Origin of the sequence: Serratia sp. BNK-23 (assembly GCF_047456145.1) — a bacterium.
In the GTDB taxonomy this organism is placed as follows: Bacteria; Pseudomonadota; Gammaproteobacteria; order Enterobacterales; family Enterobacteriaceae; genus Serratia; species Serratia nematodiphila.
On sequence record NZ_CP179900.1, the window covers coordinates 4314150 to 4541771 of the forward strand.

Annotated in this window: 217 protein-coding genes, 6 tRNA genes, 1 pseudogene and 1 CRISPR repeat array (2 of these 225 running past the window's edge); of the genes and pseudogenes, 93 read left to right on the forward strand and 131 right to left on the reverse strand. The window is 59.7% G+C overall.

Annotated elements, in window-relative coordinates:
* Together radA and serB are read right to left on the reverse strand one after the other, a co-directional pair.
* Window positions 1–194, reverse strand: the 5' portion of a protein-coding gene (gene radA, locus ACMGF9_RS20505) for a DNA repair protein RadA (protein WP_015376595.1). It extends 1192 nt beyond the left edge of the window; only the first 194 of its 1386 coding nucleotides appear in the window; it begins with the start codon at window positions 192–194; the stop codon falls past the left edge of the window.
* A gap of 19 nt (window positions 195–213) precedes the next feature.
* A complete protein-coding gene (serB, locus tag ACMGF9_RS20510; protein WP_004933052.1) occupies window positions 214–1191 on the reverse strand; it encodes a phosphoserine phosphatase in 978 nt (325 codons plus the stop codon).
* Window positions 1192–1301: 110 nt separating this feature from the next.
* Here serB and ACMGF9_RS20515 point away from each other — a divergent pair, with 110 nt between their 5' ends.
* A complete protein-coding gene (locus tag ACMGF9_RS20515; protein ID WP_004933054.1) occupies window positions 1302–1985 on the forward strand; it encodes a YtjB family periplasmic protein in 684 nt (227 codons plus the stop codon).
* 169 nt (window positions 1986–2154) lie between these two features.
* On the opposite strand, the gene deoD is transcribed toward ACMGF9_RS20515, so the two are convergent.
* The 15 genes from deoD to ACMGF9_RS20590 all read right to left on the reverse strand — a co-directional run bounded on the left by deoD (window position 2155) and on the right by ACMGF9_RS20590 (window position 16183).
* Window positions 2155–2886, reverse strand: coding sequence for a purine-nucleoside phosphorylase (gene deoD, locus ACMGF9_RS20520; protein WP_004933059.1), 732 nt, complete (start codon window positions 2884–2886; stop codon window positions 2155–2157).
* Window positions 2887–2982: 96 nt separating this feature from the next.
* Window positions 2983–4206: a phosphopentomutase gene (gene deoB, locus ACMGF9_RS20525; protein WP_015376593.1), complete on the reverse strand. Its 1224-nt coding sequence runs from the start codon at window positions 4204–4206 to the stop codon at window positions 2983–2985.
* 70 nt (window positions 4207–4276) lie between these two features.
* Window positions 4277–5599: a thymidine phosphorylase gene (gene deoA, locus ACMGF9_RS20530; RefSeq protein ID WP_004933068.1), complete on the reverse strand. Its 1323-nt coding sequence runs from the start codon at window positions 5597–5599 to the stop codon at window positions 4277–4279.
* 66 nt (window positions 5600–5665) lie between these two features.
* A complete protein-coding gene (gene deoC / locus ACMGF9_RS20535; protein WP_021505383.1) occupies window positions 5666–6445 on the reverse strand; it encodes a deoxyribose-phosphate aldolase in 780 nt (259 codons plus the stop codon).
* Between the two features lie 370 nt (window positions 6446–6815).
* Window positions 6816–8093 carry a NupC/NupG family nucleoside CNT transporter gene (locus tag ACMGF9_RS20540; protein WP_414160388.1) on the reverse strand — a complete coding sequence of 426 codons (1278 nt, stop codon included), beginning with the start codon at window positions 8091–8093 and terminating at the stop codon, window positions 6816–6818.
* Between the two features lie 183 nt (window positions 8094–8276).
* Window positions 8277–9059 carry a TatD family hydrolase gene (locus ACMGF9_RS20545; protein ID WP_414160389.1) on the reverse strand — a complete coding sequence of 261 codons (783 nt, stop codon included), beginning with the start codon at window positions 9057–9059 and terminating at the stop codon, window positions 8277–8279.
* On the reverse strand, window positions 9056–10174 hold the full coding sequence (locus ACMGF9_RS20550; RefSeq protein ID WP_031300414.1) for a patatin family protein: 1119 nt from the start codon (window positions 10172–10174) through the stop codon (window positions 9056–9058). Before ACMGF9_RS20550 ends, ACMGF9_RS20545 begins: the two co-directional genes overlap by 4 nt.
* Window positions 10175–10184: 10 nt before the next feature.
* Window positions 10185–10370 (reverse strand): CsbD family protein, encoded by a 186-nt coding sequence (locus ACMGF9_RS20555; RefSeq protein ID WP_004933086.1) that lies wholly within the window; start codon window positions 10368–10370, stop codon window positions 10185–10187.
* Window positions 10371–10438: 68 nt separating this feature from the next.
* Window positions 10439–10600 (reverse strand): DUF1328 domain-containing protein, encoded by a 162-nt coding sequence (locus ACMGF9_RS20560; protein WP_004933089.1) that lies wholly within the window; start codon window positions 10598–10600, stop codon window positions 10439–10441.
* A gap of 161 nt (window positions 10601–10761) precedes the next feature.
* A complete protein-coding gene (gene osmY / locus ACMGF9_RS20565) occupies window positions 10762–11376 on the reverse strand; it encodes a molecular chaperone OsmY (protein WP_004933091.1) in 615 nt (204 codons plus the stop codon).
* Window positions 11377–11891: 515 nt separating this feature from the next.
* Entirely contained in the window at window positions 11892–13481 is a 1590-nt protein-coding gene (prfC, locus tag ACMGF9_RS20570; RefSeq protein WP_004933094.1) for a peptide chain release factor 3, read from the reverse strand.
* A gap of 146 nt (window positions 13482–13627) precedes the next feature.
* A complete protein-coding gene (locus ACMGF9_RS20575) occupies window positions 13628–14893 on the reverse strand; it encodes a type II toxin-antitoxin system HipA family toxin (RefSeq protein WP_075684815.1) in 1266 nt (421 codons plus the stop codon).
* A gap of 3 nt (window positions 14894–14896) precedes the next feature.
* Window positions 14897–15202 carry a helix-turn-helix domain-containing protein gene (locus ACMGF9_RS20580; RefSeq protein WP_019454983.1) on the reverse strand — a complete coding sequence of 102 codons (306 nt, stop codon included), beginning with the start codon at window positions 15200–15202 and terminating at the stop codon, window positions 14897–14899.
* A gap of 155 nt (window positions 15203–15357) precedes the next feature.
* A complete protein-coding gene (rimI, locus tag ACMGF9_RS20585) occupies window positions 15358–15801 on the reverse strand; it encodes a ribosomal protein S18-alanine N-acetyltransferase (RefSeq protein WP_004933100.1) in 444 nt (147 codons plus the stop codon).
* The gene (locus tag ACMGF9_RS20590) at window positions 15746–16183 is read right to left on the reverse strand and encodes a DNA polymerase III subunit psi (protein WP_021505387.1); all 438 of its coding nucleotides are present in this window, start codon (window positions 16181–16183) and stop codon (window positions 15746–15748) included. The genes rimI and ACMGF9_RS20590 overlap by 56 nt, the downstream gene beginning before the upstream one ends.
* A gap of 146 nt (window positions 16184–16329) precedes the next feature.
* On the opposite strand from ACMGF9_RS20590, the gene rsmC reads away from it, so the two are divergent.
* On the forward strand, window positions 16330–17370 hold the full coding sequence (gene rsmC / locus ACMGF9_RS20595) for a 16S rRNA (guanine(1207)-N(2))-methyltransferase RsmC (RefSeq protein WP_049187941.1): 1041 nt from the start codon (window positions 16330–16332) through the stop codon (window positions 17368–17370).
* A 51-nt stretch (window positions 17371–17421) separates the two neighbouring features.
* On the opposite strand, the gene ACMGF9_RS20600 is transcribed toward rsmC, so the two are convergent.
* Window positions 17422–18414 carry an aldo/keto reductase gene (locus ACMGF9_RS20600; RefSeq protein WP_021505389.1) on the reverse strand — a complete coding sequence of 331 codons (993 nt, stop codon included), beginning with the start codon at window positions 18412–18414 and terminating at the stop codon, window positions 17422–17424.
* A 118-nt stretch (window positions 18415–18532) separates the two neighbouring features.
* On the opposite strand from ACMGF9_RS20600, the gene ACMGF9_RS20605 reads away from it, so the two are divergent.
* From ACMGF9_RS20605 to ACMGF9_RS20620, 4 genes are all read left to right on the forward strand, one after another.
* Entirely contained in the window at window positions 18533–19477 is a 945-nt protein-coding gene (locus ACMGF9_RS20605) for a LysR family transcriptional regulator (protein ID WP_118892461.1), read from the forward strand.
* A gap of 72 nt (window positions 19478–19549) precedes the next feature.
* Window positions 19550–19636, forward strand: a tRNA-Leu gene (locus tag ACMGF9_RS20610).
* Between the two features lie 36 nt (window positions 19637–19672).
* A tRNA-Leu gene (locus ACMGF9_RS20615) sits at window positions 19673–19759 on the forward strand.
* A gap of 42 nt (window positions 19760–19801) precedes the next feature.
* A tRNA-Leu gene (locus ACMGF9_RS20620) sits at window positions 19802–19888 on the forward strand.
* A gap of 89 nt (window positions 19889–19977) precedes the next feature.
* Here the strand turns inward: ACMGF9_RS20620 and ACMGF9_RS20625 are convergent.
* Window positions 19978–20262 carry a DUF1435 domain-containing protein gene (locus tag ACMGF9_RS20625; RefSeq protein ID WP_004933115.1) on the reverse strand — a complete coding sequence of 95 codons (285 nt, stop codon included), beginning with the start codon at window positions 20260–20262 and terminating at the stop codon, window positions 19978–19980.
* Window positions 20263–20521: 259 nt separating this feature from the next.
* Here ACMGF9_RS20625 and ACMGF9_RS20630 point away from each other — a divergent pair, with 259 nt between their 5' ends.
* Window positions 20522–21601 (forward strand): GGDEF domain-containing protein, encoded by a 1080-nt coding sequence (locus ACMGF9_RS20630; protein WP_015376552.1) that lies wholly within the window; start codon window positions 20522–20524, stop codon window positions 21599–21601.
* A gap of 37 nt (window positions 21602–21638) precedes the next feature.
* On the opposite strand, the gene ACMGF9_RS20635 is transcribed toward ACMGF9_RS20630, so the two are convergent.
* Complete coding sequence (locus ACMGF9_RS20635) at window positions 21639–22235, reverse strand: TetR/AcrR family transcriptional regulator (RefSeq protein ID WP_261438449.1); 597 nt, start codon at window positions 22233–22235, stop codon at window positions 21639–21641.
* A 137-nt stretch (window positions 22236–22372) separates the two neighbouring features.
* Between ACMGF9_RS20635 and ACMGF9_RS20640 the strand changes: the two genes are divergently transcribed.
* Window positions 22373–23569, forward strand: coding sequence for an MFS transporter (locus ACMGF9_RS20640; protein WP_261438448.1), 1197 nt, complete (start codon window positions 22373–22375; stop codon window positions 23567–23569).
* A 10-nt stretch (window positions 23570–23579) separates the two neighbouring features.
* Here the strand turns inward: ACMGF9_RS20640 and ACMGF9_RS20645 are convergent, their stop codons facing one another.
* A complete protein-coding gene (locus tag ACMGF9_RS20645; RefSeq protein ID WP_075684792.1) occupies window positions 23580–24491 on the reverse strand; it encodes a LysR family transcriptional regulator in 912 nt (303 codons plus the stop codon).
* Between the two features lie 108 nt (window positions 24492–24599).
* Between ACMGF9_RS20645 and ACMGF9_RS20650 the strand changes: the two genes are divergently transcribed.
* A complete protein-coding gene (locus ACMGF9_RS20650; protein WP_015376548.1) occupies window positions 24600–25802 on the forward strand; it encodes an MFS transporter in 1203 nt (400 codons plus the stop codon).
* Window position 25803: 1 nt separating this feature from the next.
* On the opposite strand, the gene fucP is transcribed toward ACMGF9_RS20650, so the two are convergent.
* The 7 genes from fucP to ACMGF9_RS20685 are packed head-to-tail and all read right to left on the reverse strand — an operon-like array spanning window position 25804 to window position 31965.
* Entirely contained in the window at window positions 25804–27033 is a 1230-nt protein-coding gene (gene fucP, locus ACMGF9_RS20655; RefSeq protein WP_160125726.1) for an L-fucose:H+ symporter permease, read from the reverse strand.
* Window positions 27034–27073: 40 nt separating this feature from the next.
* Window positions 27074–27433, reverse strand: a complete 360-nt coding sequence (locus tag ACMGF9_RS20660; RefSeq protein ID WP_414160390.1) for an L-rhamnose mutarotase — start codon at window positions 27431–27433, stop codon at window positions 27074–27076.
* The gene (locus ACMGF9_RS20665) at window positions 27430–28206 is read right to left on the reverse strand and encodes an SDR family oxidoreductase (protein WP_015376546.1); all 777 of its coding nucleotides are present in this window, start codon (window positions 28204–28206) and stop codon (window positions 27430–27432) included. Before ACMGF9_RS20665 ends, ACMGF9_RS20660 begins: the two co-directional genes overlap by 4 nt.
* Window positions 28184–29047 (reverse strand): amidohydrolase family protein, encoded by an 864-nt coding sequence (locus ACMGF9_RS20670; protein WP_021505395.1) that lies wholly within the window; start codon window positions 29045–29047, stop codon window positions 28184–28186. Before ACMGF9_RS20670 ends, ACMGF9_RS20665 begins: the two co-directional genes overlap by 23 nt.
* 14 nt (window positions 29048–29061) lie before the next feature.
* Window positions 29062–30339 (reverse strand): L-fuconate dehydratase, encoded by a 1278-nt coding sequence (locus ACMGF9_RS20675; protein ID WP_414160391.1) that lies wholly within the window; start codon window positions 30337–30339, stop codon window positions 29062–29064.
* 14 nt (window positions 30340–30353) lie between these two features.
* On the reverse strand, window positions 30354–31199 hold the full coding sequence (locus tag ACMGF9_RS20680) for a fumarylacetoacetate hydrolase family protein (RefSeq protein ID WP_044029744.1): 846 nt from the start codon (window positions 31197–31199) through the stop codon (window positions 30354–30356).
* Window positions 31200–31224: 25 nt separating this feature from the next.
* Entirely contained in the window at window positions 31225–31965 is a 741-nt protein-coding gene (locus ACMGF9_RS20685) for an SDR family oxidoreductase (RefSeq protein ID WP_004933147.1), read from the reverse strand.
* A 235-nt stretch (window positions 31966–32200) separates the two neighbouring features.
* On the opposite strand from ACMGF9_RS20685, the gene ACMGF9_RS20690 reads away from it, so the two are divergent.
* Both ACMGF9_RS20690 and ampH read left to right on the forward strand, forming a co-directional pair.
* Window positions 32201–32959, forward strand: coding sequence for a FadR/GntR family transcriptional regulator (locus ACMGF9_RS20690; protein ID WP_004933150.1), 759 nt, complete (start codon window positions 32201–32203; stop codon window positions 32957–32959).
* Window positions 32960–33085: 126 nt separating this feature from the next.
* A complete protein-coding gene (gene ampH, locus ACMGF9_RS20695) occupies window positions 33086–34228 on the forward strand; it encodes a D-alanyl-D-alanine-carboxypeptidase/endopeptidase AmpH (RefSeq protein WP_015376541.1) in 1143 nt (380 codons plus the stop codon).
* A 33-nt stretch (window positions 34229–34261) separates the two neighbouring features.
* Here the strand turns inward: ampH and hpaC are convergent, their stop codons facing one another.
* From hpaC to ACMGF9_RS20750, 11 genes are all read right to left on the reverse strand, one after another.
* Window positions 34262–34777, reverse strand: coding sequence for a 4-hydroxyphenylacetate 3-monooxygenase, reductase component (hpaC, locus tag ACMGF9_RS20700; RefSeq protein WP_004933156.1), 516 nt, complete (start codon window positions 34775–34777; stop codon window positions 34262–34264).
* Window positions 34778–34793: 16 nt separating this feature from the next.
* Window positions 34794–36356 (reverse strand): 4-hydroxyphenylacetate 3-monooxygenase, oxygenase component, encoded by a 1563-nt coding sequence (gene hpaB, locus ACMGF9_RS20705; protein ID WP_004933158.1) that lies wholly within the window; start codon window positions 36354–36356, stop codon window positions 34794–34796.
* Window positions 36357–36534: 178 nt separating this feature from the next.
* Window positions 36535–37431, reverse strand: coding sequence for a 4-hydroxyphenylacetate catabolism regulatory protein HpaA (gene hpaA / locus ACMGF9_RS20710; protein WP_004933161.1), 897 nt, complete (start codon window positions 37429–37431; stop codon window positions 36535–36537).
* Between the two features lie 34 nt (window positions 37432–37465).
* Entirely contained in the window at window positions 37466–38836 is a 1371-nt protein-coding gene (gene hpaX, locus ACMGF9_RS20715) for a 4-hydroxyphenylacetate permease (RefSeq protein ID WP_088381222.1), read from the reverse strand.
* A 3-nt stretch (window positions 38837–38839) separates the two neighbouring features.
* Window positions 38840–39634: a 4-hydroxy-2-oxoheptanedioate aldolase gene (gene hpaI, locus ACMGF9_RS20720; protein ID WP_015376539.1), complete on the reverse strand. Its 795-nt coding sequence runs from the start codon at window positions 39632–39634 to the stop codon at window positions 38840–38842.
* 76 nt (window positions 39635–39710) lie between these two features.
* Window positions 39711–40514 (reverse strand): 2-oxo-hept-4-ene-1,7-dioate hydratase, encoded by an 804-nt coding sequence (gene hpaH, locus ACMGF9_RS20725; RefSeq protein ID WP_015376538.1) that lies wholly within the window; start codon window positions 40512–40514, stop codon window positions 39711–39713.
* A gap of 14 nt (window positions 40515–40528) precedes the next feature.
* Complete coding sequence (locus ACMGF9_RS20730; protein ID WP_004933172.1) at window positions 40529–40915, reverse strand: 5-carboxymethyl-2-hydroxymuconate Delta-isomerase; 387 nt, start codon at window positions 40913–40915, stop codon at window positions 40529–40531.
* Window positions 40916–40924: 9 nt separating this feature from the next.
* Window positions 40925–41782 carry a 3,4-dihydroxyphenylacetate 2,3-dioxygenase gene (gene hpaD / locus ACMGF9_RS20735; protein WP_015376537.1) on the reverse strand — a complete coding sequence of 286 codons (858 nt, stop codon included), beginning with the start codon at window positions 41780–41782 and terminating at the stop codon, window positions 40925–40927.
* A 50-nt stretch (window positions 41783–41832) separates the two neighbouring features.
* Window positions 41833–43287: a 5-carboxymethyl-2-hydroxymuconate semialdehyde dehydrogenase gene (gene hpaE / locus ACMGF9_RS20740; protein ID WP_015376536.1), complete on the reverse strand. Its 1455-nt coding sequence runs from the start codon at window positions 43285–43287 to the stop codon at window positions 41833–41835.
* Window positions 43284–44048, reverse strand: a complete 765-nt coding sequence (locus ACMGF9_RS20745; protein ID WP_004933177.1) for a fumarylacetoacetate hydrolase family protein — start codon at window positions 44046–44048, stop codon at window positions 43284–43286. The genes hpaE and ACMGF9_RS20745 overlap by 4 nt, the downstream gene beginning before the upstream one ends.
* Window positions 44045–44677 carry a fumarylacetoacetate hydrolase family protein gene (locus ACMGF9_RS20750; protein ID WP_015376535.1) on the reverse strand — a complete coding sequence of 211 codons (633 nt, stop codon included), beginning with the start codon at window positions 44675–44677 and terminating at the stop codon, window positions 44045–44047. The genes ACMGF9_RS20745 and ACMGF9_RS20750 overlap by 4 nt, the downstream gene beginning before the upstream one ends.
* Window positions 44678–45003: 326 nt before the next feature.
* On the opposite strand from ACMGF9_RS20750, the gene hpaR reads away from it, so the two are divergent.
* Window positions 45004–45456 (forward strand): homoprotocatechuate degradation operon regulator HpaR, encoded by a 453-nt coding sequence (gene hpaR, locus ACMGF9_RS20755; RefSeq protein WP_015376534.1) that lies wholly within the window; start codon window positions 45004–45006, stop codon window positions 45454–45456.
* Window positions 45457–45582: 126 nt separating this feature from the next.
* On the opposite strand, the gene ACMGF9_RS20760 is transcribed toward hpaR, so the two are convergent.
* From ACMGF9_RS20760 to ACMGF9_RS20780, 5 genes are all read right to left on the reverse strand, one after another.
* Complete coding sequence (locus ACMGF9_RS20760) at window positions 45583–46146, reverse strand: LuxR C-terminal-related transcriptional regulator (protein ID WP_015376533.1); 564 nt, start codon at window positions 46144–46146, stop codon at window positions 45583–45585.
* Window positions 46147–46160: 14 nt separating this feature from the next.
* On the reverse strand, window positions 46161–47324 hold the full coding sequence (locus ACMGF9_RS20765; RefSeq protein WP_015376532.1) for a CfaE/CblD family pilus tip adhesin: 1164 nt from the start codon (window positions 47322–47324) through the stop codon (window positions 46161–46163).
* Window positions 47308–50046 (reverse strand): TcfC E-set like domain-containing protein, encoded by a 2739-nt coding sequence (locus ACMGF9_RS20770; RefSeq protein WP_118892464.1) that lies wholly within the window; start codon window positions 50044–50046, stop codon window positions 47308–47310. The genes ACMGF9_RS20765 and ACMGF9_RS20770 overlap by 17 nt, the downstream gene beginning before the upstream one ends.
* Window positions 50047–50126: 80 nt before the next feature.
* Window positions 50127–50633, reverse strand: a complete 507-nt coding sequence (locus ACMGF9_RS20775; RefSeq protein ID WP_015376530.1) for a CS1 type fimbrial major subunit — start codon at window positions 50631–50633, stop codon at window positions 50127–50129.
* Between the two features lie 76 nt (window positions 50634–50709).
* Complete coding sequence (locus tag ACMGF9_RS20780; protein WP_226883040.1) at window positions 50710–51453, reverse strand: fimbrial protein; 744 nt, start codon at window positions 51451–51453, stop codon at window positions 50710–50712.
* 321 nt (window positions 51454–51774) lie between these two features.
* Here ACMGF9_RS20780 and ACMGF9_RS20785 point away from each other — a divergent pair, with 321 nt between their 5' ends.
* Entirely contained in the window at window positions 51775–52545 is a 771-nt protein-coding gene (locus ACMGF9_RS20785) for a winged helix-turn-helix domain-containing protein (RefSeq protein WP_015376528.1), read from the forward strand.
* Between the two features lie 89 nt (window positions 52546–52634).
* Window positions 52635–53018: a hypothetical protein gene (locus ACMGF9_RS20790; protein WP_226883039.1), complete on the forward strand. Its 384-nt coding sequence runs from the start codon at window positions 52635–52637 to the stop codon at window positions 53016–53018.
* Window positions 53019–53206: 188 nt separating this feature from the next.
* On the opposite strand, the gene ACMGF9_RS20795 is transcribed toward ACMGF9_RS20790, so the two are convergent.
* From ACMGF9_RS20795 to ACMGF9_RS20825, 7 genes are all read right to left on the reverse strand, one after another.
* Window positions 53207–53995 (reverse strand): SDR family oxidoreductase, encoded by a 789-nt coding sequence (locus tag ACMGF9_RS20795; RefSeq protein WP_118892465.1) that lies wholly within the window; start codon window positions 53993–53995, stop codon window positions 53207–53209.
* Window positions 53996–53999: 4 nt separating this feature from the next.
* On the reverse strand, window positions 54000–54797 hold the full coding sequence (locus tag ACMGF9_RS20800) for a molybdenum cofactor biosynthesis F family protein (protein ID WP_164095930.1): 798 nt from the start codon (window positions 54795–54797) through the stop codon (window positions 54000–54002).
* 11 nt (window positions 54798–54808) lie between these two features.
* Entirely contained in the window at window positions 54809–55591 is a 783-nt protein-coding gene (locus tag ACMGF9_RS20805) for an SDR family NAD(P)-dependent oxidoreductase (RefSeq protein ID WP_031300425.1), read from the reverse strand.
* Entirely contained in the window at window positions 55584–56174 is a 591-nt protein-coding gene (locus ACMGF9_RS20810; protein ID WP_044029752.1) for a DUF3156 family protein, read from the reverse strand. Before ACMGF9_RS20810 ends, ACMGF9_RS20805 begins: the two co-directional genes overlap by 8 nt.
* Window positions 56149–57642, reverse strand: coding sequence for an APC family permease (locus tag ACMGF9_RS20815; RefSeq protein WP_015376523.1), 1494 nt, complete (start codon window positions 57640–57642; stop codon window positions 56149–56151). The genes ACMGF9_RS20810 and ACMGF9_RS20815 overlap by 26 nt, the downstream gene beginning before the upstream one ends.
* A 129-nt stretch (window positions 57643–57771) precedes the next feature.
* Window positions 57772–58956, reverse strand: coding sequence for an anaerobic sulfatase maturase (locus tag ACMGF9_RS20820; RefSeq protein ID WP_088381219.1), 1185 nt, complete (start codon window positions 58954–58956; stop codon window positions 57772–57774).
* A complete protein-coding gene (locus tag ACMGF9_RS20825) occupies window positions 58953–60665 on the reverse strand; it encodes an arylsulfatase (protein ID WP_118892468.1) in 1713 nt (570 codons plus the stop codon). The genes ACMGF9_RS20820 and ACMGF9_RS20825 overlap by 4 nt, the downstream gene beginning before the upstream one ends.
* Window positions 60666–61148: 483 nt before the next feature.
* Between ACMGF9_RS20825 and ACMGF9_RS20830 the strand changes: the two genes are divergently transcribed.
* The 4 genes from ACMGF9_RS20830 (at window position 61149) to ACMGF9_RS20845 (ending at window position 65133) form a co-directional block, all read left to right on the forward strand.
* Window positions 61149–61796, forward strand: coding sequence for a helix-turn-helix transcriptional regulator (locus ACMGF9_RS20830; RefSeq protein ID WP_049239751.1), 648 nt, complete (start codon window positions 61149–61151; stop codon window positions 61794–61796).
* Between the two features lie 139 nt (window positions 61797–61935).
* Window positions 61936–63123: an MFS transporter gene (locus tag ACMGF9_RS20835; RefSeq protein WP_015376520.1), complete on the forward strand. Its 1188-nt coding sequence runs from the start codon at window positions 61936–61938 to the stop codon at window positions 63121–63123.
* Complete coding sequence (locus tag ACMGF9_RS20840; RefSeq protein WP_088381217.1) at window positions 63120–64232, forward strand: class II histone deacetylase; 1113 nt, start codon at window positions 63120–63122, stop codon at window positions 64230–64232. The genes ACMGF9_RS20835 and ACMGF9_RS20840 overlap by 4 nt, the downstream gene beginning before the upstream one ends.
* Window positions 64233–64326: 94 nt before the next feature.
* Complete coding sequence (locus ACMGF9_RS20845) at window positions 64327–65133, forward strand: alpha/beta hydrolase (RefSeq protein ID WP_033631711.1); 807 nt, start codon at window positions 64327–64329, stop codon at window positions 65131–65133.
* Between the two features lie 46 nt (window positions 65134–65179).
* Here the strand turns inward: ACMGF9_RS20845 and ACMGF9_RS20850 are convergent, their stop codons facing one another.
* The 3 genes from ACMGF9_RS20850 to ACMGF9_RS20860 form a co-directional block, all read right to left on the reverse strand.
* Entirely contained in the window at window positions 65180–65545 is a 366-nt protein-coding gene (locus ACMGF9_RS20850) for a cupin domain-containing protein (protein WP_015376517.1), read from the reverse strand.
* A gap of 18 nt (window positions 65546–65563) precedes the next feature.
* Window positions 65564–66865 carry an NAD(P)/FAD-dependent oxidoreductase gene (locus ACMGF9_RS20855; RefSeq protein ID WP_015376516.1) on the reverse strand — a complete coding sequence of 434 codons (1302 nt, stop codon included), beginning with the start codon at window positions 66863–66865 and terminating at the stop codon, window positions 65564–65566.
* A 101-nt stretch (window positions 66866–66966) separates the two neighbouring features.
* Window positions 66967–67725 (reverse strand): helix-turn-helix transcriptional regulator, encoded by a 759-nt coding sequence (locus tag ACMGF9_RS20860; RefSeq protein WP_015376515.1) that lies wholly within the window; start codon window positions 67723–67725, stop codon window positions 66967–66969.
* 229 nt (window positions 67726–67954) lie between these two features.
* Between ACMGF9_RS20860 and ACMGF9_RS20865 the strand changes: the two genes are divergently transcribed.
* Window positions 67955–69082, forward strand: a complete 1128-nt coding sequence (locus tag ACMGF9_RS20865) for an iron-containing alcohol dehydrogenase (protein WP_021505269.1) — start codon at window positions 67955–67957, stop codon at window positions 69080–69082.
* 134 nt (window positions 69083–69216) lie between these two features.
* Here ACMGF9_RS20865 and ACMGF9_RS20870 read toward each other — a convergent pair whose 3' ends face one another.
* Window positions 69217–70146 carry a LysR family transcriptional regulator gene (locus ACMGF9_RS20870; protein WP_021505270.1) on the reverse strand — a complete coding sequence of 310 codons (930 nt, stop codon included), beginning with the start codon at window positions 70144–70146 and terminating at the stop codon, window positions 69217–69219.
* Window positions 70147–70281: 135 nt separating this feature from the next.
* Between ACMGF9_RS20870 and ACMGF9_RS20875 the strand changes: the two genes are divergently transcribed.
* The 4 genes from ACMGF9_RS20875 to ACMGF9_RS20890 all read left to right on the forward strand — a co-directional run bounded on the left by ACMGF9_RS20875 (window position 70282) and on the right by ACMGF9_RS20890 (window position 75755).
* The gene (locus tag ACMGF9_RS20875; protein WP_099981764.1) at window positions 70282–71622 is read left to right on the forward strand and encodes an aspartate aminotransferase family protein; all 1341 of its coding nucleotides are present in this window, start codon (window positions 70282–70284) and stop codon (window positions 71620–71622) included.
* 10 nt (window positions 71623–71632) lie between these two features.
* Window positions 71633–73141, forward strand: a complete 1509-nt coding sequence (locus ACMGF9_RS20880) for a CoA-acylating methylmalonate-semialdehyde dehydrogenase (RefSeq protein ID WP_099981763.1) — start codon at window positions 71633–71635, stop codon at window positions 73139–73141.
* Window positions 73142–73266: 125 nt separating this feature from the next.
* Window positions 73267–74643, forward strand: a complete 1377-nt coding sequence (locus tag ACMGF9_RS20885) for an APC family permease (RefSeq protein ID WP_015376511.1) — start codon at window positions 73267–73269, stop codon at window positions 74641–74643.
* Window positions 74644–74645: 2 nt separating this feature from the next.
* Window positions 74646–75755 carry a P1 family peptidase gene (locus tag ACMGF9_RS20890; RefSeq protein WP_118892471.1) on the forward strand — a complete coding sequence of 370 codons (1110 nt, stop codon included), beginning with the start codon at window positions 74646–74648 and terminating at the stop codon, window positions 75753–75755.
* A 36-nt stretch (window positions 75756–75791) separates the two neighbouring features.
* On the opposite strand, the gene ACMGF9_RS20895 is transcribed toward ACMGF9_RS20890, so the two are convergent.
* The 5 genes from ACMGF9_RS20895 to ACMGF9_RS20915 are packed head-to-tail and all read right to left on the reverse strand — an operon-like array spanning window position 75792 to window position 81176.
* Window positions 75792–77042 (reverse strand): phospholipase D-like domain-containing protein, encoded by a 1251-nt coding sequence (locus tag ACMGF9_RS20895; RefSeq protein WP_261438441.1) that lies wholly within the window; start codon window positions 77040–77042, stop codon window positions 75792–75794.
* Window positions 77035–77685: a MotA/TolQ/ExbB proton channel family protein gene (locus ACMGF9_RS20900; RefSeq protein WP_016929215.1), complete on the reverse strand. Its 651-nt coding sequence runs from the start codon at window positions 77683–77685 to the stop codon at window positions 77035–77037. Before ACMGF9_RS20900 ends, ACMGF9_RS20895 begins: the two co-directional genes overlap by 8 nt.
* Window positions 77686–77731: 46 nt before the next feature.
* Entirely contained in the window at window positions 77732–79975 is a 2244-nt protein-coding gene (locus ACMGF9_RS20905) for a TonB-dependent receptor family protein (protein ID WP_118892473.1), read from the reverse strand.
* 39 nt (window positions 79976–80014) lie between these two features.
* Window positions 80015–80767, reverse strand: a complete 753-nt coding sequence (locus ACMGF9_RS20910; protein ID WP_047569479.1) for an energy transducer TonB — start codon at window positions 80765–80767, stop codon at window positions 80015–80017.
* Between the two features lies 1 nt (window position 80768).
* Window positions 80769–81176 carry an ExbD/TolR family protein gene (locus ACMGF9_RS20915; protein ID WP_021504179.1) on the reverse strand — a complete coding sequence of 136 codons (408 nt, stop codon included), beginning with the start codon at window positions 81174–81176 and terminating at the stop codon, window positions 80769–80771.
* Window positions 81177–81668: 492 nt separating this feature from the next.
* On the opposite strand from ACMGF9_RS20915, the gene ACMGF9_RS20920 reads away from it, so the two are divergent.
* Window positions 81669–81971 carry a hypothetical protein gene (locus tag ACMGF9_RS20920; RefSeq protein ID WP_004933246.1) on the forward strand — a complete coding sequence of 101 codons (303 nt, stop codon included), beginning with the start codon at window positions 81669–81671 and terminating at the stop codon, window positions 81969–81971.
* A gap of 33 nt (window positions 81972–82004) precedes the next feature.
* Here the strand turns inward: ACMGF9_RS20920 and idi are convergent, their stop codons facing one another.
* The 4 genes from idi to ACMGF9_RS20940 are packed head-to-tail and all read right to left on the reverse strand — an operon-like array spanning window position 82005 to window position 84913.
* Window positions 82005–82604 carry an isopentenyl-diphosphate Delta-isomerase gene (gene idi, locus ACMGF9_RS20925; RefSeq protein WP_414160392.1) on the reverse strand — a complete coding sequence of 200 codons (600 nt, stop codon included), beginning with the start codon at window positions 82602–82604 and terminating at the stop codon, window positions 82005–82007.
* A gap of 42 nt (window positions 82605–82646) precedes the next feature.
* The gene (locus ACMGF9_RS20930; RefSeq protein WP_075685827.1) at window positions 82647–82874 is read right to left on the reverse strand and encodes a non-oxidative hydroxyarylic acid decarboxylases subunit D; all 228 of its coding nucleotides are present in this window, start codon (window positions 82872–82874) and stop codon (window positions 82647–82649) included.
* A 9-nt stretch (window positions 82875–82883) separates the two neighbouring features.
* Window positions 82884–84311, reverse strand: a complete 1428-nt coding sequence (locus ACMGF9_RS20935; protein ID WP_261438440.1) for a non-oxidative hydroxyarylic acid decarboxylases subunit C — start codon at window positions 84309–84311, stop codon at window positions 82884–82886.
* A 2-nt stretch (window positions 84312–84313) separates the two neighbouring features.
* Window positions 84314–84913 carry a non-oxidative hydroxyarylic acid decarboxylases subunit B gene (locus ACMGF9_RS20940; protein ID WP_004933254.1) on the reverse strand — a complete coding sequence of 200 codons (600 nt, stop codon included), beginning with the start codon at window positions 84911–84913 and terminating at the stop codon, window positions 84314–84316.
* A gap of 181 nt (window positions 84914–85094) precedes the next feature.
* On the opposite strand from ACMGF9_RS20940, the gene ACMGF9_RS20945 reads away from it, so the two are divergent.
* Window positions 85095–85511, forward strand: a complete 417-nt coding sequence (locus tag ACMGF9_RS20945; protein ID WP_004933256.1) for a MarR family winged helix-turn-helix transcriptional regulator — start codon at window positions 85095–85097, stop codon at window positions 85509–85511.
* A 91-nt stretch (window positions 85512–85602) separates the two neighbouring features.
* On the opposite strand, the pseudogene ACMGF9_RS20950 reads toward ACMGF9_RS20945, so the two are convergent.
* The 3 genes and pseudogenes from ACMGF9_RS20950 to ACMGF9_RS20960 all read right to left on the reverse strand — a co-directional run.
* Window positions 85603–86520 (reverse strand): annotated as a pseudogene (locus tag ACMGF9_RS20950) (L,D-transpeptidase family protein); the annotation flags it as partial.
* A gap of 233 nt (window positions 86521–86753) precedes the next feature.
* On the reverse strand, window positions 86754–87629 hold the full coding sequence (locus tag ACMGF9_RS20955; RefSeq protein ID WP_033631697.1) for a helix-turn-helix domain-containing protein: 876 nt from the start codon (window positions 87627–87629) through the stop codon (window positions 86754–86756).
* Between the two features lie 10 nt (window positions 87630–87639).
* Window positions 87640–88017 carry a hypothetical protein gene (locus ACMGF9_RS20960; RefSeq protein WP_414160393.1) on the reverse strand — a complete coding sequence of 126 codons (378 nt, stop codon included), beginning with the start codon at window positions 88015–88017 and terminating at the stop codon, window positions 87640–87642.
* Between the two features lie 121 nt (window positions 88018–88138).
* Here ACMGF9_RS20960 and ACMGF9_RS20965 point away from each other — a divergent pair, with 121 nt between their 5' ends.
* Complete coding sequence (locus ACMGF9_RS20965; protein WP_021504183.1) at window positions 88139–88960, forward strand: AraC family transcriptional regulator; 822 nt, start codon at window positions 88139–88141, stop codon at window positions 88958–88960.
* Between the two features lie 38 nt (window positions 88961–88998).
* On the opposite strand, the gene ACMGF9_RS20970 is transcribed toward ACMGF9_RS20965, so the two are convergent.
* The 7 genes from ACMGF9_RS20970 to ACMGF9_RS21000 all read right to left on the reverse strand — a co-directional run bounded on the left by ACMGF9_RS20970 (window position 88999) and on the right by ACMGF9_RS21000 (window position 96229).
* A complete protein-coding gene (locus ACMGF9_RS20970) occupies window positions 88999–90135 on the reverse strand; it encodes a porin (protein ID WP_004933268.1) in 1137 nt (378 codons plus the stop codon).
* A gap of 369 nt (window positions 90136–90504) precedes the next feature.
* Window positions 90505–91275, reverse strand: coding sequence for a 3-hydroxybutyrate dehydrogenase (locus ACMGF9_RS20975; protein WP_261438439.1), 771 nt, complete (start codon window positions 91273–91275; stop codon window positions 90505–90507).
* Between the two features lie 12 nt (window positions 91276–91287).
* Window positions 91288–92682, reverse strand: a complete 1395-nt coding sequence (locus ACMGF9_RS20980) for a GntP family permease (RefSeq protein WP_197716273.1) — start codon at window positions 92680–92682, stop codon at window positions 91288–91290.
* 42 nt (window positions 92683–92724) lie between these two features.
* Entirely contained in the window at window positions 92725–93648 is a 924-nt protein-coding gene (locus ACMGF9_RS20985) for a 3-hydroxyacyl-CoA dehydrogenase family protein (protein WP_172575127.1), read from the reverse strand.
* An 18-nt stretch (window positions 93649–93666) separates the two neighbouring features.
* Complete coding sequence (locus ACMGF9_RS20990; RefSeq protein ID WP_172575126.1) at window positions 93667–94851, reverse strand: acetyl-CoA C-acetyltransferase; 1185 nt, start codon at window positions 94849–94851, stop codon at window positions 93667–93669.
* 14 nt (window positions 94852–94865) lie between these two features.
* Window positions 94866–95519, reverse strand: coding sequence for a CoA transferase subunit B (locus ACMGF9_RS20995; RefSeq protein ID WP_015376496.1), 654 nt, complete (start codon window positions 95517–95519; stop codon window positions 94866–94868).
* Between the two features lie 11 nt (window positions 95520–95530).
* Window positions 95531–96229 carry a CoA transferase subunit A gene (locus ACMGF9_RS21000; RefSeq protein WP_004933280.1) on the reverse strand — a complete coding sequence of 233 codons (699 nt, stop codon included), beginning with the start codon at window positions 96227–96229 and terminating at the stop codon, window positions 95531–95533.
* 168 nt (window positions 96230–96397) lie between these two features.
* Here ACMGF9_RS21000 and ACMGF9_RS21005 point away from each other — a divergent pair, with 168 nt between their 5' ends.
* The 5 genes from ACMGF9_RS21005 (at window position 96398) to ACMGF9_RS21025 (ending at window position 99628) form a co-directional block, all read left to right on the forward strand.
* The gene (locus tag ACMGF9_RS21005; RefSeq protein ID WP_015376495.1) at window positions 96398–97297 is read left to right on the forward strand and encodes a LysR family transcriptional regulator; all 900 of its coding nucleotides are present in this window, start codon (window positions 96398–96400) and stop codon (window positions 97295–97297) included.
* Between the two features lie 108 nt (window positions 97298–97405).
* Window positions 97406–98410, forward strand: coding sequence for a hypothetical protein (locus ACMGF9_RS21010; protein ID WP_015376494.1), 1005 nt, complete (start codon window positions 97406–97408; stop codon window positions 98408–98410).
* Complete coding sequence (locus ACMGF9_RS21015) at window positions 98410–98799, forward strand: hypothetical protein (protein WP_021504189.1); 390 nt, start codon at window positions 98410–98412, stop codon at window positions 98797–98799. Before ACMGF9_RS21010 ends, ACMGF9_RS21015 begins: the two co-directional genes overlap by 1 nt.
* A 27-nt stretch (window positions 98800–98826) precedes the next feature.
* Window positions 98827–99219 carry a hypothetical protein gene (locus tag ACMGF9_RS21020; protein WP_414160395.1) on the forward strand — a complete coding sequence of 131 codons (393 nt, stop codon included), beginning with the start codon at window positions 98827–98829 and terminating at the stop codon, window positions 99217–99219.
* A 13-nt stretch (window positions 99220–99232) separates the two neighbouring features.
* A complete protein-coding gene (locus ACMGF9_RS21025; RefSeq protein ID WP_414160396.1) occupies window positions 99233–99628 on the forward strand; it encodes a hypothetical protein in 396 nt (131 codons plus the stop codon).
* Here the strand turns inward: ACMGF9_RS21025 and ACMGF9_RS21030 are convergent.
* A complete protein-coding gene (locus ACMGF9_RS21030; RefSeq protein ID WP_414160397.1) occupies window positions 99619–99936 on the reverse strand; it encodes a hypothetical protein in 318 nt (105 codons plus the stop codon). The genes ACMGF9_RS21025 and ACMGF9_RS21030 overlap by 10 nt on opposite strands.
* Before the next feature lie 235 nt (window positions 99937–100171).
* Between ACMGF9_RS21030 and ACMGF9_RS21035 the strand changes: the two genes are divergently transcribed.
* From ACMGF9_RS21035 to ACMGF9_RS21045, 3 genes are read left to right on the forward strand one after another with little or no spacing between them, the layout of a single operon-like run.
* Complete coding sequence (locus tag ACMGF9_RS21035) at window positions 100172–101542, forward strand: glutamine synthetase family protein (RefSeq protein WP_414160398.1); 1371 nt, start codon at window positions 100172–100174, stop codon at window positions 101540–101542.
* Window positions 101543–101574: 32 nt separating this feature from the next.
* Window positions 101575–101985, forward strand: coding sequence for a GNAT family N-acetyltransferase (locus ACMGF9_RS21040; protein ID WP_049239727.1), 411 nt, complete (start codon window positions 101575–101577; stop codon window positions 101983–101985).
* A 13-nt stretch (window positions 101986–101998) separates the two neighbouring features.
* Window positions 101999–102688, forward strand: coding sequence for a trehalose-6-phosphate synthase (locus tag ACMGF9_RS21045; protein WP_016929237.1), 690 nt, complete (start codon window positions 101999–102001; stop codon window positions 102686–102688).
* A gap of 2 nt (window positions 102689–102690) precedes the next feature.
* Here the strand turns inward: ACMGF9_RS21045 and sfnG are convergent, their stop codons facing one another.
* Window positions 102691–103785, reverse strand: coding sequence for a dimethylsulfone monooxygenase SfnG (gene sfnG / locus ACMGF9_RS21050; protein ID WP_004933309.1), 1095 nt, complete (start codon window positions 103783–103785; stop codon window positions 102691–102693).
* 436 nt (window positions 103786–104221) lie between these two features.
* On the opposite strand from sfnG, the gene ACMGF9_RS21055 reads away from it, so the two are divergent.
* The 3 genes from ACMGF9_RS21055 (at window position 104222) to yjiA (ending at window position 107795) form a co-directional block, all read left to right on the forward strand.
* Window positions 104222–106402 carry a carbon starvation CstA family protein gene (locus ACMGF9_RS21055; RefSeq protein ID WP_033648584.1) on the forward strand — a complete coding sequence of 727 codons (2181 nt, stop codon included), beginning with the start codon at window positions 104222–104224 and terminating at the stop codon, window positions 106400–106402.
* Between the two features lie 214 nt (window positions 106403–106616).
* Entirely contained in the window at window positions 106617–106820 is a 204-nt protein-coding gene (locus tag ACMGF9_RS21060; protein WP_004953088.1) for a YbdD/YjiX family protein, read from the forward strand.
* A gap of 21 nt (window positions 106821–106841) precedes the next feature.
* Window positions 106842–107795, forward strand: a complete 954-nt coding sequence (gene yjiA, locus ACMGF9_RS21065; protein WP_414160399.1) for a GTPase — start codon at window positions 106842–106844, stop codon at window positions 107793–107795.
* 95 nt (window positions 107796–107890) lie between these two features.
* Here yjiA and ACMGF9_RS21070 read toward each other — a convergent pair whose 3' ends face one another.
* The 6 genes from ACMGF9_RS21070 to ACMGF9_RS21095 all read right to left on the reverse strand — a co-directional run bounded on the left by ACMGF9_RS21070 (window position 107891) and on the right by ACMGF9_RS21095 (window position 115203).
* Window positions 107891–109288, reverse strand: a complete 1398-nt coding sequence (locus ACMGF9_RS21070; RefSeq protein WP_015376485.1) for a lipopolysaccharide biosynthesis protein — start codon at window positions 109286–109288, stop codon at window positions 107891–107893.
* Window positions 109285–110415, reverse strand: a complete 1131-nt coding sequence (rffA, locus tag ACMGF9_RS21075; protein ID WP_015376484.1) for a dTDP-4-amino-4,6-dideoxygalactose transaminase — start codon at window positions 110413–110415, stop codon at window positions 109285–109287. Before rffA ends, ACMGF9_RS21070 begins: the two co-directional genes overlap by 4 nt.
* 54 nt (window positions 110416–110469) lie before the next feature.
* Window positions 110470–111519, reverse strand: a complete 1050-nt coding sequence (locus tag ACMGF9_RS21080) for a TDP-N-acetylfucosamine:lipid II N-acetylfucosaminyltransferase (protein WP_118892482.1) — start codon at window positions 111517–111519, stop codon at window positions 110470–110472.
* Between the two features lie 70 nt (window positions 111520–111589).
* Entirely contained in the window at window positions 111590–112459 is an 870-nt protein-coding gene (rfbA, locus tag ACMGF9_RS21085; protein WP_015376482.1) for a glucose-1-phosphate thymidylyltransferase RfbA, read from the reverse strand.
* Between the two features lie 20 nt (window positions 112460–112479).
* Window positions 112480–113544 carry a dTDP-glucose 4,6-dehydratase gene (gene rffG, locus ACMGF9_RS21090; protein WP_015376481.1) on the reverse strand — a complete coding sequence of 355 codons (1065 nt, stop codon included), beginning with the start codon at window positions 113542–113544 and terminating at the stop codon, window positions 112480–112482.
* 639 nt (window positions 113545–114183) lie between these two features.
* Window positions 114184–115203 (reverse strand): LacI family DNA-binding transcriptional regulator, encoded by a 1020-nt coding sequence (locus ACMGF9_RS21095; protein ID WP_139319784.1) that lies wholly within the window; start codon window positions 115201–115203, stop codon window positions 114184–114186.
* Window positions 115204–115487: 284 nt separating this feature from the next.
* Between ACMGF9_RS21095 and ascF the strand changes: the two genes are divergently transcribed.
* Complete coding sequence (gene ascF, locus ACMGF9_RS21100) at window positions 115488–116930, forward strand: PTS cellobiose/arbutin/salicin transporter subunit IIBC (protein ID WP_075686278.1); 1443 nt, start codon at window positions 115488–115490, stop codon at window positions 116928–116930.
* 16 nt (window positions 116931–116946) lie between these two features.
* Entirely contained in the window at window positions 116947–118377 is a 1431-nt protein-coding gene (locus tag ACMGF9_RS21105) for a 6-phospho-beta-glucosidase (protein WP_414160400.1), read from the forward strand.
* Between the two features lie 16 nt (window positions 118378–118393).
* Here ACMGF9_RS21105 and ACMGF9_RS21110 read toward each other — a convergent pair whose 3' ends face one another.
* Both ACMGF9_RS21110 and ACMGF9_RS21115 read right to left on the reverse strand, forming a co-directional pair.
* Window positions 118394–118813 carry a putative T6SS immunity periplasmic lipoprotein gene (locus ACMGF9_RS21110; protein WP_414160401.1) on the reverse strand — a complete coding sequence of 140 codons (420 nt, stop codon included), beginning with the start codon at window positions 118811–118813 and terminating at the stop codon, window positions 118394–118396.
* 2 nt (window positions 118814–118815) lie between these two features.
* Window positions 118816–119373, reverse strand: a complete 558-nt coding sequence (locus tag ACMGF9_RS21115; protein ID WP_004933327.1) for a hypothetical protein — start codon at window positions 119371–119373, stop codon at window positions 118816–118818.
* 414 nt (window positions 119374–119787) lie between these two features.
* On the opposite strand from ACMGF9_RS21115, the gene ACMGF9_RS21120 reads away from it, so the two are divergent.
* The 9 genes from ACMGF9_RS21120 to ACMGF9_RS21160 all read left to right on the forward strand — a co-directional run bounded on the left by ACMGF9_RS21120 (window position 119788) and on the right by ACMGF9_RS21160 (window position 131423).
* Complete coding sequence (locus ACMGF9_RS21120) at window positions 119788–120030, forward strand: ash family protein (protein ID WP_071591436.1); 243 nt, start codon at window positions 119788–119790, stop codon at window positions 120028–120030.
* Entirely contained in the window at window positions 119925–120233 is a 309-nt protein-coding gene (locus tag ACMGF9_RS21125; protein ID WP_004933328.1) for a hypothetical protein, read from the forward strand. The genes ACMGF9_RS21120 and ACMGF9_RS21125 overlap by 106 nt, the downstream gene beginning before the upstream one ends.
* Window positions 120234–120456: 223 nt before the next feature.
* Window positions 120457–121581, forward strand: a complete 1125-nt coding sequence (locus ACMGF9_RS21130; protein WP_414160402.1) for an HNH endonuclease — start codon at window positions 120457–120459, stop codon at window positions 121579–121581.
* Between the two features lie 91 nt (window positions 121582–121672).
* Window positions 121673–122590 (forward strand): restriction endonuclease, encoded by a 918-nt coding sequence (locus ACMGF9_RS21135; RefSeq protein WP_118892490.1) that lies wholly within the window; start codon window positions 121673–121675, stop codon window positions 122588–122590.
* Window positions 122591–122773: 183 nt separating this feature from the next.
* The gene (locus ACMGF9_RS21140) at window positions 122774–124483 is read left to right on the forward strand and encodes a type I restriction-modification system subunit M (protein WP_118892491.1); all 1710 of its coding nucleotides are present in this window, start codon (window positions 122774–122776) and stop codon (window positions 124481–124483) included.
* Complete coding sequence (locus ACMGF9_RS21145; RefSeq protein ID WP_118892492.1) at window positions 124473–125834, forward strand: restriction endonuclease subunit S; 1362 nt, start codon at window positions 124473–124475, stop codon at window positions 125832–125834. Before ACMGF9_RS21140 ends, ACMGF9_RS21145 begins: the two co-directional genes overlap by 11 nt.
* Window positions 125827–127002: a DUF4268 domain-containing protein gene (locus ACMGF9_RS21150; RefSeq protein ID WP_089187553.1), complete on the forward strand. Its 1176-nt coding sequence runs from the start codon at window positions 125827–125829 to the stop codon at window positions 127000–127002. The genes ACMGF9_RS21145 and ACMGF9_RS21150 overlap by 8 nt, the downstream gene beginning before the upstream one ends.
* Window positions 127002–130136, forward strand: a complete 3135-nt coding sequence (locus ACMGF9_RS21155; protein WP_351005932.1) for a type I restriction endonuclease subunit R — start codon at window positions 127002–127004, stop codon at window positions 130134–130136. Before ACMGF9_RS21150 ends, ACMGF9_RS21155 begins: the two co-directional genes overlap by 1 nt.
* A gap of 66 nt (window positions 130137–130202) precedes the next feature.
* Complete coding sequence (locus ACMGF9_RS21160; protein WP_118892494.1) at window positions 130203–131423, forward strand: DUF3644 domain-containing protein; 1221 nt, start codon at window positions 130203–130205, stop codon at window positions 131421–131423.
* 203 nt (window positions 131424–131626) lie between these two features.
* Here ACMGF9_RS21160 and ACMGF9_RS21165 read toward each other — a convergent pair whose 3' ends face one another.
* The 7 genes from ACMGF9_RS21165 to lptF form a co-directional block, all read right to left on the reverse strand.
* Complete coding sequence (locus ACMGF9_RS21165) at window positions 131627–132004, reverse strand: putative T6SS immunity periplasmic lipoprotein (RefSeq protein WP_118892495.1); 378 nt, start codon at window positions 132002–132004, stop codon at window positions 131627–131629.
* A gap of 95 nt (window positions 132005–132099) precedes the next feature.
* The gene (locus tag ACMGF9_RS21170; RefSeq protein WP_103085886.1) at window positions 132100–132480 is read right to left on the reverse strand and encodes a putative T6SS immunity periplasmic lipoprotein; all 381 of its coding nucleotides are present in this window, start codon (window positions 132478–132480) and stop codon (window positions 132100–132102) included.
* A complete protein-coding gene (locus tag ACMGF9_RS21175; protein WP_118892496.1) occupies window positions 132477–133001 on the reverse strand; it encodes a type IV secretion protein Rhs in 525 nt (174 codons plus the stop codon). Before ACMGF9_RS21175 ends, ACMGF9_RS21170 begins: the two co-directional genes overlap by 4 nt.
* A 214-nt stretch (window positions 133002–133215) precedes the next feature.
* Window positions 133216–133300: transfer RNA gene (locus ACMGF9_RS21180), tRNA-Leu, on the reverse strand.
* Between the two features lie 1071 nt (window positions 133301–134371).
* Window positions 134372–135088: an autoinducer binding domain-containing protein gene (locus ACMGF9_RS21185; RefSeq protein WP_021504209.1), complete on the reverse strand. Its 717-nt coding sequence runs from the start codon at window positions 135086–135088 to the stop codon at window positions 134372–134374.
* Between the two features lie 136 nt (window positions 135089–135224).
* Window positions 135225–136295 (reverse strand): LPS export ABC transporter permease LptG, encoded by a 1071-nt coding sequence (lptG, locus tag ACMGF9_RS21190; RefSeq protein WP_016929273.1) that lies wholly within the window; start codon window positions 136293–136295, stop codon window positions 135225–135227.
* Entirely contained in the window at window positions 136295–137389 is a 1095-nt protein-coding gene (lptF, locus tag ACMGF9_RS21195; protein WP_044029829.1) for an LPS export ABC transporter permease LptF, read from the reverse strand. The genes lptG and lptF overlap by 1 nt, the downstream gene beginning before the upstream one ends.
* A gap of 282 nt (window positions 137390–137671) precedes the next feature.
* Between lptF and pepA the strand changes: the two genes are divergently transcribed.
* The 5 genes from pepA to ACMGF9_RS21220 all read left to right on the forward strand — a co-directional run bounded on the left by pepA (window position 137672) and on the right by ACMGF9_RS21220 (window position 145291).
* On the forward strand, window positions 137672–139183 hold the full coding sequence (pepA, locus tag ACMGF9_RS21200; protein ID WP_004933352.1) for a leucyl aminopeptidase: 1512 nt from the start codon (window positions 137672–137674) through the stop codon (window positions 139181–139183).
* Window positions 139184–139414: 231 nt separating this feature from the next.
* Complete coding sequence (locus tag ACMGF9_RS21205) at window positions 139415–139864, forward strand: DNA polymerase III subunit chi (protein ID WP_025305119.1); 450 nt, start codon at window positions 139415–139417, stop codon at window positions 139862–139864.
* Between the two features lie 12 nt (window positions 139865–139876).
* Window positions 139877–142753: a valine--tRNA ligase gene (locus tag ACMGF9_RS21210; RefSeq protein WP_154870185.1), complete on the forward strand. Its 2877-nt coding sequence runs from the start codon at window positions 139877–139879 to the stop codon at window positions 142751–142753.
* 199 nt (window positions 142754–142952) lie between these two features.
* Window positions 142953–143456, forward strand: coding sequence for a GNAT family N-acetyltransferase (locus ACMGF9_RS21215; protein ID WP_015376461.1), 504 nt, complete (start codon window positions 142953–142955; stop codon window positions 143454–143456).
* A gap of 227 nt (window positions 143457–143683) precedes the next feature.
* Window positions 143684–145291 carry a GMC family oxidoreductase gene (locus ACMGF9_RS21220; protein ID WP_021504213.1) on the forward strand — a complete coding sequence of 536 codons (1608 nt, stop codon included), beginning with the start codon at window positions 143684–143686 and terminating at the stop codon, window positions 145289–145291.
* Window positions 145292–145306: 15 nt separating this feature from the next.
* Here the strand turns inward: ACMGF9_RS21220 and miaE are convergent, their stop codons facing one another.
* Window positions 145307–146071: a tRNA isopentenyl-2-thiomethyl-A-37 hydroxylase MiaE gene (gene miaE / locus ACMGF9_RS21225; RefSeq protein WP_015376459.1), complete on the reverse strand. Its 765-nt coding sequence runs from the start codon at window positions 146069–146071 to the stop codon at window positions 145307–145309.
* A 54-nt stretch (window positions 146072–146125) separates the two neighbouring features.
* The gene (gene rraB, locus ACMGF9_RS21230; protein ID WP_004933365.1) at window positions 146126–146551 is read right to left on the reverse strand and encodes a ribonuclease E inhibitor RraB; all 426 of its coding nucleotides are present in this window, start codon (window positions 146549–146551) and stop codon (window positions 146126–146128) included.
* A gap of 162 nt (window positions 146552–146713) precedes the next feature.
* Here rraB and argF point away from each other — a divergent pair, with 162 nt between their 5' ends.
* The 9 genes from argF (at window position 146714) to ACMGF9_RS21275 (ending at window position 155906) form a co-directional block, all read left to right on the forward strand.
* Window positions 146714–147733: an ornithine carbamoyltransferase gene (gene argF, locus ACMGF9_RS21235; RefSeq protein ID WP_015376458.1), complete on the forward strand. Its 1020-nt coding sequence runs from the start codon at window positions 146714–146716 to the stop codon at window positions 147731–147733.
* A gap of 196 nt (window positions 147734–147929) precedes the next feature.
* Entirely contained in the window at window positions 147930–149498 is a 1569-nt protein-coding gene (locus ACMGF9_RS21240) for an ABC transporter substrate-binding protein (RefSeq protein ID WP_015376457.1), read from the forward strand.
* Between the two features lie 298 nt (window positions 149499–149796).
* Window positions 149797–150732 (forward strand): aspartate carbamoyltransferase, encoded by a 936-nt coding sequence (gene pyrB, locus ACMGF9_RS21245; protein ID WP_019453297.1) that lies wholly within the window; start codon window positions 149797–149799, stop codon window positions 150730–150732.
* A 12-nt stretch (window positions 150733–150744) separates the two neighbouring features.
* Window positions 150745–151209, forward strand: coding sequence for an aspartate carbamoyltransferase regulatory subunit (gene pyrI, locus ACMGF9_RS21250; RefSeq protein ID WP_004933377.1), 465 nt, complete (start codon window positions 150745–150747; stop codon window positions 151207–151209).
* A gap of 98 nt (window positions 151210–151307) precedes the next feature.
* Window positions 151308–151694 (forward strand): 2-iminobutanoate/2-iminopropanoate deaminase, encoded by a 387-nt coding sequence (gene ridA, locus ACMGF9_RS21255; RefSeq protein ID WP_015376455.1) that lies wholly within the window; start codon window positions 151308–151310, stop codon window positions 151692–151694.
* Between the two features lie 260 nt (window positions 151695–151954).
* Window positions 151955–153391, forward strand: a complete 1437-nt coding sequence (locus ACMGF9_RS21260) for a circularly permuted type 2 ATP-grasp protein (RefSeq protein ID WP_015376454.1) — start codon at window positions 151955–151957, stop codon at window positions 153389–153391.
* Window positions 153385–154311, forward strand: coding sequence for an alpha-E domain-containing protein (locus ACMGF9_RS21265; RefSeq protein WP_004933382.1), 927 nt, complete (start codon window positions 153385–153387; stop codon window positions 154309–154311). Before ACMGF9_RS21260 ends, ACMGF9_RS21265 begins: the two co-directional genes overlap by 7 nt.
* Entirely contained in the window at window positions 154308–155102 is a 795-nt protein-coding gene (locus ACMGF9_RS21270; RefSeq protein ID WP_004933384.1) for a transglutaminase family protein, read from the forward strand. The genes ACMGF9_RS21265 and ACMGF9_RS21270 overlap by 4 nt, the downstream gene beginning before the upstream one ends.
* Before the next feature lie 75 nt (window positions 155103–155177).
* Window positions 155178–155906 (forward strand): proteasome-type protease, encoded by a 729-nt coding sequence (locus ACMGF9_RS21275; RefSeq protein WP_076740857.1) that lies wholly within the window; start codon window positions 155178–155180, stop codon window positions 155904–155906.
* Between the two features lie 29 nt (window positions 155907–155935).
* On the opposite strand, the gene ACMGF9_RS21280 is transcribed toward ACMGF9_RS21275, so the two are convergent.
* Both ACMGF9_RS21280 and mgtA read right to left on the reverse strand, forming a co-directional pair.
* On the reverse strand, window positions 155936–158326 hold the full coding sequence (locus tag ACMGF9_RS21280; RefSeq protein WP_414160403.1) for a beta-N-acetylhexosaminidase: 2391 nt from the start codon (window positions 158324–158326) through the stop codon (window positions 155936–155938).
* A 143-nt stretch (window positions 158327–158469) separates the two neighbouring features.
* Entirely contained in the window at window positions 158470–161178 is a 2709-nt protein-coding gene (mgtA, locus tag ACMGF9_RS21285) for a magnesium-translocating P-type ATPase (protein WP_076740855.1), read from the reverse strand.
* A 424-nt stretch (window positions 161179–161602) separates the two neighbouring features.
* On the opposite strand from mgtA, the gene treR reads away from it, so the two are divergent.
* The 3 genes from treR to treC all read left to right on the forward strand — a co-directional run bounded on the left by treR (window position 161603) and on the right by treC (window position 165835).
* Entirely contained in the window at window positions 161603–162550 is a 948-nt protein-coding gene (gene treR, locus ACMGF9_RS21290) for a trehalose operon repressor TreR (RefSeq protein ID WP_015376450.1), read from the forward strand.
* A gap of 137 nt (window positions 162551–162687) precedes the next feature.
* Window positions 162688–164103, forward strand: coding sequence for a PTS trehalose transporter subunit IIBC (treB, locus tag ACMGF9_RS21295; RefSeq protein WP_021504219.1), 1416 nt, complete (start codon window positions 162688–162690; stop codon window positions 164101–164103).
* Window positions 164104–164170: 67 nt separating this feature from the next.
* Window positions 164171–165835, forward strand: a complete 1665-nt coding sequence (gene treC / locus ACMGF9_RS21300) for an alpha,alpha-phosphotrehalase (protein ID WP_414160404.1) — start codon at window positions 164171–164173, stop codon at window positions 165833–165835.
* A gap of 28 nt (window positions 165836–165863) precedes the next feature.
* Here treC and ACMGF9_RS21305 read toward each other — a convergent pair whose 3' ends face one another.
* Window positions 165864–166388: an NAD(P)H-dependent oxidoreductase gene (locus tag ACMGF9_RS21305; RefSeq protein WP_076740853.1), complete on the reverse strand. Its 525-nt coding sequence runs from the start codon at window positions 166386–166388 to the stop codon at window positions 165864–165866.
* A 105-nt stretch (window positions 166389–166493) separates the two neighbouring features.
* Between ACMGF9_RS21305 and ACMGF9_RS21310 the strand changes: the two genes are divergently transcribed.
* From ACMGF9_RS21310 to nrdG, 3 genes are all read left to right on the forward strand, one after another.
* Entirely contained in the window at window positions 166494–167408 is a 915-nt protein-coding gene (locus ACMGF9_RS21310) for a LysR family transcriptional regulator (protein WP_414160406.1), read from the forward strand.
* 244 nt (window positions 167409–167652) lie between these two features.
* Entirely contained in the window at window positions 167653–169791 is a 2139-nt protein-coding gene (nrdD, locus tag ACMGF9_RS21315) for an anaerobic ribonucleoside-triphosphate reductase (protein WP_102985537.1), read from the forward strand.
* Between the two features lie 168 nt (window positions 169792–169959).
* On the forward strand, window positions 169960–170424 hold the full coding sequence (gene nrdG / locus ACMGF9_RS21320) for an anaerobic ribonucleoside-triphosphate reductase-activating protein (RefSeq protein WP_166444774.1): 465 nt from the start codon (window positions 169960–169962) through the stop codon (window positions 170422–170424).
* Between the two features lie 115 nt (window positions 170425–170539).
* On the opposite strand, the gene ACMGF9_RS21325 is transcribed toward nrdG, so the two are convergent.
* On the reverse strand, window positions 170540–171760 hold the full coding sequence (locus ACMGF9_RS21325) for an HNH endonuclease signature motif containing protein (protein ID WP_243750846.1): 1221 nt from the start codon (window positions 171758–171760) through the stop codon (window positions 170540–170542).
* 833 nt (window positions 171761–172593) lie between these two features.
* On the opposite strand from ACMGF9_RS21325, the gene ACMGF9_RS21330 reads away from it, so the two are divergent.
* Window positions 172594–173364: a DUF3800 domain-containing protein gene (locus tag ACMGF9_RS21330; protein ID WP_166444773.1), complete on the forward strand. Its 771-nt coding sequence runs from the start codon at window positions 172594–172596 to the stop codon at window positions 173362–173364.
* 174 nt (window positions 173365–173538) lie between these two features.
* On the opposite strand, the gene ACMGF9_RS21335 is transcribed toward ACMGF9_RS21330, so the two are convergent.
* A complete protein-coding gene (locus tag ACMGF9_RS21335; protein ID WP_414160407.1) occupies window positions 173539–173727 on the reverse strand; it encodes a hypothetical protein in 189 nt (62 codons plus the stop codon).
* 41 nt (window positions 173728–173768) lie between these two features.
* Window positions 173769–174824, reverse strand: coding sequence for a permease (locus tag ACMGF9_RS21340; protein WP_414160408.1), 1056 nt, complete (start codon window positions 174822–174824; stop codon window positions 173769–173771).
* Window positions 174825–175051: 227 nt separating this feature from the next.
* Between ACMGF9_RS21340 and phnF the strand changes: the two genes are divergently transcribed.
* Genes phnF through phnP form a run of 11 tightly spaced genes read left to right on the forward strand, consistent with a single transcriptional unit; the run spans window position 175052 to window position 183355 of the window.
* On the forward strand, window positions 175052–175780 hold the full coding sequence (gene phnF / locus ACMGF9_RS21345) for a phosphonate metabolism transcriptional regulator PhnF (protein ID WP_015376439.1): 729 nt from the start codon (window positions 175052–175054) through the stop codon (window positions 175778–175780).
* Window positions 175781–176224, forward strand: coding sequence for a phosphonate C-P lyase system protein PhnG (phnG, locus tag ACMGF9_RS21350; RefSeq protein ID WP_016929298.1), 444 nt, complete (start codon window positions 175781–175783; stop codon window positions 176222–176224).
* Window positions 176225–176227: 3 nt separating this feature from the next.
* The gene (phnH, locus tag ACMGF9_RS21355) at window positions 176228–176809 is read left to right on the forward strand and encodes a phosphonate C-P lyase system protein PhnH (protein WP_031299805.1); all 582 of its coding nucleotides are present in this window, start codon (window positions 176228–176230) and stop codon (window positions 176807–176809) included.
* Window positions 176809–177894, forward strand: a complete 1086-nt coding sequence (locus ACMGF9_RS21360) for a carbon-phosphorus lyase complex subunit PhnI (protein WP_021504231.1) — start codon at window positions 176809–176811, stop codon at window positions 177892–177894. The genes phnH and ACMGF9_RS21360 overlap by 1 nt, the downstream gene beginning before the upstream one ends.
* A complete protein-coding gene (locus tag ACMGF9_RS21365; protein WP_004933420.1) occupies window positions 177887–178747 on the forward strand; it encodes an alpha-D-ribose 1-methylphosphonate 5-phosphate C-P-lyase PhnJ in 861 nt (286 codons plus the stop codon). The genes ACMGF9_RS21360 and ACMGF9_RS21365 overlap by 8 nt, the downstream gene beginning before the upstream one ends.
* Entirely contained in the window at window positions 178747–179535 is a 789-nt protein-coding gene (gene phnK / locus ACMGF9_RS21370) for a phosphonate C-P lyase system protein PhnK (protein WP_380692405.1), read from the forward strand. Before ACMGF9_RS21365 ends, phnK begins: the two co-directional genes overlap by 1 nt.
* 16 nt (window positions 179536–179551) lie before the next feature.
* Window positions 179552–180256: a phosphonate C-P lyase system protein PhnL gene (gene phnL / locus ACMGF9_RS21375; RefSeq protein WP_019453319.1), complete on the forward strand. Its 705-nt coding sequence runs from the start codon at window positions 179552–179554 to the stop codon at window positions 180254–180256.
* Window positions 180256–181392, forward strand: a complete 1137-nt coding sequence (phnM, locus tag ACMGF9_RS21380) for an alpha-D-ribose 1-methylphosphonate 5-triphosphate diphosphatase (protein ID WP_015376433.1) — start codon at window positions 180256–180258, stop codon at window positions 181390–181392. Before phnL ends, phnM begins: the two co-directional genes overlap by 1 nt.
* A complete protein-coding gene (phnN, locus tag ACMGF9_RS21385) occupies window positions 181392–181961 on the forward strand; it encodes a ribose 1,5-bisphosphokinase (RefSeq protein WP_021504235.1) in 570 nt (189 codons plus the stop codon). Before phnM ends, phnN begins: the two co-directional genes overlap by 1 nt.
* On the forward strand, window positions 181958–182560 hold the full coding sequence (locus ACMGF9_RS21390) for a DapH/DapD/GlmU-related protein (protein ID WP_015376431.1): 603 nt from the start codon (window positions 181958–181960) through the stop codon (window positions 182558–182560). Before phnN ends, ACMGF9_RS21390 begins: the two co-directional genes overlap by 4 nt.
* 12 nt (window positions 182561–182572) lie before the next feature.
* Complete coding sequence (gene phnP / locus ACMGF9_RS21395) at window positions 182573–183355, forward strand: phosphonate metabolism protein PhnP (RefSeq protein WP_015376430.1); 783 nt, start codon at window positions 182573–182575, stop codon at window positions 183353–183355.
* On the opposite strand, the gene ACMGF9_RS21400 is transcribed toward phnP, so the two are convergent.
* Both ACMGF9_RS21400 and ACMGF9_RS21405 read right to left on the reverse strand, forming a co-directional pair.
* Window positions 183312–183944 (reverse strand): NAD(P)H-binding protein, encoded by a 633-nt coding sequence (locus ACMGF9_RS21400; protein ID WP_015376429.1) that lies wholly within the window; start codon window positions 183942–183944, stop codon window positions 183312–183314. The two genes, phnP and ACMGF9_RS21400, sit on opposite strands and share 44 nt — an antisense overlap.
* Before the next feature lie 30 nt (window positions 183945–183974).
* The gene (locus ACMGF9_RS21405; protein ID WP_015376428.1) at window positions 183975–184415 is read right to left on the reverse strand and encodes a YhbP family protein; all 441 of its coding nucleotides are present in this window, start codon (window positions 184413–184415) and stop codon (window positions 183975–183977) included.
* Window positions 184416–184848: 433 nt separating this feature from the next.
* On the opposite strand from ACMGF9_RS21405, the gene speFL reads away from it, so the two are divergent.
* From speFL to ACMGF9_RS21430, 5 genes are all read left to right on the forward strand, one after another.
* Window positions 184849–184953, forward strand: coding sequence for a leader peptide SpeFL (gene speFL, locus ACMGF9_RS21410; RefSeq protein WP_004933443.1), 105 nt, complete (start codon window positions 184849–184851; stop codon window positions 184951–184953).
* A gap of 273 nt (window positions 184954–185226) precedes the next feature.
* Window positions 185227–187389: an ornithine decarboxylase SpeF gene (gene speF, locus ACMGF9_RS21415; protein ID WP_118892515.1), complete on the forward strand. Its 2163-nt coding sequence runs from the start codon at window positions 185227–185229 to the stop codon at window positions 187387–187389.
* 62 nt (window positions 187390–187451) lie between these two features.
* Entirely contained in the window at window positions 187452–188768 is a 1317-nt protein-coding gene (potE, locus tag ACMGF9_RS21420; protein WP_015376426.1) for a putrescine-ornithine antiporter, read from the forward strand.
* Window positions 188769–189270: 502 nt separating this feature from the next.
* Window positions 189271–189789, forward strand: coding sequence for a nuclear transport factor 2 family protein (locus ACMGF9_RS21425; RefSeq protein ID WP_004933453.1), 519 nt, complete (start codon window positions 189271–189273; stop codon window positions 189787–189789).
* 136 nt (window positions 189790–189925) lie between these two features.
* Window positions 189926–190210: a GIY-YIG nuclease family protein gene (locus ACMGF9_RS21430; RefSeq protein WP_414160625.1), complete on the forward strand. Its 285-nt coding sequence runs from the start codon at window positions 189926–189928 to the stop codon at window positions 190208–190210.
* A gap of 60 nt (window positions 190211–190270) precedes the next feature.
* Window positions 190271–191459: a CRISPR direct-repeat array (repeat unit 29 nt; unit sequence CGGTTTATCCCCGCTGGCGCGGGGAACAC).
* A 170-nt stretch (window positions 191460–191629) separates the two neighbouring features.
* Here ACMGF9_RS21430 and ACMGF9_RS21435 read toward each other — a convergent pair.
* Together ACMGF9_RS21435 and ubiT are read right to left on the reverse strand one after the other, a co-directional pair.
* Window positions 191630–192133: a GNAT family N-acetyltransferase gene (locus tag ACMGF9_RS21435; protein WP_048321240.1), complete on the reverse strand. Its 504-nt coding sequence runs from the start codon at window positions 192131–192133 to the stop codon at window positions 191630–191632.
* Window positions 192127–192648 (reverse strand): ubiquinone anaerobic biosynthesis accessory factor UbiT, encoded by a 522-nt coding sequence (gene ubiT, locus ACMGF9_RS21440; RefSeq protein WP_049187007.1) that lies wholly within the window; start codon window positions 192646–192648, stop codon window positions 192127–192129. The genes ACMGF9_RS21435 and ubiT overlap by 7 nt, the downstream gene beginning before the upstream one ends.
* Window positions 192649–192906: 258 nt before the next feature.
* Here ubiT and ubiU point away from each other — a divergent pair, with 258 nt between their 5' ends.
* Entirely contained in the window at window positions 192907–193902 is a 996-nt protein-coding gene (gene ubiU / locus ACMGF9_RS21445) for a ubiquinone anaerobic biosynthesis protein UbiU (protein ID WP_118892517.1), read from the forward strand.
* 11 nt (window positions 193903–193913) lie between these two features.
* Window positions 193914–194792: a U32 family peptidase gene (locus ACMGF9_RS21450; RefSeq protein WP_118892518.1), complete on the forward strand. Its 879-nt coding sequence runs from the start codon at window positions 193914–193916 to the stop codon at window positions 194790–194792.
* Window positions 194793–195099: 307 nt separating this feature from the next.
* On the opposite strand, the gene ACMGF9_RS21455 is transcribed toward ACMGF9_RS21450, so the two are convergent.
* The 4 genes from ACMGF9_RS21455 to ACMGF9_RS21470 all read right to left on the reverse strand — a co-directional run bounded on the left by ACMGF9_RS21455 (window position 195100) and on the right by ACMGF9_RS21470 (window position 198872).
* Complete coding sequence (locus ACMGF9_RS21455) at window positions 195100–195519, reverse strand: hypothetical protein (protein ID WP_126180964.1); 420 nt, start codon at window positions 195517–195519, stop codon at window positions 195100–195102.
* Between the two features lie 109 nt (window positions 195520–195628).
* Window positions 195629–196768, reverse strand: a complete 1140-nt coding sequence (locus ACMGF9_RS21460; protein ID WP_099982336.1) for an ABC transporter permease — start codon at window positions 196766–196768, stop codon at window positions 195629–195631.
* Complete coding sequence (locus ACMGF9_RS21465; RefSeq protein WP_015376418.1) at window positions 196765–197919, reverse strand: ABC transporter permease; 1155 nt, start codon at window positions 197917–197919, stop codon at window positions 196765–196767. Before ACMGF9_RS21465 ends, ACMGF9_RS21460 begins: the two co-directional genes overlap by 4 nt.
* Complete coding sequence (locus ACMGF9_RS21470; RefSeq protein ID WP_004933479.1) at window positions 197901–198872, reverse strand: HlyD family secretion protein; 972 nt, start codon at window positions 198870–198872, stop codon at window positions 197901–197903. Before ACMGF9_RS21470 ends, ACMGF9_RS21465 begins: the two co-directional genes overlap by 19 nt.
* 231 nt (window positions 198873–199103) lie before the next feature.
* Here ACMGF9_RS21470 and ACMGF9_RS21475 point away from each other — a divergent pair, with 231 nt between their 5' ends.
* The gene (locus tag ACMGF9_RS21475) at window positions 199104–200117 is read left to right on the forward strand and encodes a luciferase-like monooxygenase (protein WP_015376417.1); all 1014 of its coding nucleotides are present in this window, start codon (window positions 199104–199106) and stop codon (window positions 200115–200117) included.
* 37 nt (window positions 200118–200154) lie between these two features.
* On the opposite strand, the gene yedF is transcribed toward ACMGF9_RS21475, so the two are convergent.
* The 19 genes from yedF to rlmE form a co-directional block, all read right to left on the reverse strand.
* Complete coding sequence (gene yedF / locus ACMGF9_RS21480; protein ID WP_004933486.1) at window positions 200155–200394, reverse strand: sulfurtransferase-like selenium metabolism protein YedF; 240 nt, start codon at window positions 200392–200394, stop codon at window positions 200155–200157.
* A complete protein-coding gene (gene yedE / locus ACMGF9_RS21485) occupies window positions 200391–201605 on the reverse strand; it encodes a selenium metabolism membrane protein YedE/FdhT (protein ID WP_004933488.1) in 1215 nt (404 codons plus the stop codon). Before yedE ends, yedF begins: the two co-directional genes overlap by 4 nt.
* Before the next feature lie 146 nt (window positions 201606–201751).
* Window positions 201752–203674, reverse strand: coding sequence for a DEAD/DEAH family ATP-dependent RNA helicase (locus ACMGF9_RS21490; RefSeq protein WP_004933492.1), 1923 nt, complete (start codon window positions 203672–203674; stop codon window positions 201752–201754).
* Window positions 203664–203744: a protein YrbN gene (gene yrbN / locus ACMGF9_RS21495; protein WP_099032700.1), complete on the reverse strand. Its 81-nt coding sequence runs from the start codon at window positions 203742–203744 to the stop codon at window positions 203664–203666. The genes ACMGF9_RS21490 and yrbN overlap by 11 nt, the downstream gene beginning before the upstream one ends.
* Window positions 203745–203860: 116 nt before the next feature.
* The gene (gene nlpI, locus ACMGF9_RS21500) at window positions 203861–204745 is read right to left on the reverse strand and encodes a lipoprotein NlpI (RefSeq protein ID WP_004933495.1); all 885 of its coding nucleotides are present in this window, start codon (window positions 204743–204745) and stop codon (window positions 203861–203863) included.
* Between the two features lie 128 nt (window positions 204746–204873).
* Window positions 204874–206991 (reverse strand): polyribonucleotide nucleotidyltransferase, encoded by a 2118-nt coding sequence (pnp, locus tag ACMGF9_RS21505; protein ID WP_004933498.1) that lies wholly within the window; start codon window positions 206989–206991, stop codon window positions 204874–204876.
* A 256-nt stretch (window positions 206992–207247) separates the two neighbouring features.
* The gene (rpsO, locus tag ACMGF9_RS21510) at window positions 207248–207517 is read right to left on the reverse strand and encodes a 30S ribosomal protein S15 (RefSeq protein WP_004933502.1); all 270 of its coding nucleotides are present in this window, start codon (window positions 207515–207517) and stop codon (window positions 207248–207250) included.
* Between the two features lie 124 nt (window positions 207518–207641).
* A complete protein-coding gene (gene truB / locus ACMGF9_RS21515) occupies window positions 207642–208586 on the reverse strand; it encodes a tRNA pseudouridine(55) synthase TruB (RefSeq protein ID WP_015376415.1) in 945 nt (314 codons plus the stop codon).
* Window positions 208586–208996 (reverse strand): 30S ribosome-binding factor RbfA, encoded by a 411-nt coding sequence (gene rbfA, locus ACMGF9_RS21520; RefSeq protein ID WP_004933508.1) that lies wholly within the window; start codon window positions 208994–208996, stop codon window positions 208586–208588. Before rbfA ends, truB begins: the two co-directional genes overlap by 1 nt.
* Before the next feature lie 70 nt (window positions 208997–209066).
* Window positions 209067–211754: a translation initiation factor IF-2 gene (gene infB / locus ACMGF9_RS21525; protein WP_004933511.1), complete on the reverse strand. Its 2688-nt coding sequence runs from the start codon at window positions 211752–211754 to the stop codon at window positions 209067–209069.
* Between the two features lie 23 nt (window positions 211755–211777).
* Window positions 211778–213286 (reverse strand): transcription termination factor NusA, encoded by a 1509-nt coding sequence (gene nusA, locus ACMGF9_RS21530; protein WP_004933514.1) that lies wholly within the window; start codon window positions 213284–213286, stop codon window positions 211778–211780.
* 21 nt (window positions 213287–213307) lie between these two features.
* Window positions 213308–213760, reverse strand: a complete 453-nt coding sequence (gene rimP, locus ACMGF9_RS21535) for a ribosome maturation factor RimP (protein WP_028127574.1) — start codon at window positions 213758–213760, stop codon at window positions 213308–213310.
* A 217-nt stretch (window positions 213761–213977) separates the two neighbouring features.
* Window positions 213978–214054, reverse strand: a tRNA-Met gene (locus tag ACMGF9_RS21540).
* Between the two features lie 60 nt (window positions 214055–214114).
* Window positions 214115–214201: transfer RNA gene (locus ACMGF9_RS21545), tRNA-Leu, on the reverse strand.
* 69 nt (window positions 214202–214270) lie between these two features.
* On the reverse strand, window positions 214271–214606 hold the full coding sequence (gene secG, locus ACMGF9_RS21550) for a preprotein translocase subunit SecG (protein ID WP_004933519.1): 336 nt from the start codon (window positions 214604–214606) through the stop codon (window positions 214271–214273).
* Window positions 214607–214826: 220 nt separating this feature from the next.
* Window positions 214827–216164, reverse strand: a complete 1338-nt coding sequence (gene glmM / locus ACMGF9_RS21555) for a phosphoglucosamine mutase (RefSeq protein WP_118892519.1) — start codon at window positions 216162–216164, stop codon at window positions 214827–214829.
* Window positions 216165–216168: 4 nt separating this feature from the next.
* Window positions 216169–217005, reverse strand: a complete 837-nt coding sequence (gene folP, locus ACMGF9_RS21560; RefSeq protein WP_414160413.1) for a dihydropteroate synthase — start codon at window positions 217003–217005, stop codon at window positions 216169–216171.
* Window positions 217006–217097: 92 nt separating this feature from the next.
* Window positions 217098–219029 (reverse strand): ATP-dependent zinc metalloprotease FtsH, encoded by a 1932-nt coding sequence (gene ftsH / locus ACMGF9_RS21565; protein WP_004933529.1) that lies wholly within the window; start codon window positions 219027–219029, stop codon window positions 217098–217100.
* Window positions 219030–219085: 56 nt separating this feature from the next.
* Entirely contained in the window at window positions 219086–219715 is a 630-nt protein-coding gene (rlmE, locus tag ACMGF9_RS21570) for a 23S rRNA (uridine(2552)-2'-O)-methyltransferase RlmE (protein WP_004933533.1), read from the reverse strand.
* Between the two features lie 143 nt (window positions 219716–219858).
* Here rlmE and yhbY point away from each other — a divergent pair, with 143 nt between their 5' ends.
* Complete coding sequence (yhbY, locus tag ACMGF9_RS21575) at window positions 219859–220152, forward strand: ribosome assembly RNA-binding protein YhbY (RefSeq protein WP_004933536.1); 294 nt, start codon at window positions 219859–219861, stop codon at window positions 220150–220152.
* A gap of 112 nt (window positions 220153–220264) precedes the next feature.
* Here the strand turns inward: yhbY and greA are convergent, their stop codons facing one another.
* Complete coding sequence (gene greA, locus ACMGF9_RS21580) at window positions 220265–220741, reverse strand: transcription elongation factor GreA (RefSeq protein WP_004933539.1); 477 nt, start codon at window positions 220739–220741, stop codon at window positions 220265–220267.
* Window positions 220742–220997: 256 nt separating this feature from the next.
* Between greA and dacB the strand changes: the two genes are divergently transcribed.
* The 3 genes from dacB to pmrB are packed head-to-tail and all read left to right on the forward strand — an operon-like array spanning window position 220998 to window position 224160.
* On the forward strand, window positions 220998–222431 hold the full coding sequence (gene dacB / locus ACMGF9_RS21585; RefSeq protein WP_015376410.1) for a serine-type D-Ala-D-Ala carboxypeptidase: 1434 nt from the start codon (window positions 220998–221000) through the stop codon (window positions 222429–222431).
* 8 nt (window positions 222432–222439) lie between these two features.
* Window positions 222440–223102: a two-component system response regulator PmrA gene (gene pmrA / locus ACMGF9_RS21590; RefSeq protein ID WP_004933545.1), complete on the forward strand. Its 663-nt coding sequence runs from the start codon at window positions 222440–222442 to the stop codon at window positions 223100–223102.
* Window positions 223099–224160: a two-component system sensor histidine kinase PmrB gene (gene pmrB / locus ACMGF9_RS21595; protein WP_118892521.1), complete on the forward strand. Its 1062-nt coding sequence runs from the start codon at window positions 223099–223101 to the stop codon at window positions 224158–224160. The genes pmrA and pmrB overlap by 4 nt, the downstream gene beginning before the upstream one ends.
* Window positions 224161–224196: 36 nt before the next feature.
* Here pmrB and cgtA read toward each other — a convergent pair whose 3' ends face one another.
* From cgtA to rplU, 4 genes are all read right to left on the reverse strand, one after another.
* Entirely contained in the window at window positions 224197–225369 is a 1173-nt protein-coding gene (gene cgtA, locus ACMGF9_RS21600) for an Obg family GTPase CgtA (RefSeq protein WP_004933553.1), read from the reverse strand.
* Window positions 225370–225385: 16 nt separating this feature from the next.
* A complete protein-coding gene (locus tag ACMGF9_RS21605) occupies window positions 225386–226357 on the reverse strand; it encodes a DMT family transporter (RefSeq protein WP_016929330.1) in 972 nt (323 codons plus the stop codon).
* Window positions 226358–226462: 105 nt separating this feature from the next.
* Entirely contained in the window at window positions 226463–226720 is a 258-nt protein-coding gene (rpmA, locus tag ACMGF9_RS21610; protein ID WP_004933559.1) for a 50S ribosomal protein L27, read from the reverse strand.
* A 17-nt stretch (window positions 226721–226737) separates the two neighbouring features.
* A complete protein-coding gene (gene rplU, locus ACMGF9_RS21615) occupies window positions 226738–227049 on the reverse strand; it encodes a 50S ribosomal protein L21 (RefSeq protein ID WP_004933561.1) in 312 nt (103 codons plus the stop codon).
* A 270-nt stretch (window positions 227050–227319) separates the two neighbouring features.
* Here rplU and ispB point away from each other — a divergent pair, with 270 nt between their 5' ends.
* Window positions 227320–227622 carry the start of an octaprenyl diphosphate synthase gene (gene ispB, locus ACMGF9_RS21620; RefSeq protein ID WP_016929331.1) on the forward strand. 669 nt of this gene lie beyond the right edge of the window, so the window shows 303 of its 972 coding nt (coding positions 1–303); it begins with the start codon at window positions 227320–227322; its stop codon lies beyond the right edge, outside the window.

Consider the following 227622-nt stretch of genomic DNA (forward strand, 5'->3'; position numbering starts at 1 on the left):
TTCTGCACCTTGCTGACGCCGGCGTCGCCGGCATAGCCGCTGAGGCGATCGTTGCGCGCCGCTGCGGGCGACGCGGCCAAACGCACTTCCGTGATGGTGTTCCAGGCATGACAGGCGCTGCACTGCCCCTGCCAACGCGGATAGTCCGCCCCGCACTCATTGCACACAAATGCCCGTTTTGCCGCTTTTGCCACGTCTTACCTCAATCTTTCGTTATCGCACTTCGTGTTTCAGGCTGCCGGTGAGAATACACAGCACGCCCATCAGATCCGCATGCCGGATCGATACCTGCGCTTTTTCATACACTTTCGGCTTGGCGTGGTAGGCGATGCCCAGCCCCGCCGCCTGCATCATTTTCAAATCGTTGGCGCCGTCGCCGATGGCCACGGTTTGCGCCAGCGGGATCTCCAGCTTCTCCGCCAGCCGCAGCAGCGTGTCGGCTTTGAACTGCGCGTCCACCACCGGCCCCAGCACTTCGCCGGTCAGCTTGCCGTCGCGGATCTCCAGCTCATTGGCCGCCGCCGCCACCAGCCGCAGCCGGTTGCGCAGGTATTCGGCGTAGTAGGTGAAGCCGCCGGAGGCGATCGCCACATGCCAGCCCATCGCCTGCAGCTTGCCCACCAGGCTGGTCAGCCCCGGCATCAACGGCAGCTCGTCGCGCACCTGCTTGAGGATGTTGGCATCGGCCCCTTTCAGCGTGCCAACGCGCTGGCGCAGGCTGGCGGTAAAGTCCAGCTCGCCGCGCATCGCGCGTTCGGTGACTTCCGCCACCTGCTCGCCGACGCCCGCCAATTTGGCGATTTCGTCGATGCATTCGATCTCGATCGCCGTCGAATCCATGTCCATCACCAGCAGCCCCGGCGTGCGCAGGTGCGGGATCTTGCCGAGCGGCGCCACGTCCAGCCCGCTCTCCGCCGCCAACAGCTTGGCGCGCGGCGTCAAGGTGCCCGCCAGCCGCACCACCTGATAGTCGTCCACGCCCCAGGCGGTGACGATCACCATCGCCGCGCCCAGCTTGCGTTGGAATTGGGTAATGCGCGCCTTGTCCAGCTTCCTGCCGTATAACAGCCACCCGGTATTGCCCGCCCGGTAGTCCAGCGGCATCACTTCGTCGCCGCTGAGCGAAAGGGGAAGACCCGGCCATTGAGAGATCTCCGCCGGAAGATCGCAATAGGTCAGACTGTTTGACATCATTGACTCCTGAATGGACAAAAACGCTGCATGATAAAACGACGCATCAAGCTATCCTATCGCCAGCGGTTCTGGCAACATAAAGTGTCCCCGATGCCCAAGGAACCTGCATGGCTCGCGCTAAACTGAAATTTCGCCTGCACCGCACCGCTATTATCCTGATTTGCCTGGCTTTGCTGGTGCTGCTGATGCAGGGCGCCTCTTATTTTAGCCTGAGTCACCAAATGGCGCGATCCGAGCAGGTGGAAGAGCTGGCGCAGACGCTGACCAAACAGGTCGCCTACAGCCTGGCGCCGCTGCTGGACGACGACGGCAACAACCCGCGCATCGACGCCATCCTCAAGCAGCTCACCGATCACAGCCGCATTCTCGACGTCAGCGTGTATCAGTTGGACGGCACGCTGGTCTCCCACGCCGGGGAACAGATAAGTATACGCGATCGCCTGTCGCTCGACGGCAAACGCGCCGGCAGCTACTTCAACCACCAGTTGGTCGAATCCATTCAGGGCAAAGACGGCCCGATCGGCTTTATCCGCATCACCCTCGACACCCACGTGCTGGCGACCGAATCCAAACAGGTGGACAACACCACCAACCTGCTGCGCCTGATGATCCTGCTGGCGCTGGCGATCGGCATCATTCTGGCGCGCACCCTGCTGCAGCACCGCCGCAGCCGCTGGCAGCAGTCGCCCTACCTGTTGACCGCCAACACGCCACTGGAAGAAGGCAATACGGTGGAAGACGACGAAGAGGATGCGCCGGAGACAAAGCAGGAAGCGCCGAAGAAGGAGTAACTCAGGCCAGGCGTTGAATGCGTCCGTGCCGTTTTCTTGTCCTTTCGGTGAATAGATTGTCCGTAACAACGGGATCCACATCCAATTGAAAGGTAGAGCGTTAGCCAAAAACGGCCATGCGGAGTGAATAGATTGACGGGCGGGCGCCATGGCGACGCCCGCCGCGGTATTACGCTTTGTCGCCCAGCAGCACGGATTCCAGCGCGATAACGATCATTTCGTTAAAGGTGGTCTGGCGTTCCGCCGCCGTGGTCGCTTCGTGACGCAGGATGTGGTCGGACACGGTGCAGATGGTCAGCGCCTTGCAGCCGAACTCTTCGTACAGCTCCGCCGCCACGCCGTAGATGCCGGCCGCTTCCATTTCCACGCCCAGGATGCCGTACTTCTTCATCACCTGGAACATGTCCGGATCCGGGGTGTAGAACAGATCGGCGGAGAAGATGTTGCCCACGCGCGCCGGGATGCCCTGCGCCGCCGCCGCATCGACCGCGTTGCGCACCATGTCGAAGTCGGCGATCGCCGCGTAGTCGTTGTCCTTGAAGCGCAGACGGTTAACCTTGGAGTCGGTGCACGCGCCCATGCCGATCACCACGTCGCGCAGTTTGATATCGTCACGCACCGCGCCGCAGGAACCCACGCGAATGATCTTCTTCACGCCGAATTCGGCGATCAGCTCGCGCGCATAGATGGAGCAGGACGGGATGCCCATGCCGTGGCCCATTACGGAGATGCGGCGGCCTTTGTAGGTGCCGGTGAAGCCCAACATGCCGCGCACGTTGTTCACTTCCACCGCGCCTTCCAGGAAGGTTTCGGCGATGTATTTTGCGCGCAGCGGATCGCCCGGCATCAGTACTACGTCAGCGAAATCACCCATCTCAGCATTAATGTGCGGCGTAGCCATAATTCTCTTCCTTTAAATCGTATTAAATAGCGTTAAACGTATAAGCCGTGGTATGTCAGGCGGCGGCCAACTGCGCCACCGCCTTAAACTCACGAATTAAAACAGGGTTTTACCGTAATCCATCGGCGACAGGCCAAAATAATTGGCGACGGTCTGGCCGATGTCGGCGAAGGTCTCACGGTGGCCCAGCGAGCCCGGTTTCACTTTCGGGCCGTAGACCAGCACCGGGATGTGCTCACGGGTGTGGTCGGTGCCCGGCCAGGTCGGGTCGCAGCCGTGGTCGGCGGTGAAGATGATGATGTCTTCGTCTTTCACCAGCTTCAGCAGCTCCGGCAGGCGGCGGTCGAACAGCTCCAGCGCGGCGGCGTAGCCCGCCACGTCGCGGCGGTGGCCGTAAGAGGAGTCGAAGTCCACGAAGTTGGTGAACACGATGGTGTTGTCGCCGGCCTTTTCCATTTCAATCAGGGTCGCGTCGAACAGCGCGTCGATGCCGGTCGCTTTCACCTTCTTGGTGATGCCGACGTTGGCATAGATGTCGGCGATTTTACCGATCGACACCACTTCACCGCCCTTCTCGTCCACCAGCTTTTTCAGCACGGTCGGCGCCGGCGGCTCTACCGCCAGATCGTGGCGGTTGCCGGTGCGCTGGAAGTGGCCCGGCTTGTCGCCGACGAACGGACGCGCGATCACGCGGCCGATGTTGTAACCGCCTTCGGTTAGCTCTTCACGCGCGATTTCGCACAGCTCGTACAGGCGATCCAGGCCGAAGGTTTCTTCATGGCAGGCGATCTGGAACACCGAGTCGGCGGAGGTGTAGAAAATCGGCTTGCCGGTTTTCATGTGCTCTTCACCCAGCTGATCGAGGATCACGGTGCCGGATGAGTGACAGTTGCCCAGGTAGCCCGGCAGGTTGGCGCGCTCCACCAGCTTATCCAGCAGCGCCTGCGGGAAGCTGTTGTGCTCGTCCTTGAAATAGCCCCAGTCGAACAGTACCGGCACGCCGGCGATTTCCCAGTGGCCCGACGGCGTGTCTTTACCGGAAGAGAGCTCGCTGGCGTATGCGTAAGCGCCGATGATGTCGGCATTGCGATCCAGCCCCTGCGGGAAGTTGCCGGTGGACTCTTCCGCCGCTTTGCCGAGCCCCAGGCGGCTCAGGTTAGGCAGCGTCAGCGGACCCTGGCGGCCCACGTTGGCTTCACCGCGCGCGCAAACCTCGGCGATGTGGCCCAGAGTGTCGGAACCCCGGTCGCCAAAACGATCGGCGTCTTCGCTGGCGCCGATGCCGAAGGAGTCCAATACCATAATAAATGTGCGTTTCATCTGTGCTCTCCTGCGTGTTCTCACGCTTTGGACGGCCGCGAAAAAGCCGCGGCCGTTCCTGATTCTTGGGTTATTCCGTGACGCGCTTATACACTACCGGCGTCGCTTCCGGCGCCTTGTCACTCAGCGTCATTGCGCTACGCACCGCATCGGCCGCCTGCTGCCAGCTCTCTTCATCGTTGGCGTGGATCATCGCCAGCGGCTGCTGGGCATCCACCTTATCACCCAGGCGCGCCACCTCGGTCAGACCGACGCTGTAATCGATGGCGTCGCTCGCCCGGCGGCGGCCGCCGCCCAGCGAAACCACCGCCATGCCCAGCGCGCGGGTATCCATGGCGCTGATGATGCCCGGATTTTCAGCATACACCGGCTTGCTCAGCGTTGCCGCCGGCAGATAGCTATCATAACGTTCGACGAAGTCTATCGGCCCTTGCTGCGCCGCCACCATGCGGCCAAACACTTCCGCCGCCTTGCCGTTGTCCAGCACCGCCTGCAGTTTGGCACGCGCATCGGCCTCGTCATTCGCCAGGCCGCCGGACAGCAGCATCTCCACGCACAGCGCCAGCGTCACTTCCAGCAGGCGCGGGTTGCGGTATTCACCGGTCAGGAAACGCACCGCTTCGCGCACTTCCACCGCATTGCCGGCGCTGGAGGCCAGCACCTGGTTCATGTCGGTCAGCAGCGCGGTGGTCTTGCAGCCCGCGCCGTTGGCCACGCCGACGATCGCCTGCGCCAAATCTTGCGACAGGGCATAGGTCGGCATAAAGGCGCCGGAACCGACCTTCACGTCCATCACCAGCGCATCCAGCCCTTCCGCCAGTTTCTTGGCCAGAATGGAGGCAGTGATCAGCGGGATAGAATCCACGGTGGCGGTGATGTCGCGGGTGGCGTAAAAACGTTTGTCCGCCGGCGCCAGCGAGCTGGTCTGGCCGATGATCGCCACGCCGACGTCCTGAATGATTTTACGGAAGGCGTTATCGTCCGGGAAAATATTGAAGCCCGGAATGGCTTCCAGTTTGTCCAGCGTGCCGCCGGTATGACCCAGGCCGCGGCCGGAGATCATCGGCACATAGCCGCCGCAGGCCGCCACCATCGGGCCGAGCATCAGCGAGGTCACGTCGCCCACGCCGCCGGTCGAATGCTTGTCGACGATCGGGCCGTTCAGCGCCAAACTCTTCCAGTCCAGCACGGTGCCGGAATCGCGCATCGCCATGGTGAGCGCCACGCGCTCCGGCATGCTCATGTCATGGAAATAAATGGTCATCGCCAGCGCGGCGATCTGCCCTTCCGACACCACATTGTCGCGAATACCGTTGATGAAAAAGCGGATTTCCGCTTCGCTTAACGGCTGGCCGTCGCGTTTCTTACGAATAATTTCTTGAGCCAGGAACAAGGCATCCCCCTGTGTCGCTGAGAGTCGGTGCAGACGGGCGCGCCTGGCGCCCGCCAACGAAATCGATCAGTAGCCGCCGCCGGCGGTCTGGGTCTGGTGGCCCAGCGTGGTCAGCAAGCTGGCCAGCAGGCTGGAAGCGCCAAAGCGGAAATGCCGCGCATCGGCCCACCCCTCGCCCAGAATACGATCGGCAAGTTGCAGATAATGCAGCGCATCTTCCGCGGTGCGCACGCCGCCGGCCGGCTTGAAGCCCACCGTCTTCGCCACGCCCAGATCGCGGATCACCGACATCATCAGCTCGGCGCTCTCCAGGGTGGCGTTGACCGGCACCTTGCCGGTGGAGGTCTTGATAAAGTCAGCCCCGGCCTTGATGGCGATCTCGGACGCCTTGCGGATCAAATCGGCCTGTTTCAGCTCACCGGTTTCGATGATCACTTTCAGCAGCACGTTAGCCGCCTGGCAAGCCTGCTTGCACTGTTTCACCAGCTCGAAGCCGACCTGTTCGTTGCCGGCGATCAGCGCACGGTATGGAAACACCACGTCCACTTCATCCGCGCCATAGGCGATCGCCGCGCGGGTTTCCGCCAGCGCGATGTCGATATCGTCATTGCCATGCGGAAAGTTGGTCACGGTGGCGATGCGGATGTCCGGTGTGCCTTGCTCGCGCAGCGCCTTACGCGCCACCGGGATAAAACGCGGGTAAATGCAGATGGCCGCCGTGTGGCCGGCCGGGCTGTTGGCCTGACGACAGAGCGCGATCACTTTCTCGTCGGTGTCATCATCATTCAGCGTGGTTAAATCCATCAAGTTCAGCGCACGTTGCGCTGCTGCGGTTAATTCGGTCATAAAACTCTCCAACTGAGTACCTGGGTGTTGGCGAGCGGACTTGGTTCCATGAAGATAGCGCTGGGGAACGGCGTTCCCGCGGCGGCAACTGAGATCCTTCTCACCGCACATGGCCACCCGCCTTGCGGCCGGCCAGTAATAGCTATTTGAACACGAATGCCGGAGGCGATTCGCGTTCATCGTCACACTATATGAAATAGCACTGTAACAGACCGGAATTATATGTGAAGAACATCACAAAATAACGCGATATCGTTCACAAATTCGCTAAAGAAGCGGCTGAAGATCGCGGATGCGGCAAGCACCCGCGTTGCTTAGAGTATAGGCGGAGTCCCGCGATCGGTCGCGCCGTCGCGGGCTCCGTGATGGCTTACAGCGCCAGGAAGAAGCCGGCGATGGTGGCACTCATCAGGTTGGACAGCGTGCCCGCCGCCACGGCCTTCAGACCGAAGCGCGCGATGTCGTGGCGACGGTTGGGCGCCATGCTGCCCAGACCACCCAGCAAGATCGCCACCGAGGAGAGGTTGGCGAAGCCGCACAGCGCAAAGGAGATGATCGCCTTGGTGTGCGTCGTCAGCACCTGCAGGCCTTCCGCCGCCACTACGTCATCCGGGCGCAGATAGGCGCCGAAGTTCATGTAGGCGACGAATTCGTTGACGATGATCTTCTGGCCGATGAACGAACCGGCGGTCATCGCCTCGCTCCACGGCACGCCGATCAGGAAAGCGATCGGCGAGAACACCCAGCCGAGGATCAGTTCAAGCGACAGCTGGGGATAATCGAACCAGCCGCCGATACCGCCGAGAATACCGTTAAGCAAGGCGATCAGCGCGATAAACGCCAGCAGCATCGCACCGACGTTCAGCGCCAGCTGCATGCCGGAAGCCGCGCCGGAAGCCGCCGCGTCGATCACGTTGGCCGGACGATCCTCTTCGGCGATCAGCTTCATCGCATCGTCTTTATCGTGGGTCTGCTCGGTTTCCGGCACCATCAGCTTGGCGAACAGCAGCCCGCCCGGCGCGGCCATGAAGGACGCGGCTATCAGATATTCCAGCGGCACGCCCATCTGCGCGTACCCCGCCAACACCGAACCGGCTACCGAGGCCAGGCCGCCGCACATCACGGCGAACAGTTCTGACTGGCTCATGGTGGCGATATAGGGGCGTACCACCAGCGGCGCTTCGGTCTGGCCGACGAAAATGTTGGCGGTCGCCGACAGCGATTCGGTGCGCGAGGTGCCCAGCAACTTGTGCAGGCCGCCGCCCAACACGCGGATCACCAACTGCATGATGCCGAGGTAGTACAGCACCGCAATCAGCGAGGAGAAGAACACGATCACCGGCAGGACGCGCAGCGCGAATACGAAGCCGCCGCCGCCGAACACCTCGAACATCTTGTCGGACACCAGCCCGCCGAAGATGAACGAAATGCCCTGATTGCCGTAGGCGATAACGTTTGCCACGCCGTTAGACATACTGCCGAGGATGCTGCGGCCCAGCGGCACGTACAGCACCAGCGCGCCGATGCCGACCTGAATGATGAACGCCCACACCACGGTGCGCAATTTGATGGCCCGACGGTTGCTGGAGAGCAGCACCGCAATGGCGATCAGCACCGCCATACCGACCAGACTCATGATGAGTTGCATGCAAAGTTTCCCTGTTGCAAAAAATAAAATACATCCCTGCTCATGAAGAGAGGTCTGCTATTGGAGAGTTTCGGGGGGATTATACTGAGCGAGGTCACCCTCGCACCGATTTATGTCACAAATGTATACAACGAGACGCAAATGAAAATCTTATAACGTGACGCAAGTCACGTTATAAGCTCGTCAATCCAGCATGGCAAACAGTGACTGGGTATTGCGTTGCAGATGGGCGGCGATCTCGTCGGCCGGTTCCGGCCGCAGCTCGCACAGCGTGTGAAACACCTCGGCGGCACGCTCGGGGCGATTCGGCTGCCCCTGATAGCCGGCCAGCGGCATGTCCGGCGCATCCGTCTCCAGCAGCAGCGCTTCAAGCGGCAGCTGCGCCATCACGCCGCGCGTTTTCTGCGCCCGCTCATAGGTGATGGTGCCGCCCACGCCGATGTAATAGCCGAGGCGGATAAACGCCTGCGCCTGCGACAGGCTGCCGGCGAAGCCGTGCACCACGCCGCGACGCGGCAGCTGCATGCGCCGCAGCGCCGCGGCCAGCTGATCGTGGGTACGCCGCGAGTGCAGGATCACCGGCAGGTCATGCTGTTTCGCCAGCCTCAGTTGGGCCAGCAGCACGCTTTGCTGGCGCTCGAACTGCGGGTTGTCCATATACAGATCGAGCCCGATCTCCCCCACCGCCACCAGCTTGCGCGGCCGTTCGGCCAACAGCGCCGCCAGCTGTTCCAGCTGCGGCTCATGATGCTGCGCGATATACAGCGGGTGCAGCCCCAGCGCGGCGAACAGCGGCGCGTGATCCTGCGCCAGCCGCAGCACCCGCGCGAAGCGATCGGCGGTGACCGTCGGGACGATGATGCGCTGCACGCCGGCGCTTGCCGCCCGCGTCAGGCTCTCGGCCTCATGTCCGGTAAAGGGCGGGAAATCGAAATGGCAGTGGGTGTCGGTAAAGGCGTAGCTCACAGCGCGCCCCCTTCACCCGGCGGCAGATCGCCCGGCAGGATGATTTTCGGCGCCGCCACCGCAGCCTCCGGCTGCGCCGTGAGATCGGGCGACATGGCGATGTCGGTCACGATCGGCGAAGGCATTCTGACGTTCTCCGGCTGGATCAGGCGGCGCGACAACGATTTTTGCACCTTGATACCGTCCGGTTCCTGCTGCGCCATCCACTGGCCGACGGTGGCCAGGAAGTAGCGGCCGCAGCGGCGCCCCAGGTGATAATCCTGATTGAGCGCCCCCAGTCGGCTGCCCAGCGCATTGCTGGCCAGCGGCTTAGGCGGGAAGATCTCGAAGATGCGCAGCTTGCCCGGCGGTTTCTCAATAAAGCGCTGGATGCGGTGATAGCTTTGCTCATGATGCTGCAGGATGCGCACCATCTGCTGCAGGCTGCTGTCGCTCAGCCAGTGCTCCATGCGCTTCATCCACTGTGGGGTGTAGTACATTTGCGAAGGCACGGTGCGGATCACCACGATGGTGTCGGCGCCGCGGCGGTAGGCCTCTTCCACTGGGATCGCATCGCTGATGCCGCCGTCCTGATAGCTGACGCCGTCCAACTCCACGCCCTGACGGTAAAAGCCGGGAATGGCGCTGGACGCCTTGATGGCCGGCAGCCAGCGTTCGCGCTGCGCCGGCAGATAGGCCGGTTCGAAATCGTCGCTGCGGCAGGCGCACAGCAGGAATTCGCGCCCGTCGATAAAATGCTGTTCCGCCACGTCCATCGCCAGCGGCATCTGCGCCGCCGCCGTATCAACCAGCCAATCGAGATCGATCAGATGCCCGCCGCGCACGAAACGCAGCGGATTGAAGAACTGGGCCGAGGTGGTGTAACGGGTGATCACCCGGCGCGCGTAGCCCATCTGCCCACAGATGTAGGCAGACAGATTCTGAGCGCCGGCCGATGTGCCGATCAGCAGATCGAAAGGGTTAAAGCCCGCGCGCTGGAACTCGTCCAGCACGCCGGCGGTGAAAATGCCGCGCTGGCCGCCGCCTTCGCAGACCAACGCCATTTTTCCTGGTCGAAAAGGTTTAGACGCCAGCGGTTCTATATTGCCGAGCGTGATGGGTATTCTGTATCCCAACTTGGCATCCTCAGTGAGACGTTTTCTCCGAGGATACCGCGTCTCGCTCTCTTCCGTAATCCTCTTGCAGCACGCCGACGAGGAAATCATTGCTGCCGGCCAACCAGGCACCATCGCTGCCGGACCATTCGGCCCACGCCTGCCATACCTGACCTTTCAGCTGTTTCCAGCGCCCGACGATGATGTCGCTGTTCATGGCCGGCCCTCCCCGAGGTGAGAAAAGGAATTAAGCTTTGTTACAGTTTGCAGGAAAATGCCGGCCGGCTAAGGGCGCCGACGGCCGGTGAACAGGCTGACCAGGAACAGGATGATGCCGACAACGAACACGACTTTGGCGGCCCAGGCGGCGGTGCCCGCCAGCGAACCGAACCCCAGTGCCGCAGCGATAAGCGCGATGACTAAAAAGATAATGCCCCAACGAAACATAAGCTTCTCCTTACCATTGTGAAAAAATTCGCTGCCGTCTACCGCCCCGACAACGGGACATCGACGGCAAATCAGTTTCTTTTTTTGGTGGTACACGTCGGGCCGCCTTCACGGCCCGACAGATGCGGCTTGTGGTTACTTGTTACGGGCGCCTGGCGGGATTACGGCTTGACCACCAGGTCGTTTTTCACGCTTTTCACGCCGTCGATAGCCTTGGCGATGCTTTCGGCACGCTCAGACTGCGCCTGCGTTTTCACCTCACCGGAAAGCTGCACCACGCCATCGGTGGTTTCCACTTTCACATTGCGCGACGGCACGATGTCATCGGCCAGCAGCTTGGCTTTCAGCTCGCTGGTGGTGGCGGTGTCGCCGGCATACGATTTGATCGACTGGTTGGCTTCATCTTTCACGTGCAGCTTGTCGCTGACGGTTTTGACGCCTTCCACCTTACCGGCAACCGCAACCGCATGCTCCGCCTGCGCCTGGCTGCCGACAAACCCGCTCAGGATCACGGTGCCTTTTTCGGTTTTCACCGAAATGTCAGTGCTTTTGATGGTTTTATCGTCCACCAACGCACTTTTAACTTTAGCCGTTATCGCGCTGTCATCCATGTAACCGTCAACTTTTTTCATGGAGCTATCGATTTTGGCACCGGCACTGTCCGCGGCGTTAGACGCCTTGTTGAGCAGACTGTCTTCGGCCAGCGCAGTGCCGCTCACCAAAGCAGAACCCAAAACAACAGCCATCAGCGAGTGTGCAAATTTGGTCTTTTTCATCGATCTCTTCCTTTTGTTGGGGGCCCCAGCGCCAGAGCGCCGGAACCCTTCAGCCGCCTTCACGCGGCCTCTCGGTAAATACTTCATCATCGCTATACGATTAAGCGTTCACGACAGGAATATTGCAACCGCCGTGCCAACTCCATAAACACCTTAAAAATCAAACAAAAAAAGCATTGAGTCGGATTTTTAATCAAAAAACTGTCGCCTATTGACGACAGACTAAGTGACACGAAACGGTAAAACAGTCATCTCATTGATATTTAAGGAAACAGACTGTCTCCTATCGGCAACACATCAGAATAACTCACCAAACAATCAGCGTATTACAGTGATTTACTCTCAAGCAATGTGCGGACATCTCGTTAAAGATAGACCATGCGGCGGAAAACGCAGGCCTAACGAACGCTGCCTGGCGATATCGGTTTGCGGCATAAAAGGTGAGGAAGTTTTATTAATTAGCGGAGTGAGGATGAGGGAGGTTGGCAGGGCGCACCGGGCGCCCTGCCGATTGATCAGTGTTCGCGGGTTTTGCGGAAGGTCACGTCAGGATAGCGTTCCTGCGTCAGGTTGAGGTTCACCATGGTCGGCGCGATGTAGGACAGGTTGTCCCCACCGTCCAGCGCCAGGTTGATCTCGTTCTTGCGCTTGAACTCTTCGAACTTCTTCACGTCGTCGCACTCGACCCAGCGCGCGGTCGACACGTTGACCGACTCATACAGCGCTTCCACGTTGTACTCGCTCTTCAAGCGCGCCACCACCACGTCGAACTGCAGCACGCCGACCGCGCCGACGATCAGATCGTTGTTGGCGATCGGGCGGAACACCTGCACCGCGCCCTCTTCGGACAGCTGCACCAGCCCCTTCAGCAGCTGTTTCTGCTTCAGCGGATCGCGCAGGCGAATGCGACGGAACAGTTCCGGCGCGAAGTTCGGGATGCCGGTGAACTTCATGTCTTCACCCTGGGTGAAGGTATCGCCGATCTGGATGGTGCCATGGTTGTGCAGACCGATGATGTCGCCCGGGTAGGCTTCTTCCACGTGCGAACGGTCGCCGGCCATAAAGGTCAGCGCATCGGAGATCACCACGTCTTTGCCGGTGCGCACCTGGCGCAGCTTCATGCCCTTCTCATAACGGCCGGACACCACACGCATAAAGGCCACGCGGTCGCGGTGCTTCGGATCCATGTTGGCCTGGATCTTGAACACGAAGCCGGTGAATTTCTCTTCCGCCGCCGTCACTTCGCGGGTGTCGGTTTTGCGCGGCATCGGCGCCGGCGCCCAGGCCACCAGGCCGTCCAGCATATGATCCACGCCGAAGTTGCCGAGTGCGGTACCGAAGAACACCGGCGTCAGCTCGCCGCTCAGGAAAGCTTCCTGATCGAACTCGTGAGAAGCGCCCTGCACCAGCTCCAGCTCATCGCGCAGCTGCGCCGCCAGATCTTCGCCCACCGCCGCATCCAGCTCTGGGTTGTTCAGGCCCTTGACGATGCGCACTTCCTGAATGGTGTGGCCTTTACCGGTCTGGTACAGGTAGGTTTCATCCTTGTACAGGTGGTAAACGCCCTTGAACAGCTTGCCGCAGCCGATCGGCCAGGTGATGGGCGAGCAGGCGATCTTCAGTTCGCGCTCAACTTCATCCATCACTTCCATCGGATCGCGGATGTCGCGGTCCAGCTTGTTCATGAAGGTCAGGATCGGCGTGTCGCGCAGGCGGGTGACTTCCATCAGCTTGCGGGTGCGATCCTCTACGCCCTTGGCGGCGTCGATCACCATCAGACAGCAGTCGACCGCGGTCAGGGTGCGATACGTATCTTCGGAGAAGTCTTCGTGCCCCGGGGTATCCAGCAGGTTGACCAGGCTGTCACGGTACGGGAACTGCATCACCGAGGTGGTGATCGAGATCCCGCGCTGCTTTTCCATTTCCATCCAGTCGGATTTGGCGTGCTGGCTGGAGCCGCGGCCTTTTACCGTACCGGCGGTCTGGATCGCCTGTCCGAACAGCAGCACTTTTTCGGTAATGGTGGTTTTACCGGCATCGGGGTGCGAGATGATGGCGAAAGTTCTTCTTTTGGAGACTTCGCGGGCAAATTCACTAGGAGACATGGTTTTCAGGTTCTACGGTTAGTCCGCCCTGCGACATCATCAGAACGCGCCGATCGCGGCGCCGGGCAAAGCGGTGAATAAAAGATAACAGCCGGGCATTTTCGCCGATTTGCCAACCGGTGACAATCAATGGATCCGATTTCCCGCTAACACAGGCGGAAATCGGGGGACAAGGCGGCCCAATGCCGACGCAATACCGATTTGTGATCGTCCGCCATCGGCAGGTCCGCCAACAATGCCGGCCACAAAGCTCGCGCCTTGTCGATGGCATCCAAGAGATGCACCCGTATTGCGGGCCAGGGAATATCGACTCGATCGGACCAGCGCTCGAAGGTTCGCATTGAGATCCTATCCCAGCGTTTTTCCTTCGCCATATTGAGCGCAACCTCAGACTCACCAGGGATATAAGCCAATGTAGTGACGATGTCATAAGCGGGAGCAAGCCGCACATCGGCCTGGTTTGGATAGATCATGGACCAATTTTTTACGTGAGCATCGCCATTGGCGAGCAGAATATTCGCCAACAGACGGCGCGCCATTTGCTGCGTATCCGCTAAAGATTCACTGCCAAACTCATAGAGATAAGCCGCTATCTGATCGTAATTTTTGCCGCGGTATTTGTCGTGTGGATAGATCTCGAATATCTGGGCAAAATCTTCTGTATGCACTCGCCCACTTTCACTGCGGTCAAAACGACGAATGGCATACGCATAGGGTTCATCCGCCAAGCGAATATCAGGCAAGTGTTCAAGCCGTGTCAGCTCAACCAGCTCAATATCAGGAATATCCACGCCGATGGCTTGCGCCAAACGCATTGCCGTATATTCATTTTCAGGGAGATGACGATGAACGGTTGAAGGCGTTTTAATGATCCAGCTATCAGCGCCCACCTGAGAAGAAATGTTGAAGCGGCCCTCTTTGCGCACAGAGGAAAATTTCATTTGTACCCCTGCCAGAGAAAATTTCTGCGCCGCCACTCCAACATCAATTTGCACGGCTTCCAGCTCTCCGCGCGACGTTAACGCCCAAGCGGGGATATCACTGGCGGCCAGCGGCCGTGCTTCAAGCGCTCCCGGCAAGTTTTCCCCGGCCCAGGCAAGTAAAGGAAACTCCTCATTCACATGGGTTTTCAACGACTGGGCCAACCAACTGCGCAGTGCGCCTTCGGGCAATAAATTGGATAAGACGGGCGGAAGGCGCTGCGATGACTGTAAAACTTGCTCAAGATACCCTGCGTGCGCCTTCTGCCTTAGCGTAAACAGGGGACGAACAGGCTCCGGCAAAGCGAGGTAGTGCGGATCAAACGTCAGGATGTTTCTGCCGCCGCTGTAGTGCGCCAGCACGCCCACCCGCAGCCCATGCAATATCAAGGCTAACGCCTGCACCGATTCAACCTGTCGCCGCCCTTTCATTCGCTAGTCCTCGAGATCTTTCAGTTTTTCTTCGAAATTCTGTAAGTTACTCACTTCTGGTGCATGACTCACTGTCTGTTGCAGCAAGCACTCCACATCACGGACAGACCTTTTCGGCACGATAACATATTCCAAATCCATCGCCGCCAATATCCGTAGCAGCGTGCTCATCCGCATATCGCTGCCCGATTCAACACGCTGATATTGCTGTTGAGTCATGCCAATCTTCATCAAAAAGTCTTTTTGGCTCCAGCCCAACTCAATGCGCTTTTCTTTCAGCAACGCTGATATTTCTGATAATTTTCTCATCCCCACCTCCAAACAACGCATTGATTGTTTCCTCAACAATAAACAACAAATTAGTTGTCGTCACAGCGAAAAACAACTTGTTTGATGTAAATTAATCAGGAAACAACTTTTCAGTTGTTAAAGGGGAGGAAAACAATCAATAGGATGTTTTTAGATTACGCCAGCGGCAGCGCCATCACGATCGCGTCTTCGCGGCCGTGGGCGCTCGGGTAATAATTGCGGCGCACGGTGACTTCGTTGAAACCGAGATCTTCATACAGCGCGATCGCCGCCTGGTTGGAGGCGCGCACCTCCAGCCACAGCGTGACCACGCCGCGGCTCTCCAGCTGTTCGATCAACGCGTTGAGCAACAGGCGGCCAAAACCCCGGCGCTGGTGCTGCGGATGAATGGCGATGTTGAACAGCGTGGCTTCGTCCAGCACGATTTGCGTGATGGCGAATCCCGCCATCTCCCCGTCGGCGCTCAGCTTCAGGTTAAGGTAGCGATCGCCCTGATTGCTGGCGAAGGTGGTTTCCGTCCAGGGAAAGGCGTGGCTGGCTTGCTCAATGGTGAAGGCTGTGGCCAGGTCGGCCGCCGTCAGGGTAGAAATCGTGTTCATGATGACAAATCTGCTGCCAGAGGGCGCGTTTGGCCCCCGCGTCTTGGGAAAGCTCGGCCAGCGCCGGGCTGTGTAGCTGCGCGCCGGCGACCGCGAGCGGTTCCGTCACGCCCAGCCGCCAACTGTTGCATGTGGTCTCTTCAGGCAGCATCGCCGCCTGTTCCGGCGTCAGGCTGTAGGTTTGCGCCGGCGTCAGCCCCAGGCTGCGCAGCACGTCGCAAAACAGCGGATCGTCGGGTGCGGGCAGCGTCTGCGCGACCACCAGCAGGCGCGCCTCGGGCGGCAGACTGACCGCCACTTCGCCCTGCAACACGCCCGGGCGGCGCAATGTCCACTGCGTAATACCCAGTTGTTGTAACAGCCAGTCGCGTTTTGATGCCATGCCGATTCCTACCCGTTGTGGTGCGCCATGCCTGCCATGCGCCGCGCTATGCTAACAAACCCGCGCAGCCCGCGCCAACAAACCCGTCGAACATATCGCCACAAAGCTCTATAATCCCCGGTCTCATTTCCAGGAGCCAATATCTGATGTCTGCATTAACCCCCGCCAGTGAAGTCATACTGCGCCACAGTGATGAATTTATCGAACGCCGCGTGCTGTTTGCCGGCGACCTGCAGGACAGCCTGCCGGCCCAATTCGAGGCCGCGGACGTGCGCGTCCACACTCAGCAATACCATCACTGGCAGTTACTGAACCGGACGATGGGCGATAACGTGCAGTTCGGTTTGACCGTCGATCCCGCTTTCGTCGCCGACTGCGACACGCTGGTTTACTACTGGCCGAAGAGCAAGCAGGAAGCGCAATTCCAGCTGTGCAACCTGCTGGCGCTGCTGCCGGTGGGCGCGGACGTGTTCGTGGTCGGTGAAAACCGCAGCGGCGTGCGCAGCGCCGAGCCAACGCTGGAAGGCCACGTTGCGCTGGTGAAAATCGACAGCGCGCGCCGCTGCGGCCTGTATCACGGCCGCCTGGACGCGCAGACCGAGTTCGACCTGAACGAGTGGTGGGACAGCTATCAGCTGCACGATCTGGAAGTGAAAACGCTGCCGGGCGTGTTCAGCCGCGACGGTCTGGACGTCGGCAGCTCGCTGCTGCTGTCGACGCTGGAAAAACACATGAAAGGCAAGGTGCTGGACATCGGCTGCGGCGCCGGCGTGATGGCCTCGGTGATGGCCAAGCTGTCGCCGAAGGTGAAACTGACCCTCAGCGACGTCAATGCCGCCGCGGTGGAATCCAGCCGCGCGACGCTGGCCGCCAACGGCATCGAAGGGGAAGTGATCGTCAGCAACGTTTACTCCGACATCACCGGCCGTTTCGACATGATCATCTCCAACCCGCCGTTCCACGACGGGCTGCAGACCAGCCTGACCGCCGCCGAAACGCTGATCCGCGGCGCGGTGAAGCACTTGCCGATCGGCGGCCAACTGCGCATTGTCGCCAACGCCTTCCTGCCCTACCCGGACATTCTGGACGCCACCTTCGGCAGCCACGAAGTGCTGGCGCAGAACGGCCGCTTCAAGGTGTACCAGGCGACCGTCGGCCGTCCGCCGCGCGCGCCGAAGAAGAAATAATTCGCCGTTGGCGGAAAACGACAGAGCGCGGCCTGCAGGCCGCGCTTTTTTTTAACCGTTGATGTAGGTCATCGACTCCGCGCCGTAGCGATCGCCGGCCGCCGCGCTCAGCGGAAACACCGCTTCTATCGCCGCCAGTTCAGCCGCGCTCAGCGCGATCTCCGCCGCAGCGACGTTCTCTTCCAGATAGCGACGGCGTTTGGTGCCGGGGATCGGCACAATGTGTTCGCCCTGCGCCAATACCCAGGCCAGCGCCAACTGAGAAGGCTTGACGCCCTTCTGCGCCGCCAGCTCGCTCACCTTCTCCACCAGCGCCAGGTTGCGGGCGAAGTTTTCCCCCTGGAAGCGCGGGTTACTGCGGCGGAAATCGTCCTCGGCCAGATCCTCCGGCCGCCGGATAGCGCCGGTGAGGAAACCGCGCCCTAACGGGCTGTAGGGCACAAAGCCGATGCCCAGGCGCTCGCAGGCCGCCAGCACGCCCTGCTCGGCGTCGCGCGTCCACAGCGAATACTCGGTCTGCAGCGCGGTGATCGGATGTACCTTGTGCGCCCGCTCCAGCGTGGCGACCGACGCCTCGCTCAGGCCGATGTGACGGATCTTGCCTTCGCGGATCAGATCCGCCATCGTGCCGACGACGTCTTCGATCGGCACTTGCGGATCGACCCGGTGCTGATAATAGAGATCGATCTCCTCCACGCCCAAGCGCCGCAGACTCCCCTCGACGGAGCGCCGGATATACTCGGGCCGGCTGCTGACGCCGCGCGCCGAAGGATCCGCCGGATCGCGCAGGATGCCGAACTTGGTGGCCAGGAACACCTGTTGCCGCTTGCCCCTGATCGCCTCCCCCACCAGCTCTTCGTTGGTGTGCGGCCCGTACATGTCGGCGGTGTCGAGCAGCGTGACGCCCAACTCCAGCGCCCGGTGCAGCGTGGCGATGGCCTCCTGCCGATCGGCGCCGGTGGAATAGAAGTCGCTCATGCCCATGCACCCCAGCCCCAGGGCGGAGACGACGGGACCGTTGGAACCGAGTTTACGTTGTTGCATTGTGCTGCCCTCATGCGGTGAATGGATAACGCAGCAAAGTCTGGTTGTTTACGCGACAAAGATAAATAATGCAGATTGCACATCACTGTTCAAAAATCACCAACAATCCGGAGTGGACATGGATCAGGTTCAAGCCATGCGCATTTTTACCCGCATCGTCGAACTGGGTAGCTTCAGCCGGGCGGCCGAACGCCTGCAGCTGCCGCGCGCCACGGTCAGCAACGCGCTGAAACGGCTGGAACAGCGGCTGGGCGTGCGCCTGCTGATCCGCACCACCCGCCAGGTGCAGGTGACCAGCGAAGGCAGTCTCTACTATCAACGCTGCGTACAGTTGCTGGGGGCGCTGGAGGAGGCGGACACGCTGTTCAGCCAGCATAAGCTGCAGCCGTCCGGCAAGGTGCGCATCGATATGCCCCATTCGCTGGCGCGCGAGGTGGTGATTCCGGCGCTGGACGACTTTTATCGGCGGTATCCCGACATCACGCTGGCGCTGGGCGCCAACGACACTCACGTCGATCTGTTGCGCGAAGGCGTGGACTGCGTGCTGCGCGCCTGGGAAACCGAAGACGACGGCCTGGCGGCGCGGCGCATCGCCCAGCTGCCGCAGGTCACCTGCGCCTCCCCCGCTTATCTGCAGGCCCACGGCACGCCGCTTGACATCGATAGCCTGGAGCCGCATCGCGCGGTGGGGTATTTTTCACTGGCCAGCAACCGCGATTACCCGCTGGAATTCTGCCGCGGCGGCAGGCTGGAACTGCGCGAACTGCCCGCCCGGCTCAGCGTCAGCGGCGCCGACGCCTACATCGCCGGCGCGCGCGCCGGCATGGGATTGATTCAGGCGGCGCGCTATTCGCTTGCCCCTTGGCTGGAACAGGGCGAACTGGTGGAAGTGCTGGCGGACACGCCGCCTCCGCCGATGCCGATTTACATCATGTATCCGCCCGGCCGTTTCCTGGCGCCGCGGGTCAGGGTGTTGATTGATTGGCTGATTTGGCTGTTTGACCAGCAGAAAAACGGTGATATGGCTGTTTTTCCAGCAAACGCCCGCAAAGCGGGGAAATAACTGTTGACGTGCCCGCCAAAATCTCTAGAATTCGCCTCCGTGGTAACGTTACTCCGGTAATGTTTCTGGTACGCGAAGGTGGCGGAATTGGTAGACGCGCTAGCTTCAGGTGTTAGTGTCCTTACGGACGTGAGGGTTCAAGTCCCTCTCTTCGCACCAAATAACCACATGATTTATATTGCACTCAGCATCGATGCGAAGGTGGCGGAATTGGTAGACGCGCTAGCTTCAGGTGTTAGTGTTCTTACGGACGTGAGGGTTCAAGTCCCTCTCTTCGCACCAAGCTGGCGACGTAATATAAATCAAAGCAACAACATCGACTGTGCGAAGGTGGCGGAATTGGTAGACGCGCTAGCTTCAGGTGTTAGTGTCCTTACGGACGTGAGGGTTCAAGTCCCTCTCTTCGCACCAATTGATGATCTCTCCAATAGTTCCTTCGAAAAAATCCCAACGCATTGATGATAAACACGCTTAAGCGTGGTTTTGCCGTTTCTGGCGTTTCACCCAAAGCTGAAGTTGAGGCTGACTGCCGCCAGGCCGCCCGCCAGCGCCATGCAGGAAGGCAACAGCAGATAGTGGCGCAGCCGGCTGTTGAACAGCATCACCAGCGTGGCCAACATCGCTATCACGATCAGGGTGCGCAACTGCAGCATATCCAGGTTGATCAAGGCCAGCAGCGGCATCAACGCACAAGGTAGCAAAACGCCCCAGGCGCTGGCCAGGCGATCCCCGAGGCACCAACTGACGCCCCACAGCCCGCACGCGGCAATCATGGCAGTGAGCATGACACCCCTCCTTAAGTGATAATGATAACCAATATCATATAACACTTTTTTGGCCGCTGCATCATTTTCACTGCGCTGACCAAACTCAGATGACACCAGCAGGAAAAAATGATAATTTGACATAAGAAAATTCCTAGTCCTGTTTGCATGATAATAATCACAATCCTCAACCATGCAATTCAAGTGGATATTCGCGCCAAAGGAATGCTTCTCAACCTTAATTATTCGACAGAACGACTTTGCAAAGAGTGACCTCCGTATGAACGCCCGTTCTTATCAGGAATTACTGAACAGCAAGCAGCGCCTGGCATTATTTCTTTTTTTGGTAATGAATGCCGCCTCTTCCGTATTTACATTATTGTTCCCTTTTAGGGATACGCCCGCATTTACCCTACCTTTATTATGTATACCGCTATTTTGTCTGGTAGCGGCGCTATTTTCCCTGCAAACGCCACGTAAATATTTGTGCAAACTCAACCTGTTCGCCAGCGTACTTGGCCTGCTCTGGGCCGCACATATTTACGTTAAAAGTCAATATTGCCTACCGAATAACCAAGATTTTTTATTAATTAGTTTGTTTAGCATCTTTTTTATCAGCGCTATTTCTCTGACGGATAACTTTACCGCCTTTTGTTTACACGCCGTACCTTCCGCAATGATGATCCTGGCTCTAGACGGCATGCATAATACCCTGCGGATATTATTCACCACGCTATTACCTATTATCGCTTTCTCCATTCATCACCTGATGTTGAAACGCAGTGAAATCTTTACCCACGCGCTGGTGGCCAACCTGTATAACGAGCGGGACAAATTCAATAATTTGAGCATGCTCGATCCCCTGACCGGCCTTTATAACCGACGTGGTCTGGAGAATAAGATCACTATGCTGCTGGAACCGCAAACCGGCCACCATTACGTGCTATTGCTGGATATCGACCACTTCAAGGTCTACAACGACAGCTACGGCCACGCCATGGGCGATCGGGCTTTGGTGCAGGTGGCGGTCGCCATCCGCGATGCGGTGCGTTCGCGCGATATCGTGGTGCGTTACGGCGGGGAAGAGTTTTTGGTGCTGCTGACCAACGTGCACGAAGGCTACGCGGCGCAGCTGGCCGAGCGGGTGCGCCAACGCGTGGCGGAACTGAACATCCCGCACGGCGCCAGCCCGCAGCACAGCGGCACGCTGACGCTTAGCGCCGGCATCTCCGCGCTGGAAAAACTGGACATCGAATCGGCGATAGGCGCAGCCGACGCCGCGCTCTATCTGGCGAAACACAGCGGCCGCAACAATATCCAGCTGGCGCAAAACGTCCAGCCCGTCGTCATTCACCCTTAAGCCGCCGCCGAAACGGCGCGGCGGCCGCCAGTAAAACTTAAGCAGAGGTGGAGCGCAGCCCGTTCAACAACAGGTTCAAACTGGCCAAGGCCTGCTCCAGCGCCACGTCTTTTTCCGGCTGATGGGCGACCCACAGCGCAGCATCCATCAGGCCGCCATTGATTAAATGCGCCAGCGCTTCCGGTTCGGCGGTAGCGATACGCCGCTGCGCCATCAACGCCTGTAAGGCCCCCGTCATCCAGGTGATGCAACCCAGCTTGCTGGCCTGCAGATAGTCGGCTCCCAGCACCGAGGGCGAATCACGCAACAGAATGCGCTGCGATTGCGGCTCCGTCATCATGATCAGATAACCGCGGCAACGCCCCGCGAAGGCCTCCCAGTCATCCGGCGTGCTCGCGGTAATGTCGGCCAGGCGCGCATCCATTTCGGCGTCGATTTCCTGCACGACGGCCAAAAACAATCCCTTCTTGTCGCCAAAATGGTGATAGAGCGCACCGCGCGTCATACCGGCTTGCGCAGTAAGCTCATCCATCACCGTCTCGGCATACCCCACGCCGCCGAACTGCTGACGGGCGGCCGCCACCAGCTTACGCCGGGTTTCTTCAATCATTTCTGCGCGCGCTTTACGTGCCATGGATTCACTCCCGTCTTGCCATTGATGACGTTATAATTGACATACGCCATGTATGTCAATTAACGTAACATACGTGGCGTATGTCAATGATGGGCATTGCGCGAATACCGAGCCGCCAACATTCAGGAACCCTATTCATGGCAAATCCTTATTTCACACTGTTCAGCGCACCGGGCAGCAAGGCGTTTTCCTCTGCCGGGTTGATCGCACGCCTGCCGATCTCAATGACCGGTATCGGCATCATCACCATGCTTTCGCAGGTACGCGGCTCCTATTGGCTGGCGGGTGCGGTGGCAGCGACATTCGCCTTTTCCATGGCGCTGCTCGCGCCGCAAATCGCACGCGCGGCGGACCGCTACGGCCAAAGTCACGTGCTGCCCTACGCCACCGGGGTCAGCGCACTCGCCCTGTTGCTGCTGCTGATCTGCACCCACTATCGGGCGCCGGACTGGACGCTGTTCGTCTTCGCCGCACTCGCGGGCGGCATGCCCAGCATCTCCGCAATGGTCAGAGCCCGCTGGAGCGAAATTTATCGCGGCACGCCGCAGCTGCACACGGCGTTTTCATTCGAGTCGGTGTTGGACGAAGTGGCCTTTATCGTCGGCCCGCCGATCGCCGTGGGGCTCAGCGTTGCGCTCTTCCCTGAGGCCGGCCCTCTGGCGGCCGCGCTGCTTCTGGTGGCGGGCGTTTCGGCATTCGCCTGGCAAAAAAGCACTCAGCCCCCGGTTTATCCCCGCAATAACCAGCGGCAGCGCGCCATCCTGGCCATGCCGTCGATGCAGATCCTGGTGCTGGCGCTGATCGCGCTGGGCACCATCGTCGGCACCGTGGACGTCATCAGCGTGGCCTTCGCCGAGCAGCAGGGGCAGCCGGCCGCCGCCAGCATCGTGCTGTCGGTTTACGCAGGCGGCTCCTGCCTCGCCGGGCTGATTTTCGGCGCAATAAAGCTGCCGTCCCCATTGCCTCGGCAGTTCTTATACGCCGCCTTCGCCACCGCACTCACCACGCTGCCGCTGCTGTGGGTGCACAATGTCTTAACGCTGGCGGCAGCGATGTTTGTCGCCGGACTGTTTTTCGCGCCGACCATGATCGTCGCCATGGGGTTAGTTGAACGCCTCGTGCCGCCTTCACGCTTGACGGAAGGATTGACCTGGATGGTGACCGGCCTGGGGGTTGGCGTGGCGCTCGGCGCCGCCTTGGCGGGGCTGGCGATCGATGCGGTGGGGATCAAGGCCGGCTTTGGCGTCACGCTCACGGCCGGCCTGGTCGTACTGCTGGTGGCGGCCGGCGGCTATCGCTTAATGCGGCGAACGCTGGCCGTGCAAGCGGCATGAACCGCTCGCGCTAGGCGCTTTCCCAAATCGCCTTGCCCTGCCAGCGCCGTTCGATCGCCGCCAGAAACAGTTTCACCTTGGGGGAGAGGTGGCGCCGGCTGGGATAGACGGCGCAGATCGGCGGCCCCGGGCGACAATAGCGCTCCAGCACCGGCACCAGCGTGCCGGCCGCAATCTGCTCGCCGACCAGAAACGCTCCTACCTGACACAGACCGGCCCCGGCGACGGCCGCATCACGCAATGCCTCGACGTTGTTGAAACGCATCCGGCCGCGCACCGGCTGTTCGTGCAGTTGACCGTTAACCCGATAGCGCCACGGCGCCGGCAACCCCTGATGGCTGAAGACCAGCGTCTCATGATCGCCCAACGCTTCCGGTTTCGCAGGCGTACCGTGCCGCGCCAGATAGTCTGGCGCCGCGCAGGTGATCAGGCGGTGCGGCGCGAGCACCCGCCGCACCAGTCGGCTGTCGTCGCTGCCGCCGACGCGGATCGCCACGTCGATGCCGTCGCGCACCAAATCGCTGTAATCGTCGGAGAAGCTGACGTCGGCGTCCACCTCCGGCCACTGCGCCAAAAATTCCCGCAGAATCGGCAGAATATGCAACCGCCCCAACGAGACCGGCACATCCAGCCGCAGCCGCCCGCGCGGGGTTTGCCGCCGCGTATTGAGTGCCGTTTCCGCCTCTTCGGCCTGCGACAGGATACGCTGCGCATACTCGTAAAACACCGCGCCGTCTTCGGTCAGGCTGACGCTGCGCGTGGTGCGCTGCAGCAGCCGGGTCGCCAATCGCGCCTCCAATCGGGTCACGCATTTGCCCGCCGCCGAACGGGAGATGCCCAGCCTCTCGGCCGCCAGCGTGAAGCTGCAGGCGTCGGCGACGCGAATGAATACCAGCAGGTCGGTCAGGTTATCCAACGGCATAGACGGTAAATTAGCCACGATTTGTCCCCAATGTTGCGCATTCAGGCCAGTTTATCAGCCATTTTGGCGCGGATACACTGAAGTTCTTCATCTGTTGGGAGAGTCATTATGAGTGCCTTACACGCCGACGGCGGCGCAAAAGCGTGGCTGGCCACCTTCACGGTCGGCCTGTCCACCTTTACCGTCGTCACCGCAGAAATGCTGCCCGTCGGGCTGCTGAGCCCGATCGTCAATACACTGAACGCGACGATCGGCCGCGCCGGGCTGCTGATTTCCCTGCCGGCTCTGTTCGCCGCGCTGTTCGCCCCGCTGGTGGTGCTGGGCGCCCGGCGCACGGACCGCCGCGGCCTGTTGGCGGGCTTTCTGCTGCTGCTGATCGCCGCTAACCTGCTGGCCGCCGCCGCCACCTCCCTGGCCCTGCTGTTCGCCGCGCGCATCCTGCTGGGTTTTTGCATCGGCGGTATCTGGGCCATCGCCGGCGGGCTGGCGGAACGCCTGGTGCCGCCGGCCTCAGTCGGATTGGCGCTGTCCGTCATCTTCGGCGGCGTAGCGGCGGCCTCGGTGTTCGGCGTGCCGCTCGGGGTATTCCTCGGCGAAGCGCTGGGCTGGCGCCTGGCGTTTCTGGCGGTCGCCGTTCTGGCGGCGCTGACCCTGCTGCTGCTGGTGTGCGTGCTGCCGCCGCTGCCGGTCACGCAGGCGATAAGCTGGAGGTCGTTCACCGCGCAGCGCGCGAATCGCCGGCTGCTGACCGGGCTGCTGCTGACGTTTTTGCTGGTCGCCGGTCACTTTATGGCTTACACCTTTGTCCGTCCGCTGCTGCAGACGGTCTCCGGTATCGAGAGCCGCTGGGTGGGGCCGCTGCTGTTCGCCTACGGCGTCGCCGGCCTCGTCGGGAATTTCATCGCCGGCCAGGCCGCCGCCAAACGGCTGCGCCGCACCCTGGCGCTGATCGCCCTCGGGCTGGCGCTCGCCGTCCTGCTGCTGCCGCTGCTGGGCCACGCGCCGCTGAGCGGCGGCGCCTTCCTGCTGCTGTGGGGCATCGCCTACGGTGGCGTTTCCGTTGCGCTGATGGCGTGGATGCTCAAGGCGGCGCCCGATGCGGCCGAGGTCGCCTCTTCGCTGTATATCGCGCTGTTTAACCTGGCGATTTCCTGCGGTTCACTGGTGGGCGGGCTGGTGGTGGATGCCGGCGGCCTGACGATAAACGGCGCGCTGTCCGGCCTGGTGCTGCTGCTGGCGTTGGCCATCCTGATGGGAACCCGGCGGCAGATGCCAAAAGCGGCGGCGAAGGCCGATTCGCCGCCGGGGTGAATCAGGCGCGGCGCTGCCGCAGGCCGTAAACCAGCACCACCGCGAAGCACAGCAGCGGTAGCAGATAAGAGAGCGCGGTGCTGTAACGGTCGGCCAGCGCCCCCATAAAGTAAGGCATGATGGCGCCGCCGACGATCGCCATGATCATAAAGGAGCTGGCGCGCTTGGTGTGCTTGCCCAGATTTTTCACCCCCAGGGCGAAAATGGTCGGGAACATGATCGACATAAAGAAGAACACCGCGATCAGCGCTACCACCGATACGCCGTCGACGCTCAGCATCACCACGCCGCACAGCGCGATGTTGATCAGCGCATAGGCCGCCAGCAGCGTCGCCGGTTTGACTCGCCCCATCAGCCAGGTGCTGAAGAAGCGCCCGACCATAAAGCAGATCATGGCGATCGACAGCAGGTAAGAGGCGTTCTGGTTAGACACCTCGCGCCAGTGCTCGGTGGCGTAGTTGATGAAGAACGCCCCCACGCCCACCTGCGCCGCCACGTAGAAGAACTGTGTGATAACCCCGCCGACGAAATGCTGATGCTGCCACAATCCCTGCGCTATCACGCCGTGCACCGGTTTTTCCTCTTCGCGGATCGCCGGCAGCCGGGTGCGGCTGAACAACAGCGCGATCAGCAACACCAGCGCGGCGATCGCCACATAGGTCATCTTCACCGCGCTCTGATCGCCGTCGCCGGCGGACTGGCTGGCGGAGAAGAACAGCGTGCCGCCGATCAGCGGGCCGATAAACTGCCCGAGGCCGTTGAACGACTGCGCCAGGTTGAGCCGCCGTTCGGCGCCCTGCGCGTCGCCCAGCACTGTGGCGTAAGGGTTGGCCGCCGTTTCCAGGCAGCCCAGGCCGCTGGCGATAACGAACAACGCAAACAGGAACACGCCGAAGCTGTTGGCCGACGCCGCCGGCACGAACAGCAGCGCCCCCAGCGCGTACAGGCACAGCCCGACCAGAATGCCCGCCTTATAACCCTTGCGATCCATAAAGTACCCGGCGGGCAGCGCCACCAGGAAATAGGCGCCGAAGTAGGCCGCCTGCAGCAGCCCCGACTGCGCCTTGGTGACGTGCAACGTCTCCTGAAAATGTTTGTTTAATACGTCCAGCAGGCCGTAGGACAGCCCCCACATGAAGAACAGGCTGGTGACCAGGATAAAGGCCCAGCGCAGATTGGCGGTCACGGGGACGCCCGGCTGCGCGGAGGCCGCACTTTTTTCAGCAAGCATGGTGATACCCTCGTATCGTCTGGCGATGATGATGTTGGCGTTATTGCTGTTGCAGAGAGAAAATCCGCGCCATTTCCACCCATTTTTCGCCCTGCGGCGTCCAGGGGGTGGCGGCCTGGTAGTGCCACATCAGCGCTTCCCATCGCTGTACTTCGGGGTTGTTCAGGCTGGCGGCGTCAAAGCGCGCGGCGTCGAAATCGGCGCTGACCTCCACGATCATGAACAGCCGGGTGCCCAACCGGTAAATTTCCATGTCCAGAATGCCGTGCTCGCGAAAATGCGCGGCGATGCCCGGCCAAATGCGCTGATGATGCTGCTGGTACTCCGCAATCAGCGCCGGTGAGTCAATCAGATCGAGCGCCTGGCAGAAACGGCGCCGCCCTGCCGCCGCGCCGCTCACGTCAGCGCCCGATCGAGATGCAGGTAGCCGCCGTCCACCGACAGCCATTGCCCGGTGGTGTGCGATGACCGCGACGACAGCAGAAACGCCACGGTGTCGGCTATCTCCTGCGGCGTGGTCATGCGCTGCCCGAGCGGGATGCGCGCGGTGATTTTATCCATCTGCCGCTGCGGCTCGGCGAAGGTGTTGAGCCAGCGCTGGTACTGCGGGGTGATCACCTCCGCCGGCACCACCGCGTTCACCCGCACCCCCTCATGGCGCAGCGATACCGCCCATTCGCGCGTCAGCGCCAGCACCGCGCCCTTGGCGGCGGTGTAACCGCTGGTGCCCCCCTGGCCGCTGAGCGCGGTCTTGGAGGCGATGTTGACGATGGCGCCCCGGCTCTCCCGCAGCGCCGCCTGGCACAGGTGCGCCATCAGGTAGTAGTGCACCAGGTTCTTTTCCAGCGAGCCGACGAACGCCTCGCGCCCCGCCTCCAGCCCGACGCCGTCATTGACCCCGGCGTTATTCACCAGCCCGTCGATGCGGCCGAAGGTCGCCAGCGTATGGCTGACCGCCCGGCGGCAGGCCGCCTCGTCGCACAATTCGGTGAGGATCACCTCGGTGCGCGGCTGCAGCCGCTGCAAATCGGCCAGCAGCGCCGCCTCCGGCGCGGCGTTAGTGACCAGCACCGGGATCGCCCCTTCCTCGGCCAGCACATGAGAAATCGCCGCGCCAATGCCGGAACCGCCGCCGGTAACCAACACCACCTTATCTTGCAGATACAGATCCATAACCAGACTCCGTTAAACCGTAAATTCGCCAGGCGGTGCCGCCCCAAATCGCCGCCTGCTCGGCGGCCCCCAGCGTCGACAGCGCCTGTTCGCACAGTTGCACCACCTGGCGGTAGTCGCCGGCCAGCAGGCACACCGGCCAGTCGGAGCCGAACATCAGCCGCTGCGGGCCGAAAGCCTCCAGCGCGGCGTCGAAGAACGGCAGCAGCTCCTCCGCCCGCCACCGGCCGCCCGGCGCCTCGGTGATCAGCCCCGAGAGCTTGCAGGCCACGTGCGGCAGCGCCGCCAGCGGCCGGATTTGCTGCGCCCAGTGCCGCGCGCCGCGGGCGATGTCCGGCTTGCCGAGGTGATCCAGCACCAGCCAGTGCTCGTCATGGCGGGCGGCGAACGCCGCCGCGGCCGCCAGATCCCGGTGCGTCACCAGGATCTCGTACACATACCCGGCGCGCTGCAGCGTTTGCATGCCGCGTTCCACCTCCGGCCGCGCCAACCAGGCCGCCGGATCCGCTTCGTCCTGCACCTGATGGCGCACCCCGCGCAGCGCGCGATAAGGCCGCAAAGTTTCCAGACGCTGCGCCAGCTGTGGCGAAGCGATATCCAGCCAGCCCACCACACCGCATACGCCCTCGCTCCGCTCAGCCAGCGCCAGCAAGGCCAGCGTCTCTTCCTCGCTGGGGCGCGCCTGCACCGCCAGCGCGCTGTCGAAACCGTGTTCCTGCAACAGCGGCCGCAGCCGGGGCGGATCGAAATCCTGCCGCAGCACGCGCATCCGCTCGTCGATCCACGGGTAATGCTGCGGGTGGTAGCGCCAGTAGTGCTGGTGAGCGTCGATGCGCGGCATGCGATCCCCCCGCTTCACCCGCGGAACCGGTATTGCTCGATCGACGCCGGATGCATCTCGATCGAGTAACCGGGCCGGCTCGGCGGCATGTAGGCCGCGCCGTTGATCACGCAGGGATCGACAAAGTGCTCATGCAAATGATCGACGTACTCGATCACCCGGCCCTCGTGGGTGCCGGCGATGCACAGGTAGTCGATCATCGACAGGTGCTGCACGTATTCGCACAGCCCGACGCCGCCGGCGTGCGGGCAGACCGGCAGCTGGTATTTGGCCGCCATCAGCATCACCGCCAGCACTTCGTTGACGCCGCCGAGGCGACAGGCGTCGATCTGCACCACGTCCACCGCGCCGCGCATGATGAACTGCTTGAACATGATGCGGTTCTGGCACATCTCGCCGGTAGCCACCTTGACCGGCGCCACCCCTTCGCGGATGCGGCGATGCCCTTCCACGTCGTCCGGGCTGGTCGGCTCTTCGATAAACCAGGGCTTGGCGAACGCCAGATGTTTCACCCACGGAATGGCTTCATCCACCTCCCACACCTGGTTGGCGTCGATCATCAGCCGGCGATCCGGGCCGATCACCTCACGCGCGATGCGCACCCGGCGAATGTCGTCTTCCAGATCGCGCCCAACCTTCAGCTTCAGGTAGGAGAAACCGGCGTCGACCGCCTCCTGGCACAGGCGGCGCAGCTTGTCGTCCGGATAACCCAACCACCCTGCCGAAGTGGTGTAGCAGGGATACCCTTCCTGCAGCAGTCGTTCCAGGCGGCGTTCTTTGCCCTCGGCCCGCTGCTGGAGCAGCGCCAGCGCCTCCTGCGGCGTGATGCAGTCGGTGATGTAACGGAAGTCGATGCAGCGCACCAGCTCCTCCGGCGTCATCTCCGCCACCAGCCGCCACACCGGTTTGCCGACCGATTTGGCCCACAGATCCCACACCGCGTTGACCACCGCGCCGGTCGCCAGGTGAATAGCGCCTTTGTCCGGCCCGATCCAGCGCAGCTGGCTGTCGCTGGTGAAGCGCCGCCAGAAGGCGCCCATGTCAGCGGCGATATCCTCCAGCCGCTCGCCGACGATCTGATACTCCAGCGCGCGGATCGCCGCGCAGCAGATCTCGTTGCCGCGCCCGATGGTGAACGTCAGCCCGTGGCCGCTGAGATCCGCGCGATCGGTCTCCAGGATCACGTAGGCGGCGGAATAGTCGGGATCCGGATTCATGGCGTCGGATCCGTCCAGCCCCAGCGACGTGGGGAAACGAATGTCTTCAACCCGCAGTGCGGTAATGGTGGTCATGGCGGCGCTCCCGGTTAAGCCTGTACGGTTTGCTGGCGCTGTTCGCCCAGCCCTTCGATGCCCAGACGCATCGTCTGGCCCGCCCGCAGGTAGATGGGCTGCGGTTTCTGCCCCATGCCGACGCCCGGCGGCGTGCCGGTGGAGATCACGTCGCCCGGCTGCAGGCTCATAAAGCGGCTGAGGTAGCTGACGATCTGCGGAATGCGGAAGATCATGGTGCTGGTGTTGCCGTCCTGATAGCGCTTGCCGTCCACCTCCAGCCACAGGTTCAGGCTGTGCGGATCGGCGATCTCGTCGGCGGTTACCAGCCAGGGCCCGATCGGCCCGAAGGTGTCGCAGCCTTTGCCCTTGTCCCAGGTGCCGCCGCGCTCAATTTGATATTCGCGTTCTGAGACGTCGTTGATCACGCAATAACCGGCGACGTGGCGCATCGCGTCCGTTTCGCTGATGTAGCGCCCGCCCAGGCCGATCACCACGCCCAGCTCCACTTCCCAGTCGGTTTTCTGCGAGCCGCGCGGGATCTCCACCCGGTCGTAGGGGCCGACCACCGCGCTGGTCCATTTGTTGAACACCACCGGTTCTTCAGGAATGGCCGCGCCGGTTTCCGCCGCGTGATCGGCGTAGTTCAGGCCGATGCAGATGAACTTGCCGATGCCGCCGACACAGGCGCCGAGGCGCGGCTGCCCCTCGACCAGCGGCAGCGCGGCGCTGTCCAGCGCGCGCAGTTTGGCGAGCGATGCCGGCAATAACGCGGCGCCGCCCACGTCGGCGATATGCTGCGACAGATCGCGCAGGCGACCTTGCGCATCCAACATGCCGGGGCGCTCTTGCCCGGGTTCCCCGTAACGTAAAAGTTTCATGCGTTCCTCTCTCAAAAATGGCGGCTCAGTTGCTCCAGCCGCCGTCGATGATCTGCACCGTGCCGGTGGTGTACGAACTGGCGTCGGAGGCCAGATACAGCGCCAACTGGGCGATCTCCTCGGTGGTGCCGATGCGCCCGATCGGCTGACGGGCGACGAACGCCTGATACACCTCTTGCTCGCTGCGCCCCTGTTCGCGCGCCTGCTCATTGATGCGCTGGCGCAGCGACGGCGATTCCACCGTGCCGGGGCAAATGGCGTTGCAGCGGATGCCCTGGGTGACGTAATCCGCCGCCACCGAGCGCGTCAGGCCGATCACCGCCGCCTTGCTGGCGCTGTAGGCGAAGCGGTTCGGCACCCCTTTCACGCTCGAGGCCACCGAAGACATGTTGATGATCGAGCCTTTGCCGCGCGCCAACATGCCCGGCAGGAAGGCGCGGATCATGCGGAACATCGCGGTCACGTTGAGATCGAGCGCGAACGCCCACTGATCTTCGCTGCAATCGAGGATCGATCCGCTGTGCACCACGCCTGCGCAGTTGAACAGCACATCGATCGGGCCGATCGCCTCCGCCGCCGCCGCGATGGCGGCCGGATCGGTGACGTTCAGCGCCAGCGCGCGGATCCCGGCGCAGCCCTGCAGGCGCTCGAGGTTGATGTCGCTGGCGATCACCTCGGCGCCGGCGGCGGCGAACAGCCTGGCGGTGGTAAAACCGATCCCTTGCCCGGCGGCGGTGATCAGTACGCGTTTCCCGGTTAAATCCATCTTGACTCCTCGGCCTAAAGGTCTAATGGTCAGGCCACTAAGGGCGATTAAAGGTCAGGCCTCTAACATGACAAAAGACGCTTTACGCGTTATCGTTGGGGGAAGAAGTTAATAAAACAGCCTTGAAACCACATTTCAATTAACCATTTTTTTACACTTGAATAACGATTACTCAAGCGCCTTGTCGCATAATTGTGCGCCAAATCACTGAACGCCGAATCGTCAAAGGTCAAAAATGCCGATTACCCGACTGGAAAACCCAAGGATTTACAGACAGATAGCCGACCAGCTCAAACGTCTTATCGAGAATAACGAATTTCCGCCTGGCAGCCGCCTGCCCTCGGAGCGCGATCTCGCCCAGCAGTTGCAGGTCAGCCGCGCGTCGGTGCGCGAGGCGCTGATCGCGTTGGAAGTGATCGGCCTGGTGGACGTCAAAGTGGGCAACGGGGTGATCGTGCGTTCGCAAACACCACCGGCGGCGTCGCAGGAGTCGGTGATGGCCCAGGCCGGCCGCAACCAGTGGGCGGAGATCGACGACGAATTGAATATCGAGCTGGATTTCAACGCCGAGCTGCCGCCGTTTTCACTGCTGCAAACCCGCCTGCTGATTGAACCGGAGACCGCCGCGCTGGCCGCGCGCCACGCCACCGACGAGGAGCTGGCGGGCATCCGCGCCGCCTATGAGCAGAACTGCCGCGATAACCGCGCCGGCTCCGCCACCCACCCCGGCGATCGGCTGTTCCACATCCGCATCGCCCAGGCCAGCGGCAACCCGGCTTACGCGTTCATCATCGGTCATCTGCTCGGCCACCGCTACGGCAGCATGTTCCGCGTGCTGCAGCGCCACTATACGCCGGACGACATGCCGCACCGCTCCGAGCTGGAACACCGGGCGATCCTGGCGGCGATCGAAGCGCGCGATGTGCGCGGCGCCCGCAAGGCGATGAAGGCGCACCTGGACGAAGTGATCGCCATTTTCGCCCGCGCGCAGTAAGCCGCCGGCGGTTAAAAAATTTTATCGCCACCGCTCTTTTTTCTACATGCAGCGGGGGGGCGGGCGCATTACACTGGGCGATGGATTACGCCCTTTCCCGCTGCATTGTTAAATGGATAACGACCGTTGAAGAACTCTGTCTCCGCTTTATTGCTGGCGCTGGGCCTGTGCGCCGCGCCGCTGGCCGTGCAGGCCGCGCCCCCGCAGCTGGCTTCGCAAATCGTCGACCAGTATGCCGAACATATTTTCTACAACAGCGGCGCCACCGGCATGGCGCTGGTGGTGATCGACGGCAATCAGGTGGTTAACCGCAGCTTCGGCGACACCAAGCCCGGCAACAACCTGCGCCCGCGCCCGGATTCGCTGATCCGCATCGCCTCGATCACCAAGCTGATGACCAGCGAAGTGATGGTGAAAATGGCGGCGGCAGGCCAGGTCAAGCTGACCGACCCGCTGCGCAAGTACGCTCCCAAGGGCGCCTATGTGCCGTCTTACAACGCCGGCCAGCCGATCACGTTATTAAACCTGGCGACCCACACCAGCGCGTTGCCGCGCGAGCAGCCGGGCAAAAAGCCGCCGAAAACGCCGGTATTCACCTGGCCGACCAAGGCTCAGCGCTGGCAATGGCTGGCGCATGCCAACGTCACGGTGCCGCCGGGCGTGCGCGCCGCGTATTCCAACCTGGCGTACGATCTGCTGGCCGACGCGCTCTCGCGCGCCGCGGGCAAGCCTTACAGCGCGCTGCTGAAAGAGAAAATCACCGCGCCGCTCGGCATGGTCGACACCACGTTGACGCCGAGCCCCGAACAGTGCTCGCGCCTGATGGTGGCGGCGGCCGGCCCGAGCGCCTGTCGCGACACCACCGCCGCGGCCGGCAGCGGCGGCGTCTACTCCACCCCGCGCGACATGCAGCGCTGGATGCAGCAGTTCCTCTCTTCCAGCGCCAGCGGCCCGCGCAAAGCCACCGCCGCCAGCGAGCAAACCATGTACTTCCAGCGCCACGATCTGGTGTCGCTGAAGGGTATGGACGTGCCGGGACAAGCGGATGCATTGGGATTGGGCTGGGTGTATATGGCGCCGAAGGACGGGCTGCCGGGCATCATTCAGAAGACCGGCGGCGGCGGCGGATTCATTACCTACATGGCGATGATCCCGGCGAAAAACGTCGGGGTGTTCGTGGTGGTGACCCGTTCGGAGCTGAGCAAGTTCACCAACATGAGCGATCCGGTCAACCGCCTGGTGAGCGATCTGGCGGCCAACAAGAGTTGAGATGAGGGGCGCAGCCAACTGCGCCCCCACGCCTCAGGCCGGCACCGCCATCTGGTGGATCACCGAATGGAAGTTGCGCTTGAAGTAGATCAGGCCGTTGCCGGCTTCGCTCAGCGCGATCTGCTTGATCTGCACCAGGTACATCTGGTGAGTGCCGATGCTCTGGATCTGCTCGATCTCCCCTTCCAGGCTGGCCAGGGTATTGCGCAATACAGGCTGCCCCAACGCGCCAAGCTGCCACTCTTCCAGCCTGAAACGATCTTCCATGCTGACGCCGGTCATGCCGGCGAAGTGGCGCGCCATCAGTTCCTGTTCGTGGTTGAGCACGTTGACGCACAGCCTGCGATTTTCCTGAAATACCGGGTTCATCGCGCTGTTGCGGTTGATGCACACCAGCAGCGTCGGCGGCGTATCGGTCACCGAGCACACCGCCGTGGCGGTGATGCCGCAGCGCCCCGCCGGGCCGTCGGTGGTGACGATATTCACCGCCGCCGACAGGCTGGCCATCGCGTCGCGAAAGCGCAGCCGCTGTTCATTTTCCTGAGACATACAACCTCCTCCTGAATTACTTCAGCAGATTATCCAACTGATTAATATCGTCATTGTTCCGCAGGTGCGGCACCTTCCAGCCGTGCTGATCGTAATCGGCCAGGCACTTGTCGACCATCTGCATCATGCGATCCATGTTGCCGGATCCCTGCGCGTGGCGCAGGCACTGCAGGCGGATCTCATCCTGGCTGCCGGCGTAGTTGATCTCATACAGCTCGTGACGGCCGCCGAATTCGCTGCCGATCGCATCCCACATCAGCTTGAGGATCTTGATGCGTTCGACGTGATCCATGCCGTCCGATCCGCGCACGTAGCGCGCCAGGTACTTGTCGATCTCCGGGTTGTTCATGTCGCGTACGCTGGACGGCAGGTAGATCAGGCCGCTGGTGACGTTCTTCTCGATGATGTGTTTCACCTTGGTGTAGGCCATCGGCGCCATCACGCGGTAGGTCTGCAGCGCGGCGGAATCCGGCAGGTAGGCACCGTTTTCCCATTGCGTGGCTTCGGCGCACATCGCGTCGCTCAGCGACCAGAACAGGTTGCGCCAGGCCACCACTTCGCCCAGATCGGCCTGCACGCCGCGGAACTCCAGCACGCCGGTACACGAGAGGCTCTTTTGCAGCAGCGCGGTGATGAAGTCCATCTTCACCGCCAGGCGCACGCAGGCCTGCAGCGGGAACAGCCGGGCGAAACCGCCCTGGGTGCTCCAGCGGCGACAGCGGTCGAAATCGCGGTAAATCAGCACGTTTTCCCACGGGATCAGCACATGATCCATGATCAGGATCGCGTCGTTCTCGTCGAAGCGGCTGGTCAGCGGGTAGTCGAACGGCGAACCGGTGGCGCCGGCCACCAGCTCGTAGGAGGCGCGCGAAATCAGCTTCACCCCTTCGGCGTCCATCGGCGCCACGAACATCAGCGCGAAGTCCGGATTATCGCCCATCACCTGCGCCGAACCGAAGCCGATGAAGTTGTAGTGGGTCAACGCCGAGTTGGTAGCCACCACTTTGGCGCCGCTGACGATGATGCCGGCGTCGGTTTCTTTCTCCACCTGAATGTAGACGTCCTTCACCTCGTTGACCGGCTTATGGCGGTCGATCGGCGGATTGACGATGGCGTGGTTGAAATAGAGCCCGGTTTCCTGAATGCGTTTGTACCAGTGGCGCGCGTTGTCGGCGAACTGGCCGTAGAACTCCGGATAAGCGCCCAGCGCGCAGCCGAAGGCCGCCTTATAATCCGGCGTGCGCCCCATCCAGCCGTAGCTTTGGCGCGACCAGTCGGCGATGGCGTCACGCTGCTGGCGCATCTCTTCCGGGCTGCGGGCATAGCGGAAGAACTTGTGGGTGTAGCCGCCGTTGCCGGTGTCGGTATTCCAGCACAGGCGATCCTGGCTGGCCGGATCGTGCAGCGCGTCGTACAGCTGGCCGACCGAGGCCGCCGCATTGCGGAACGCCGGGTGGGTGGTGACGTCTTTCACGCGCTCGCCGTAAATGTAAATTTCGCGGCTGTCCTGCAAACTTTTCAGGTATTCGGCGCCGGTGAACGGGCGTTTGCTGTCGGCACGAAAGTCTTCTGGTTTCATCGGGTCTTCCTCGTCATCGGCATTTTTCAGGCCGTGGAGTCGGCCATTTGTTAAAATAATGTTTTCTTTTGGTTGCTTAATTGAAGCTGCCAAAGCCGGTTTCGAGAAGAGACTTTTGCGGCAATCGCCGGTACTTTTCAGGTCAGTTTGCCGCTTTCGCGGCAAACTGTGATCGCGGTTACGAAAGGGCGTGTTGCGCCGCGCGGTAGGTCGAGGGGGAACAGCCTTCCAGCCGATTGAAAAACCGGGCGAAATAGGCAGGATCCTTGAAGCCGAGGCTGTAGGCGGTTTCATGCACCGTGCAGGCGCTGAACAGCAGCATGCGCTTGGCCTCGCGCAGCAGCCGATCGAAGATCAGCCGCTTGGGCGGCCGGTTGGCGAAGCGCCGACACAGATCGTTGAGCCGCGATTCGGTCACCCCCAACGCCTGCGCATACTCCGGCACCGGCAGGTGCTCGCGAAAACGCTCGTCCACCATCTTGTTGAAGCGCTGGAACAGCTGCAGTTCGCCACGCACGCCGCTGTTGGCGCTGTCTTCCAGCGCGGTATTGCGCAACAGCAACGTGAACACCGCCTGCGCCAGCAGCGCCAGCGTCTGTTCGCGCCCGGCCAGGTTCTGCGCGAACTCGCGGCGGATCAGCGCCCAATAGTGGCTGAGCGCCGTCAGCTCCTGCGGCGCGTCGGCCAGCGACAGGCAGATGCCCGGCATGTCGAGCGCCAGGTTGCTGCCGGGGTACAGGCGCTCCAGCAGCGGCCAAATCAACTCCTGACGCACCGTTAGCACGTGGCCGTCGCTGTCCGGTTCGGTGAAGAACGCATGCGGCACCGACGGCGGCGTGAGGATGAACAGCGGCGCCTGCACCGAATAGTGCTGATCGTCGAGCTGCAGCTCTATCTTGCCGGTCTCCAGAAAATGCACCTGGAAGAAGCAGTCGTGCCAGTGCACCTGCATGTCGCGGCCGAAGAATGCCGCCAGCCCAGCGAAGGTTTCGTAGTGCACCTCGTCGGCGGCGTAGCGCGCGTCATACTCTTTGCAAATATCGATGTTGGCGATAAAACCGGTACTTTTCCGCACCTCATTACCTCCTGCAATCCTGCCTGTCTGCGTATCAAGGCGTCGCTCTCGGGCGCGAATCCTTCATCGGGATGCGCCACACCAGCACGGCGCCGACGATCAACAGCGCCGAGACGAAATACAGCCCGGAGTTGAAGCTGCCGGTCAGATCCTTGAACCAGCCGATCAGCAACGGGCTGAGCGCCGATCCGATGTTGCCGGTGGCGTTGATCACGGCGATCCCCACCGCTCGCGCTTCCAGGCTGATCGACTGATCCGGCGTGGTCCAGAAGATCGCCATGGCGGTAAAGGAACCGACCGACGCCATCACGATCCCCAGCAGCTGGATCAGGCTGTGATCGGTGGCGGAAGCCAATAGCCAGCCGGTGGCGGCGAACAGGTACGGCAGCGCGGTGTGATGCTTGCGCTCCTGCAGCCGGTCGGATCGTTTGCTCCACCACACCATGCCGGCGATGGTGCAGATCTGCGGGATCGCCGCCAGAATGCCGATCGTCACGTTGCTGCTGCCCTGGTTGAAGCTCTGCAGGATCTGCGGCGTCCAGATATTGATCGCGCTCAGGGTGTTGGTCAGGCAGAAATAGGCCAGCGTATACATCAACACAATCGGCGTGAAAATCTCGCGCCACAGGCTGCGCTGCTGCAGCGCGCGGTGGCTGCTCGGCCCGTTGGGCTGCACCAGCTGCAGCTTATCGGCCTCCATCATCGTCTTCAGGCTGGCTTTTTCCTCGTCGGTCAGCCACTTGGCCTTGGCCGGCGTGTCGTCGAGGTAGAACCACACCACCACGCCCAGCAGCACCGACGGAATGCCTTCCAGCAGGAACAGCCACTGCCAGCCCTTCAGGTTCATCACCCCGTCCAGCGCCAGAATATAGCCGGAGACCAGCGAACCGATCGCCATAGTCACCGGCATAGCGATCATGAACAAGGCGTTGGCGCGGGCGCGGTAGAACGCCGGGAACCAGTAGGTGAGGTACACCAGAATGCCCGGCAGAAAGCCGGCCTCGGTGATGCCGACGATCATGCGCAGCACGTACAGGCTGGTCGGTCCGGTGGCGAACATGGTGCAGGTGGAGGCGATGCCCCACAGCACCATGATGGTGGCGATCCAGCGCCGCGCGCCGACCCGGCTCAGCATCATGTTGCTGGGAATGCCGAAGATCACGTAGGTGGCATAGAACAACGTCGCCGCCAGCCCGAACATGGTCGAGCTGAGGCCGAGATCTTTGCCCATCGTCAGCCCGGCGAAGCCGATGTTGATGCGATCGAGGAAAGAGAAAACAAACAACACGAACAGGAAAATAATCAGGCGCCGAAACAACTTTTTAATCACCGATTGCTCGGCGGCGGTTAACGCTTTATGTTGCTGCGCCGGGTTGGCCGGCGGCAGCGAATCGACGTGGTTCATGGTTCAGTAGACTCCCGATGAAGGCGCTTGCGCCCCGCCCTGTTTGAACTCGTCCGCCAGGGCTTCCGCCGCCCGCGCCAGCAGGGTGGTATCCACCCCTACCGCGACGAACAGCGCGCCGGCTTCCAGATAGCGCTGCGCCAGCGCCTTGTTGGCCATCAAAATGCCCGGCGCCTTGCCGGCGGCGCGGATGCGCGCGATGGCGTCGTCGATGGTGCGCTGCACCTCCGGATGCTGCGGATTGCCGGCGAAGCCCATGTCGGCGCTGAGATCCGCCGGGCCGATGAACACGCCGTCCACCCCTTCCACCTGCAGGATCGCCTCCAGATTTTTCACCGCCTCGCGGGTTTCAATCTGCACCAGCACGCACATCTGCTCGTCGGCCTGCTGCAGGTAATCGGGCACCCGGTTCCAGCGCGAAGCGCGCGCCAGGGCGCTGCCGACGCCGCGCACGCCGTGCGGCGGATAACGCGTGGCGCGCACCGCGTCGCGCGCCTGTTCGGCATTCTGAATCATCGGGATAAGCAAGGTTTGCGCGCCGACGTCCAGCAGTTGCTTGATGATCACCGCGTCGTTCCACGGCGGCCGCACCACCGGCTGGCTGGGGTAAGGGGCGACCGCCTGCAGCTGCCCCAGCACCGTCTGCACGTTGTTGGGCGCATGTTCGCCGTCGATCAACAGCCAGTCGAAACCGGCGCCGGCCAGCAGCTCGGCGCTGTAGCTGCTGCACAGCCCGAGCCACAGCCCGATCTGCGGGCGTTTTTCCTGCAGCGCTCGCTTGAAGTGGTTGGTTAACATCGTATTCTCCCTGACAAGCGGGCGCGGCGCTTGGCCCCCGCCCGGTTATTGCGGCCCGGTTCGCCGAGCCTGCTTATTAGACGAAGCGGCAGCTGATGCAGCCCATCGGGCCATAATCGACGTGGAAAGTATCGCCGCGCCGCGCCGGCACCGGCCGGGTGAAGGAACCGCCGAGGATCACCTGCCCCGCCTCCAGCTCCACCTCATACGGCGCCAGCTTGTTGGCCAGCCAGGCCACGCCGTTGGCCGGGTGGTTGAGCACCGCCGCCGCCACGCCGGACTCTTCAATCACGCCGTTGCGGTACAGCAGCGCAGAGATCCAACGCAGATCCAGCGCATCCGGCTTGATCGGCCGCCCGCCCATCACCACCCCGGCGTTGGCGGCGTTGTCGGAGATGGTGTCGAACACCTTGCGCGGCCGCTGCGTCTCGGGATCGACGTTGTGGCTGCGCGCGTCGATGATCTCCAGCGCCGGAATGACGTAGTCGGTGGCGTTGTAGACGTCGAACAGCGTGCAGTTCGGCCCGCGCAGCGGCTTGGCCAGCACGAACGCCAGCTCCACTTCCACCCGCGGCACGATAAAGCGATCGATCGGAATGTCGCTGCCGTCGTTGAAGAACATGTCGTCCAGCAGCGCGCCGTAATCCGGCTCGGTGATCTGCGAGCTCACCTGCATGGCGCGCGAGGTCAGGCCGATCTTGTGGCCTTTGAGCGTGCGCCCCTCGGCGATCTTCAGATCTACCCACTGCCGCTGAATGGCATAGGCGTCTTCAATGGTGATCTCGGGATGATCGAGCGACAGCGCGCGGATCTGCTCACGGCTCTTTTCCGCCTGATGCAGACGCTGCACGGCGCGGTTAACCTGCTCTTTATCCAGCATTTACGACCCCTTATTCACGCCTTGTTGAACAGCGCGTGGACATTGTTCTGTTTGTAATTCAGCACCGGATCCAGCTCTTCCATGGTGAAAGAGAGCGCCAGGTAACGCTGCGCCATCAGCGCGGCGAAGTGTTCCTTGATCAGCGCAAACAGCATCTCGCCCACCTGCTGACGGCTTTCCAGACTGCGGCCGTGGCCGATCTTCAACGTCATGTGCACGAAGGCGTAATCCTGCTTGCCGTCGGCCATCTGCCAGGTATCGAGCCAGATGGCCCGGCTGCGCACGCCGGCCAGCGGGAAGATGCCGGTCGCCGCCAGCGCCTCGTTGACCTTGGCGAACAGGGTGGGCAAATCCGCCTCGCGGCGGATATTGTCGGTACATTCAGCGTAAAAATGGGGCATTCACACACCTCAGGCTTCAGCGGGCAAAGGGAACACGGCGTTGACCTGCCCGGTGCCGGAACTGGCGAACAGCGGGGTGATGAACTCCACCTTGCCGTCGTACTTGTCCCAGCCGAGCAGGCCCAGCAGCATCACGGTGTCGTGCATGTTGCCTTCGCCGTAGCAATAATCGGCATACTCCGGCAGCATTTCGCAGAACTCGCGAAAGCGCCCCTCTTCCCAGAGCTTGACCACCCGTTCGTCCATTTGCTGGTCGAACTGACGGGTGTAGCTGTTCATGCCCTCTTCGGCGCGCTGATCGTCGATAAAGCGGTGCGACAGCGAGCCGCTGGCCAACACCGCCACGGTGCCGTCGTATTTTTCTATGGCGCTTTTGAGCGCCTCGCCCAGCCGGCGGCTGTCGGCGAAGTCATGCACGGTGCAAAACGCCGAGATCGACACCACCTTGAAATGCTTGTCGGCATTCATGTAACGCATCGGCACCAGCGTGCCGTATTCCAGCTTCAGGCTCGGGATGTCGTGCGCCTTGGCGCGTACGCCCCGCTTGCAGGCCTCATCGGCGATCAGCTGGCCCAGCGCCGGGTTGCCGTCGTAGTCGTAAGTCATGTCGCGGATGAAATGCGGCAGCTCGTTGCTGGTGTACACGCCGGAGAAATGCGCGCTGCAGTTGATGTGATAGGCGCTGTTCACCAGCCAGTGGGTGTCGAACACCACGATGGTGTCGACGCCCATCTCGCGGCAACGCGCGCCGATCTCTTTATGGCCGTCGATGGCCGCCTGCCGGCAGCCAAAGTTTTTCCCAGGGATTTCCGACAGATACATCGATGGCACATGTGTAATCTTGGCGGCTAACGCTAACTTACCCATAAGTCCTCACATGAAACAAAAATGATTCCGTGAACGATGCCGAGGCCTGATTAAACGCCCCAGCGTGGGATCGGGTGATCACCCATGGAAATGCACACGTTCTTCATCTCGGCGAACACTTCGAAGCTGTATTCGCCGCCTTCGCGGCCGGTGCCGGAGGCTTTCACGCCGCCGAACGGTTGGCGCAGATCGCGCACGTTTTGGGTGTTGACGAAAACCATGCCCGCTTCGATGCCGCGGGCCAGGCGCAGAACCTTGCTCACATCCTGCGTCCAGATGTACGACGCCAGGCCGTACTCCACGTCGTTGGCCATGCGCAGGCCGTCTTCTTCTGATTTGAACGGCAGCAGGCAGGCCACCGGCCCGAAGATCTCCTCCTGCGCCACGCGCATCCGGTTGTCGACATCCGCCAGCACCGTCGGGCGCAGGAAGTTGCCGTGGCTCAAGCCGGCCGGTTTATCCGGGCCACCGGCCAACAGGGTCGCCCCTTCCTCCACCCCGAGGCGGATATAGCCGGAGACTTTTTCCCAGTGCTGCGGGCTTATCAACGCGCCCACCTGGGTGTTGGGATCTTGCGGATCGCCGACGCGCAGACGGTTGGCGCGCTCGGCGAAACGTTTGACGAATTCCGGGTAGATGCTCTCCTGAATGAAGATGCGCGAACCGGCGGTGCAGCGTTCGCCGTTGATCGAGAAGATGGTGAACAGCGCGGCGTCGAGCGCCCGCTCGATGTCGGCGTCTTCAAAGATCAGCACCGGCGACTTGCCGCCGAGCTCCATGGAGAATTTCTTCAGCCCGGCGCTTTCGATGATGCGCCGGCCGGTGGCGGTGCCGCCGGTGAAGGAGACCGCGCGCACGTCTTTATGGCGCACCAGCGCGTCGCCGGCGGTGGCGCCGTAGCCCTGCACCACGTTCAGCACCCCGGCCGGAATGCCGGCTTCCAGCGCCAGCTCGCCCAGGCGATCGGCGCTCAGCGGCGACAGTTCGGACATTTTCAGCACCGCCGTGTTGCCCAGCGCCAGGCAAGGCGCGGTTTTCCAGGTGGCGGTCATGAACGGCACGTTCCACGGCGACACCAGCGCGCAGACCCCCACCGGCTGCACCAGCGTGTAGTTGAGCATCTTGTCGTCCACCGGGTAGGTCTTGCCGTTCATCTGCTGGCACACCTCGGCGAAGAATTCGAAGTTGTGCGAGGCGCGCGGGATCAGCACGTTTTTGGTCTGATGGATCGGCAGGCCGGTGTCGGCGGTTTCCATTTCGGCGATCTGCGGCACGTTCTGGTCGATCAGTTCACCCAAACGGCGCATCAGGCGCGCGCGCTCTTTCATCGGCGTGTTGGCCCACTTGGGGAAAGCCTCTTTCGCGGCCGCCACCGCCTGGTCGATCTCCAGCTGGCCGCCGGAGGCCACTTCCGCCAGCACCTCGCCGTTCGCCGGGTTGGTGGTGGTGAAATACTCTTTGCTGGCGACGTTCTTGCCGTTGATCCAGTGGTTGATGGTTTTCATCGTAGGCTCTCCTCGTAATCTTTTTCACTGATAATGTGGTTAACCAAACGGCCGATGCCCTCGATCTCCACCACCACTTCGTCGCCCGGCCGCACGTCGGCCAGCCCTTTCGGCGTGCCGGTGGCGATCATGTCGCCCGGCTGCAGCGTCATGAATTCGCTCAGGTAGGCGATCAGGAACGGAATGTCGAAAATCATGTCGGCGGTACTGCCGCGCTGGCGCAGCTCGCCGTTGACGTAGGTGCTGAGCGCCAGCCGGTGCGGATCGGCGACGTCGTCGCGATCGACGATGTACGGCCCGATCGGCGTCAGGGTATCGCGGCTCTTCACCCGCAGATTCGGCCGGTAGTAGTTTTCCAGGTAGTCGCGGATGGCGTAGTCGTTGCACAGGGTGTAACCCGCCACATACTCCATGGCGCGCTCGCGGCTGACGTTGCGTGCGGTCTTGCCGATCACCGCCACCAGCTCGGCTTCGTAATGCATGTACTCCACGTCGGCCGGACGCACCGATACCTGACGATGGCCGGTCAGAGTGTTCGGCGCCTTGAGGAACACCAGCGGCTCTTCCGGTGCCTTGAATTCCAGCTCGCTGGCGTGGTCGGCATAGTTCAGCCCCAGGGCGAACACCGTGCCCTGCGCCGGCGGCAGCCATTCCACTTCACGCTCCTGCAGCACCTCGCCGTTTGGCAGCGTGACGCGCAGCTGGTCGTCTACCTGAACGTTGACGATCTGGCCATGATGGCGAATACGGGCATGTTTCATGATGCGGCTCCTGCCTGAGTGACGCGGTTGCTCAACGTGGGCAGGCCGGCGGCGCGCACCGTCACCTCATCCCCCGGTTTGATCTCTATCCGCTGGTGCGGGGTGCCGATCAGCACCGCATCGCCCGGCTGCAGGGTGATGAAATCGCTGATGGCGGCGATCAGCTCCGGCACCGAGCGCACCAGATCGGCGGTGGACCAGCGATCCCGCTCCACGCCGTTGATCTCGGTGACGATCTCCAGTCGATCGGCGTTCTCCAACTGCCCCATCTCCCCCAGCGGGCAGAAGCCGTCGCGGCATTTGGCCTTGATCGCCGGGCGATAGAAGCTGCTCTCCGGCAGGCTGACGTCGTTGGCCAACGCGTAACCGGCCAGATAACGGCTCACCTGCGCTGCCGGCACCTTGCGCGCGGTGTCGCCGATGATCACCGCCAGCGTGCCGCCGCTCTGCACGGTTTCACCGGCCGGAAACGGGATCGCCCCGCCGTTGGCGAGGTGGGTATTGCGCGGTTTGATAAACCACACCGGGGTTTTGGGCGGGGTCTGGTACGGCGGCTGGTGAAACGCCTGATCCCAGGCGTCCAGTTGGCTGCGGTGGTTCAGCGCAACGGAAAATACGGTGCCTTTCATGCGAACTCCTCCAATGGCAAAACATGACAACCGGCATTCATTAATATATTAATGATTACTTTTATACGCTGCGCAGCTTTTACGCAACGCGCTTGGAATGATTTGTGATCGTGATAACAAAATATTCACAAACAACAAACATTGGCGTGATTATTCAACGTATTAATCATTTTTCTCGCCATTTTTCGCTGCGCCACGCATTTTTGCTTTATCCCTGCGGGTAACTTTGGCTACTATTAAGTTATTAACAAATCGGGCTTTGCGGGGCAGGCGCCCCCATGACGAGCGCCGTAACAGCGAACACCTTGATAGCTAAGGCCAAACTTATGCATGAATCGTTAACCATCGCCCTGCTGCAGGCGCGTGAAACCGCCATGGGGTTCTTCCGCCCGATCCTGAAAAGCCACAATCTCACCGAGCAGCAGTGGCGCATCATCCGCGTGCTGGCCAACAGCCGCTCGATCGAATTCCACGAACTGGCGGCGGAAACCTGTATCCTGCGCCCCAGCCTGACCGGCATTCTGTCGCGCATGGAGCGCGACAAACTGATCTTCCGCCTCAAGCCGGTCAACGATCAGCGCAAGCTGTACGTGTCGCTGACCCAGCAGGGGCAGGATCTGTATGAAGTGGCGCGCCACCAGGTGGAACAGGGCTACGCCGAGATTGAAGCCGCTTTCTCGCGGCAGAAAATGGACCAGCTGATGACGTTGCTGGACGAGCTGATCACCCTGGGCGACAGCCTGCCCGCCAACGTCACCGCGCATCCTGCCAAGAAGTGACACCATGGGTCGAATTGCTGCCGAAACGCATTGCTGCTGGTGGGGTTTGAGAGGGGGCCAAAGACAACAAGGCAATCCTTGCCCCCTCGATGAGTTCACGATTTCCCTGACGTTTTTACCTTGACGTCATGCCGGATTCAAAAGCCTGAGTAAATTAGGGGCGTTGAGTTTTTTCAGCGCATTGCATTTATGCTGTGAAACGATTTTTTCCGTCATGCGCGCGGTTCTGGCCACGCGCCGTACTGGAAATCCGCGAGTTAATAAATTCAGTACGGTAAATTCAGCATCGGTGAGACTGGGATCCAGACACTGAACGGCGGGGAGCGCTGGCCCTTGAGCCAGTAGCTGGGCCGTTTTCTGCAGACTTTGACCGTCGTCCAGAAGATGGATCTCTAACGAGATATATCGCTTGCGCATACGCATGGCCAAGGCCCGGCTCTGTGCATTGCAACAAAGATACACCCTGCCGTTCCATTGACCGGTCCCCAGCCTCGATAAAATGTCGAGCAATGTCTGTTGGCTCGCCGTCAGCGAAAAGCGGCATCGCACGGCAATGATATCCATCGTCAGCAGTCTCCAGTGCCACCGAATATCATCCGTAGTAATCTGGCTATTTTCACCTTCGCGCAAAATTAAATATCTAAGGCCTTCGGCGTAGAAGTGATTGTCGTCCAAAATGGCGTAATTCACGATGCGACTCTCATTCACAGGGTGCTTGGGGTATAAATCACGTGGAGCGTGCCGGTATAGTCACCCGCCGTTTTACTTTCGGCGGCAAACGTCGGCGTCGTGAGCACTATCGGTGCCGGCACGCACAGCACGCTTTCACTCCCGCCTGGCAAAACGACCTGGCGAAGAATGCTCCGATCATTCGTGCCCTGCCAGACGATATCCGTTCCGTTGCTGGCGGTTTCTGTCGCGCCGGTCACCGGGTTAGTCACTGAGACCTGATAATCCACCCGGTCGCGTGCGCTGGTTTGGCTGCCGCCTCGCCGCCAGACAGAAAACGCACCGGCCGCGCGATCTGCCGCCGCCACGCCATCGTCGGTGAAGCGCAATATCACGCGGCTGCTGGCGGAGTTATTGCCGTCATACAGGCACATGTCCAACGAAGATTGCCCCTTGATTTCGCTCCCGCCTGGGCGCCCCGGCAGATTGCTCATAGTCAGGTTCAGATTCACCACCGGCGCGGAGTGAGGAAAAGCGGGTAAATAAATCTGATGATTGCTTGAATCAATCACCTCCAGGCGAATATTCGCCTGCCAGTTGGCGATCGTCAGGTAGCCGGGGCAGCCCACGTTGGCGTCGTTAAAATTCCCTCCGCAGTCGGCGCTTCCCCACTGACGCAGGTTCTGTTTCAGGGTGGCGCTCCAGATCCCCGGCTGATTGAGTTTTTCCAGCTCGCTTCTGACGATATAAAAGTCAAAATAGGGCTCGCTATTCCAGGCTGCGATATCCGCGCTGCCGCCGGTCACATAACTGGCAAAAGTAAAGACTTTGTTATTTATGAACATGTGTTTTTCACCATAGACTTTTACGTCCACGGTCTTCTTACTCAGTTCATGAGTAAAACGCAGGGTTATCGCATAAGGCGCCGCAGGATTGGCGCTAAACCAGACCGGCGCCGTCATGCAGGCGCCATTAGTAGCACCGGTACGCGACAGGCAGGTCAGGGCATTACGGCCCCACTTTTGCGGATCGGCAGGATCATAGCCACCCGGCTCATGCCGCCAGATGTCAAAACGGGCAGGCGGCGTCAGCCGATCGAAGCTGAAGCTGACGCTGGTATTTCTGCCGGCCGGAGCCCCCGCCAACGTATGACTGCTCCACAAGATCAACAACACGAACAGACTAATTAAACGTTTCACGTGAACTCCCTGTGGCAGTCGTTTCCTGATGATTCATGGCGGTCTGGCCCGAAGGCTGTGCACGGCCGGCCATCATTAATTGCGCCCGGCGCTGAACGTTGTCCGGCAGCGCCGAGAAAGTCATCTCACGACAGGCCACCGTGCCGACGTAGCGCACGACGTCGCGCGTGCTTTTGACCTGCAGCGCGCATTGATAGAACTGTTGATTTCGTACCAGATACAACGCCTCGATCGGCGCCTCGCTCTGCGCGCTGAATCCTCCATCTCCGAGATCGTTCCAGCCAATGACGTTCAACGGCACACTGCCTGACAGCGGCAAATGCCGCTCGTCGGTCAGTTGACCAAGCCAGGTATAGCTGGCCACCGTGCGAACTTCGCGACGCAGCATATTGCCCGGCACCATAAAGACCGTCCGGCTGCCGGAGCCCTGCGTGATTTCGCTGCTGGCGCCGTGGGAGACGTCCAGTGATTCGCTCACCGATAGCGTGGTTTGCTGGTAACCCGGCACGGCAAATAACGCGCGGCGGTTGGCGGCCACCTCTGCACTCCCTCCGTTGTCCAGCGCTACGGCAATTCGGGAACTTTGCCGATCGTCGGGCGCCGAGACATCCACGCCGATAGCCGATGCCGGGCGTCCGTCTCCCCAGCGGCCGAACCAGAGTCCGGAACGGGAAAGCGCGAAAGTCGAACTGTAGTTGCCGCTGCTACTGAGGGTGTGGTGGCGTGCCTGGCGATCCCAACTATCGCTCAGCGTCAGGCTGCCGTTACCGTACTGCCCGCCCTGACGGGTATAGACGGAGGTATTCAGCGAGTCGCCATTGATACCGGAAGCGCCCACGCCATATTCGTTTTCTCCGCGAGCATCGGTGTACCAATTATGCGCCACGTTGTAGCTGAGGGTTCCCGCCTGCCGTTGCTGTTGTTGCCAGGTAGCGCCAAGCGAGGTATAGCCGGAGCTTTCGCCCTGGCGCGGACGAGCCAGGGACAGGCTAACGCTCAGGTAGCCGCCTTTATCCCTGGCAGCAGAATGATTTTCACTGCGCATAAACAGGTTGATGCTGCTGTTGATGTTCAATCCGTTGGTGCTGAACGAATTACTGAGGCCACCCTGCCATGAGCGGGCGTGCGAACGGGTCATGTACATCTGCTCCCAAGGCAAGCCGTTGTCACGACCGTTATCGTCGGAGGGCAAGTCGCGTCGGGCGATATAGCGCCCCTCATTACGATTGTCGGAGTAGCCCAGTGAGGCATACCAGCTTCCTACCGGAACGGAAAACATCAGCGACAGCGATCGATAACAACCGCTGACGCCGTAAAATCCCGCATTACGGTTGTCGCAGTTTTCCGCCGCCAGAGCGTTGCGGTAGAAACTCAGCGAAAAGCCGTCGTTGTAGCTCATCTGCTGAATGTTGCCGCGCTCCCCCTCGCTGCCATAAAGGTAACTAAAACGAGTGCTCAGGACGCCGTCGACAGGGCCGGTGTTAAAACCGTGGTACCAGTCGAGGGCGTTTTCCGCAAATCGATGTTGTCGGGTCACTGTCGCGCCGCTGGTTAACGCCAGGGTGGCGGTTATCGGCAGGCGCACACCGGCCTGAGCTACGGGTGAGCGTGGGTCCTGCTGCGAGTCATTGTCCGTTTCGCCGGCTTGCAGAAACCATTCCACACGGTCAAAGGGGGTCATTCCCGTGCGCGTAAACGGGACGTCTTCGGTACGCAACAGACGATTATTTTCATAAATAGCCAGCGTCACCGTATAACTGCCCTCGGGAAATGCGCGAGTATCCAGCGTCTGGGCACCGGCATTCAGGTAAAAACTGCCCAGCAGTTGATTACCTCGCCGGGCGTCAATGCGCGCGTCGTGCGACAAAAATACAGTGACCGGCGTCCCTTGCGATTGTTGAACCGGGTTTATCCAGGCGCGTGTAGAACCGGCACGCATGCCGCGGATCTTACCGATAGGCAACTGGCTGAGCGTGATATTGCCCCCGGCGTTGCTGAACAAATCTCGGGTATCCATCTCCCCCAGTTGGACATAGTATTTGCGCCACAAGTCCTGACGAAACCAGGCGTTATTGACCGTCACATCCTGCATGTGCTGCTCACGCGAGCGTTGCCCCAGCCAGTTCCAGTCAACGTTCACATAGCCATCCTGCGTCACCGCCAGCGCACCGTTGCCCTGCACGTTGACCGATTGATAATCACGATCGGCGACAAAGTTGATATTTTGCTGATGAACGAGCGCAGTCTCGGTTTCACGCGTAGGCTGGAACCACTGCTTATCTTCCGAAGGCTTCGGCATATAGTGCTTGTCGAGAAACAAGCTGATACGCGCGTTGTTTTCATCGTAAATCACCGCTGCACTGCTGGTCTCGATATACCCACAGCCACGCGCCTCGCCGTTGCTGCTACAGGCCAGATTGCCGTTGCGAGGCATCGGAGCCGCCAGCACCGCATTGATGGCTGATAGCAGGCGAGGATCATCATTAAACCGTTTTTTGATAGCGTCTAGCAGACTCTCCGGCTGTATGAAACGCACGGTCTCCAGATTCATGTCCGTTTCGAACAGGCCAAGAGAATCACCGTACAGCGTCACTTCAATCCATAAGCGCTGGTTTTTCGCCAGCTCCTCAAAACCCTCCGGAATAGCCATCTCCGCGCAGGCTTGCTGAATGGATGCAGGTAACAATGCGGCAAAAAGGAGAATATTACGGGGGAGAGACATGAAAAAAACCTCTGATGTCAGGAAGACATCAGAGGGTGGAGACCCTCTGATGTTAATGACTTACAAACGCACTACCTTGTTTATGCACCGCCTTCCGCGGTAGTCGCCTGGGTCAACATCAAGCTGACTACACCGCTGTATTGGCCCGTTTTCAAAATACCTTTGGTGGTCTGAGAAATGATGAGCGGCAGTACCGCAGAACCATTTTCCACTGTCCCAGGGAACAGCTCGGCACCGGTGAATTCGGCGTCGGTGGTCGTGAGCGCCTTTTCACCCAGTTGTACCGTCAGGGGTATATTCTGATCGCCATCCGCATTGGTTAACTGTGCGGCGCTGACCAGACGGACTTTGACGTTACTGGTGGCGGAGTTAGACCATACTTTCGTGTTCAAACGATAGCTTTCCAGACCCCGACCCGGCAGGTACTGCATATCGATGCTGGCCGGCAGCGGGGTATTGTCCGCCTGGGTCATATCCAGCTGGGAATCGACGCTCGCATTGACTGTGATATCTTTTTGAATGGCAAGCGAGCTGAAAGAAGTGGCCAGCGCGGTAGCAATCAGCAGAGGTTTAATATAATGACGCATTGTTATCTCCATATTGGCATGCGGGCTTCATTCGCCCTATAAATAAACCACAGGCGTGGTTATTACGGTTGTCACGTTATTTTGCGACGGGTAATTCAGCCTCTTCACTGGTTTTACTCAGCCAGTTAAAGTAGCGAAACTTGTAGGTTGCACCACTATTTGCACTCAGGGACTTTAATTTTCTTTGCGTCCCCGGATACACAGTAGCGTCTTCTTTAATCCATTTGCACGATGCATTGGCACGGCAAAAACCAATTTCTTTTAGCGGAACTCGTACGTTTCCTGTATTTATAACTTCTCCGAGTGCAGGATTAATTTCCAGCGAAACCTTAGGCCGCTCTGGAGCAATATGCACCAAAGCCCCCCAGATAACATTCACCCCTAGCTTCGCTTCTGCTGAGCGGGTTTTATTTTCTCCGGACAATAAAACATCAGGCTGTTTCACCCCTTCAAAATAAACCCGCCATGTACTTTCCGTTGTCGGAGGTGATAGGGATACCAGGCGCACAACGCGCATTGAGCCAGCAGCAAGCGCAAATTTGGCAGGTGTTACTATCAGACCGTCCTTTTTCCATGAAGCGATTTCCACCTCTTTTTCATGCGGCGTACCTGGGTTAAGAATTCTCTTTTGCGTCACCCGAACGAACTGAATATCATCACTTTTGGATGCCACTTTAATGATCGCGGTCCCTGAAGCATCGACACCCAGCTCCATCGGATAAACACTCATATTAGCCAGAGCAACGTTGCTAAATAAGGAGAATAATAGTAAAAGGGCCAAAACCCTACTTATCCCGGGTAGCGTTTTATTATCTTTCAAATCTCACCTTCTTGTGCTCATCATAATGATGCGTAATGTTCTTCTTCTCATTCAGACACACTTTTCATGTCCTCACACCTTGAGAAAAATCTTATACTAAGCAGGATGACCATCACCACTTGTATCGCGAAACTTGGAAAACACAGTTTTTTTCTCTATTTACTGACTATTTATACGAAATAGTTAAAGAAAAACACTGATTATGATGATTTAGTTAAACTATCGATCTGATTAAAAAACAACCCAAAAAGGGGCGATAGAGAACCCACCCTGCCGGATAAGGTATAAATAAAAATCACAAACCCAAAAAGAGGTTTTTATATGTTCTTTATGTTAAGCAATTCGTTAGTATTTGACCCAAACACACAAAAACTCAGCCTGGCAGGCCAGCCTGAATCAGCGGTAAAGTTATCAGCGCCTGCTGTTCGATTATTATTGGAGTTCATTAGAAATAGAGAAAAAGAGCTCAGCAGAGACATGCTGATTACCCGGGTGTGGCAAGATTTTGGCTATACGCCATCCGGTAACAACCTCAACAAAGCTGTCAGCGAGATTCGAAAAGCCTTCCAGTCGTTGGGCGTTCACACATCGCCAATAGTGACAGTACCAGGCAAGGGTTTTTATTTTGATGCGGATGTCGTAGCACAGAAGCATCTCGATAAAAATGTCGCTATCGAGCCAGTTCCTCCACCGAAAACGAAAACAAAAAAAACATGGAAAGAGAGATTACGTTTATCAACACACCGGCCTTACTGTATTGCGGCATTAGCCGTATCAACGTTAATCGGAGGGAGCTACTTACTTTCAGAGTATGCGATGAATATTCCGCGAATCATGAGGCTACCGAATGAAAATTTTGAGCAGTGTACTGTCTGGTGGATAAGCACCCCTGAAAAACCGATTATTTTATCCAAGCTTCCTTCCCTGCTTAGTGAGAATAACCTGGACTGCCAGCGCGACAAGTATGACATCTATTATTTTAGCGCCCGCTTCCCTCTCACCTCTGCAGATGAGATTTTTATTGGCTCCTGCCCAAAAAGTAAAAAGGGCCTATGTAAAACAATTCGTTATAAAAGTGGGGTTGAAAAGTGAGGATTAAAGCTCTGTTAATCGTCAGTGGCGTTGTGACGGTGGGATTACTGGCAACTTTCCTTTCCCATACCAGGACTGAGAAGCAAGATATGCTTGCATGTACCACTAAGTTTATTTTTACCCGAAATGCAGGCAAAGTCAGTGAGGTAAAAGTGAATGTGATGACCCAGTTTTACTTTCATCGCGACGGAACCGGAATCACCACCTACAAAGGGGCAGCCTCTACCCGAGAGCTGGCGACGATGGTGGATCGCGATGTGAATTTTACCTGGAGGCCGCGCAATGATGCGGGAATCATCGAGCTGACCTACACGAAGACGCTACGGCGACATAACGATAATACGCCAGACAACGTGTGGGGCGATTTTGCCCGGCGTGGAACTCGTTACTATCTGACTATTTCTGAGGTGGCTCCGTCGGTGTGGTTGATTCAGGACAGGAAGTATCCAACCTACCTGTGCCGAGAAGAGTAAAGGCTGACATCTGCTTCATACGCAACCGGCTATATACATCAATAACCGGTTGCATCTTAATGGGGCACTTGGTTAAGGAAACGTCCCGCGGAGCCGGTAAGCGCTTCTGCCCAAACCTCCAGCTTGAGCAAACAACTGTCTATCAATCAATCGCGCATGCGGTAAAACTCCCGCTGATGAGATCAAAATCAGCGGTGAGCATTCGTTTCCGGCAACAGCGCGCCGCCGTCCACCACCAGCGTCTGGCCGGTGATGTAGGCCGCCGCCGGCGAGGCGAGAAACACCATCGCCGCGGCGATGTCTTCCGGTTCCCCCAGCCGCCCGAGCGGCACCGCGGCGGCGATCGCCTGATTCACCTGCGCGTCGCCCAGGTTGGCCATCGCCGGCGTGCGGATCATCCCCGGCTCCACGCCGTTGACGCGAATGTTCTCCGCCGCCAGCTCCAGCGCCGCCGCGCGAATAAACCCGTTCACCCCGGCCTTGGAAGCGGCGTAGTGCGCCAGCCCCGGGTAGGCCACCCGCGGGCCGGTCACCGACGAGGTCACCAGCAGGCTGCCGCCGCCGGCGCGGCGCATCCACGGCAGCGCCGCCTGCGCCAGAAAGAACGGCGCCATCAGATTGACGCTCAGCGTGCGTTGCAGCAGGGCCGCGTCGATGGCGGCGAACGGCGTCAGCGGAAAGTAAGCGGCGTTGTGGATCACCACATCCAGCCGTTGATGCCGCTCGCCCACCGCCGCCACCAACTCGGCGGCCTGCCCCGGCTCGGCCAGATCGCAGGCCAGCGCCTGCACTTTCCACCCTTCGCCCCGCAGCGTTTGCGCCGCCGCCTGCGCCTGCGGCAGCTGCACGTCCGCAATCGTCACCTCGGCGCCCAGCCGGGCAAAGGCGCTGACGATCGCCAGCCCAATGCCCTGCGCGCCGCCGGTCACCAGCACCGCCTGCCCCGCGAAGGCGTCGGCCGCATAGGTTACGTTCATCGGCCTATCCTCGCGGGTGGCGCGTAGTGTTCAGCACCTGCGCGTGGGCGCCGACCGCAAAGTTGCTCAGCGCGCTGAAATCGCTGCCCTGATAGCCGAGGATCTTGCCGTCGGTGCGCATGCCCTGCAGATCGATCATCACCACGCCCAGCGTCGGAATGATCTTCTCGCGCCAGACAAACAGATAAAGCTGCTCCGCCACCTTCACGTAGTGACAGCGGTCGACGTCCGCCAGCCCTTTCTCCACCCCGTCCAGACACTGCCAGGCATAGAAGTTGTCGTTCAGGTAGATGTGCTCGTAACGTTCGGTCGGGCTGTAGGTGTACATGTTGCGCATGCCGATCAGCTCATCGGTAAAACCCGGCGGCGCCACGTCGGCGTCATCCAGCGTGCCGAAGCGGAATTCGGCCTCGACCGCGGTCAGCGGCAGCCCCTGCTCCACCCGGCTGAAGGCGTCGAGCCGCGCCTGCGCTTCGTCCGGCAGTTGGCCGTACACCGCGGTAAAGTTGCCCTGATTGCGGTCGCACACCAGCGTAATGCTGGCGTTGGCGCGGGCGGGATCGAGAAAATCGATGAACAGCACACCGGGACGAATGCTGGTCGCGCGATAGGCGACGCCGCGCCGCTCCCCCCACTCCAGCGTCTGCGCGTCGCTGAACCGGCAACGTTGCGTCGCGCCGTCGCTGAAACGCAGCGTCAGCGTGGTGCCCGCCAGGCCGTGCTGGCGTTCCAGCGTATTGCTGTGCGGCGCAAAGCCTTCCGCCAGCGCGCCAACCTGAATGAATACCGCTTCTGAACTCATGGAAATGCTCCTTACAGGGAAGTGAAAGCCAATGTCGGCACATCGACGATGGTGGAGCCGCCGTCGGCCACCAGCGCCGCGCCGGTAATGATTGAAGCCTCGCTGGAACAGAGGAAACGGCAGACGCGGGCGATCTCCTCGGCGCTGGCCGGCCGGCGCAGCGGCACGTCGCGGCAGACCATCTGGTAAGCCTGCTCCAGCGAAATCTGATGGGCGTCCATCAACAGCTGCATCTCTTCGTCCGCCATCGGCGTGGTCACCCAGCCGGGACACACCGCGTTGGCGCGCACGCCCAGCGGGCCATAGTCGCGGGCGATGGAGCGCATCAGCCCGATCAGCGCGTGCTTGGCGGTGACGTAGCCGCAGACCTCCGGCCCGGCGGCCAGCGAGGCGATCGAGGCGACGAACAGCAGGTTGCCGCCGCTCTTGATCAGCTCCGGCAAGCAGGCGCGCGCGCTGGCGAAAGCGCTGTTGAGGTTGCTGTCCATCGCCCCTTGCCACTGCTCGTCGGTCATCTCGGTAATACGCTTGAAGCCCATGCCGCCGGCGCTGCCGATCAGGCAGTCGATGCGCCCGGCGTCGCGCAGAATGGCCGGCAGCAGCGTGTGGGCCCAGCTCTCGCCGCTGGCGGCGTCGCCCACCAGCGCCTGCGCGCCGATCTCATGCGCCAGCGCCGCCAGCGGTTCCGGGCGGCGGCCGATGATGAACACCCGATCGCCCTGCGCCGCCAGCAGACGGGCGCAGGCGGCGCCGACGCCGGTGCCGCCGCCGGTAATCACAACCACTCTATTCATGATTCAGCTTCTCCATCAGTTGGCCGATCATCAGCAGGCTGCTCAACAGCAGCCGCCGCTGTTCGGCGTCCAGCCGCAGATAGCGGCGGCCGGCCGGCAAACGGCTGACCACCTCCGATGCGGCGAAATGCTCGATATCCACCTGCCAGCGCCCGTCGTTCACCGTCAGCCGCACGCGGCGAAAATCCAGCTGCGCCAGCGTCTCGCCGATCTGCGGGTAGCGCTGCAGGCCTTCCAGCACCCGCTGCGCGGCCGCATGGCGCTGGCGCAACAGATAACGCACCCCGCGCCGCCGCAGCCAGCCGCCGGTCACCACATCCAGCGTCAGCGGGGGCTGCGCTGCGCATACTCCCTGCAGCCGAAAACGGTGGCTGACGATATGCGCCATAAACAGCCCCTGCACCTGTTCGCTGACCTCGATCTGCGGCCCCTGCGGCAGCGTCAGCCGCAGCAGGCCCGGCGCCAGGCGTTCGCACGCGTAGGGTTCCAGGTTACGCGCCAGACGATCCAGCGCGGCGCCCGGCCGATAGCCCGACGGCGCTCGCCGCCAGGCGCGATTAAGTGAGGGAAGTAAGCCGATCAAACTGCGCCTCCTCGTTTTCGCCCTTGGCGAACGCGTTCTCCAGCACCTGCTCGACCGGCACCGGCTTGAACGGATTCACTTTCTGCACGCACAGCGTCCAGAACAGCGCATAGGCGGCGGTCAGGCCGATCATCCAGCCGAAGGGAATATAGACGTCGCGCGGGTTCATCCCCGGCGGCGTGATGTAGACGATGGCCAGCACGATGCCGACGCTGGAGACGATCTGCGGCAGCGGGAACCACGGCGATTTATAGGCGCGCGGCAGATCGGGGCGGCGCAGGCGCAGGATCACCACCGAGCAGGTCACCAGCAGGTAGGCCACGCCCCAGGCGCACACCGCCGCCAGCACCAGCGGAATGATCCTGTCGAGGTTGCCCTGAATGGCGAAGGCATGTACGCAGGGGATCAGGACCGCCACCAGAATGCCGACCACCGGCGTCTTAAAGCGCGGGTGCAGATAGGCGAACATGCGCGGCAGCGCGCCATCCAGCGCCATGCCGTACAGAATGCGCGGCACCGCCGCCATCAGCGTGTTGATGGTCGCTGCGCCCGCCAGCAGCAGGCCGACGCCCAGCCAGTATTTGCCGAACTGGCCCATCACCTGGCCGGCGAACGCCGGGATGGCCATCGGCGTTTCCAGCAGACGCGTGCCGCTGGCGGCGTCGATCACCACGTTTTCCACCTGGTGGCTGAGCGCCGCGCCGTACAGCGCCATGCACACCGCCACGCCGCACAGCCCGAGCGCCATCGCCCGCGGGATCACCCGATCGCAGCGTTTGATCTCCGGCGCCATCGGCGTCACCAGCTCACAGCCGACGAACATGAACATCGCCATGCCGATCAGGCTGAACACCGCGAAGGGATCGTTCAGATCGAGCGTGCTGCCGAACCAGCCCTCGAGCGGCACCGCATGCGGCGACAGCAGCCCGACGATGCCGAAAATCACCAGCGTGCTCCACATGGCGAAGGTCAGCACGATCTCCGCCTTGCCGAAGGCCTCGATGCCGAACGCATTGAGCAGGCCGAACACGACGACCAGCCCGACGCCGACCATCCAGGAGGCGTTGTGGCTTTCCATCAGGGTGTTGAGGTGCTCGAAGTTCACCAGCGCCATGATGCCGGAGAGAATGGTCTCGGCGGTGCCGGCGAAGATGTGCACGATCAGGTAGGCCGACAGCGCGCCGGTGATGGCGAAAAAGCGCCCCATGCCGCAGGAGATGTAGTCGTAAACCGAACCGGAAGTCGGCAGCAGCGCCGCCGCTTCGGAGAAAGTGGTGAGCTGCGCCTGCATCATGATGAAGGCGATCAGCATCGCCAGCGCGAAGGTGTCGCCGCCGATGCCGAAGCCGCTGGTGACCGTCAGGATCACCGGGCTGGCCATGATCACCCCGACCGAACTGGCCAGGGTGGTGGGAAAGCCGACCTTGCCTCGAGCCAGGTGGGCGTGCAACCGCGACGACAGGTTCATGGTTATTTCCTCTTATAGTTTTGGCCTGATGCATGCAGGTGCTTGCAGGTTTTTCACCGCCAGCGGCGGTCATCTCACTATAGAGAGGAAAGGAAAATGCTGACTATCGTCCTTAAGGACGAGACGCTTTCAACCTGCGGCCGCGCTCACGGCGGCGCGCCACTGCATCGCTCCCTGCGGGCTGCGCGGGTAGGCGCGCAGCGGCGCCAGCAGCGCGGAAAAGAAGGCGTAATAGCCGGCGCACAACCGGTTGTAGCGATCTTCACCCACATGCGCCGGGCAGCCGCCCTGGCAGACACTTTTCACGCTGCAGCGTTGGCACTCGCGGCGCAGGCTTTTGTTCTTGCCGAACGGCATCTCCGCCGCCCTTGCCGCCAGGGTGGCGAGCGGCGTCTGCCGATCGGCATGGCCGAGCAGGTGCTGCGCGTTGATCAGATGATCGCAGGCGTAGAGGCGACCGTCCGGCTCCATCACCAGATTGCCGCCGCAGCGTTCGGCGTGCACGCAGCTGGGGCTGACGTGGGTGAAATACTGCGCGTAGACCTGCTCAATGTTCATCACGAAGACCTGGCCGACGTGCCCGCGGCTGCGCCAGCGGCGGTATACCGCCAGCATGAAGCGCCCCCAGTTGGCGGCACTCAGCCCATAGCCGGCGGTGGGCGCATCCCCTTCCAGCATCAGCGGCTGAAACTGCAGATAGCGCGCGCCGATCGCCACCGCATGATCGTAGATCGCCTCGGCGCGGTCCGCGACGCCGTCGTGCACCACCATCAGCAGGTTGAAGTCGATCTGATGGCGCTGCAGCAGCGCAATGCCGCGCAGCGCGGCGTCATAGCTGGCGCCGCCGCGCTTGTCCGGCCGATGGGCGTCCTGCACCTCGCGATCGCCGTCCAGGCTGACGCCGATGATGAATTGATGCTGCCGGAACAGCCGGCACCAGGCATCGTTCAGCAGGGTACCGTTGGTCTGCAGGCTGTTGCTGATCCGCACGCCCGGCGGCGCAAAGCGGCGTTGCAACGCCAGCGCCCGCTTGTAAAAACCGATCCCCGCCAACAGCGGCTCTCCACCCTGCCAGACGAAGTTGATCTCGCGGCTGTAACGCGGCTGAGCGGCGATGTAGCCGCGGATAAACTCCGCCAGCAGATCGCCGTCCATCTTGCGCGTCTGCGCTTGCTGGCGCTGCGGGTAGTAGCAGTAGCGGCAACCCAGGTTGCAGCCGGCACCGATCGGTTTCACCAGCAGGTGAAAAGGCGCCGCCGCGCGCGGTTCGCTCTCTACCGGGATCTGCTGCGTGCGCAGCTGGGCCAGGTTCATGGCGCCGCCTGCGGCAACGGTTTGTGGGTCTGCGGATCCAGGCCAATGTAGTCGCCGGTGTTGGCGTCGACGCCGAGATAGTCGATCGCTGCACCTTTGGCTTCAATAACCATGCCCTGCTGCGCAAAGCGGCGATACGCCTCGCTCAGCCGTTTGACCCGCTCCGGGTCGGCGGCGGCCAGATCGCGCGTCTCCAGCGGATCGTCATGCAGGTTGAACAGCCCCCACGGCGCCATCTGCGCCGTCGGCCCGGCCTTCACCAACCGCCGCAGCTTCCAGACGCCGTCCACGTAGGCGGCCTGGTTATGCAGCTCCACGCCGTAGGTCGCGCGCGGCACGCCGTCGGCCTCGCCGCTGAAATAGCGCTTGAAGCTGACGCCGACCATCGGCAGCGTCGGCTTGGCCTTCAGCGGTTTGCTGGCGTCGATGCCGGCATAGTCATACAGCGTCGGTGCGATGTCATACACCGCCATCGGCGTGCGATCGATACCGCCGCGGCCCTTCAACCCCGGCGCGGAGATGATGAAATCGGTGTTGATACCGCCCTGCGCGCTGGTGGTTTTGTGGTAGTTGGCGTACGGCGCGTTGCTGACGTTGGCCCAGTGCGGCCCGTAAGAGATGAACGATCCCTTGCGGCCGAGGTTGGCGTAGCTGTTGTCGAACTGCCGCCAATACTCCGGCTTCGAGCCGTAGTAGAAGCCGCTGGCGGGGTTGGCGCCGTTGTCGGTGGCGAACACGATCACCGTATTTTGGTCGCGGCCGGTCTGCTTGAGGGTATTCAGCACCGCGCCGACCTGATCGTCCATATAAGCGATCATCGCCGCGTACACCTGCATGGTCTTGGCTTCATATTTTTGCTGTTCCGGCGTCAGCGCGTTCCAGGCCTTATCCAGCGCCAGCGTCGGCATCGGCGTGCGATCGGAAATCAACCCCAGCGCCTTCAGGCGCTGAATGCGCCGCTGATAGGCCTGCTGGTAACCGGCGTCGTATTTGCCGTCGAATTTGGCGATCCAGTCATCCGGCGCCTGCAGCGGATCGTGCGGCGCGGTAAACGCCAGATAGGCGAAGACGGGCTTATTCTGCGGCGTCTCACGGATCCACTGTTCCAGCTGATCGGCATAGGCCTTGCTGGAATAGAAATCTTTGGGCAACGACACACGTTTGCCGTTCAGGGTGTAAAACGTGTGGAACGCCTCCACGGTACCCAGCGGTTTCGCGTCGTCGAAATGGCTGGTGCCGCCGCCCATAAAGGCGAAGGCGCGCTCAAAGCCGCGATCGGTCGGTTTGGCGCCGTCGACATAGCCCAGGTGCCATTTGCCCGCCATCATGGTGGCGTAACCCGCGTCGCGAAAACGCTCCGGCAGCGTGGTCACGCGGTCGGTCAGGCGCATTTCATACCCCGGCTGCGCGGCGGTGCTCTCATACCACCACATGCCGCCCATGCCGGCCTGCTGATTGGTGTTGCCGGTCATCAACATCGAACGCGCCGGCGCCGACATCGGCGAGGTGTAGTACTGACTCATGCGCACGCCCCGTTCGGCCAGCGCCTGCAGGTTGGGCGTCGGTATCTCGCCGCCGAACGGGCTGATGTCGGAGTAGCCCATGTCGTCCACCAGAATGATCAGCACATTGGGGCGATCGGCGTCCGCCCCCTGAGCCAGGCCCGATAAGGCGCCGCTCAACGCCACCGCCAACGTTTTTTTCTGCATCGTCCGTCCCCTGTATGGTCATGCGGACTGAACAACCCGACGCCTCAGCCCGAGAAAGGTCATCATTTTTTCGTCTTATACGTTTGGCGCCGCCTGGCGCTATCTTCAATTCGCAGTGTAGGAAGCGGCGGAAAAGCCTGGCTATCGTTCTTAAGAACGAGGGACGGCGGCCGGCAGCGGCGGCTGTAGCACGCGCGGGGCGGCGAAAGCTTCACCCGAGCAAGCATTGAAAAGCGCTGTAAATTCAGCGGGAAAAGCGGTGAATTATTTCATTAACCTATTAATGAAAATCGCGATAAATCCGAATGATAAAGCCCTGATTAACGCAGTGTCATCTTGTTATTTATGTGTTTTATTGCAATCGGCCTCACGTTGTTAATATGTTTTTATTGTGTTGCCAAATTGCTACAACTATGCTTGTATCGTTCATATATTGACCGCCAACCTTCTCCAGATTGAACGATAAAGGGAGGAACACGAATCATGCACAGCACCGCATCCGATGCCTTTATCAACAGCTGTTTGGCGACCATTACGCACCTGATCCCGGTGTCTGCCGGGGTGTTTTATCTGGTCGATCGCAACCTGCGGCCGGATCACTACATCCTGCACGGCATGCCCGATAAAACGCATCAGCAGTACCTGAACCACTTCCAGCAAATTGACCCGCTGCAGCCGGCCAATTTCCATCGGCAAGACATCACCATGGTCGGCATGAGCCCGGCGGCGATCGCCGGCAACCGCCGCTATTACCACGACTTTATGCTGCCGAACGACATGCGCGACATGACGGAGATTTTTATTCGCCAGCGTAAGCGCATCGTTGCCGGTGTGTCGCTGATCCGCGATACGCCGTTTACCGAAGTGGAGCGCGGCCGCCTGCGCGCGGTGCTGCCGCTGATCGAGCTGGCGACGCGCGATCTGCTGCCCGACAGCGAGGCGCAGCTGTTGACCGCCAAAGAGCAAGAGATCGTCAACATGGTGCGCGAAGGCGCCAGCAATAAGCGCATCGCCCTGAAGCTGGGCATTTCGCTGTCTACGGTGAAAACCCATATGCGCAATATTTTCGCCAAAACCGACGTGGTGAACCGCACCGAACTGGTCGCCGGCGGTTTTCTCGCTCACGGTTAACGCCCGATAACGGCCGCCGCTGCCGGCGGCCGGAAAATAACGCCAGAACATATTCGCCATTTATGGCGCGGCTTCCCCCTGCCCGCAATCGGGCCGGGCGGGATATTTCATCGTTACTCAACGCTTGGGGAAAAGGTTTATGTCCAGTGATTCGGTTTCCGCGCCCGCCGTCGGCGCGGCGCTCCCCTGCCCGCCGCGGCTGCTGACCGCCATTATCGTCTTCGCCGCCATTGCGCCGGGCATTCTGATGACCGCCCCCGCCGTGGCCGCCCAGCTCGCGACTCAGTGGCAACTCGGCCCGGCGCAGATCGGCCACCTGTTCTCCACCGAACTCGGCGCCATGAGCCTGGCCACGCTGCCGGCGTGGTGGTGGATCGGGCGCATCAACTGGCGGCGGGTCGCTACGCTGTCGGCGCTGGTGTTTATCGCCGGCAACCTGGCTTCGGCGCTGGTGCAGGATTTCACCCTGCTGCTGCCGCTGCGCTTTATCGCCTCGCTGGCGGGCGGCACCCTGATGATCCTGTGCATCACCTGCGCCGCCGGCACCGCCAACCCCAGCCGGGTGTATGCCTTCTGGGTGCTCGGCCAGCTGGTGCTGGGCGCGGTCGGGCTGCTGGTGCTGCCGCCGCTGTTCGCGCACTTCGGTCTGATGGCGGTCTACCTGATTTTGGCGGCCATCATGCTGTGCTGCCTGCCGCTCATCCCGGCGTTCCCCAACGGTTTTACCGCCGCCCGCGCCGCCCGCAGCGGCCCCGCCGCCTCGCTGGCGCGCAAGCTGTGCGCCGTGCTGGCGGTGCTGACCTTTTACATCAGCCTGAGCGCGGTCTGGACCTTTATCGGCGGCATCGCCGCCGGCGCCGGGCTGTCGCCGGCCCACAGCGGCCAGGTGCTGGCCGTCGCCACCTTGCTCGGCATCGTCGGCGCCGGCGCCGCGGCGCTGATCGGCGCGCGCTTCAGCGGCGGGCGCCTGATCGTACTGGGGTACGCCCTGCTGCTGGCCAGCGTGGCGCTGCTGACAGGCCAACCCCTGCTGCTGCGCTTCGCCCTGGCGGCCCTGCTGTTCAAATTCACCTGGACCTTCGTGCTGCCATTCATTCTGGCGCGGGTCGCCGGGCTGGATAACGACGGCAAGCTGATGAACGGCATCAACCTGGTGATCGGCGGCGGTATGGCCATCGGCCCGACGCTGGCCGGCTCTTTAATCGAATATTCCGGCGGTTTCAACGCCTTGCTGTTCGGCGCGCTGGGCTGCGCGCTGCTGTCGCTGCTGTTGATTTCGCTGGCTTCACCGCGCGCACCGCGCCGTATAACAGGAGGAGAAAGGTGAAAAGAACAACCGGTTTCTTGTTTGATGAACGCTGTTTCTGGCACAGCACCGGCCTGCACGCCACCACCCTGCCGGTCGGCGGCTGGGTGCAACCGCCTTCGGGCGCCGGCCACGCCGAATCGCCGGAAACCAAGCGGCGCATGAAGAATCTGATGGACGTGTCCGGCCTGTCGCGCCAACTCACCCTGCTGAGCGCCGAACCGGCGACGGAAGAAGACCTGCTGCGCATCCATCCCGCCCACTACCTGCAGCGCTTCAAACAGGTGAGCGACAGCGGCGGCGGCCTGCTGGGGGAGGAGGCGCCGCTGGGGCCGGGCAGCTATGAAATCGCCAAACTCTCCGCCGGACTGGCCTGCGCGGCGGTGGAGGCGGTGCTGCAGGGCGAGCTGGATAACGCCTATGCGCTGTCGCGCCCGCCGGGCCACCACTGCCTGCCGGATCAATCGATGGGCTTCTGTTTCCTGGCCAATATTCCCATCGCCATCGAGCGCGCCAAGGCCCGCTACGGTCTGGGCAAGGTGGCGGTGCTCGACTGGGACGTGCACCACGGCAACGGCACCCAGCATATCTATTGGCAGCGCGGCGACGTGCTGACGCTGTCGCTGCATCAGGACGGTTGCTTCCCGGCGGGCTATTCCGGCGAACAGGATCGCGGCGAAGGCGCCGGGGCAGGCTGCAATGTCAACGTGCCGATGCTGGCCGGCGCCGGCGACGACGGCTACCTGCACGCGATGCGGCGCATCATTATCCCGGCGCTGGAAAAATTCGAGCCGGAGCTGATCATCGTCGCCTGCGGTTACGACGCCAACGCGCTCGATCCGCTGGCGCGCATGCAGCTGCACAGCGACAGCTTCCGCGCCATGACCGCGCTGGTGCAAGACGCCGCCGACCGGCTGTGCGGCGGCAAGCTGGTGATGGTGCATGAAGGCGGCTACGCCGAATCCTACGTGCCGTTCTGCGGGCTGGCGGTGATGGAGCAGCTGAGCGGCGTGCGCACGGAAGTGCAGGATCCGCTGCTAGAGTTCATCCAGCAACAGCAGCCGCGCGACGCGTTCAACCGCTTCCAGCGCGAAGCGCTCGACGAACTGGCGCGCCAGTTCGGCCTGTAATCCCCTCTCTGCGGGCGCCGCATCCGGCGCCCCTGACAAGCTCGCCGCCAGCCGCTACGCTGAAGGGCAACCCTACCACCATGAGAACAATAACATGTCCGAACAAACCGTCAGCTTTATCAAAGGCCGTCACGGCGACATCGCCGTGCACGACTGGGGAAACGACAAGCCGCGCTATCTGGCGCTGCTGGTACACGGCTACGGCGAGCATCTCGGCCGCTATCAATACGTGGCGCGCACGCTGCAGGCGCAGGGGGCGCGGGTATTCGGCCCCGACCATCTCGGCCACGGTCTGTCGCAGGGCGAGCGCGTGCTGATCGAGGATTATGACGCCGTGGTCGACGACGTTCAGCGCGTGGTCGAGCATCTTCGCCAACAGTATCCGACGCTGCCGCTGGTGGTGATCGGCCATTCGATGGGCGGCATGATCGCCACCCGCTACGTGCAGCGCTATGGCGAGGAGGTGCGCGCATTGGTGCTGTCCGGCCCGCTGCTCGGCGACAGAACGGCGATTTCCGATCTGGCCGAGTTGCCGACGATCCCCGACGCGCCGCTGGATACCGCCACCCTGGCGCGCGATCCGGCGGTTGGCGCGGCCTATCAGGAGGATCCGCTGGTGTGGCACGGGCCGTTCAAGCGCCCCACCCTGCGCGCCATGCAGCGGATCCTCGCCGCCATCAACGCCGGGCCGGGGTTCGGCGCGCTGCCTACGCTGTGGATCCACGGCGACGACGACCGGCTGGTACTGATGAGCGAAACGCAAACCGCGCTCGATCGTCTGCAGGGCGACGATTTCGAACGGATGATCAACACGGGCGGGCGGCACGAGAGCTTTAACGAAACCAATAAGGATCAGATCCTCAAGCGGGTAACCGACTTTATTGCGCGGGCGTTAGGTTAAGGTGCTCCCCCTCGGCATTCAGCCTGCTGAGGGGGGCATGACGGCGTCAGCCCTCGACGATGGCGAGGTAGTGTTTGACGAAGCGATCCGAGGTGATGTCCCAGCGCACCGGGGTGCCCTTCTCGACGAACCAGGAATCGCCGGCCTGATACTGCACCGATTCGCCGGTGCGTTCGTTGGTCAGGGTGGCGCTACCTTCCCACACCGTGGCGTGCTCGGCGAACGGGTACTCCATCACGAAGCTGCCGCGGGTGCAGCTGAACACGCCGCAGTTCAGGTTGTCGGTCGGTTCGCCGAAGATGCTGGCCACGCCGACGTTTGGCGTGCCGGCGATCACCGTGGCGCCCAGGTTGCTGACGCTGCCGATCTCCAGCAGTTCCGGCAGCGGTTGTTTAAGCAGTAACGGTTTCATGTCATTCTCCTCTGAGGGTTAACGGCGGCCTTTCCAGTAGCCGGATGTCTGGTGCCAAACCTTACCGGCGGTGGTCATCACTCGCCGCAGCTTGTCTTTGCCGAAGATGTTGACGTGCGGGATCGAGCTCATCAGATCGTAGCGATCGGATCCTTCGCTCATGCCCTCCGCCAGCACCTTGCACACGATGTGGCTCGGCGTCACGCCGAAGCCGGAGTAGCCCTGCACATAAAACACGTTGTCGCGATCCGGCAGCGTGCCGATCTGCGGGAACAGGTTGGCGCTGCAGCACAGCGGGCCGCCCCAGGCCAGATCGATCTTCACGTCTTTCAGGTACGGGAACACCTTCAGCATCAGGTTGCGGTTCCAGGCCTTGAGATCCGACGGGAAATATTCGATCAGGCGGGTGGCGCTGCCGAACAGCAGCCGGTTCTCATTGGTCACCCGGTAATAGTCGATCACCGGGCGGATGTCGCTGTAGGCGCCGCGGATCGGGCTGATCTGACGGATCAGATCGTCAGACAGCGGCTCGGTGGCCAGCTGGAAGGCGTAGGTGTTGATGGTCTTGCGGTAGATCTGCGGTTCCATGCCGTTGAGAAAGCCGTTGCAGGCCCACAGCATCTTGTTGGCGCGCACCGAGCCCATGGCGGTGCGCACCGTGATGCGCGGCCCGTACTCCACGTTGAGCACGCTGCTGTTCTCGAAGATTTTCACCCCGTAGCCGCTCAGCGCCTTGGCCTCGCCCAGCAACAGGTTGAGCGAATGCACGTGGCCGCCGCCCATGTGTTTCAGCGCGCAGGTGTAGGCGTCGGAGCCCACCACCTGCTTCACCTCCGCCCCGGTGTAAAGCTCGATCTCCTCTTCCGGCGCCACCGCCCTGAACTCCTTCAGCCAGCCGCGCAGGGTCTTCTCCTGACGCGCGTTGCTGCCGAGATAGCCGTAGCCGAAGCAGAAGTCGGCGTCGATGTCATATTTCTTGATGCGCTCGCGGATAATGCCGGCGCCGAGGTTGCTGATCTTGAAGATGGTTTCCAGCCCGGCCGGGCCGACGTGGCGTTTGATCTTCTCCAGATCGTGGCCGATGCCGGCCATCACCTGGCCGCCGTTGCGTCCGGTGCCGCCGTAGCCCAGATAGCGGCCTTCGAGGATGGCGATGTTGGTGATGCCCTTCTCCGCCAGCTCCAGCGCGGTGTTGATGCCGGAGAAGCCGCCGCCGATGATCACCACGTCGACGTCCAGATCCTCTTCCAGCGTCGGGAAGCGCAGATCGTATTTTTTGGTCGCCGCGTAGTAGGTTAAGGACTCGATTTCGTTGTTCACTGCCGCACTCCCGATTGCCTATGCCATGACATCGGATTATCGGGAGCCGTGGGATTGTCCGCTATGTCCCCTTAGGGACATTCGCTACAAAAAATTAACATTCACGCGCTGCGCCGCTGCGGGGCGGTCAGCAGCAGACTGAACAGTTCGGCCTGCGAGCCGATGTTCAGCTTGCCGTAGATGTTCTTGCGGTGATTTTTTACCGTGCCGAGGCTGATGAACAGCCGGTCGGCGATCTGCTGCGAACCGCAGCCGGCGAGGATCAGATCGACGATCTCGCGCTCGCGCGGCGTCAACAGATAGCGCGCCTGCGCGCCGTCGTGGTTCTCCGTGTCGGCCTCGGCCGGTGCCGCCACCACTTCGCCGTGCAGCCGCGCCACGCTTTTTACCAGCGTCAGCGCGCTGCGCAGATCCGCCCGCTGCGGGTAACGCACCGCCACCGTGCGGCGCGCCGAGCCGAAAAATACCCCCAGCCCGCGCTCCGGCGTCAATTGCAGCAGCACGCCGGCCTCGTCGTGCCAGCCGGTCTTGCGATAAAAGTTACGGTAATAGTCGCTGTGATAAAACCCGCAGGGCGCCAGCTGGCGCAGCGTCAGCACCTCGCCTTCGCCGCCGTCGTTCAGCGCGCGGTAAAACGGATCCTGCAGGTAGGCGCCCTGTTGGTAGATCTGGTTGACCGCATCGCTGTTTTCCCGCTCGGTTTTGATCAGGCAGCGCGGCGGCCGGCCGCGTTCGAAGGCATAGACGATGGCGTTGTCGAAGGCGAAAAACCCTTCCAGCCAATTCAACAGGCTGGGATAAAAGCGCGGGCTGGCCACCGCATCGATCACCGCAGACAAGCGTTCAACCTGAATATCCATACCCGCCTCGCCATTATTAATACATTAACAATCTACCGATTTCGGATGGGGTTGGCCGCACGACGGCCGGTACTGTTAAAAAAAGCATCCGGCGCGCCGAAATGCAAGAACGAGATCGTTTACATGTTAAACAACTCACAGGTTACCGCAGCGGGGAAAGCGGTGGCCGCTCCGCGCCCGCTGGCTTATGCTGTGGCATCGCGCCCCGCAACGCCGTCAAGGAGACCTCATGTCCGTCAGCCATATCATCGCCAACCGCCAGACCTGGTTCGGCCACGGCAGCATCCAGCAGCTGCCGCCGCTGCTGCTGGCCGATCCGCAGCCGACGCTGCTGTTCAGCTGCCGCTCTTTTCTCAACGGCCCGGTGTACGCCGGCCTGCGCGAAGCGCTGACGCCGCTGCTCATCGGCACTGAGATCGTCAGCCACGAGGCGTCGCCGCAGGAAATAGACGCCTGGGTGGCGCGCTGGCGCGGCCAGGCGCGGCGCGTGGTGGCCATCGGCGGCGGCAGCGTGCTGGACGCCGCCAAGGCGTTCTCCGCGCTGGTGGAGCACCCGCTGCCGACGCTGCGCTATATGGAAAAGGTGGGCGACAGCAAAATCAGCGGCGCCACCCTGCCGCTGATCGCCATTCCCACCACCGCCGGCACCGGCAGCGAGGTGACGCAGAACGCGGTGATCACCGATACCCAGGTCAGCAAAGTGAAAGCCTCGCTGCGCCATAATAACTTCGTGCCGCACACCGCCATTCTCGATCCGCAGCTGCTGGCGGGTGCCCCGGACAAGGTGCTGGCCTACTGCGCCATCGACGCCTTCACCCACCTGTTCGAGGCCTATCTGTCGAAAACCGCCGGCGCCATGACGCGCGATATGTCGCTGAGCGGCATTCGCCACTTCCTCGCTGCCTGGCCGGCGCTCAACCGCAGCGACGCGGCGCGCGAAGCGATTATGCAGGCTTCGTACCTCGGGGGGCTAACGCTGAGCGCCGCCGGGCTGGGGGTCATTCACGGCATCGCCGGCGAGATCGGCGCGCTGCGCGACTACCATCACGGCCAGGTCTGCGGCCGCCTGCTGCTGCCGTTCCTCACCCTGCTGGAAAGCAGCGAACAGCCGCAGCAGCGCGCGCTGATGGCCGAGCTGGCCGCGCGCCTGTACCCGCACTGGCAGGGCAGCCCGGAGAGCTACCTGACCGATTTCATCACCCGCCACGCCATCGCGCCATTCTGGCAGGACGATTTGCCGATTTCCGGCCAGGAATTGGCGGTGGCGCTGGAGAAATCCAACAGCAAGAATTCCTGGATCGACTATGCACCGGCGCAGCGGCAACGGATGATCGAAGAGGCGTTTCGCGTCGAATGATTATATAATCAGATCAACGCACTAGCAGGAGTAAGGAAATGGGCATCATCGGCTGGATCTTCGCCGGCATCGCGGTCGGCATCCTGGTCGGCGCGCTGATCAGAATCTTCGGCAAGAAGAAAGAGCAGTAAGCGTCACGCTGTTCCGTGGGCCGCCAGCAGGCACTCATGGAACAGCTTCACCACCCGCTGCGGCACCGGCGAGCGGCGCAGCACGCTGGAGTATTCGCAGTGATAGCGGAACAGCGCCGGTTTGATCGCCCGCATCAGGTTCTGCGCCACAAAAAACGCCGCGTAGTGATCCGGCAGAAAGCCGACGTATTTGCCGGACAGAATTAACGTCGCTATCGACTCCTGCGCAAACCCCGTCGCCTTGCGATGCAAATGTTGCTGCAGGCTCAGTTCCATATTCGGCGAATGATAGCCTAATCCGGCGAAGGCATAATTGTGCAGCAGATCCCAATTTAATGTTTCATGGGGGCCGGAAAATAATTCATGCTGCGCGCCGCAATATAAGAACATCCTCTCACTGAATAACGAATGATAAGATAAACTTTCCGCGCTGCGGTGCATGGGAATAACCCCAACCTGAAATTGCCCGTCAATAACGCCGCGTTCAATGGTATTAATCGGCTCCACATACATTTGCAAAGAAACCTCCGGCGCGCGCTCGCTGAATAACGCGATAGCCCGGCCGATCTGCGCCTGCGGATTGCTGACCGTATGGTCGAATATCGCCACGTGCAGCTGCCCGCCCATGCGCTGGTGCACCTCGTCCACTCCGCGACGGAAGGCCTCGGTGGCCGCCAGCAGGTTGACGGTTTCCTGGTAGATCAACAGCCCCTCATCGGTGACCGCAAAGCCCTCGCGCCCGCGCTGGCACAGCGTCAGGCCCAGCCGCTGTTCCAGATCCTTGATGTGCTTGCTGATGGTCGACAGGCTGATATTCAGCTCCAGTTCGGCGGCGCTCATGCCGCCGCAGTCGACCACGGCCTTGAATACCCGCAGCAAACGCAGATCCATATCCGACAATTGTCCCAGCAACGCGCGCTTTTTTACTTGCATAAAACCTTAAGTAAGTTTCGACATATGATTATTCACAGTAGAGAACAAGCGGTACATAGTCAATTTCGCACAACAATTCGTTAACAACTCATTTTATTTAATTAATCGCACTTATTTTCCTGCCCGGAGGAAAACATGGCCGCTGAAAATTATTCGCTTAATCGTCTCGATGCCGCAGGGTTAGAAGCCCATTGGATGCCTTTTACCGGCAACCGCAATTTTAAAGCGCAGCCGCGCATCATTACTCAGGCCGCAGGGGCGTATTACACCAGCCACGACGGCAGAAAGATTTTCGATGGCCTGTCCGGATTGTGGTGCTGCGGATTGGGGCACGGCCGGCAGGAAATCACCGACGCCGCCCAGCGCCAGCTGGCGACGCTGGATTACTCGCCGGCGTTTCAGTTCGGCCACCCGCTGTCGTTCGAGCTGGCCAACCAGATCAAGGCGCTGACGCCAGCGGGGCTGGATTACGTATTCTTCACCGGCTCCGGCTCGGAAGCGGCGGACACCTCGCTGAAAATGGCGCGCGCTTACTGGCGCGCCAAAGGCCAGGCGGGCAAAACCTGCTTTATCGGCCGGGAAAAGGGCTACCACGGCGTTAACTTCGGCGGCATCTCGGTCGGCGGCATCGCCGGCAACCGCAAGGCGTTCGGCGCCGGCGCCGAGGCGGATCACCTGCCGCACACCCTGCTGGCCGGCAACGCCTTTTCGCGCGGCATGCCGCAACAGGGGGTGGAGCTGGCGGATGAGCTCAGCCGCATCATCGCGCTGCGCGACGCCTCGACGATCGCCGCGGTGATCGTCGAACCGTTCTCCGGCTCCGCCGGGGTGATCGTGCCGCCGGTCGGCTATCTGCAGCGCCTGCGCGAGATCTGCACCCAGCATGACATTCTGCTGATCTTCGACGAAGTGATCACCGCCTTCGGCCGCTGCGGCGCGATGACCGGCGCCGAGGCGTTCGGCGTCACGCCGGACATCATGAACATCGCCAAACAGGTGACCAACGGCGCGCAGCCGATGGGCGCGGTGGTGGTGCGGCCGGAGATCTACCACACCTTCATGAACGGCGGCGAGCCGGACTACCAGCTCGAATTCCCGCACGGCTACACCTACTCCGCCCATCCGGTCAGCTGCGCGGTCGCGCTGGCGACGCTGGACATCCTGCAGCGTGAACAGATGGTGGAGCGCGTGCAGGCGCTGGCGCCCTATTTCGAGCGCGCGGTGCACAGCCTGCAGGGGGCCAAACACGTCGCCGACATTCGCAATATCGGCCTGGCGGCCGGCATCACGCTGGCGGCGCGGCCCGGCGAACCGGCGCGGCGCCCCTTCGAGGCGGCGATGCGCTGCTGGGAAAGCGGATTTTACGTGCGCTACGGCGGTGACACCCTGCAGTTGGCGCCGCCGTTCATCAGCAGCGAGGCGCAGATCGACGCGTTGATCAACGCCGTCGGCGACGCCCTCAACGCCACCGAATAAGGAGATAACCATGACCATTACCCATTGGATCAACGGCGAGCCCGCCGCCGGCGGCGAACGCAGCCAGCCGGTTTACGACCCGGCCACCGGCCAATCGGCGCAGGAGGTGCAGCTGGCCGACCGCGCCACGGTGGAGCGCGCCATCGCCGCCGCCGAACAGGCCTATCCCGCCTGGCGCGATACCCCGCCGCTGAAACGCGCGCGCATCATGATGAAGCTCAAGGATCTGCTGGAGCAGCATGCCGACGCCGTCTGCCAATTGATCACCGCCGAGCACGGCAAAGTGCTCAGCGACGCCCTGGGCGAACTGCAGCGCGGCATCGAGAATATCGAATACGCCGGCTATGTGCCGGAACTGCTGAAGGGCGAACACAGCAAAGAGGCGGGTCCGGGCATCGACAGCTGGAGCGAGTTTCAACCGCTCGGGGTGGTGGCAGGCATCACGCCGTTCAACTTCCCGGCGATGGTGCCGCTGTGGATGTGGCCGATGGCGGTGGCCTGCGGCAATACCTTCGTGCTGAAGCCTTCCGAGCGCGTGCCCTCCGCCGCGCTGTATATCGCGCGGCTGGCGGCGGAGGCCGGGCTGCCGCCGGGCGTGCTCAACGTGGTCAACGGCGATCGCGAAGCGGTGGAGACGCTGCTGCATGACGGGCGCGTGAAGGCGATAAGCTTCGTCGGTTCGACGCCGGTCGCGGAACACATCTATCACACCGGCTGCGGCCAGAACAAACGGGTGCAGGCGCTGGGCGGCGCCAAAAACCACGCGGTGGTGCTGCCGGACGCCGATATCCCCGGCGCGGTCGGCGCGCTGATGGGCGCGGCGTTCGGCTCCTGCGGCCAGCGCTGCATGGCCATTCCGCTGGTGGTCGCGGTGGGCGACGGCACCGCCGACGCGCTGATCGCCGGGCTGCGGCAACAGATGGCCGCCATGCGCGTCGGCCCCGGCAGCGACAACCGCAACGACATGGGGCCGCTGGTGACTCAACAGCATTATCAGAAGGTGAAAGGCTATATCGATCAGGGCGTGGCCGAAGGCGCCGAGCTGCTGGTGGACGGCCGCGAACTGCGCGTGATCGGCGCCGACGGCCGCCCCAGCCAGGGGTATTTCCTCGGCCCAACGCTGTTCGACCGCGTGACGCCCGGCATGCGCATCTATCAGGAAGAGATCTTCGGCCCGGTGCTCGGCGTGGTACGCGCGGCGTCGCTGCAGGAGGCGATGGCCTTGATCGACGCCCACGAATACGGCAACGGCACCTGCCTGTTCACCCGCGACGGCGAAGCGGCGCGCTACTTCTCCAGCCGCATTCAGGTCGGCATGGTGGGGATCAACGTGGCGCTGCCGGTGCCGGTGGCCTACCACTCGTTCGGCGGCTGGAAGCGCTCGCTGTTTGGCGATCTGCACGCCTACGGCCCGGACGCCGTCAGGTTCTACACCAAACGCAAAACCGTGACCCAGCGCTGGCCGGCCTCCGGCGACGCCCGCCGCGCCAGCTTCAGCTTCCCGTCGGGGCAGGGGTAACACATAAGAACAATAAACTTCCGGGGAGCAACGCTCCCCGGCATTTCGCGCGCTCCATTTGATTTCTGCGTACAGCCTGTGCAGCAAAACAATTACTCACTCACACGTTAATGGAGTCGTTAACCATGCAAGAGTCCGCCCCTGAACACACCTTCAAAGGCAATCTCAGCGTCCTCGACGTGGTGATGATTACCGCGTCCGGCGTGACGCCGGCCAGTTCGATCTTCGTCATCGCGCCGCTGGCGATCGCCAGCGCCGGCAGCGGCGCCTTTCTGTCATTTCTGATCGCCGCCTGCGTCGCCGCCACCATCGCGCTGTGCTATGCCGAGCTCGGCGCCGCGCACCCCAGCGCCGGCGGCGAATACAGCATCATCAAACGCCTGTTCGGCACCCTGTGCGGGTTGCAGACCTATCTGTTTATTCTCAGCGCCGCGCTGTTCGTGCCGGCGGTGCTGGCCACCGGCGCCGTGCCCTATCTGAATACCGCGCTGGGCACCTCATTCGACGCCTCCACCGCCGGCATGATCACCGTGCTGATCGGCGGCGCCTGCGCCATTTTCAACATCAAGGCCAACGCCCTGCTGACCGGCGCCTTTCTGGTGGTGGAAGTGGCGGTGCTGGCGCTGATCGCCTGGCTCGGTTTCAGCCATCCGCATCAAAGCGCAGAGATCCTCACCGCGCCGGTGATGCTGGACGCGCAAGGCAGCCTGGCGCCGGTGTCGCTGCCGCTGATCGTCGCCATGGTCGGGGTCGCGCTGTTCTCCTACAACGGCTACGGCGCAGCGGTGTACATGGCGGAAGACATGCGCGAACAGGGCAAACCGATGGCGGTCGCGATCATGCTGACGCTGGTCATCGTGGTGCTGGTGGAGCTGGTGCCGTTCACCGCCCTGCTGATCGGCTCGCCGTCGCTGGCGGAGATGGCCAAACAGGCCGACCCGGTCGGCTATGTGGTCACCCAGCTCGGCGGCCCGACGCTGGCGCGGGTGGTGAGCGGCGCGATTTATCTGTCGGTGTTCAACGCCATTATCGCCATCGTGGCGCAGTTCAGCCGCATGATGTTCGCCAGCGGGCGCGACGGCTTCTGGCTGCCGGCGTTCAACCGCGCGCTGAAAATCATCCACCCGCGTTTCGGCACCCCCTGGATCGCCACCCTGCTGTTCGGCGTGCCCTCGGCGCTGCTGGCGTTTTGCTCCGATCTCGAATCGCTGACCTCGTTCACCGTGATCCTGCTGCTGCTGGTGTACATCATCATGGCGGTGGCGGCGCTGATCAGCCGCCGTCGCCGCCACTTCCATCACCCGTACCTGATGCCGCTGTGGCCGCTGCCGGTGCTGGCGGCGCTGCTGTGCTGCCTGTACGTGCTGTGGACGATTTTGATCGCCAGCAGCCTGAAAGACTTTATTATCATTGCCGGCATCATCGGCTTCGGGCTGGCGCTGAACCATCTGCGCGGCCGCCAGACGGCGCCCCTCGCCGCCCCCTCAATAGAAGGAGAATAACCATGACGCAGCGCGCTCAGGATCTGGGCATCACCATCGGCCAGGGCACGCCCGGCCCGCTGAACGCCATCACCGACGTGCCCGGCGTGCGCGTCGGCCATGCCAGCCTTCATGCCGATTTGGCGGACGGGCGCAGCGTGCGCACCGGCGTGACGGTGATCGAACCGCGCCCCGGCTCCGCCCGCCACGCCCCCTGCTTCGCCGGCGTGCACGTGCTGAACGGCAACGGCGACGCCACCGGCCTGGAATGGGTGCGCGAAGCGGGGCTGCTGACCAGCCCGATCGCCTTCACCAACACCCACAGCGTGGGGGTAGTGCGCGATGCGCTGATCGCGCTGGAACGCGAAGCGCTGCCCGCGAGCGACAACGCGGTGTACTGGAATATGCCGGTGGTGATGGAAACCTTCGATGGTCTGCTCAACGACATCAACGGCTTTCACGTCAAGGCCGAGCACGTGCGCCAGGCGCAGCAGGCGGCCCGTGGCGGCTTGCCGCAGGAAGGCGCGGTCGGCGGCGGCAGCGGCATGATCTGTCATGAGTTCAAGGGCGGCAGCGGCACCGCATCGCGCCGCTTGCCCGCCGATCAGGGCGGCTGGACGGTGGGCGCCATCGTGCAGGCCAACCACGGCAAGCGCGAGTCGCTGCTGGTGGGCGGTTATCCGGTGGGCCGCCACCTGGGGCATATCCCCTCGCCGTTCACGCCGCAGTTGCCGCATCCCGGCATGGGCTCCATCGTCGTGGCGCTGGCCACCGACGCGCCGCTGCTGCCGCACCAGTGCGCGCGGCTGGCGCAGCGCGCCAGCATCGGCATCGCCCGCACCGGCGGCGGCACCGAGGATTCGAGCGGCGATATCTTTATCGCCTTCGCCACCGGCAACGACGGCCTGCCGCCCGCCGACTACGCCAATAAAGGCGCTTTCACCACGCCGCTGCGCATGGTGAACAATGACTACATTTCGGCGCTGTTCGCGGCGGCGGCGGAAGCGGTGGAGGAGGCGATCGTCAATGCGCTGCTGGCGGCCAATACCGTCAGCGGCAACGGCCATCGGGCGGAAGGGTTGAGCGCCGAACAGCTGGTGACGGCGCTGGAGAAGGCCGGCTGGCGGCGGTAAACAACGCGGGGCGCGGGGGTAGCCACGCCCTGATAATCAGGATTCGCCGCCCGGCTTGGGCGTCGGGTAATCGTAATCCAGCTTTAACGGTTCGGCATAGACGCTGTTCCACAGCTGTTGGTACAGCTGGTCCAACCGCCCGCTCATCGCCGCGCTGTGCAGCACCAGTTCCAGATTGCGCGAGTTGTCCAGATAGCCGCCGGTCCAGTTGCTGGTGCCCACCCAGGCAATCTCATCATCGATGGTCATCAGCTTGCTGTGGATCACGCGGGCAAACGGGATGAAGCCGCTGCTGGCCGGCGGAATGGTCACCACCTTGATCTGCACGTTCGGCACCAGCGCCAGGCTCTTCAGCCAGGCGATATCCGGCTTTTTGGTGTTCCAGTTGGCCACCATCAGCTCGATCTGCACGCCGCGCGCCGCTGCGCTGCGCAGCGCATTGTCGATCACCGCATAGAAGGGGCGGCTGCGCTCCGGGCCAAACGACAGCGGCGCGTAGTCCATCACCTGCACCCGCACCCGCCGTTTGGCGTCGGCCAGCAGGCGCGGCAGCTCGGCCTGCGAATCGAGCACGCCCGCCGGATTGTAGGCGCGCGGGCTGGCCACCAGATAGTTGTCCTGCGGGGGCGCGGTCGGCGGCGAATCGGGCAGCGCCGGCACCGGCTTATCCTGCGCCAGCAGCGCCTGCGCCTGCCAGTCCTGTTCGAAGATCGCCTGAATTTGCCCCACCACCTTGGCGTCGCTGATGCGCAGCCCGGTTTCGTGAATATGCTCCAGCGCGCGCCAGTCGAAGTTCTGGCTGCCGACAAACGCCTGTTCGCCGTCCACCAGCAGATACTTGGCGTGCAGGATGCCGCCGCTCAGCTTCTGGTAAGGAATGATGCGCAGCTCCAGATTGGGGATCGCCTTCAGCTGTTCCAGCGTCTCGGCGGTGGAGTTGCGGATGCCTTTCTCCTCCAGCAGGAAGCGGATTTTCACCCCGCGCTCACCGGCCGCCTTCAGGCGCTGCAGCACGCCGTCCAGCAAGGAGCCGTCCTGATTCGCCACGTAGAACTGCCCCAGATCGATGCGGGTTTTCGCCGCGTCGAACATCTCGCGCCACACCTCGGCGGTGTTGCGCAGGTCGTCGGCCTGCAGCGCGGTTTCTACCGGTGCGGTATACACCAGCTCGTAACCGGGAATCGCAAAACGCGCCGCAGCGCTCTGGCTCAACATCAACAAACAACCGCTCCACAATGCCGTATAAAGGCGGCCGAACGGCCGCCGTGTTGGATGGCCATTAGGCATAGCGCGGCGCCCCGCTGTCAACCCATTGTTCGCCGCTGCCGCTCTCCGGGCGGCTGGCCGGTTGACCGGCGCGGATCAGCAGCACCTTCAGCAGCTCGTTGATGCGCTCCATGCGGCTCTGCAGGAAGTTGTTGGCCACCAGGCACAGCAGCGCGATGGCGATGCCGAGACCAGTGGCGTACAGCGCGGTGCCCATCCCGGCCGACACCAGGCTCGGCTCGGAGACGCCCGAAGCGGCCAGCGCCTTGAAGGTTTCGATGATCCCCATCACCGTGCCCAGCAGCCCCAGCAACGGCGCAGCGGTGACCACGGTTTCCAGCAGCCACAGGCCGCGCGCCATCGGTGGCTTGCTCAGCAAGTACTGGGCGTCGATCAGATCGCCGATCGCCTCGCGATCGCCGGCGCGGTGTTTCTGCGCCAGCACCGGCGCGATCACCGCCATCGGCAGGCTGTTGCGCTGGGTCAGCGCGTCCGGCAGATCGGCCGCGCGGCGCACCTCCGGCGTCAGCGCTTGCTCCAGCCGGCGCGCCTGGCGCTGGGTATAGGCGAAGTACAGCGTGCGTTCGATGATGATCACCAGCGCAATCGCCAGCGCGGCGTACATCACGTAGAAAATAATGTCGTGCAACAGATTGGCATCCATACAGGGCTCCTCTTCCCCGCCGCCCGGCAGGCAGCGGGGCGTTCAGTTAAAAGGTGGCTTCCAGCGAGACGCTGAAGGTGCGTTCTTCGCCGACGTTGTAATACGGGGTGCTGGCCTTCACGCCGCCGTAGGGCGCCGCGTTGAAGGTGGTGGTGCGCACCGAGGTCAGGTATTCCTTGTCAAACAGGTTGCTGATGCCAAAACGCAGCGCGGCGCTTTTGACGATTTTCTTGTCCACCGGCAGATGCACCCCCGCCGCCAGATCGAACACCGTGCGCCCGCCGATCTTCTCGTCGTTGGTCAGATCGCCATAGAACGCGCTGACGTACTTGCCGCTGACGCTGCCGTAGTACAGGCCGTCGTCATAACCCAACGTCATGTTCAGCAGGTTTTTCGGCACGTTCGGCACCTCTTTGCCGGAGGTCGGCAGCGGCTGCCCGCCGTTGCTGACGATGTCGCTCTTCTGCTTCGATTGGGTATAGGTATAGGAAGTGTAGTAATTGAAGTTATGCGGCAGTTGGCCGCTCCACTCCAGCTCCAGCCCTTTGTTCTCCACGTTGCCGATGTTCATCATCTCGTAGTCGCCGGCCGCGTTGGTGGTGGAGATCTGGCGATCGCTGTAGCGCATGTAGAACAGCGTGGCGCTCAGCAGCATGTCCTCTTGCTGGAAACGCCAGCCCAGTTCGTGGTTCCAGCTCAGCTCCGGCTTGGTGCTGAGCGAGTCGCCGACGTTGTACAGCACGTAGTTGGGCGGCGTGCGCATGTTGCGCGTCAGGTTGTAGAACACCTGGTTTTCCTGGTTCACCTTATAGCTGGCGCTGAAGTTCGGCAGGAATTCGTGATAGGTGGCTTTGCGCTTCTCCGGCACGTTGTACAGGCTGCCGCGGTTGTCCCCTTTACGCTCCACGTACTGATAGGCCAGGCCGCCGACGAAGGTCCAGTCCGGCGTGGCAAACCAGGTGTCCTGCAGCCACACTTTCTGTGCCGGGGTGATGGTGTACTGGTTGCGCCCCTGCACGGTGTTGCCGTTGGCGTCCTTCACCTGATCGGAACCGCCGGGTTTCCCCCAAATCTGTGACGGGTTGCCGTCGCCCTTGATGCTGATGAACGGCTGAGTCTGCAGTTGGCGCGCGCGTTCATACCAGTAGCCGATATCCAGGCTGTGCTGATCGTTAATGTCCCATTTCAGCTTGGTGGTGATGCCCGGTCGCCAGGTCTGGGTCCACGACGGGCGGTAATAGGTGTTGGACTGCAGGTTGCTGAGGTCATACTGCCCGGCTCTGTCCGACGTGCTGGACAATACCGACGCCGTCTGGCCGTTGAAGCTGCCGCCGTTGCCCCAGTAGTAATACGGCTGCAGGGTCAGCGACAGGTTGTCGCGCAGCTGCAGTTTCTGGGTGAACGACAGCGTAAAGTTCTCGAACGGGTTGCGTTCAATCTTGTAATACTTGTTCAACTGCCCTTTGCTGTTGTACTCCGGCGAGGTGACATAATCGGTGTCACGGCCGTCGTTTTGGAACTGCGCCTTGCTCAGGGTGTTGTAGTTGGTGTTGTTCTGGCGGTTGTACTTCATCACCAGATTGCTGCTGTTGCCGTTGCCGTCTTCATACAGCGAATTCATCTCGAACTTGTCGGAGTACAGCCGCCCCTCGCCGCGCCATTTCTTCGCCTCGGTGTGCGAATAGGAGAGCCAGTTGCTGAAGCCGTTGTACTCGCCGGTCTCCAGGCGGGCGAAGGTTTTGCTCAGGCTGTTGCTGCCCAGCGTCTGCTTGACGAAACCGCCGAAGTCTTTCGCCGGGCGGCGCGTTACCAGGCCGATGTTGCCGCCGCTGGAGCCGATGTGCGGGCCGTCCGCTTCGGAGGAGCCCTGGGTGACGAACACCTCCTCCAGGTTTTCCGCGTCGCCCAGCAGGTTCGGGTAGACCGCGTAGTTGCCGGAGTCGTTGATCGGGATGCCGTCCATCGACAGGCCGATCTGATCCGAGTTCATGCCGCGCATGGTGTAGTCCACGCCGCTCAGGCCGCTGGCGTCGTTGCTGTTGACGTTCAGGCCCGGCGTGTATTTCAGTTTATCGATGGCGTTGGCCGCCGACGGCATTTTGTTCATCGCCTCTTTGGTGACGGTGGAGCGCGCCTTGGCGCTGTCATCCTGCACCATCATGCCGCCGCCGAGCGACTGCCCCTTGACGCTGATGGTGCCGACATCGGTGGCGTCGGCCGCCAGCGCGGCGCCCGGCAGCATCGCCGACATCACCGCCAGATAGATCCCAGAACGATTAAACGATTTCATTGTGTGCATCCCTTAAAAATCAAACGATTAACCCTTGCGCTAAGGCGCCTGATAATTGAACGTCGCGGTAAATCTTTTGGTTGTTTGCCCGGCGAACGCCTCGCTCGGGAACGGCTTTACTGAACTGATGCTTTGCAGGCTGCTCATCGCCGCGCGATTCAGCAGCATGCTGGCGGCCTTGTTGGCGATGCCGGAAGAGAGCACCCGCCCGCTGCGATCGACCTCCAGCCACACCTCGACGTTGCCCTGCGGGCGCTCGAGCGAGGCCTGCCGCCCGCTCGGGTAGCGCTTGCGCTGTTCCAGCTCACGGCGCAAGGCCAGCAGGTAGCCGTTTTCTATCGCCTGCGCGTTCACCTTCGGCGCCGCCGGGGCGGTCGGTGCGGGCTGCGCCGCCGGCTTGCTGACCAGCGCGCGCGGTGCGGCGGGCGCCGGCGTCGGTTTAGGTTTCTCTACCGGTTTGGCTTTCTCTTTCACCGGTTTGGGTTTGGGCTTCGGTTGCGGTTTCGGCACCGGCTTGGCTTCCACGATCGGTTCCGGCGCCGGCACCACCGGTTCGGGGATCGGCTCCGGCTCCGGCTCGGGCGGCGGCGGTTCGGGCTGAGGCTCCGGCGGCGTTTCCGGTTGGGGTTCCGGCGCCGGTTCAGGTTCCACCAGCGCCAGTTCAATGGCGGTTTCGTCGTAGCGCGGCTGGATCTTCAGCGCCGCCTGTTGGCTGGCGAACAGCAGGCAACCGGCGACAATCAGCGCCGGCAACCAGCTGAAAAGATGACGTGAGCGATAGAGCAGATACATGTCACAGCTTCCGTGTCGCGATGGAGACGGAGAAGAAGCCGCCCTGGCGCAGGTTGTCCATGACCGCCACCAGCCGCTCGACCGCCACGCCTTTATCGCTGTTGACGATGATGGTGGTGGTCTGGTTGGCCTGCTGCTGTTGCTTCAGCGTCGTGACCAACGCGTCGAGCGCGATCGGCTGGCCATCCAGCTGCAGCTGTTCGTCGGCCCCCAGCGTGATGATCGCTTTCTTCTGCGGTTTCAGCTGTTGCGCGCTGCCGGCGGACGGCAACTGCGTTTTCAGCCCGAGCGCCGGAATGACGTTCAGGCTGATCAAGACGAAAAACACCAATAAAAACATCATCACGTCGATCATCGGGATCAGTTCGATGTGCGCTTTGTTCTTTTTCGGTTCGTTCCAGTTACGCATGACACTCCCTCCAAAAGCGAAGCAGCCAATATAGGAGGGGTTTGTTTACCTTTTGTTACGCTTGTGTGATCTTATTTTCACAGCGGAGATTTTTTGCGAGAATTTTTTCAATGGCGGGCAATAAATGCGGAGATATAACTCATTAATTAGCGATAGTTTTTAATGGAATAATTGCAATGTGGGCCTAACGCCGTGCGGATGACGAGACAATAAATGTGAAAATAGTGACAAGCTGCGCCAACCGGTGGCGGCTTTGCCTCTCACCTCCCAGCGATATCTGCTATTTTTCCCAAGAAAATTCCCAACCCCCCTCTTTAAAACACTCGCCAAAAAATAAATGCGACTATATTTAACCAAATAACACCCTTCATTGAATGGAATATTGCCAATTAAATGGCAGTCGTTATATTTTTAAAGTGAAATGGCGCTACAGCGTTATTTTAGAATTTAATTAAACCCACTAAGTCACCCTTTTATTTATAAGGATTGTATATGAAAGTACTTAGTCAATATGAAGAACAGTACGTTAGCGGTGGCGATCTGAACGCGGCCTGGGATGGGCTGTTGGACGGCGCCATGACCGGCGCGCTGATTGCAGGTAAATCCGCAGGCGCAGGCGGCTTTATTGCCGGTGCGGTCGGCCAATTGGTCGGCACCATTATCGGCGGCGTTGCAGGCGGTGTGGGGCTGGGTCTTTATGGCCTGACGCATACGCAGCAGGAAGTGGCCGACTACGCGAAACATTTCCGCGAGACTATCGGCTCCACTTCGACCTCGGTCGGCGGCAGCCTGTAAACATGAATGAATAGTCACCCTTGCGGTGGCTATTTATTTTATTACAGCACCGTCCCTAATGTCGCGCGCTGCGCTCTTTATGGTTATAGCATCCCTGTATTTTTTCAAACCTGATGTTATCGCACCGGTATTCAATTGAGAAACCATCCACGGGCTGAAAGCGAATGGCGTTAATTTTACAGCCGCCATTAAGTTATTGAGATCGACCCACACATAATCCGCCACTTCATCCGGATTAGCGCAGAGAGCGCCTTTACAATACGCGGCAAATACCGGGCAAACCTCATTCTCCATGATGCCGGACACGTCGGTCGCCTGATAACTGAAGGCGTCGCTCAGCAGCATTATCTGCTCGACTTCCGTGCCCAATTCAACCTGAGCGCGACGTATAACGGCCTGCGTCAGCGCCTCTTGCGGCAGGGGATGCCCACAAAAAGAATTGGTCCAGACCCCCGGCCAGGCGGTTTTGCTCAACGCGCGCCGGGTGACCAACACTGCACCCTCGACAGTAAACAGGTAGCATGAAAAAGCCAGATGCAGCGGCGTATGCCGCGTGTGGACCTGATCTTTGGGCGTCGTCCCGCAGGGCTGCCAGGCGGCGTCAAGCAGAACGACGTCTTCATTTTTCATCATTGTTATTTCCATGAAAAGGCGGGCTTTTCCCCGCCTGCGGTTTCATTTCCTCAGAAGAGGGGGAATGGTCGGCACTTCCGGCGCATTATCGATATCCTGCTGAGTCATGCGAAACTCGGGCGGATAATGCTCCCGTTCCGTTCTGCGAACAGGTTCGGTATTACGCCAGGTATAAAGGCAGTGTTGACACTGGTATACCGTCCACACGCCCTTGACCGGTGAATGCGCCATGACGTCTATCTGTTTATCGGCACAACGAGGACAAATCATAGGAACTCCTTAATGACGGTTAGCCAGCATGGCGGTTAATTTATCCACCCACAGGGCGGTTTCGGGTAAATCCTTGACGGGCTGGCTGTAGTGGCCGCGCGTATCCGGAGCCACCGGCGTGGTCGCGTCAATGATGAGTTTGTCCGTGATCCCCGCCGGGCTGGAGCCGGGATCCAACTCCAGCACCGACATATTCGGCAATTGCACCAAATCGCCGGCCGGATTGACCTTGGCGGACAGCGCCCACATAACCTGCGGCAGGTTGAAGGGATCGACATCCTCATCGACCATGATCACCATTTTCACATAGCCCAGCCCATGCGGCGTGGTCATCACCCGCATCCCCACCGCGCGCGCGAAACCGCCGTAACGCTTTTTAGTGGAAATGATGACGAGCAACCCGTGGGTATACATCGCATTAACCGCCTGCACTTCCGGAAACTCGGCTTTCAACTGCTGATACAGCGGCACACAGGTGGCCGGCCCCATCAGGTAGTCGATTTCTGTCCAGGGCATGCCCAGATACAGGGATTCGAAAATCGGCCGCGAGCGGTAAGAAACCTTATCGATGCGCACCACCGTCATGTTGCGGCCGCCGGAATAGTGCCCCGTAAATTCGCCGAACGGGCCTTCAATCTCGCGCTTGCGGCCTTCAATCACTCCTTCAATGATGACTTCGGAACCCCAGGGCACATCAAAGCCGGTCAAGGGGGCCGTCGCTATCGGGTACGGGCTTTCACGCAGGGCGCCGGCCATTTCATACTCCGACTGATCGTATTTGAGCGGCGTCGCCCCCATCAGCGTAATGATCGGGTCATTGCCCAGCGTAATGGCGATAGGCAGATCCTCGCCGCGCTCTTCTGCTTTATGCAGATGCAGCGCGATGTCGTGCATCGGCACGGGCTGCAGGCCCAGCTTACGCTTGCCCTTCACCTCCATGCGATAAATGCCGACGTTTTGCTTGCCGAAGTGGGTCGGATCTTCAGGATCGCGGGAAACCACGCAGGCCTTATCCAGGTAGAATCCACCGTCGCCGTCGTTTAAGCGAAACAGCGGCAGGATCTCAAACAGATTAATCTCCTCACCGTTGACCTCGTTCTCGGCCCAGGGCGGATTATCGCGACGTTCCGCAGAGACGGGAAAATGATCCCAGCGGCGAATATACTCATCGATTTGCTGCTTCACCGGCGTGGCCGGCGGGAGCCCCAGGGCTATGGCGTGATTCTGCCATGACCCGATGGTATTCATGACCACATGCGCGTGTTCAAAGCCTTTAATGTTCCTGAATGCAATGGCGGGGGCGCCCTCACCCATTCTGCCTGTGGCGTTGGCTGCCGCGGCGATATCCGGTTCCGCCTGAACCTCCTCGGTAATATCGAGTAATTGTCCGGCCTCATCCAGCGCCGCTAAATAACTTCGCAGATCGTCATAAGCCATATTTAACCTTCCTCGGTGTCAGTGGTTTTTTTGCTATTTTCTTTTAGTCCTGCCCAGCGCTTTGCCCGGCGATGATCAAGACCAAATTGATCCAGCACGCGTGCGACAATATGATCGGTAACGTCATCAATATGAGTGGGGTGGTTATAATAAGCGGGCATGGGGGGAACCAATGACACCCCCAATTTCGAGAGCGCGAGCATATTTTCCAAGTGAATAGTGCTCAACGGCGTTTCTCTGGGAACCAACACCAACTTCCGCCCTTCTTTGATAATCACATCCGCCGCTCTGCCAATAAGCCCTTCTGCATAACCGGCTCGAATACCCGCTAACGTTTTCATACTGCAGGGAATAATGATCATGCCGTCCGTATGAAAAGAACCTGAAGAGATCGTGGCGGCCTGATCGGCAGAACCGTGCGTCACGTCGGCCATCGCCATCACGTCATGCACGGTGAAATTTGTTTCGAGTTCAATGGTCGTTTTGGCCCACTTACTCAAGATCAAATGCGTCTCTATGCCCTCCATGTCTTTTAGCGCCTGAAGCAGCGCCGTACCCAGCGGCGCCCCGGTCGCGCCCGTCATCGCGATCACTAATTTCATGCAACACCCCACAAAGTTCGTATGCGAACGATTTATCAAATCTAGTCCTGAGATAGCGATAAAACAAGTGGGCAATATGTAACCGTTCGTAAACGAACAACTTTCCGGGCAGGTATCCCTTATCGGCTTATTTTGTTATATTGATATTATTGTTAGCTTTTTTCCTTTCAGGGAATAATGTATGAACAGAACGCTGGCCAATACTTTTTTCCACCTCATTCGCGAACTGCTTCAGGATCATAGTGCTCAATGGCAAAAATCGCTTCCTGAACTCAGCAAACAACAATATTCCATTCTGGCCACCGTTTCAGAAACGCCGGGCATTGAACAAATCGAATTAATGGAAGCGGCGATCAGCAGTAAAGCCGCGCTGGCCGAATTGCTAGGCCGCATGGAAGGAAAAGGTTTATTAAAACGGGAAGCCGGCGAGCATGATAAGCGCCGCCGATTTATTTACCTGACGCCTGCTGGGCAGGCGCTGTTCGAAGCCAGCCGCCCCATCGCCGACGCGATTGATAATATGTATCTCGAACGAGTCAATAAAGACCAACATGAGTCGGCGCTTTTCGTTTTAAAGACGATGATAGGGAAGCAATAAATTCACCGCGCCAACAGCGGAAGCTGAAAGCATAAAAAAAGACGCCCGCAGGCGTCTTTTTTATCGCGTTCACTGAAGCTCTGGGCAATCAGTTCACTTTCACCGGCATGCCGGAACGGGCCTTGATCGCCGCGTCCACTTCGCTCTGATTGACGCCGGCGTCCATCAGCACTTTGCCGACCGGCGCAGAGATGGTCAACGGCACCGGATCCTTGGATTGCAGCTGCTCTTCGTTGGCCGACAGCGGGTTGTGCACTTCCACGTAGCGCGAGCCGTCCGGTTCGACGGTGGCCTTCATCGGTTCGTTGATGAACTGCACGCGGGTGCCGACCGGCACGTTCTGGAACAGGTACTTGATGTCGTCGGCGCGCAGACGCACGCAGCCGTGGCTCACGCGCAGGCCGATGCCGAAGTTGGCGTTGGTGCCGTGAATGGCATACAGACGGCCGACATACAGCGCATACAGCCCCATCGGGTTATCCGGGCCGGCCGGGAACACCGCAGGCAGGATCTCGCCGTCAGCCGCGTATTCGGCGCGCATTTTGGCGGTCGGCGTCCAGGTTGGGCCGTCTTTCTTGCGCTGCACGGTGGTGGTCCAGTTCAGCGGGGTGTCTTTACCCAGCTGGCCGATGCCGATCGGCAGCACCACCACGGTGTTGGAGCCTTTCGGGTAGTAGTACAGACGCATTTCGGCGCTGTTGATGATGATGCCTTCACGCGGCGCGTCCGGCAGGATCAGCTGCTGCGGGATAGTCAGGGTGCTGCCGGCCTTCGGCAGGAACGGATCCACGCCCGGGTTGGCCTCCAGCATGTTGCTCAGCCCCATCTGATACTGGGCGGCGAAGCTTTCCAGCGGCAGTTTGCTGTCTTCCGGTACGGTGATTTGGATATTTTCGCCCACCAAACGGCTGTCTTTTGGCGGCAGCGGGTAGACGACGGCGAAGGCAGCCTGGCTGAATGCAACCAGTGCCGTAAACAGGGTTAATAACGCGCGAATGCTCATTTTCATCTTCGTGTTGGTCAAGGCCACTGGCGATTATGGGTATTGGTTTCTACGGCCACTTTGCCCCGTTGAATTTCAGCCGGCAGCTGACGGCGCTGCGGCCTGAAAAACCAGGGGGGATTTGACCGGATGCGCATTATATGTGCACATCAATCAAAGTGTGAACCATTACCGATGTAATATCGCAATTTTTTGTAACCTGACGCGCCACGCCGGCGATTTTTTGCGAGAACCGCCGCCTAGCTGGCGGCGGCCAACGCTTCCTCCCGCCGTATCGGAATCAGATATTCACAGCGGATCGCCGCGCCGCCGAGCGGGCAACTGCCCTCCTGCGCCGGGTAGAAACGCTCGATATCCTGCCCTGGCCGGCGAATGGCGTTCATCTGCGGCATAGCGGTGTCATACAGCCGGACAATAAAGTTTTGTAACCCTTCCGCCTGTCCCTGGTAGGTGAAACGGGCATACTCGCCCTGCTCGATAGTCACCCGTTCTCCCGGCGCCCCTTCGTCCGGCAGAGCGGCGGTGTAGGCCATGCGCGGGCTGCCCCGGCGGCGCCGGTCAACTTCCAGACTGGTGAGACCGTATACCACCTCCGGCAGCGCCTGCGGCTGCAGCAACTGCCGCCAGGCGTGGCGGCGCAGCTCACACTTGGAGGCCGCCAGTTGCCCCAGCGTAAAACTGCGGCGCTGTGTATGGCCCACCAACTGCATGGCGGGCAGCGTCACGATATCGGCCTGCGGCAATGGCGCTTCGGTCAGGCGCAGCGGCGGCTGCAGCCCATAGCTCGACCAATCCTGGCTGCGACGATAGCTGGCCGGCGGCAGACCGAACTGCTTGCGGAAGCAACGGGTGAAGGTCTGCTGCGAATCGAACTGGTAAGTATCGGCGATGCAGGCCACGCTGGTGCCGGTCAGGCGCAGTTCACGCGCGGCGGCGGTCAGCCTTCTGCGGCGCGCGTAGGTGCCGAGAATATGGCCGGTATGCTGCTTGAACATCCGCTGCAAATGCCATTTGGAGTAGCCGGACTTGGCGGCGATGTCGTCCAGCGTCAGCGGCTGATCCAGGCTCTGCTCGATCCAGGCCAGCAGCTGTTCAATCACCTGTTGCTGGTGCATGGTGTTCCCCTTATTTTAACAATAACGTCTGCGCCAATACCCGGCCTGCGGCTTCATCGGCGGCCACCAGTACCGGATAGCCCCAGAATTTGGCGCCGTATTCGGCGAATTCTTCCGCCGCCGCGCGTTTGGCGTCGTCCGGCTCCAGCATGATCATGCCTTTCACCCACCGCTTCAGCGCCTCGCGGTTATCACGTTTCCACAGCGCAACCTGGGTGCGAGCATCGCGGTCATGTTCTTGTTCTTCATCGCCGACGCTGCGGTCGGTGAGCAGAACAAAAGGCTCGGCGCGCGCCAGCAGCGCGCTGAATTCGGCCAGCTCGGCCTGGGTATCGCGCCCGCTGCGGCGCATCCACACCAGCGGAAAGTCGGCGGTATCCAATGACATAATCAGTTTCCTCGCGAAAGGGTTTAAGAACTGGCGCTTACTTTATCGGCACCGGCGCTAGACCGCATTGCGCAATCAGGACATAATACTTTTCAATTCCGCCAAATTGAGAACTATTCTCATGAAAGTACAGATCCCCCGCCACTGTCTGGATATCGATCAGGTGCCGCGCCCGCTGTTTGCCCTGCAAGGTTCGACTCTCGAGCAGGATTGGGAAGTCGAGCCGCACCGCCACCGGAAGGCGCAACTGATCTACACCGTGCGCGGCATGATCCGCTGCGAAGTGGAAAACGGGCTGTGGCTGGTGCCGCCGCAGTGCGCGCTGTGGATGCCGGGCAACGTGTTGCACAACGCCCAGGGCGCCGGCTCCACCGAGGCCTACTGCCTGTTCGTCGATCAACATGCCGCCGTCGGCCTGCCGCAAAGCTGCTGCACGCTGTCGGTCTCGCCGCTGCTGCGCGAGCTGCTGCTGCAGGCCAGCACCTTTGAGCCGCTTTACGACGAACAGGGCGCCGAGGGGCGTCTGACGGCGGTATTGCTGGATCAGTTGGCGGCCGCGCCGATCGAGAATCTGCATCTGCCGGTGTCCGACGACGCGCGCATCCGGCAGTTGACCGAAGGCATGCTGAGCAGCCCGGCGGACAAATCCACCCTCGGGCAGTGGGCGCAGCGCATCGGCATGAGCGAACGCTCCCTCAGCCGCACCTTGCAACAGCAGATGGGCATGAGCTTCGGCCACTGGCGGCGCCAGCTGCACGTGATGCTGGCGCTGCAGCGCTTGACGCAGGGCGAGAGCGTACAGACGGTGGCGCTGGATTTGGGCTACGAGAGCGCCAGCGGCTTCGTCACCATGTTCAGAAAGGCGGTGGGCAAACCGCCGGCGCGCTACCTGGCGGAGCGCAACGCCTCTGGAGAGACCCTGGGCGGCGCGATCACCATGTGAAAAAGCCGGCGCAGGCGCCGGCTTGGAGCAGGTGAAAATCAGAAGTCGTAGAACACCGTAATCCAGGTGGAGTCCGGCTCGTTGTCGCTGCTGTTGGCCAGCGTGCGCTCCACATACACCGACAGACCGTAACCGATGGTGGTGCCCGCACCAAGATAGACGTGGTTGGCGTGATACGCCTCGTCTCCCTTCAGCCGCAGCGAGTCCGCCGCCACATAAGGCTGGACGGATTTGAGGAACGGCTTGTCGATATTGAAAGTGTAACCGACGAAGCCTTCCAGCCCGTAGCCGTCACCGGCGAAGAAGTGCGACAGCGTGCGCTGTCGGGTGCTCGGCACATAATCTTTGTAGTAGCTGGCGGTGCCGACGATATACCAGTTGTTCGGCTGCCAGGTTAACGCGGTGCCGGACAACTGCTGGTGATAATCCTGTTCGTGGTACAGATTGTCTTTGATCTTCGCATCGGTATAACTGTAGGCGGCGCTGAAGGTGAAGTCTTTAGTCACCTTATAATCGAAGCCCAGCCCGCCACCGCCCTTGCGGCGGTAAATCAGGTTATCCGCGGTGTGCAGATCGTCTTCCGGCAATAAGTAGTTGGCGTACAGCGTGACCGGCCCGAAATCATTGGTGTATTTGATGCTGTTTTTCGGTTTATTGCCGCCGTCATAGTCGCCGGAAATACCGATGCCGGTGCCGCCCGCATGGCCATCGTTATCCCAGACGTCGCTTTTGATGCCGACCACCGAATAATAGATGCCGTATTGATGGCCATAGGTCAGGGTGCCGTAACGATCGTCTTTGAAGCCGGCGTACAGCTGGCGCTGATAGTCGCGCTTGCCGTCTTCGTTATAGTGCCCGTCCCAGCTGAGCGCGTGCGCCAGATCGACGCCCCACTCGTAATAGCCGATGATCGAGGTGTCCTGCGTCAGCGCATAATCGCCGCTGAAGCGAAAACGCGTGCCGCCGTCGTGGCCGTTTTTGTCATAGCCCGGCTCCGGGCCGTTATTGAAGATCCACTCGGGGCGAATGCTGCCGCCCACCTTTAAACTGAGCGGCGCCAGCAACACATTGCTCTGCGGGTTTTTATCCAGAATGGTGATCTCGGCCTGCGCGCCGGCGGAAATCGCCGACAGCAAGACGCCGCCAATGAATATTGGCGTTGTATTTTTTCTCATTATTACCCCTGCCCGAAAAAATTATTGTTATAAACGCGGTGGTCTTAAGCCACGCAGAAATAATTAACCGATGTGAACAGCGCACGCAAGATATAAAAATTCACGCCATAACCTGCCATTATTTTAGGTTGGATTTAATTTCAGCAAAAACGTGTTCACCTGTAACACGGAGAAAAACAATGTAATAACCGCAGCACGAAATAAACCAATCCGCACGTTTCACCCAAAATAACCCTTCGTGATTATCTGGGAATAATGATAGCAAATAACAAAAAAATATTATTGCCGCAGGTAAACCGTCACGCGATGGAATTAATTAAAGGCGGGAAATAACGACGGAGCGCATTGCGCGCTCCGGGGAAAATCTCACTACTGCGCCAGCCAGCCGCCGTCCATGTTCCAGGCGGCGCCACGCACCTGCGCCGCCGCATCGCTGCATAGGAACAGCGCCAGCTCACCGAGCTGCTCTGGCGTGACGAACTCTTGCGAAGGCTGCTTCTCCGCCAACAGCTCATCGCGCGCCCGCTGCGGATCGGTACCGGCGGCGATGCGTTTGTCGATCTGCTGCTGCACCAGCGGCGTCAGCACCCAGCCGGGGCAGATGGCGTTGCAGGTGACGGGCGTGCGGGCGGTTTCCAGCGCCAGCGTCTTGGTCAGCCCCACCACGCCGTGCTTGGCCGCCACATAGGCCGACTTGTCTTTCGACGCCACCAGCCCGTGCACCGACGCCACGTTGATGATGCGCCCCCAGTTGCGCTCGCGCATACACGGCAGCGCCAACCGGCAGGTGTGGAACACCGCCGACAGGTTAATGGCGAGGATGGCGTTCCATTTCTCCACCGGGAACTGATCCAGCGGCGCCACGTGCTGAATGCCGGCGTTGTTCACCAGAATGTCCACGCCGCCGAACTCACGCTCGGCATAGTGCATCATGTCCGCTATCTGGGCCGCATCGCCGAGATCGGCGCCGTGATACCCCGGCGCGGCGCCCAGCCGGGCAACCTGCGCTTTCGCCGCTTCCACATCGCCAAAGCCGTTGAGGATCACGCGCACGCCGGCGGCGGCCAGCACGGACGCTATCCCGAGGCCGATGCCGCTGGTCGAGCCGGTCACCAGCGCGGTCTTGCCTTGTACACTCATGGTATCGCTCCTTTAAACAATGCCGGTCAGGTAGAACACGCCGATCACGAACAGCACCGCGGCGCTCTTGATCAGGGTGATGGCGAAGATGCCGCCATAGGCCTGCCGGTGGCTGAGGCCGGTGATCGCCAGCAGGGTGATCACCGCGCCGTTGTGCGGCAAGGTATCCATGCCGCCGCTGGCCATCGAGGCCACCCGGTGCAGCACTTCCAGCGGGATATGCGCGGCGTGGGCGGCGGCCACGAAGTTATCGGCCATCGCCGCCAGCGCGATGCTCATGCCGCCGGAGGCCGAGCCGGTGATGCCGGCCAGCAGGGTGACGCTGATCGCTTCGTTCAGCAGCGGATTGGGGATCGCCGACAGCGCCTGCGACAGCACCAAAAAGCCCGGCAGCGCGGCGATCACCGCGCCGAAGCCGTATTCGGAGGCGGTGTTCATCGCCGCCAGAATTGCGCCGCCGACCGCCGTCTTGCTGCCTTCCGCCAGCCGGCCGCGAATATTGCCAAAGCCGAACGCCACCACCAGTAGAATACCCGACACCAGCGCCGCTTCCACCGCCCAGATGGCGGTGATCTTCGCCACATCGGTGGTGATGGGCTTGGCCAGCCCCGGCAGCGTCAGATCGTGGCTGGCGCCGTACCACTGCGGGATCCAATGGGTGAAGGCAAGGTTGAATACCCCGACCAGAATCAACGGCAGGATGGCGATCAGCGGATTCGGCAGGTTGATATCGTCCGGGGTTTCCGGTTCGTTCAGCAGCTCGGTGCCGTAACCCTCCCCCTTCAACTGCGCCTTGCGCCGCTGGCGTTCAAGATACAGCAGGCCGACCGCGATGATGAACAGCGAGCCGATCAGCCCCAGCCAGGGCGCGGCCCAGGCATTGGTGCCGAAGAAGCTGGTCGGGATGATGTTTTGGATCTGCGGCGTGCCGGGCAAGGCGTCCATGGTGAAGGAGAAGGCGCCGAGCGCCACGGTGGCCGGGATCAGCCGCTTGGGGATGCCGCTCTGGCGGAACAGCTCGGCGGCGAACGGATAAACCGCGAACGCCACCACAAACAGCGACACCCCGCCGTAGGTCAGCAGCGCGCACACCAGCACGATCACCGGAATGGCGTGACGCCGGCCGAGAATGCGGATCGCCGCCGCGACGATCGAACGGGAAAAACCGGACAGCTCAATCAGCTTGCCGAATACCGCCCCCAGCAGGAACACCGGGAAGTAGAGCTTCACAAAGCCGACCATCTTCTCCATAAACAGCCCGGTGAAGGTCGGCGCCACCGCGCCGGGGTCGGTCAACAGCACCGCGCCCAGCGCAGCGATCGGGGCGAACAAAATCACGCTGTAGCCGCGGTAGGCGGCCAGCATCAGTAATCCCAGTGCTGCCAGGGCAATCAAAACGCTCATCAGGCACCTCGCTATCGTTGTTATTGTCAGGTACGGCGTGCGAAATTACGGTTTCAGCGCAAAGCGCAGCTGATGCGCCCGTCGCCGTTGAATGCGTTCCCTGCGTGCTTCATCCCACAGATAAAATCCCCGGCCGCTGCGTTGGCCGCTATCGCCGCGCTGCAGCCGCTGTTCCACCAGCGCCATCATCTCGTCACCGGTCGCCAGTTCCGGGAACAGGTGGCGGGCGATGTCCGCCACCGTCGGGAGCCCGGTCATGTCGGCGGCCTCCAGCGGGCCGACCATGGCGTAGCGCCGCCCCAGCGAGGCGCGCATCACCTGATCCACCACCTCGGCGCTGGCGATGCCGCTGTGGACGATGTGCAGCGCCTCACGCAGCACCGCAAACTGCAGCCGGTTGCCGACAAACCCCGGCGCGGCGCGTTCCAGCAGCACCGCCTCCAGCGCCATCTCGCCGAGCAGCGCCTGCACCGCCGCCAGATGGCGCGGCTCGGTGGCGCTGCCGGGCACGATCTCCACCAGCGGGATCAGGTGCGGCGGATGCCAAAAGTGGGCGATCAGCAGCCGCTGCGGATGGGTCATGCGCGCCGCCAGCTCGTCCGGCGGCAGGCCGCTGGTGTTGCTGGCGATCACCGCGTCGTCGGCGATCAGCCCTTCCAGCTGCTCATACAGCGCATGCTTCAGCTCGAGCCGTTCCGGGATCGCCTCAATAAACAGCCGGGCGCGCGCCACCGCGTTCAGATCGCCGGTCACGCGCAGACGCGCCAGCGCCGCTTCGCGCTCATCGTTATCAAACTGCCCGACGTCGCTCAGCTCGGCCAGAATGCCGCTCGCCACCGCCGACGCTTCCGCCCGGCGCTGCGGATCCGGTTCATACAGCAGCACCTCATGGCCGTGGCGAATAAAGTGGGTGGCGATGCCCACCCCCATCAGCCCGGCGCCCAGTACCGCATAGTCAGATGACTGCATGGTGCCCTCCTCGGTTGTTTACGGGCGCTCTACCGCCAGCGCCACCCCCTGCCCACCGCCGATGCACAGCATCGCCAGCCCCTTGTTCACCTCGCGGCGCTGCATTTCGAACAGCAGCGACACCAAAATGCGGCAGCCGGACGCGCCGATCGGATGCCCCAGCGCGATCGCTCCGCCGTTGACGTTGACCCGCTCCGCCTCCCAGCCCAGTTCTTTGCCCACCGCCAGCGCCTGCGCGGCGAAGGCTTCGTTGGCTTCGATCAGATCGACCTCCTCCAACCGCCAACCGGCTTTTTCCAGGCAGCGGCGCGCGGCCGGCGCCGGGCCGATGCCCATGATCGCCGGTTCGACGCCCGACGAGGCGTAACCGGCGATGCGCGCCAGCACCGGCAAACGCAGCGCGGCGGCTTTTTCCGCGCTCATCAGCACCACCACGGCGGCGCCGTCGTTGAGCGACGAGGCGTTGCCGGCGGTCACCGTGCCCTCTTTGCGAAACGCCGGGCGCAGCCGCGCCAGCGCCTCCAGGCTGGTGTCGCGCGGCTGTTCGTCGCGCTCTACCCGCAGCGCTTCGCCCTTGGGCTGCGGCACCGTCACCGGCGTGATCTCCTGCGCGAAACGCCCGGCCTGCTGCGCCGCCTGCGCCTTCTGCTGCGAGCGCAGCGCGAACCTGTCTTGTTCTTCTCTGCTGATGGCGTATTTCTCCGCCAGGTTCTCGGCGGTGATGCCCATGTGATAGTCGTTGAACGCGTCCCACAGGCCATCGTGGATCACGCTGTCCACCATCTGCGCGTGACCGAGGCGCAGGCCGGCGCGCGCGCCGGCCATCAGGTAAGGCGACTGGCTCATGCTTTCCTGGCCGCCGGCGATCACCGCGTCGGCGTCACCGCTACGGATCGCCTGCACCGCCAGATGCACCGCCTTCAAACCGGAGCCGCACACCTTGTTGATGGTCAGCGCCGGCGTCGTAACGGGCAGCCCGGCGTTGAGCGCGGTCTGGCGCGCCGGATTCTGCCCGCAGCCGGCGGTCAGCACCTGGCCGAGGATCACTTCATCGATCTGCTGCGGCGCCACGCCGCTTTGCGCCAGCAGCCCCTGCACCGCCGCCGTGCCCAGTTCCACCGCCGTCAGCGGCGCCAGCGCGCCGTGAAAACTGCCGACCGGCGTGCGCGTCGCCGCCACGATCACCACTTCACGTTGTTGCACATTCACCTCCCGTCTCAGAAACGCATTTCCGGCACTTGCTCCGGCACGATCAGCCGGCCGGCGGTTTTGGCGACAATCTCCGCCACGCTGACGCCCGGCGCGCGTTCGCGCAGCACGAAGGCGCCGTCTTCAATTTCCAGGTAGGCCAGATCGGTCAATACCTTGCGGATGCAGCGGGCGCCGGTCAGCGGCAGCGTGCAGCGCGGCAGCAGCTTGGACTCGCCGCCCTTCGCGGCGTGGGTCATCACCACGATGATGTTCTCCGCCCCCGCCACCAGATCCATCGCGCCGCCCATGCCCTTGACCATCTTGCCGGGGATCATCCACGAGGCGATGTTGCCCTCGACGTCCACTTCAAACGCCCCCAGCACGGTCAGATCGACATGGCCGCCGCGGATCATGGCGAACGACTGCGCCGAATCGAAAATAGACGCGCCGAGGCGCGCGGTGACCGTCTGCTTGCCGGCGTTGATCATGTCGGCGTCCAACTGCTGCTCGGTCGGGAACTCGCCCATCCCCAGCAGGCCGTTTTCCGACTGCAGCATCACGTCCATGCCCGCCGGCACGTAGTTGGCCACCAGCGTCGGGATGCCGATGCCCAGGTTGACGTAGTAACCGTCCCTCAGCTCTTGCGCCACGCGCTGCGCCATTTGTTCACGGGTAAGCATGCGAATTCTCCTTATGCCCGCAGGGTGCGTTGTTCGATACGCTTCTCGAAGGTGCCCTGGATCAGCCGATCGACGTAGATGCCGGGGGTGTGGATCGCCGCCGGATCCAGCTCGCCCGGCGCGACGATCTCTTCCACTTCCACCACCGTGATGCGCCCGGCGGTCGCCATCAGCGGATTGAAGTTCTGCGCAGTATGGCGGTAGATGACGTTGCCGAAGTGATCGGCCTTCCAGCCTTTCACGATGGCGAAATCGCCGGTGATGGCGGTTTCCATGATGTAAGGGCGGCCGTTGAACTCGCGCACCTCTTTGCCTTCGGCGATCGGCGTGCCGTAACCGGTGGCGGTGAAGAACGCCGGGATGCCGGCGCCGCCGGCGCGGATCTTCTCCGCCAGCGTGCCCTGCGGCGTGAGATCCACCTCCAGCTCGCCGCTGAGCGCCTGCTGCTCGAACAGCGCGTTTTCGCCGACGTACGATCCCACCACCTTGCGGATCTGATGGGTTTCCAGCAGCCGCCCGAGGCCGAACCCGTCGACGCCGCAGTTGTTGGAGACCACCGTCAACCCGCGCACGCCGCGCCGGCGGATCTCTTCGATCAGATTCTCCGGGATGCCGCACAGGCCAAAGCCGCCCGCCAGCACCGTCATGTTGTCCGTCAGGCCTGCCAGCGCTTCCTGGTAGCTGCCGACGCGTTTGTCGAGCCCTGCCATATCGTTGCCCCTGCATGTTGCGGCGCAGGGCGAAATGCCCTGGCTTGCGTGAGGGCATCTTCAGGTCACAAAAATGATTTGTTAATTTTGTTTTTATGCCGCATTCATTTAGAATTTTTATTAATCACTCGTTAACCGACAATTAACAAAGAGTTAACGCCAACCAAAATGAAAATGAGCATCAAACAGTTACGCGCGTTTTTAGCGGTAGCTCACACTCTGAATTTCGCCCAGGCCAGCGAGCGGCTGAATATTTCTCAGCCGGCGCTCAGCCTGGCGATCCGTGGGCTGGAAGACGCGTTGGGGGGGCCGTTGCTGCTGCGCACCACCCGCCGGGTGACGCTGACGCCGGAGGGCGAAACCTTCTTCCCGATGGCGCGCCAGCTGCTGGCGGATTGGGACAACGCGGAAGAGGCGATGCGCCAGCGCTTCACCCTGCAGATGGGCAAGGTGGCGATCGCCGCCATGCCGTCGTTCGCCGGCAACCCGCTGCCGCCGATCCTCAAGGCGTTTCGCGATCGTTACGCCGGCATCAACGTGGCGGTGCACGACGTCATCAACGAGCAGGTGTTTGAAATGATCCGCGAAGGCCGGGTGGAGATGGGTATCGCCTTCGAGCCGGAGCCGAGCGACACCCTGCACTTCACCCCGCTGTGCCGCGATCGCTTTCTGGCGGTGGTGCCGAAGGATTCGGCGCTGGCACGCAGGGCGCAGGTGAGCTGGAAGGAGCTGCTGACGCTGGATTTCATCACCCTGCAGCGGCCATCGGCGGTGCGGCTGCTGCTGGAGCAGGCGCTGGCCCGCAGCGGGCGAACGCTGGAGGTGGCGTTTGAGAGCCACCAGCTGGTGACGGTCGGGCGCATGGTGGCCAACGGCCTCGGCGCCAGCGCGGTGCCGGCGCTGTGCGAGCAACAGATGGATGAGCTGGGAGCGGTCTGCGTGCCGCTGATCGGCCCGATTATCGAACGGCGCGTGGGCCTGATCCGCCTGGCGCAGCACCAACTCTCTTCCGCCGCGCAGGCGCTGGCGACGGTAATCGAACGGGAGATGGCGGGAAGTGGCGGGTAAGGCGGCACCGGTATTTTCAGATGATTCTCCGATCGAGAGCGTGAGCCAGAACCTGTTACCACCCTGTAGAAAATGTTAAGTTTCCTAAAAATAAGGAGGCTTTTCGACATGGAACAGAAGTCCAGCAGCATCGCACCGGGCTATTGCATCGCCCAACAAACGGGCCCGCTCGCCTTCCACGCCAACTACCTGTTCGGTGGCAAGCCATCGGAAGCGGCACGTTTTTTTATGCAGCTCAATGCCGATACGCCGCTGGTTCAACCGGGGCAAATGCTGATCGTCGCCGATCCGCGCAATCATAACCAATCTACGCAGATCGCCGCCCTGATGCAGGCCAAAAGCCGCACCAGCAAAGCGGTGAAAGCCGGTGACAGCGATTTCTCCACCTTCTTGCACCGCAATTACGCCGCTATCGCCGCCTTCACCAGCTATGGGGAAACGGTCGTCGGGCTGGCTTCGGATGCCGGAGAACGCTACTTCAGCCAGATCAAGAATATCCTGGTTGAGATTGAAAAAACCTACCAAAATCAGTTCCGCACGAGTGGCGCGTTGATTGGCACCCAGTTTCAGGTGGAACGAGCGCGGCTGTTCGGTACATTAAAACCGTTACTGAATCGCCTTACTCGTGCTCAACTCAATATGAAAGAGTATGCGCAAATCAAACACGCGCTAGGGCTCTCCAGTAAATCGCTGGTGCATGAATGGAGCACCGCCGGCGTCGGCGCCATCAAGGGTTATTCGAACTACGTCGACAGCGCCAGCCGGGCGGCCAAGTTTATGAAAGCCGGCGGCTGGATCGGCATCGGATTGAGTGGGCTGAATACCACCAACGACGTCTACAACGCCTGCACCACCGGCCGCGAACAGGAGTGCGCCAAGATCGCGGTGAAGGGATACAGTCATTTTGCGGCAAGTACTGCGGCGGGGATTTTGGGGGGTGAAGGCGGTGCAATGTTAGCAATGACGGCTTGCAGTATCGTCTTAGGCGCCTCCACGTTTGGTACCGGTATTTTAGCTTGTGGTATAGCAGGCGCTGCTCTGGGTGGCGCAGCTGGCAGTTGGGGTGGCGGTGTAGCCGCCGACAGCATTACTGGTTTCATTTTTGGTGAATAATGAAAATCGCTATCGTCCTATTCTTCACTCTGACATTGATTAGCGCCCTGGTTCAGTACCTTTACTATCGGCGCTATAAAGACGAATTTGCAGAATTCTATCAACGTTATGTGCAAAGCGCTCACCCCTTGCCTCCATTTGTCATCTTCGCGGATAACCTTGGTTTGCTTGGTGTATCTATCAAAGCACAATGGTTCCGTTGGATATTGAATGGCAGAAAAATAAAGATAGGGAAAAACGCTTTTCTGGGCCCAAAAACCTACGAATTCGTGAATGAAAACACATCTCAACATCTGAAGAGCTGGATTCGGAAAGACTTCATCTTAAGCGTGCTGAAAATGGGGTGTTTGGCGTTGATGTGTATTTTTGTTTTTTTGAGTAAGGCATAACGCCCCTTGAACCTTAGCCGGTGGCTTATGAAAACAGCATCACTTATTGCAGCCGTGCTGCTCTTACTTTGTTGGCTTGCTCAATATATTTACTCTCGTCGCTATAAACGCGAGTTCGATGTTTTTTATCAACGCTATACCCAACAGGGCCACTTTGTGCCTGCTCACCTCGCAATTGCCGATGGCCTTGGCTCTTTAGGTACTTCCATCAAAGTCCAATGGTTCAGATGGACCCTTTGCGGCAAGAAAATCAAGGTGAAGGAAAACCAATATCTTCCCGCCAAGACCTATGAATTTGTTCGTCTTTCATCATCTGAGCGCTTGCAGACCTGGATGAAAAACAACGACACGCTTTTGGCGCTGGAAGGACTGCTCTTCATCATGGCATTGATCTTTATGTTGATAGCGAGAATGTCGTGATTCAGGCTGCTCGATGAAAACCCTTGTCATATTATGCTTAACGCTGCTGGTTTTAAGCGCCTTCATCCAATTCATTGGCTACCGTCGCCATAAAAAAGAGTTTGACGCGTTCTATCAACGTTACGCCGGCAGCGGACATTTTATTCCGCCCTACGTCGCCTTTGCCGATAGCTTCGGCATGCTTGGAACCTCATTGAAAGCACAGTGGTTTCTTTGGATTCTGAAAAGGAAAAAAATAAAAATAAGGGATCAAGTTTGGCTCGATGCGAAAACCTACGATTTCGTGCAAAAAACCGCCTCTTCTGAGCTACAGAAGTGGCTGGCGATGGATTTTATACTCTTGCTCATAGAGGCCATTATTATCACCGTGGGCTGTATTTTTATTTATCTCATCAAACATCAAGGTTGAGCAGACGCACTGCTCCCCTCCACCGCCTGCACCGCCGCCTTCTGCGTGGCACGCTGATATAAGCACAGCTCCCTGCCCAGCTGGTTTTTCATAAACGGCTGCGGGTAGCGCCCGCCGATAAACAGCGCCGAATAGCCGACGTCGTCACCGTAGTGAATAATCTCCCCTTCCACCCTGGCGTTTTTTAGCCCGCTGGCCTTCAGGCAGGCGGCGCGCATCGCCCGTTCGCTCTCGGCCCACGCCTGTGGGGAAGACGCGGTGGCGTTGAACGTGGCCAGCGCGGCGATAAGCAGCCCTATTCTCTTCATCGTTATCTCTCCTTCTACTGCCCTCTCGCCAGTATAGACCGTGCCGGCGCGGCCAACCCGCCGCGCTCTTTACGGCATTTTTATTCCGCGCCCCGTTAACGTTACGGCGTTTTTACAGACAGTTTTTGCCGCCGCAGATACCCTTTTCACATCGCCGCTATGGCCTCACAAGAGAGTTGTCTCATGCGTTTATCCCTGCCTCTGGCCGTGACCGGTCTTCGTTCTGGAGCGCGCCATGCATGCTAATATCATCGGGTTCAATCCCCTGCTGGCGGAGCTGCCCGCATCGCCGACGCGCACCTTCCGCAAAGAGCTGGAACACTACCTGCAGCGCTATCCGGATACCGAACAGCTGGATATTTATCTGCACGATCTGAACGGCCAGCTGCGCGGCAAGCGCCTGCCGATCGCCGAAGCCTTTGGCCTGGAAAAAGGCTGCTACTTCCCGCTGTCGATCTACGCCCTGGATCTGCACGGCCGGGTGATAGAAGAAAGCGGGCTGGGGCAGCGGACGGGCGAGCCGGATCGGCTGTGCCTGCCGGTGCCCGGCACGCTGCGCCCCTGCGCGCGCGATCCCGAACGCCACGCCCAGCTGCTGCTGACGATGCAAAACGCCGACGGCGACGCCTGCGAGCTGGAGCCGCGCGTGGTGCTGCAACGGGTGCTGAAGCGCCTGCACGAGCGCAACTGCTTCCCGGTGGTGGCGGCCGAACTGGAGTTCTACCTGCAGGATCCGCAGCGCCCCGCCGAGGCGGAAGCCTGCCCGACGCAGAGCTTCGCGGTGGATGCGCCCGAGCGCCACCATGCGCTGCTGAGCGACATCGAACGGCACGCGCGGCTGCAAAGCCTGCCGCTGACCGGCGTGGTGGCCGAAGCCGCTTCCGGCCAGTACGAGCTGAACCTGCATCACAGCCGGCGCGTGCTGGAAGCCTGCGACCAGATCATGGCGCTGAAGCGCCTGACGCGGCAGATTGCCGAGCAACATCACCAGCACGCCTGCTTTATGGCCAAGCCCTGCGCCCATGCCGCCGGTAGCGGGCTGCATTTTCACATCAGCCTGCAGAACGAGCACGGCGAGAACCTGCTGACCGGCGCGCCGGGTGAACTGAGCGACAACATGCAGCAGGCGATGGCGGGCATGCTGGCGCTGATGCCGGCATCGATGGCGATCCTGGCGCCCAACATCAACGCGTTTCGCCGCTTCCGCCCCGGCATGCACGTGCCGCTGCGCGCCTCCTGGGGCCACAACAATCGCACGGTGGCGCTGCGCCTGCCCTGCGCCGACAGCGCCAACCAGCGCATCGAATACCGCCTGGCCGGCGCCGACGCCAACCCCTATCTGGCGCTGGCGGTGATGCTCGGCGGCCTGCTGCACGGGCTGGAACACCCGCTGCCGCTGCCGCCCACCGCCAACGGCTGCGAAAGCGACAACGCCGCCCCCTTGCCGCTCGGCCAGCAGGAGGCGCTGGCGCTGTTCCGCCACAGCGATCCGCTGCGCGAACTGCTCGGCCCGGCGTTCTGCACCCTGTGGCACACCTGCAAAAGCGCCGAACTGCGCCGCTTCGAGGAACAGGTCACCGCCGCCGAACTCGGCTGGATGCTGTAACCATCCACTGATTCGTTAACCTAAGGATAATCATGAACATGCAACCGCAATTGGCCCCCGTACAGCCGCTGCTCTGCTGGCGCAAAGGCGTTTTTCATATCAGCACCGATCGGCAGTTATTGGATATCGAGGCGATCCAGCGTTTCCTCAGCCTGCCGGATCGGACGGCGGCGGAGCGCCTGGCGCGCCACGGCCTGTGCTTTGGCCTGTACCGCAAACGCCACCAGCTCGGCTTCGCCCGCATGGTGACCGATTACGCCACCTTCGCCTCGGTGAGCGAACTGTTCGTCAGCGCCGAATACCGCGGCGTCGGGCTGGGAAGCTGGCTGACGCGCTGCTGCCTGGCGCATCCGGCATTGCGCGGCCTGCGCGTCACACTGCCCGTGCTGCAAGCGCCCTGGCGCGCCGACTGCGCGGCGCACGCCCCGCGAGCCCTGCACTGATAAGGAGAATCCGATGTCTCGTTTGGTGCTGATTTCCAACAAACAGTGCGACGGCAAGGATCTGGCCTGCGCCGGCCGGACGCTGGCGGCCGACGCCGAACCGGGGCTGTGGCTCGGCTGGAACGGCGACGTGCAGAATTTCGCGCAGCGCCCGATCAGTTGCCGCCAACGCGCCGGTTACGATCAGGTGACCTTCCCGCTGTCGATCGAGGAGTTTCGCCGCCACTATCAGGGCTACTACCACGACGGCCTGTGGCCGGTGTTCCACAACCAGCCGGAGAAGGCGCACTTCACGCCGGAAAACTACCGCGCTTACCGGCAGCTGAACTGCCGTTTCGCCGATATCGCCTGCGAGCACCTGTGCCCGGGCGACATCGTCTGTATCGACGACTACCAGCTGCTGCCCTGCGCCCAGGCGTTGAAGGAGCAGGGGCTGCTGAATGCCTGCGCGTTCTTCTTCCACCTGCCGTTCCCGTCGGCGGCGCTGCTGCGGCGCATCCCGGAACATCGCCAGCTGATCGCTTCGCTGCTGTTCTACGATCTGATCGGCTTTACCACCACGGACGATCGCAACGCCTTTCTCAGCTGCCTGTCAGGCGAGTTCCCGCTGGAGATGCTGCCCGACGACCAGATCCAGGCCAACGGGCATATTTTCGCCACCGGCATTTTCCCCGCCGGCATCAACGCCAGGCAGGTTTACTGAACTCAGGCCGCCGCCCGCTGGCGCTCCAGTTCGCGCACCAGCGGGATCACCTCGCGGCCGAAGAACGCCACCTCTTCCTGGAAGTGCAGGAACGCCAACAGCATCAGATCCACCCCGGCGTCTTTCAGCGCGATGATGCGCTCGGCGATCTGCTGCGGCGTGCCGATCAGGTTGGTTTTAAAGCCGTCGTTGTACTGCACCAGATCCTCAAACGAGGATTTGGCCCAGTTGCCCTCGCCCTCCGGCGAAGCCGCCCCGGCGTTCTTCACCTCATGGCCGAATCCTTGCACCGCCTCCGGGTTGGCGTGATCGATAATCTCCTGCAGCACCGCCTGCGCTTCCTGCTCGGTATCGCGGGCAATGACGAAGCCGTTCACCCCCACCTTGACCCGGTGCTGGTTGGCCCTGGCCTTGGTCTGCAGATCGTCCACCTGCTGGCGAATGCCCTCCACGCTGTTGCCGTTGGTGAAGTACCAGTCCGAGACTCGCGCCGCCATGTCGCGCGCCGCCCGCGAGCTGCCGCCCTGGAAGATCTCCGGCAGCGGATCCAGCGGCTTGGGCTTCAGCGAGTAGTCGCGATAACGATAAAAATCGCCGGCGAAGCTGAAGCTGGGCTCGGCCCAGATGCCGCGCAAACAGCGGATAAACTCTTCCGAGCGCAGGTAGCGCTCTTCGTGATCCAGCCACGGCTCGCCGATGGCCTTGAACTCGCCGCGGAACCAGCCGCTGACGATATTGACCGCGATGCGCGCGTTGGAAAGATGGCTGATGGTGGCGATCTGCTTGGCCGCCAGCGTGGGGTTCCACGGCCCCGGCAGCAGCGCGGCGATCACCTTCAGCTTCTCGGTGGAATCCAGCAGCGCCTGCGAAAACGACACCGACTCGTGCTGGTTGTCGGCGCCGTAACCGGCGGTGAAACGGATCTGGGTGAGCGCGTAGTCGAAACCGGCGCGCTCGGCAATCTGCGCCAGCTTGCGGTTGTAGCCGATGTCCCAACCGGTGCGCTGCGGGATGTTGCTGATCACCAGACCGCCGGAGACGTTCGGCACCCAGTAGGCGAACTGAATAGGCTGCTGCGAGTGGTTTGCTGCTGACATGCTTCTCTCCCTCTGCTCGTTGGCGCCGTGATGCGGCACGCATATAACCATTATCGATTTACAAATATTGAAAACCTTGTTTTGGTTATAAATCCGATAGCAGAATGCGTGCCAACCGCCGCGTTAAGGCATCTGGCTGATAAACCGAGGGTTTAAAGCCGGCGGGTTAAAGCGGGTGCTGCATTGGCAACAGCGGCTGGCGGGCGGCTGTTGGTTATGCAGCAAACCGCTCACCCCGCCAATCCAACCGTTCACCCGGCGGATCTGACCGCTGAGCGAAATACGCCTGTCTTCCCCCCTTACCCCCGGCGATGATGAGCTGTTCCTAAACCCGCCTTACCTCGGGAAAGACGCTACGGCTCACCGCGCCACTCTGACATCTCTTACAAGCGGATGAGTTCATTCATATTTTGCAGACTGGAATTAAGGATACCTCATGAAACGAGAGGGGATTTTAAAGCACATTCCGTGGATGCTGCTGGGGATACTCGGCGCAGCCTGCCTCGGCGTGGTGGCGCTGCGACGCGGCGAACACATCAGCGCGCTGTGGATCGTCGTCGCTTCGGTGGCGGTGTATCTGGTGGCCTACCGCTACTACAGCCTGTACATCGCCACCAAGGTGATGAAGCTGGACGCCGGCCGCGCCACCCCGGCGGTGGTCAACAACGACGGCCTCAACTACGTGCCGACCAACAAGAACGTGCTGTTCGGCCACCACTTCGCCGCCATCGCCGGCGCCGGACCGCTGGTGGGGCCGGTGCTGGCCGCGCAGGTCGGCTACCTGCCCGGCACGCTGTGGCTGCTGGGCGGCGTGGTGCTGGCGGGGGCGGTACAGGACTTTATGGTGCTGTTCATCTCCTCGCGCCGCAACGGCGCCTCGCTCGGTGAGATCATCAAAAAAGAGATGGGGCCGATACCAGGGACCATTGCGCTGTTCGGCTGCTTCCTGATCATGATCATCATCCTGGCGGTGCTGGCGCTGATCGTGGTGAAAGCGCTGGCGGAAAGCCCGTGGGGCGTGTTCACCGTCTGCTCCACCGTGCCGATCGCGCTGTTTATGGGCATCTACATGCGCTACCTGCGCCCCGGTCGCGTGGGTGAAGTGTCAATCATCGGCATCGTGCTGCTGGTGGCCGCCATCTGGTTCGGCGGCGTGGTGGCACACGACCCGTACTGGGGCCCGGCGCTGACCTTTAAAGACACCACCATCACCTTCACGCTGATCGGCTACGCCTTTGTCTCCGCCCTGCTGCCGGTATGGCTGATCCTGGCGCCGCGCGACTACCTGGCCACCTTCCTGAAAATCGGCGTGATCGTCGGGCTGGCGATCGGCATCGTGATCCTCAACCCTGAGCTGAAAATGCCGGCGGTGACCCAGTTCGTCGACGGCACCGGCCCGGTGTGGAAAGGCACCCTGTTCCCATTCCTGTTCATCACCATCGCCTGCGGCGCGGTCTCCGGCTTCCATGCGCTGATCGCCTCCGGCACCACGCCGAAGCTGCTGGCCAATGAGACCGACGCGCGCTTTATCGGCTACGGCGCGATGCTGATGGAGTCCTTCGTCGCCATCATGGCGCTGGTGGCGGCGTCCATCATCGAGCCGGGCCTGTACTTCGCCATGAACACCCCGCCGGCGGCGCTGGGCATCACCATGCCGGACCTGCACCGCCTGGGCACCGAAGACGCGCCGATGATCATGGCTTCGCTGAAGGACGTGACCGTGCACGCAGCGGCGGCGGTCAGTTCCTGGGGCTTCGTCATCAGCCCGGAACAGATCCTGCAGACCGCCACAGACATCGGCGAACCTTCGGTGCTGAACCGCGCCGGCGGCGCGCCAACGCTGGCGGTGGGCATCGCCCACGTGTTCCACCAGATCATTCCGGGCGCCAACATGGGCTTCTGGTACCACTTCGGCATTCTGTTCGAGGCGCTGTTCATCCTGACCGCGCTGGACGCCGGCACCCGCTCCGGCCGCTTCATGCTGCAGGATCTGCTGGGCAACTTCGTGCCGTTCCTGAAGAAAACCGACTCGCTGGTGGCCGGCATTGTCGGCACCGCCGGCTGCGTCGGGCTGTGGGGCTACCTGCTGTATCAGGGCGTGGTGGATCCACTCGGCGGCGTGAAGAGCCTGTGGCCGCTGTTCGGCATCTCCAACCAGATGCTGGCCGCCGTGGCGCTGGTGCTGGGCACCGTGGTGCTGATTAAAATGAAGCGCACCCAATACATCTGGGTGACCGTACTACCGGCGGTGTGGCTGCTGATCTGCACCACCTACGCGCTGGGCCTGAAGCTGTTCAGCGACAACCCGCAGCTGGAAGGCTTCTTCTTCCTGGCCGGCGAATACAAACGCAAGATCGCCGAAGGCGGCGCCGAGCTGAGCGCCCAGCAGATCGCCAACATGAACCACATCGTGGTGAACAACTACACCAACGCCGGGCTGAGCATTCTGTTCCTGCTGGTGGTGTACAGCATCATCTTCTATGGGGTGAAAACCGCGATGGCGGCGCACAAGAACCCGAAACGCACCGACCAGGAAACGCCTTACGTGCCGGTGCCGCAGGCCGCGCCCGCCGACGGCGTAACTGAGGGGGAGGTCAAAGTTTCGACCCAGCATTGATGTGATTTAACGGATACCCTGCATAATAAAATCAGTTATGCAGTACCGACATGAAAGTTAACCGGTACCCAAAGGATTTCGGGCCGCAGCAAGGCGGCAAGTGAGCGAATCCCCAGGAGCTTACTCAAGTAAGTGACTGGGGTTCGGGAGTGCAGCCAACACCGCTGCGGTTCGAAAGACGAAGGGTAAGCAGGGTATTTGGGAGTAAGAAACTATGTTCGGAAATCTTGGCCAGGCGGGAAAGTACCTCGGGCAGGCGGCGCGCATGTTGGTGGGCGTGCCTGACTACGATACCTACGTCCAGCACATGAAAGACAACCACCCGGACAAGCCGGTGATGACCTATAAAGAATTTTTCCGCGAGCGCCAGCAAGCGCGCTACGGCGGCGACGGCAAAGGCGGCATGCGCTGCTGTTAACCCGCAGTCACAAGGACCCGTATGAAACCCATTGCAGTCACCATCCTGACCGGCTTTTTGGGCGCCGGCAAAACCACCCTGCTGCGCCACATCCTGAACGCCGAACACGGCTATAAAATCGCGGTCATCGAGAACGAGTTCGGCGAAGTGCCGATCGACGACGCGCTGATCGGCGATCGCGCCAGCCGCATCACCACGTTGAGCAACGGCTGCATCTGCTGCAGCAAGTCCAACGAATTGGCGGACGCGCTGCTGGATCTGCTGGACGGCGTCGACAGCGGCCAGCTGACGTTCGATCGGCTGATCATCGAATGCACCGGCATGGCCGATCCCGGCCCGATTACCCAGACCTTTTTCTCGCACGAGATCCTGTGCGAGCGCTTCCTGCTGGACGGCATCATCACCCTGGTGGACGCGGCGCACGCCGAGCAGCAGCTGAGCCAGTTCAGCATCGCCCAGGCGCAGGTGGGCTACGCCGACCGCATCCTGTTGACCAAAACCGACGTGGCGCCGGACTGCGAGGCGCTGATCCAACGGCTGCAGCGGATGAACGCCCGAGCGCCGCTCTACCAGGTGACGCACGGCGATATCGATCTGAGCGTGCTGTTCGACATCGAAGGCTTTACGCTGAACGACAAGCTGAATCTGACGCCGCCCGCCCCGCTGTTCCACCGCATCCCGCAGCCGCAGAGCGGCATCCGCTCGATCGTGGTGACGCTGGAACGGCCGCTGCCGCTGATGCAAATCTCCGAAGTGATGGAAGGCCTGCTGCTGGAATACGCCGACAACCTGCTGCGCTACAAAGGCATTCTGTCTATCGAAGACGAGCCGCGCCGCCTGCTGTTCCAGGGCGTACAGCGGCTGTATAACGCCGACTGGGATCGGGAATGGCTGCCAGAGGAAGAGCGCAAGAGTACGCTGGTGTTTATCGGCGTGGATCTGCCGGAGGAGGAGATTCGGGGGCGGCTGCGTTGAGCAAGAGGAGACGTCAGCGAGATCGCGCTGTCATGATGAGAAGTAGAAATGGGGAAAACGGCGGCAACCCGCAACGGGTTGCCTGACCGAAAGCGTTATCGTTTGGCGAACGACTTAAGGAACCTGAGGTTCCTCACCAGCACCACGGCCAGTAAGACACCCCAATAGACAAACAGCTCATATTTCATTTTCTCGCCTGCCAGCGCTGAAACCGACGCCCCCGCCAGACAGAGGAAAGTGAAGAAATACATTTCAAAACGTGGCATGGTCTTCCAGCTGATAATTGAGAACTCCGTTCTCAGGATCAGGAATGCCCAGAAGGCCAGACAGGTGCTTACCGCCGCGCCACCGGCGCCGAAACGTGGCACCAGCAATGCGTTTGAGGTGATATTGACGACCAAAGCAACTAATGAAACAAACATAGAATAGAGCGTTTTTCGACTTAAACCGATCCCCACCGCCGTGGTCTCGGAAAGCGTATAAAGCAATGGCGCGCCCAGACAAGCAATAAGAACATACTTAACGTCAATGTATTCTTTGGGCAAAACATAATCCGTAATCCAAGAAAAAAGCCCGCCCAGGCTGAACAGGCAAACCACGGCAATCAGCATGCACTGCGTGACCTTGGTTACCATCTGCTGTTCGCCGCCTTCGTTAGACTCCGCCAGCTTGTACACCATCGGCGCCCAAACGGTAGAGAACACACTTTGCAGGATGCTCGCCACGCCGGCGAAGCTAACCGCCACCGAGAAGATCGCCAGCTGTTCAAAGCCGGAATAGGCTCGCACGAACATCCTATCGACAGTGGTTAACCCCCAAAACGCCAACCCGCCCAAGATCAGCGGATAGCCAAACTTGAGCATCGCTTTCAGTTTGCCGTAGTCCAGCGAACTGCGCAGTGCGGCTATCCAATCCGCCCGGGAAGACCACATCAGCATCAGCGACACGGCGATAAAACCGACGGCGTTCGCCACCACCAACTGCATCAGCGTATGCTGGGTAAACAGAACATAGCACAGGCCAATGACGATCAGCGTCATCAGCTTGGGCATCAGTTGGCTGAGCGAAAACGCCATCCCCTTCTCCTGCATCCTGAGTATCAGGGACAAGAAACGGTTGATGAACGACGCCAAAAGAATCAACATGATAAGCCAGCTTATCGCCGTGTCTTTCTGTTCGAACAGCAACGCGGACAAACTGCCGGGGAACAGCAGGAACGCCGCACTGATGACTACGATCATCAGCAAGCCGGGGAAAGCGACGTTCTTCAACAGCTGCCCGCGATCGGTTTCACCGTGGTATTCCCGAACGTAAGCCTGATCAAGCCCCAAACTGAAAAACAGCACGCAGAAAGACACGGCCACATTCAGCATGCTGATTCGGCCTACGTCGTCCGCCGAAAACAGCCAGGTAATGACCGGCAGGGTCAACAACCCCAGCGCGGCATTACCGATCGGCCCGATGGCGAACGCCAGGATCTTGCGGGCGTTCACTCAAAGAACCTCACTACGCTTTCAATAACTTTATTCTGATCGGCATCGGTCATTTTGTAGTACAGCGGCAGGCGAACCAGTCTCTCGCTTTCGCGGGTGGTGTAGTTGTCTTCGCCAATGAAGGTGCCGAAGACCTTGCCCGCCGGCGCCGAGTGCAGCGGAATATAATGGAATACCGCCATCACGCCACAGGCCTTCAGGTGAGCGATGAACTGCGTTCTTTGCTCGATATCCTTCAGCTTCACATAGAACATATGCGCATTATGCTCGCAGTCCGCCGGGATGGTCGGCAACGTCAGCAGCCCTTTCTCCGCCAGCGGCGCAAAGCTCGCATAGTACTTGTGCCAGGTCGCCAGTCGGTTATCGTTAATCTCATCAGCCAGTTCCAACTGCCCCCACAGGCAAGCCGACTGCAGTTCACCCGGCAGGAAGCTGCTGCCGAAATCGACCCAGGTATATTTGTCCACCTGGCCGCGCAGGAACTGGCTGCGGTCGGTACCCTTCTCACGCAGAATTTCGGCGCGTTTGATAAAGCGTTCGTCATTGATCACCAACGCGCCGCCTTCACCACCGCTGGTGTAGTTTTTGGTTTCATGGAAGCTGAAAGCCGCCAGGTGACCTTTAACGCCAACGAAATCGCCTTTGTATTTGCTCATGACGCCCTGCGCGGCGTCTTCAACCACCAGCAGGTTATGCTGGTCGGCCAGGCGCATGATCGCATCCATATCGCAGGAGACGCCGGCGTAATGCACGGGCACAATGGCTTTGGTTTTATCGGTGATCGCCGCAGCCACCAGCGCTGCATCCATATTCATGGTTTCAGGGTGGATATCGACGAATTTGATTTTCGCGCCGCGCAACACGAAGGCATTGGCGGTACTGACGAAGGTGTAGCTTGGCATGATAACTTCGTCGCCCGGCTGGATATCGACCAGCAGCGCGGCGATCTCCAGCGCGGCGGTGCAAGATGGGGTCAACAGCGCGTGTTTGCACCCCAGCTTGCTTTCAAACCATTTCTGGCACTGTTTGCCGAACGGGCCGTCGCCCGACAATTTCCCATTCTCCAACGCCGCATTGATATATTGAATTTCGTTGCCGGTTACCGGTGGTTTGTTGAACGGTATCATGTTATCCCTTGTTGTCGATTCTGAATGCATGCCGGGGCGATGTGCCGTGCGGCATCAGGAAGTAAAGACGGCCTTTAACTGCGCGGTAAGGTTCTCAGCGGAGAAATAGGCTTCGATTTTTTGCTCGTTGTCATGCTTTTCCGCCGCGCTCAGGCTGCGTAGCGAAAACGTTTGAAGATCCAATACCTGGATATCCTTTTCTTGAAAGAAGTCCCACTGCGTGGTGCCTGGATTCAAAAACACCGTTTTTTTCAGCCCCAGCAGGGAAATGGTGTTACCCATCGCCTGTTGGCGATGGTGGTTGAACACCGCGATATCCACTTTCCCCAGCAGCGTCAGGTAGTGTTGGAAAGGCATAAAGTCGGTTAATGGTACAAATTTCTCGCCAAAGCGCCGCGTGCCTTCGGCCACCACTTCTGCCGCATAGCGTTTATTGCCATAAGAAAGCGGTACGACGAGCTCAATATTCTCGTTTTTGTACGTTTCCAATATATCAAACGCGGAAAAATGATTATTAGTTGGATCGGCAGAATTACCCAGCAGAATGGTGGTTTTACCGTCCTCGCCCGCCGCACGTTCATCAATGACGTTTTTCTTGTATACGTTGCTGGTATACAGCAGGCACTCATGCCACCGGCCGGTGCAGCCGTACCACTTTTTAGCCAACTCGTAATCGCCCTTGATGTAAGTGACAAAGTTGCCCATACGCTTAATGGCCGGGCGGCGGAGAAGCTCTGTCAGGCGCCATTTGAAGTTACGCTTGCCGATTTGGTATTGGTAAAGGTCACCACCCCATATGAACCAATAGCATTTTTTTAATACCCAAGGGGTCAACAGCAGCAACAGCGCCATCTTGATGCCGTGGAAGCTGTGCAGAATCACCCGATCGTGGCGTTGAATGGCCTTCATCAACTTCAACGTCGGCTTGACGTTACCAAACAGATCCGCCCCGAGATAGTGAACGTTATCCGCCGGCGGCAAAGCGAAACGCACCTTATCGCCATAGACCCAAAACGTGTGTTCATCGGGATCGAATTTCTCATTCACAAATTCAATGAATGAAGGAATAAATTTATCCAGAGGACAAATATGTACAGTGCTCATATCCGCTCTATATGCAGGTTCGTCCAGTGCCCCGCCACGCTCCGGGTGTTCAAAGCACGGCGGGCCGGGGTTATTTTTCCGCGATCAGCTGCGACAGATACTGGCCATACAGCGTTTTGCCGAGCAGCTTGGCTTCGGTGGCCAGTTGCTCACGCGTCAACCAGCCTTTTCGGTAGGCGATCTCTTCCAGACAAGCGACCTTGAAGCCCTGACGCTTCTCAATAGTGTGTATAAACTGAGAGGCCTCGATCAAACTGTCGTGCGTGCCGGTGTCCAGCCAGGCGAAACCGCGCCCCAGCAGCTCGACGTTCAGCGTGCCGCGTTCCAGATACATCTGGTTGAGCGTGGTGATTTCCAGCTCACCGCGCGCCGACGGCTTCACCTGCTTGGCCATCTCAACCACGTGATGGTCATAGAAATAAAGCCCGGTGACCGCCCAGTTGGATTTCGGCACGGCCGGTTTTTCTTCCAGCGACAACGCGCGGAAGTTATCGTCGAACTCCACCACGCCGAAACGTTCAGGGTCCATCACCTGATAGCCGAAAACCGTCGCCCCTTCGCTGCGCTTCACCACCGACTCCAGCTTGTTGCCGAAGCCCTGGCCGAAGTGAATGTTGTCGCCAAGCACCAGTGCGCAGCTGTCACCGCCGATGAACGCTTCGCCAATGAGGAAGGCCTGCGCCAGGCCGTCCGGGCTCGGCTGAATTTCATAACTCAGATTGATGCCGAAACGGCTGCCGTCACCCAGCAAGCGCTTGAAGGAGGGCATATCTTCCGGAGTGGAGATGATCAGGATATCCCGAATGCCCGCCAGCATCAGCACCGAGATCGGGTAATAGACCATCGGCTTATCGTAAATCGGCAGCAACTGCTTGGAAACGCCGCGCGTGATGGGATAGAGACGCGTGCCGGAACCGCCCGCTAAAACAATGCCTTTCATTCTTCTTCCTTAAAAATCGATTAACGGGTCAAACCCAGACGCTCGCCGGCATAGGAGCCGTCTTTCACCCGGCTCCACCAGGCTTCGTTCGCCAGATACCATTCCACGGTTTTGCGAATGCCGCTTTCAAAGGTCTCTTGCGGCTTCCACCCCAACTCCGCATCGATCTTGGCGGCGTCGATCGCATAGCGCATATCGTGGCCCGGGCGATCGGTCACAAAGGTGATGAGATCCGCATAATGCGCGATATCACCCGGTTTGTGCGGCACCAGCTCATCCAGCAGTGCGCAAATGGTTTGCACCACTTCGATATTTTTGCGCTCGTTGTGACCACCGATATTATAGGTTTCCCCCACCGCGCCTTCGGTGACCACCTTATACAGCGCCCGCGCATGATCTTCTACATATAACCAGTCGCGCACCTGCGCGCCGTTGCCGTATACCGGCAGCGGCTTGCCTTCCAGCGCGTTCAGGATCGTCAGCGGGATCAGCTTTTCCGGGAAATGGTAAGGGCCATAGTTGTTCGAACAATTGGTGACAACGGTCGGTAAACCGTAGGTGCGCAACCAGGCGCGCACCAGGTGATCGCTGGCCGCTTTGGAGGCGGAATACGGGCTGCTTGGCGCATAAGGCGTAGTTTCGGTAAACAGATCGTCGGTGCCGTGCAGATCGCCGTACACCTCGTCGGTGGAGATGTGATGGAAACGGAACGCCTGCTTGCGCTCGGCGTCCAAGGCGTGCCAATACTGGCGAGCCGCCTCCAGTAAGGTGTAGGTGCCGACGATGTTGGTTTCGATAAAGGCGGCCGGGCCGTCAATAGAACGATCGACGTGACTTTCGGCGGCCAGGTGCATCACCGCATCGGGCTGAAAGGCGGCGAACACGCGATCCAACGCCTGACGGTCGCAAATATCGACCTGCTCGAAGGAGTAACGATCGCTATCGGCGATCGGCGCCAGGGATTCGAGGTTACCGGCATAGGTCAGGCTATCCAGCACCAAAATGTGATCAGCGGTATCATTGATAATATGGCGGGCAACGGCCGAGCCAATAAACCCGGCACCGCCGGTAACGATAATTTTCATAGAATCCTCTAAAATACGCCGTGGTCATTTCATCGCCACATTGTTTTACATGCGCATAAAACGGCTAAAGGCTTTTTCCTGGGTAAACACCCTGCCGGTAATCGAATAACAACATTCCCACCACGCCGCCGCGAGCAAGCCCCTAAAACCAACAGAGCTGCATCGCAGCTCTGTTGGTTTTAGGTCGGCACGCAACCGTCGTGTTCGGATATTGTCGCCGGAAACGCCGGATGGCTACGCTACCGCCCTTGGCTCACAGACGCCAATCTCTGGTGGTCGCTCGGGTATTGCCGCCGGACGGCGACATGCTCAGGCCATTCATCCGCAGGGCCGCAAGGCTGGCCAGTGAAACCGTTCACCGACGCAACGCCGGAAGCCATGCCGAGACAGAAGAAAGCGCGATGCTTTCAACCGCTAAAGGCGGGTGGGAACGGCCAAACTTTCGGGGGATAACATAACGTATAGCGGCTCGAAAGAGCAGTCTTGGGGCGCTCTTTCAGATTATTACTCAGGGTGGTAAGGGGAAACGGCTGAAACGCCGCCGCGGAAAAGCATGGTGGCAGGATGGCATCGCTGCGCCGAGTGACGAGGGCTTAGGCGGCCAGCCTGGACCTTAACCCCCCGGACGCATTTCCAGGTTCAATCCCGCTCGTACGGCCCCGCCGCCACCGACTCGCGCTCGATCAGGCTGGCCGGGAAGCTGGGGCGCTTGCGGAGCTCGCCGCCGTCCAGCATCGACAGCAGGCGGTTGACGGTCTCCTGGATCATCTCGGTGACCGGCATCTTCATGCTCGACAGCGACGGCACGGTATAAGGCGCCAATGGGATGTCGTCGAAGCCGATGACCGATACCGCCTCCGGCACCGCCACGCCGCGCTCCGCCAGCCGCTTCATCGCGCCGATGGCCATTTCGTCGTTGCCGGCGACGATGGCGCTGAACGGCTGCCCGCCGGCCAGCAGCGCATCGACCGCCGCCACGCCGCTTTGCGCGTGCCATTTCCCTTCGACGATCAACGCCTCGTTAACCGCAATGCCCTGCTGCGCCAGCGCGGACTTGTAGCCGGAAAGCCGCTCCAGCCCGGTGGGGGAATCGAGCGAGCCGGTGATAAAGGCGATGTCGCGATGCCCGCGCGCGATCAGGTGCGCCACCGCCGCCGCGCCAGCGGCGTGCTGATCGCTGAAGATGCAGTAGCTGTCGTTCAGCCGCAGCCGCCGGTTGATCACCAGAATCGGCTGACGGTGTTGGGAGACGATCTCGTCCATTTCCGCGATCGACAGAAAACGCGGGTAGATGATCACCCCGTCGCAGCGCAGATCCAGCAAAAACTGAATGGCGGCCCGCTCCTCTTCGGCGGTGTGCTTGCCGTCCGCCAGGATCAGTTGGCGGCCGTTCGCCTCCATGATGCGCGCCGACTGCGCCATCAGTTCGCTGAAATAGTTGCCGCTGTAGAGGGTGTTGGTGACCACCAGGCCGAGGGTTTGGGTGGTGTTGGTCGCCAGGCTGCGCGCCAGCAGGTTGGGCCGATAGCCGGTTTCCGCGATGGCTTTATCCACCAACGCGCGTTTCTCCTCGCTGACATAGCCGCTGCCGGACAAAACGCGCGACACCGTCGCCTTTGAAACGCCGGCCTTTTTCGCCACCTCGAGTATCGTTGCCATCTGTGCGCCGCCAAAATCCATGGGTTCAGCGCAGTCTACCCAAGACGCCCGGCGTTTGGAACGTTTTCACGCCCCTGCACAGCGGTATGCGCTTACCCCTGACGATCCAGATCACGAAAACGCAATGCCAAAAATCATAGTCCTTGCCAACCACAAAACACCAATACATGATTTTGTGAAACCGGTTTCTTATGGGCGTTTCATACGGATGGAACGACGGATCGCCCAGGCAGTAAATATTCGCCTTTGGGCTATCCGAATTGCTATCTGAGAGACGACACGCCATGCCGAAGAACTACGCAGAGATCTCGCACGCCATCGTGGCCGCCCTGGGCGGCACGGGCAATATCGAGGCCGTGACCCACTGCATGACCCGCCTGAGATTCGTGGTGAAAGACAAAGCGCGGATCGACACGCCGGCGCTGAAGGCCATCGACGGCGTGCTGGGCGTGGTGCACAGTGGCGAGCAGTGCCAGGTGATCATCGGCAACGAGGTGGCCAAGGCCTATCAGGCGGTGCTGGCGCTCGGCATGCCGGGCGCAGCATCCCCCGCCGCCCCGGTGAAGCGCAAGCTCACCCTGAAGGGCATCGGTGCCGGCATTCTCGACGCGCTGGTGGGCACCATGTCGCCCCTGATCCCCGCCATCATCGGCGGCTCGATGGTGAAGCTGCTGGCGATGATCCTGGATATGGCCGGGGTATTCGAGAAAGGCTCCTCGACCCTCGTCATCCTCAACGTGATCGGCGACGGCGCGTTCTTCTTCCTGCCGGTGATGGTCGCCGCCTCGGCGGCGCTGAAGTTCAAAACCAACATGTCATTGGCGATCGCCATCGCCGGGGTGCTGGTGCATCCCAACTTTATCGATCTGATGGCCAAGGCGGCGCAGGGCCAGGCGGTGGAATTCGCCTTCATCCCGGTGACGGCGGTGAAATACACCTACACGGTGATCCCGGCGCTGGTGATGACCTGGATCCTGTCGCACATCGAACGCGGGGTGGATCGCATCACCCCGGCGGTGACCAAGAACTTCCTCAAGCCGATGCTGATCGTGTTGATCGCCGCGCCGATCGCCATTCTGCTTATCGGGCCGCTCGGCATCTGGATCGGCAGCGGCATCTCTGCGCTGGTCTACACCGTGCACGGCTACCTGGGCTGGCTTTCCGTGGCCATTATGGGGGCGATTTGGCCGCTGCTGGTGATCACCGGCATGCACCGGGTCTTCACCCCGACCATCATCCAGACCATCGCCGAGACCGGCAAAGAGGGCATGGTGATGCCTTCGGAGATCGGCGCCAACCTGTCGCTGGGCGGCGCTTCGCTGGCGGTGGCGCTGAAAACCAAGAACCGCGAGCTGCGCCAGACCGCGCTGGCCGCCGCCGCTTCCGCCATCGTGGCGGGGATTTCCGAACCGGCGCTGTACGGCGTGGCGGTGCGCCTGAAACGGCCGCTGATCGCCAGCCTGATCAGCGGCTTCGTCTGCGGCGCGGTCGCCGGCATCGGCGGGCTGGCCAGCCATTCGATGGCCTCGCCCGGGCTGTTCACCAGCGTGCAGTTCTTCGATCCGGCCAACCCGATGAGCATCGTGTGGGTGGTGGCGGTGATGGCGCTCTCGGTGGTGCTGTCGTTCGCGCTCACGCTGATGCTGGGCTTCGAGGATCTGCCGGAAAACGCCACTGCGCCCGGCCAAACCGCACCGGCGGCGAACGCCGCCGGCGCAACGCATTGAGACACCAGAGGATTGCATGTCTGACTCAACATTCCCTAAAGGATTTTTATGGGGCGGCGCTTTAGCCGCCAACCAGGCGGAAGGCGGCTATCACGAGGGCGGCAAAGGGCTGACCACCGTCGATATGATCCCGCACGGCGCCAACCGCATGGCGGTCAAACTCGGGCTGGAGAAGCGCTTTAGCCTGCGCGACGACGAATTTTATCCCAGCCATGACGCCATCGATTTCTACCACCGCTACCGCGACGACATCGCGCTGATGGCGGAGATGGGCTTTACCGTGTTCCGCACCTCCATCGCCTGGAGCCGCATCTACCCCAACGGCGACGAGCTGACGCCCAACCCCGAGGGCATCGCCTTCTACCGCAGCCTGTTCGAAGAGTGCCGCCAATACGGCATCGAGCCGCTGGTGACCCTGTGCCATTTCGACGTGCCGATGCACCTGGTGACCGAATACGGCTCCTGGCGCAGCCGCAGGATGGTGGAGTTCTTCACCCGCTACGCCCGCACCTGCTTCGAAGCCTTCGACGGGCTGGTGAAATACTGGCTGACTTTCAACGAGATCAACATCCTGCTGCACAGCCCGTTCTCCGGCGCGGGGCTGGTGTTTGAAGCGGGCGAAAACCCCGAACAGGTGAAATACCAGGCCGCACACCACGAACTGGTGGCCAGCGCGCTGGCGACGCGCATCGCCCACGAAGTGAACCCCGCCAACCAGGTGGGCTGCATGCTGGCCGGCGGCAACTTCTACCCGTGGTCCAGCAAGCCGGAAGACGTGTGGGCCGCGCTGGAGAAAGACCGCGAGAACCTGTTCTTTATCGACGTGCAGGCGCGCGGCGCTTACCCCTCCTACGCCGCCCGCGTCTTCCGCGAGAAAGGCGTCAACATCGTCATGGAACCGGAAGACGCCGACATCCTGAAGCACACCGTCGACTTCGTCTCCTTCAGCTACTACGCCTCGCGCTGCGCCTCCGCCGACATGAACGACAACAACAGCAGCGCCGCCAACGTGGTGAAATCGCTGGCGAACCCGCACGTGCCGCGCAGCGACTGGGGCTGGGGCATCGATCCGCTGGGGCTGCGCATCACCATGAACATGATGTACGACCGCTACCAAAAGCCGCTGTTCCTGGTGGAAAACGGCCTGGGCGCACACGACGAGTTCAATGCAGCAGGCGAGATTGAGGACGACTACCGCATCAGCTACCTGCGCGAACACATCCGCGCCATGGCCGACGCCATCGCCGACGGCGTGCCGGTGATCGGTTACACCACCTGGGGCTGCATCGACCTGGTGGCCGCCTCGACCGGCGAAATGAGCAAGCGCTACGGCTTTGTCTACGTCGACCGCGACGACCAGGGCAACGGCACCCTCGCCCGCACCCGCAAGAAATCGTTCTGGTGGTATAAAAAGGTGATCGCCAGCAATGGGGGGGATTTGGGGTAGGTTTGGGGCGGTGGGGTTAGCGTGGGGTGCGGAGGGCTTCCAACCTAAGTTGATTGCCTTCCTGCTGCACAACGAATTCGGCGACGAATTCGCGTGCAGAGGGGAACTCACCTGCGTGTTCTTTCTTCTGGGAGACCAGCTTCGCGGAGAAGTGGTATTGCTGCCCCGGCGTAAATACGTAGCCCTCATCAGGGACACACTGATTGGGGGCGACATCCCGCAGTGGATCGAAGAATTTGAATGTACGACTCTGCGCCTCATCCAATCGGTAAATTGAGATGCCCACGAGCTTTTCGTCTCCCTGCGGCTGAACGGTGATGCATACTTTGCCCTCACGCAGGCTGGCAGTAGCGGGATAGTCTACGGGGATACGATCGCCTATCGACGGACAGCCTGCGAGCAGGAAGGGAAATGCGAGGGGGAAGATCCGTTTCATGATTACCTCTGACGTAAAAACTCGGCTAAAACCTGCTCGTACTGTAGACGAATTCTATTGTTTTGGGGACCCGTGTAATTCACAAAACGCCCAATACCATATGCCCAAGCATCATAGCCATATTGTATTAACAACCAATAATCGGCAACGATACAAGCTTGTTGTTCCAAAGAGTACTTTGTGAGCGTCTTATTAGCGTCCAACCTATAAGTGTAATTAGCTGCCCAACTAAAGGCACCTCTGAGGCGGACCCACTGCCCATGCTGATGCTGCCAAACATGGGCAAGCTCATGAATAAAGAAATGTTGTTTTGCGTAATTATTTACCTTAGAGAAATCAGCCAGGTATTCCTCCTCTCGGAAATATATCTCGCCGTTGGGCGACATACCAACATGCTTACCTTGTAAACCAAAGGGTAAGTAACTATCGCAATGAATCCATACACGGTTGTAGACGATCGACTTACCGAAAACACGTCGAGCCATGGCTATTTCACCCAACGTCATAAGCCGTAATGTTCCCTCTTTCACTTGTTGGCCTTTCTGTTCTTTCGTAAGCATGAGCCAAATTCTCTATGACCATTTTAAATCGAAATCTTAGCGACTACTTCTCAGCCAGTCTAGATTATATTTACTTATTTATAAAACAATGAAAAACCTCATGACAAATTCACTTCTTGAATTTATTTACCACCCTTGAAATAATAATTCAAATAAAGACATTCAGAACAAGAGAATATAAATAAGATGAGCATTCATAGAATCAATAGTTAAATTGTACAACTCATTAACTGCGATACTCATTCCATATTAGACATGAAATAGCCTGTAATTCCATACAGGTTATTTGTTCCTTTTACTGATAACGCTATAGTTTTCCTGCTGCGGCAAAATCCGCAGCCGGAGTTAGCGTTCCGAACACTTACACAAGGCAGCATTATGTATATAATGTTGGGGCTTTAAACATCCAGAATTATGGTGGCCCAAGTGGGGGCTTCGCAAGAAGCGCCGGTTTCCTTCGTGTCCGGTAACGCTAACTCCGCTTGGGCTACCACCATGGGTTTAGCGTCTCATGTGGTAGTACGCATACTACACACTAAGGATAAAGACACATGGAAAATGTCGCCATCACCGAAAACACCACAAGTACCCTTACCCTCTACCGCCAACTGTTTAACCACCTCGATCTCAGCGCTTTCAATCCCTCAGAGCTCTTAGACCTGGCCGCACTCTCTGCCGAACAGGCGGAAGGGCTGTGCCACGGCCTGATGCTGTTTGGCCATTTACTGCAAAAGACCCCACAGCTGGATGCCGAAGGCTGGGAGCTGATGAATCGCTACCTCAATGCCACGGCGCATCTGGTTCCTGCGCTGTGTAACCTGTATGGGCGGGCACTGCGGGAGATGGAAGCCTGCGGCTAACGTAAATGGCAATCAGGGCGATGATCATCGCCCTTCCCCCCCACGATTTCCAATAGATCTGACTGACATATCACAACAAAAGCATTCATCAAGGTAGGCATTTCCTCCCCTACCTGGCATAGTTAACGCATTCGGTAAATCGATGAGTTAACTGCTGGGTATTGATGCATACTGCTCTCGTCAGCAAGCACATTGCCCAGAGCCTACTCGGTAATGTGAGGGAGTGGTTTTGGCAACTGCAATAGAGGCGTTATCTGCAAAAGAATCCGTTTTAAAAGCCATCGAAGAACATAAAAAAATTGGCCGAGATGAATTCTTAAAACAACATAAAATAAAGCGATTTAAAAAATTCACCCTTCATTATAATGGCGAAAAGTACGACATCCGAGGCATTGCCGCTAGAGCATACAATGAGCAGCATGGTTATCCGTTTAAGGGAATCAACACCGATAGCGGAACGGAAAAAGCCATCCAATTTCTCAAAGACTTCGGTTTTGAGATCGTCGAAACACCGCATCCTTTTGACTATTTAACCGAAGGCAAACTATACACACGCAAAGCGCTTATCGAGCTCTACGGCGGGCAGTTGCAAGGCGGTATCTGGACCCCGCGGGAATTCCCGGTGATCTTTATCTTCACCGGAGAAAGCGGCGAAACCTACGGCTACAAAGATGGATGGACAGCCGAAGGCAGCTTCTCTTATACGGGGGAAGGCCAAAAAGGCCCTATGGAATTTATTCGTGGCAATAAATCCATCCGCGACCATAAAAAAGACGGCAAAGACATCTTCCTGTTCGAAGACAACAAGAAAGAAAAAGGCGTCCGCTATCTTGGCATGTTTGAGTGCGACTCTTGGGATCACATTCAGTGCTTAGATTTCGAAAATAACATGCGGCAAGGCATTACCTTTAATCTTTTCAAAGTCTCGTCACTGCACGCGCTTGAAGAAGATGCAGACACCGATGAAGCTGATACGCAGACAGAGACGCTCGAACAGTTGCGCAAGAAGGCGCTTCAGTCCTCAAAGCAATCAGGCCAGCGCCAACAAAGCGACAGCAAAAAATCCTGGTTCAAACGCAGCGAAGACGTAAAAAAATACGTGCTCAAGCGCGCCAATGGCATCTGCGAAGCCTGCAATCAGCCTGCACCGTTCAAGAAAAGAAATGGTGACCCCTACCTCGAACCCCATCACACTAAACGCCTAGCCGACGAAGGCCCCGATCACCCGCAGTGGGTGGGCGCTATCTGCCCGACTTGCCATCGGCGGATTCATAGCGGGGTGGATGGGAAAGAGGTGAACAAACGGCTGATGGTGAAGTTGGAGCTGAAAGAGGCCGCTATCGGTTAAAAGTTGCCTGCAACAGGGTGCTACCTGTCAACTTCAAAACCGAGTTTGTGCAGTATTATAGGAATAATAAGGAAAAACAGGGAACCTCAGCATGTCAGTACCTACCTACGACCAATTCATCGAGCCAGTGCTTCGCTTTTTGGCAACCAAGCCCGAAGGCGCACTTGCTCGAGATGTGCAAGATGCAGCAGCAGACATACTCAACCTAAACGAAGAACAACGAGCAGAAACCATTGCCAGCGGCCAATTGGTTTATAAGAACCGTACCGGCTGGGCTCACGATCGTCTGAAACGTGCCGGGCTCTCGCACAGCTTATCCAGAGGCAAATGGTGCTTAACCGCCAAAGGCATCGACTGGTTAAAGCAACATCCAAACCCGCTCACTGCAGCAGAAATCGAGCATCTCGCTTTGGCTTATACCAACGTCAAACTTCAACAAAATAGTGATGCGGTGGATTTGGACCCGGTTACAGAACCTCTTTTCACCGAAGCGATGTTAACAAACAGCCCAGACGATCGCCTGGAACAATCAATCAAAGAGATCCGCGATGCGGTAGCAACGGAACTGCTGGAGAACCTTAGCCAGGTATCCCCAGGCCGCTTCGAAGTTATCGTGCTGGATGTACTGCACCGTTTAGGCTACGGCGGCCACCGCGATGATTTAAAGCGTGTCGGAGGCAGCGGTGATGCGGGGATTGATGGCGTAATTTCTTTAGACAAGCTCGGCTTAGAAAAAGTGTATGTGCAAGCCAAACGCTGGCAAAACACCGTAGGCCGCCCTGAGTTACATGCCTTCTACGGTGCACTTGTGGGACAAAAGGCTAAACGAGGGGTATTCATCACGACCTCTGGCTTTACTAAACATGCCGTTGCCTACGCGCAATCGGTAGAAGGCATGGTACTTATCGACGGTAACCGATTGGTACACCTGATGATGGATAACGAAGTGGGTGTCAGCTCAACGTTACTGAAGGTTCCGAAGCTCGATAGCGACTACTTCGACCAGTGATCCCCTTGCAAAATCGGTAATTTCTTAGAGGCCGAGCACATATCTCCTGGCCGATGTGTGGCCATGCCGTATTTTGTCCCTTTAGTTGGCTTATGTCGTTTAAGATTGCTCTGCTTGCGGGTATCATTTTGCGATACACATTCCAAATGACTAGTTCAGATTTAGCGTTTCTTGAGGATTTTCATGAATAACAACGAGCAGCTTTTCTTAAACGAGCTGGATAACAAATTTTGGAAGGCCGCCGACAAGCTGCGTGCCAATATGGATGCCGCCAACTACAAGCATGTGGTCCTGGGGCTGATCTTTCTAAAATATGTTTCCGATGCCTTCGAGGCTCGCCAGCAGGAGCTGATCACTTTGTTCCGCGATGTTGGCAACCCGGACAACATCTATGCCATGTCACGCGACGATTACGATTCTGATGAAGAGTACGCTCAAGCGATCCAGGAAGAACTAGAGGTCGAAGATTACTACACCGAGAAAAACGTCTTCTGGGTACCCAAAGCCGCACGCTGGGAAACGCTGAAAAACAAAGCCATGCTGCCGACCGGGGCGGTATTATGGGTAGATAAGACCACAGGCCAAGAAATTAAACTGCGATCGGTCTCTTGGCTTATCGACAATGCGCTGGATGAAATTGAAAAAACCAACCCAAAACTGAAAGGCATTTTGAACCGCATCAGCCAATTCCAACTGGGTAATGAGGTTTTGACTGGCCTCATCAATACCTTCTCCGACGCAAACTTCAGCAAACCGAAATATAACGGCGAGAAGCTCAGCTTAAAAAGCAAAGATATTCTTGGACACGTTTACGAATATTTCCTCGGCCAGTTTGCACTGGCGGAAGGCAAACAAGGCGGCCAGTACTACACACCAAAAAGTATCGTTACGCTGATTGTCGAAATGCTGCAGCCGTATAACGGGCGCGTGTATGACCCGGCAATGGGTTCTGGCGGGTTCTTCGTCTCTAGCGATCGTTTTATTGAAGAACACGCGGGTGAGAAGAATTACAATGCTGCTGAACAGAAGCGCAATATCTCCGTATACGGCCAGGAGTCTAACCCGACCACCTGGAAACTGGCAGCGATGAACATGGCGATCCGTGGCATCGACTTTAACTTCGGCAGCAAAAACGCCGATACCCTGCTGGACGATCAGCACCCGGATCTGCGCGCCGATTTCGTGATGGCTAACCCGCCATTCAACATGAAGGAGTGGTGGAACGCTAAGCTGGAGAACGACGTGCGCTGGAAGTACGGCACACCACCGCAGGGCAACGCTAACTTCGCCTGGATGCAGCATATGATCCACCACCTTGCGCCGAAAGGCTCGATGGCCCTGCTGCTGGCCAATGGTTCGATGAGTTCTAACACCAACAATGAAGGCGAAATCCGCCGTAACCTGATCGAAGCCGATCTGGTTGAGTGCATGGTGGCGCTGCCAGGGCAGTTGTTTACCAACACCCAAATCCCGGCCTGTATCTGGTTCCTGACCAAAGACAAATCCGGCGGCAACGGCAAAGCGCACCGTAAAGGCGAAGTATTGTTTATCGACGCCCGGCAAATTGGCTTTATGAAAGACCGCGTACTGCGTGACTTTACCCGTGAGGATATCGCCAAAATAGCCGATACCTTCCACGCCTGGCAGTCGGATAAAGAGTACGAAGACGAAGCCGGATTCTGCTTCTCGGCAACGCTGGAAGACATCCAGAAAAACGACTTTGTGTTAACCCCTGGGCGCTATGTGGGCTCCGCCGAGCAGGAAGAAGACGATGAGCCGTTTGCTGAAAAGATGACGCGACTGACAGCGCAACTGAAAGATCAGCTGGAAGAGAGTGCGAAGCTGGAAGCGCAGATTAAGGCGAATCTGGGGGGGCTGGGTTATGAGTTCTGAGTTTCGTAAGGTGAAGTTAAAGGATATTGCATCTTTTAAATATGGGAAAACCATTAGGAAGCAAGATATCCAATCCAGTGGTGAATACCCTGTTTTTAGTGGCTATCAAGTAGTGGGTTATCTTCCTAACTATATGTATAAGGAAGAACAACTCATAATCGTATGTCGAGGTGCGGGGGGAACTGGTGACATAAAAATGAGCCCCGACCTTTGTTCCATTACAAATTTGGCAATCATTATAAGCTGTGATGATACGGTAATTGATAAAGGTTATCTATACTGGAGATTGATTTTTTCTGACACTTACTCTTTAAGAACCGGTTCTGCTCAACCTCAAATTACAATCAATACTCTGGAATCTTTCGAGATTGAGATTGAACCTGATTTACGGAAGCAAAAAGAGATAGCGTTCACATTATCTAACATAAATAATAAAATAAGAAAAAATGCTGATATAAATCAAACTCTCGAACAAATGGCACAAGCCCTGTTCAAAAGCTGGTTTGTCGATTTTGAACCGGTGAAAGCTAAAATCGCGGTATTGGAAGCTGGCGGTTCTCAGGAAGACGCGGCGCTGGCGGCCATGACGGCAATTTCCGGGAAAGATGCTGATGCGCTGGCGGTTTTTAAACGTGAACATCCGGAACAATATGCTAAGTTAAAAGCTACGGCGGAACAGTTTCCATCTGCGGTGCAGGACAGTGAGTTGGGAGAGATTCCGGAAGGGTGGGAAGTTTCGGATATAAAATCTTCTGTGAGTGAACTTCGTAGGGGGATTTCACCAAAATACACTGACGATGCTGATGGCATAATGGTAATAAATCAAAAGTGTATACGAAATCATACAATTAACTTTTCCCTTGCCCGTCGCCATGATGGGAAAATAAGGTCGACATCTGGCAGGGAATTACAAATAGGAGATATCCTTGTTAATTCAACAGGGGTTGGAACCTTAGGGCGCTTAGCTCCCGTTCGCTATAAACCGGAAATTCTAATTGCCGACAGTCATGTTACTGTCGTGCGTGCTGATACAAAAAAAATAACTAAATCTTTCTTGTCAGAATTATTAACAAAGCATGAGAAACACATTGAATCCAGTGGTTCTGGGAGTACTGGACAAACTGAGTTGCGAAAAGAGACTTTAGAAGAAATAAAATTCCCATGTCCTCCAGTTATTTTAGGTCAGCTGTTTGATGAGATTGTTAATAATTTCAATAAGAAAATTTCTATCATGGAAGAACAAATGATTGCCCTTTCAAATCTGCGTGACACCCTTCTCCCCAAACTCCTCTCCGGCGAAATCACCCTGCCGGAAGCCGAGCAGGCGGTAAGCGAGGCGGAAAATGTATAAAGTCGATACTCCGACCAACAGCCTGCACTCTCTGCAAGAAGTTTCGTTCAGCAGCCTCGGCTATCGCGAACGTGATCATCTCCAGGAGTGGCTGGCGAAAAATCCGCAGGCGTTAACCCGTGAAAGCAACGACGAGCTGCTGATTATCCAGAAAGAGTTTGCAGGTTTCGACGATACCAAAGAGAGGCTCGACCTGCTGGCTCTTGATAAAAAAGGCAATCTGGTGATCATCGAGAACAAGCTTGATGATTCTGGGCGCGACGTGGTGTGGCAAGCACTGAAATATGCCGGATACTGCGCTAATTTACGTCAGGAAAGCGTGGTTGAAATCTTTCAGATGTATCTCGATCTTTATGATCCGAATGAAAAACGTCAAGCGGCTGATGTCATTGCGGAGTTTATGGGATGGGAAAGCCTGAAAGAAGGGGTGCTCAACCGTAAAGGTACCCAGCGCGTCATCATGGTAGCAGCCAATTTCCGCAAAGAGGTCACCAATACCGCACTGTGGTTGATGCAATTTGGTATTAGGGCGCAGTGCTTCAAGGTGACACCCTACCGTTTCGGCGATGATGTTTTTGTCGATATTCGCCAGGTGATCCCAACGCCGGAAGCAGAATCGTACATGATCGGCATGGCACAAAAAGAGGCGGAAGAACAATCTACTTCCAGCAGCAGTGAGCTGCAACAGCGACATTATCTGCGCCGCGAATTCTGGGCGATGGCACTGGAAAAATTCCGTACCAGCCCATGCTCATTGTTTAACAACAGAGCACCATCCACCGACCACTGGCTTGCAGCTGGCTCCGGGTTAAGTGGAGTGCCTTTTGAACTAATTTTTTCGCAAAAAGATGCTCGTGTGCAGCTTAATATTTCCCGCGGAGATGCGCTTGAAAACACCTGGCTTTTTGAACGTCTGAAGGAACGCAAAACGCATATTGAATCGCTATTTGGTGAACCACTCGACTGGCGACTGCTACCAGAGAGGAAAAGCTGTCAGATTGTCTGCTCAAAAATATTTGATGGCGGGAATAAAGCACTCTGGCCCACCATTATTGACTGGATGACGGATGGCATGAACCGCCTAGAAAAAGCGATCCGCCCGAGCTTATTAGAACTGGCGATTGAGCTTAAGCAAACAGGGTTAATTACCGAGGGAGAGGAAGAGTAATGCTGAGTGAAGACGATTTAGAACAGCAAAGCCTGCAGTGGTTTGCTGAACTGGGTTGGGAGGTGTTACATGGCCCGGATATCGCGCCCGACGGTGATAATCCGCTGCGTGCTTCGTTCCACGATGTGTTATTGCGCCCGTTATTGCTGGAACAGCTGCAAAAAATTAATCCGCATCTCCCGGTTGCCGTTCTGGATGAGGTGATATTGCGTATCGCCCATGCACAAAGCCCGGACCTAATCGTCAGTAACAAAGCCTTCCATCACCTGCTGCTCGACGGCGTGCCGGTACAGTACAAGCAGGACGATAACGTTATCCACGATAAAGCACTGTTGATGGATTTTAACCATCCGAAGAATAATCGCTTTACGGTGCTAAATCAGGTAGCCATCCAGGGGACGAAGCAGGTACGTCGCCCAGATGTCATCTGCTATATCAACGGGTTGCCGATGGCAGTGATTGAACTGAAAAGTCCCGTTGATGCCAATGCCGATATCTGGGCTGCATTCAATCAGCTACAGACCTATAAAAACGAACTCAGCGATTTGTTTATCTGCAATGAAGCACTGGTAGTCAGCGACGGCTATAACGCCCGCATTGGTTCCCTTACCGCGAACGAAGAACGTTTCCTGCCATGGAAAACGTTGACCAATGAAGATGACAAGCCGCTGTTTGAGTGGCAACTTGAAACGGTAGTTAAAGGATTCTTTAACCGTGAATTACTGCTCGACTATATTCGCTACTTCATCCTGTTTGAAAACGACGGCAAACGACTGATTAAAAAGATTGCCGCTTATCATCAATTCCATGCCGTGCGAGAAGCGGTGGCAGCGACAATTGTGGCCTCTACCGGTAAACATTTGCCGCTACGCAGCAACATCACGCCAGGCAGTAAAAAAGCGGGCGTAGTTTGGCATACTCAAGGTTCTGGGAAGAGTATTTCAATGTGCTGCTATGCCGGGAAGCTGCTGCAACAGGCAGAAATGAACAACCCGACCATCGTGGTAGTGACCGACCGTAACGATCTCGACGGACAACTTTATGCCACGTTCTGCCAGGCGCAAGATTTGCTTAAGCAGGAACCGTTGCAGGCGAACGACCGCGACCAGCTCCGCGAGATGCTCAATGCCCGTGAATCAGGCGGAATTATTTTTACCACCGTACAAAAATTTGCCCCGCTGGACGGCGAACAAACTCACCCAGCGCTCAATCTACGCAGCAATATCGTCGTCATTTCCGATGAGGCCCACCGCAGTCAATATGGCCTTAACGCCACGCTGGATCGCGAAACAGGCGCTTATAAGTATGGCTACGCCAAACATATGCGCGACGCGTTACCCAATGCATCGTTTATGGGCTTTACCGGAACACCTGTATCTTCCGAAGATAAAGATACTCGCGCGGTATTTGGTGATTACGTCTCAATCTACGATATTCAGGATGCGGTGGAAGATGGCGCAACCGTGCCTATCTACTATGAATCTCGTCTGGCAAAACTCGACCTCAACCACGAAGAGCTGGAAACGCTCTCTGAGCAAGTTGATGAGCTGGTCGAAGACGAAGAGACCGATCAGAAAGAGAAAACCAAAGGTGACTGGAGCCGCCTGGAAAAACTTGTAGGTTCTGAACCGCGTATCAATCAGGTGGCTGCCGATCTGGTTCAGCATTTTGAGGCCCGTAACGCCACAATGAATGGCAAAGCGATGATTGTTGCCATGAGCCGTGAAATCTGCGTGAAACTGTATAATGCATTGGTCGCGTTACGTCCGGAATGGCACAGCGATGATGTTGAGAAGGGTGAAATCAAAATCATCATGACCGGCTCAGCCTCCGATAATAAATTCCTGCAGCCGCACATCTACAATAAGCAGACCAAAAAACGCCTTGAAGCGCGCTTTAAAGATCTCAACGATCCGCTAAAACTGGTGATTGTGCGCGATATGTGGCTTACCGGGTTTGATGCCCCCTGCTGCCATACCATGTATATCGACAAGCCAATGCGCGGACATAACCTAATGCAGGCCATTGCACGCGTTAACCGTGTCTTTAAAGACAAACCTGGCGGGTTGGTGGTCGATTACATCGGGATTGCTAACGAGCTGAAGCAAGCTTTGAAAACCTATACCGATTCAAAAGGTAAGGGGCAGACCACTATCGATGCTCATGAAGCTTTCGCTATTCTGCTTGAAAAGCTGGATGTGATTCACGGCATGTTTGCCAAAACACCAACCGCTGCCGGGTTTGATTACACTGGTTTTGAAGAAGTACCCCAACGGTTTTTACTCAAAGCTGCAGATTACGTGCTGGGCCTCGATGATGGTAAAAAACGCTTTTTTGATGTCGTACTGGCAATGAACAAAGCCTGGTCACTGTGCAGTACGCTGGATGAAGCCAAACCATTGCAAAAAGAGGTAGCGTTTCTGTCAGCGGTGAAAGTAGCGATTATCAAGCTGACGACAACCGACAAGAAATTCAGCCAGTCAGAGAAAAACACGCTGCTCGGTAAAATCCTTGATAACGCTATTATTGCGACAGGGGTGGATGATGTGTTTGCACTGGCGGGGTTGGGAAAACCCAATATCGGCTTACTTTCAGAAGAGTTTTTAGAAGAAGTGCGTGAAATGCCTCAGCGTAATCTGGCCGTTGAATTGCTAGAGAAGTTGTTGAACGACGGCATTCATGCTCGTACAAAAAATAACGTAGTACAGGAGAAAAAGTATTCAGATCGCCTTAGGGCCGTATTGCTTAAGTACAATAACCGCGCAATAGAAACTGCACAGGTAATTGAAGAGCTTATACAGATGGCTAAAGAGTTCCAAGAAGCCATGGCACGCGACGATGCTCTAGGTCTCAATCCGGATGAGATCGCGTTCTACGATGCATTAGCAGAAAACGAAAGTGCTGTGCGTGAACTAGGTGACGAAACGCTCAAAAAACTGGCAATTGAAGTTACCTTGAAACTGCGACAGTCCACTACGGTAGACTGGCAAGTACGAGAAAGTGTGCGTGCCAGACTGCGTATTTTGGTAAGACAAACACTGCGTAAATATAAATACCCTCCGGATAAAACCGCAGGCGCCGTTGAGCTTATTTTGAAACAAGCCGAGGTTGTTTCGAATAATTGGACCAGCTAATAAATACAAAGGGAGGGCACCTCACCTCCCATCTCTAATAATTTAGACTTGCGAGGATAACATCTGATGAATCGTTCAACAAAACAGTTGAAACTCTTGGACTCACTTAGGTTACATGAAAAAAACAATCATAAGTTCTCTATAAAAGATCTTGTTAACTCTACCGGCTACAATGAAAATAGCATCAGAAAATATATTAATGAAAAGTTAAACGGCGTTTACTTACACCCAATCAATGAAAAAGAATGGCGATGTGATGGGCTATTAAAATTATCAAATGATGATTTTATAAGAATGATGTCTCAATCTTTGAAAGCAAAAACCGTCACACCTGAGTTGAAGATATATAAAGGACTATTAAAGCGCAGTTTAGATGCTTTCATCCTTTCACTTGAAGTATATAACAGGCCAAGCTTAGATAACCGTGTTGAAGCATTTTGCATTCTTTCAATCAATGCGTGGGAATTATTGCTTAAGGCTGAATTAATTAAAGCGCTAAGTTTGGATACTGTATTCAAGTCTAGTGGCCATTCGATTAGTATAAGTGATGCACTAAATAAAAGATTACAACAGAATGATCCCGTCAGGAAGAATCTAGAAACACTAGTTGAATTACGAGATAGCGCGATACACTTACTTATCCCTGAATTACAGCCCGAGTTGTCAAGACTCTTCCAAGCAAATGTACTGAACTATCAACAGCGATATTTAAATGAAACAGGTTCATCACCGTTATCAGGCCAAAGCATTGGAATGCTCAGCTTAGTTATTGATGGTCCACAGAGTGATATCTCTATTATTAAAGAAAACTATGGGAGTATGACAGCAGCAGTAGCTGAAGAGTTTCTGGGAAGATTCAATAAAAATGCAAGTGAATATGATTCTGTAGAATTCACAATACCAGTGGACTATAAGTTAACGCTAACAAAAAATACTAAAGAGAGTGATTTGTCATTAGGCATAGGTGAGAAAGGCCATAATGCCATTATTATTAGAGAGGTCAGAGATCCCGATATTACCCATCCTTATTATGAAGGGACAGCCATTGAAAGAATAAACAATCAGCAAAGTGAGTTCTCGATCACTCGATATTCATTCAGAGCTGTAATTAGTAAACACAAAATTCAAAACAATAAGAAGTCCCCTATGCATTTTGAAATTGACAAGAGACATAGATACTCTGAAAAGTTCGTAATATGGTTTGTAGATAGTTTAAAACAGCCAGAATGGTTAGATGATGCAATCAGTTATTTGAAAAATAAGAAAGGGAAAAAGATAGCTAGTTAATCATCCTGATATAGCAGCTATGGATGCACCGTCGTAAGTAGCTGCTAACTTTTCATAGAGAAAAGAATTTTAAACAGCTAGAAAAATCATTTTAATTAATCCTAGCAACACATATATTCCTATCACCTTCATGAATAGCACCATTTAGAAAGAAATAAAATTCATTATCAGTGCGATGATCTATTTCGCTATCACATTAAAACCTAATACGGCTCCAACATAACCTCCTCACCCCGTTTCCACACGACAAACCTAGCTTCATACGGATGTAAAGGTGTACTGACAATAACACTGTATCCTTCACCAGGGATAAAATCATACTCACCGATGCCGGGCACACACTTCCCCGGTTCCAACGCGACAGGCGTATTTGCATATGACTTTTCATAGACATAATTATCATTGCCATATTTCCATATGGCTACTTTCAGAATGGACTCTTCTCTTTCCATGTCATCCTTATCAACAAAAACGCAGATTTTGCTACCTACAGTCGTTGCTTTTGCCGGGCGTAAATTGACTTTATCCCCCGGGCAACCAGAGATAAAAAGAGGGATAAAGAGTAAGAGGAGTTTTTTCATAGTGGCAGCCCTGCGCTTCCAGTTACCGATTGAATTCCTATAGAATTAATAAATTATTCTCATGACAATAATTAGCTGAAAAATATCGTTAAACTCTAATCGGGCTTCAACATAATACTTTCACCTTTCTTCATCACAACAAAACTGGTTCGATATGAATTCAGCGGTGTTTTTACCAAAACGGTGTATCCTTCACCGGCGATAAAACTAAATTCACCGATACCTGGAACACACTTGTTGGCCTCCAACGTTATCGGGCTGTATGCATATGATTTTTCGTATACGTAGTCATCCCCGCCCTGTTTCCAGATGGCGATATTCAGTATGGATTCGTTTTTTACGATATCATTCTCATTAAAAAAGACGCAGACTTTACCGTCTACGATCTTACTTTGTACTTGATAGAGGTTAAACCTGTCACCCGTTGGACAACCCGAGATAAAAAGAGGAAGAAGAAGGAATAAATATTTTCTCATAGCGGCAGCCCTGCGCTTCTGATGATGGGTTGATATTGTGACAATGTCCGTCTGTCCACTACCCCGATGAGTTTCCTGTTTGGCAAGCGGAAGAAGGTATTCGCCCCATATCTCTTGAGTATGAAATAGTCCGCAATTATCGATGCTTGCTGTTCCATACTGTAGTGGCGCAGCAAAGGTTGATCAAGCCGATATTGATAACTTACCGCCCAACTGAGAAGCCCATGGGTACGTACCCACATGCCCTTCTGGTGCTGCCAAACGTGTGCCATCTCATGAATAAAAAGATGCTGAGCTTCAGGATCCTGGCTCGCATAATCTCTCTCATAGAGTGACCTGCGAAAATACAACTCTCCATTCGGGCTCATCGCCGTGTACTGATTCTGTAGCCCAAACGGCAGATAGCTGTCGCAGTGAACCAATACGGTCTGATAGAAAATGGTGCTGCCAAACACCGAACGCGCCAGATTGACTTCGCCCGGCGTTAACACCCGCGTGCTCCCTTCCTGTTGTGGCTCCATCCTGGAACTCCTTGATCCGAAAGAGTTCAATGAAACGCCATTTTAGCCTTTAAGGTCAATCAGATAGGCCTTAGGAAAGCATCAGGAAGATCCGGTTTTTACGGGGATGAGAAATGCGTCAATACAGAGTGAAAATAGGCAGGTAGTGGTGGCGGGCAGATTCCAGGCACAAAAAAACCACCTTTCGGTGGCTTCTTGTTCGCGCGCTACTTAATGGTGCCGAAGGCCGGACTCGAACCGGCACGTATCTCTACGGTTGATTTTGAATCAACTGCGTCTACCGATTTCGCCACTTCGGCACTGAAGTAGTATGCGGAAAACGGGTGAATTATACCTTCCCGCGACCAGCACGCAACACTTATCCGTTGTTCAATGAGTTAAGTGTCGAAAAAACCGCCGCAACACACGTTTGTCCTCCCCGCCTTACCGCTGCGCGCCCTTCCCAACCACGTTGGTGATGAACATGCTACATCCACAGGCTGTTGCAACGAGCATCCAGGATCAGGCGCCACACTCACGCAATACCATCCGATTCCAGCCTCGTCGCACAGAGCAATGATGATTCATGTGCCGTACATCACTCACTCCCACTAGCCAGAACCGCTCGCCAGCTAGCGAAACAGGTTCAGGAACCCGCTACGCGGAAGGCCGCGCCAGCCTCCCTCCTCATAGCCACCAGCGCCTATCAAAAATAAAATAATCCCCAGCCGCAATGGCAATGCTGCAAATAATTGCATAACAATGTGTCAGTCAATAAAGAATGAGGTTGCGCAACATTTCGAGAACACTATTTTTTCATTGGTAGATATCAGGCAGGAAATAAAAAAATTGGAATGGTGCTCTCAAAGGAGAAAGAATAATTCTATTAGATGGGTTTTATCTTAAATCACCAGAAAATAGCGCACATACCTAACAAAATGGCTGGTTAATGCCTAAAAACCAGCTGAGATCGCTTGCCTCTGCGGAGTTAATAGCTTTAAGATGGTGCAAGAAAATTTTCCCTGGTGTTGGCCAATATTGGCAACCTGGCCCTACGCGGTCAGGTTTTTTTTTGTATTTTTTATCAAAACATTACCGGGAAAGTGTATCGCCTCAAGAGGTGCGAAACTAGTTAGACTAAAGTACAGTCCCTTACTAGACCTTTATAAGTTCAGTGTGGTGATTATTTCATATCGCAGAGATCGGAGCCGATACGCTATTGCGGCCTTCACGTTAATCGCCACGCGGCCAACTCAATACCGATTTAACGCCCGTCATTTCCCGAATCGAAAGACGCTGTTCGCCAGCCGATATTTTCTCCATTTAGACGTATCCCGGCTGATGAGTTCTGCGCAGTCGTTGCCTCAGTATTCCACAGGCTAGCTAGCCCATCACTCCACCGGTTTAATCAGCCGCAGCTCCATCCCCAGACGCACGGCATGTCGGGCATTCGTCACCCCCAACTTTTTGACGACGTTGGACATATGAAACTTGATGGTGCCGGTCTTTATGCCCAGGATCATCGCCGTTTCCTGGTAGGTTTTACCCACGCTGGCCCAATAGAGGATCTCGTTTTCCCTGTCGGTAAAGCGGGCGTTTCTCTCCAGGGCTGCGGCGTTTTTTGCTGTCAGTGGGGACAGCGCCAGATAGGACTCATGGATTGAGGCCAGCAATACCGAAATATCACCTTTACGATCGGTGAGCGCCTGAATGGCTTCCGTTTTCTGTTCCGCATTGAAGGCAAAGGAAAGCGTGACGAGGTTGTCGTTGTAATCGTGCAGCACGAAGGTATAGCCGTGCGTCACGCCAAACTCGCGGGCCTGTTCGAACAGTTCGGGAAAGTGCAGCCCTGCGTCGGCCATGATTTGCTCGTCCCAGGCGAACGGGGTCAGGCGGTTGCGGGCGGTAAGCACTACCGGATCAATGTACTGCAACCCCTGCTCTTGATACTTTTTTACCCATTCACTCGGGTAGTTGGTGACGCCAAAGATGCAGGCAATGTCTTTTTTGGATAGCACCACATACGCCCACAGGAGATCGCCCAACTCCCCTAGTGCCGTTTCCAGGCGCTTGCCGATAATGTTGCTGAGATTATATTCATCTTCCATTGGCTGCCAGCTCCCTCTCCCTGCATTGCCGCTGAGGTGACTATAGCACGACAAAAACCGCAGGCGGGGGGCATGCCGCACCCACAAAAAAGGCGCGGCCCCGCGGCCACGCCTTTCTTCACTACCGCTTGCCCCGCTACTTGCGTTTGAGCAGCATATACACGCTGATCAGCAGGAACAGCATGCTCGGCAGCAGCGCGCCCAGCACTGGCGGCATGCTGTACACCAGGCTCAGCGGGCCGAAGATCTGATCCAGCACGTAGAACAGGAAGCCGAAGCTGATGCCGGTCACCACGCGGATGCCCATCGGCACGCTGCGCAGCGGGCCGAAGATGAACGACAGCGCCATCAGCATCATCACCGCCACCGACAGCGGCGAGAAGATTTTGCTCCACATGTTGAGCTGGTAACGGTTGGCTTCCTGGCCGCTCTGCTTCAGGTACTTCACGTAGTTGTGCAGCCCGCTGATGGAGAGCGAATCCGGATCCAGCGCCACCACGCCCAGTTTGTCCGGGGTCAGGTTGGTTTTCCATTCGCCGGTCAGCGTCTGGGTGCCGGTCACCTGTTTCGGGTTGGTCAGATCCGAGGTGTCCACCTGCGAAAGCTGCCACAGGCCGTTCTCGAAGCTGGCGGTGGCCGCATAGCGCACCGTCTCGAGGCGACGCTGATCGTTGAAGTGGTAGATGTTCACGCCGGAGAGTTCTTTATCGCCGGAGACGCGCTCGATGTAGATGAAGTCGTTGCCGTCCTTCGCCCACAGCCCGCTTTTGGTGGAGAGCAGCGAGCCGCCGTACATCTGCTGGGCGCGATAGTTGCGTGCCATCTGCTCGCCCTGCGGCGCCACCCACTCGCCGATCGCCATGGTCAGCAGCACCAGCGGAATGGCGGTTTTCATCACCGAGCCGGCGATCTGCAGGCGGGTGAAGCCGGAAGCCTGCATCACCACCAGTTCGCTGCGCGTCGCCAGTTGGCCCAGGCCGAGCAGCGCGCCGAGCAGCGCCGCCATCGGGAAGAAGATCTCGATGTCTTTCGGCACGCTCAGCAGGGTGTACATGCCGGCGCTCAGCGCGGTGTATTCGCCCTGGCCGACCTTGCGCAGCTGATCGACGAACTTGATGATGCCGGACAGCGACACCAGCATGAACAGCGTCATGATGATGGTGTTGAAAATCGTTTTACCGATATACCTGTCTAATACGCCAAACATCAGGCCGCTCCTCTCAGGCGTGCGCGCAGCTTGCGCATCGGCACGGTATCCCACAGGTTCAGCGCCAGCGCGATCGCGAAGTAAACGCCGTTAACCAGCCACAGCCACAGCATCGGATCCAGCTTGCCCTTGCCGGCGTTGGAGCGCAGCGAGGTCTGCAGCAGGAAGAAGATCAGATACAGCAGGATGGCCGGCAGCATGCTCAGCACGCGGCCCTGGCGCGGGTTCACCACGCTGAGCGGCACCACCAGCAGCGCCATCAGCGCCACCGACACCACCAGCGTCAGGCGCCAGTGGAACTCGGCGCGCGCGTCCGGATCGTCGGATTCCCACAGCGTCTGCATCGACATCTGTTCGGATTCGGTGTTGTCCGCCGCCACGGTGCGGTGGCCAATCACCGCCTTGTAGTCGGTGAAGTCGGTAATGCGGAAGTCGCGCAGCAGCGCGGTGCCTTCAAAACGCGTGCCCTTGTCGAGCGTCACCACCTGCGAGCCGTCTTTCTGCTGCACGATGTTGCCGTGCTCGGCCACCACCACCGACGGGCGTTGGTTGCCGTTCGGCCGCAGCTGCGCCAGGAACACGTCGTTAAAGGTGCTGCCCTTCACGTTGCCGATAAACAGCACCGCGTTGCCGTCCTGCGAGGGTTTGAACTGCCCTTCCGCCAGCCCGGCGATGCTCGGGTTGGCCTTGGCTTCGTTCACCACCACGTCCTGATAGCGCGAGGCCCAGGGGCCGGCCCAAAATACGTTCACCGCCGCGACCGCAGAGGTGAGCAGCGCCAGGATCATGGCGGCGATAATCAGGGTGCGCTTGCCCAGCCCGCAGGCGTGCATGACGGTGATTTCGCTCTCGGTATACAACCGCCCAAGCGTCATCAACAAGCCGAGAAACAGGCTCAAAGGCAGGATGAGCTGCGCCATTTTCGGCACGCCCAACGCGAGCAGAGAGAGTACTAAGTTTGTCGGGATATTGCCGTCCACCGCGTCGCCCAACACCCTGACCAGGTTCTGACAAAAGAAGATCAGAAGCAGGATGAACAGGATGGCGATTTGGCTCTTGAGCGTTTCCCGTACCAGATATCTTATGATGATCACGCTTATTACGCCTGTGAAAACTTGTCTTTTTGCAGGAAAATCGATAATTTCATCGTTAATCCGCCATTTATTCTCATCATATGGCAACCTTCACAGCTAAAATAGTATTACAACATCAAGCCGTTTGGGTGTCCTATAGGAACTTGCTTATAGTCGCCAAAACAGAGCAATTTATGCCGTTCAGGTTAACATAATCCGTTAACTCAAATGGCAGGAGATCGTTACGGAGTCGGTTATTCTAGCCGTAGCGTCCGCCTTTGTCTTTAAGATTCAGGAGAGTGCATGGAGTTCAGTGTAAAAAGCGGTAGCCCGGAAAAACAGCGCAGTGCCTGTATTGTAGTCGGCGTTTTCGAACCGCGCCGCCTGTCCCCTATCGCAGAACAACTCGACAAAATCAGTGATGGTTATATCAGCGCATTGCTGCGCCGTGGCGAACTGGAAGGCAAGGTCGGGCAGACGCTGCTACTGCACCATGTGCCCAACATTCTCTCCGAGCGCATCCTGCTGATCGGCTGCGGCAAAGAGCGCGAGCTCGATGAGCGCCAATACAAGCAGGTGATCCAGAAAACCATCAATACCCTCAACGACACCGGCTCAATGGAAGCGGTCTGCTTCCTGACCGAGCTGCACGTGAAAGGCCGCAACACCTACTGGAAAGTGCGTCAGGCGGTAGAAACCGCCAAAGAGACGCTCTACACCTTCGATCAGCTGAAAAGCAACAAGGTGGAGCCGCGTCGTCCGCTGCGCAAAATGGTGTTCAACGTGCCGACCCGCCGTGAGCTCACCAGCGGCGAGCGCGCGATTCAGCACGGCCTGGCGGTGGCTTCCGGCATCAAGGCGGCCAAAGATCTCGGCAACATGCCGCCGAACATCTGTAACGCCGGCTACCTGGCCTCGCAGGCCCGTCAGCTGGCGGACGCCTTCAGCACCAACATCACCACCCGCGTCATCGGCGAACAGCAGATGAAAGAGCTGGGCATGAACGCCTATCTGGCGGTCGGCGCCGGTTCGCAGAACGAATCATTGATGTCGGTGATGGAATATAAGGGCAACCCAAATCCGGACGCTAAGCCGATCGTGCTGGTAGGCAAAGGGCTAACCTTCGACTCCGGCGGCATCTCGATCAAACCGGCCGACGGCATGGACGAGATGAAATACGACATGTGCGGCGCGGCAACCGTGTACGGCGTGATGCGCGTGGTGGCGGAGCTGAACCTGCCGCTGAACGTGATCGGCGTGCTGGCCGGCTGTGAAAACATGCCGGGCGGCCGGGCGTATCGTCCGGGCGACGTGCTGACCACCATGTCCGGCCAGACCGTCGAGGTGCTCAACACCGACGCCGAAGGCCGTCTGGTGCTGTGCGATACCCTGACCTACGTCGAGCGCTTCGAGCCGGAGCTGGTGATCGACATCGCCACCCTGACCGGCGCCTGCGTGATCGCCCTGGGCCACCACATCACCGGCCTGATGTCGAACCACAACCCGCTGGCGCACGAGCTGCTGGGCGCTTCCGAGCAGGCCGGCGACCGCGCCTGGCGTTTGCCGATGGCCGACGAGTATTACGAGCAGCTGGACTCCAACTTCGCCGACATGGCGAACATCGGTGGCCGCCCAGGCGGCGCCATCACCGCCGCCTGCTTCCTGTCGCGCTTCACCCGCAAGTACACCTGGGCGCACCTGGATATCGCCGGCACCGCCTGGCGCTCCGGTAAAGCCAAGGGCGCGACCGGCCGCCCGGTAGCGCTGCTGTCGCAGTTCTTGCTCAACCGTGCAGGCCTGAACGGCGACGATTAAATACCCTTCATCTTTCAAGCCGCAGCGTTGTTGGCCGCATTCGTTCACCCCAGTCACTGACTTGATGTCAGCTCCTGGGGATGAACGAACTTGCCGCCTAGCTGCAACTTGAAATCTATTGGGTATATAATCCTCTCAGCAGCGAAGGGGTAGAGTTATCTGCTCCGTTCCCAAAAAGGGCGCAACCTACATGTTGTGCCCTGTTTTTTTATCGGCAGCGGTGGATCCTTAATGAAACAGGCGACGTTTTATTTGCTCGACAACGCGGAACCGTCAGGCGCGCTCAGCGCCCATGAGGCCGTGGCCTGCGCTGTTGCCGCCAGCGGCTTCCGTTCCGGCAAGCGGGTGCTGATCGCCTGCGAGAGCCAGGAGCAGGCCCAGCGGCTGGACGAAGCGCTGTGGCAGCGCGAGCCGCATGAATTCGTGCCGCACAACCTGGCCGGCGAAGGGCCGCACTACGGCGCGCCGGTGGAACTGTGCTGGCCCGGCAAGCGCGGCAACGCCCCGCGCGATCTGCTGATCGCCTTGCTGCCGCAGTTTGCCGATTTTGCTACCGCTTTCCATGAAGTGGTAGACTTCGTTCCTTACGAAGACACTCTGAAACAGTTGGCGCGCGACCGTTACAAGGCCTATCGCAGCGTCGGCTTCCATTTGACCACGGCTACGCCGCCAACTCACTGAATACGATAAAGAATGGAAAAGACAAACAGTCAGCTCGATACCGCATACGACCCAAAACAGATCGAACAGAAGCTGTACGATCACTGGGAGAATCAGGGTTACTTCAAGCCGAACGGCGATACCAGCCAGGAAAGCTTCTGCATCATGATCCCGCCGCCGAACGTCACCGGCAGCCTGCACATGGGCCACGCGTTCCAGCAGACCATCATGGACACCATGATTCGCTATCAGCGCATGCAGGGTAAAAACACCCTGTGGCAGGCGGGCACCGACCATGCCGGCATCGCCACCCAGATGGTGGTGGAACGCAAGATCGCCGCAGAAGAAGGCAAAACCCGCCACGACTACGGCCGTGACGCGTTCATCGACAAGATCTGGCAGTGGAAAGCGGAATCCGGCGGCACCATCACCCGCCAGATGCGCCGTCTGGGCAACTCCGTGGACTGGGAGCGCGAGCGCTTCACCATGGACGAAGGCCTGTCGAACGCGGTGCGCGAAGTGTTTGTCCGTCTGCACAAAGAAGATCTGATCTACCGCGGCAAGCGCCTGGTGAACTGGGATCCGAAGCTGCGCACCGCCATCTCCGATCTGGAAGTGGAAAACCGCGAATCCAAAGGCTCGATGTGGCACCTGCGCTACCCGCTGGCCGACGGCGCGAAAACCGCCGAGGGCAAAGACTACCTGGTGGTCGCCACCACCCGTCCGGAAACCGTGCTGGGCGATACCGGCGTGGCGGTCAACCCGGAAGATCCGCGCTATAAAGACCTGATCGGCAAAGAGATTATTCTGCCGCTGGTCGGCCGCCGCATCCGCATCGTCGGCGACGAACACGCCGATATGGAAAAAGGCACCGGCTGCGTGAAGATCACCCCGGCGCACGATTTCAACGACTACGAAGTCGGCAAGCGCCACGGCCTGCCGATGATCAACATTCTGACCTTCGACGGCGACATCCGTCAGGAAGCGGAAGTGTTCAACACCCTGGGCGAAGTCTGCACCGACTACTGCAACGAGATCCCGGCCGAGTTCCGCGGCCTGGAGCGCTTCGCGGCGCGTAAAGCGGTGGTTGCCGCCTTCGAAAATCTGGGCCTGCTGGACGAGATTAAACCGCACGACCTGACGGTGCCTTACGGCGACCGCGGCGGCGTGGTGATCGAGCCGATGCTGACCGACCAATGGTACGTGCGCACCGCGCCGCTGGCCAAAGTGGCGGTGGAAGCGGTCGAACAGGGCCAAATCGAGTTCGTGCCGAAGCAGTACGAAAACATGTACTTCAGCTGGATGCGCGACATTCAGGACTGGTGCATCTCGCGTCAGCTGTGGTGGGGCCACCGCATCCCGGCCTGGTACGACGTGAACGGCAAAGTCTACGTGGGCCGCAGCGAAGAAGAAGTGCGCAGCGAGAACAACCTGGGCGCCGACGTGGTGCTAACCCAGGACGAAGACGTGCTGGACACCTGGTTCTCGTCCGGCCTGTGGACCTTCTCCACCCTGGGCTGGCCGGAGCAGACCGACGCGCTGAAAACCTTCCACCCGACCAGCGTGATGGTCAGCGGCTTCGACATCATCTTCTTCTGGATCGCGCGCATGATCATGCTGACCATGCACTTCATCAAGGATGAAAACGGCAAGCCGCAGGTGCCGTTCAAGACCGTCTACATGACCGGTCTTATCCGCGACGACGAAGGCCAGAAGATGTCCAAGTCGAAAGGCAACGTGATCGATCCGCTGGACATGGTCGACGGCATCTCGCTGGAAGATCTGCTGGAAAAACGCACCGGCAACATGATGCAGCCGCAGCTGGCGGAGAAGATCCGCAAGCGCACCGAGAAGCAGTTCCCGAACGGCATCGAGCCGCACGGCACCGACGCCCTGCGCTTCACCCTGGCGGCGCTGGCCTCGACCGGCCGCGACATCAACTGGGACATGAAGCGCCTGGAAGGCTACCGCAACTTCTGTAACAAGCTGTGGAACGCCAGCCGCTTCGTGCTGATGAACACCGAAGCGCACGACTGCGGCTTCAACGGCGGCGAGAAAGTGCTGTCGCTGGCGGATCGCTGGATCCTGGCCGAATTCAACCGCACGGTGAAAGCCTACCGCGAAGCGCTGGATACCTACCGCTTCGATCTGGCGGCCAACATCCTGTACGAATTCACCTGGAACCAGTTCTGCGACTGGTATCTGGAGCTGACCAAGCCTGTCGTGAGCAACGGCAGCGAAGCGGAACAGCGCGGCACCCGCCACACGCTGATCACCGTGCTGGAAGCGCTGCTGCGCCTGGCGCACCCGATCATTCCGTTCATCACCGAAACCATCTGGCAGCGCGTGAAGCCGCTGACCGGCACGACCGCAGACACCATCATGCTGCAGCCGTTCCCGGCCTACGACGCCGCGCTGGAAGACGAGCAGGCGCTGAACGATCTGGAGTGGATCAAGCAAACCATCATCGCCGTGCGCAACATCCGCGCCGAGATGAACATCGCGCCAAGCAAAGCGCTCGACGTGCTGCTGCGCAACTGCAGCGCCGACGCCCAGCGCCGCGTGCAGGAGAACCAGAACTTTATCGCCCGCCTGGCGCGCCTGGGATCCATCGCGCTGCTGCCGGCCGGTGAGAAAGGCCCGGTCTCCGTCACCAAGCTGGTGGACGGCGCCGAGCTGCTGATCCCGATGGCCGGTTTCATCGACAAGGACGCCGAGATCGCGCGTCTGGCCAAAGAGATGGGCAAGCTGGATGCGGAAATCGCTTCGATCGAAGGCAAGCTGGCGAACGAAGGCTTCGTGGCGCGCGCGCCGGAAGCGGTGGTCGCCAAAGAGCGCGATCGCCTGGCGGCCTGCAAAGAAGGCAAAGTGAAGCTGCAGGAACAGCAGGCGACCATCGCCGCGCTGTAATCCACCGGCTCACGCCAACGCCTGAAAACAGCGGGGTCTTCCCCGCTGTTTTTTTATCGCCGTTGCATCCGGGCCGGGTTAGATGTTATTACAAGATATTACTGCTGCAGGGACGCCGCCGGGAAATAACCCCCGGCGCGTTTCGCGCTGCGATAAAAACGAAAAACGAACGTGGTCTCTTTCAATGGCGAGTGTAAACATGACAACAGCAACTCCGGCGCGCCTGCTGGTGCGCCCCATCACGGCGGAAGACAATGCCGCCATTGCTCACGTCATTCGCGAAGTCTCCGCCGAGCACGGCCTGACGGCGGATAAAGGCTATACCGTCTCCGATCCCAACCTGGATGCCCTGTATCAGCTCTATAGCCTGCCGCGCAGCGCTTACTGGGTGATCGAGATGGACGGCCAGGTCGCCGGCGGCGGCGGCATCGCGCCGCTGCAGGGCGGCGCAGACGATATTTGCGAATTGCAGAAGATGTATTTCCTGCCGGTGTTGCGCGGCAAGGGATTGGCGAAACGCCTGGCGCTGCAGGCGCTGGATTTCGCCCGCCAGCACGGCTTCCGCTGTTGTTACCTCGAGACCACCGCCAGCCTGACGCAGGCCGTTGCGCTGTACGAACATCTGGGCTTCGAACACATCGACCATACGATGGGCGCCACCGGCCACGTCGATTGTGAAGTCACCATGCTGAAAACGCTGTAATCCTCCCCCGCCTCTTCATCAGGGCGCAGCTTGCTGCGCCTTTTTTATTAATATCGCAATCAATCAGTAAAACTCGCTATAACGCCGTTTTTCAAGCAGATAAACTGACGTTAAAAACCACGATGTAAATTTAATGTGAAGTTCGTTAATAAATTAACGATCGCAAATTGACCGCCTTTTCCCCCGCGTTACTCTGCCAGTATCCCAATCGCGCACGGAGAGCTGTCATGTCGGAAAATACCTTTGATTACATCATCGTCGGCGCCGGTTCCGCCGGCTGCGTGCTGGCGGCGCAGCTGATCCGCCGCACCCAGGCGCGGGTGCTGCTGCTGGAAGCCGGCGGCGACGACAATAACCTGTTCATTAAGATGCCGGCCGGGGTGGCCAAGATCATCGCCAAAAAAAGCTGGCCCTATGAAACGGAGCCGGAACCGCACGCCAATAACCGCCGCATGCAGATCGCGCAGGGCAAGGTGCTGGGCGGCAGCAGTTCGGTCAACGGCATGATCTACCTGCGCGGCCAGCCGCAGGACTACGACGACTGGGCCGAGCGCTACGGCTGCACCGGCTGGAGCTACCGCGAGGTGCTGCCCTACTTCAAACGCGCCGAAGCCAACGAAAGCCTGTCGGACGACTACCACGGCGCCGACGGGCTGCTGCCGGTCAGCGAGAATCGCTACCGCCACCCGCTCAGCATGGCGTTTATCCGCGCCGGCCAGGAGCTGAACCTGCCCTATCGCAACGACTTCAACGGCGACAGCCAGCACGGCGTCGGTTTCTACCAAACCACCACCCACAACGGCGAGCGCGCCAGCACCGCCCGCACCTACCTGAAGGCGGTGCGCGACGAACGGCGGCTGGTGGTGAAACTGAACGCCCTGGCGCACCGGCTGACCTTCGAGGGCAACGTCGCCACCGGCGTGGTCTACAGCCAGAACGGCGGCGCGGAAGTCACCGCGCGCGCCACCAAAGAGGTGATCGTCAGCGCCGGCGCGGTCGGTTCGCCGAAGCTGCTGATGCTGTCCGGCATCGGCCCGCGTGACCACCTGCAGCAGTTGGGCATCGAGGTGCGGGCGGATCTGCCGGTGGGCAAAAACTTCCATGACCATCTGCACATGTCGATCAACGTCAGCACCCGCGAGCCGATCAGCCTGTTCGGCGCCGATCGCGGCCTGCAGGCGCTGAGCCACGGCGCGCAGTGGCTGGCGTTTCGCAGCGGGGTGCTCTCGTCCAACGTGCTGGAAGGCGCCGCCTTCACCGACAGCCAGGGCGACGGCCGGCCGGACGTGCAGATCCACTTCCTGCCGCTGCTGGACAGCTGGGACGACGTGCCCGGCGAGCCGCTGCCGAACATTCACGGCTTTACGCTCAAGGTCGGTTACCTGCAGCCGAAGGCGCGCGGCGAAGTGCTGCTGCGCAGCAGCAACCCGCGCGATCCGGTCAAGCTGCACGCCAACTACCTCGGCCACCCGGACGATCTGGCCGGCAGCGTGCGCGCGGTGAAGTTCGGCCTGGATTTCCTGCAAACCGCGGCGCTGAAGCCGCTGATCAAAGATCTGCTGATGCCGCAGCCGGAGTGGACGCGCGACGAAGCGCAGCTGGAGGAGTTCGTGCGCAACTTCTGCAAGACGGTGTATCACCCGGTGGGCAGCTGCCGCATGGGGCCGTCGCCCCAGGACGCGGTGACCGATCCGCAGCTGCGGGTGCACGGTTTCGAGCAGCTGCGGGTGATCGACTGCTCGGTGATGCCGCAGCTCACCAGCGGCAACACCAATGCGCCGACCATCATGCTGGCGGAAAAGGCGGTGGATCTGCTGCTGGGCGCGCCGCAGTAAGGGCGCGCCTCAACCTCAGGCGGCGGCGGGCACGCCGCTGTGGAAGCGCAGCTCGCTGTCCGGCGACAGGATCAGTTCAGCTTCGAGGCGGCCGAAATGCGCCACCCGTTCGCTGATGTCGCCGCCGGCGATCTGCTCGGCCAATGTCAGGTAGTCCTGATAATGGCGCGCTTCGGATCGCAGCAGCGAGACGTAAAAGCGGTTCAGCTCATCGTCCAGGTGTGGCGCCAGCTTGGCGAAGCGTTCGCAGGATCGCGCTTCGATGTAGGCGCCACAGATCAGTTTGTCGATCAACGTCGCCGGATCGTGGGTACGGATCTCGCGGATCATGCCCTTGGCGTAGCGGCTGGCGGTGATCTTGCGATACGGGATCCCGCGCGCCTGCATGATCTCCAGCACCTGCGAGAAGTGATGCAGCTCTTCCTTGATCAACAGCACCATGCGATCCGCCAGATCCTGGCCGTAGGCCGAGCCGTTTTTCGGCAGGATCTTGCGGGTGAACTGGCCCTGGCGGAACAGCGTGTCCGGCGCGCCCTGCGCTTCGTGCAGAAACGCCTCGTAGGGCCGCAGCAGCGCCAACAGCGCGTCGCCGCTCTCTTTGTCCGCCACGTAACGGCGGATCAGCCACATGCCGGTCTGCGCGGCTTTCAGCTCACACACCAGGTGGTCGGTCAGCAATAGCTGCAGATTTTCCGGACGGCGCGCGGCGTCGATCCAGGCGTCGGGGGTTTCACAGTGCAGGAAGCTTAAAATCGGGGCTAGCAGGGATTGGTATGTCATGGCGTTTATCAGGGGCCGGCGAGAGCCGGCCCACAGGCATTAATCGGAAAGGAATCAGTGGCGTTTGCCGTCGTCGTCTTCGTCGATGTAGTCGCCGTCTTCGTCATCCTCACCGTCTTCACCGTTCGGATCTTCGAAGTAGGTGCCCCAGCCGTCGTAGTTGACGCCGCAGCGTTCCGCCAGCGCCACCAACTGCTCGACCTGGGCGTCGATCAGCTCGGCGTTCAGGCCGACTTCGCTGATCACGTCGCAGCACATCACCAGCGAACCGTCTTCCACTTCCAGCTCTTCGGCGTCGGTCACTTCGTAGCCCAGCTTGAAGGCTTCAACGGCGGCCTGCTCCAGAACCTCAAATTTCTCGGCGGACAGATGGTGCTCGATGGTGTAGAGCGCGTCCGGATCGCTGCCGTCTTCCAGCAGTTCTTCGATGATCAGGCGGGTCTCTTCACGTTGTTCTTCCAGCAATTCGCGGTTTGCCATGCCTATATCCTCAAGTCAAATGGCCTTCATTCCTTCTATTTTCACACACCGCCGACATTGCTTCCACGATAAACGTGAAAGATTTCCTCGCCGGGGTTGAAATTGAATATTCATACATATAAAGTGAATTTTAATTCAATTAAGCAATCAGGGAATCGGACTATGAGCACCGGCAATGCGTTCTACCAACGTCACTTTCTGAGGTTAATGGATTTCACCCCCGCCGAACTGCAGGCGCTGCTGAAGCTGGCGGCCGATCTGAAACAGGCCAAGAAGCAGGGGCGGGAACAGCGCCGGCTGCAGGGCAAAAACATTGCGCTCATCTTCGAAAAAGACTCGACCCGCACGCGATGCTCTTTCGAAGTTGCCGCATTCGATCAGGGTGCGCAGGTGACCTATCTCGGCCCAAGCGGCAGCCAGATCGGCCATAAAGAGTCGATGAAAGACACCGCCCGGGTGCTGGGCCGCCTGTACGACGGTATTCAGTATCGCGGTTACGGCCAGGCGCTGGTGGAAACCCTGGCGCAGCACGCCGGCGTGCCGGTGTGGAACGGCCTGACCGACGAGTTCCACCCCACCCAGCTGCTGGCGGATCTGCTCACCGTGCAGGAACACCTGCCGGGCAAGGCGCTGAACGAAGTGAAGCTGGCGTACGTCGGCGACGCGCGCAACAACATGGGCAACACGCTGCTGGAAGCCGCCGCGCTGGCGGGCATGGATCTGCGGCTGGTGGCGCCGAAGGCCTGCTGGCCGCAGCCGGAGCTGGTGGCCGAGTGCCAGGCGCTGGCGCAACAAACCGGCGCGAAACTCACCCTGACCGAAGACATCGCCGAAGGGGTGCAAGACGCCGACTTCCTCTACACCGACGTCTGGGTGTCGATGGGCGAACCGAAAGAGACCTGGCAGGAGCGTATTGCGCTGCTGCGGCCGTATCAGGTCAACATGGCGATGCTGAAACTGACCGGCAACCCGAACGTGAAGTTCCTGCACTGCCTGCCGGCGTTCCACGACGACCAAACCACGCTCGGCAAGCAGATGGCGCAACAGTACGATCTGCACGGCGGCATGGAAGTGACCGACGAAGTGTTCGAGTCGGCGCACAGCGTGGTGTTCGATCAGGCGGAAAACCGGCTGCATACCATCAAGGCGGTGCTGGTCGCCACGCTGAGCGAAACCCTCTGACAATCCTCCTCCACCGCCCTGGCGCCCCCGGCCAGGGCGGCTAATATATTCCAGGAATATCAAATAGCGCATTGACCTTTGCCCACCACCGGCAAAGGTTCTACCGTGACAGGCCGACGGCGCCCGCGCCGTAAAAACCAACGATAACAAACCGTTCTCAGCGCCACCTTGTGGCGCCTTCAGGGGATATACACCGATGAAAGCCAAACTCTTGCCGCTGTTCCTGCTCGCCGCCCTGCCCGCCGCCGCGTTAGCCGCCACGCCGCCGAATACGCTGGTGGTGGTGCAATCGCTGGATGACATCGTCAGCCTCGATCCGGCGGAAGCCAACGAACTCTCCAGCATCCAGACGGTGCCCAGCCTGTATCAACGATTGGTGCAGGCGGATCGCGACGATCCGGCCAAGGTGGCGCCGGTGCTGGCGGAAAGCTGGCAAAGCGATACGGCGGCCAAAACGCTGACGGTGAAACTGCGGCCGCAGGCGGCGTTCGCCTCCGGCAACCCGCTGACCGCCGACGACGTGATCTTCTCCTACAGCCGCGCGGTCAAGATGAACAAATCGCCGGCGTTCATCCTCAACGTGCTCGGTTGGCAGCCGGACAACATCGACGCGCAGCTCAAGAAGATCGACGAACATACCGTGCAGCTGCGCTGGACGGCGGACGTCAGCCCGGCGGTGGCGCTGAATATCCTCTCGACGCCGATCGCCTCGATCGTCGACAGCAAAGCGGCGCTGGCCAACGTCAAAGACGGCGACTTCGGCAACGCCTGGCTGAAGATGCACTCCGCCGGCAGCGGCCCGTTCAAGATGCGCGTCTATCAGCCGCATCAGGCGATCGTGCTGGACGCCAATCCCGCCACGCCGGGCGACAAGCCGCAGCTGAAAAACATCATCATTAAAAACGTGCCGGATCCGGCTACCCGCCGCCTGCTGCTCCAGCAGGGCGACGCCGATATCGCCCGCGAACTGGGCGCCGACCAGACCGATACGCTGAAGAATCAGCCCGGCGTCAAGGTGCTGGAGATCCCGTCCGCCGAACAAAACTACCTGGTGTTCAACGCCGGCAACGGCGCCAATCCGCTGCTGAACAACCCGGCCTTCTGGGAGGCGGCGCGCTACCTGGTGGATTATCAAGGCATCACGAAGGATCTGCTGAAGGGACAATACTTCGTGCACCAGAGCTTCCTGCCGGTCGGGCTGCCGGGCGCGCTGGAGACCAACCCGTTCAGCTACGATCCGGCCAAGGCGAAAGCCATCCTGGCCAAGGCGGGCATCACCCACGCCGCCTTTACGCTGGACGTGGAGAACAAACCGCCGTTCATCACCATCGCGCAGGCGCTGCAGGGCAGCTTCGCCGCCGCCGGCGTGAAGATCGAGCTGCTGCCGGCCGCGGGCAGCCAGGTTTACTCCCGCGTGCGCGCCAGGCAGCATCAGGCGGCGATCCGCCTGTGGATCCCGGATTACTTCGACGCCCACTCCAACGCCAGCGCCTTCGCCTACAACGACGGCAAGAGCAGCACGGTGGCCGGGCTGAACGGCTGGCAGATCCCGCAGTTGAATAAGCAGACGCTGGCGGCGCTGGCCGAAGCCGATCCGGCCAAGCGCCGCGCGCTGTACACCGCCATGCAGCAGGAGCTGCAGCGCAGTTCGCCGTACGTGTTTATCGATCAGGCCAAAACCGAAGTGGTGCTGCGCGACAACGTCAAAGGCTATCAACAAGGGCTGAACGCCGACATGGTCTACTACGATCGCGTCAGCAAATAGCCGGCGGGCGGCCATCGCCGGCCAATCGATTGCGGGGCGGCAAAAAACGGCGTTTTAACGCTTGCAGTGGCAAAAAGCGCGAGTATAATGCGCCACAATTTGCCAGGAGAAAGCATGAAAAACGACGTTTGTTTTGTTAGCCGCAATCGACAAAACCGACTGCCTATCGGCGGCCAGCTGCCGTTGTTTCTCCTGTTGCTAAACCGATCGTTTCAAGCCCCTCATTGAGGGGCTTTTTTTTGCCTTGAGAATATCCCAAAGTCCCGCGCCACGGGCACGCGTCGAGGAGGAGTGAAAAATGGCCAACCCGCTGTATCACAAACACATCATCTCTATTAACGATCTCAGCCGCGAGGATCTGGAGCTGGTGCTGCGCACCGCCGCCGGTCTGAAAGCCAACCCGCAGCCGGAACTGTTGAAACACAAGGTGATCGCCAGCTGCTTCTTTGAAGCCTCGACCCGTACCCGCCTGTCGTTCGAAACCTCGATGCACCGCCTCGGCGCCTCGGTGGTCGGTTTCGCCGACGGCAGCAACACCTCGCTCGGCAAGAAAGGCGAAACCCTGGCCGACACCATCTCGGTGATCAGCACCTACGTGGATGCCATCGTGATGCGCCATCCGCAGGAAGGCGCGGCGCGCATGGCCTCGGAGTTCTCCGGCAACGTGCCGGTGCTCAATGCCGGCGATGGCGCCAACCAGCACCCGACCCAAACCCTGCTGGATCTGTTCACCATCCAGGAAACCCAGGGCCGCCTGAGCAACCTCAGCATCGCCATGGTCGGCGACCTGAAGTACGGCCGCACCGTGCACTCGCTCACTCAGGCGCTGGCCAAGTTCGAAGGCAACCGCTTCTACTTCATCGCCCCGGACGCGCTGGCGATGCCGGCCTACATCCTGAAAATGCTGGACGAGAAAGGCATCGAGTACAGCCTGCACGGCAGCATTGAAGAAGTGGTGCCGGAGCTGGATATTCTCTACATGACCCGGGTGCAGAAAGAGCGCCTCGATCCGTCCGAGTACGCCAACGTGAAGGCGCAGTTCGTGCTGCGCGCCGCGGATCTGGCCGGCGCGCGCGCCAACCTCAAGGTGCTGCACCCGCTGCCGCGCATCGACGAGATCGCCACCGACGTGGATAAAACGCCGCACGCTTACTACTTCCAGCAGGCGGGCAACGGCATCTTCGCCCGCCAGGCGCTGCTGGCGCTGGTGCTCAACGCAGATTTGGCTCTTTAAGGGGGAACCGCCATGACTCACGACAACAAACTGCAGGTCGAAGCGATCAAATGCGGCACGGTGATCGACCACATTCCGGCGCAGATCGGTTTCAAACTGCTGACGCTGTTCAAGCTGACCGCCACCGACCAGCGCATCACCATCGGCCTGAACCTGCCTTCCAACGAGCTGGGCCGCAAGGATCTGATCAAGATCGAGAACACCTTCCTGACCGAGCAGCAGGCCAACCAGCTGGCGATGTACGCGCCGAAGGCCACGGTGAACCGCATCGACAACTATGAAGTGGTGCGCAAACTGACCCTTAGCCTGCCGGACCACATCGACGGCGTGCTGACCTGCCCGAATGGCAACTGCATCAGCCGCAGCGAGCCAGTGGCGTCGAGCTTCAGCGTCAAATCGCGCGGCGGCGAAGTGCACCTGAAGTGCCGCTACTGCGAAAAAGAGTTCGAGCACCAGGTGGTGCTGCAGGCCGACTAAGCCCGGTATGGGCGCCGGGAGATGGCGCTGTTATTCTCCCGGTGACGCCCTATAATGGGATTTCTGGATAGAACAATCCTCGTTTATCAGGAGAAAACATGTCACGTAACATCAGCACTGAACTCGCCCCGGCAGCCATTGGTCCTTACGTGCAGGGCGTTGATCTGGGCAGCATGATCATCACTTCCGGCCAAATCCCGGTCGATCCGAAAACCGGCGCCGTCGCCGACGACGTGGCCGCTCAGGCGCGCCAGTCGCTGGAAAACGTCAAGGCGATCGTCGAAGCCGCCGGCCTGAGCGTTGCCGACATCGTGAAAACCACCGTGTTCGTGAAAGACCTGAACGACTTCGCCACCGTCAACGCCGCGTACGAAGCCTTCTTCACCGAGCACAGCGCGCCGTTCCCGGCCCGCTCCTGCGTGGAAGTGGCGCGTCTGCCGAAAGACGTGAAGATCGAAATCGAAGCCATCGCCGTGCGTCGTTAATCGACGCGCACGCGAATGACGGCCAGTGCAGACTGGCCGTTTTTATTTCTGCTCTGCCCCGACAGCCTGCCGTCCCTGCGCCTTCAGCGCTCACCGCCACCGCCATTTCGCCCTATATTAAGGCGTCGCTAGGCCGCACCTGCACCGCAAACGGGCGTTTTTCATCGCGGCAGCCCCGCTCTGCGCCATTTTCGCCCGTTATCGCCTTGGCACGTTTTATGCTCGATTGATTGACAGCCTGCAATGTCGACGAGGTGACGATGCTGAATATCAATCTTTCCGCTTCACCGTTTTTTGATGAGATGCTTCTGGCTGAGGGAAAACACCGTGGCCACTACGACGCCTACTGGCAATGGCTGCAGCAGGCCGATCACCAGGCCGTGCAACGCAAGCGGGAAGAGGCTGCGCTGCTGTTTCACCGGGTGGGCATCACCTTCAACGTCTACGGCGACGATGACGGCGCCGAGCGGTTGATCCCGTTCGACAGCGTGCCGCGCATTATTCCGGCCGCCGAATGGGCGATGCTCGATCGCGGCATTCGCCAGCGCGTACAGGCGCTCAACGCTTTCCTGCACGACATTTACCACCAGCAGCATATTCTGAAGGCCGGCCTCATTCCGGCAGAACAGGTGCTGGCCAACGATCAGTATCAACCCTGTATGCAAGGTGTTGATCTGCATCGCGATATCTATGCGCATATCGTCGGCGTGGACATGGTCCGCAACAGCGACGGCCAATACTACGTGCTGGAAGATAACTTGCGCACCCCGTCCGGCGTCTCTTACATGCTGGAAAACCGCAAAATGATGATGCGTCTGTATCCGGAACTGTTCGCCCGGCAACGCATCGCGCCGGTGGAGCGCTACCCGTCGCACCTGCTGCAAACGCTGCGCGAAAGCTCGCCCATCAACGATCCCACCGTGGTGGTGCTGACGCCGGGCCGCTTCAACAGCGCCTATTTTGAGCACAGTTTCCTGGCGCAGCAGATGGGGGTGGAGCTGGTCGAAAGCGCCGATCTGTTCGTCAAGGACGGCGCGGTGTTCATGCGCACCACCGCCGGGCCGTGCAAAGTGGACGTGATCTATCGTCGGGTGGACGACGCCTTCCTCGATCCGCTGGCGTTTCGGCCGGACTCGATGCTCGGCGTACCGGGGCTGCTGTCGGTGTATCGCGCCGGCAATGTGGTGCTGGCCAACGCCATCGGCACCGGCGTGGCCGACGACAAATCGATCTACCCCTACGTGCCGGATATGGTGCGCTTCTACCTGCAAGAGGAACCGATCCTCAACAACGTGCCAACCTGGCAGTGCCGACATAAAAACGAACTGTCGTATGTGCTGGCCAACCTCGAACAGATGGTCGTGAAAGAGGTGCACGGCGCCGGCGGCTACGGCATGTTGATCGGCCCTACGGCGAGCAAGGACGAGCTCGCCCGCTTCCGCGCTCTGCTGCTGGCTCGCCCGCAGAATTACATTGCGCAAAACACGCTGGCGCTGTCCACCTGCCCGACCTTCGTCAACGACGGTCTGGCGCCGCGGCATATCGATCTGCGGCCGTTCGCCCTCAGCGGCGCGGAGATCCGCCTGGTGCCCGGCGGCCTGACCCGGGTGGCGTTGGCGGAAGGTTCGCTGGTGGTGAACTCGTCGCAGGGCGGCGGCACCAAGGACACCTGGGTATTGGAGGACGACCTATGCTGAGCCGCACCGCCAGTGAACTCTATTGGATGGCCCGCTATCTGGAGCGGGCGGAAAGCATCGCCCGGGTGCTGGACGTCACCAACAAGCTGTCGATGATGCCGATCCGCGACGGCGGCGATCAGGATCTGCAGGTGCCGCTCAATCTGACCGGCACCGGCCAGCTGTATGCCGCCGCCTACCCGGAATTGACGATGCCCAATCTGGTCAGTTTCTTCGCGCTCGACAACCGCAACCACAGCAGCATCTTCAGCTGCCTGCAAATGGGCTGGAACAACGCCCACGCGGTGCGCGGCAGCCTGTCGTCCGAAGTCTGGGAGTGCATCAACGCCACCTGGATAGAGATGAAACTGATCCGCCGCCAGGGCATCGGCTCGGTGGGTGCCGATGCCTTCTTCGACTGGGTGAAGGAGCGCGCCCATCTGTTTCGCGGCGCCATGTTCGGCACGCTGCTGCGCAGCGACGCCATGCGCTTTATCCGTCTCGGCACCCTGCTGGAGCGGGCCGACGGCACCGCCCGTCTGCTGGAGGTGAAGAACACGCTGATGGACATCGACGGCGACCCGGTGCGCGAATATTACCGCATGGACACGCTGCTGCGGGCGGTGAGCGCGCGCGAAGCCTACCACAGCATCTACAAGCAGCCGTTGAGCCGCGAGACCATCGCCGAACTGATGATTCTGCGCAATGAAATCCCGCGTTCACTGCTGGCCTGCGTCGGCGACATGGTGCAGCAATTGGAACTGATCGGCGGCGGCGCCAACCAACCGCGACGTCTGGCGCACACCCTGCATGCCGAGCTGCGCTTCAGCAGCATGAAGGATCTGAACAAGATCGGCCTGGGCGAGTGGTTGAGCGCCTTTCTCGGCCAGGTGAACGGCATCGCCGAAAGCATCCATCACACTTATCTGGAGGCGCAATGAAACTGAATATTGAGCACAACACCCATTATCGCTACGCCCAGCCGGTGCAGCGCAGCACCCAATATCTGCGGCTGACGCCGCAGGATTCGCCGCATCAGCGCATCCTCTCCTGGCAACTGTCGTTGCCGGATGACGCGGTGCGCACCACCGACGCCTTCGGCAACGTACTGCACGTGCTGACGCTCGATGAACCGCATCAGGCCATCACCATTCGGGTGCTCGGGGAAGTGGAGATTGAAGACGGCGTCGAAGATCGGGCGCTCGGGCATCTGTCGCCGCTGGTATTTCTGCGCCATAGCCCGCTGACCCAGCCCGATGACGCCATTCAGGCCTTCGCCCTGCGTTATCATCAACCGCAGGCGGTGCTGAGCGGCCTGGAACATCTGATGGGCGAGCTGCTGCTGAAGATGCCTTACAGCCCAGGCTCCACGCGCGTGACAGACAGCGCCGCCGAGGCGTTCGCCGCCGGCAGCGGCGTGTGTCAGGATCATACGCATGTCTTCCTGAGCTGCTGCCGCAGCCTGAACATCCCGGCGCGCTACGTCAGCGGCTACCTGTACAGCGAAGACTCGACCCATGTCGCCACCCATGCCTGGGCGGAAGTGTGGGTGGAGGAACGCTGGCACAGCTTCGACGTGACCAACAATACGCGCATGCCAAATCAGCACCTTAAGCTGGCGGTCGGCATCGATTATCTGGACGCCTGCCCGGTGCGCGGCATGCGGTTGGGCGGCGGCTGCGAAGACATGAGCGCCATCGCCGCCGTACAAATGATGCCAACCGGCCAGTAGCCGCTTGCCGATGGCAAATGTTTCGGGCACGCTGCGCGTTGGCGGCGTGCCGGTCTTGTTTTGAGGGATTGTAGTATGACCTACTGTGTGGCCATGCGTTTGTCGTCCGGGCTGGTCTTTGCGTCCGATTCGCGCACCAACGCCGGGGTGGATCATATTTCCACCTTCCGCAAACTGCACGTGTTCCAACAGGACGGCGATCGCACGCTGGTGCTGCAAAGCGCCGGCAACCTGGCGACCACCCAGAGCATCATCAGTTTGCTGTTGCACCGCAGCAAGGACGCCGAACGCCCCAACCTGCTCAACGCTCCCAGCCTCTACGACGCCGCCACGCTGGTGGGGGAAACGGTGCGCGAGGTGATCCAGCGCGACAGTGAGGCGCAGCAAAGCGGCAGCACCACCGATTTCAGCTGCAACCTGCTGCTCGGCGGCCAAATTAGCGGGGAAGAGATGCGGCTGTTCCATATCTACCCGCAAGGCAATTTTATCGAAGCCACCCGCGACACGCCCTATTTTCAGATAGGCGAAAGCAAATACGGCAAACCGATCATCGACCGGGTACTGCACTACGACACGCCGCTGGAACAAGCGATGCAATGCGCGCTGATTTCACTGGATTCGACCCTGCGCAGCAACCTGTCCGTCGGGCTGCCGCTCGACGTGATGATCTACCCGCGCGACAGCTTCAGCCATACCCGGCAATACCGCATTACCGAAGACCATCCGTACTTCAGCGCCATCCGCAAGGGTTGGGGCGAAGGGCTGGTCAGCATTTTCACCCAGTTGCCGCCGCTGCAGCTGTAGGGATCCGGGCTCACACGAGCCCGTCCGCCTCATTGCGGCTGCAACCCCCGCAGCAACGCCTCCAGCGGGTACACCGCGGCAATCACCACTTCGTCGCGCGTCTGCGCCGCCGCATCCAGCTGGCGCTGCGCTTGTTCGGCCTCGGTTCGGCTCAGCGGTTTGTCCTGCTGATACCGCTCCAGCAGCGTTAAGCCCAATGCGGCCAGGGCATCGACGTCCTGCGCCACCGGCGCCAGCTCCCGCAGCGTGCGGTTGCCCGCGATCGCCGTCTGCAGCGCCGCGCCGTTCGCCTGCCAGCGCTGCAGCCGTTCGCGCAGCGCCTGCGCCGCCGCCTTATCGCGCTTATCCTTCAGCAAGGCCGCGACCTGGGCATGCATGGCGCGCACCGCCTCACTTTCCGGCGGCAGCGCATCGGCAAAGCGGTTCAGCGGTTCGAACTGGTGATAGTTGCCGGCCTGGAACTTCAGGTGCTGGCGGGTGTAATACTGCGCCGGTTCCACCGCCTCGGCCAGGATCTGCAGCGGCATGATCTGCACGCTGTTGCTCAGGCGGGTGAATTCGCGCGCCGTTTCCGCGTGCTGCTGCAGGCCGACCGACACCACCGACCAGGCGTCGATCGCCGCCAGCCGCCGGTACATGTTGCTTTCATCGGTGACGTCCTGCGCCGACCACAGCCGCTCCGCCACCGCGAAGGCGCGCGGCCACAGCTTGAGATCGATCAGCGGCGCGCGCACGTTTTCCGCCCACAGCGCCGCTTCGCCGCCGAGAATGTTGGCCTGCCCCTTCTCATCCGGCACCACCGGCATCTTGCCCGCCGGCGCCGCCGCCAGTTTGTCGCCGCTGGTGGGGTAACGCACGTTGCCGACCAGCGTATAGCCGCTGAGCTTGTCCTGTTGCAGCGTAAACACCGGCCGCGTGTCGCCCATCCAGGTATCGACGCGGAACGTCACCTGCTGCGGCGTGCGCCAGACGATATCGTGCACCGCGCGGCGCGATTTGCCGTTGAAATCGATAAAGCCGCGCCAGCCCTGCTTGCCCTCGATCAACGTGAAGCTGCCCTCCACCGCGCTGCCCTTCAGGCGCGGCATGCTGAAGCGCCAGCTTTGCGCCTGCTCGCCGGGCTGCACCGCCGTCTCGACCCCCAGCGGCTGCGGCAGAATTTCATTGCGGTAGTGATAGGCGGTGCTTTGCGGCTGATCGAGATAGAAACCGGTGGAGAGAATGCCCTGATAGCCATCCTGCGCGCTGGCGCCCAGCGAGTCTTGCCCCTGCCAGGATTGAATGACGATCGAGCGCGGCAGCGACGGGTGGTAGATCTCATCCCAGCCGACCATCTGCCGCTGGTGCTTCTCGAGGATCTTTTCCAGCTTCTGGTTGAAGTAGGCCTGCAGCGCATGGGTATCCGCCAGCCCGTTCTGCTGCATAAACGCCTGAATCGACGGCGACGCCCGCCACTGGCTGGCGTCCACTTCGTCGCCGCCGATGTGCAGATAAGGATCGGGGAAGATCGCCGCCAGCTCGCCGACGATCGTGTCGACAAACTGATAAACCTCGTCGCGGGTCGGATCGAGCGTCGGCTTATGCACGCCCCACTCGCGCTCCATGCGATACGGCCCCGGCGCGCTCATCAGGTCGGGATAGGCCACCGCGATGCTGGAGGCGTGCCCCGGCATGTCGATCTCCGGCACCACGCGAATGCCGCGCGCCGTGGCGTAAGCCACCACCTGCTGCATTTGCTCGCGGGTGTAAAACAGGCCGTCGCTGGCCTGCTGCTGCAATTTGGGGTAATGCTCGGAGGCGAAGCGCCAGCCCTGATCGTCGGTCAGGTGCCAGTGGAATACGTTGAGCTTGGCCGCCGCCATGCCGTCAAGCTGGCGCAGAATGTCCGGCAGCGGCAGGAAATGGCGCGCCGAATCCAGCAGCACGCCGCGCCACGGAAAACGCGGCACGTCGCGAATATCCACCAGCGGCAGGAAAGTGTTTTGCCCATCGGTCTGCAGCAGTTGCAGCAGGGTCTCCATGCCGCGCAGCGCGCCGAAGCGGGTGTTGGCGGTCAGCGTGGCGCCCTGCGGCGTGACCACCAGCCGGTAGCTTTCGTCGCTGCCCGGCAGTGGCTGCGCCGCCACCCGATCCTTGATCACCACCTTGATCGCCGCGCCGTTTGCTTCTTCCCTCGGCGCCAGCGTCCAGCCGGTCTGCAGTTCGATGCGCTGGCGCCAGCGCGGCAGCGCGTCGCCCAAATCATCGCCCTGGAGGCTTAACGACAGCCGGTGATCCAAAATCAGTTTGCCCGCCGGTTGCGTCACTTCAACCTGCTGCGGCCAGGGCATCAGCGGAAAATCACCCGCCGGCTGCGCCAGCGCGCCGCAAGAAAACCATAACGATGAAGCCAGTAGCGTATAACGGAAAGGTCTGTGCATCGGAAATTCCTCAGAGGAAAAAAATCAATAAAAACAGCCAACGCTGTAGATAAAGACTCAGCACAGAACAGATGTCCAACCGTTGCGGTGAAAAAGCGGACGGGATCACAGTTGCCCCCTCCCGGCCGGAGGGGGCGAACGGGTTATTGCCAGCCGTAGCGGCGCACGAACCAGCCTTTCACGCACTGGGTCAGCACCATGTAACCGGCGAGGATCAGCACCAGCCACGGGAAGTAGGCGAGCGGCAGCGCCTGCAGCTGCAGGAAGCCGGCCAGCGGCGAGAACACCAGGCCGATGCCGGTGGCGATCACCGCCAGCGTCATGATGCACAGCGGCCAGGACGGTCGGCTCTGGATAAATGGAATTTTGCGCGTGCGGATCATGTGCACGATCAGCGTTTGCGACAGCAGCCCTTCCACGAACCAGCCGGACTGGAACAGCGTCTGCATTTCCGGCGTGTTAGCCTTGAATACCCACCACATCAGGCTGAAGGTCAGCACGTCGAAGATCGAACTGATCGGCCCAAAGAACACCATAAACCGCCCCAGATCGGCGGAGTTCCAGCGCTGCGGCTGGGTGATCTGATCGTCGTCGACGTTATCGAACGGGATGGCGATCTGCGAGATGTCGTACATCAGGTTCTGAATCAACAGGTGCAGCGGCAGCATTGGCAGGAACGGCAGGAAGGCGCTGGCGATCAGCACGCTGAACACGTTACCGAAGTTGGAGCTGGCGGTCATCTTGATGTATTTCAGCATGTTGGCGAAGGTGCGGCGCCCTTCGATCACCCCCTGCTCCAGCACCATCAGGCTTTTTTCCAGCAGGATGATGTCCGCCGCTTCCTTGGCGATGTCCACCGCCGAATCGACGGAGATGCCGATGTCGGCCGCGCGCAGCGCCGGCGCATCGTTGATGCCGTCGCCCATAAAGCCCACCACGTGCCCCTGGCGGCGCAGCAGTTTGACGATGCGCTCCTTGTGCAGCGGCGTCAGCTTGGCGAACACCGTGGTGCGCGCCGCCGCCTGCGCCAGCTGCTCGTCGTCCATCTGCTCGATCTCGCTGCCGCGCAGCAGATGATCGGCCTCCAGCCCGACGTCACGGCACACTTTGGCCGCCACCAGCTCGTTGTCGCCGGTGAGGATCTTCACCGTGACGCCGTTCTGTTTCAGCGCCGCCAGCGCCGGTGCGGTGCTTTCCTTCGGCGGATCGAGGAAAGCGACGTAGCCTTCGAGGATCAGATCCGATTCATCCGCCACGCCGTATTCATGGGTTTGCGCCGGCAGGATCTTGTTGGCCACTGCTACCACCCGCAGCCCCTGCTGGTTGAGATCGTCGGTGATGCGGCGAATGCGCGCCAGCAACGCCTCGCTGAGCGGGATCACCTCGTCTTCGTGGCGCACGTGGCTGCAAATCGCCAGCATCTCTTCCAGCGCGCCCTTGCACACCAGCTCGTGATACTCGTTGTCTTTGGCCACCACCACCGACATGCGGCGGCGCACGAAGTCGAACGGGATCTCATCCACCTTGCGGTAGTTTTGCAGCGCCTCCGGCTGCCGATTCTGCTCCGCGCAGCTCAGCACCGCCACGTCGAGCAGGTTTTTCAGCCCGGTCTGGTAGAAGCTGTTCAGCCAGGCGTAGCGCAACACCCGCTCACTGCCGGCGCCGAACGCATCGGTGTGGCGCTCCAGCACGATCTTGTCCTGGGTCAGGGTGCCGGTCTTGTCGGTGCACAGAATGTCCATGGCGCCGAAGTTCTGGATGGCGTCCAGCCGTTTGACGATCACCTTCTGGCGCGACAGTTTCACCGCCCCTTTGGCCAGCGTCGAGGTGACGATCATCGGCAGCATTTCCGGCGTCAGCCCGACCGCCACCGACAGCGCGAACAGCGCCGCTTCCCACCAATCGCCCTTGGTGTAGCCGTTGATCAGCAGCACGATCGGCGTCATCACCAGCATAAAGCGGATCAGCAGCCAGCTGACCTTGCTGATGCCGCTCTGGAAGGCGTTCGGCTGTTCATCCTGGCTGGTGACGCGCTGCGCCAGCTGGCCGAAATAGGTGCTGCCGCCGGTGCCGATCACCATCGCCAGCGCGGTGCCGCTGACCACGTTGGTGCCCATGAAGCACAGGTTCCGGCAGTCGAGCGGATCGGCCGCCGGCGACTGCGGCGCGGCGGATTTTTCCACCGGCAGCGATTCGCCGGTCAGCGCCGCCTGGCTGATGAACAGATCCTTGGCCGACAGCACGCGCAGATCCGCCGGGATCATGTCGCCGGCCGCCAGCTTGATGATATCGCCCGGCACCAGCTGCGCGATCGGCAGCTCCACATGCTCGCTCCTGCCGGTGAGCGCATCGCTGCGGATCACCGTGGCGGTGTTGCTCACCATCGCTTTTAGCGCATCGGCCGCCCGGTTGGAGCGCGCCTCCTGGATGAAGTTCAGCAGCGTGGAGATCAGCACCATCAGCGCGATCACCAAGGCGCCGGTGAGATCTTCGGTGGCGTAAGAGATCATGCCGAGCGCGGTCAGCAGCAGGTTGAATGGGTTGCGGTAGCAGTGCCAGAGGTGTTGCCACCAGGCCTCTTTTTGCTGATCGTCGATGACGTTCTCGCCGCAACGCCGGCGCACCTGTTCCGCCTCATGGGCGGTGATACCTTCCGGGTGGCTGTGGAAACGCTCAAACAGCTGCATCGTCTCTGCGGCGGCGCATTCCAGCCGCTGCTGCGCCAGGCCGGCCGGCATATCGCGCGCAGCGCCGCCGACGCTGTCCAGCAGGCTGTCGCGGCGCACCAAACGGCGCGGAAGGCCGCGGGCGAACAGGCCCAGCAGCTGACGGGGGAGTTTTTTCAGTTTCATGATTCGCACCTCGTCGCCCGGTGCCTCACGGCAGCGGGTAAACGGGGATCGTCATCGGCCGGGCGAATGGCGGATGCGCCAAAAAGCCTCTGCCAACGCAGATCCTTATTCTTTTTTTCAGCAGCAGGAGCGAACGACGAAGCGCGCGCTACCGGTTACCGTGATGTACTTCACCGGTAAAACAGCAGCGCCAGGCGGAGAGGTTTTACCGGAGAACCGAGTGAGTGTCTAAAGCAGTCGGGTCGGGGTCCATATGGGGTATAACCTCCGGTAAAGGGAAAAACAGAGCGGCAGGAGCGGCCGTTCAGCGCAGTGCAACAATCCCGTTTTGCATCAAGATCCGCGTGGGAAAATGAGCTATGCTGACGGGCATTGTTTTACAGGCCATTATGTTACGCCTGTCCACCTCAACGAAAAGTAAACCATGCAAAACCGGCTGACCATCAAGGACATCGCGCGCCTGAGCGGCGTAGGCAAATCCACCGTCTCACGCGTGTTGAACAATGAAGGCAGCGTGAGCCCGCAAACCCGCGAACGGGTGGAAGCGGTGATCCGTCAGCAAGGGTTTACCCCCTCCAAGTCGGCGCGCGCCATGCGCGGCCAAAGCGACAAAGTGGTGGGCATCATCGTTTCCCGTCTCGATTCGCCGTCGGAGAACCAGGCGGTGCGCACCATGCTGCCGCTGCTGTACCAACAGGGCTTCGACCCGATCGTGATGGAGAGCCAGTTCGAAACCCGCCTGGTGCAGGAGCACCTGCACGTACTGCGCCAGCGCAACGTCGACGGGGTGATCCTGTTCGGCTTCACCGGCCTGACCGCGGCGATGCTCAAACCGTGGCAGGAAAAAATGGTGGTGATGGTGCGCGAATACGACGGCTTCTCGTCCGTCTGCTACGACGACGCCGGCGCGGTGAACCTGCTGATGGATCGTCTGTACCGGCAGGGGCATCGGCATATCGGCTATCTGGGGGTGCAGCTCAGCGACGCCACCACCGGCCAGCGCCGCTACCAGGCCTATCTCGACGCCTGTGAACGCCTCACGCTCACGCCGCGCGCCACGCTGGGCGAGCTGAGTTACCAGAGCGGTTTCCAGCACGCCGCCGAAGTGATCGATGCGCACACCAGCGCGCTGATCTGCGCCTCCGACAGCATCGCCCTCGGCGCGATCAAGTACCTGCAGCAGCAGCCGGCGCGCGCCATTCAGGTGTGCGCCATCGGCAACACCCCGCTGCTCAGCTTCCTGTTCCCCGACACCCTGTCGGTGGAGTTCGGCTACGGCAGCGCCGGCCTGCTGGCGGCGCAGCAGCTGCTGGCGCAGCTCAGCGGCGAACAGGGGATCCGCCGCCTGGTGGTGCCCAGCAAACTTTCCTGACTCCCTGATTAGAAGTTGACCATTTTTTGTCATTTTGTGATCCTCGCCCCAAACCGGGAACGTTCCCATTTCATTCAAAAAGCCGAGTGGCTAAGCTTTGATCATTACTCAGTCAACACCTCTGCAGGTATCCCATAATGAGCAAAGTAAAACAGCAGGATATTGATCGCCTGATTGTTTTGGTCGGCGGCCGCGAGAACATCGCCACCGTCAGCCATTGCATTACCCGGCTGCGTTTCGTCCTCAATGACCCCAGTAAGGCCAGCCCAAAGGAAATCGAAGAGCTGCCGATGGTCAAAGGCTGCTTCACCAACGCCGGGCAGTTCCAGGTGGTGATCGGCACCGACGTCGGCGACTACTATCAGGCGCTGATCGCCAGCACCGGCGTCAACGAGGCCGACAAGGAACAGGCCAAGGTGGCGGCGCGCCAGAACATGACCTGGACCGAGCGCACCATCTCCCACTTCGCCGAGATCTTCTTCCCGCTGCTGCCGGCGCTGATCAGCGGCGGTCTGATCCTCGGCTTCCGCAACGTGATCGGCGACATCCCGATGTCCGACGGCCAAACGCTGGCGCAGATGCACCCGGCGTGGAAAACCGTTTACGACTTCCTGTGGCTGCTCGGTGAAGCGATCTTCATGTTCCTGCCGGTGGCCATCTGTTGGTCGACGGTGAAAAAAATGGGCGGCACCCCGGTGCTCGGCATCGTACTGGGCGTCACCCTGGTGTCGCCGCAGCTGATGAACTCCTACCTGCTCGGCCAGCAAACGCCAGAAGTGTGGAACTTCGGCTGGTTCGTGATCCAGAAAGTGGGTTATCAGGCGCAGGTGATCCCGTCAATCCTGGCGGGGATGGCGCTGGGCTGGATCGAGACCCGGCTGAAAAAGATCGTTCCCGACTATCTCTATCTGGTGGTGGTGCCGGTGGTCTCGCTGCTGCTGGCGGTGTTCCTGGCGCACGCGCTGATCGGGCCGTTCGGCCGCATGATCGGCGACGGCGTCGCCTGGGCGGTGAAATCGGTGATGACCGGCAGCTTCGCGCCGGTGGGCGCCGCGCTGTTCGGCTTCCTGTATGCGCCGCTGGTGATCACCGGTGTACACCAGACCACGCTGGCTATCGACATGCAGATGATCCAGAGCATGGGCGGCACCCCGGTATGGCCGCTGATTGCGCTGTCCAACATCGCGCAGGCCTCGGCGGTGCTCGGCATCATCATCATCAGCCGCAAGGCCAACGAGCGTGAAATCTCGGTGCCGGCGGCGATCTCCGCCTACCTCGGCGTGACCGAACCGGCGATGTACGGCATCAACCTCAAATACCGCTTCCCGATGCTGTGCGCGATGATCGGCTCCGCGATCGCCGGCCTTATCTGCGGGCTGGACGGCGTGATGGCCAACGGCATCGGCGTCGGCGGTCTGCCGGGCATTCTGTCTATCAAGCCGCAGTTCTGGCTGATTTACTCGCTGGCGATTCTGGTGGCGATCGTCATCCCGCTGGTGCTGACCATCATGGTCTACAAACGCAAAGCCGCCCGCGGCGAGCTGCCGGTTTGATTCACGCAATATGAATGTAGGAGCCTGCTCGCGCAGGCTCGTTGTCACGATTCAAAGGTATTGATCTATGAGCAACCCAACCCCCTGGTGGCAGAACGGCGTCATCTACCAAATTTATCCGAAGAGTTTTCAGGACAGCACCGGCAACGGCTACGGCGATTTGGCCGGCGTGACCCGGCGGCTGGACTATCTGCAGGAACTGGGCGTCGATGCCATCTGGCTGACGCCGGTCTACGTATCGCCGCAGGTGGACAACGGGTATGACGTGGCGGACTACTGCGCCATCGATCCGGCTTACGGCACGATGGCGGACTTCGAGCAGTTGGTCACCGCCGCCCACCAGCGCGGCATCCGCATCGTGATGGACATGGTGTTCAACCACACCTCGACCGAGCACCCGTGGTTCAAGGCCGCGCAGGATCGCCACAGCCCGTATCGCCAGTTCTACGTCTGGCGCGACGGCGAAGGCGATACGCCGCCGAACAACTGGCGCTCCAAGTTCGGCGGCAACGCCTGGCAGTGGCACGCCGACAGCGGCCAGTACTACCTGCACCTGTTCGCCGCCGAGCAGGCGGATCTCAACTGGGAGCACCCGCCGGTGCGCGAAGAGCTGAAGAAAGTGTGTCAGTTCTGGGCGGAAAAAGGCGTCGACGGCCTGCGCCTCGACGTGATCAACCTGGTGTCCAAACAGCAGGACTTCCCATCCGACAGCCAGGGCGACGGCCGCCGTTTCTATACCGACGGCCCGCGCATCCACGAGTTCCTGCAGGAGATAAGCCGCGACGTGTTTCAGCCGCGCGGCCTGATGACGGTGGGCGAGATGTCCTCCACCACGCTCGAGCATTGCCAGCAGTACGCGGCGCAGAGCGGCGAAGAGCTGTCGATGACTTTCAACTTCCACCACCTGAAGGTGGACTACGCCGGCGGTGAAAAATGGACGCGGGCGGCGCCGGATTACGTGGAACTGAAGCAGATCTTCCGCCACTGGCAGCAAGGGATGCATAACCGCGCCTGGAACGCGCTGTTCTGGTGCAACCACGATCAGCCGCGCATCGTGTCACGCTTCGGCGATGAAGGCGCACTGCGGCTGCCGGCCGCCAAAATGCTGGCGATGGTGCTGCACGGCATGCAGGGCACGCCTTATATCTATCAGGGCGAAGAACTCGGCATGACCAACCCCGGCTTCCGCGCCATCGAGCAGTATCGCGACGTGGAAAGCCTGAACATGTACGTCGAACTGCGCGCCCAGGGCCGCAGCGACGCCGAGCTGCTGGCGATCCTGGCCGACAAATCACGCGACAACGGCCGCACGCCGATGCAGTGGAGCGCCGCGCCGCACGCCGGTTTCACCACCGGCACGCCGTGGATCGGCTGCGCCGAGAACTACCCGCAGATCAACGCCGACGCGGCGCTGGCCGACCTCGACTCGGTGTTTTACGCCTACCGCCAGCTGATCACCCTGCGCAAGCAGTACCCGCTGCTGACCCACGGCGACTATCAGGATCTGGCGCCGGAACACCCGGCGCTGTGGTGCTATCAGCGCAGCTGGAACGGCCAGCGCCTGCTGGTGGCGGCCAACCTGGGCCGCGAGCCGCAGGCCTGGACGGCGGCGGGCGTGGAGCCTTCCGCCCAGTGGCGCCCGCTGATGAGCAACTACAGCGACTCGGCAGACCAGCCTCAGGCGCTGACGCTGCGGCCGTTCGAAGCGGTGTGGTGGCTGCTCGAAGACTAACCCCGCAGGGCGCGGCGAGCGCTGCGCCCTACCATTTCTCCAGCAACGCCACCACCCCGGCGGCCTCTTGCGCCAGGCGTTCATCGCTCATGTCGAACACACCCTGCACCAGATGCGGCGGCAGATAATCCATGCCGGTCAGGTTGGCCATGGCATGGAACGGCAGCAGCAGATCCTGCACCGGATAACGGTTGTACCCTTCCGCCGTATAGGCCTGCGCGTTGCCGCCAGTGCTCACCACCAGCTGCAGCGGCTTGCCGTGCAGTTGGGTGCCTTCGCTGCCGTAGGCGAAACCGTAGGTTAATACCGCATCCTGCCATTCGCTGAGGATCGCCGGCGAGCTGTACCAGAAAAACGGGAACAGCATCACCACCGCATCATGGCTCTGCAGCAGTTCCTGCTCGCGCGCCACGTCGATGCGGTAATCCGGATAAGCGCGGATCAGTTCGTGAACGGTCACGTTGGGCAACGGACGCAGCGCCGCGATCAGCGCTTTGTTGATGCGCGACTCGTCGGGAGTGCGGTGGGCGGTTAACACTAAAATGCGCGACATAACGATTCCTCGGTCATAAGAAGATGAGGGCATTTTTCCATTTCCGCCGCTTCGGGTGTAGGCTGTTAAAGGTCACTTCAATTTCAACCAAAAGTATCAACCACTATGTCGCTGCCCTTTGACGTGCACCGCCTGCTGCCGGCCTTCCTCGCCGCCGCGCAGGCGCAAAATTTCTCCGCCGCCGCTCGCCAGCTGGGCGTGACGCCGGCGGCGGTCAGCAAAAACATCCGCGCGCTGGAAGAGAAGCTAGCGCTGCGGCTGTTTCAGCGCAACACCCACAACGTGCTGCTGACCGACGAGGGCAAAGCGCTGCTGGCGCAGGTGGCGCCGCTGTGGCAGGCGTTGGCGACCACGCTGGAAAGCGCCGGCGGCGAACGGCAGGCGCCGGCCGGCGTGGTGCGCGTCAGCATGATCCCCGGCTTCGGCCGCCAGATGCTGATGCCGTTGATCCCGCAATTTCTGGCGCGCTATCCGCAGATCGATCTCGATCTGTCGCTGGACGCCCGGGTGGTGAACCTGGTGGGCGAAGGCTTCGACGTCGGCATCGGCAGCCGGGTCGATCCCGACAGCCGGCTGGTGGCCCGCCCGCTCTACCCGATGCACATGGTGCTGGCGGCCTCGCCGGACTATCTGGCACGGTGCGGTGAACCGCAAACGCCGCACGATCTGCTGCGCCACGACTGCCTGCTGCACCGTAACCCGGGCAACGGCCGCCACGTCAAATGGCAGCTGCGCCATCAGGGCGAAACGCTGGCGCTGGATCTGAACGGCCGGCTGGTGGTGAGCCGGCCGGAAATGTTGCTGGATGCGGCGCTGGCCGGGCTCGGCATCGTCAACCTGGCGCGCTGGTACGTTGAAAAGCACTTCGAGCAAGGCACGCTGCGGCCGGTGCTGGCGCAATGCTGGCCGCGCCCGGTGCAGCTGTGGCTCTATTACGCCTCGGCGGATCTGCCGCCGCGGGTACGCGTCTGGGTCGACTTTCTGCTGGAACATTTTCGCGATCGGCCAACGGGCGATTGACGTCTGTTCAGCTTACGCACGCTCTTCCGTTTTCCTTGTTCTACATCAAAAGAATCGCGCCAATATCTATATATAGTGCATTAGGAATTACGAACACCTATATATAGTAGTTATCCACAAAATCATCCACACGTCGCCACAGCCCTTGCGCGCTGCGGCTTTGCCCTGTGGATAAGCGAAATTTGACGGTTGCTCGCCGCGTCAGGCGGGTATGAACGCTCCCTCGGGGAACAAGGAGTACAACGTGAAACCAGTAGTGATTAAGCGGGACGGTTGCCAGGTACCTTTTGACGAAGCGCGCATTGCGCAGGCCATCGAGCGCGCCGCGCTGGCGGTGGGCGTGGTCGACGCCGACTACTGCGCCACCGTCGCCCGCGTGGTCGCTCAGCGCATGGAGCAACAGCCGCGCGTCGATATCCACGAGATCCAGCAGGCGGTGGAAAACCAGCTGATGGCCGGCGAGTACAAACAGCTGGCGCGCGCCTATATCGAATACCGCCACGATCGCGACGTGGCGCGCGAGCTGCGCGGCCGCCTGAACCAGGAAATTCGCGGCCTGGTCGAGCAAAGCAACCGCGCGCTGCTGAATGAGAACGCCAACAAGGACAGCAAGGTGATCCCCACCCAGCGCGACCTGCTGGCGGGCATCGTCGCCAAACACTACGCCAAGCAGCACATCCTGCCGCGCGACGTGGTGCTGGCCCATGAACGCGGCGAAATTCACTACCACGATCTCGACTACTCGCCGTTCTTCCCGATGTTCAACTGCATGCTGATCGATCTGAAAGGCATGCTGACCAACGGCTTCAAGATGGGCAACGCCGAGATTGAGCCGCCGAAGTCGATCTCTACCGCCACCGCCGTGACCGCGCAGATCATCGCTCAGGTCGCCAGCCATATTTATGGCGGCACCACCATCAACCGCATCGATGAAATTCTGGCGCCGTTCGTCGACGAGAGCTTCCGCAAACACCTGCAGGTGGCGGAAGAGTGGCAGATCCCGGATGCCAAAGGCTATGCCATGGCGCGCACCGAGAAAGAGTGTTACGACGCCTTCCAGTCGCTGGAGTACGAGGTCAACACCCTGCACACCGCCAACGGCCAGACGCCGTTCGTCACCTTCGGTTTCGGCCTCGGCACCAGCTGGGAGTCGCGCCTGATCCAGCGCTCGATCCTGAAAAACCGCATCGCCGGGCTGGGCAAAAACCGCAAGACCGCCGTGTTCCCCAAACTGGTGTTCGCCATCCGCGACGGCCTCAACCACCAGTACGGCGACCCGAACTACGACATCAAGCAGCTGGCGCTGGAGTGCGCCAGCAAGCGCATGTACCCGGACATCCTCAACTACGATCAGGTGGTGAAGGTCACCGGCTCGTTCAAAACGCCGATGGGCTGCCGCAGCTTCCTCGGCACCTACGAGCAGGACGGCGAACTGGTGCACGACGGCCGCAACAACATCGGCGTCATCAGCCTCAACCTGCCGCGCATCGCGCTGGAGGCGATGGGCGATGAGTCGCGCTTCTGGACGCTGCTGGATCAGCGCCTGCAGCTGGCGAAAAAGGCGCTGATGACGCGCATCGCCCGGCTGGAAGGCATCAAGGCGCGGGTGGCGCCAATCTTGTACATGGAAGGCGCCTGCGGCGTGCGGCTCAAGGCCGACGACAACATCGCCGATATCTTCAAGCACGGCCGCGCTTCAATTTCGCTGGGCTACATCGGCCTGCACGAGACCATCAACGCGCTGTTCGGCGGCGAAAACCACGTGTATGACGACGAGGCGCTGCGCGCCAAAGCGGTGGCGATCGTCGCACGGCTGCGCGCCGCCGTCGACGCCTGGAAAGACGAGACCGGCTACGGCTTCAGCCTCTACAGCACGCCGAGCGAAAACCTGTGCGATCGCTTCTGCCGGCTGGACACCGCCGATTTCGGCGTGGTGCCGGGCGTCACCGACAAGGGCTATTACACCAACAGCTTCCACCTCGACGTGGAGAAGAAGGTCAATCCGTACGACAAGCTGGACTTCGAAGCGCCCTACCCGCCGTTGGCCAGCGGCGGCTTCATCTGCTACGGCGAATACCCGAACCTGCAGCACAACCTGAAGGCGCTGGAAGACGTGTGGGACTACAGCTACAGCCGGGTGCCTTACTACGGCACCAACACGCCGATCGACGAGTGCTACGAATGTGGCTTCACCGGTGAATTCTCCTGCACCAGCAAAGGCTTCACCTGCCCGAAATGCGGCAACCACGACTCGGCCAAGGTCTCGGTCACCCGCCGGGTGTGCGGCTATCTCGGCAGCCCCGATGCCCGGCCGTTCAACGCCGGCAAGCAGGAAGAGGTGAAACGCCGGGTGAAACACCTCGGCAACGGGCAGCTCGGCTGAAAAGCGCCGTGCAGCCTATGCAGAAGCCTGTTCATCAGGCGTGATTGTCGCCGCCAGTTTGCCTTCGGCCAGCGCGCACCAACCGGAGCGTACACGCAGTACGTGAGGATTGGGAGCACTGCCCGGAGGCAAAATGGCCAGTAAAATAGCCTGATGGGCAGGCCTCACATGAATTATCACCAGTATTACCCGATCGACGTGGTCAACGGCCCCGGCACCCGCTGCACGCTGTTTGTCGCCGGCTGCGTGCACCAGTGCCCCGGCTGCTACAACAAAAGCACCTGGCGGCTCAACTCCGGCCAGCCGTTTACCCCGGCGCTGGAAGAGCGCATCATCACCGATCTGAACGATACGCGCGTGCCGCGCCAGGGGCTGTCGCTCTCCGGCGGCGATCCGCTGCACCCGGCCAACGTGCCGAGCATCTTGCAACTGGTGAAACGGGTGCGCGCCGAATGCCCCGGCAAGGATATCTGGCTGTGGACCGGCTACCGGCTGGCGGAGCTGGACGCACAGCAAATGCAGATAGTGGACAGAATCAACGTGCTGATCGACGGCAAGTTCGTGCAGGATTTGAAAGACCCGGCGCTGATCTGGCGCGGCAGCAGCAACCAGGTGGTGCATAGGTTGCGTTGAGCTGGTGGTATGTGTCTCGACGTGTGTTGGCCCAAGTTTGACCTGATACAGCTATGGCACGGAGTTAATCTGACGGGCTGCTTTGTGCCAGAAGCGGAAGTTTGTGACCAGTTAATCATGCCAGCAAGATCTTAACGAAGGCATCCCAGCGGCCTTCGATGTTGTCTTTGTTGATAGGGAGCAGCGTTTTGCGCATCGTTATCCCATCAATGGCCGCGAGATCTGCGTCTTTTTTTACCAGGTCTGGCGCGAACCAAAGTTTAAGCGTGTGCGGATCGATGGCGCATAGTCCCGCGTCAAAGAGCTTGTGGATATCAGCGCGCAGCAGCAGACCGTTTTTAAAGCTCGCGCCACCTTTGCGAGCGTGGGCTTTAAGGTGCGCGGCTTCGCAGCGTAGCGCAATGGCATTCGTGTAGACGCAACGGCCACCGCAGTTAAGCATCACATCTTCACGGAATTTCCCCTGATCACGACGGCGACGGCCATAGAACGGTACATCTTCTTTGTGTTCGCGTTCTTCAGCCAGCGACCGTTCGGCTTGCGGTTCTTCAGCCTGGGGTTCTTCGACCATCACGGGTTCAGGTTCGACCGCTTTCGGTTCTTCCCAGGTTCCCAGGAACATGGCAACGCGCTGGGGCATTTTGACACGATTCAAAATCCCAAGGTGCGCTTTTTCCCAGACCAGGAATTCTTCCAAGCGACTCGCTGGGCAACCATGTTTAAGCGCCGGATGGGGGGATTCCTTTTTGACTGGAGCGGGTGCGAGAGCAGATACAGTCGTGCTGCTACTGCCTGTGCTGTAGCTGCTACGGCCACCCACATGGCGTTTAACCGAATTTCCTTCAACCAGGATTTGCTTGTCCTCGTCGATCTGACGCTGGAAGAATGCCTCAATTTGGGTGTAGTTCAGCTTGAAGTGGCGCATAACTGCGCCACGGAAAGCCAAACGAACTTCTTCGTTACGATTTGGCGGGCAAGCACGGTCAACGCGCTGGGAAGCATAGGTATTATTCCCCCAGGCTTGCGTACCGTAACGGCTAAATATGACCGTCCAGTTTTTCCCCGATTGGCTGCGATAAACCTTACCATCGCAGACGAACACGAACGGAGACGAAATAATAAACCCGTGAACTTCCATAGTCATTTTAATCCACCTCAACCAGCTTTTTTCCAGTCCACCCCTTCGAGATCGACCTTGCCAACTTATTTCTGCCAACATTTGCCGTAAGGATAAATGCAGTGACCTGTATTTGAAATCGGTTCGACCTGCATTTACGATTAGCTGCTCGCCCACCCGCAATATCTGCAACTGAAAATCGTGGTTGTCGAGTTCCACAAAACGTTCGATTTCTGGATGCTTTGCCAGTCGGCGAGCGGGGCTGATGGCCGCTGGTGTGCTGAGTGCAGTTAGTCATTACAGAAATCAAAGACCAGAAACAACGATGACCGTTGAGTTAATGGAACAACCGCTGGTCACAAATAAAGTGGGTTCGTCAAAATGAAATGCAGGTCGAAATGTTCGAATGCAGGTTCATTTGCAGTTAATCCGGGTTTGGTCACCCGGATAGATGCAGGTATTATGGGCAAAAATGACGCGATAAATGCGGGTCTGGGCATTTATAAATGCAGGTCACTACAGTTACTCGCTCAAAGCAGCCTGTAAAATTCTGACTCCCTAAAAAACAGGCTTGACGCGGGATAACTTTCGTTTTCCAAACGGTCCCTTACAGGCCGCAGAAAAATCTGGGGTTCCGGCGCAGAACCCCTATTACGTGATAGCATGTAACTGGAGTTATCCGTCAGCGAGGCATCTCCTTTACGGCAAGTTGCAGAGATCTTCTTTTCTGATATTACTCACGAATTATTTTTGACCTGCTACGAAGAGAACATTCCTCTGGAATTAATTGAAAAATTGATTTCGAATGCAAGAACATCTCTCCCACCAGTGGAGTCATAACAATAAACAGCCACATAGTGCTGTGCTGCTTGCATATCAACTTCTGCTCCTCGCTCCTATAAGACCTTCGTCCTGCCCGTCAAGTGCCGTGAGTAGATTGTGCGAGCGTATGGATACACTAGAGACCTAAAGGCTCTTGAGTAGATCTACAAACATTGTCTGTCGCTTGGGTTAAGCATAAAATACCCATTAAATTTTATGTGGGTATTTGTATGGAATACGTGGCTTTTGGTGATGAGAGTGGTACGACAGGGAGTGACCGCTGTTATGGCATTGGTTTGCTGTGTGTGCGTAAAGACACGTTGCACATCTTCAATGAGCGCGTTCAGAAATTAAAAGATAAGTACGGGATTGTCGGTGAGTTGAAGTGGTCCAAGATTAAGAACAGTGCAGGGCAGGCAAACATCTGCATTGAGCTGCTGGCTATGGTGCTCAAGAACTCGTGCTGCTTCCACTCAATTGTTGTAGTTAAGAACATTTACAACAACTGGAAGACAGACAGGGAGTTAGCTTTTTACCAGACGTACACAATGCTCGTTAAGAACGTTGCTAAGCAGATTAAGAGTGATGTTGAGGTGATCATCGACCAGAAGATTGATAAATACAAAAAGAACGATGAAGTGACAGGTATTGTTGCTAACAACATGCTGGCTAGGGCAGGGATGAAGAAGCTGGTTAAGTCTGTGACGATGCACGACTCTAAGCATCATCTTGGATTACAGGTTGTCGACATTCTGACCGGAGCTGTGAACTCTGGGTACTTGAAGTACCTTAATCCTCGGCTAGAACTATCAGTGGCTAAGGAGCTTGCCTTTGAACGTATGGCTGCTCTGCTTGGCTGGGATTTTTTCCATTACGATACATTCCCGAATAAGGATTTTAATATCTGGCATTTCCCGCAAGAGATGCGAGCTATGCCGGGTTCAAAGAGTATTCGACCTGATTACAGCGTTCCATTGGTTAATCGGGAAGAGCTGCCCTAATCTTGACTTCAAAAATCGATTGTTTATGCATAGGCCGACCAGATTTAAAGGATAGGTGTCAATCGATACTGTAGTAGTGCACTAAATTTGGCCACTGGAACAAATATGTAAATGTCGGCTTCTCGCTTAAAGCCGACCTACAGCGCCCCTAGACACTGTAAGTCCAGTAGTGAGCTAGCACAACTCAACATTATCCTCGATAACGCCCCGAATTTTCGCTTTAAATAAAGCCATTCGTTTTTCTGCCTCCGAATGGCTGAGATAAACCGCGGTGCCGTTTCTTAAGCGTTCAAGGGCGGCATCCACCCTTTCACGCAACGCTTGCGCCTCTATGTCCATTTCAGGTTTATTCCGCTGTTCCATTTCCATCTCCTCCATTGAGACAGCATCGGGTCATGAATTAGTTACACCAACCCCATCCCCACCACGCCGGTCAGTACGCCGCACAGCGCCACCAGCACCGCCGTCAGGCACAGCGCCCGGGCGGAGAAGGCCTTGTTGAGCATCAGCAGCGAAGGCAGGCTGACCGCCGGCAGGGTCATCAGCAGCGCCAGTGCCGGGCCTGCGCCCATGCCCGCCAGCATCATGGTCTGTACGATCGGGATTTCCGCCGCGGTGGGGATAACAAACAGGCAGCCGACGATCGCCAGCGCGATGATCCACAGCAGGCTATTGTCGACGGCGCCGTCGGCGTGCGGGAACAGCCAGACTCGCGCCGCGCCCAGCGCCAGCACCGCCAGCACGTAGATCGGGATGGTCGACCAAAACAGCGCCCACAGCGCTTTGCCCCAGCGGGCGAGGAACGGCCGTTCGTCGCTCTGCGCCGTCATCAGCGGCGGCTGCGGCGCGGCGGGCTGCGGGTCGTTGGCGGTCACGCGCTGCACCAGCCAGGCGATGCCCAGCACCATCACCACGCCCGCCACCAGGCGGATGGCGGCGAACGGCCAACCGAGCACAAACCCCATAAACACCAGCGTCGCCGGGTTCAATACCGGGTTGGCGAGCCAAAAGGCCAGCGCGGTGCCGCTGGACACCGACTGGCGGCGCAGGCCGGCGGCAACCGGCGCGGCGCAGCAGGTGCACATCATGCCCGGCAGCGCGATCAGCGCCCCCAGCACGGTGCCGGAAAAACGCCGGTGGCCGAGCGTGCGCGCCAGCCAGTCGCGCGGGATCAGCACCTGCACCAGCGAGCCTAACAACACCCCGAGCAGCGCCGCCTTCCACACCGCGGTGAAGTAGACCAGCGCGTACTGCCAGGCCGCCAGCCAGGGGCTCGCGGCGCCGTCGGCCAGGATCGATTTGCCGATCGAGTGGCTGTCCGCCGCCACGAAGGCCTTGCCGTAGTAAGGCTGCCATTTCACGTAGTAGAGGCCAACGGCCACCACCAGCAGAAACAGGATCGGTTTCCACAGCGGCCAGGCGCGTGGGGCGTGTTCAGGGGCGTTCAGAGGTTGCGGCATGGTAGCGGCCAGAGTCAGTCAACAGTGGCGCCAGCATAGCGCGCCGCCGCCGCTCGTGCACGCCTGGGCTGTCCTAAATAGTTCATCTGTTCGCCACCGAGGCGTAACGCGATTGTCATCTGCGCCCGGCACCATGATGCCGACGTGAAGACCACAGGGTAGACGCCCGATGAAACGCACCGCTTCCGCCTTCATCGCACCGCCATCGGCATGACGAGGTTTTTATTATGATGGAGTTATCTAGACATCCGACCACTTACCCCACGCGCTATCAGCAGATCGCCGCGCAGTTGGAACAGGAGCTGCGCACGCAGTACCGCTGCGGCGACTACCTGCCTTCGGAACAGCAGCTGGCCGAGCGTTATCAGGTCAATCGCCACACCCTGCGCCGCGCGGTGGATCAGCTGGTGGAACGCGGCTGGCTGCAGCGCCGACACGGCGTCGGCATCCTGGTGCTGATGCGGCCTTACGACTACCCGCTGCACGCCAACACCCGCTTCAGCCAGAACCTGTTCGAGCAGGGCAGCCACCCCACCAGTGAGCGCTTACTCGCTGTCTTGCGCCCGTGCAATGGGCATGTCGCCAGCGCGCTCTCGCGTGAAGAAGGCGAAATGGTGATCCACCTGCGCACCCTGCGCCGCGTCAACGGCGTGCCGATGAGCGTGATCGACCACTATCTGCCCGATCTGGACTGGTGGCCGGCGCTGCAGCAGTTCCACAGCGGTTCGCTGCACCAGTTTATCGAACAGCACCTGCAGCAGCCGCTGACCCGCCGCCAGACGCGCATCAGCGCGCGCCGCGCGCAGGCCAAAGAGAGCCGGCTGCTGGAGATCGCCACCCACGCGCCACTGCTGTGCGTGCGCACCCTTAACGTCCGCAGCGGCGGCGAAGACGTGGCGGAATACTCCGTCAGCCTGGCCCGCGCCGACATGATTGAACTGACGATGGAGCACTGAATGCACGCCTTAGAGTCGAGACAACGCTGGATGTCGGTGCTGGCGCACAGCCGGCCCGAGCAGCTGCGCAGCCACTGGCAGGCGCTGAACCTCAGCCCGGGTTACCGCAGCATCCGCGCGCCGGAGATCGGCCTGGCCCAGCTGCAGGGGCGCATGGGCGCCACCGGCCGCCGCTTCGTGCTGGGGGACATGACCGTCACCCGCGCGGTGGTGCAGCTGGACAACGGCGGCTACGGCTACAGCTATATCGCCGGGCGCGACAAGGCGCACGCCGAGCTGTGCGCGCTGGCCGATGCGCTGCTGCAACAGCCGGAACACGGCGAACGCCTGCAACAACAGCTGATCGCGCCGCTGGCCGCGCTGCAGCACGAACAGCGCCAACTGCGCGCCCGGGCGATCGCCGCCAGCCGGGTGGACTTCTTTACGCTGGTGCGAGGGGATTAAGCCATGAGTTTATTGACCGGTTTTGAACAACCGATAGACCAATCGCAGCACGCTTTCCGTTTGATTCTTAAAGCCTTGAGCGAACCGGGCCACCGGGTGACGCTGCCGGCCGGCCCGGCCTGGGCGCCGCTGAACGCCGCCAGCACCGCCGCGCTGCTGACGCTGGCCGATCAGGAAACGCCGCTGCAGCTGTGCGCGGCGCTTAAAAGTGAGCAAGTGCTAACAAACATTCGTTTTCACAGCGGCGCGCCGCTGGCCGCCACGGCGCAGGAGGTCTGCTTTGCCCTGTTCGATGAGCACGTTCAGGCCGCCGATCTGCAGGCGTTGCCGCACGGCACTGAAATCTCGCCGGAATGCGGCGCCACGGTCATCGTGCAGCTCGCCGAGCTGGAGAACGGCGCCGCGCTGCGCCTGACCGGCCCCGGCATCGAGAGCCAACGCCTGATAGCGCCACGCCTGCCGCCGGCGCTGCTGGATTATCTGGTCAATCGTCCGCAGCGCTTCCCGCTGGGGCTGGATATTTTGCTGACCTGCGGCGATCGCCTGCTGGCGATCCCGCGGACCACCCGCGTGGAGGTGTGCTGATGTACGTAGCGGTAAAAGGGGGCGAAAAAGCCATTGAGGCCGCCCATCAGCTGCAGGAACAGCTGCGGCGCGGCGACGAGGCGCTGCCGGCGATCGGCGCGGAACAAATCGAACAGCAGCTGGGGCTGGCGGTGGATCGGGTGATGACCGAAGGCGGCATCTACGATCGCGAGCTGGCGGCGCTGGCCATCAAACAGGCCAGTGGCGATCTGGTAGAGGCGATCTTCCTGCTGCGCGCCTATCGCACCACCCTGCCGCGCCTGGCGGTCAGCGAGCCGCTGGCCAGCGAAAACATGCGGCTGGAGCGGCGCATCTCGGCGGTTTACAAGGACTTGCCCGGCGGGCAGGTACTGGGGCCGACCTACGACTACACCCACCGGCTGCTGGACTTCGCGCTGCTGGCAGAAGGCGAGGCGCCGCGTGCGCCGCAGGCCGACGAACCGCTGCCGGACAACTGCAGCCACGTGTTCGATCTGTTGTGTCGCCAGCAGCTGGCGCGGGAGGAACAGGACGACGGCAGCGCGCCGGACGACATCACCCGCAACCCGCCGGTTTACCCCTGCTCGCGCTCGGCGCGCCTGCAGCAGCTGGTGCGCGGCGACGAAGGTTTTCTGCTGGCGCTCGGCTATGCCACCCAGCGCGGCTACGGCCGCAACCACCCGTTCGCCGGCGAGATCCGCACCGGCCACGTTTCGGTGGAGATCGTGCCTGAAGAGCTCGGTTTCGCCATCGATATCGGCGAAATCCTGCTGACCGAGTGCGAAATGGTCAACGGCTTCGTCGATCCAAAAGACCACCCGCCGCACTTCACCCGCGGTTACGGGCTGGTGTTCGGCCGCGCCGAACGCAAGGCGATGGCGATGGCGCTGGTGGACCGCGCATTGCAGAGCCCGGACTACGGCGAAGGCGTCGCCGGCCCGGCGCAGGACGAAGAGTTCGTGCTGGCCCACGCCGACAACGTCGAGGCCGCCGGCTTCGTCTCCCATCTCAAGCTGCCGCACTACGTCGACTTCCAGGCCGAACTGGAGCTGCTCAAGCGGCTGCGACAGGAATACAGCGAGCGTCAGGAGGCCCGCGATGAGTGAAGTATTGACCGGCTATAACCTCGGTTATCTGGACGAACAGACCAAGCGCATGATCCGCCGCGCCATCCTGAAGGCGGTGGCGATCCCCGGCTATCAGGTGCCGTTTGGCGGCCGCGAGATGCCGATGCCCTACGGCTGGGGCACCGGCGGCATTCAGCTCACCGCCAGCGTCATCGGCCGCGCCGACGTGCTGAAGGTGATAGACCAAGGGGCCGACGACACCACTAACGCGGTGTCGATCCGCCGCTTCTTCCAGCGCGTCGCCGGGGTGGAAACCACCGAGCGCACGCCGGAGGCTACGCTGATCCAGACCCGTCACCGAATTCCGGAAACCGCGCTGCGCGAAGACCAGATCCTGATCTATCAGGTGCCGATCCCGGAGCCGCTGCGCTTTATCGAACCGCGCGAAACCGAGACCCGCAAAATGCACGCGCTGGAGGAGTACGGCGTGATGCAGGTGAAGCTGTATGAGGACATCGCGCGCTACGGCCATATCGCCACCACCTACGCCTACCCGGTTAAGGTCAACGATCGCTACGTGATGGATCCGTCACCGATCCCGAAATTCGACAACCCGAAAATGCACATGATGCCGGCGCTGCAGCTGTTCGGCGCCGGGCGCGAGAAACGCATCTATGCCCTGCCGCCGTTTACCAAGGTGGAGAGCCTGGACTTCGACGACCATCCGTTCAGCGTGCAGCAGTGGGACGAACCCTGCGCGCTGTGCGGCTCGCGCCACAGCTACCTGGACGAGGTGGTGCTCGACGATCGGGGCAACCGCATGTTCGTCTGTTCGGACACCGACTACTGCCGGCAGCAGCTGGCGCAATCTTCGCAAGAGGCGCAGCACTGATGACTTCCACCCCTTTGAGCACCACCCCGCTGCTGTCGGTGAACCGGCTCACCCACCTGTACGCCCCCGGCAAGGGCTTCAGCGACGTGTCGTTCGACATCTACCCCGGTGAAGTGCTGGGCATCGTCGGCGAATCCGGCTCCGGCAAAACCACGCTGCTGAAGTCAATCTCGGCGCGGCTGGCGCCGCAGCGCGGGCAGATCCTTTACCGCCCGCAGGCGGAGCAGGAGCACGACCTGTACGCCATGGCGGAGAGCGATCGCCGCCGCCTGCTGCGCACCGACTGGGGCGTGGTGCACCAGCACCCGCTCGACGGGCTGCGGCCGCAGGTCTCCGCCGGCGGCAACATCGGCGAGCGGCTGATGGCCATCGGCCAGCGCCACTATGGCGACATTCGCCGCCAGGCCGGCCAGTGGCTGGAAGACGTCGAAATCCCGCTGTCGCGCCTCGACGATCTGCCGACCACCTTCTCCGGCGGCATGCAGCAGCGGCTGCAGATCGCCCGCAACCTGGTCACCCACCCCAAGCTGGTGTTTATGGACGAGCCGACCGGCGGGCTGGACGTGTCGGTGCAGGCGCGCCTGCTCGATCTGCTGCGCAACCTGGTGGTGGAGATGCAGCTGGCGGCGGTGATCGTCACTCACGATCTCGGCGTGGCGCGGCTGCTGGCCCATCGCCTGCTGGTGATGAAACAGGGCGAAGTGGTGGAGAGCGGCCTGACCGATCGGGTGCTGGACGATCCGCACCACCCCTACACCCAGTTGCTGGTTTCTTCGGTGCTGTCGTAACCCAAGGCGATAACAGATGACTATGCAAATCCGAGTTGAACATCTCAGTAAAACCTTTGTGCTGCATCAGCAATACGGCACCCGCCTGCCGGTGCTGCACGACGCCAATCTGACGGTCCACGGCGGCGAATGCGTGGTGCTGCACGGCCACTCTGGCAGCGGCAAATCCACCCTGCTGCGCTCGCTGTACGCCAACTACCTGCCGGACAGCGGCCATATCTGGATCAACCATCAGGGCGACTGGCTGGACATGGTCAGCGCCGATGCGCGCCAGATTCTGGCGGTGCGTCGCCATACGCTGGGGTGGGTCAGCCAGTTCCTGCGGGTGATCCCGCGCATCAGCGCGCTGGAGGTGGTGATGCAGCCGCTGCTGGAACAGGGCGTCGAGCGCGCCGAATGCCGTGAACGCGCCGAAGCGCTGCTCGCTGCGCTCAACGTGCCGCAGCGCCTGTGGCCGCTGGCGCCGTCCACCTTCTCCGGCGGCGAGCAGCAGCGGGTAAACATCGCGCGCGGCTTTATCGTCGACTACCCGATCCTGTTGCTGGATGAACCGACCGCCTCGCTCGACAGCCGCAACAGCGCGGCGGTGGTGCAGCTTATCGAACGCGCCAAGGCGCGCGGCGCGGCGATCGTCGGCATTTTTCACGATGAAGGCGTCCGCCGACAGGTCGCCGACCGGCTTTATGATATGCAGGCGCCGCAGGCGCTGGAGGCCCTCTGATGATCGTCAATAACGTTAAGCTGGTGCTGGATGACCAGGTGGTGCAAGGCTCGCTTGAGATGCAGGACGGCGTGATCCGCAGCTTCGCCGACGGCCCGAGCCGGCTGCCGCAGGCGCTGGACGGCGACGGCGGCTGGCTGCTGCCGGGGCTGATCGAGCTGCATACCGACAACCTGGACAAGTTTTTCACCCCGCGCCCGAACGTCGACTGGCCGGCCCATTCGGCGATGAGCAGCCACGATGCGCTGATGGTGGCCAACGGCATCACCACGGTGCTGGACGCGGTGGCGATCGGCGACGTGCGCGACGGCGGCCACCGGCTGGAAAACCTGCAGAAGATGATCGACGCGGTGATCCACAGCCAGCGCGCCGGGGTGAACCGCGCCGAGCATCGGCTGCACCTGCGCTGCGAGCTGCCGCACGAGAGCACCCTGCCGCTGTTCGAACAGCTGATGGACAAACCGGGCGTGTCGCTGGTGTCGCTGATGGACCATTCGCCGGGCCAGCGCCAGTTCGCCTCACGCGAAAAATACCGCGAATATTATCAGGGCAAATACCACCTCAACGACCAGCAGATGAGCGAGTACGAGGAGCAGCAGGTCGCCCTGTCCGCCCGCTGGGCCGCGCCGAACCGCGAGGCGATCGCCGCCCACTGCCGCGCGCGCCGCATCTCGCTGGCCAGCCATGACGACGCCACCGCCGCGCACGTGGCCGAGTCCTGCGCGCTGGGCAGCGCGATTGCCGAGTTCCCCACCACCGAGGCGGCCGCCCGCGCCTCGCACCAGCAGGGCCTGCAGGTGCTGATGGGCGCGCCAAACATCGTGCGCGGCGGTTCCCACTCCGGCAACGTGGCGGCGCACCATCTGGCGGCGCTGGGGGTGCTGGACATTCTCTCTTCCGATTATTACCCGGCCAGCTTGCTGGACGCGGCGTTTCGCCTCGCGGCGGACGAGCGCAACGCCTACGATCTGCCCCAGGCGGTGCGTATGATCACCCGCAACCCGGCGCGGGCGCTGGATCTGCAGGATCGCGGCACCCTCGCCGAAGGATTGCGGGCGGATCTGGTGCTGGCGCGGCCGCACGGCGAGCACGTTTACGTGCAGAACGTGTGGCGTCAGGGCAGGCAGGTGTTCTGATGGCGCGGCTCATCTATCTGATGGGGCCTTCCGGCGCAGGCAAGGACAGCCTGCTGGCCGCGCTGCGGGCCGACGCCGACCGCGCGCCGCTGGTGGCGCACCGCTACATCACCCGGCCGGCGGACGCCGGCTGCGAGAATCACATCGCGCTGAGCGAACCCGAATTTCTGCGCCGCCGCGCCAAGGGGCTGTTCGCGCTCGACTGGCAGGCGCACCAGCAGCGCTACGCGTTCGGGATCGAAGTGGATCTTTGGCTGCTGCAGGGGATCGACGTGGCGGTCAACGGTTCGCGCGCCCACCTGCCGCAGGCGCAGCAGCGCTACGGGGCGCAGCTGCTGCCGGTGTGCCTGCAGGTCAGCGCCGCGATCCTGCGCCAGCGCCTGCAGGATCGCGGGCGGGAAAGCGCCGAACAGATCGAGCAGCGGCTGGCGCGGGCGGCGGAATATCAGCAGAGCCTGCCCGCCGGCTGCCGGGTGCTGCACAACGACGGCCCACTCGACGACACCCTGGCGGCGCTGCTGGCGCTGCTGCCGACCTCTACCCGACAAACTCAGGACGCGACGCCATGAACGACTTCGCCCAGCCGAAAATCGGCGACAACGTGACCCTTAACCGCACCCGGCTCGGCCAGTATGTGCACCTGGCCGACGATGCGATCCTGGAAGAGGTGGAGATGGGGGACTACTCCTACACCGCCGGGCACAACCAGATCTTTTACGCCACTATCGGCAAGTTCGTCTCCATCGCCTCCTATGCGCGCATCAATCCCGGCAACCACCCGACCTACCAGCGCATCGCGCAGCACCACTTCACCTACCGCGCTTCCGAATACGGGCTGGGGGAAGATGACGCAGCGTTCTTCGACTGGCGGCGCGAGCACCACGTCACCGTCGGCCACGACGTGTGGATCGGCCATAACGCCATCCTGATGCCGGGCGTCAGCGTCGGCAACGGCGCGGTGATCGGCAGCGCGGCGGTGGTCACCAAAGACGTGGAGCCCTACAGCATCGTCGCCGGCGTGGCGGCCAAGAAGATCGGCATGCGCTTTGACGACGCGCTGATAGAACGCATCGAACGCAGCCAGTGGTGGCACTGGGATCACGCCACGCTGCAGGCGCGGCTGGCGGATTTTCGCGACATTAACCGCTTTGCGCAGAAGTACCTTTAACGGAGGGGAGCGATGCAACTGACCTTTCTCGGCACCGGCGGCGCGCAGCAGGTGCCGGTGTTCGGCTGCGACTGCCCTATCTGCCAACGGGCGCGGCGCGAGCCGGCATTTCGGCGGCGAGCGTGCAGCGCCATGCTCAACTATCAGGGGGAAACGACCTTATTGGATGCGGGATTACCGGCTTTGGAGCGGCGGTTTTCGGCGGGGCAAATTCAACGTTTTTTACTGACACATTACCACATGGATCACGTTCAGGGGTTATTTCCTTTGCGTTGGGGGTGCGGAAATTCCATTCCGGTATATGGCCCGCCGGATGAACAGGGCTGCGACGACCTGTTCAAACACCCCGGCATTTTGGCATTTCAGCCGCCGCTGGCGCCCTTCGCCACCGTCGAACTGGGCGGCATGCGCATCACCCCGCTGCCGCTGCAACACTCCAAACTGACCCACGGCTATCTGATCCAGGCGGCGGGCGCTGCGCTGGCCTACCTGACCGACACCGTCGGCCTGCCGCCGGCCACCGTCGGCTATCTGCAGAACGTGGCGCTGGATCTGCTGGTGCTCGACTGCAGCCTGCCGCCTCAGCCGCAGGCGCCGCGCAACCACAACGATCTGACCCGCGCGCAGGAGACGCAGCGGTTGCTGCAGCCCAAACGCACGCTGCTGACGCACATCAGCCATCATCTCGATCTGTGGCTGCTGGACCACGAACTGCCCGCCGGGCTGGAGCTGGCGTTCGACCACCTCAGCGTCAGCCTCGGTAGCAGTGCAGCCGGTCCGACTCCAGCACCCTGACCCCTTCACCCGGCGTGAACGCCTGCTGTAACAGCGTCTGCGCCACGTCTTTGGCGGCGACCGCCCGCCATTTGCCGGGCAGCAGCCTGAACAGCGGCAACGTGAGGCGCTCCATCAGGCGCGGCGCCGGGCGATCCCCCACCAGCATGGAAGGCCGCACCAGCGTCAGGCGCGGCCAGCGCTGTTCGCGCAGCGCCTGCTCCATCTCGCCTTTGGTGCGGTTATACAGGAAGGTGGAATCCGCGTTGGCGCCCAGCGCGCTCACCACCAGACAGTGCTGCGCCCCCAAGCGGCGGCCGGTCAGCGCGCTCTCCACCACCAGTTGATAATCGACGTAGCGGAAGGCATCGGCGCTGCCCGCCGCCCGGCGGGTGGTGCCCAGGCAGCAGAACACCAGATCGACCGGTTGCTGCAGGCTACTCAGCAGCTCGAACAGCGCATCGCCGACCGGGTTGGTCAGCTTGCCGTGCGGCGGCAGCGGCGTGCGCGTCGGCGCCACGATGGCCGTTATCTGCGGATCGCTTTGCAACCGCTGCAACAACTCGCGCCCCACCAGCCCGGTTGCGCCGACTAACAGTGCTCGCGCCATGCGATCTCCCGTTGTAATCAATACGTCGACTTAAAGTATAGACCGCGCCCAGTGCAGCTTCTTGCCGAAGCCGAGGGTGTTGTCGGTCATCTTCACCTCGTGCAGATCCAGCCGCCAAACCGAGGCCTTCATCGCCCTGGCGATCGGGAAACGCTTGCAGTAACGCGCGCGCGCCGCCTCGGCCTCTTCGCCGCTCAGCAGCACCGCCTCGGCGCGGTACTGCACGCCACGGATCAGCGCGATGCTTTTCGGCTTCGGCGCGATGGTGCCGACCACCCGACCGTTGTTCAGCATCAGCCCGCCGTGGCGGGTGTGCGGTTCGGTCATCAGCCACAGCGCCATCGTCGCGGCGTCGAACACGTAAAAACAGTTGGCGCACCACATGTCGAGGCCGTCGCCGGCGCACAGCGTCAAGACGTGTTGCTTACCGATAAAATCCGCAATCTGCTGCCGTTGTTCTGGGGTATTCAAGGTCAATCGCCTCCCTGTTCACTCGCCTCATCTTACCCTGCGTTGTTGAGGCGAGTCACAAATAACGATAATCATCAAAAATCGCATGTGAATACAAAACCATTATATTTGAATTTTTACCCAATCCAGCATAAAGCAGATTGATAACATAAATAACACAATGCGGATTTATTTGATCGTTATGCAGCCGGTTATTTGACCGCTTTTTTTATTCCTTCTCGGGCGGCATCAAAATTAAGCGCTCAAGGCCCGCGAACATTAGCAATTCATTTACATGCCAACCTCTGCGTCTGGATGATACTTATGCAACACATTGCATAACCGGTGAATAGTTATTTATCAAAACCGGCATTTATGTGATTCTCATCACAATTTTTAGTGCATCTTGCGCTAAAATAGCGCCATCTTTTCACTCAGCAAGGTGGATTAGAAAATGGAAAACAATAACCGAAAAATGGCGCACATCAGGCGTACAACCCATATTATGATGATGGCTCATCGCAGCTGCTTTAGCTTCGCATTCTTCAACTACAGATAACCCTCCCCCTCGCTCTTACGCCGTTGTTAAGAGTGTCTTTGCGTTTCACTTTATTCTCCGCACTCCGGTGATAATGTCTTTTTCTCGCTAAGCGGGAAGGACACGCAACACATTTTTAATTTCGGCCAAGCGCATCCAGGATAAATAAAACAGCGAACACAGTTAATGCCTTTCGGCATCACTGGGTTCTCGCACACCTTTATTTTCGTGAAGGCGTTAACGGCAAATGGAATTATTTGCCGGCGGAATGCCTTTGCCTGAAGAATGAGAAAAATGAAAAAATTAAAAATTGCCGCCAACACCCAAACCCTCGGCTGCTTTGAAACTGAACGCGACATTGTCGATGTGCATCACAGCGATTTCAATGACGTCGCCGCCATCGTGCTGTCGGTAGACGACGTCGCGCAAGGCATGGTGGCGCGCATCGAAGAACACGGCCTGAACATTCCGCTCTTCGTCGCCGTCTGCTGCGAAGAAGAGCTGGATAATGCCGTCTTGCCGGCGCTGCACGGCGTGTTTGAGCTGTGCGGCAAGAATACCCATTTCTACGGCAAACAGCTGGAGGCCGCCGCCGCCAAATATGAGAGCGAGCTACTGCCGCCATTCTTCAACACGCTGACGCAATACGTAGAAATGGGTAACGCCACTTTCGCCTGCCCCGGCCACCAGGGCGGCGAGTTCTTCCGCAAACACCCGGCGGGCCGCCAGTTCTTCGACTTCTACGGCGAAACGATTTTCCGCTCCGACATGTGCAACGCCGACGTCAAACTGGGCGACCTGTTGATCCACGAAGGCGCGCCTTGCGCCGCGCAGCAGCACGCCGCCAAGGTGTTCAACGCCGACAAGACCTACTTCGTGCTCAACGGCACCTCGGCCTCGAACAAGGTGGCGACCAACGCCCTGCTGACGCGCGGCGACCTGGTGCTGTTTGACCGCAACAACCATAAGTCCAACCACCACGGCGCGTTGATCCAGGCCGGCGCTACGCCGGTTTATCTGGAAACCGCCCGTAACCCGTTCGGCTTTATCGGCGGCATCGACGCGCACTGCTTCGACGAACGCTACCTGCGCCAACAGATCCGCGAAGTGGCGCCGGAACGCGCCAACGAGGCTCGCCCGTTCCGCCTGGCGATCATCCAGCTCGGCACCTACGACGGCACCATCTACAACGCCCGTCAGGTGGTCGACAAAATTGGCCACCTGTGCGACTACATCCTGTTCGACTCCGCCTGGGTGGGCTATGAGCAGTTCATTCCGATGATGAAAGACTGCTCGCCGCTGCTGCTGGAACTGAACGAAAACGATCCCGGCATCATCGTCACCCAGTCGGTGCACAAACAGCAGGCCGGTTTCTCGCAGACCTCGCAGATCCACAAAAAAGACAAGCATATCAAGGGGCAGAGCCGCTACTGCAACCACAAGCGCTTCAACAACGCCTTTATGCTGCACGCCTCCACCAGCCCGTTCTACCCGCTGTTCGCCGCGCTGGACGTCAACGCCAAGATGCACGAGGGCAAAAGCGGCCAGCGCCTGTGGCAGGAGTGCGTGCGCGTGGGCATCGAAGCGCGCAAAATGCTGCTGGATACCTGCACGATGATCAAACCGTTCGTGCCGGATCAGATCGACGGCAAGCCGTGGCAGGCCTATGACACCGCGGCGATGGCCAACGATCTGCGCTTCTTCAACTTCGTGCCCGGCGAGAAATGGCACGCTTTTGAAGGCTATGCCGAATCGCAGTACTTCGTCGATCCGTGCAAACTGCTGCTCACCACGCCGGGCATCGATACCGCCACCGGCAGCTACAGCGAGTTCGGCATCCCGGCGACCATTCTGGCCAACTACCTGCGTGAAAACGGCATCGTGCCGGAAAAATGCGATCTCAACTCGATCCTGTTCCTGCTGACGCCGGCGGAAGACATCGCCAAGATGCAGCATCTGGTGGCCCTGATCGCCCGCTTCGAGAAGCACATCGAGCAAAACTCATTGCTCAGCGAGGTGCTGCCTGCGGTCTATAAAAACCACCAGCAGCGCTACAAAAACTACACCATCCGCCAGCTGTGCCAGGAAATGCACGACCTTTACGTCAGCTATGACGTTAAAGAACTGCAAAAAGAGATGTTCCGCAAAAGCTATTTCCCACGCGTGGTGATGAACCCGCAGGACGCCAATACCGAGTTCGTGCGCGGCAATGTGGAATTGGTCTCGCTGGCCAAGGCCGAGGGCCGCATCGCCGCCGAAGGCGCCCTGCCTTACCCACCAGGCGTGCTGTGCGTGGTGCCCGGCGAAATTTGGGGCGGCGCCGCACAGCGTTATTTCCTGGCACTGGAAGAAGGCATCAATTTATTGCCGGGATTCGCGCCGGAATTGCAGGGCGTTTATATCCAACAGGATGAGGACGGCTGGAACCGCGCTTACGGCTACGTCATGAAAAATTAATCACCTTACGGGGCGGTGATTATTCTCGCCGCCCGGATCGCATCCTAAAAGAGAAAATGATCATGAGTAAGTCCAATAATAAAATGGGGGTCGTGCAATTAACGATCCTGACCGCCGTGAACATGATGGGTTCTGGCATAATTATGCTGCCGACCAAGCTGGCCGAAGTGGGCACGATTTCGATCGTTTCCTGGCTGGTGACCGCCGTCGGCTCGATGGCGCTGGCCTACGCCTTCGCCAAATGCGGCATGTTCAGCCGTAAATCCGGCGGCATGGGCGGCTACGCCGAATACGCCTTCGGTAAATCAGGCAACTTCATGGCGAACTACACCTACGGCGTTTCGCTGCTGATCGCCAATATCGCCATCGCCATTTCCGCCGTCGGCTACGGCACCGAGCTGTTTGACACCACGCTCAGCCCGCTCGGGATCTGCATCGCCACCATCGGCGTGCTGTGGCTGGCGACCGTCGCCAACTTCGGCGGCGCGCGCATCACCGGCAAAATCAGCGGCATCACCGTCTGGGGCGTGATCATTCCGGTGGTGGGCATCTCGGTCATCGGCTGGTACTGGTTCAGCGGCAGCGCCTACGTCGCCGCCTGGAACCCGCATCAGGTGCCGACCTTCGAAGCCATCGGCGCCTCGATCTCAATGACCCTGTGGGCGTTCCTGGGGCTGGAATCCGCTTGCGCCAACACCGACGTGGTGGAAAACCCGGAGCGCAACGTGCCGATCGCCGTACTGGGCGGCACACTCAGCGCGGCGGTGATCTATATCGTTTCGACCAACGTGATCGCCGGCATCGTGCCGAACATGGATCTGGCCAACTCCACCGCCCCGTTCGGGCTGGCGTTCTCCCACATGTTCAATCCAACGGTCGGCAAGATCATCATGGCGTTGATGGTGATGTCCTGCGTCGGCTCGCTGCTCGGCTGGCAGTTCACCATCGCCCAGGTGTTCAAATCCTCCGCCGACAGCGGCTTCTTCCCGAAAATCTTCTCCAGGCTGAGCAAGGCCGACGCGCCGGTTAAAGGCATGCTGACCATCGTCGTCATCCAGAGCGGTTTGTCTCTGATGACCATCAGCCCGTCGCTGAACAAGCAGTTCAACGTGCTGGTGAACCTGGCGGTGGTGACCAACATCATCCCGTACATCCTGTCGATGGCGGCGTTGGTCATTATTCAGAAAGTGGCGAAGGTGCCGGACAACAAGGCGCGCATCGCCAATATCATCGCCGGCATCGGCGCGCTGTACAGCTTCTATGCGCTTTACAGCTCCGGTGAGGAAGCGATGATGTGGGGCGCTATCGCCACCTTCCTCGGCTGGACGCTGTACGGCATCGTCTCGCCGCGCTTCGAGCTGGCGGGAAAAAAGGGGTAAAGCGGTAAGGCACCGGCGGCCGGGGATGGGATTGTGATAGGGCGCAATATCACCTCATCGCAACCCTGGCCAGCCGACGCTCTCTGTCGCCCACGCCGCTCTAGTGACTGGAATGACTCACTCTCTTTCTTACTCTCGGGCTTTATTATCAGTAAATCCAAGCCACCAAGCATAATTCCTGTTCACTACCGCCATTCATAAATAAAAAGCATCAAAACATCATTGATACCGCTTATATAAATCCATTTAAAACAGCGTTCTCGCTTCGTCACCCCATGTGCGCCAACGCCTTTACCATGAATAAAACCCCTTATTTAATATGTCGTTATGATGATTAATGCCGTTTTGCAGGGACTTTATTTCCTGAACGCCTAAGCACTTTCTATCATCTGCTCTGCTTTCCGGCGGTGCTATGATCATCGTTGATTTACAACCAATCACCGGCTCATCATCGGAATAAACGGCCAATTATTCACCCCGGAAGTCACGTGACGAGGTTTATATGAAAAACAATGAAAAACTCATTGTGAAAGCAGAAGAGACTCAACTGCCAAAAGATGTGGTTTATGCATTCTTGATGAACACGGCAAAGGAAGACGTCACCAATGCCGCCATGCGTCTTATCGATGAAAACGCGGTTTATACTTCCCTGAACTTTGAAAACAAAGAGCTCAAACAGATCGAGCCCTGGGCGGGCACTTCTCAAGGGCGACAGGTTTACATCGATACCTTTTCAAATGTCGGAACTTACTGGGAAATAAACGACTTCACGATCGGTGACATTCTTGCCGACGGAGGCACCGTGGCCGTATTTGGTCAATTCACCTATACCTCAGTAGCGTTAGGCCATCAGTTCACCTCTCCTTTCGCAATAAAAGCGCAAGTCAAAGACGGAAAAATCGTTTATTTCCAGTTTATGGAAGACACCTATGCTTCCGCGGCTTCATTCCGCGTCAGTGGCGAGTGGACAATTCAGCATCATAAAGGGGAAGAAAACAAATTTACCGTGGGTGTAAAATAATCCCTTATCGTCAAGACGGAATAAACAAACCGTTCCGCCAGTGGTGAAATCCATCGTTAAATCGTGACAAAATAGAGATGCCGCGCTTAGCTATGGCGGCCTGATGTCATCTCTACCCTTGCACAGGACCCCAATGATGGACTTACCCCACTGGTATCTCTATATGCTGCGTTTACCGAGCGGCATGCTGTATACCGGCATCACCACCGACGTGGCGCGCCGCCTGGCGCAACATCAAGCCGGCAAAGGTGCCAAGGCGCTGCGCGGCAAAGGGGAGCTGACGCTGGCGTTTCACTGCCAGGTGGGGGATCGCTCAACGGCGCTGAAGCTGGAATACCGCGTCAAACAGCTGAGCAAAATACAAAAAGAGCGGCTGGTGAATCACCCGCCGCTGTCGTTGGCGTATTTGCTTCCCAGTTAACAGGTGTCGGTAAAGTTTTATCCCTCATATTCGAACTGCCTGTGCGGCAGTGAAGCTCTGGAGTCTATCCCCGTTGGCGCGGGGAACACTGTTTGGCGGATCCGCAGTGGCATTGGGGTTACGGTTTATCCCCGCTAGCGCGGGGAACACGGCCTCATACAGCACTGTCTCTGCCTGGATGGCGGTTTATCCCCGCTGGCGCGGGGAACACGGCACCATCGAGATGAACCCAATCACCGAGCGCGGTTTATCCCCGCTGGCGCGGGGAACACATTTGGAAGCTGTCAAACAGCCCGATCGGTGACGGTTTATCCCCGCTGGCGCGGGGAACACGCAAGCACAAGAGGTATCGGCGATCGAGGAGTTCGGTTTATCCCCGCTGGCGCGGGGAACACACGTTAGGAATGCTGCCATCATATGTGCGAGACGGTTTATCCCCGCTGGCGCGGGGAACACTGTCTTATATAGTCCTGCAGGCCGACGATCTGCGGTTTATCCCCGCTGGCGCGGGGAACACGGTTCGTAGATGATGCAGCCGAACGCCAGGCGCGGTTTATCCCCGCTGGCGCGGGGAACACCCTTTCGCCGGGGGCCGAAAACAATGAGCAATCGGTTTATCCCCGCTGGCGCGGGGAACACTCTTGAAACCCGGTAAACGATGTTCCAAGGCGCGGTTTATCCCCGCTGGCGCGGGGAACACCGATAGCCCGGCGGTTAATATTATGGGTATTCCGGTTTATCCCCGCTGGCGCGGGGAACACATACGTTGCAGTGTCCAAAATACACACGTACTCGGTTTATCCCCGCTGGCGCGGGGAACACAACTCGTGGGCGAGCAACATGTGACCCGCGTTCGGTTTATCCCCGCTGGCGCGGGGAACACGCGGCAGAGAAACGCAAGGCAGTGACGGATGCCGGTTTATCCCCGCTGGCGCGGGGAACACGCCGGGGCAGCGCTCCCAACGCAAATAACTGTCGGTTTATCCCCGCTGGCGCGGGGAACACGTTTCCATAGCGCAGTAAGGCGAGTCAGCGCGCGGTTTATCCCCGCTGGCGCGGGGAACACGCGTGATGCAGATAAGCCAACTGGAGAACAAGCGGTTTATCCCCGCTGGCGCGGGGAACACCGGTGCGCTATCCACAGTGAAAGTATAACTCACGGTTTATCCCCGCTGGCGCGGGGAACACTCAAGGTTGAAACCGTCCGGGCCGCCATAGCGCGGTTTATCCCCGCTGGCGCGGGGAACACTCTTAGAGTATGTTATTGAATTAAAATGTATTTTTAAAGACCTCAAATTCTACCAAATAATTTCGACTCTCTAGAAAACACAACCAATTGATTTATAATCAAATTTCAAAACACATTCTTGGCGAATTTCCCGTTCACCAAATAGAATTTAATTATCAATACATTAAAAACTAAAACCTGTTAAACGGCGCCGAAAAAGCCACTTCGCCGCTGACGCCATTCAGGGCGTCTTCCGCCAGCGGATACACCTGGAATGCGCTTTCCGTGTCCGGCCAGCGGCAGTGCAGGCCATAGGCAGCGGCCGGTTTGAAACCGAAGCGGCCGTAATAGGCCGGATCGCCCAGCACCACCACCGCGGCGTAGCTGAATTCGTTCAGCGAGTCCAAGCCTTCGTACACCAGCTTTTCAGCCAGCCCCTGACGGCGCAGGCTTTCGTCAACCGCCAGCGGCGCCAGCGCCACCCATTGGCGGTCTTCGCCGGCCACGTCTACCGGGCTGAACGCGGCGTACCCCACCACCCCGCCTTCGTCGTCGGTGGCGACCACGCCCAGCGTCAGCAGGCCGTCTTCGCGCAGCTGCTGCACCAGATCGGCTTCGTCGTCGCGGCCAAAGGCGCGGCGCAGCAAGGCATCGATGCCCGCCGCGTCTACCGGGATCTCTACACGGATCAGCATGATACCGCCACACGGGAAGCCGACGCCGTGCCCTCCTGCAGCCCTGCTTCGACAAAATCAGCCAACTGCAGCAGCCCCATGCGCAGCGGCGCAGGCATGCTTTCCAGCTCGATGGCGTCCATCAAATTTTTCACATACAGGCCCAATTCGGTATCCCCTTCAATCTGCAGCCGACGCTGAAAGAACAGCGTATCCGGATCTTGCTTGCGCGCCGCGATCAGGATCAGATCGTTGGCGTCGCCGCTGAAGCTGACGTCCGCTTCGGCGTGCTGGCTGACCACCAGTTTGTCGTTTTCTACCGTCATAAACCAGTGTAGCGCCAGATCGCGAACTTCGATCTTTAACCAGCGCGATTCGAGAAATTCCAGTTCGCCATCCGCCAACGCCTGGCGGAACTGCCAGCTCAGCACCTGTTGCAGCAGCTGGCGCTGCAGGGCGAACGGCGTGAATTTCAGCGGGATGCGCAGCAGCGACGGCCCCTGGCGCACAAGGCGTGCTCGTAGTTGTTCCAACACGGTCATCCACTCCTTTCAATACGGACTACCGCTATTTTGCCACACTGGCGCGCGGCTTCAGCGGTCTATATCAACAAATAGTGCATTTCACCGCCATGTTTATCAATACGCCATAAGCTGCCCCAAATCAAAACCTGTGCGCACCCCTTCGCCTAAAATGGCCTCCCCGAATCGCGTTTGCCGGCGGAACACCGCCGTCGGCAACCTTTAAAGACAGCGTGCGCCCGGCCGGGCGTACGGCTAAGCCAGGATAAATCTATGGAGCTGCTTTGCCCCGCCGGCAACCTGCCGGCCCTGAAGGCCGCGGTAGATAACGGCGCCGACGCCGTTTACATCGGTCTGAAAGACGATACCAACGCGCGCCACTTCGCCGGCCTCAACTTCACCGAGAAAAAGCTGCAGGAAGCGGTTGATTACGTGCATCGCCACGGCCGCAAACTGCATATCGCCATCAACACCTTCGCCCATCCCGACGGCTACGCCCGCTGGCAGCGCGCGGTGGATATGGCTGCCCAGTTGGGCGCCGACGCGCTGATTCTGGCGGATCTGGCGATGCTGGAATACGCCGCCCAGCGCTACCCGCAGCTGGAGCGCCACGTTTCGGTGCAGGCCTCCGCCACCAACGAAGAGGCGATCCGTTTCTACCAGCGCAACTTCGAGGTGGGCCGGGTGGTGCTGCCGCGCGTGCTGTCGATGCATCAGGTGAAACAGCTGGCGCGCACCAGCCCGGTGCCGCTGGAAGTGTTCGCCTTCGGCAGCCTGTGCATCATGGCCGAGGGGCGCTGCTACCTCTCCTCCTACCTGACCGGCGAGTCGCCGAACACCGTCGGCGCCTGCTCGCCGGCGCGCTTCGTGCGCTGGCAGCAAACCCCGCAGGGTATGGAGTCGCGCCTGAACGACGTGCTGATCGACCGCTACCAGGACCATGAAAACGCCGGTTACCCGACGCTGTGCAAGGGCCGCTATCTGGTGGACGACGTGCGCTACCACGCGCTGGAAGAGCCCACCAGCCTCAATACGCTGGAGCTGCTGCCAGAGCTGCTGGCCGCCAACATCGCCTCGGTGAAGATCGAAGGCCGCCAGCGCAGCCCGGCTTACGTCAGCCAGGTGGCGCGCGTCTGGCGCCAGGCGATCGACCGTTGCCAGGCCGATCCGACCGCCTACCGCGCCGACGCCGCCTGGATGGAGACGCTGGGCGCGATGTCCGAAGGCACCCAGACCACGCTGGGCGCCTATCACCGCAAATGGCAGTAGCCGGAGGAAACATGAAATACGCACTGGGGCCGGTACTCTACTACTGGCCGAAAACCGACATCGCGGCGTTCTATCAACAGGCGGCGGAGAGCAGCGCCGACATCATTTACCTTGGCGAGAGCGTCTGCACCAAACGGCGCGAGATGAAGGTCAGCGATTGGCTGGCGCTGGCGCGCGAGATCGCCCATAGCGGCAAACAGGTGGTGATCTCCACGCTGGCGCTGCTGCAGGCGCCGTCCGAGCTGAATGAGCTGAAACGCTATGTGGAGAACGGCGAGTTCCTGCTGGAAGCCAACGATCTGGGCGCGGTGAACATGGCGGCGGAACGCGGCTTGCCGTTCGTCGCCGGCCATGCGCTGAACTGCTACAACGCCTATACCCTGCGCCTGCTGCGCCGCCAGGGCATGGTGCGCTGGTGCATGCCGGTCGAGCTGTCGCGCGACTGGCTGGCCAACCTGCTGACGCAGTGCGACGAGCTGGGCTTCCGCCACGATTTCGAGGTGGAGGTGCTGAGCTACGGCCATCTGCCGCTAGCCTATTCGGCGCGCTGCTTCACCGCCCGCTCGGAGAACCGCGGCAAGGACGAGTGCGAAACCTGCTGCATCAAATATCCGCAGGGCCGCATGATGCGCTCCCAAGAACAACAGCAGGTATTCGTGCTCAACGGCATCCAGACCATGAGCGGTTACTGCTACAACCTCGGCAACGAGCTGCCGAGCATGCAGGGGCTGGTGGACATCGTGCGGCTGTCGCCGCAGGGCGCCGAGACGCTGGCGCAGATCGACGCCTTCCGCGCCAACGAGCGCGGTGAGCAGCCGCTGGCCTTGAGCGACCACGCCGACTGCAACGGCTACTGGCGCCGGGTGGCGGGGCTGGAGTTGGTGTCTTAACGAGGATAGAGCCGGCAGCGGGCGCTGCCGGCTCTGTTTATTTATCAAGATTAATGCGCTCATCTCCACCGTGGAACCAATGGAATAAACTTACACACATCAGGCAGCAGCTTCTGATACCAAAATAAGTGAAAACCGCGATGGCCGCATCTACCAAATGTTCTCCGTATGAAATAATACTCAGTGAGGAGAACGAGACAAGTAACATACTCAACGTTAGCGCAATCATATTACATAGCGGGTTTAAAAGACGTCTATTAACCATAACCCACCCTCTATTTTTGACACTCTAAAAGCGATTTACTCATCACCAGCGACATTGCCCATTAACGCTATTGGCGTTTTTATTCCCACCCAAGGCACCACCGTTATTCTTATTATTCCCGGCAGGGCTGTTATCTGCGCAAGAGACCGCCCCCATTAAGCCACCGGCAACGGCCATACCTATCATCCCTGGCGGACCGCCGGAAAAACCGGTAAATGCGCCAATGATAATGCCCATTCCAACCTGATTGGCACAAGAGTTTGGCGCACCTCTGCCTGGCCTGTCACGATCGCCGCCGTTATTTCCATCGCCACAACCGCCAATCAATTTCATCTCATCAAAATCAAGCGCTCTTATTGTTGACATATTATTCCATCCTTTAAATAACACGTTATAGATAAAGTTAACGCCAACCATTAATTCCCTAAGCAGGTCGACAATTACAACTACCAAAATCAACATAACAAATCAAATTAAAAATAAGAGCAGACGCCCAGCTAAATAAATCACCTTAGACATATCAATAATACGAAATAATAAAGGCGCCGAAAATGGCGCCTTTATTTATCCCCTACGCCCGCCGCTTCCTGAACATCCCGCGCAGCGCCACGCTGTTGCGCAAGAAGCCGACGCCAAAGCCTAGTAGGGTGTAGACCACACCGAGTATCAGCATCATCATCACGTCGCCCCACACCTCATTCAGCGACAGCCCCATCTGGTTGACGCCGGCGATCGCCTTGGTGCCCCAGGTGGAGGGGATGCTGTACGAGATGGCGCGCACCCAAGCCGGCATCGACTGCAGCGGCCAGATAGTGCCGGACAGGTAGAAGATCGGCGTGGTGATGAACGCCAGCGTCAGGTAGATCATCTCGACGCTGCGCAGACATTCTGTCACCAGCTTGCCCAGCCCCAATACCGCCAGCAGGAACGGGAAGGTCAGCAGCAGCAGTTCGGCGATGTTCGCCGTCTGCCTATAGCCCAATACCCACGGCCACAGCACGAACAGCACGATCGACAGGAACAGCCAGATCGGCAGCAGCGCCGTCAGCCCGCCGAGGTGCGCCGCCAGCGGCGCCTTGCCGCCGGGCATGCTCTTCATGGCGATATTGACGCGGATACAGGCGATCAGCAGCGAGTGCTGTAACAGCATCACCAGCAGGCCGGGGAAGATGATCGCCGCAAAGCTGATGCCGGGGTTAAACACGTCCAGCGTTTGCCCCAGTATCGGCGTCAGCAGTATCTGCGCCTGCCGTTCGCTGAAGCCGCTGCGCAGCAGCAGCCCGTTGTTGTATTGCGTCAGCAGCTGCTGATAGGCCGCCACCACGTCCTGCTGAATCTGGCCGTTGGCCAGGCGGTTGGTGGCGTCGCCGTACATCGGCACCACGATGTTCTGCCCGCTGAGGATCTTCTTCTCCAGATCCACCGGCATGATGATCACCGCAAACAGCTTGCGCCAGCTGAGATCGCGCTGTGCCTGTTCCAGGCTGTCGTAGGTTTCAATCGCGATCTTGGAGGTAGCGTCCAGTTGGCGGATCAGCTGCCGGCTGGCGGTGCTGTGATCCTGATCGATCACGCCCACCGGCAGATCCCACACCGTGCGGTTGGCGTACACCAGGCTCATGATGCACAGCGACAGGATCAGCATCAGCCACACCGGCCGCTCCAGCATGCCGAGCAGCACCTTAACGAAGGTTTGCCAATAAAGCTTCATCCGGCGCTCCCCTCTTTTGCCAGCCGCGCCGGCAGGCGATTGCGCACCAGCAGCGCGGCCACCAGCGGATAGACCGCCAGCAGCGCGCACACGCTGAAGATGGCGCTGGCGTGCACCTGCCGCAGGAACACGTCAAACATCGCGTACAGCGCGTGGGTCAGCGGTTCGATGTTGGAAATGATGCGCGCCGGCAGCGGCATCGACAGCTCAGGCACCGCCATGCCGGAGAAGGTCATCGCGATACTGACCAAAATACCGATCAGGCTGTAGGCGGTGATGGTGCTGCCGGTAAAGGTGTACAGCAGCAGGCCGATGCTCTGCGCCGCCATCACATAAAACAGGCCGATCATCAGCATAAACAGCGGGTTGCCGCTGACGCGGGCGTCAAAGATGCCCACCAGCGCCGCGATCTCCACCATCAGCAGGGTGGTGAAACACAGCGTGTACGGCGCCAGCTTGCCGAGCAGCGCCAGGCTGAACGGCTTGGCCTGCAGCAGCGACTTGCTGCGCGCCAGCACATATATCATGCAGGTCACCGCGAACAGCTGCAGCAGGTGGATGGTGGCGGCGAACTGCTGGTAATAGATATAGCTGCCGCTGGCGTTGAACAGGCTGCCGTAGGAGAGCGTCACGTCCGCCAGCGGCGGCAACGTTTTGCCCATCTCGGTGGCGATGATGCTGCGGGTGCTGGCGTTGATTTCGTTCATCAGGCCGCCGAAGTCCTGGGTGGAGTACAGCCCGGCGCCGTAAAACAGCGCGTTGTAGTACATCACCACGCTCGGCTGTTTGCCCGACAGCGCATTGGCCTCAAAGTCCGGTGGGATATACAGCAACGCGTAATCCTGCGCGCTGCGCAGGCGGCTCAGCGACTCCGGCAGCCCGCCGCCGTATGCCTCGACGTGGGCGTGCGACCCGGCGTCCAGCCGGCGCGTCAGCGATTTGGACAGCGGACTGTGATCGCTGTCCACCACCGAGACCGGCAGATCGAGCAGCGTGCCTTCGGAGAAGTTGCTGCTGATCAGCGCAAACAGGATCAGCGGAAAGATCCAGCTCAGCCAGTGCACCACCGGGCTGCGAAAGGCGACGCGACACTCTTTGTCGAACGCGTGACTGAAGCAGCGCCAGCCGGCCCTTACTCTTTCCATTGCCATAAGGTGCTCATCCCCGGACGCAGGCCGTCCACCGGCTGTGACGGATACAGGCGCACTTCGAAGGTTTTCAGGTCGAAGTCGCCGGTGGCGCGGGTGGCGCGTTTGGTGGCGTAATCCCCCAGCGGCGCGATGTAACGCACCTCGGTGTCGATCATTTTGTCCTTCAGCGCCGGCACCCGCAGCTTGACCTTGTCGCCTTTGCGCACGTGGGCCAGGATGTCTTCACGCAGGTTAAACACGAAGTAAGCGTCCGGCACCCGGATCAACGTCACCAGCGGGCTGCCGGCGTTCAGCAATTCGCCCACTTCGGCCGGGATCGGCCCCACTTCGCCGTCCACCGGCGCTTTCACCTGCAGATCGTCGCTCTGCGCCTGGATCTGCAGCAGGTTCTCTTCCGCCGCCCGCAGCGCCGCCGCATATTGCTGCCGCTGCTCGACGCGGTCGCCGTTGATGCCTTCATCCAGGTTGGCCTTGGCGGCCTGCACCTGCTGGAAGGCGGTGTCGCGCGACCGGCGCGAAGCGTCCAGCTCGGACTTCGAGATATAGCCCTTGCCGGCCACGCTCAGGTTACGGTTGTAGTCGTTTTGCGCATTGCGGTACTGCGCCTCGGCCTGCGCCAGGTTGGCGCGCAGGTTGCGGATGCTCTCTTCTCGGGTGCCGTGCAGCGACAGCTCGAGCTGCGCTTTGGCCTCGTCGCGCGTCGCCTGCGCGGAACGCAGCTGCGCCATCAATTCGGGGCTGTCGAGTTGGATGATCAGCTGGCCGCTTTTCACGTCATCGCCGCGTTCGATCAGGCGTTCAACAACCCGGCCTTTCGCCTTGGATGCGACGATCACTTCGGGGGCATCCACTTCACCCTGCAGCAACAGATCCTGATTGTGCGCGCGGAACAGGATCGCCAATGCGATCGCCACCATCATCAGCAACAGGGTAAACAGCGTCTTTTTTTTCATTATATCGGCTCCCGGAACGGTAAGCGGCGGGCGGGGATCATCATTTCCATGTCTCAAATTGCTCCAAAAAACACCATTGCACTCATGAGGATATCACAAGCACATATCTCCTCTTTTATAACTATAAATTGGATTATGCTTTTAACACTAAAAAGCATCTTTTTTCGGCCTTTTAGTATGCAGATTCCTGCAATCGCCCTTTAAGCGATCCACTCTCTGATGGACGATGTCATGACTGAACACACTGCCGTACCGCTTTCGGTACTGGATTTATCGCCAATCCCGCAAGGGGCCAAGGCGCGCGACGCTTTCCACTGTTCGCTGGATCTGGCGCAACACGCCGAACGCTGGGGCTACCAGCGCTACTGGCTGGCCGAGCACCACAATATGACCGGCATCGGCAGCGCCGCCACCTCGGTGCTGCTGGGCTATCTGGCCGCCGGCACCCAGAGCATTCGCCTCGGCTCCGGCGGCGTAATGCTGCCGAACCATGCGCCGCTGGTGATCGCTGAACAGTTCGGCACGCTGGAATCGCTCTACCCCGGCCGCATCGATCTGGGGCTGGGCCGCGCGCCCGGCACCGATCAACGCACCATGATGGCGCTGCGCCGCCACCTGTCCGGCGATGTGGATACCTTCCCGCGCGACGTGCAGGAACTGCAAAACTACTTCTGCGACGCGCAGCCCGGCCAGCCGGTGCAGGCGGTGCCGGGCCAGGGGCTGCATGTGCCGCTCTGGCTGCTCGGCTCCAGCCTCTACAGCGCACAGCTGGCGGCGCAGCTCGGCCTGCCGTTCGCCTTCGCTTCGCACTTCGCTCCGGATATGCTGTTCCAGGCGCTGCAACTGTACCGCGAGAACTTCAAACCCTCCAAACAGCTGGCGCAGCCGCATGCCATGGTGTGCGTCAACGTGATCGCCGCCGACAGCGACCGCGACGCGCGCTTCCTGTTCAGCTCGATGCAGCAGCAGTTCATCAATCTGCGCCGCGGTTCGCCCGGCCCGCTGCCGCCGCCGGTGGATAACATCCACGCGCTGTGGAGCGCCGGCGAGCAGTACGGCGTCGAACAGGCGCTGCGGATGTCGATCGTCGGCGATGAAAAAACGGTGCGTCACGGGCTGCAAACGCTGCTGCGTGAAACCGATGCCGACGAGATCATGGTCAACGGCCAGATTTTCGATCATCAGGCGCGGCTGCGTTCGTTCGAGATCGTCGCCGGCGTGAAGGGCGACATCGTGAAGGGCTAAAAAGCGAAAAGGCGGTGGGAACCCCACCGCCTTGGCGTTAACGCTGGATCAGGTAGCGGATGGTCGGCCCGTCCTGCTGGATATCCAACACCTTGTAGCCGTGGTTGCGCGCATCGAGCGGGATGTTGTTGATCGACTGCGGGCAATCACTGATCACCTCCAGGATCTCCCCCGGCTTCAGCTGCGGCATCGCCTCCAGCGTCGCCACCGCCGGGTACGGGCAAGGCTCACCCAGCATGTCCAGCCGGTAGTCCGGCACTATCGTCGTCTCTTTCATGGCATGCTCCTCAAATTCACCACCTGCGCCTCAGGCCGGGCGCGGAAAAAGCGTTTCTCCCACCACAGCATGGCGGCGAAGGCCAGCGCCAGCAGCAGGTAAGTCACCAGCAGGCCGCCGATCGGGCCGAAGGTATCGAGCAGGTTGATCTTGTCGTAGTCGGTCGCCAGCGCCGGCGCCAGGTCGTCCCAGTAATAGGCCAGCAGCGTAGCGCCGATGATGTTGCCCAACCCCACCCACCAGTAGTGCACCTGCCCTTCCACGGCGCGGTACATCCAACCGGTCTCGCAGCCGCCGGCCAGCACGATGCCGAAGCCAAACAGCAAACCGCCCAGCACCGCATTCGGGCCGGCCCACATGATCTTCGGCGCCACGCCGAGCTGCACATAGCTGAAGATGCCGATGGCGCTCACCGCCATGCCGATGATGATGGCTTTCGCCATGTGGGTGCGGCCGGTGATCCACAGATCGCGGAACGCCGAAGTGAAGCAGATCTGTGCGCGCTCGATCAGCAGGCCAAAGCCGATGCCGAACAGCATGGCGATGCCGAGCTTCGGCGCATCGAACAGCGTCCACAGCGACCAGGCCACCGCCAGACCGAAGATCGCCATGCCCAACCGGAAGCGGCGGCGCGCCTGCTCAGGCTTCTGCGTCAGCGGCGCGGCGGCCTTCACCTTTTGCAATTTGACCGGAATGCGGAACATCGGCAGCAGCGTGAATTTGGCGCCGAAGTAAGAGCCGGCTGCGGTCGCCAGCGCGAAGAACCAGGCGTGCAACGAGAACTGAGGGATGCCGGTGAAGAACGCCGCCAGGTTGCACCCCATCGCCAGCCGCGCGCCGAAACCGGCGATGATGCCGCCCAGCAGCGCCTGCACGATGCGAATGCGGTGCTGCGGTTGACGCAGCTTGATGTTGTTGGCCCACAACGCGGCGGCGATGCAGCCGGCGAACATGCCGATGATCATGCGCCCGTCGATGCGCTCCAGCGGCGTGCCCTGCAGGCCGATGACCTTGAAATAGCCCCATTGCTCGGGGTGCAGGCCGAACCACTGCAGCACATGGCCGCCCCAGCGGGTGAATTCGCCGGTCACCGCCCAGAAGGTGCCGGTCATGCCGAAGTAGTAGGTAGAGAGGATCCCGGCGGCGATCACCGCCGGCAGCGGCGCCCAAAAGCGCACCAGGTATTGAGATTTGAACTGCTGCCAACTCATGGCATCTCCCGTGCATATCATCCGTAAGAAAAAACCTTATGAATGATACGCCATTCAGGGGCGTTTGACGGCAATTTTCAGGCATAAAAAAACCAGCCCGCAGGCTGGTTTTTCAGAGCGCTTCACCGCGAACGGCGAATCAGCGATTACGCGTCGCCGAAACGACGACGTGGTGCCGCCGGTGCGCCGTCATCACGGCGTGGCGCCGGCTTGCCGTCACGGTTGTAGTTACCGCCACGACGCTCGCCGCCGTTGCCGCCTTCACGACGTTCGCCGAAGGAGCGACGTGGGCCGCCTTCGCGACGTTCGCCGTTGAACGGACGACCGTTGCCGCGACGCTCGCCGCCGTTGCCACCGTCACGACGCTCGCGACGTTCGAACGGCTGTGCATCACCCAGCAGCTGCATGTTCATCGGCTTGTTCAGGATGCGAGTGCGAGTGAAGTGATTCAGGATCTCGCCCGGCATGCCTTTTGGCAGCTCGATGGTGGAGTGGGAAGCGAACAGCTTGATGTTACCGATGTAACGGCTGCTGATGTCGCCTTCGTTAGCGATAGCGCCAACGATGTGACGCACTTCAACGCCATCGTCACGGCCCACTTCGATGCGGTACAGCTGCATTTCGCCAACGTCACGACGTTCGCGACGCGGACGATCGCCGTCACGGCTGTCACGACGGTCGCCACGATCACCGCGACGATCGTCACGGTCGTTGAACTCGCGGCGCTGACGCGGCTTGAAGACCGGATCCGGCGGCAGGATCAGCGGACGTTCGCCCTGTGCCATTTTCAGCAGCGCTGCGGCCAGGGTTTCCATATCCAGCTCTTCTTCCGGCTGCAGTTTGGTCAGCAGTGCGCGGTACAGGTCCAGATCGCTGCTTTCCAGCTGCTGCTGAACTTTCGCGGCGAACTTGGCCAGACGACGCTCGCCCAGCAGTTCTGCGTTCGGCAGCTCCACTTCCGGGATGGTCAGCTTCATGGTGCGTTCGATGTTGCGCAGCAGGCGGCGTTCGCGGTTTTCCACGAACAGCAGCGCGCGGCCGGCGCGGCCCGCACGACCGGTACGGCCGATACGGTGAACGTAAGACTCGGAGTCCATCGGGATGTCGTAGTTGACAACCAGGCTGATGCGCTCAACGTCCAGGCCACGGGCCGCAACGTCGGTCGCGATCAGGATATCCAGACGACCGTCTTTCAGACGCTCCAGAGTCTGCTCACGCAGCGCCTGGTTCATGTCGCCGTTCAGCGCGGCGCTGCTGTAACCGCTGCGCTCCAGCGCTTCGGCCACTTCCAGGGTCGCGTTCTTGGTACGGACGAAGATGATCGCCGCGTCAAAGTCTTCGGCTTCCAGGAAACGCACCAGCGCTTCGTTTTTACGCATGCCGTAGACCGACCAGTAGCTCTGGCTGATGTCCGGACGGGTGGTGACGCTGGACTGGATGCGCACTTCCTGCGGCTCTTTCATGAAGCGGCGGGTAATGCGACGGATCGCTTCCGGCATGGTGGCGGAGAACAGCGCGGTCTGATGTTCAGCCGGGATCTCAGCCATGATGGTTTCTACGTCTTCGATAAAGCCCATGCGCAGCATTTCGTCGGCTTCATCCAGCACCAGACCGCTCAGGTTGGAGAGGTTCAGGGTGCCGCGCTTCAGGTGGTCCAGCAGGCGGCCTGGGGTACCCACAACGATTTGCGGGCCCTGGCGCAGAGCGCGCAGCTGCACGTCGTAACGCTGGCCGCCGTACAGGGCTACCACGTTGACGCCGTTCATGTGTTTGGAGAAATCGGTCATCGCTTCGGCAACCTGAACCGCCAGTTCGCGGGTCGGCGCCAGCACCAGGATCTGAGGTGCTTTCAGGTCTGCCTGCAGGTTGTGCAGCAGCGGCAGCGAGAACGCTGCAGTTTTACCACTACCGGTCTGCGCCATGCCCAGCACGTCGCGGCCGTTCAACAGGTGAGGAATACACTCAGCCTGGATCGGAGATGGTTTTTCATAGCCCAGATCGTTCAGGGCGGAAATGATTGGAGCAGACAGCCCCAGATCGGCAAAAGAGGTTTCAAACTCAGTCGTCATGTACACGTGCCTCATTAATAATGGCAGCCAGTCTACATAACTCGTCGAGAAAATTTTCAGTCATTTTCATTGAAAAGTGTGAACCGGCTCAAATTAGATTATAAAACGAACAAAAAAGCCCTCGCCCGTTAAGGCGATAACTTTGGTTAAAAACCAATGTCCATCAGGCTGATAGGTGTTCGTCAGCTATTGCTGGTCCGATTCCGATAGGTCGTCTTGCTCTTGGCCCAAAAGCGCCAATTCCAACAATGCATAGCGGTGCTCAACGAAGTTGTGAACGTTGTTAGACACCGTCAGTTTGAACAGCGCCGAAGCGGTGTCCTTGTCCCCCAGACTCAGGTAGTGTTTACCCAAATAGAAGTCAGTTTCACTGAGATGCTCAGCGAGCGAAGTGTTATCCGTTGCATCTGCCTTGAGGCGTTCCATCAGCGTTTTTTCGCTGATCTTGCCCAGGTAGAATTCGACAATATTCCATCCCCATTGCCCTCTGTCCGCTTTGTCATAGCGCTGCTGAAGCGCTACCTCGGCCTTCTTGGGATCGATTTCTCGCTCCACCAGATACAGCCATAACGAACGGAAGGGATCGTTTGGGTCGTCTTGATAAAACGCCTGCAGATCATCCTGCGCCAACGGGAAGCGGCCGCCATAATACAGTGCGATGCCCCGGTTTAAACGCGCGTAATTGTAAGTTGGATCAAGCTCTAGTACAGAATCAAACGCTTCATAGGCAGCATCAAAATTGCCTGCCTGCGTTAAGTAAATGCCCAGGTAGTTGAAAACTTCCGGCATGTCGGGACGTATCGCCAGCGCCTGCGAGAAATCATTGCGCGCTAATGCACGTAACCCGAGGCTATCATACAGCACACCGCGCTCATATAAAAGCTGTGCGCGTTCGTCATCCGTCAGTGCCCGGCTGGCAAGAATTTGTTCCATGCGCGCCAGGATCACTTCCTGCTGCAACGTAGGCTGCAACGGGATTGCCAAAACTTCGTCTTTACGCCAATCATGGTTGCTGCATCCTGCCAGCATGAGTGCTGTCGCAACGTAACACCAGCGCAAGAAAGGCTTCATTTCCCACTCCCGAAGACAAACATTGGATGAACGTCCTGTCCTCCGTTTGCTAAAACGCGGGCATCCTACCCGCGCGATACGAACAGCCCCCAACCCCGTGGCGGGGAGCTGTAAAACTATCTATACAGTTATTCTGCTTCAGGCGCAGGTGAACCTGCTTCCGGCGCCATCGCTTCTTTGATGCTCAGACGCACGCGGCCCTGACGGTCAACTTCCAGTACCTTAACCGGCACTTCCTGACCCATCTGCAGATAGTCGGTCACTTTCTCAACGCGCTTGTCGGCGATCTGAGAAATGTGCACCAGACCTTCTTTACCACCGCCGATAGCGACGAATGCGCCGAAATCAACGATACGGGTCACTTTACCCTGGTAGATACGGCCCACTTCGATCTCTGCCGTGATCTCTTCGATGCGACGGATAGCGAATTTCGCTTTCTCACCGTCGGTCGCAGCGATTTTAACTGTACCATCATCTTCGATTTCGATGGTAGTGCCAGTCTCTTCGGTCAGCGCGCGGATAACGGAACCGCCCTTACCGATCACGTCTTTGATTTTATCCGGGTTGATGCGGATAGTATGAATACGCGGTGCGAATTCGGAGATATCGCCGCGCGGGGTGCTGATAGCCTGTTCCATTACGCCCAGGATGTGCAGACGCGCGCCCTTGGCCTGGTTCAGAGCCACCTGCATGATTTCGCGGGTGATGCCTTCGATTTTGATGTCCATCTGCAGCGCGGTGATACCGTCGCGGCTACCGGCCACTTTGAAGTCCATGTCGCCCAGGTGATCTTCGTCACCCAGAATGTCGGACAGAACCACGTAGTTGTCGGCTTCTTTCACCAGGCCCATCGCGATACCCGCAACGGCAGCCTTGATTGGCACACCAGCGTCCATCAGCGCCAGAGACGCGCCGCACACGGAAGCCATGGAAGAAGAACCGTTGGATTCGGTGATTTCAGACACCACGCGAACCGTGTACGGGAAATCTTCCGGTTTAGGCATCATAGCCAATACGCCGCGTTTCGCCAGGCGACCGTGACCGATTTCACGACGCTTAGGAGAACCGACCATGCCGGTTTCGCCTACGGAGTACGGAGGGAAGTTGTAGTGGAACAGGAAGCTGTCGGTCTTCTCGCCCATCAGCTCGTCCAGGTTCTGGGCGTCGCGCGCGGTGCCCAGGGTCGCGGTAACCAGCGCCTGAGTTTCGCCACGGGTGAACAGCGCGGAACCGTGGGTGCGCGGCAGTACGCCGGTGCGCACGTCCAGGCCACGGATCATGTCTTTTTCACGGCCGTCGATACGCGGCTCGCCACGCAGTACGCGGCTACGCACCACGTTTTTCTCCAGGTTGCCCAGGATGTCCTGGATCTCACCGGCGTCCAGCGTTTCGTCCTGCGCCAGCAGGGTTTCAACCACGCTGTCTTTGATCGCGTCAACCTGAGCGTAACGCTCTTGTTTTTCGGTGATGTGGTAAGCGTCGCCCAGGCGAGCTTCGGCCAGTTCAGCCACGCGCGCGTGCAGCGCTTCGTTGACCGCAGGCGCCTGCCAATCCCACTTCGGTTTGCCCGCTTCGGCAACCAGCGCGTTGATATTTTCGATAACCACTTGCTGCTGGTCGTGGCCGAACACCACGGCGCCCAGCATCTGATCTTCGCTCAGCACGTCCGCTTCGGATTCAACCATCAGCACCGCACCGGCAGTACCGGCAACCACCAGATCCAGACGGCTTTCTTTCAGCTCGTCGGTCGTCGGGTTCAGCACATACTGATCGTTGATGTAACCTACGCGCGCGGCGCCGATTGGGCCGTTGAACGGAATACCGGACAGGCTCAGGGCCGCGGAAGCACCGATCATCGCAACGATGTCCGGGTTCACCTGCGGGTTAACGGAAACCACGGTCGCGATCACCTGAACTTCGTTCAGGAAGCTGTCCGGGAACAGTGGGCGGATCGGGCGGTCGATCAGACGGGAAGTCAGCGTCTCGCCTTCGCTCGGACGGCCTTCGCGACGGAAGAAGCTGCCCGGGATGCGGCCGGCGGCGTAGGTACGCTCTTGGTAGTTAACAGTCAGCGGGAAGAAGCTCTGGCCCGGCTTGGCTTTTTTCTGGCCAACGACGGTAACGAATACGGCGGTGTCATCCATGCTCACCATAACGGCGGCAGTGGCCTGACGAGCCATCATACCGGTTTCGATGGTGACGGTATGCTGGCCATACTGGAATTTGCGAATGATCGGTGTCAGCAAAATTATATCCTTGATTAGCGGCGCGCAATCGCATTGACGACTCGACACGCCTGTGACTCGATTTGCCTTCTCACTACATCCTCGCGACTAATGACAATCCTTATCTCAGGCGGGAGATAAAGCCTCTCATTAGCCGCGCGAACCTCTGTAACGGAAGAACCTGTTTGGAAACATCAGTAATACATTAACCTGATTTGCTTATGCTTCCTAGAAGAAAGGGGCCAAAATAGGCCCCTTTCCACTGAAACTTGCTAGATTAGCGACGCAGACCCAGACGCTCGATCAGGCTGGTGTAACGTGCTACATCTTTACGCTTCAGGTAGTCCAGCAGCTTACGACGCTGAGAAACCATACGCAGCAGACCACGACGGCTGTGGTGATCTTTTTTGTGCTCGGAGAAGTGGCCTTGCAGATGGTTGATCTGCGCAGTCAGCAGGGCAACCTGAACTTCGGTAGAACCGCTGTCGTTAGTACCACGACCGAAATCAGCTACGATTTGAGCTTTAGCTTCAACACTTAGAGACATTGTAATACTCCAGATTATAGATAATAAAAACAGGCGCCGATCTCTAATTCAGCAACCCAATGCATAAGCTGCGCCATTCTACTCTTAGCGCAGTGCGATCGCAAGGCGACGCAGTGCCCCGCCGTCAGTCGAAATGTTCGACCACCAGGCGGCGCGGCGCCACGCGACCATCCTCGGCGATGTCGCCAACGCCGATGAATTTCCGCTCTTCACCCTCGGTGATACGCACCATGCCGGAAGCCGGCGCGCCGGCCACCTGCACCGGTTGCCCCTGCTTGACGTAGCCCGCCACCACCGGCAGCAAATTCACTTCCGGATAGTTCTCAACCGGGCTGTCCATCGGCATCAGCAGCGGATCGAGCAGCTCGCCGGGGGCGATCGCTTGTTCCTGCGCCTGCGCCACCAAGGCGTTCAGCTGTTCCAGCGTCACCATGCGCGCGATCGGGTAAGTCGCCACCTGCAGGCGACGCAGATAGATCACGTGCGCGCCGCAGCCCAGCAGCTCGCCGAGATCGTCGGTGATGGTGCGGATGTAGGTGCCTTTCGAGCAGTGGATCTCCAGCTCCAGCTCATCCCCTTCCCAGCGGATAAACTGCAGCTCGTACACCGTGATGCTGCGCGCTTCGCGCGGCACTTCAATCCCCTGGCGCGCATACTCGTAGAGTTTCTTGCCCTGGTATTTCAGCGCCGAATACATCGACGGCACCTGCTGGATGTCGCCGCGGAAGGTGTCCAGCGCCGCGTCGAGCTGCGCCTGGGTAAAGTTCACCGGGCGCTCCTGCACGATCTGACCGTCGGCGTCCGAGGTATCGGTACGCTGCCCCAGCTTGGCGATCACCCGATAGCGCTTGTCGGAATCGAGCAGATATTGCGAAAACTTGGTCGCTTCGCCCAGGCAGATAGGCAGCATGCCGGTCGCCAACGGATCGAGCGCGCCGGTATGGCCCGCCCGGTTGGCGTTGTACAGGCGCTTTACTTTTTGCAGCGCATCGTTGGACGACAAACCCTGCGGCTTGTCCAGCAACAGCACGCCGTGGATATCACGGCCGCGGCGACGAGGGCGACTCATCAGTCCTCCTTGTCATCGCCTGAGGCGGAACGGCGCTCGGCGTCGTTCTTCACCACGTTGGTCACCAGGTTGGACATGCGCATGCCTTCCACCAGGGAGTTGTCGTAGGCGAAGGTCAGCTCCGGCACCACGCGCAGGCGCATCGCTTTGCCCAGCAGAGTGCGGATGTAACCGGAAGCGTCCTGCAACGCTTTGATGCCGTTGGTGACCAGATCCGGATCGTGGTTCTCGGTCAGCACGTTCAGGAAGGTGACGTAAACCTTGGCGTACGCCAGGTCGCGGGACACTTCCACGCCGGAAACGGTCGCCATGCCGACGCGCGGATCTTTCACTTCACGCTGCAGAATGATCGCAATCTCTTTCTGCATCTCTTGCGCCACGCGTTGACCGCGGCTGAATTCTTTTGCCATTTTGGATTCTCCAGACAAATCGGGGGGCACAAAGGCCCCCCGTAAACAGATATAAGCAGATGTGCAATCGTTAAGCGATGGTGCGTTGGATCTCAATGATTTCGAACACTTCGATCATGTCGCCGACGCGCACGTCGTTATAGTTCTTAACGCCGATACCACATTCCATGCCGTTACGGACTTCGTTAACGTCATCTTTGAAGCGACGCAGGGATTCCAGCTCGCCTTCATAGATAACCACGTTGTCGCGCAGTACGCGGATTGGGTTGTGACGCTTGATGGTCCCTTCGGTCACCATACAGCCGGCGATAGCGCCGAACTTAGGCGATTTGAACACGTCGCGCACTTCGGCCAGGCCGATGATCTGCTGCTTGTATTCCGGCGCCAGCATGCCGCTCATCGCCTGCTTCACTTCGTCGATCAGGTTATAGATCACGGAGTAGTAACGCAGATCCAGGCTTTCCGCTTCGATCACGCGGCGCGCAGAAGCGTCGGCACGCACGTTGAAGCCCAGGATGATGGCGTTGGAAGCCGCTGCCAGCGTCGCGTCGGTTTCGGTGATACCACCTACGCCGGAGCCGACAATCTTCACCTTCACTTCGTCGGTGGAGAGTTTCAGCAACGAGTCGCTGATCGCTTCGCAAGAGCCCTGAACGTCGGATTTCAGTACGATGTTCAGCTCGGACACTTCGCCGTCGGTCATGTTGGCGAACATGTTTTCCAGCTTGGACTTCTGCTGACGCGCCAGTTTGACTTCGCGGAACTTGCCCTGACGATACAGCGCCACTTCACGCGCTTTCTTCTCGTCACGCACCACGGTCGCTTCGTCACCCGCTGCAGGCACGCTGGACAGACCCAGGATTTCCACAGGGATAGACGGACCGGCGGAGGTCACTTCACGGCCCAATTCGTCGCGCATCGCACGCACACGGCCGTATTCGAAGCCACACAGGACGATGTCGCCCTTGTTCAGCGTACCTTCCTGAACCAGCACGGTAGCCACCGGGCCACGGCCTTTATCCAGGAAGGACTCGATCACTACGCCGCTCGCCATGCCACTGCGAACCGCTTTCAGCTCCAGAACTTCGGCCTGCAGCAGGATAGCCTGCAGCAGCTCGTCGATACCGGTACCGGCTTTCGCGGACACGTGGACGAACTGCGCTTCGCCGCCCCACTCTTCCGGCATCACGCCGTACTGGGACAGTTCCTGCTTAACGCGGTCCGGATCGGCTTCCGGCTTGTCGATTTTGTTCACCGCAACCACCAATGGCACCTGCGCCGCTTTCGCGTGCTGGATAGCTTCGATGGTCTGTGGCATCACGCCGTCGTCGGCCGCCACCACCAGAACCACGATGTCAGTCGCCTGAGCACCGCGAGCACGCATCGAGGTAAACGCGGCGTGGCCCGGGGTGTCCAGGAAGGTGATCATGCCGTTCTCGGTTTCTACGTGGTAGGCACCGATGTGCTGGGTAATGCCGCCGGCTTCGCCCGCCGCCACTTTGGTGGAGCGGATGTAGTCCAGCAGAGAGGTTTTACCGTGGTCAACGTGGCCCATGATGGTCACGACCGGCGCGCGCGGCTCGGCCGCAGCACCCGTATCACGGTCGCTCATCAGCGCTTCTTCCAGCTCGTTTTCACGACGCAGGATAACTTTGTGGCCCATCTCTTCGGCAACCAGCTGCGCGGTTTCCTGGTCGATAACCTGGTTGATGGTGGCCATGGCGCCCAGCTTCATCATCACTTTGATGACCTGAGAACCTTTTACCGCCATCTTGTTGGCCAGCTCGGCCACGGTGATGGTTTCACCGATCACCACGTCGCGGTTAACCACCTGCGCCGGCTTGTTGAAGCCCTGCTGCAGAGCGCTAGGCTTGCGTTTGCCTTTACCACCACGGGTAACGGCGCGCGCTTCTTCGCGATCCGCTTTGGATTCGGACAGCTTGTTGCCTTTCTTCTGCTTGGTGGCTTTGCCGCCGCGGGTGCGGCTGCGACGATCGCCTTCAACTTTGGCGTCGTTTTCATCTTCAGCGGCACGGGCGTGCTGAGAGGTGGTCACGTGATAGTCGGCGCTTTCAACCGCGGCGCTTGCCGCGTCTGCCTGGGCCCACTTCTCGCCGTTCTCTTCGGCCATGCGACGGGCTTCTTCCGCCACGCGCTTGGCTTCCTCTTCAACCTTGCGGCGCACTTCCTCTTCCGCTTTACGTTTCAGTTCAGCGGCTTCGGCTTCACGGCGTGCTTTTTCCGCCTGAGCTGGCTTGGTCATTTCGTCGGTATGTTGATTGGTCACTTTTTCTTTTTCCGCTGAATTACGCTTAGCAATCTCCGCGGCCTCACGTTTGGCTTGCTCTTCGGCTGCGCGCTTCGCTTCCGCTTCGCGTTTTGCGAGCTCTTCCGCTTCGCGCCGTGCCTGCTCTTCCGCTTCACGCTGTGCCTGCTCTGCCGCTTCAGCCAACTGGGCTTCCTGCGTATCGCGATTTACATAAGTGCGTTTCTTGCGGACCTCAATTTGCACCGATTTACTTTTACCGCCGGTGCTCGGGATATTCAAGGTGCTGCGCGTTTTGCGCTGCAAAGTGAGTTTACCCGGCGCGCTGCCGTGTTCACGGTTCAGGTGCGCCAGCAATGTTTCTTTTTCTTGCTGGGTAACAGAGTCCGACTCGGACTTGTTGATCCCTGCATCAGCAAACTGCTGTACCAGGCGATCAACCGGAGTCTGAATCTCTGCTGCCAGCGATTTTACGGTTACATCTGTCGTCATGCTGTTCCTTCCTGCTACAGTTATTACGCGTTGTCGCCAAACCAACAGATATTGCGCGCAGCCATGATCAGCTCGCCGGCTTGCTCGTCGCTAAGCCCTTCAATATCAGCCAGATCGTCAACACCCTGCTCGGCAAGATCTTCCAGCGTACAAACCCCACGCGCGGCCAGTTTAAAGGCCATGCTGCGCTCAAGACCCGGCAGGTTGAGCAAATCGTCGGCCGGTTTGTTGTCGCCCAGGCTTTCTTCTTGTGCCAGGGCCAGCGTGGTCAATGCAGCTTTGGCGCGTTCGCGCAATGCTTCAACCGTATCTTCATCCAGACCGTCGATTTCCAACAGCTCTTTGATCGGCACGTAGGCCAGCTCTTCCAGCGTGGAGAAGCCTTCTTCAACCAGTACGGTGGCGAAATCTTCGTCGATATCAAGATACTTGGTGAAGGTATCAATAGCGGCATGAGCCTCGGCCTGGTGCTTGGCCTGCAGGTCGTCCGCCGTCATCACGTTCAGTTCCCAACGATCGTCGCCGCGGTGTTGTTTCAGCAGCTGGGAAGCCAAACGCACGTTTTGGCCGTTACGGCCGATCGCCTGTGCCAGGTTGCTGGCTTCAACGGCGATATCCATGGTGCAGTTATCTTCATCTACCACGATCGACGCGACGTCGGCCGGCGCCATGGCGTTGATGACGAATTGCGCTGGATTATCATCCCACAGGATGATGTCGATGCGTTCGCCGCCGAGCTCGCTCGACACGGCCTGAACGCGCGCACCGCGCATACCTACGCAGGCGCCGACCGGGTCGATGCGCTTGTCGTTGGTTTTCACTGCAATTTTCGCACGGGAGCCAGGATCGCGGGCTGCCGCTTTAATTTCAATCACTTCTTCGCCGATTTCCGGCACTTCGATGCGGAACAGTTCTTTCAGCATTTCCGGGCTGGAACGGCTGACGAACAGCTGCGCGCCGCGGGCTTCAGGACGCACGGCGTACAGTACGCCGCGAATGCGGTCGCCCGGACGGAAGTTTTCGCGCGGCAACATGTCTTCACGGCCAATCACCGCTTCGGCGTTGTTGCCCAGATCCAGCGCGATGCTGTCACGGTTCACTTTCTTCACCACGCCGGTGACGATCTCGCCTTCATGTTCACGGAAAGCGTCAACCACCATCGCGCGCTCGGCCTCGCGCACTTTCTGCACGATAACCTGCTTGGCGGTTTGGGTGGTGATGCGGTCGAAGGTTACGGATTCGATCTGATCTTCGACGTAGCCGCCGAGCTCGATGCTCGGATCTTCAAACTGAGCGGCTTCCAGCGTGATTTCACGCGTCGGCTGCGTCACTTCGTCTACGGCGACCCAACGGCGGAAGGTATCGAAATCGCCGGTTCTGCGGTCAATGCTGACGCGCACGTCGATTTCCTGCTCGTATTTTTTCTTGGTTGCGGTGGCTAATGCAGTTTCCAGCGCTTCGAAAATCTTCTCGCGCGGAAGGGATTTTTCATTGGAAACTGCTTCAACAACAGCCAGAATCTCTTTGTTCATCCTAGTTGCCTCTTCCAAACTTTAAAAGTGGGGTACCAGGTTCGCTTTCTGGATGTTGCTCAGCGCGAACACTTCATCTTTCCCTTCCACAGTAACCGTGATCATCTCGCCTTCGACAGACTTGATAATACCCTGCCACTTGCGACGGTTCTGTACCGCCATGCGCAGGACCAGGCTGACTTCTTCACCGAGGAAACGCGTATAGTGCTCTGCGGTGAACATCGGGCGATCAAGGCCAGGAGAGGAGACTTCCAAGTTGTAAGCGACCGTGATTGGATCTTCGACGTCCAATACAGCGCTGACCTGGTGGCTGACATCAGCGCAATCATCAACATTGATGCCGTTGTCACTATCAATATAGATGCGGAGCGTCGATTGGCGCGCACGAATGAATTCGATGCCTACAAGCTCAAAGCCCAACGCTTCTACGGGTGCCGAAAGCATCTCTGTTAACTGTTGCTCTAATGTGGACAAGCCCACCCCCAAGACATAAAAAAAGGGCTAAATAGCCCAGTGATTCTGTTGCCAAATAACAAAAAACCCCGAAAAATCGGGGCTTTATGCAACTGGACCCTGTTTGCCGCTAGGCGGCCTCGGTACAACTTTCGAGCAAGTGTCATTTTCAAATGTTGATCGAGAAAAGCGGATTTCAATCGAAAAGTGTATTTGAAAATAAACACTTAAAGGAAAGTGGTTGCGGGGGCCGGATTTGAACCGACGACCTTCGGGTTATGAGCCCGACGAGCTACCAGGCTGCTCCACCCCGCGTCCGAAAACGTGGCAAATACTACGCCGATAATCGCAAAATTGCAAGTTATCTCTGGGATTTGGTACCGAGGATGGGACTCGAACCCACAAGCCCGTTAGGGCACTACCACCTCAAGGTAGCGTGTCTACCAATTCCACCACCTCGGTACTGATTCTTACTGCTAACGGCCGTTGTTCTTTCGAGTTCACAACCACCGTTTACAAACTTTTTGCGGCTTACTGCGGGATGTCGCTGCTCGGCTTGGCAGGTGCTGCCGGCGCGGTTGTCTGCTCAGTTTTCACCGGCTGACCGAGGTTTTCCCACTCGCTGCCTTTCTTGCTTTGGTTGCTGCTGAGGTTGCCCAGAATCAGGCTGATGACGAAGAACAGCGTCGCCAATACAGCAGTCATGCGGGTCATAAAGTTACCGGAACCACTCGAACCGAACAACGTGCCTGATGCACCTGCTCCGAAAGAGGCTCCCATATCAGCGCCTTTACCTTGCTGCAACATAATCAGAGCAACCAGCCCGATTGAAATCAGCAGGAAAATTACCAGAAGAGCTTCGTACATAGTAGTACCCGTATCCTTGCGGCCTCACCGCATGCCAAATGCTTCACACTCATCAAGCAGGCGTGTTTATAAACTGCCTACTGAAGCGGGTGTGAATACTAACCAAAGCCGCCAACCCGCGCAAGGGCAATTTGCAGCCGCCGGCGCGTTTGCGGAAAAAAACGCCAACAATCGCCTGTTCGGGCTCAGCGATGCCAAGCCCGGCGGCTAACTGTCTGTTTTAACCTGCGGATTTCACCGCATCGGCGATGCGATGCGCCAGCGCGGTCACCTGCTGCTCGTCCTCACCCTCCACCATCACGCGGATCAGCGGTTCAGTGCCCGATTTGCGCAGCAGCACCCGGCCGCGACCGGCCAGCTCGGCTTCCACCTGTTCGGTGACCTTGCGCACCGCTTCGGACTCCAGCGGATTGTGATCGCCGGCGAAACGCACGTTGACCAGGATCTGCGGCAACAGCTTCATGCCGCTGCACAGGTCATGCAGGCTCATGTGGTTACGCACCATGGCGGTCAGCACCTGCAACCCGGCCACGATGCCGTCGCCGGTGGTGGTTTTGTCCAGCAAGATCACATGGCCGGAGTTTTCCGCACCGATGCGCCAGCCCAGCTCCTGCAGCTTTTCCAGCACGTAACGGTCGCCCACTTTGGCGCGAGCGAACGGAATGCCCAGCTGTTTCAGCGCCAGCTCCAGCCCCATATTGCTCATCAGGGTGCCGACCGCGCCGCCGCGCAGCTGACCCTGGCGCAGGCCTTCGCGGGCGATGATGTACAGGATCTGATCGCCGTCCACCTTATTGCCCAGGTGATCCACCATCATCACGCGGTCGCCGTCGCCGTCGAACGCCAGGCCAACGTGCGCTTTTTCCTGCAGCACGCGCTCCTGCAACTGACGCACATCGGTAGCGCCGCATTTCTCGTTGATGTTCATGCCGTCCGGGTCAACGCCGATGGCGATCACCGTAGCGCCCAGCTCGCGCAGCACGCTCGGCGCGATGTGGTAAGTCGCGCCGTTGGCGCAGTCGACCACGATTTTCAGCCCTTTCAGGCTCAGCTCGCTCGGGAAGGTGCCTTTGCAGAATTCGATATAGCGGCCGGCGGCGTCGATGATGCGGCTGGCTTTACCCAGCTCCGAGGACTCCACGCAGGTCAGCGGCTTTTCCATCTCGGCCTCGATCGCTTCTTCGACATTGTCCGGCAGCTTGGCGCCGTCGATCGAGAAAAACTTGATGCCATTGTCATAGAACGGGTTATGCGAAGCGGAAATGACAATGCCCGCTTCCGCGCGGAAGGTACGCGTCAAATAAGCCACCGCCGGCGTGGGCATCGGCCCGGTGAAGGAGGCGGACAATCCGGCTGCCGCCAGACCGGCTTCCAGAGCGGACTCCAGCATATAGCCGGAGATGCGCGTATCCTTACCGATGATGATCTTGCGGGAACCGTGACGCGCCAGCACTTTACCGGCCGCCCAGCCCAGCTTCAGCACGAAGTCCGGCGTGATGGGGCTGTCCCCGACCTTGCCACGGATGCCGTCGGTGCCAAAATATTTGCGCTCGCTCATGTCTCTACTGTCCCTTAGTTGAAAGTGTTGCCTCGACGACACGCATCGCCTCGACGGTTTCTTTAACGTCATGCACTCTGACAATCTGCGCACCCTGCATCGCCGCGATCACCGCGCAGGCCACGCTGCCGATAACCCGTTGATCCGGCGGCACGTTCAGCAGTTGTCCAATCATCGATTTGCGCGACATGCCGACCAACAGCGGCAAACCAAAACGATGAAACTCCGACAACCGAGCCAGAAGCTGATAGTTGTGCGACAAATTTTTACCGAAACCGAAGCCGGGGTCGAGCAGCAATTTCTGATTTGTTATCCCCGCCTCGTTACAGCGCCGGATATGGTGTTCGAAAAACGCCTGAACGTCGGCGATCAGATCGTCGTAGTGCGGCGCCTGCTGCATGGTGCGCGGCTGCCCCTGCATGTGCATCAGACAGACCGGCAGGCCGCTTTCCGCCGCCGCCGCCAGGGCGCCCGGCTCCTGCAGCGAACGAATGTCGTTGATCAGATGGGCACCGGCCTGCGCCGATTCGCGGATCACGCCCGCCTTCGAGGTATCGACCGAGATAAAGACCTCGAAGCGCTGCGCCAGCGCTTCCACCACCGGCACGACCCGTTCCAATTCTTCCTCTTCGCTCACCTCCGCCGCCCCCGGCCTTGTCGATTCGCCGCCGATATCAATCATCGTGGCGCCGGCCGAAATCAGCGCATGCGCATGCACCAGCGCCTGGTTCAGGGTGTTGTGGCGGCCGCCGTCGGAAAACGAATCCGGCGTCACGTTGAGGATGCCCATCACCTGCGGATGGGAGAGATTGAGCGTCATGTCGCGCACGGTTAACTGCATGGTTGGTCCACCTTACTGTTGCCTGGTTCACTGCCCGCCGGGCAAAAAAAAACCCCGGCGTACCGGGGTTTGATGTTATTACACAGCCGTTGTTACTTGTCGAGCTGTTCGGACATGGTGTTGCCCGGCGTTGGGGTGCGCGGCTCATCTACCGGCGTCGGGGCTTTCGGGGTGCCGCCGTTGTCGGAGCTGTTGCCTTTGTTCGCATCGTCCCAGCCCGCCGGCGGACGCACGTCTTTGCGGTTCATCAGATCGTCGATCTGCGGCGCATCGATGGTTTCATACTTCATCAGCGCATCCTTCATCGAGTGCAGGATGTCCATGTTTTCCATCAGCAGCGAGCGAGCACGCGTGTAGTTGCGTTCGATCAGCGACTTCACTTCCTGGTCGATGATACGCGCGGTTTCATCCGACATGTGCTTCGCCTTGGCCACGGAACGGCCCAGGAACACTTCACCCTCTTCTTCCGCATACAGCAGCGGCCCCAGCTTCTCGGAGAAGCCCCATTGGGTCACCATGTTGCGGGCGATGGAGGTCGCCACTTTGATGTCGTTCGACGCACCGGTAGAGACTTTTTCCGGCCCGTAGATGATCTCTTCCGCCAGACGGCCGCCGTACAGGGTGGAGATTTGGCTCTCCAGCTTCTGACGGCTGGCGCTGATCGCATCCCCTTCCGGCAGGAAGAAGGTCACGCCGAGCGCACGGCCACGAGGAATGATCGTCACTTTATGTACCGGATCATGTTCAGGAACCAGGCGGCCAATGATGGCGTGGCCCGCTTCGTGATACGCGGTCGACTCTTTCTGCGCTTCGGTCATTACCATGGAGCGGCGTTCCGCACCCATCATGATCTTGTCTTTGGCTTTCTCGAACTCCACCATCGACACCACGCGCTTGTTGCCGCGGGCGGCGAACAGCGCCGCTTCGTTGACCAGGTTGGCCAGATCGGCACCGGAGAAGCCCGGCGTACCGCGCGCAATGACGGAGGCGTCGATGTCGGCAGCCAACGGCACGCGGCGCATGTGCACCTTCAGGATCTGCTCACGGCCACGCACATCCGGCAGCCCGACCACGACCTGACGGTCGAAACGGCCCGGGCGCAGCAGCGCGGGGTCAAGCACGTCCGGACGGTTGGTGGCCGCGATGACGATGATGCCCTCGTTGCCTTCGAAACCGTCCATCTCAACCAGCATCTGGTTCAGGGTCTGCTCGCGCTCATCGTGACCGCCACCCAGGCCGGCACCACGCTGGCGGCCGACGGCGTCGATTTCATCGATGAAGATGATGCACGGCGCGGCTTTCTTCGCTTGTTCGAACATGTCACGCACGCGGGATGCGCCCACGCCGACGAACATTTCGACGAAGTCGGAACCGGAAATGGTGAAGAACGGCACCTTCGCTTCGCCGGCGATCGCTTTCGCCAACAGCGTTTTACCGGTCCCCGGCGGGCCAACCATCAGCACGCCTTTCGGGATCTTGCCGCCCAGCTTCTGGAAACGGCTCGGTTCGCGCAGGTATTCCACCAGTTCGCTCACCTCTTCTTTCGCTTCGTCACACCCGGCGACATCGGCGAAAGTGGTCTTGATCTGGTCTTCCGTCAGCATGCGGGCCTTGCTCTTGCCGAAGGACATCGCGCCCTTGCCGCCGCCGCCCTGCATTTGCCGCATAAAGAAGATCCAGACCCCGATCAGCAACAGCATCGGGAACCAGGAGATAAAGATAGAAGCCAGCAGGCTCGGCTCTTCAGGCGGCTCGCCGACAACTTTCACATTCTTCGTTAACAACGTATCCAGCAACTTAGGATCGTTGACAGGGATGTAGGTCGTGTATTTGTTACTGTCTTTCTTGGTAACGTTAATTTCACGTCCGTTGATTCGCGCTTCGCGAACCTGGTCCTGGGTCAGTTCGGACATGAAGGTAGAGTAATCCACCCTACGGCCATTCGACTCGCTGGGCCCAAAGCTCTGGAATACAGACATCAACACTACCGCGATGACTAACCAGAGAATTAGGTTTTTCGCCATGTCACTCAAGGGATTAACCTCATCTTACAACTGTGTTAACAAACAGCGTTAGGGTACTACAGTTTGCGCCCTGTCGCTACAATGTACACTTCGCGCGAACGGGCGCGGGAAGCGTCTGGCTTACGAATCTTAACCTTCGTAAACAGGGAGCGAATTTCCCGTAGGTACTCGTCAAAGCCATCTCCCTGGAACACCTTCACCAGGAAACTTCCGCCTGGTGCGAGGACATCACGACACATATCCAGCGCCAACTCCACCAGATACATCGACCTTGGAATATCGACCGCCGGGGTGCCACTCATATTCGGGGCCATATCGGACATGACCACCTGAACCTTACTCTCGCCTACTCGTTCCAACAGTGCCTTCAGCACCAGTTCATCACGAAAATCGCCCTGAAGGAAATCGACGCCAACGATAGGATCCATTGGCAAAATATCACAGGCGATGATGCGCCCGGTACCGCCGATTTGGGTGACCACATACTGCGACCAGCCGCCCGGTGCGGCGCCCAGGTCAACCACGGTCATGCCCGGTTTGAACAGTTTGTCGCTCTGCTGTATTTCATCAAGTTTAAACCAGGCACGGGAACGCAGTCCCTTTTTCTGCGCCTGCTGTACATATTTATCGCTAAAGTGTTCTTGTAACCAGCGACTGGAGCTAGCCGAACGCTTTTTATTAGCCATCTCGTTTTCCAACTATCATAAAAAGAGTCTTATGTCAGGGTCGCTGCTCACGTAGACTCACACCGGTGAAGACCGATTTGGTGATATACATGAGATGGCGGTAGAATGTACCGTTTTCAATCCCAACTTAAGCAAAAAAGACAATGAATCTGAATAATAAACAAAAACAGCACCTGAAAGGCCTGGCGCATCCGTTAAAACCGGTGGTGATGCTGGGCAATAACGGTCTTACCGAAGGGGTGCTGGCTGAAATTGAACAGGCTCTGGAGCATCATGAGCTGATCAAGGTAAAAATCGCCGCTGAAGATCGCGAAACCAAAACCCTGATCGCCGACGCTATCGTGCGTGAAACGGGCGCCTGCAATGTGCAAGTTATCGGCAGTACGCTTATTCTTTACCGCCCGTCGAAAGAGCGCAAGATCAGTCTACCGCGTTAATAACCATCAGGTTAACGAAAAGGTGCCATGCGCCTGACCAAGATAAAAGGCCGCTTGCGGCCTTTTTCCTATCTTTACAAAACGTTGGCGCATTAATGACCAACGATCCCGATCAGAGATACTCGACCTTCAGGATCTCGTATTCCACGTCGCCGCCTGGGGTTTTGATTACTACCACATCGTCTTGCTCTTTGCCAATCAGGCCGCGCGCCATCGGCGAGTTTACCGAAATCAGATTTTTCTTGAAATCGGCCTCATCGTCGCCAACGATGCGGTAAGTCACTTCTTCTTCACTGTCCAGATTCATCACCGATACGGTGGCGCCGAAGATCACCCGGCCGGTGTTCGGCATCTTGGTGATATCGATCACCTGCGCATTGGACAGTTTGGCTTCGATTTCCTGAATGCGGCCTTCGCAGAAACCCTGCTGTTCGCGGGCGGCATGGTACTCGGCATTTTCTTTCAAGTCGCCGTGTTCACGCGCTTCAGCGATATCCGCAATGATTTTCGGGCGGCGCACGCTTTTCAGATATTCGAGCTCTTCGCGCAGTTTTTCAGCGCCAAACAAGGTCATCGGAATTTGGTTCATCGTATAAATACCTCTAAATCTTTCCTGTTCAAATAACCGTCATCCTGACGTATTCGTATGAAAACACGGTTGGCATACCGCCCCCCGCCTCCAGGCGACAAACAAAAGAAACCTGACTCGGAACGGAGCCCAAGCCAAGATCGGTTTTGCATTTTGATACGCATTTTAGCCTAGAGTTCCTTGAGGGTCATCGTTTACTTTTTCCCTGATTGCACCGTAGTATGACGGCACGTTATCCAGCTGTTATCCCGAGATTATGCGTTTTTCACGAATTGTCAGTGCATTGGCTTGCGCATTTGTTCTGAATGCGAATGCGGCCCCGGTTGAAGAGTACACACAATATCTGCCTGATGGGGCCAACCTTGCCCTGGTCGTTCAGAAGATCGGCGCCGGTGCGCCGACGATCGATTACCACTCTCAGCAGATGGCGCTGCCGGCCAGTACCCAAAAAGTGCTGACGGCGCTGGCTGCGCTATTGCAACTCGGGCCCGATTACCGTTTCACCACCACGCTGGAGAGCCAGGGCGATATTCGCGACGGCGTGCTGCGCGGCAACCTGATCGCCCGCTTCAGCGGCGATCCGACCTTCAAACGCCAGAGCCTGCGCAATATGGTGGCCGTCCTGAAAAAGCAGGGCGTGCGCCAAATCAGCGGCGACGTGCTGGTCGATACCTCGGTCTTCGCCAGCCATGACAAGGCGCCCGGCTGGCCGTGGAACGATCTGACGCAGTGCTTCAGCGCGCCGCCGGCCGCCGCCATTGTCGATCGCAACTGTTTCTCGGTCTCGCTGTACAGCGCGCCGAATCCGGGCGACATGGCGTTTATCCGCGTCGCCTCCTATTATCCGGTTAATATGTTTAGCCAGGTGCGCACCCTGGCGCGCGGCTCCGCAGACGCGCAGTACTGCGAGCTGGACGTGGTGCCGGGCGAGCTGAACCGCTTTACCCTGACCGGCTGCCTGACGCAGCGCAGCGAGCCGTTGCCGCTGGCCTTCGCCATCCAGGATGGTGCCAGCTATGCGGGCGCCATCCTGAAAGACGAACTGAAGCAGGCCGACATCCAGATCGACGGGCATTTGAAACGCCAGACGCGCCCCGGCATCACCGGCACGGTGATCGCGCAAACCCAGTCGGCGCCGCTGCACGATCTGTTGAAAATCATGCTGAAGAAATCGGACAACATGATCGCCGATACCGTCTTCCGCACCATCGGGCACGAACGCTTCGGCGTGCCGGGCACCTGGCGAGCCGGTTCTGATGCGGTACGGCAGGTGCTGCGCCAGAAGGCCGGCATCGATCTGGGCAACACCATCATCGCCGACGGTTCCGGCCTGTCGCGCCACAACCTGCTGGCCCCAGCGACCATGATGCAGGCGCTGCAGTACATCGCGCAGCACGACAACGAGCTGAACTTTATCTCGATGCTGCCGCTGTCCGGCTATGATGGCACCCTGCGCTACCGCGGCGGCCTGCATGAGGCTGGCGTAGACGGCAAGGTGTCGGCCAAGACCGGCGCGCTGCAGGGCGTCTACAACCTGGCGGGCTTCATCACTACCGCCAGCGGCCAGCGCATGGCCTTCGTGCAGTATCTCTCCGGCTACGCCGTGCCGCCGGAAGATCAGAAACAGCGCCGCGCACCGCTGGTGCGTTTCGAAAGCCGCCTGTATCGGGATATTTACCAAAACAACTGAGGATCGCCATGAAGCTGCTGGTCGTTGAAGATGATGAACTGCTGCAACAAGGGCTGGCGCTGGCGCTGACCGGTGAAGGCTACGTGTGCGACTGCGCCGCCACAGCGGCGGAGGCCAGCAGCCTGCTCATCACCAGCCAATACAGCATGGTGATCCTGGATCTCGGCCTGCCGGACATGGACGGCGCAGCGCTGCTGCGGCAGTGGCGCCGCCAGCAGATCGATCTGCCGGTGCTGATCCTGACCGCCCGCGACGCCCTGGAAGACCGCGTCGATGGGCTGGACGCCGGCGCCGACGACTACCTGGTCAAACCCTTCGCGCTGGTTGAGCTGCAGGCGCGCGTGCGCGCTCTCCTGCGGCGCTACCAGGGCCACAGCGACAATCTGATGCAGGTGGATGACCTGCAGTTGAATCTCTCCAGCCAGCAGGTCTATCTGCAACAGCAGCCGGTGGAGGTCACGCCGAAAGAGTTCGCCATTCTGGCGCGCCTGATCATGCGTGCCGGGCAGACGGTCAACCGCGAACTCCTGCAGCAGGATCTCTACACCTGGCAAGATGATTTAGGTTCCAACACCCTGGAAGTGCATATTCACAACCTGCGCCGCAAACTGGGCAAGGATCGCATTCGCACCGTGCGCGGCATCGGCTACCGCCTGGAACCCTCGTCATGATCAGCATGCGCCGCCGCCTGCTGCTGATGCTGGCGCTGATCCTGCTGGTCACGCAACTCATCAGCGCCTTCTGGCTGTGGCACGAAAGCCAGGAGCAGATCAGCTTCCTGGTGGACGAAACCCTGTCCGCCAAAGTGCGTACCGAACGCGTCGATACCGAGATCGCCGAGGCCATCGCATCGCTGTTGGCGCCTTCGCTGATCATGATGATCGTCACCCTGTTGGCGTCATTCTGGGCTATCAGCTGGATCATCCGCCCACTCAACCAACTGCAACAGCGGCTGGAAAAGCGCTCTGCCGATAACCTGACGCCGCTGCCGATCACCAGCGATAGCCAGGAAATGGTGGCCGTCACCAATGCGCTCAATCAGCTGTTCTCACGGTTGGACAACACCATTCAACAGGAACGCCTGTTCACCGCCGACGCCGCCCACGAACTGCGCACGCCGCTGGCCGGCATCCGCCTGCATCTGGAATTGATGGAAAAACAAGGCGTCAAGGGCAGCCAGGCGCTGATCGCCCGCATCGATCAGCTGATGCATACCGTCGAGCAGTTGCTGATGCTGTCGCGCGCCGGGCAAGACTTCGCCAGCGGCCATTATCAGCATTTCGATTGGGTGGCCAATGTGATCCAGCCGCTGCGCGAAGAGCTCGACGAAATGGCCGCCCAACGCGGGCAGACGCTGGGCTGGCAATTGCCGGCTGCTGCCACAGTGAACGGCGATCCGGTGCTGCTGCGGCTTCTGCTGCGCAACCTGGTCGAAAACGCTCACCGTTACGGCCCGGAAGGCGGCGCGATACAGGTGCGGTTAACGCCGCAAGACAACGGCTATCTGCTGCAGGTCATCGACGATGGCCCGGGAATCAAGGAAGAAATGGTCGGGGAGCTGACGCAGGCGTTTCGCCGCATGGATCAACGCTACGGCGGCAGCGGACTGGGCCTGAATATCGTGATCCGCATCGCGCAACTGCACCAGGGGCGTTTGACGCTGGAAAACCGCCGCGATGCGCGCGGCCTGAATGCCCAGTGCTGGCTGCCGGAAAAGGCGCTCAAATAATAAGGGCCCAGCGTTGCTGAGCCCTTTATCACCGAATTACTTCTGGTAAATGATTTCGACGCCTTCGTCGTCGTCTTCGTCCCAGTCGTCATCCCAGTCATCTTCCGCTTCGGCTTCCACTTCCGCAATTTGCTCGCGGTGGTAGTCATCCCACATGAATTCGACTTTTTCCGGTGCGCTTTCTTCGATCGCCATCGCTTTCGGCTGGGTGTTGATGAAGTTCATCACGTCCCAGCACAGCGCGTTGACGCCTTCGCGGTTGGCGGCGGAGATCATGTAGTACTTCCCTTCCCAGCCCATGCCTTCCACAATCGCCTTGGCGCGTTCGGCGGCTTCTTCCTCACCAATCACATCAATTTTGTTGAACACCAGCCAGCGCGGCTTCTGCGCCAGATTTTCGCTGTATTGGTTCAACTCGTTGATGATGACTTTGGCGTTTTCCACCGGATCGGATTCGTCGATCGGCGCGATGTCCACCAGGTGCAGCAGCACGCGGCAACGCTCCAGGTGTTTCAGGAAACGAATACCCAGGCCGGCGCCTTCGGAGGCGCCCTCGATCAGCCCCGGAATGTCGGCGACCACAAAGCTCTGCTCGTGATCCATGCGCACCACGCCCAGGCTCGGCACCAGCGTGGTAAACGGATAATCGGCCACCTTCGGCTTGGCGGCGGACACCGCGCGGATGAAGGTCGATTTGCCGGCGTTCGGCAGCCCCAGCATGCCCACATCGGCCAGCAGCAACAGCTCCAGCAACAGGTCACGCGCTTCGCCGGCGGTACCCAGCGTCTTCTGACGCGGCGCGCGGTTGACCGAAGATTTGAAACGGGTGTTGCCCAGACCGTGCCAGCCGCCTTTGGCGACCATCAGCTTCTGCTCGTGGCGGGTCATGTCGCCGAGGATCTCGCCGGTGCCCTGATCCTTCACGCGCGTGCCGACCGGTACCTTGATGATGACGTCTTTACCGCGTTTGCCGGTACAGTCGCGGCTCTGGCCATTCTGGCCGCGTTCGGCGCGGAAAGACTTCTCAAAGCGGTAGTCGATCAGGGTGTTAAGGTTCTCGTCCGCCAGCAGGTAGACGTCGCCGCCGTCGCCGCCGTCACCGCCGTCAGGCCCACCGTTCGGGATATATTTTTCGCGGCGGAAGCTGACGCACCCGTTGCCGCCGTCGCCTGCAACGACCAGAATCGCTGCTTCATCTACAAACTTCATTTACCGTCTCCGTAAATCATTCACCGGGCTGCTTCAAAGGAGCAACCAGGGGGGGGTCTGCCCGTCGCGGCCACCACCGGTGACCAATTGCGGAAAACATGGCGCCCGCCACAACCACAAACGCACCGACATAGCCGACGATGTTCAGCGTCGGCATGGCGAATGCCTGGGGCCAAGCCAGCGCCAATAAATCTGAAAACAGCAGGGTAAACAGCGGGGTCAGCGTAACCAACGCGCTCACCTGCGCCGCCTGCCAGCGCGCCATCGCTTCTGCCAGCGCGCCATAGCCGATCAGCGTGTTGGCGCCGCAAAACAGCAGGCACGCCAATTGCCAGCCGCTAAGCTGGAAAATCACCTCGGGTTTGGCCAGAGGGAACAACGCAATCGCACATAAAGTGTACAACATAACCAGGATCTGCGGCGAAGCCAGCCGGCGCAGCAACACCTTCTGCGCCACGCCATAGCTCACCCAGACCATCGCCGCACACACGCCCAGCATGACGCCCAGCGTGTAGTCCGTCAGCCGGGTGAAGATCTCTATCAGACTGACGTTGAAAAACAGCATCAGCCCGCAAATCAGCATCAGGGCGCCAATGACCTGGGTGATGCGCATGCGCTCTTTTAAAATCAGCACGCTGGCGAACATCATACCGACTGGCGACAGCTGGCCAATCACCTGCGACGCCGTCGGGCTCAGGTATTGCAGCGAGGAGCTGAAGAACACAAAGTTGCCCAGCAGCCCCGCCGTCGCGATCGCCAACAGCAGCAGCCAACGCGGCTGGCGGAACATCGTCAGCGGCGGCAGCTTGCCGCGCACCGCAAGGATCAGGCCCAAACCGATGGCGGCCATGGTAAAGCGATACCAGACAACGGTAAACGGCTCCATCACCACCAACACTTCTTTCATCGCGATCGGCAACGCGCCCCAGCAAACCGCCGTGGTTAACGCCAAAGAAATACCAACGCCGACCTGCTGCTTCGTATCCATATCACCTTCGCCAACGCTGACGGGCCAACCCTCAGGCAACCCATAAATGTAAAAAGCCCCGCAACGAATTGCGGGGCTTACATCTATTTCGTAAGGCTCGAAAAATTATTCAGCTTCGATGCTGATGAATTTACGATTGCTCGGGCCTTTAACTTCGAATTTGACTTTACCGTCTTTCAAAGCAAACAGAGTGTGGTCTTTGCCGCAACCCACGTTGGTACCAGCGTGGAATTTGGTGCCGCGCTGACGAACGATGATGCTGCCTGCCAGTACTGCTTCGCCGCCAAAGCGTTTTACGCCCAGACGTTTAGCTTCTGAATCGCGACCGTTACGAGTCGAGCCGCCAGCCTTTTTGTGTGCCATTAATCCGCTCTCCTAACTTAAGCGCTGATGCCGGTGATTTTAACGTCAGTGAACCACTGACGGTGGCCCTGCTGCTTACGGTGGTGTTTACGACGACGAAACTTAACGATTTTAATTTTCTCGCCACGACCGTGAGCAACGACTTCAGCTTTGATCTTGCCGCCATCGACGAAAGGAACGCCGATTTTGATATCTTCGCCATTAGCGATCATCAGAATCTGGTCAAACTCAACCGCTTCACCAGTTGCGATGTCCAGCTTTTCCAAGCGAACGGTCTGACCTTCGCTTACTCGGTGTTGTTTACCACCACTTTGGAAAACCGCGTACATATAAAACTCCGCTTTCCGCGTGCCCGACTGTGTTAGTTCAGAGCGCGCTATAAATATTCACAATAGGGCGCGAATTCTACGCAAAAAAGCGGCGCATGACAAGAGCAGAATAAGACCAGAAGGAGAAAAAAGAAGAAAAAAAGCGCAGTTTCTTTCGTGGCGTTTATCTGAACCGTTTTTCAAGTACAATCATAGGGACAGTTACCGCCATGTACCGATGTGAGCAGCGATCTCAACGCGGTGAAGAGAAACACAGCTGAAAAAAACACAATGAACCTAGAGCAAATTACCGAGTTAACCGCGCAAGATATGGCGGCCGTGAACGCAACAATTCTCGAACAGCTGAATTCCGATGTCACGCTCATCAATCAGCTTGGCTATTACATTATCAGCGGTGGCGGTAAGCGCATCCGGCCGATGATCGCCGTCCTGGCGGCGCGGGCGTTGGGCTACGAAGGCAACAAGCACGTCACCGTAGCCGCCCTGATCGAATTCATTCATACCGCCACGCTGTTGCATGACGACGTCGTCGACGAATCGGACATGCGCCGCGGCAAAGCCACCGCCAACGCA

Bases quoted from the DNA above. Each gene is read 5' to 3' on its own strand.
- serB (WP_004933052.1), bottom strand. From the start codon at position 1,191: ATGTCAAACAGTCTGACCTATTGCGATCTTCCGGCGGAGATCTCTCAA.
- ACMGF9_RS20515 (WP_004933054.1), top strand. From the start codon at position 1,302: ATGGCTCGCGCTAAACTGAAATTTCGCCTGCACCGCACCGCTATTATC.
- deoD (WP_004933059.1), bottom strand. From the start codon at position 2,886: ATGGCTACGCCGCACATTAATGCTGAGATGGGTGATTTCGCTGACGTA.
- deoB (WP_015376593.1), bottom strand. From the start codon at position 4,206: ATGAAACGCACATTTATTATGGTATTGGACTCCTTCGGCATCGGCGCC.
- deoC (WP_021505383.1), bottom strand. From the start codon at position 6,445: ATGACCGAATTAACCGCAGCAGCGCAACGTGCGCTGAACTTGATGGAT.
- ACMGF9_RS20540 (WP_414160388.1), bottom strand. From the start codon at position 8,093: ATGCAACTCATCATGAGTCTGGTCGGTATGGCGGTGCTGATCGCCATT.
- ACMGF9_RS20555 (WP_004933086.1), bottom strand. From the start codon at position 10,370: ATGAACAGCGACATCATCGTCGGGCGCTGGAAACAGCTGAAAGGTCAG.
- ACMGF9_RS20560 (WP_004933089.1), bottom strand. From the start codon at position 10,600: ATGTTTCGTTGGGGCATTATCTTTTTAGTCATCGCGCTTATCGCTGCG.
- osmY (WP_004933091.1), bottom strand. From the start codon at position 11,376: ATGAAAAAGACCAAATTTGCACACTCGCTGATGGCTGTTGTTTTGGGT.
- prfC (WP_004933094.1), bottom strand. From the start codon at position 13,481: ATGTCTCCTAGTGAATTTGCCCGCGAAGTCTCCAAAAGAAGAACTTTC.
- ACMGF9_RS20575 (WP_075684815.1), bottom strand. From the start codon at position 14,893: ATGAAAGGGCGGCGACAGGTTGAATCGGTGCAGGCGTTAGCCTTGATA.
- ACMGF9_RS20580 (WP_019454983.1), bottom strand. From the start codon at position 15,202: ATGAGAAAATTATCAGAAATATCAGCGTTGCTGAAAGAAAAGCGCATT.
- rimI (WP_004933100.1), bottom strand. From the start codon at position 15,801: ATGAACACGATTTCTACCCTGACGGCGGCCGACCTGGCCACAGCCTTC.
- ACMGF9_RS20590 (WP_021505387.1), bottom strand. From the start codon at position 16,183: ATGGCATCAAAACGCGACTGGCTGTTACAACAACTGGGTATTACGCAG.
- rsmC (WP_049187941.1), top strand. From the start codon at position 16,330: ATGTCTGCATTAACCCCCGCCAGTGAAGTCATACTGCGCCACAGTGAT.
- ACMGF9_RS20600 (WP_021505389.1), bottom strand. From the start codon at position 18,414: ATGCAACAACGTAAACTCGGTTCCAACGGTCCCGTCGTCTCCGCCCTG.
- ACMGF9_RS20605 (WP_118892461.1), top strand. From the start codon at position 18,533: ATGGATCAGGTTCAAGCCATGCGCATTTTTACCCGCATCGTCGAACTG.
- ACMGF9_RS20625 (WP_004933115.1), bottom strand. From the start codon at position 20,262: ATGCTCACTGCCATGATTGCCGCGTGCGGGCTGTGGGGCGTCAGTTGG.
- ACMGF9_RS20630 (WP_015376552.1), top strand. From the start codon at position 20,522: ATGAACGCCCGTTCTTATCAGGAATTACTGAACAGCAAGCAGCGCCTG.
- ACMGF9_RS20635 (WP_261438449.1), bottom strand. From the start codon at position 22,235: ATGGCACGTAAAGCGCGCGCAGAAATGATTGAAGAAACCCGGCGTAAG.
- ACMGF9_RS20640 (WP_261438448.1), top strand. From the start codon at position 22,373: ATGGCAAATCCTTATTTCACACTGTTCAGCGCACCGGGCAGCAAGGCG.
- ACMGF9_RS20645 (WP_075684792.1), bottom strand. From the start codon at position 24,491: ATGCCGTTGGATAACCTGACCGACCTGCTGGTATTCATTCGCGTCGCC.
- ACMGF9_RS20650 (WP_015376548.1), top strand. From the start codon at position 24,600: ATGAGTGCCTTACACGCCGACGGCGGCGCAAAAGCGTGGCTGGCCACC.
- fucP (WP_160125726.1), bottom strand. From the start codon at position 27,033: ATGCTTGCTGAAAAAAGTGCGGCCTCCGCGCAGCCGGGCGTCCCCGTG.
- ACMGF9_RS20665 (WP_015376546.1), bottom strand. From the start codon at position 28,206: ATGGATCTGTATCTGCAAGATAAGGTGGTGTTGGTTACCGGCGGCGGT.
- ACMGF9_RS20670 (WP_021505395.1), bottom strand. From the start codon at position 29,047: ATGCCGCGCATCGACGCTCACCAGCACTACTGGCGCTACCACCCGCAG.
- ACMGF9_RS20675 (WP_414160391.1), bottom strand. From the start codon at position 30,339: ATGACCACCATTACCGCACTGCGGGTTGAAGACATTCGTTTCCCCACG.
- ACMGF9_RS20680 (WP_044029744.1), bottom strand. From the start codon at position 31,199: ATGAAACTTTTACGTTACGGGGAACCCGGGCAAGAGCGCCCCGGCATG.
- ACMGF9_RS20685 (WP_004933147.1), bottom strand. From the start codon at position 31,965: ATGGATTTAACCGGGAAACGCGTACTGATCACCGCCGCCGGGCAAGGG.
- ACMGF9_RS20690 (WP_004933150.1), top strand. From the start codon at position 32,201: ATGCCGATTACCCGACTGGAAAACCCAAGGATTTACAGACAGATAGCC.
- hpaC (WP_004933156.1), bottom strand. From the start codon at position 34,777: ATGTCTCAGGAAAATGAACAGCGGCTGCGCTTTCGCGACGCGATGGCC.
- hpaB (WP_004933158.1), bottom strand. From the start codon at position 36,356: ATGAAACCAGAAGACTTTCGTGCCGACAGCAAACGCCCGTTCACCGGC.
- hpaX (WP_088381222.1), bottom strand. From the start codon at position 38,836: ATGAACCACGTCGATTCGCTGCCGCCGGCCAACCCGGCGCAGCAACAT.
- hpaI (WP_015376539.1), bottom strand. From the start codon at position 39,634: ATGTTAACCAACCACTTCAAGCGAGCGCTGCAGGAAAAACGCCCGCAG.
- hpaH (WP_015376538.1), bottom strand. From the start codon at position 40,514: ATGCTGGATAAAGAGCAGGTTAACCGCGCCGTGCAGCGTCTGCATCAG.
- ACMGF9_RS20730 (WP_004933172.1), bottom strand. From the start codon at position 40,915: ATGCCCCATTTTTACGCTGAATGTACCGACAATATCCGCCGCGAGGCG.
- hpaD (WP_015376537.1), bottom strand. From the start codon at position 41,782: ATGGGTAAGTTAGCGTTAGCCGCCAAGATTACACATGTGCCATCGATG.
- hpaE (WP_015376536.1), bottom strand. From the start codon at position 43,287: ATGAAAACCATCAACCACTGGATCAACGGCAAGAACGTCGCCAGCAAA.
- ACMGF9_RS20745 (WP_004933177.1), bottom strand. From the start codon at position 44,048: ATGAAACATGCCCGTATTCGCCATCATGGCCAGATCGTCAACGTTCAG.
- ACMGF9_RS20750 (WP_015376535.1), bottom strand. From the start codon at position 44,677: ATGAAAGGCACCGTATTTTCCGTTGCGCTGAACCACCGCAGCCAACTG.
- hpaR (WP_015376534.1), top strand. From the start codon at position 45,004: ATGCATGAATCGTTAACCATCGCCCTGCTGCAGGCGCGTGAAACCGCC.
- ACMGF9_RS20770 (WP_118892464.1), bottom strand. From the start codon at position 50,046: ATGTCTCTCCCCCGTAATATTCTCCTTTTTGCCGCATTGTTACCTGCA.
- ACMGF9_RS20775 (WP_015376530.1), bottom strand. From the start codon at position 50,633: ATGCGTCATTATATTAAACCTCTGCTGATTGCTACCGCGCTGGCCACT.
- ACMGF9_RS20785 (WP_015376528.1), top strand. From the start codon at position 51,775: ATGTTCTTTATGTTAAGCAATTCGTTAGTATTTGACCCAAACACACAA.
- ACMGF9_RS20790 (WP_226883039.1), top strand. From the start codon at position 52,635: ATGCTTGCATGTACCACTAAGTTTATTTTTACCCGAAATGCAGGCAAA.
- ACMGF9_RS20795 (WP_118892465.1), bottom strand. From the start codon at position 53,995: ATGAACGTAACCTATGCGGCCGACGCCTTCGCGGGGCAGGCGGTGCTG.
- ACMGF9_RS20800 (WP_164095930.1), bottom strand. From the start codon at position 54,797: ATGAGTTCAGAAGCGGTATTCATTCAGGTTGGCGCGCTGGCGGAAGGC.
- ACMGF9_RS20805 (WP_031300425.1), bottom strand. From the start codon at position 55,591: ATGAATAGAGTGGTTGTGATTACCGGCGGCGGCACCGGCGTCGGCGCC.
- ACMGF9_RS20815 (WP_015376523.1), bottom strand. From the start codon at position 57,642: ATGAACCTGTCGTCGCGGTTGCACGCCCACCTGGCTCGAGGCAAGGTC.
- ACMGF9_RS20820 (WP_088381219.1), bottom strand. From the start codon at position 58,956: ATGAACCTGGCCCAGCTGCGCACGCAGCAGATCCCGGTAGAGAGCGAA.
- ACMGF9_RS20825 (WP_118892468.1), bottom strand. From the start codon at position 60,665: ATGCAGAAAAAAACGTTGGCGGTGGCGTTGAGCGGCGCCTTATCGGGC.
- ACMGF9_RS20830 (WP_049239751.1), top strand. From the start codon at position 61,149: ATGCACAGCACCGCATCCGATGCCTTTATCAACAGCTGTTTGGCGACC.
- ACMGF9_RS20835 (WP_015376520.1), top strand. From the start codon at position 61,936: ATGTCCAGTGATTCGGTTTCCGCGCCCGCCGTCGGCGCGGCGCTCCCC.
- ACMGF9_RS20845 (WP_033631711.1), top strand. From the start codon at position 64,327: ATGTCCGAACAAACCGTCAGCTTTATCAAAGGCCGTCACGGCGACATC.
- ACMGF9_RS20850 (WP_015376517.1), bottom strand. From the start codon at position 65,545: ATGAAACCGTTACTGCTTAAACAACCGCTGCCGGAACTGCTGGAGATC.
- ACMGF9_RS20860 (WP_015376515.1), bottom strand. From the start codon at position 67,725: ATGGATATTCAGGTTGAACGCTTGTCTGCGGTGATCGATGCGGTGGCC.
- ACMGF9_RS20865 (WP_021505269.1), top strand. From the start codon at position 67,955: ATGTCCGTCAGCCATATCATCGCCAACCGCCAGACCTGGTTCGGCCAC.
- ACMGF9_RS20870 (WP_021505270.1), bottom strand. From the start codon at position 70,146: ATGCAAGTAAAAAAGCGCGCGTTGCTGGGACAATTGTCGGATATGGAT.
- ACMGF9_RS20875 (WP_099981764.1), top strand. From the start codon at position 70,282: ATGGCCGCTGAAAATTATTCGCTTAATCGTCTCGATGCCGCAGGGTTA.
- ACMGF9_RS20880 (WP_099981763.1), top strand. From the start codon at position 71,633: ATGACCATTACCCATTGGATCAACGGCGAGCCCGCCGCCGGCGGCGAA.
- ACMGF9_RS20885 (WP_015376511.1), top strand. From the start codon at position 73,267: ATGCAAGAGTCCGCCCCTGAACACACCTTCAAAGGCAATCTCAGCGTC.
- ACMGF9_RS20890 (WP_118892471.1), top strand. From the start codon at position 74,646: ATGACGCAGCGCGCTCAGGATCTGGGCATCACCATCGGCCAGGGCACG.
- ACMGF9_RS20895 (WP_261438441.1), bottom strand. From the start codon at position 77,042: ATGCCTAATGGCCATCCAACACGGCGGCCGTTCGGCCGCCTTTATACG.
- ACMGF9_RS20900 (WP_016929215.1), bottom strand. From the start codon at position 77,685: ATGGATGCCAATCTGTTGCACGACATTATTTTCTACGTGATGTACGCC.
- ACMGF9_RS20905 (WP_118892473.1), bottom strand. From the start codon at position 79,975: ATGAAATCGTTTAATCGTTCTGGGATCTATCTGGCGGTGATGTCGGCG.
- ACMGF9_RS20910 (WP_047569479.1), bottom strand. From the start codon at position 80,767: ATGTATCTGCTCTATCGCTCACGTCATCTTTTCAGCTGGTTGCCGGCG.
- ACMGF9_RS20915 (WP_021504179.1), bottom strand. From the start codon at position 81,176: ATGCGTAACTGGAACGAACCGAAAAAGAACAAAGCGCACATCGAACTG.
- ACMGF9_RS20920 (WP_004933246.1), top strand. From the start codon at position 81,669: ATGAAAGTACTTAGTCAATATGAAGAACAGTACGTTAGCGGTGGCGAT.
- idi (WP_414160392.1), bottom strand. From the start codon at position 82,604: ATGATGAAAAATGAAGACGTCGTTCTGCTTGACGCCGCCTGGCAGCCC.
- ACMGF9_RS20930 (WP_075685827.1), bottom strand. From the start codon at position 82,874: ATGATTTGTCCTCGTTGTGCCGATAAACAGATAGACGTCATGGCGCAT.
- ACMGF9_RS20935 (WP_261438440.1), bottom strand. From the start codon at position 84,311: ATGGCTTATGACGATCTGCGAAGTTATTTAGCGGCGCTGGATGAGGCC.
- ACMGF9_RS20940 (WP_004933254.1), bottom strand. From the start codon at position 84,913: ATGAAATTAGTGATCGCGATGACGGGCGCGACCGGGGCGCCGCTGGGT.
- ACMGF9_RS20945 (WP_004933256.1), top strand. From the start codon at position 85,095: ATGAACAGAACGCTGGCCAATACTTTTTTCCACCTCATTCGCGAACTG.
- ACMGF9_RS20955 (WP_033631697.1), bottom strand. From the start codon at position 87,629: ATGCACCAGCAACAGGTGATTGAACAGCTGCTGGCCTGGATCGAGCAG.
- ACMGF9_RS20960 (WP_414160393.1), bottom strand. From the start codon at position 88,017: ATGTCATTGGATACCGCCGACTTTCCGCTGGTGTGGATGCGCCGCAGC.
- ACMGF9_RS20965 (WP_021504183.1), top strand. From the start codon at position 88,139: ATGAAAGTACAGATCCCCCGCCACTGTCTGGATATCGATCAGGTGCCG.
- ACMGF9_RS20970 (WP_004933268.1), bottom strand. From the start codon at position 90,135: ATGAGAAAAAATACAACGCCAATATTCATTGGCGGCGTCTTGCTGTCG.
- ACMGF9_RS20975 (WP_261438439.1), bottom strand. From the start codon at position 91,275: ATGAGTGTACAAGGCAAGACCGCGCTGGTGACCGGCTCGACCAGCGGC.
- ACMGF9_RS20985 (WP_172575127.1), bottom strand. From the start codon at position 93,648: ATGCAGTCATCTGACTATGCGGTACTGGGCGCCGGGCTGATGGGGGTG.
- ACMGF9_RS20995 (WP_015376496.1), bottom strand. From the start codon at position 95,519: ATGCTTACCCGTGAACAAATGGCGCAGCGCGTGGCGCAAGAGCTGAGG.
- ACMGF9_RS21000 (WP_004933280.1), bottom strand. From the start codon at position 96,229: ATGGCAGGGCTCGACAAACGCGTCGGCAGCTACCAGGAAGCGCTGGCA.
- ACMGF9_RS21005 (WP_015376495.1), top strand. From the start codon at position 96,398: ATGAAAATGAGCATCAAACAGTTACGCGCGTTTTTAGCGGTAGCTCAC.
- ACMGF9_RS21010 (WP_015376494.1), top strand. From the start codon at position 97,406: ATGGAACAGAAGTCCAGCAGCATCGCACCGGGCTATTGCATCGCCCAA.
- ACMGF9_RS21015 (WP_021504189.1), top strand. From the start codon at position 98,410: ATGAAAATCGCTATCGTCCTATTCTTCACTCTGACATTGATTAGCGCC.
- ACMGF9_RS21020 (WP_414160395.1), top strand. From the start codon at position 98,827: ATGAAAACAGCATCACTTATTGCAGCCGTGCTGCTCTTACTTTGTTGG.
- ACMGF9_RS21025 (WP_414160396.1), top strand. From the start codon at position 99,233: ATGAAAACCCTTGTCATATTATGCTTAACGCTGCTGGTTTTAAGCGCC.
- ACMGF9_RS21030 (WP_414160397.1), bottom strand. From the start codon at position 99,936: ATGAAGAGAATAGGGCTGCTTATCGCCGCGCTGGCCACGTTCAACGCC.
- ACMGF9_RS21035 (WP_414160398.1), top strand. From the start codon at position 100,172: ATGCATGCTAATATCATCGGGTTCAATCCCCTGCTGGCGGAGCTGCCC.
- ACMGF9_RS21040 (WP_049239727.1), top strand. From the start codon at position 101,575: ATGAACATGCAACCGCAATTGGCCCCCGTACAGCCGCTGCTCTGCTGG.
- ACMGF9_RS21045 (WP_016929237.1), top strand. From the start codon at position 101,999: ATGTCTCGTTTGGTGCTGATTTCCAACAAACAGTGCGACGGCAAGGAT.
- sfnG (WP_004933309.1), bottom strand. From the start codon at position 103,785: ATGTCAGCAGCAAACCACTCGCAGCAGCCTATTCAGTTCGCCTACTGG.
- ACMGF9_RS21055 (WP_033648584.1), top strand. From the start codon at position 104,222: ATGAAACGAGAGGGGATTTTAAAGCACATTCCGTGGATGCTGCTGGGG.
- ACMGF9_RS21060 (WP_004953088.1), top strand. From the start codon at position 106,617: ATGTTCGGAAATCTTGGCCAGGCGGGAAAGTACCTCGGGCAGGCGGCG.
- yjiA (WP_414160399.1), top strand. From the start codon at position 106,842: ATGAAACCCATTGCAGTCACCATCCTGACCGGCTTTTTGGGCGCCGGC.
- rffA (WP_015376484.1), bottom strand. From the start codon at position 110,415: ATGATACCGTTCAACAAACCACCGGTAACCGGCAACGAAATTCAATAT.
- ACMGF9_RS21080 (WP_118892482.1), bottom strand. From the start codon at position 111,519: ATGAGCACTGTACATATTTGTCCTCTGGATAAATTTATTCCTTCATTC.
- rfbA (WP_015376482.1), bottom strand. From the start codon at position 112,459: ATGAAAGGCATTGTTTTAGCGGGCGGTTCCGGCACGCGTCTCTATCCC.
- rffG (WP_015376481.1), bottom strand. From the start codon at position 113,544: ATGAAAATTATCGTTACCGGCGGTGCCGGGTTTATTGGCTCGGCCGTT.
- ACMGF9_RS21095 (WP_139319784.1), bottom strand. From the start codon at position 115,203: ATGGCAACGATACTCGAGGTGGCGAAAAAGGCCGGCGTTTCAAAGGCG.
- ascF (WP_075686278.1), top strand. From the start codon at position 115,488: ATGCCGAAGAACTACGCAGAGATCTCGCACGCCATCGTGGCCGCCCTG.
- ACMGF9_RS21105 (WP_414160400.1), top strand. From the start codon at position 116,947: ATGTCTGACTCAACATTCCCTAAAGGATTTTTATGGGGCGGCGCTTTA.
- ACMGF9_RS21110 (WP_414160401.1), bottom strand. From the start codon at position 118,813: ATGAAACGGATCTTCCCCCTCGCATTTCCCTTCCTGCTCGCAGGCTGT.
- ACMGF9_RS21115 (WP_004933327.1), bottom strand. From the start codon at position 119,373: ATGCTTACGAAAGAACAGAAAGGCCAACAAGTGAAAGAGGGAACATTA.
- ACMGF9_RS21120 (WP_071591436.1), top strand. From the start codon at position 119,788: ATGGTGGCCCAAGTGGGGGCTTCGCAAGAAGCGCCGGTTTCCTTCGTG.
- ACMGF9_RS21125 (WP_004933328.1), top strand. From the start codon at position 119,925: ATGGAAAATGTCGCCATCACCGAAAACACCACAAGTACCCTTACCCTC.
- ACMGF9_RS21135 (WP_118892490.1), top strand. From the start codon at position 121,673: ATGTCAGTACCTACCTACGACCAATTCATCGAGCCAGTGCTTCGCTTT.
- ACMGF9_RS21140 (WP_118892491.1), top strand. From the start codon at position 122,774: ATGAATAACAACGAGCAGCTTTTCTTAAACGAGCTGGATAACAAATTT.
- ACMGF9_RS21145 (WP_118892492.1), top strand. From the start codon at position 124,473: ATGAGTTCTGAGTTTCGTAAGGTGAAGTTAAAGGATATTGCATCTTTT.
- ACMGF9_RS21150 (WP_089187553.1), top strand. From the start codon at position 125,827: ATGTATAAAGTCGATACTCCGACCAACAGCCTGCACTCTCTGCAAGAA.
- ACMGF9_RS21155 (WP_351005932.1), top strand. From the start codon at position 127,002: ATGCTGAGTGAAGACGATTTAGAACAGCAAAGCCTGCAGTGGTTTGCT.
- ACMGF9_RS21160 (WP_118892494.1), top strand. From the start codon at position 130,203: ATGAATCGTTCAACAAAACAGTTGAAACTCTTGGACTCACTTAGGTTA.
- ACMGF9_RS21165 (WP_118892495.1), bottom strand. From the start codon at position 132,004: ATGAAAAAACTCCTCTTACTCTTTATCCCTCTTTTTATCTCTGGTTGC.
- ACMGF9_RS21170 (WP_103085886.1), bottom strand. From the start codon at position 132,480: ATGAGAAAATATTTATTCCTTCTTCTTCCTCTTTTTATCTCGGGTTGT.
- ACMGF9_RS21175 (WP_118892496.1), bottom strand. From the start codon at position 133,001: ATGGAGCCACAACAGGAAGGGAGCACGCGGGTGTTAACGCCGGGCGAA.
- ACMGF9_RS21185 (WP_021504209.1), bottom strand. From the start codon at position 135,088: ATGGAAGATGAATATAATCTCAGCAACATTATCGGCAAGCGCCTGGAA.
- lptG (WP_016929273.1), bottom strand. From the start codon at position 136,295: ATGTTTGGCGTATTAGACAGGTATATCGGTAAAACGATTTTCAACACC.
- pepA (WP_004933352.1), top strand. From the start codon at position 137,672: ATGGAGTTCAGTGTAAAAAGCGGTAGCCCGGAAAAACAGCGCAGTGCC.
- ACMGF9_RS21205 (WP_025305119.1), top strand. From the start codon at position 139,415: ATGAAACAGGCGACGTTTTATTTGCTCGACAACGCGGAACCGTCAGGC.
- ACMGF9_RS21210 (WP_154870185.1), top strand. From the start codon at position 139,877: ATGGAAAAGACAAACAGTCAGCTCGATACCGCATACGACCCAAAACAG.
- ACMGF9_RS21215 (WP_015376461.1), top strand. From the start codon at position 142,953: ATGACAACAGCAACTCCGGCGCGCCTGCTGGTGCGCCCCATCACGGCG.
- ACMGF9_RS21220 (WP_021504213.1), top strand. From the start codon at position 143,684: ATGTCGGAAAATACCTTTGATTACATCATCGTCGGCGCCGGTTCCGCC.
- miaE (WP_015376459.1), bottom strand. From the start codon at position 146,071: ATGACATACCAATCCCTGCTAGCCCCGATTTTAAGCTTCCTGCACTGT.
- rraB (WP_004933365.1), bottom strand. From the start codon at position 146,551: ATGGCAAACCGCGAATTGCTGGAAGAACAACGTGAAGAGACCCGCCTG.
- argF (WP_015376458.1), top strand. From the start codon at position 146,714: ATGAGCACCGGCAATGCGTTCTACCAACGTCACTTTCTGAGGTTAATG.
- ACMGF9_RS21240 (WP_015376457.1), top strand. From the start codon at position 147,930: ATGAAAGCCAAACTCTTGCCGCTGTTCCTGCTCGCCGCCCTGCCCGCC.
- pyrB (WP_019453297.1), top strand. From the start codon at position 149,797: ATGGCCAACCCGCTGTATCACAAACACATCATCTCTATTAACGATCTC.
- pyrI (WP_004933377.1), top strand. From the start codon at position 150,745: ATGACTCACGACAACAAACTGCAGGTCGAAGCGATCAAATGCGGCACG.
- ridA (WP_015376455.1), top strand. From the start codon at position 151,308: ATGTCACGTAACATCAGCACTGAACTCGCCCCGGCAGCCATTGGTCCT.
- ACMGF9_RS21260 (WP_015376454.1), top strand. From the start codon at position 151,955: ATGCTGAATATCAATCTTTCCGCTTCACCGTTTTTTGATGAGATGCTT.
- ACMGF9_RS21265 (WP_004933382.1), top strand. From the start codon at position 153,385: ATGCTGAGCCGCACCGCCAGTGAACTCTATTGGATGGCCCGCTATCTG.
- ACMGF9_RS21270 (WP_004933384.1), top strand. From the start codon at position 154,308: ATGAAACTGAATATTGAGCACAACACCCATTATCGCTACGCCCAGCCG.
- ACMGF9_RS21275 (WP_076740857.1), top strand. From the start codon at position 155,178: ATGACCTACTGTGTGGCCATGCGTTTGTCGTCCGGGCTGGTCTTTGCG.
- ACMGF9_RS21280 (WP_414160403.1), bottom strand. From the start codon at position 158,326: ATGCACAGACCTTTCCGTTATACGCTACTGGCTTCATCGTTATGGTTT.
- mgtA (WP_076740855.1), bottom strand. From the start codon at position 161,178: ATGAAACTGAAAAAACTCCCCCGTCAGCTGCTGGGCCTGTTCGCCCGC.
- treR (WP_015376450.1), top strand. From the start codon at position 161,603: ATGCAAAACCGGCTGACCATCAAGGACATCGCGCGCCTGAGCGGCGTA.
- treB (WP_021504219.1), top strand. From the start codon at position 162,688: ATGAGCAAAGTAAAACAGCAGGATATTGATCGCCTGATTGTTTTGGTC.
- treC (WP_414160404.1), top strand. From the start codon at position 164,171: ATGAGCAACCCAACCCCCTGGTGGCAGAACGGCGTCATCTACCAAATT.
- ACMGF9_RS21305 (WP_076740853.1), bottom strand. From the start codon at position 166,388: ATGTCGCGCATTTTAGTGTTAACCGCCCACCGCACTCCCGACGAGTCG.
- ACMGF9_RS21310 (WP_414160406.1), top strand. From the start codon at position 166,494: ATGTCGCTGCCCTTTGACGTGCACCGCCTGCTGCCGGCCTTCCTCGCC.
- nrdG (WP_166444774.1), top strand. From the start codon at position 169,960: ATGAATTATCACCAGTATTACCCGATCGACGTGGTCAACGGCCCCGGC.
- ACMGF9_RS21330 (WP_166444773.1), top strand. From the start codon at position 172,594: ATGGAATACGTGGCTTTTGGTGATGAGAGTGGTACGACAGGGAGTGAC.
- ACMGF9_RS21335 (WP_414160407.1), bottom strand. From the start codon at position 173,727: ATGGAACAGCGGAATAAACCTGAAATGGACATAGAGGCGCAAGCGTTG.
- ACMGF9_RS21340 (WP_414160408.1), bottom strand. From the start codon at position 174,824: ATGCCGCAACCTCTGAACGCCCCTGAACACGCCCCACGCGCCTGGCCG.
- phnF (WP_015376439.1), top strand. From the start codon at position 175,052: ATGATGGAGTTATCTAGACATCCGACCACTTACCCCACGCGCTATCAG.
- phnG (WP_016929298.1), top strand. From the start codon at position 175,781: ATGCACGCCTTAGAGTCGAGACAACGCTGGATGTCGGTGCTGGCGCAC.
- phnH (WP_031299805.1), top strand. From the start codon at position 176,228: ATGAGTTTATTGACCGGTTTTGAACAACCGATAGACCAATCGCAGCAC.
- ACMGF9_RS21360 (WP_021504231.1), top strand. From the start codon at position 176,809: ATGTACGTAGCGGTAAAAGGGGGCGAAAAAGCCATTGAGGCCGCCCAT.
- ACMGF9_RS21365 (WP_004933420.1), top strand. From the start codon at position 177,887: ATGAGTGAAGTATTGACCGGCTATAACCTCGGTTATCTGGACGAACAG.
- phnK (WP_380692405.1), top strand. From the start codon at position 178,747: ATGACTTCCACCCCTTTGAGCACCACCCCGCTGCTGTCGGTGAACCGG.
- phnL (WP_019453319.1), top strand. From the start codon at position 179,552: ATGACTATGCAAATCCGAGTTGAACATCTCAGTAAAACCTTTGTGCTG.
- phnM (WP_015376433.1), top strand. From the start codon at position 180,256: ATGATCGTCAATAACGTTAAGCTGGTGCTGGATGACCAGGTGGTGCAA.
- phnN (WP_021504235.1), top strand. From the start codon at position 181,392: ATGGCGCGGCTCATCTATCTGATGGGGCCTTCCGGCGCAGGCAAGGAC.
- ACMGF9_RS21390 (WP_015376431.1), top strand. From the start codon at position 181,958: ATGAACGACTTCGCCCAGCCGAAAATCGGCGACAACGTGACCCTTAAC.
- phnP (WP_015376430.1), top strand. From the start codon at position 182,573: ATGCAACTGACCTTTCTCGGCACCGGCGGCGCGCAGCAGGTGCCGGTG.
- ACMGF9_RS21400 (WP_015376429.1), bottom strand. From the start codon at position 183,944: ATGGCGCGAGCACTGTTAGTCGGCGCAACCGGGCTGGTGGGGCGCGAG.
- speFL (WP_004933443.1), top strand. From the start codon at position 184,849: ATGGAAAACAATAACCGAAAAATGGCGCACATCAGGCGTACAACCCAT.
- speF (WP_118892515.1), top strand. From the start codon at position 185,227: ATGAAAAAATTAAAAATTGCCGCCAACACCCAAACCCTCGGCTGCTTT.
- potE (WP_015376426.1), top strand. From the start codon at position 187,452: ATGAGTAAGTCCAATAATAAAATGGGGGTCGTGCAATTAACGATCCTG.
- ACMGF9_RS21425 (WP_004933453.1), top strand. From the start codon at position 189,271: ATGAAAAACAATGAAAAACTCATTGTGAAAGCAGAAGAGACTCAACTG.
- ACMGF9_RS21430 (WP_414160625.1), top strand. From the start codon at position 189,926: ATGGACTTACCCCACTGGTATCTCTATATGCTGCGTTTACCGAGCGGC.
- ACMGF9_RS21435 (WP_048321240.1), bottom strand. From the start codon at position 192,133: ATGCTGATCCGTGTAGAGATCCCGGTAGACGCGGCGGGCATCGATGCC.
- ubiU (WP_118892517.1), top strand. From the start codon at position 192,907: ATGGAGCTGCTTTGCCCCGCCGGCAACCTGCCGGCCCTGAAGGCCGCG.
- ACMGF9_RS21450 (WP_118892518.1), top strand. From the start codon at position 193,914: ATGAAATACGCACTGGGGCCGGTACTCTACTACTGGCCGAAAACCGAC.
- ACMGF9_RS21455 (WP_126180964.1), bottom strand. From the start codon at position 195,519: ATGTTGATTTTGGTAGTTGTAATTGTCGACCTGCTTAGGGAATTAATG.
- ACMGF9_RS21460 (WP_099982336.1), bottom strand. From the start codon at position 196,768: ATGAAGCTTTATTGGCAAACCTTCGTTAAGGTGCTGCTCGGCATGCTG.
- ACMGF9_RS21465 (WP_015376418.1), bottom strand. From the start codon at position 197,919: ATGGCAATGGAAAGAGTAAGGGCCGGCTGGCGCTGCTTCAGTCACGCG.
- ACMGF9_RS21470 (WP_004933479.1), bottom strand. From the start codon at position 198,872: ATGAAAAAAAAGACGCTGTTTACCCTGTTGCTGATGATGGTGGCGATC.
- ACMGF9_RS21475 (WP_015376417.1), top strand. From the start codon at position 199,104: ATGACTGAACACACTGCCGTACCGCTTTCGGTACTGGATTTATCGCCA.
- yedF (WP_004933486.1), bottom strand. From the start codon at position 200,394: ATGAAAGAGACGACGATAGTGCCGGACTACCGGCTGGACATGCTGGGT.
- yedE (WP_004933488.1), bottom strand. From the start codon at position 201,605: ATGAGTTGGCAGCAGTTCAAATCTCAATACCTGGTGCGCTTTTGGGCG.
- ACMGF9_RS21490 (WP_004933492.1), bottom strand. From the start codon at position 203,674: ATGACGACTGAGTTTGAAACCTCTTTTGCCGATCTGGGGCTGTCTGCT.
- yrbN (WP_099032700.1), bottom strand. From the start codon at position 203,744: ATGAAAATGACTGAAAATTTTCTCGACGAGTTATGTAGACTGGCTGCC.
- nlpI (WP_004933495.1), bottom strand. From the start codon at position 204,745: ATGAAGCCTTTCTTGCGCTGGTGTTACGTTGCGACAGCACTCATGCTG.
- rpsO (WP_004933502.1), bottom strand. From the start codon at position 207,517: ATGTCTCTAAGTGTTGAAGCTAAAGCTCAAATCGTAGCTGATTTCGGT.
- truB (WP_015376415.1), bottom strand. From the start codon at position 208,586: ATGAGTCGCCCTCGTCGCCGCGGCCGTGATATCCACGGCGTGCTGTTG.
- rbfA (WP_004933508.1), bottom strand. From the start codon at position 208,996: ATGGCAAAAGAATTCAGCCGCGGTCAACGCGTGGCGCAAGAGATGCAG.
- infB (WP_004933511.1), bottom strand. From the start codon at position 211,754: ATGACGACAGATGTAACCGTAAAATCGCTGGCAGCAGAGATTCAGACT.
- nusA (WP_004933514.1), bottom strand. From the start codon at position 213,286: ATGAACAAAGAGATTCTGGCTGTTGTTGAAGCAGTTTCCAATGAAAAA.
- secG (WP_004933519.1), bottom strand. From the start codon at position 214,606: ATGTACGAAGCTCTTCTGGTAATTTTCCTGCTGATTTCAATCGGGCTG.
- glmM (WP_118892519.1), bottom strand. From the start codon at position 216,164: ATGAGCGAGCGCAAATATTTTGGCACCGACGGCATCCGTGGCAAGGTC.
- folP (WP_414160413.1), bottom strand. From the start codon at position 217,005: ATGCAGTTAACCGTGCGCGACATGACGCTCAATCTCTCCCATCCGCAG.
- ftsH (WP_004933529.1), bottom strand. From the start codon at position 219,029: ATGGCGAAAAACCTAATTCTCTGGTTAGTCATCGCGGTAGTGTTGATG.
- rlmE (WP_004933533.1), bottom strand. From the start codon at position 219,715: ATGGCTAATAAAAAGCGTTCGGCTAGCTCCAGTCGCTGGTTACAAGAA.
- yhbY (WP_004933536.1), top strand. From the start codon at position 219,859: ATGAATCTGAATAATAAACAAAAACAGCACCTGAAAGGCCTGGCGCAT.
- greA (WP_004933539.1), bottom strand. From the start codon at position 220,741: ATGAACCAAATTCCGATGACCTTGTTTGGCGCTGAAAAACTGCGCGAA.
- dacB (WP_015376410.1), top strand. From the start codon at position 220,998: ATGCGTTTTTCACGAATTGTCAGTGCATTGGCTTGCGCATTTGTTCTG.
- pmrA (WP_004933545.1), top strand. From the start codon at position 222,440: ATGAAGCTGCTGGTCGTTGAAGATGATGAACTGCTGCAACAAGGGCTG.
- pmrB (WP_118892521.1), top strand. From the start codon at position 223,099: ATGATCAGCATGCGCCGCCGCCTGCTGCTGATGCTGGCGCTGATCCTG.
- cgtA (WP_004933553.1), bottom strand. From the start codon at position 225,369: ATGAAGTTTGTAGATGAAGCAGCGATTCTGGTCGTTGCAGGCGACGGC.
- ACMGF9_RS21605 (WP_016929330.1), bottom strand. From the start codon at position 226,357: ATGGATACGAAGCAGCAGGTCGGCGTTGGTATTTCTTTGGCGTTAACC.
- rpmA (WP_004933559.1), bottom strand. From the start codon at position 226,720: ATGGCACACAAAAAGGCTGGCGGCTCGACTCGTAACGGTCGCGATTCA.
- rplU (WP_004933561.1), bottom strand. From the start codon at position 227,049: ATGTACGCGGTTTTCCAAAGTGGTGGTAAACAACACCGAGTAAGCGAA.